Source organism: Ekhidna sp. (genome assembly GCF_965212185.1).
Taxonomy (GTDB): Bacteria; Bacteroidota; Bacteroidia; order Cytophagales; family Cyclobacteriaceae; genus Ekhidna.
This window is the reverse complement of sequence record NZ_OZ243102.1, coordinates 3,133,535-3,364,220: the sequence shown is the minus strand read 5'-3', so window position 1 is coordinate 3,364,220 and position 230,686 is coordinate 3,133,535. Positions and strand designations below refer to the sequence as shown.

202 protein-coding genes and 3 tRNA genes (1 of these 205 only partly in view) are annotated in these 230,686 nt (G+C 39.1%); 120 read left to right on the top strand and 85 right to left on the bottom strand.

All coding sequences use genetic code 11. The features are described 5' to 3' along the window. Positions 1-170 precede the first annotated feature (170 nt). The gene (gene mscL, locus ACOMC3_RS14690; protein WP_420316637.1) at positions 171-563 is read left to right on the top strand and encodes a large-conductance mechanosensitive channel protein MscL; all 393 of its coding nucleotides are present in this window, start codon (positions 171-173) and stop codon (positions 561-563) included. 97 nt (positions 564-660) lie between these two features. Here the strand turns inward: mscL and queG are convergent, their stop codons facing one another. Next, positions 661-1,608, bottom strand: a complete 948-nt coding sequence (queG, locus tag ACOMC3_RS14685; protein WP_420316636.1) for a tRNA epoxyqueuosine(34) reductase QueG — start codon at positions 1,606-1,608, stop codon at positions 661-663. Between the two features lie 143 nt (positions 1,609-1,751). On the opposite strand from queG, the gene ACOMC3_RS14680 reads away from it, so the two are divergent. Next, on the top strand, positions 1,752-1,889 hold the full coding sequence (locus tag ACOMC3_RS14680) for a hypothetical protein (RefSeq protein WP_420316635.1): 138 nt from the start codon (positions 1,752-1,754) through the stop codon (positions 1,887-1,889). Between the two features lie 140 nt (positions 1,890-2,029). On the opposite strand, the gene ACOMC3_RS14675 is transcribed toward ACOMC3_RS14680, so the two are convergent. The 4 genes from ACOMC3_RS14675 to ruvB form a co-directional block, all read right to left on the bottom strand. Continuing rightward, a complete protein-coding gene (locus ACOMC3_RS14675; protein WP_420316634.1) occupies positions 2,030-3,997 on the bottom strand; it encodes a response regulator in 1,968 nt (655 codons plus the stop codon). Further along, positions 3,978-7,457, bottom strand: a complete 3,480-nt coding sequence (locus tag ACOMC3_RS14670; protein WP_420316633.1) for a ligand-binding sensor domain-containing protein — start codon at positions 7,455-7,457, stop codon at positions 3,978-3,980. Before ACOMC3_RS14670 ends, ACOMC3_RS14675 begins: the two co-directional genes overlap by 20 nt. Before the next feature lie 233 nt (positions 7,458-7,690). Continuing rightward, positions 7,691-8,293 carry a superoxide dismutase family protein gene (locus tag ACOMC3_RS14665; RefSeq protein WP_420316632.1) on the bottom strand — a complete coding sequence of 201 codons (603 nt, stop codon included), beginning with the start codon at positions 8,291-8,293 and terminating at the stop codon, positions 7,691-7,693. Positions 8,294-8,335: 42 nt separating this feature from the next. Next, positions 8,336-9,361 carry a Holliday junction branch migration DNA helicase RuvB gene (ruvB, locus tag ACOMC3_RS14660; RefSeq protein WP_420316631.1) on the bottom strand — a complete coding sequence of 342 codons (1,026 nt, stop codon included), beginning with the start codon at positions 9,359-9,361 and terminating at the stop codon, positions 8,336-8,338. 69 nt (positions 9,362-9,430) lie between these two features. On the opposite strand from ruvB, the gene ACOMC3_RS14655 reads away from it, so the two are divergent. From ACOMC3_RS14655 to ACOMC3_RS14645, 3 genes are read left to right on the top strand one after another with little or no spacing between them, the layout of a single operon-like run. After that, complete coding sequence (locus tag ACOMC3_RS14655; protein ID WP_420316630.1) at positions 9,431-10,459, top strand: FAD:protein FMN transferase; 1,029 nt, start codon at positions 9,431-9,433, stop codon at positions 10,457-10,459. 41 nt (positions 10,460-10,500) lie between these two features. Then, entirely contained in the window at positions 10,501-11,211 is a 711-nt protein-coding gene (locus tag ACOMC3_RS14650) for a zinc permease (protein ID WP_420316629.1), read from the top strand. 48 nt (positions 11,212-11,259) lie between these two features. Next, positions 11,260-12,210: a zinc dependent phospholipase C family protein gene (locus tag ACOMC3_RS14645; protein WP_420316628.1), complete on the top strand. Its 951-nt coding sequence runs from the start codon at positions 11,260-11,262 to the stop codon at positions 12,208-12,210. 10 nt (positions 12,211-12,220) lie between these two features. Here ACOMC3_RS14645 and ilvA read toward each other — a convergent pair whose 3' ends face one another. The 9 genes from ilvA to ACOMC3_RS14600 form a co-directional block, all read right to left on the bottom strand. Then, a complete protein-coding gene (ilvA, locus tag ACOMC3_RS14640) occupies positions 12,221-13,483 on the bottom strand; it encodes a threonine ammonia-lyase (RefSeq protein WP_420316627.1) in 1,263 nt (420 codons plus the stop codon). A 2-nt stretch (positions 13,484-13,485) separates the two neighbouring features. Beyond that, positions 13,486-14,532, bottom strand: a complete 1,047-nt coding sequence (gene ilvC / locus ACOMC3_RS14635; RefSeq protein WP_420316626.1) for a ketol-acid reductoisomerase — start codon at positions 14,530-14,532, stop codon at positions 13,486-13,488. Positions 14,533-14,579: 47 nt separating this feature from the next. Next, a complete protein-coding gene (gene ilvN / locus ACOMC3_RS14630; protein ID WP_350206418.1) occupies positions 14,580-15,137 on the bottom strand; it encodes an acetolactate synthase small subunit in 558 nt (185 codons plus the stop codon). Next, a complete protein-coding gene (gene ilvB, locus ACOMC3_RS14625) occupies positions 15,137-16,867 on the bottom strand; it encodes a biosynthetic-type acetolactate synthase large subunit (protein WP_420316625.1) in 1,731 nt (576 codons plus the stop codon). The genes ilvN and ilvB overlap by 1 nt, the downstream gene beginning before the upstream one ends. Before the next feature lie 25 nt (positions 16,868-16,892). Continuing rightward, on the bottom strand, positions 16,893-18,566 hold the full coding sequence (gene ilvD, locus ACOMC3_RS14620; RefSeq protein WP_420316624.1) for a dihydroxy-acid dehydratase: 1,674 nt from the start codon (positions 18,564-18,566) through the stop codon (positions 16,893-16,895). A 173-nt stretch (positions 18,567-18,739) separates the two neighbouring features. Further along, positions 18,740-19,861, bottom strand: a complete 1,122-nt coding sequence (leuB, locus tag ACOMC3_RS14615) for a 3-isopropylmalate dehydrogenase (protein WP_420316623.1) — start codon at positions 19,859-19,861, stop codon at positions 18,740-18,742. Next, positions 19,858-20,433: a 3-isopropylmalate dehydratase small subunit gene (leuD, locus tag ACOMC3_RS14610; RefSeq protein WP_420316622.1), complete on the bottom strand. Its 576-nt coding sequence runs from the start codon at positions 20,431-20,433 to the stop codon at positions 19,858-19,860. The genes leuB and leuD overlap by 4 nt, the downstream gene beginning before the upstream one ends. Continuing rightward, complete coding sequence (gene leuC / locus ACOMC3_RS14605; RefSeq protein WP_420316621.1) at positions 20,433-21,797, bottom strand: 3-isopropylmalate dehydratase large subunit; 1,365 nt, start codon at positions 21,795-21,797, stop codon at positions 20,433-20,435. Before leuC ends, leuD begins: the two co-directional genes overlap by 1 nt. Further along, a complete protein-coding gene (locus ACOMC3_RS14600) occupies positions 21,797-22,951 on the bottom strand; it encodes a 2-isopropylmalate synthase (RefSeq protein ID WP_420316620.1) in 1,155 nt (384 codons plus the stop codon). The genes leuC and ACOMC3_RS14600 overlap by 1 nt, the downstream gene beginning before the upstream one ends. A gap of 232 nt (positions 22,952-23,183) precedes the next feature. Between ACOMC3_RS14600 and ACOMC3_RS14595 the strand changes: the two genes are divergently transcribed. Beyond that, positions 23,184-24,659 carry a hypothetical protein gene (locus ACOMC3_RS14595; RefSeq protein WP_420316619.1) on the top strand — a complete coding sequence of 492 codons (1,476 nt, stop codon included), beginning with the start codon at positions 23,184-23,186 and terminating at the stop codon, positions 24,657-24,659. A gap of 653 nt (positions 24,660-25,312) precedes the next feature. Here the strand turns inward: ACOMC3_RS14595 and tsf are convergent. From tsf to rplM, 4 genes are all read right to left on the bottom strand, one after another. Continuing rightward, complete coding sequence (tsf, locus tag ACOMC3_RS14590; RefSeq protein WP_420316618.1) at positions 25,313-26,143, bottom strand: translation elongation factor Ts; 831 nt, start codon at positions 26,141-26,143, stop codon at positions 25,313-25,315. 93 nt (positions 26,144-26,236) lie between these two features. Then, entirely contained in the window at positions 26,237-27,004 is a 768-nt protein-coding gene (gene rpsB, locus ACOMC3_RS14585; protein ID WP_420316617.1) for a 30S ribosomal protein S2, read from the bottom strand. A gap of 7 nt (positions 27,005-27,011) precedes the next feature. Beyond that, a complete protein-coding gene (gene rpsI, locus ACOMC3_RS14580) occupies positions 27,012-27,398 on the bottom strand; it encodes a 30S ribosomal protein S9 (protein ID WP_420316616.1) in 387 nt (128 codons plus the stop codon). A 6-nt stretch (positions 27,399-27,404) separates the two neighbouring features. After that, positions 27,405-27,848, bottom strand: coding sequence for a 50S ribosomal protein L13 (gene rplM, locus ACOMC3_RS14575; RefSeq protein ID WP_420316615.1), 444 nt, complete (start codon positions 27,846-27,848; stop codon positions 27,405-27,407). Positions 27,849-28,106: 258 nt separating this feature from the next. Between rplM and ACOMC3_RS14570 the strand changes: the two genes are divergently transcribed. Continuing rightward, positions 28,107-32,405, top strand: coding sequence for a T9SS type A sorting domain-containing protein (locus ACOMC3_RS14570; RefSeq protein WP_420316614.1), 4,299 nt, complete (start codon positions 28,107-28,109; stop codon positions 32,403-32,405). On the opposite strand, the gene ACOMC3_RS14565 is transcribed toward ACOMC3_RS14570, so the two are convergent. The 4 genes from ACOMC3_RS14565 to ACOMC3_RS14550 all read right to left on the bottom strand — a co-directional run bounded on the left by ACOMC3_RS14565 (position 32,402) and on the right by ACOMC3_RS14550 (position 36,089). Then, positions 32,402-33,124 (bottom strand): RluA family pseudouridine synthase, encoded by a 723-nt coding sequence (locus ACOMC3_RS14565; protein WP_420316613.1) that lies wholly within the window; start codon positions 33,122-33,124, stop codon positions 32,402-32,404. The genes ACOMC3_RS14570 and ACOMC3_RS14565 overlap by 4 nt on opposite strands. Then, the gene (locus ACOMC3_RS14560; RefSeq protein ID WP_420316612.1) at positions 33,117-34,196 is read right to left on the bottom strand and encodes a sensor histidine kinase; all 1,080 of its coding nucleotides are present in this window, start codon (positions 34,194-34,196) and stop codon (positions 33,117-33,119) included. Before ACOMC3_RS14560 ends, ACOMC3_RS14565 begins: the two co-directional genes overlap by 8 nt. A gap of 12 nt (positions 34,197-34,208) precedes the next feature. Then, complete coding sequence (locus ACOMC3_RS14555; RefSeq protein ID WP_420316611.1) at positions 34,209-34,895, bottom strand: response regulator transcription factor; 687 nt, start codon at positions 34,893-34,895, stop codon at positions 34,209-34,211. A gap of 174 nt (positions 34,896-35,069) precedes the next feature. After that, complete coding sequence (locus ACOMC3_RS14550) at positions 35,070-36,089, bottom strand: aminopeptidase (RefSeq protein WP_420316610.1); 1,020 nt, start codon at positions 36,087-36,089, stop codon at positions 35,070-35,072. A 72-nt stretch (positions 36,090-36,161) separates the two neighbouring features. Between ACOMC3_RS14550 and ACOMC3_RS14545 the strand changes: the two genes are divergently transcribed. Next, a complete protein-coding gene (locus ACOMC3_RS14545; RefSeq protein WP_420316609.1) occupies positions 36,162-36,572 on the top strand; it encodes a hypothetical protein in 411 nt (136 codons plus the stop codon). Here the strand turns inward: ACOMC3_RS14545 and ACOMC3_RS14540 are convergent, their stop codons facing one another. Both ACOMC3_RS14540 and ACOMC3_RS14535 read right to left on the bottom strand, forming a co-directional pair. After that, a complete protein-coding gene (locus ACOMC3_RS14540) occupies positions 36,573-37,142 on the bottom strand; it encodes a SiaB family protein kinase (RefSeq protein ID WP_420316608.1) in 570 nt (189 codons plus the stop codon). Between the two features lie 250 nt (positions 37,143-37,392). Further along, positions 37,393-37,617, bottom strand: a complete 225-nt coding sequence (locus ACOMC3_RS14535; RefSeq protein WP_420316607.1) for a hypothetical protein — start codon at positions 37,615-37,617, stop codon at positions 37,393-37,395. A 243-nt stretch (positions 37,618-37,860) separates the two neighbouring features. Here ACOMC3_RS14535 and recA point away from each other — a divergent pair, with 243 nt between their 5' ends. Further along, positions 37,861-38,856 (top strand): recombinase RecA, encoded by a 996-nt coding sequence (gene recA, locus ACOMC3_RS14530; protein ID WP_420316606.1) that lies wholly within the window; start codon positions 37,861-37,863, stop codon positions 38,854-38,856. A 64-nt stretch (positions 38,857-38,920) separates the two neighbouring features. Here the strand turns inward: recA and ACOMC3_RS14525 are convergent, their stop codons facing one another. Together ACOMC3_RS14525 and ACOMC3_RS14520 are read right to left on the bottom strand one after the other, a co-directional pair. Beyond that, positions 38,921-40,180 carry an ABC transporter permease gene (locus tag ACOMC3_RS14525; protein WP_420316605.1) on the bottom strand — a complete coding sequence of 420 codons (1,260 nt, stop codon included), beginning with the start codon at positions 40,178-40,180 and terminating at the stop codon, positions 38,921-38,923. 5 nt (positions 40,181-40,185) lie between these two features. Further along, positions 40,186-41,439 (bottom strand): ABC transporter permease, encoded by a 1,254-nt coding sequence (locus tag ACOMC3_RS14520; protein WP_420316604.1) that lies wholly within the window; start codon positions 41,437-41,439, stop codon positions 40,186-40,188. 194 nt (positions 41,440-41,633) lie between these two features. On the opposite strand from ACOMC3_RS14520, the gene queA reads away from it, so the two are divergent. After that, a complete protein-coding gene (gene queA, locus ACOMC3_RS14515) occupies positions 41,634-42,680 on the top strand; it encodes a tRNA preQ1(34) S-adenosylmethionine ribosyltransferase-isomerase QueA (protein WP_420319321.1) in 1,047 nt (348 codons plus the stop codon). 8 nt (positions 42,681-42,688) lie between these two features. After that, positions 42,689-43,330 carry a 2-C-methyl-D-erythritol 4-phosphate cytidylyltransferase gene (locus ACOMC3_RS14510; RefSeq protein ID WP_420316603.1) on the top strand — a complete coding sequence of 214 codons (642 nt, stop codon included), beginning with the start codon at positions 42,689-42,691 and terminating at the stop codon, positions 43,328-43,330. Positions 43,331-43,380: 50 nt separating this feature from the next. On the opposite strand, the gene ACOMC3_RS14505 is transcribed toward ACOMC3_RS14510, so the two are convergent. The 4 genes from ACOMC3_RS14505 to ACOMC3_RS14490 form a co-directional block, all read right to left on the bottom strand. Beyond that, entirely contained in the window at positions 43,381-44,556 is a 1,176-nt protein-coding gene (locus ACOMC3_RS14505; RefSeq protein ID WP_420316602.1) for a T9SS type A sorting domain-containing protein, read from the bottom strand. Then, the gene (locus ACOMC3_RS14500) at positions 44,553-47,657 is read right to left on the bottom strand and encodes a tail fiber domain-containing protein (RefSeq protein ID WP_420316601.1); all 3,105 of its coding nucleotides are present in this window, start codon (positions 47,655-47,657) and stop codon (positions 44,553-44,555) included. Before ACOMC3_RS14500 ends, ACOMC3_RS14505 begins: the two co-directional genes overlap by 4 nt. 160 nt (positions 47,658-47,817) lie before the next feature. Beyond that, positions 47,818-48,039, bottom strand: coding sequence for a DUF2795 domain-containing protein (locus tag ACOMC3_RS14495; protein WP_089356648.1), 222 nt, complete (start codon positions 48,037-48,039; stop codon positions 47,818-47,820). Positions 48,040-48,178: 139 nt separating this feature from the next. Beyond that, positions 48,179-49,375, bottom strand: coding sequence for a DUF349 domain-containing protein (locus ACOMC3_RS14490; RefSeq protein ID WP_420316600.1), 1,197 nt, complete (start codon positions 49,373-49,375; stop codon positions 48,179-48,181). 55 nt (positions 49,376-49,430) lie between these two features. Here ACOMC3_RS14490 and ettA point away from each other — a divergent pair, with 55 nt between their 5' ends. The 3 genes from ettA (at position 49,431) to ACOMC3_RS14475 (ending at position 53,103) form a co-directional block, all read left to right on the top strand. Beyond that, positions 49,431-51,113: an energy-dependent translational throttle protein EttA gene (gene ettA, locus ACOMC3_RS14485; RefSeq protein WP_420316599.1), complete on the top strand. Its 1,683-nt coding sequence runs from the start codon at positions 49,431-49,433 to the stop codon at positions 51,111-51,113. Between the two features lie 6 nt (positions 51,114-51,119). After that, on the top strand, positions 51,120-52,397 hold the full coding sequence (locus tag ACOMC3_RS14480) for an amidohydrolase family protein (RefSeq protein WP_420316598.1): 1,278 nt from the start codon (positions 51,120-51,122) through the stop codon (positions 52,395-52,397). A 136-nt stretch (positions 52,398-52,533) separates the two neighbouring features. Then, on the top strand, positions 52,534-53,103 hold the full coding sequence (locus ACOMC3_RS14475; RefSeq protein WP_420316597.1) for a nuclear transport factor 2 family protein: 570 nt from the start codon (positions 52,534-52,536) through the stop codon (positions 53,101-53,103). On the opposite strand, the gene ACOMC3_RS14470 is transcribed toward ACOMC3_RS14475, so the two are convergent. The 4 genes from ACOMC3_RS14470 to ACOMC3_RS14455 form a co-directional block, all read right to left on the bottom strand. After that, complete coding sequence (locus tag ACOMC3_RS14470) at positions 53,104-53,865, bottom strand: DUF3667 domain-containing protein (RefSeq protein ID WP_420316596.1); 762 nt, start codon at positions 53,863-53,865, stop codon at positions 53,104-53,106. It lies immediately after the preceding gene. A gap of 141 nt (positions 53,866-54,006) precedes the next feature. Further along, positions 54,007-54,696, bottom strand: coding sequence for a head GIN domain-containing protein (locus tag ACOMC3_RS14465; protein WP_420316595.1), 690 nt, complete (start codon positions 54,694-54,696; stop codon positions 54,007-54,009). A gap of 57 nt (positions 54,697-54,753) precedes the next feature. Continuing rightward, the gene (locus ACOMC3_RS14460) at positions 54,754-55,899 is read right to left on the bottom strand and encodes a hypothetical protein (RefSeq protein WP_420316594.1); all 1,146 of its coding nucleotides are present in this window, start codon (positions 55,897-55,899) and stop codon (positions 54,754-54,756) included. Between the two features lie 104 nt (positions 55,900-56,003). Further along, positions 56,004-56,501, bottom strand: a complete 498-nt coding sequence (locus ACOMC3_RS14455; RefSeq protein WP_420316593.1) for a CAP domain-containing protein — start codon at positions 56,499-56,501, stop codon at positions 56,004-56,006. A 370-nt stretch (positions 56,502-56,871) separates the two neighbouring features. On the opposite strand from ACOMC3_RS14455, the gene egtB reads away from it, so the two are divergent. Both egtB and egtD read left to right on the top strand, forming a co-directional pair. Continuing rightward, positions 56,872-58,107 carry an ergothioneine biosynthesis protein EgtB gene (gene egtB / locus ACOMC3_RS14450; protein WP_420316592.1) on the top strand — a complete coding sequence of 412 codons (1,236 nt, stop codon included), beginning with the start codon at positions 56,872-56,874 and terminating at the stop codon, positions 58,105-58,107. Between the two features lie 5 nt (positions 58,108-58,112). Beyond that, on the top strand, positions 58,113-59,063 hold the full coding sequence (egtD, locus tag ACOMC3_RS14445; protein ID WP_420316591.1) for an L-histidine N(alpha)-methyltransferase: 951 nt from the start codon (positions 58,113-58,115) through the stop codon (positions 59,061-59,063). A 3-nt stretch (positions 59,064-59,066) separates the two neighbouring features. Here the strand turns inward: egtD and ACOMC3_RS14440 are convergent. The 3 genes from ACOMC3_RS14440 to ACOMC3_RS14430 all read right to left on the bottom strand — a co-directional run bounded on the left by ACOMC3_RS14440 (position 59,067) and on the right by ACOMC3_RS14430 (position 60,353). Beyond that, positions 59,067-59,150: transfer RNA gene (locus ACOMC3_RS14440), tRNA-Leu, on the bottom strand. A 143-nt stretch (positions 59,151-59,293) separates the two neighbouring features. Beyond that, positions 59,294-59,881 (bottom strand): TIGR00645 family protein, encoded by a 588-nt coding sequence (locus ACOMC3_RS14435; RefSeq protein WP_420316590.1) that lies wholly within the window; start codon positions 59,879-59,881, stop codon positions 59,294-59,296. Between the two features lie 76 nt (positions 59,882-59,957). Next, positions 59,958-60,353, bottom strand: coding sequence for an RDD family protein (locus ACOMC3_RS14430; RefSeq protein WP_420316589.1), 396 nt, complete (start codon positions 60,351-60,353; stop codon positions 59,958-59,960). 39 nt (positions 60,354-60,392) lie between these two features. On the opposite strand from ACOMC3_RS14430, the gene ACOMC3_RS14425 reads away from it, so the two are divergent. From ACOMC3_RS14425 to ACOMC3_RS14330, 20 genes are all read left to right on the top strand, one after another. Further along, positions 60,393-61,397 carry an SRPBCC family protein gene (locus ACOMC3_RS14425; RefSeq protein ID WP_420316588.1) on the top strand — a complete coding sequence of 335 codons (1,005 nt, stop codon included), beginning with the start codon at positions 60,393-60,395 and terminating at the stop codon, positions 61,395-61,397. 126 nt (positions 61,398-61,523) lie between these two features. After that, entirely contained in the window at positions 61,524-63,536 is a 2,013-nt protein-coding gene (locus ACOMC3_RS14420; protein WP_420316587.1) for an OmpA family protein, read from the top strand. 1 nt (position 63,537) lies between these two features. Next, positions 63,538-65,598, top strand: coding sequence for a hypothetical protein (locus ACOMC3_RS14415; RefSeq protein ID WP_420316586.1), 2,061 nt, complete (start codon positions 63,538-63,540; stop codon positions 65,596-65,598). Then, positions 65,564-69,037 (top strand): CHAT domain-containing protein, encoded by a 3,474-nt coding sequence (locus ACOMC3_RS14410; protein WP_420316585.1) that lies wholly within the window; start codon positions 65,564-65,566, stop codon positions 69,035-69,037. Before ACOMC3_RS14415 ends, ACOMC3_RS14410 begins: the two co-directional genes overlap by 35 nt. A gap of 70 nt (positions 69,038-69,107) precedes the next feature. Next, positions 69,108-69,189, top strand: a tRNA-Leu gene (locus ACOMC3_RS14405). Between the two features lie 258 nt (positions 69,190-69,447). Further along, on the top strand, positions 69,448-70,194 hold the full coding sequence (locus ACOMC3_RS14400; protein WP_420316584.1) for a FadR/GntR family transcriptional regulator: 747 nt from the start codon (positions 69,448-69,450) through the stop codon (positions 70,192-70,194). A 251-nt stretch (positions 70,195-70,445) separates the two neighbouring features. Next, a complete protein-coding gene (locus ACOMC3_RS14395) occupies positions 70,446-73,574 on the top strand; it encodes a SusC/RagA family TonB-linked outer membrane protein (protein ID WP_420316583.1) in 3,129 nt (1,042 codons plus the stop codon). 19 nt (positions 73,575-73,593) lie between these two features. Next, positions 73,594-75,048: a RagB/SusD family nutrient uptake outer membrane protein gene (locus ACOMC3_RS14390; protein ID WP_420316582.1), complete on the top strand. Its 1,455-nt coding sequence runs from the start codon at positions 73,594-73,596 to the stop codon at positions 75,046-75,048. 18 nt (positions 75,049-75,066) lie between these two features. After that, entirely contained in the window at positions 75,067-76,068 is a 1,002-nt protein-coding gene (locus ACOMC3_RS14385; RefSeq protein WP_420316581.1) for a PKD domain-containing protein, read from the top strand. A 44-nt stretch (positions 76,069-76,112) separates the two neighbouring features. After that, complete coding sequence (locus ACOMC3_RS14380; RefSeq protein ID WP_420316580.1) at positions 76,113-78,512, top strand: PKD domain-containing protein; 2,400 nt, start codon at positions 76,113-76,115, stop codon at positions 78,510-78,512. Positions 78,513-78,656: 144 nt separating this feature from the next. Beyond that, entirely contained in the window at positions 78,657-79,031 is a 375-nt protein-coding gene (locus ACOMC3_RS14375) for a cupin domain-containing protein (protein WP_420316579.1), read from the top strand. Between the two features lie 20 nt (positions 79,032-79,051). Then, positions 79,052-80,314 (top strand): MFS transporter, encoded by a 1,263-nt coding sequence (locus ACOMC3_RS14370; RefSeq protein WP_420316578.1) that lies wholly within the window; start codon positions 79,052-79,054, stop codon positions 80,312-80,314. A gap of 27 nt (positions 80,315-80,341) precedes the next feature. After that, positions 80,342-81,106, top strand: coding sequence for an SDR family NAD(P)-dependent oxidoreductase (locus ACOMC3_RS14365; protein WP_420316577.1), 765 nt, complete (start codon positions 80,342-80,344; stop codon positions 81,104-81,106). 20 nt (positions 81,107-81,126) lie between these two features. Next, entirely contained in the window at positions 81,127-81,879 is a 753-nt protein-coding gene (locus tag ACOMC3_RS14360; protein ID WP_420316576.1) for an SDR family NAD(P)-dependent oxidoreductase, read from the top strand. Continuing rightward, the gene (locus ACOMC3_RS14355) at positions 81,880-82,647 is read left to right on the top strand and encodes a sulfite exporter TauE/SafE family protein (protein ID WP_420316575.1); all 768 of its coding nucleotides are present in this window, start codon (positions 81,880-81,882) and stop codon (positions 82,645-82,647) included. It begins immediately after the preceding gene. 43 nt (positions 82,648-82,690) lie between these two features. Next, entirely contained in the window at positions 82,691-83,776 is a 1,086-nt protein-coding gene (locus ACOMC3_RS14350; protein WP_420316574.1) for a polysaccharide lyase family 7 protein, read from the top strand. Next, a complete protein-coding gene (locus ACOMC3_RS14345; RefSeq protein WP_420316573.1) occupies positions 83,769-84,824 on the top strand; it encodes a polysaccharide lyase family 7 protein in 1,056 nt (351 codons plus the stop codon). Before ACOMC3_RS14350 ends, ACOMC3_RS14345 begins: the two co-directional genes overlap by 8 nt. Positions 84,825-84,835: 11 nt before the next feature. Beyond that, a complete protein-coding gene (locus ACOMC3_RS14340) occupies positions 84,836-87,136 on the top strand; it encodes a chondroitinase-B domain-containing protein (RefSeq protein WP_420316572.1) in 2,301 nt (766 codons plus the stop codon). 18 nt (positions 87,137-87,154) lie between these two features. Further along, entirely contained in the window at positions 87,155-88,393 is a 1,239-nt protein-coding gene (locus tag ACOMC3_RS14335) for an alginate lyase family protein (protein ID WP_420316571.1), read from the top strand. A 15-nt stretch (positions 88,394-88,408) separates the two neighbouring features. Next, the gene (locus tag ACOMC3_RS14330) at positions 88,409-89,242 is read left to right on the top strand and encodes a hypothetical protein (protein WP_420316570.1); all 834 of its coding nucleotides are present in this window, start codon (positions 88,409-88,411) and stop codon (positions 89,240-89,242) included. Here the strand turns inward: ACOMC3_RS14330 and ACOMC3_RS14325 are convergent. Continuing rightward, the gene (locus tag ACOMC3_RS14325) at positions 89,239-92,088 is read right to left on the bottom strand and encodes a polysaccharide lyase family 7 protein (protein WP_420316569.1); all 2,850 of its coding nucleotides are present in this window, start codon (positions 92,086-92,088) and stop codon (positions 89,239-89,241) included. The two genes, ACOMC3_RS14330 and ACOMC3_RS14325, sit on opposite strands and share 4 nt — an antisense overlap. Positions 92,089-92,199: 111 nt before the next feature. On the opposite strand from ACOMC3_RS14325, the gene ACOMC3_RS14320 reads away from it, so the two are divergent. From ACOMC3_RS14320 to ACOMC3_RS14270, 11 genes are all read left to right on the top strand, one after another. Then, on the top strand, positions 92,200-94,434 hold the full coding sequence (locus tag ACOMC3_RS14320) for a heparinase II/III family protein (RefSeq protein ID WP_420316568.1): 2,235 nt from the start codon (positions 92,200-92,202) through the stop codon (positions 94,432-94,434). Positions 94,435-94,483: 49 nt separating this feature from the next. After that, complete coding sequence (locus tag ACOMC3_RS14315) at positions 94,484-95,719, top strand: NRAMP family divalent metal transporter (protein WP_420316567.1); 1,236 nt, start codon at positions 94,484-94,486, stop codon at positions 95,717-95,719. 34 nt (positions 95,720-95,753) lie between these two features. After that, positions 95,754-96,218: a gluconokinase gene (locus ACOMC3_RS14310; RefSeq protein WP_420316566.1), complete on the top strand. Its 465-nt coding sequence runs from the start codon at positions 95,754-95,756 to the stop codon at positions 96,216-96,218. Continuing rightward, positions 96,215-97,606, top strand: a complete 1,392-nt coding sequence (gene gndA / locus ACOMC3_RS14305; protein ID WP_420316565.1) for an NADP-dependent phosphogluconate dehydrogenase — start codon at positions 96,215-96,217, stop codon at positions 97,604-97,606. Before ACOMC3_RS14310 ends, gndA begins: the two co-directional genes overlap by 4 nt. 80 nt (positions 97,607-97,686) lie before the next feature. Beyond that, positions 97,687-98,352: an NUDIX hydrolase gene (locus ACOMC3_RS14300; protein ID WP_420316564.1), complete on the top strand. Its 666-nt coding sequence runs from the start codon at positions 97,687-97,689 to the stop codon at positions 98,350-98,352. Between the two features lie 83 nt (positions 98,353-98,435). Beyond that, the gene (locus ACOMC3_RS14295; RefSeq protein ID WP_420316563.1) at positions 98,436-99,485 is read left to right on the top strand and encodes a PfkB family carbohydrate kinase; all 1,050 of its coding nucleotides are present in this window, start codon (positions 98,436-98,438) and stop codon (positions 99,483-99,485) included. Between the two features lie 79 nt (positions 99,486-99,564). Then, on the top strand, positions 99,565-100,776 hold the full coding sequence (locus ACOMC3_RS14290) for a 6-phosphofructokinase (protein WP_348284350.1): 1,212 nt from the start codon (positions 99,565-99,567) through the stop codon (positions 100,774-100,776). Next, on the top strand, positions 100,773-101,777 hold the full coding sequence (locus ACOMC3_RS14285) for a PfkB family carbohydrate kinase (protein WP_420316562.1): 1,005 nt from the start codon (positions 100,773-100,775) through the stop codon (positions 101,775-101,777). Before ACOMC3_RS14290 ends, ACOMC3_RS14285 begins: the two co-directional genes overlap by 4 nt. A gap of 5 nt (positions 101,778-101,782) precedes the next feature. Continuing rightward, the gene (locus tag ACOMC3_RS14280) at positions 101,783-102,457 is read left to right on the top strand and encodes a bifunctional 4-hydroxy-2-oxoglutarate aldolase/2-dehydro-3-deoxy-phosphogluconate aldolase (protein ID WP_420316561.1); all 675 of its coding nucleotides are present in this window, start codon (positions 101,783-101,785) and stop codon (positions 102,455-102,457) included. Positions 102,458-102,490: 33 nt separating this feature from the next. After that, a complete protein-coding gene (locus ACOMC3_RS14275; RefSeq protein WP_420316560.1) occupies positions 102,491-102,859 on the top strand; it encodes a methylglyoxal synthase in 369 nt (122 codons plus the stop codon). Between the two features lie 134 nt (positions 102,860-102,993). Then, the gene (locus ACOMC3_RS14270) at positions 102,994-104,097 is read left to right on the top strand and encodes an AI-2E family transporter (RefSeq protein ID WP_420316559.1); all 1,104 of its coding nucleotides are present in this window, start codon (positions 102,994-102,996) and stop codon (positions 104,095-104,097) included. Between the two features lie 2 nt (positions 104,098-104,099). Here ACOMC3_RS14270 and ACOMC3_RS14265 read toward each other — a convergent pair whose 3' ends face one another. Then, positions 104,100-104,567: a hypothetical protein gene (locus ACOMC3_RS14265; protein WP_420316558.1), complete on the bottom strand. Its 468-nt coding sequence runs from the start codon at positions 104,565-104,567 to the stop codon at positions 104,100-104,102. A gap of 138 nt (positions 104,568-104,705) precedes the next feature. Between ACOMC3_RS14265 and ACOMC3_RS14260 the strand changes: the two genes are divergently transcribed. The 3 genes from ACOMC3_RS14260 (at position 104,706) to ACOMC3_RS14250 (ending at position 108,491) form a co-directional block, all read left to right on the top strand. Next, on the top strand, positions 104,706-105,080 hold the full coding sequence (locus ACOMC3_RS14260; RefSeq protein WP_420316557.1) for a LytR/AlgR family response regulator transcription factor: 375 nt from the start codon (positions 104,706-104,708) through the stop codon (positions 105,078-105,080). Positions 105,081-105,107: 27 nt separating this feature from the next. After that, positions 105,108-106,751 (top strand): ATP-binding protein, encoded by a 1,644-nt coding sequence (locus tag ACOMC3_RS14255; protein ID WP_420316556.1) that lies wholly within the window; start codon positions 105,108-105,110, stop codon positions 106,749-106,751. 93 nt (positions 106,752-106,844) lie between these two features. Beyond that, positions 106,845-108,491, top strand: a complete 1,647-nt coding sequence (locus ACOMC3_RS14250) for a PAS domain-containing sensor histidine kinase (RefSeq protein WP_420316555.1) — start codon at positions 106,845-106,847, stop codon at positions 108,489-108,491. 154 nt (positions 108,492-108,645) lie between these two features. Here the strand turns inward: ACOMC3_RS14250 and ACOMC3_RS14245 are convergent. Beyond that, positions 108,646-108,718: transfer RNA gene (locus ACOMC3_RS14245), tRNA-Lys, on the bottom strand. A gap of 113 nt (positions 108,719-108,831) precedes the next feature. On the opposite strand from ACOMC3_RS14245, the gene ACOMC3_RS14240 reads away from it, so the two are divergent. Further along, positions 108,832-109,530, top strand: coding sequence for an SH3 domain-containing protein (locus ACOMC3_RS14240; protein WP_420316554.1), 699 nt, complete (start codon positions 108,832-108,834; stop codon positions 109,528-109,530). On the opposite strand, the gene ACOMC3_RS14235 is transcribed toward ACOMC3_RS14240, so the two are convergent. Next, on the bottom strand, positions 109,523-110,326 hold the full coding sequence (locus tag ACOMC3_RS14235; protein ID WP_420316553.1) for an SDR family oxidoreductase: 804 nt from the start codon (positions 110,324-110,326) through the stop codon (positions 109,523-109,525). The genes ACOMC3_RS14240 and ACOMC3_RS14235 overlap by 8 nt on opposite strands. Positions 110,327-110,448: 122 nt before the next feature. Between ACOMC3_RS14235 and ACOMC3_RS14230 the strand changes: the two genes are divergently transcribed. From ACOMC3_RS14230 to ACOMC3_RS14220, 3 genes are all read left to right on the top strand, one after another. Next, complete coding sequence (locus ACOMC3_RS14230) at positions 110,449-112,941, top strand: DUF5686 and carboxypeptidase regulatory-like domain-containing protein (protein WP_420316552.1); 2,493 nt, start codon at positions 110,449-110,451, stop codon at positions 112,939-112,941. A gap of 220 nt (positions 112,942-113,161) precedes the next feature. After that, a complete protein-coding gene (locus ACOMC3_RS14225; protein ID WP_420316551.1) occupies positions 113,162-115,444 on the top strand; it encodes a Tex family protein in 2,283 nt (760 codons plus the stop codon). 153 nt (positions 115,445-115,597) lie between these two features. Continuing rightward, entirely contained in the window at positions 115,598-116,017 is a 420-nt protein-coding gene (locus tag ACOMC3_RS14220; protein WP_420316550.1) for a hypothetical protein, read from the top strand. Here the strand turns inward: ACOMC3_RS14220 and ACOMC3_RS14215 are convergent. The 4 genes from ACOMC3_RS14215 to ACOMC3_RS14200 form a co-directional block, all read right to left on the bottom strand. Continuing rightward, the gene (locus ACOMC3_RS14215) at positions 116,014-117,648 is read right to left on the bottom strand and encodes a hypothetical protein (protein WP_420316549.1); all 1,635 of its coding nucleotides are present in this window, start codon (positions 117,646-117,648) and stop codon (positions 116,014-116,016) included. The genes ACOMC3_RS14220 and ACOMC3_RS14215 overlap by 4 nt on opposite strands. Positions 117,649-117,685: 37 nt before the next feature. Next, positions 117,686-118,816 (bottom strand): MBL fold metallo-hydrolase, encoded by a 1,131-nt coding sequence (locus tag ACOMC3_RS14210; RefSeq protein WP_420316548.1) that lies wholly within the window; start codon positions 118,814-118,816, stop codon positions 117,686-117,688. A 42-nt stretch (positions 118,817-118,858) separates the two neighbouring features. Continuing rightward, on the bottom strand, positions 118,859-119,068 hold the full coding sequence (locus tag ACOMC3_RS14205; RefSeq protein WP_420316547.1) for a cold-shock protein: 210 nt from the start codon (positions 119,066-119,068) through the stop codon (positions 118,859-118,861). 178 nt (positions 119,069-119,246) lie between these two features. Continuing rightward, entirely contained in the window at positions 119,247-120,941 is a 1,695-nt protein-coding gene (locus ACOMC3_RS14200; protein WP_420316546.1) for a DEAD/DEAH box helicase, read from the bottom strand. 139 nt (positions 120,942-121,080) lie between these two features. Here ACOMC3_RS14200 and ACOMC3_RS14195 point away from each other — a divergent pair, with 139 nt between their 5' ends. After that, positions 121,081-121,608, top strand: a complete 528-nt coding sequence (locus tag ACOMC3_RS14195) for a TetR/AcrR family transcriptional regulator (protein WP_420316545.1) — start codon at positions 121,081-121,083, stop codon at positions 121,606-121,608. 48 nt (positions 121,609-121,656) lie between these two features. Next, on the top strand, positions 121,657-122,445 hold the full coding sequence (locus ACOMC3_RS14190; RefSeq protein ID WP_420316544.1) for an SDR family NAD(P)-dependent oxidoreductase: 789 nt from the start codon (positions 121,657-121,659) through the stop codon (positions 122,443-122,445). A 67-nt stretch (positions 122,446-122,512) separates the two neighbouring features. Here ACOMC3_RS14190 and ACOMC3_RS14185 read toward each other — a convergent pair whose 3' ends face one another. Then, complete coding sequence (locus tag ACOMC3_RS14185) at positions 122,513-122,905, bottom strand: hypothetical protein (RefSeq protein ID WP_420316543.1); 393 nt, start codon at positions 122,903-122,905, stop codon at positions 122,513-122,515. A 120-nt stretch (positions 122,906-123,025) separates the two neighbouring features. Between ACOMC3_RS14185 and ACOMC3_RS14180 the strand changes: the two genes are divergently transcribed. Together ACOMC3_RS14180 and ACOMC3_RS14175 are read left to right on the top strand one after the other, a co-directional pair. Then, positions 123,026-123,988, top strand: a complete 963-nt coding sequence (locus tag ACOMC3_RS14180; RefSeq protein ID WP_420316542.1) for a GlxA family transcriptional regulator — start codon at positions 123,026-123,028, stop codon at positions 123,986-123,988. 67 nt (positions 123,989-124,055) lie between these two features. After that, complete coding sequence (locus ACOMC3_RS14175) at positions 124,056-125,075, top strand: DJ-1/PfpI family protein (protein ID WP_420316541.1); 1,020 nt, start codon at positions 124,056-124,058, stop codon at positions 125,073-125,075. A 23-nt stretch (positions 125,076-125,098) separates the two neighbouring features. Here the strand turns inward: ACOMC3_RS14175 and ACOMC3_RS14170 are convergent, their stop codons facing one another. The 6 genes from ACOMC3_RS14170 to ACOMC3_RS14145 form a co-directional block, all read right to left on the bottom strand. After that, on the bottom strand, positions 125,099-125,494 hold the full coding sequence (locus tag ACOMC3_RS14170; protein WP_420316540.1) for a hypothetical protein: 396 nt from the start codon (positions 125,492-125,494) through the stop codon (positions 125,099-125,101). A 154-nt stretch (positions 125,495-125,648) separates the two neighbouring features. Continuing rightward, positions 125,649-126,470 (bottom strand): SDR family NAD(P)-dependent oxidoreductase, encoded by an 822-nt coding sequence (locus ACOMC3_RS14165; RefSeq protein WP_420316539.1) that lies wholly within the window; start codon positions 126,468-126,470, stop codon positions 125,649-125,651. Beyond that, the gene (locus ACOMC3_RS14160; protein ID WP_420316538.1) at positions 126,467-127,150 is read right to left on the bottom strand and encodes a histidine phosphatase family protein; all 684 of its coding nucleotides are present in this window, start codon (positions 127,148-127,150) and stop codon (positions 126,467-126,469) included. The genes ACOMC3_RS14165 and ACOMC3_RS14160 overlap by 4 nt, the downstream gene beginning before the upstream one ends. A gap of 2 nt (positions 127,151-127,152) precedes the next feature. Next, complete coding sequence (locus tag ACOMC3_RS14155) at positions 127,153-128,199, bottom strand: phosphotransferase family protein (protein WP_420316537.1); 1,047 nt, start codon at positions 128,197-128,199, stop codon at positions 127,153-127,155. A gap of 2 nt (positions 128,200-128,201) precedes the next feature. Next, positions 128,202-129,425 (bottom strand): acyl-CoA dehydrogenase family protein, encoded by a 1,224-nt coding sequence (locus ACOMC3_RS14150; protein WP_420316536.1) that lies wholly within the window; start codon positions 129,423-129,425, stop codon positions 128,202-128,204. Positions 129,426-129,434: 9 nt separating this feature from the next. Further along, complete coding sequence (locus tag ACOMC3_RS14145) at positions 129,435-130,196, bottom strand: SDR family oxidoreductase (protein WP_420316535.1); 762 nt, start codon at positions 130,194-130,196, stop codon at positions 129,435-129,437. Between the two features lie 149 nt (positions 130,197-130,345). Between ACOMC3_RS14145 and ACOMC3_RS14140 the strand changes: the two genes are divergently transcribed. After that, positions 130,346-130,741: a hypothetical protein gene (locus tag ACOMC3_RS14140; protein ID WP_420316534.1), complete on the top strand. Its 396-nt coding sequence runs from the start codon at positions 130,346-130,348 to the stop codon at positions 130,739-130,741. 74 nt (positions 130,742-130,815) lie between these two features. On the opposite strand, the gene ACOMC3_RS14135 is transcribed toward ACOMC3_RS14140, so the two are convergent. Next, entirely contained in the window at positions 130,816-133,032 is a 2,217-nt protein-coding gene (locus tag ACOMC3_RS14135; RefSeq protein WP_420316533.1) for an NADP-dependent isocitrate dehydrogenase, read from the bottom strand. A gap of 72 nt (positions 133,033-133,104) precedes the next feature. After that, positions 133,105-133,920, bottom strand: coding sequence for a 3-methyl-2-oxobutanoate hydroxymethyltransferase (panB, locus tag ACOMC3_RS14130; protein ID WP_420316532.1), 816 nt, complete (start codon positions 133,918-133,920; stop codon positions 133,105-133,107). A gap of 112 nt (positions 133,921-134,032) precedes the next feature. Here panB and ACOMC3_RS14125 point away from each other — a divergent pair, with 112 nt between their 5' ends. Continuing rightward, on the top strand, positions 134,033-134,485 hold the full coding sequence (locus ACOMC3_RS14125; RefSeq protein WP_420316531.1) for a hypothetical protein: 453 nt from the start codon (positions 134,033-134,035) through the stop codon (positions 134,483-134,485). Between the two features lie 70 nt (positions 134,486-134,555). Continuing rightward, entirely contained in the window at positions 134,556-135,524 is a 969-nt protein-coding gene (locus ACOMC3_RS14120) for an NAD(P)H-dependent flavin oxidoreductase (protein ID WP_420316530.1), read from the top strand. Here the strand turns inward: ACOMC3_RS14120 and ACOMC3_RS14115 are convergent. Beyond that, complete coding sequence (locus tag ACOMC3_RS14115) at positions 135,521-136,078, bottom strand: thioredoxin family protein (RefSeq protein ID WP_420316529.1); 558 nt, start codon at positions 136,076-136,078, stop codon at positions 135,521-135,523. The two genes, ACOMC3_RS14120 and ACOMC3_RS14115, sit on opposite strands and share 4 nt — an antisense overlap. A 54-nt stretch (positions 136,079-136,132) precedes the next feature. Between ACOMC3_RS14115 and ACOMC3_RS14110 the strand changes: the two genes are divergently transcribed. Both ACOMC3_RS14110 and ACOMC3_RS14105 read left to right on the top strand, forming a co-directional pair. Then, positions 136,133-137,779, top strand: coding sequence for an amidohydrolase family protein (locus ACOMC3_RS14110; protein ID WP_420316528.1), 1,647 nt, complete (start codon positions 136,133-136,135; stop codon positions 137,777-137,779). Position 137,780: 1 nt separating this feature from the next. Next, a complete protein-coding gene (locus ACOMC3_RS14105) occupies positions 137,781-138,764 on the top strand; it encodes a tetratricopeptide repeat protein (RefSeq protein ID WP_420316527.1) in 984 nt (327 codons plus the stop codon). Here ACOMC3_RS14105 and ACOMC3_RS14100 read toward each other — a convergent pair. After that, complete coding sequence (locus tag ACOMC3_RS14100) at positions 138,736-139,668, bottom strand: glycerophosphodiester phosphodiesterase (RefSeq protein ID WP_420316526.1); 933 nt, start codon at positions 139,666-139,668, stop codon at positions 138,736-138,738. The two genes, ACOMC3_RS14105 and ACOMC3_RS14100, sit on opposite strands and share 29 nt — an antisense overlap. Before the next feature lie 47 nt (positions 139,669-139,715). Continuing rightward, positions 139,716-141,476 (bottom strand): aspartate--tRNA ligase, encoded by a 1,761-nt coding sequence (gene aspS / locus ACOMC3_RS14095; RefSeq protein ID WP_420316525.1) that lies wholly within the window; start codon positions 141,474-141,476, stop codon positions 139,716-139,718. A gap of 81 nt (positions 141,477-141,557) precedes the next feature. Here aspS and ACOMC3_RS14090 point away from each other — a divergent pair, with 81 nt between their 5' ends. The 10 genes from ACOMC3_RS14090 (at position 141,558) to hisIE (ending at position 150,714) form a co-directional block, all read left to right on the top strand. Then, positions 141,558-142,106, top strand: a complete 549-nt coding sequence (locus ACOMC3_RS14090; protein WP_420316524.1) for a hypothetical protein — start codon at positions 141,558-141,560, stop codon at positions 142,104-142,106. Then, positions 142,107-142,559 carry a nucleoside deaminase gene (locus tag ACOMC3_RS14085; protein WP_420316523.1) on the top strand — a complete coding sequence of 151 codons (453 nt, stop codon included), beginning with the start codon at positions 142,107-142,109 and terminating at the stop codon, positions 142,557-142,559. It begins immediately after the preceding gene. Positions 142,560-142,622: 63 nt separating this feature from the next. Beyond that, positions 142,623-143,219: a superoxide dismutase gene (locus ACOMC3_RS14080; RefSeq protein ID WP_420316522.1), complete on the top strand. Its 597-nt coding sequence runs from the start codon at positions 142,623-142,625 to the stop codon at positions 143,217-143,219. 291 nt (positions 143,220-143,510) lie between these two features. Beyond that, positions 143,511-144,368 carry an ATP phosphoribosyltransferase gene (gene hisG / locus ACOMC3_RS14075; protein WP_420316521.1) on the top strand — a complete coding sequence of 286 codons (858 nt, stop codon included), beginning with the start codon at positions 143,511-143,513 and terminating at the stop codon, positions 144,366-144,368. A 45-nt stretch (positions 144,369-144,413) separates the two neighbouring features. Continuing rightward, on the top strand, positions 144,414-146,222 hold the full coding sequence (hisD, locus tag ACOMC3_RS14070; protein ID WP_420316520.1) for a histidinol dehydrogenase: 1,809 nt from the start codon (positions 144,414-144,416) through the stop codon (positions 146,220-146,222). 10 nt (positions 146,223-146,232) lie between these two features. Continuing rightward, complete coding sequence (gene hisC / locus ACOMC3_RS14065; protein ID WP_420316519.1) at positions 146,233-147,840, top strand: histidinol-phosphate transaminase; 1,608 nt, start codon at positions 146,233-146,235, stop codon at positions 147,838-147,840. Positions 147,841-147,892: 52 nt separating this feature from the next. Next, on the top strand, positions 147,893-148,471 hold the full coding sequence (hisH, locus tag ACOMC3_RS14060) for an imidazole glycerol phosphate synthase subunit HisH (protein ID WP_420316518.1): 579 nt from the start codon (positions 147,893-147,895) through the stop codon (positions 148,469-148,471). A 98-nt stretch (positions 148,472-148,569) separates the two neighbouring features. Then, complete coding sequence (gene hisA / locus ACOMC3_RS14055; protein WP_420316517.1) at positions 148,570-149,292, top strand: 1-(5-phosphoribosyl)-5-[(5-phosphoribosylamino)methylideneamino]imidazole-4-carboxamide isomerase; 723 nt, start codon at positions 148,570-148,572, stop codon at positions 149,290-149,292. Positions 149,293-149,356: 64 nt separating this feature from the next. After that, on the top strand, positions 149,357-150,112 hold the full coding sequence (gene hisF / locus ACOMC3_RS14050; protein ID WP_420316516.1) for an imidazole glycerol phosphate synthase subunit HisF: 756 nt from the start codon (positions 149,357-149,359) through the stop codon (positions 150,110-150,112). A 5-nt stretch (positions 150,113-150,117) separates the two neighbouring features. Beyond that, on the top strand, positions 150,118-150,714 hold the full coding sequence (hisIE, locus tag ACOMC3_RS14045) for a bifunctional phosphoribosyl-AMP cyclohydrolase/phosphoribosyl-ATP diphosphatase HisIE (protein WP_420316515.1): 597 nt from the start codon (positions 150,118-150,120) through the stop codon (positions 150,712-150,714). Between the two features lie 4 nt (positions 150,715-150,718). Here the strand turns inward: hisIE and ACOMC3_RS14040 are convergent, their stop codons facing one another. From ACOMC3_RS14040 to ACOMC3_RS14000, 9 genes are all read right to left on the bottom strand, one after another. Further along, on the bottom strand, positions 150,719-151,093 hold the full coding sequence (locus ACOMC3_RS14040; RefSeq protein WP_420316514.1) for a hypothetical protein: 375 nt from the start codon (positions 151,091-151,093) through the stop codon (positions 150,719-150,721). A 22-nt stretch (positions 151,094-151,115) separates the two neighbouring features. After that, complete coding sequence (locus ACOMC3_RS14035; RefSeq protein WP_420316513.1) at positions 151,116-153,725, bottom strand: CHAT domain-containing protein; 2,610 nt, start codon at positions 153,723-153,725, stop codon at positions 151,116-151,118. A gap of 11 nt (positions 153,726-153,736) precedes the next feature. Continuing rightward, positions 153,737-154,888 (bottom strand): tetratricopeptide repeat protein, encoded by a 1,152-nt coding sequence (locus tag ACOMC3_RS14030; RefSeq protein WP_420316512.1) that lies wholly within the window; start codon positions 154,886-154,888, stop codon positions 153,737-153,739. 78 nt (positions 154,889-154,966) lie between these two features. Next, the gene (locus tag ACOMC3_RS14025; RefSeq protein ID WP_420316511.1) at positions 154,967-156,664 is read right to left on the bottom strand and encodes a hypothetical protein; all 1,698 of its coding nucleotides are present in this window, start codon (positions 156,662-156,664) and stop codon (positions 154,967-154,969) included. Between the two features lie 26 nt (positions 156,665-156,690). Further along, complete coding sequence (locus ACOMC3_RS14020; RefSeq protein ID WP_420316510.1) at positions 156,691-156,891, bottom strand: LuxR C-terminal-related transcriptional regulator; 201 nt, start codon at positions 156,889-156,891, stop codon at positions 156,691-156,693. A 115-nt stretch (positions 156,892-157,006) separates the two neighbouring features. Then, positions 157,007-157,636: a response regulator gene (locus ACOMC3_RS14015; RefSeq protein ID WP_420316509.1), complete on the bottom strand. Its 630-nt coding sequence runs from the start codon at positions 157,634-157,636 to the stop codon at positions 157,007-157,009. 2 nt (positions 157,637-157,638) lie between these two features. After that, complete coding sequence (locus ACOMC3_RS14010; RefSeq protein ID WP_420316508.1) at positions 157,639-159,687, bottom strand: ATP-binding protein; 2,049 nt, start codon at positions 159,685-159,687, stop codon at positions 157,639-157,641. Between the two features lie 85 nt (positions 159,688-159,772). Further along, the gene (locus ACOMC3_RS14005) at positions 159,773-160,252 is read right to left on the bottom strand and encodes a hypothetical protein (protein ID WP_420316507.1); all 480 of its coding nucleotides are present in this window, start codon (positions 160,250-160,252) and stop codon (positions 159,773-159,775) included. 5 nt (positions 160,253-160,257) lie between these two features. Beyond that, on the bottom strand, positions 160,258-160,620 hold the full coding sequence (locus ACOMC3_RS14000) for a hypothetical protein (protein ID WP_420316506.1): 363 nt from the start codon (positions 160,618-160,620) through the stop codon (positions 160,258-160,260). 223 nt (positions 160,621-160,843) lie between these two features. Here ACOMC3_RS14000 and ACOMC3_RS13995 point away from each other — a divergent pair, with 223 nt between their 5' ends. After that, positions 160,844-162,895 (top strand): hypothetical protein, encoded by a 2,052-nt coding sequence (locus tag ACOMC3_RS13995; protein WP_420316505.1) that lies wholly within the window; start codon positions 160,844-160,846, stop codon positions 162,893-162,895. A 39-nt stretch (positions 162,896-162,934) separates the two neighbouring features. Here ACOMC3_RS13995 and rlmD read toward each other — a convergent pair whose 3' ends face one another. Continuing rightward, a complete protein-coding gene (rlmD, locus tag ACOMC3_RS13990) occupies positions 162,935-164,332 on the bottom strand; it encodes a 23S rRNA (uracil(1939)-C(5))-methyltransferase RlmD (RefSeq protein ID WP_420316504.1) in 1,398 nt (465 codons plus the stop codon). 434 nt (positions 164,333-164,766) lie between these two features. On the opposite strand from rlmD, the gene ACOMC3_RS13985 reads away from it, so the two are divergent. Both ACOMC3_RS13985 and hrpB read left to right on the top strand, forming a co-directional pair. After that, positions 164,767-165,096, top strand: coding sequence for a GIY-YIG nuclease family protein (locus tag ACOMC3_RS13985; RefSeq protein WP_420316503.1), 330 nt, complete (start codon positions 164,767-164,769; stop codon positions 165,094-165,096). 211 nt (positions 165,097-165,307) lie between these two features. Then, positions 165,308-167,788: an ATP-dependent helicase HrpB gene (hrpB, locus tag ACOMC3_RS13980; protein ID WP_420316502.1), complete on the top strand. Its 2,481-nt coding sequence runs from the start codon at positions 165,308-165,310 to the stop codon at positions 167,786-167,788. 475 nt (positions 167,789-168,263) lie between these two features. On the opposite strand, the gene ACOMC3_RS13975 is transcribed toward hrpB, so the two are convergent. The 14 genes from ACOMC3_RS13975 to ACOMC3_RS13910 all read right to left on the bottom strand — a co-directional run bounded on the left by ACOMC3_RS13975 (position 168,264) and on the right by ACOMC3_RS13910 (position 178,248). After that, positions 168,264-168,659, bottom strand: coding sequence for a DUF1761 domain-containing protein (locus ACOMC3_RS13975; protein ID WP_420316501.1), 396 nt, complete (start codon positions 168,657-168,659; stop codon positions 168,264-168,266). 369 nt (positions 168,660-169,028) lie between these two features. Beyond that, positions 169,029-170,120: a histidinol-phosphate transaminase gene (gene hisC, locus ACOMC3_RS13970; protein WP_420316500.1), complete on the bottom strand. Its 1,092-nt coding sequence runs from the start codon at positions 170,118-170,120 to the stop codon at positions 169,029-169,031. A gap of 104 nt (positions 170,121-170,224) precedes the next feature. Then, positions 170,225-170,638: a hydroxyphenylacetyl-CoA thioesterase PaaI gene (gene paaI / locus ACOMC3_RS13965; RefSeq protein WP_420316499.1), complete on the bottom strand. Its 414-nt coding sequence runs from the start codon at positions 170,636-170,638 to the stop codon at positions 170,225-170,227. Positions 170,639-170,806: 168 nt separating this feature from the next. Beyond that, positions 170,807-171,967: a 3-hydroxyacyl-CoA dehydrogenase NAD-binding domain-containing protein gene (locus ACOMC3_RS13960; RefSeq protein ID WP_420316498.1), complete on the bottom strand. Its 1,161-nt coding sequence runs from the start codon at positions 171,965-171,967 to the stop codon at positions 170,807-170,809. Then, positions 171,967-172,746, bottom strand: a complete 780-nt coding sequence (locus ACOMC3_RS13955) for an enoyl-CoA hydratase-related protein (protein ID WP_420316497.1) — start codon at positions 172,744-172,746, stop codon at positions 171,967-171,969. The genes ACOMC3_RS13960 and ACOMC3_RS13955 overlap by 1 nt, the downstream gene beginning before the upstream one ends. Positions 172,747-173,086: 340 nt before the next feature. Continuing rightward, positions 173,087-173,350, bottom strand: coding sequence for a Txe/YoeB family addiction module toxin (locus tag ACOMC3_RS13950; RefSeq protein WP_420316496.1), 264 nt, complete (start codon positions 173,348-173,350; stop codon positions 173,087-173,089). Continuing rightward, positions 173,347-173,589, bottom strand: a complete 243-nt coding sequence (locus tag ACOMC3_RS13945) for a type II toxin-antitoxin system Phd/YefM family antitoxin (RefSeq protein ID WP_420316495.1) — start codon at positions 173,587-173,589, stop codon at positions 173,347-173,349. The genes ACOMC3_RS13950 and ACOMC3_RS13945 overlap by 4 nt, the downstream gene beginning before the upstream one ends. A 159-nt stretch (positions 173,590-173,748) precedes the next feature. Continuing rightward, positions 173,749-174,237, bottom strand: a complete 489-nt coding sequence (gene paaD, locus ACOMC3_RS13940; protein WP_420316494.1) for a 1,2-phenylacetyl-CoA epoxidase subunit PaaD — start codon at positions 174,235-174,237, stop codon at positions 173,749-173,751. A gap of 38 nt (positions 174,238-174,275) precedes the next feature. Then, entirely contained in the window at positions 174,276-175,031 is a 756-nt protein-coding gene (gene paaC, locus ACOMC3_RS13935) for a 1,2-phenylacetyl-CoA epoxidase subunit PaaC (RefSeq protein ID WP_420316493.1), read from the bottom strand. A gap of 91 nt (positions 175,032-175,122) precedes the next feature. Continuing rightward, complete coding sequence (gene paaB, locus ACOMC3_RS13930) at positions 175,123-175,404, bottom strand: 1,2-phenylacetyl-CoA epoxidase subunit PaaB (RefSeq protein ID WP_370089205.1); 282 nt, start codon at positions 175,402-175,404, stop codon at positions 175,123-175,125. 19 nt (positions 175,405-175,423) lie between these two features. Next, entirely contained in the window at positions 175,424-175,699 is a 276-nt protein-coding gene (locus ACOMC3_RS13925; RefSeq protein WP_420316492.1) for a four helix bundle protein, read from the bottom strand. After that, a complete protein-coding gene (paaA, locus tag ACOMC3_RS13920; protein WP_420316491.1) occupies positions 175,659-176,603 on the bottom strand; it encodes a 1,2-phenylacetyl-CoA epoxidase subunit PaaA in 945 nt (314 codons plus the stop codon). The genes ACOMC3_RS13925 and paaA overlap by 41 nt, the downstream gene beginning before the upstream one ends. A gap of 61 nt (positions 176,604-176,664) precedes the next feature. Beyond that, positions 176,665-177,729 (bottom strand): 1,2-phenylacetyl-CoA epoxidase subunit PaaE, encoded by a 1,065-nt coding sequence (gene paaE / locus ACOMC3_RS13915; RefSeq protein ID WP_420316490.1) that lies wholly within the window; start codon positions 177,727-177,729, stop codon positions 176,665-176,667. A gap of 24 nt (positions 177,730-177,753) precedes the next feature. Then, entirely contained in the window at positions 177,754-178,248 is a 495-nt protein-coding gene (locus tag ACOMC3_RS13910) for a hypothetical protein (RefSeq protein ID WP_420316489.1), read from the bottom strand. A 51-nt stretch (positions 178,249-178,299) separates the two neighbouring features. Here ACOMC3_RS13910 and ACOMC3_RS13905 point away from each other — a divergent pair, with 51 nt between their 5' ends. From ACOMC3_RS13905 to ACOMC3_RS13875, 7 genes are all read left to right on the top strand, one after another. Beyond that, on the top strand, positions 178,300-178,929 hold the full coding sequence (locus ACOMC3_RS13905; protein WP_420316488.1) for an LON peptidase substrate-binding domain-containing protein: 630 nt from the start codon (positions 178,300-178,302) through the stop codon (positions 178,927-178,929). A gap of 61 nt (positions 178,930-178,990) precedes the next feature. After that, positions 178,991-179,449, top strand: coding sequence for an NADH-quinone oxidoreductase subunit A (locus ACOMC3_RS13900; protein ID WP_420316487.1), 459 nt, complete (start codon positions 178,991-178,993; stop codon positions 179,447-179,449). Next, positions 179,446-179,985 (top strand): NADH-quinone oxidoreductase subunit B, encoded by a 540-nt coding sequence (locus tag ACOMC3_RS13895; RefSeq protein ID WP_420316486.1) that lies wholly within the window; start codon positions 179,446-179,448, stop codon positions 179,983-179,985. Before ACOMC3_RS13900 ends, ACOMC3_RS13895 begins: the two co-directional genes overlap by 4 nt. Next, entirely contained in the window at positions 179,975-180,454 is a 480-nt protein-coding gene (locus ACOMC3_RS13890) for an NADH-quinone oxidoreductase subunit C (RefSeq protein WP_420316485.1), read from the top strand. The genes ACOMC3_RS13895 and ACOMC3_RS13890 overlap by 11 nt, the downstream gene beginning before the upstream one ends. 2 nt (positions 180,455-180,456) lie before the next feature. Further along, on the top strand, positions 180,457-181,650 hold the full coding sequence (locus tag ACOMC3_RS13885) for an NADH-quinone oxidoreductase subunit D (protein WP_420316484.1): 1,194 nt from the start codon (positions 180,457-180,459) through the stop codon (positions 181,648-181,650). Between the two features lie 3 nt (positions 181,651-181,653). Further along, positions 181,654-183,153: an NAD(P)H-hydrate dehydratase gene (locus tag ACOMC3_RS13880; protein WP_420316483.1), complete on the top strand. Its 1,500-nt coding sequence runs from the start codon at positions 181,654-181,656 to the stop codon at positions 183,151-183,153. A 173-nt stretch (positions 183,154-183,326) separates the two neighbouring features. Then, on the top strand, positions 183,327-183,659 hold the full coding sequence (locus ACOMC3_RS13875; protein WP_420316482.1) for a T9SS type A sorting domain-containing protein: 333 nt from the start codon (positions 183,327-183,329) through the stop codon (positions 183,657-183,659). A 70-nt stretch (positions 183,660-183,729) separates the two neighbouring features. Here ACOMC3_RS13875 and ACOMC3_RS13870 read toward each other — a convergent pair whose 3' ends face one another. Both ACOMC3_RS13870 and ACOMC3_RS13865 read right to left on the bottom strand, forming a co-directional pair. Next, the gene (locus tag ACOMC3_RS13870) at positions 183,730-186,687 is read right to left on the bottom strand and encodes a protein O-mannosyl-transferase family (protein ID WP_420316481.1); all 2,958 of its coding nucleotides are present in this window, start codon (positions 186,685-186,687) and stop codon (positions 183,730-183,732) included. 168 nt (positions 186,688-186,855) lie between these two features. After that, a complete protein-coding gene (locus tag ACOMC3_RS13865; RefSeq protein ID WP_420316480.1) occupies positions 186,856-187,503 on the bottom strand; it encodes a hypothetical protein in 648 nt (215 codons plus the stop codon). A gap of 16 nt (positions 187,504-187,519) precedes the next feature. Between ACOMC3_RS13865 and ACOMC3_RS13860 the strand changes: the two genes are divergently transcribed. The 3 genes from ACOMC3_RS13860 to ACOMC3_RS13850 are packed head-to-tail and all read left to right on the top strand — an operon-like array spanning position 187,520 to position 190,106. After that, positions 187,520-188,710 (top strand): tetratricopeptide repeat protein, encoded by a 1,191-nt coding sequence (locus ACOMC3_RS13860; protein ID WP_420316479.1) that lies wholly within the window; start codon positions 187,520-187,522, stop codon positions 188,708-188,710. Next, on the top strand, positions 188,710-189,354 hold the full coding sequence (locus ACOMC3_RS13855) for an HAD family hydrolase (protein ID WP_420316478.1): 645 nt from the start codon (positions 188,710-188,712) through the stop codon (positions 189,352-189,354). Before ACOMC3_RS13860 ends, ACOMC3_RS13855 begins: the two co-directional genes overlap by 1 nt. Further along, on the top strand, positions 189,351-190,106 hold the full coding sequence (locus ACOMC3_RS13850; RefSeq protein ID WP_420316477.1) for a hypothetical protein: 756 nt from the start codon (positions 189,351-189,353) through the stop codon (positions 190,104-190,106). The genes ACOMC3_RS13855 and ACOMC3_RS13850 overlap by 4 nt, the downstream gene beginning before the upstream one ends. Here the strand turns inward: ACOMC3_RS13850 and asnB are convergent. After that, positions 190,094-191,950, bottom strand: a complete 1,857-nt coding sequence (asnB, locus tag ACOMC3_RS13845; RefSeq protein ID WP_420316476.1) for an asparagine synthase (glutamine-hydrolyzing) — start codon at positions 191,948-191,950, stop codon at positions 190,094-190,096. The two genes, ACOMC3_RS13850 and asnB, sit on opposite strands and share 13 nt — an antisense overlap. A 71-nt stretch (positions 191,951-192,021) precedes the next feature. Here asnB and ACOMC3_RS13840 point away from each other — a divergent pair, with 71 nt between their 5' ends. The 32 genes from ACOMC3_RS13840 (at position 192,022) to ACOMC3_RS13685 (ending at position 228,587) form a co-directional block, all read left to right on the top strand. After that, a complete protein-coding gene (locus ACOMC3_RS13840) occupies positions 192,022-192,843 on the top strand; it encodes a polysaccharide biosynthesis protein (RefSeq protein ID WP_420316475.1) in 822 nt (273 codons plus the stop codon). A gap of 134 nt (positions 192,844-192,977) precedes the next feature. Continuing rightward, on the top strand, positions 192,978-194,267 hold the full coding sequence (locus ACOMC3_RS13835; protein ID WP_420316474.1) for an MBOAT family O-acyltransferase: 1,290 nt from the start codon (positions 192,978-192,980) through the stop codon (positions 194,265-194,267). 2 nt (positions 194,268-194,269) lie between these two features. Next, positions 194,270-195,202, top strand: a complete 933-nt coding sequence (locus ACOMC3_RS13830) for a hypothetical protein (RefSeq protein ID WP_420316473.1) — start codon at positions 194,270-194,272, stop codon at positions 195,200-195,202. Between the two features lie 33 nt (positions 195,203-195,235). Beyond that, the gene (locus tag ACOMC3_RS13825) at positions 195,236-197,035 is read left to right on the top strand and encodes an HAD-IIIC family phosphatase (protein WP_420316472.1); all 1,800 of its coding nucleotides are present in this window, start codon (positions 195,236-195,238) and stop codon (positions 197,033-197,035) included. Between the two features lie 11 nt (positions 197,036-197,046). Next, positions 197,047-197,955: a class I SAM-dependent methyltransferase gene (locus ACOMC3_RS13820; RefSeq protein ID WP_420316471.1), complete on the top strand. Its 909-nt coding sequence runs from the start codon at positions 197,047-197,049 to the stop codon at positions 197,953-197,955. After that, complete coding sequence (locus ACOMC3_RS13815) at positions 197,952-198,194, top strand: acyl carrier protein (RefSeq protein ID WP_420316470.1); 243 nt, start codon at positions 197,952-197,954, stop codon at positions 198,192-198,194. The genes ACOMC3_RS13820 and ACOMC3_RS13815 overlap by 4 nt, the downstream gene beginning before the upstream one ends. A 3-nt stretch (positions 198,195-198,197) precedes the next feature. Next, the gene (locus ACOMC3_RS13810; protein ID WP_420316469.1) at positions 198,198-198,611 is read left to right on the top strand and encodes a VOC family protein; all 414 of its coding nucleotides are present in this window, start codon (positions 198,198-198,200) and stop codon (positions 198,609-198,611) included. After that, positions 198,601-200,055 (top strand): MBOAT family O-acyltransferase, encoded by a 1,455-nt coding sequence (locus ACOMC3_RS13805; RefSeq protein ID WP_420316468.1) that lies wholly within the window; start codon positions 198,601-198,603, stop codon positions 200,053-200,055. The genes ACOMC3_RS13810 and ACOMC3_RS13805 overlap by 11 nt, the downstream gene beginning before the upstream one ends. 5 nt (positions 200,056-200,060) lie before the next feature. Next, positions 200,061-201,011, top strand: a complete 951-nt coding sequence (locus ACOMC3_RS13800; RefSeq protein ID WP_420316467.1) for a hypothetical protein — start codon at positions 200,061-200,063, stop codon at positions 201,009-201,011. A 20-nt stretch (positions 201,012-201,031) separates the two neighbouring features. Continuing rightward, positions 201,032-202,342: a hypothetical protein gene (locus ACOMC3_RS13795; protein ID WP_420316466.1), complete on the top strand. Its 1,311-nt coding sequence runs from the start codon at positions 201,032-201,034 to the stop codon at positions 202,340-202,342. Positions 202,343-202,347: 5 nt separating this feature from the next. Beyond that, positions 202,348-203,478: a DegT/DnrJ/EryC1/StrS family aminotransferase gene (locus tag ACOMC3_RS13790; protein WP_420316465.1), complete on the top strand. Its 1,131-nt coding sequence runs from the start codon at positions 202,348-202,350 to the stop codon at positions 203,476-203,478. Further along, positions 203,475-204,050, top strand: coding sequence for an acyltransferase (locus ACOMC3_RS13785; protein WP_420316464.1), 576 nt, complete (start codon positions 203,475-203,477; stop codon positions 204,048-204,050). The genes ACOMC3_RS13790 and ACOMC3_RS13785 overlap by 4 nt, the downstream gene beginning before the upstream one ends. Then, complete coding sequence (locus tag ACOMC3_RS13780; RefSeq protein WP_420316463.1) at positions 204,047-205,015, top strand: Gfo/Idh/MocA family protein; 969 nt, start codon at positions 204,047-204,049, stop codon at positions 205,013-205,015. Before ACOMC3_RS13785 ends, ACOMC3_RS13780 begins: the two co-directional genes overlap by 4 nt. Positions 205,016-205,025: 10 nt before the next feature. Continuing rightward, on the top strand, positions 205,026-206,120 hold the full coding sequence (gene wecB / locus ACOMC3_RS13775) for a non-hydrolyzing UDP-N-acetylglucosamine 2-epimerase (RefSeq protein ID WP_420316462.1): 1,095 nt from the start codon (positions 205,026-205,028) through the stop codon (positions 206,118-206,120). Continuing rightward, positions 206,113-207,387: a lipopolysaccharide biosynthesis protein gene (locus tag ACOMC3_RS13770; RefSeq protein WP_420316461.1), complete on the top strand. Its 1,275-nt coding sequence runs from the start codon at positions 206,113-206,115 to the stop codon at positions 207,385-207,387. Before wecB (ACOMC3_RS13775) ends, ACOMC3_RS13770 begins: the two co-directional genes overlap by 8 nt. Beyond that, the gene (gene hisH, locus ACOMC3_RS13765) at positions 207,387-208,004 is read left to right on the top strand and encodes an imidazole glycerol phosphate synthase subunit HisH (protein ID WP_420316460.1); all 618 of its coding nucleotides are present in this window, start codon (positions 207,387-207,389) and stop codon (positions 208,002-208,004) included. Before ACOMC3_RS13770 ends, hisH (ACOMC3_RS13765) begins: the two co-directional genes overlap by 1 nt. Position 208,005: 1 nt before the next feature. Beyond that, entirely contained in the window at positions 208,006-208,776 is a 771-nt protein-coding gene (locus ACOMC3_RS13760; RefSeq protein ID WP_420316459.1) for an AglZ/HisF2 family acetamidino modification protein, read from the top strand. Then, positions 208,773-209,927, top strand: a complete 1,155-nt coding sequence (locus ACOMC3_RS13755) for an N-acetyl sugar amidotransferase (RefSeq protein ID WP_420316458.1) — start codon at positions 208,773-208,775, stop codon at positions 209,925-209,927. Before ACOMC3_RS13760 ends, ACOMC3_RS13755 begins: the two co-directional genes overlap by 4 nt. Further along, positions 209,924-211,099, top strand: a complete 1,176-nt coding sequence (locus tag ACOMC3_RS13750) for a hypothetical protein (protein WP_420316457.1) — start codon at positions 209,924-209,926, stop codon at positions 211,097-211,099. The genes ACOMC3_RS13755 and ACOMC3_RS13750 overlap by 4 nt, the downstream gene beginning before the upstream one ends. A gap of 20 nt (positions 211,100-211,119) precedes the next feature. After that, positions 211,120-212,385, top strand: a complete 1,266-nt coding sequence (locus tag ACOMC3_RS13745; protein ID WP_420316456.1) for a glycosyltransferase — start codon at positions 211,120-211,122, stop codon at positions 212,383-212,385. Further along, entirely contained in the window at positions 212,373-213,734 is a 1,362-nt protein-coding gene (locus tag ACOMC3_RS13740; protein ID WP_420316455.1) for a glycosyltransferase, read from the top strand. The genes ACOMC3_RS13745 and ACOMC3_RS13740 overlap by 13 nt, the downstream gene beginning before the upstream one ends. Then, positions 213,731-214,933 carry a hypothetical protein gene (locus ACOMC3_RS13735; protein ID WP_420316454.1) on the top strand — a complete coding sequence of 401 codons (1,203 nt, stop codon included), beginning with the start codon at positions 213,731-213,733 and terminating at the stop codon, positions 214,931-214,933. The genes ACOMC3_RS13740 and ACOMC3_RS13735 overlap by 4 nt, the downstream gene beginning before the upstream one ends. Further along, positions 214,926-216,035 (top strand): non-hydrolyzing UDP-N-acetylglucosamine 2-epimerase, encoded by a 1,110-nt coding sequence (gene wecB, locus ACOMC3_RS13730; RefSeq protein WP_420316453.1) that lies wholly within the window; start codon positions 214,926-214,928, stop codon positions 216,033-216,035. Before ACOMC3_RS13735 ends, wecB (ACOMC3_RS13730) begins: the two co-directional genes overlap by 8 nt. Beyond that, positions 216,032-216,955, top strand: coding sequence for a class I SAM-dependent methyltransferase (locus ACOMC3_RS13725; RefSeq protein WP_420316452.1), 924 nt, complete (start codon positions 216,032-216,034; stop codon positions 216,953-216,955). Before wecB (ACOMC3_RS13730) ends, ACOMC3_RS13725 begins: the two co-directional genes overlap by 4 nt. A 24-nt stretch (positions 216,956-216,979) precedes the next feature. Beyond that, positions 216,980-218,194: a hypothetical protein gene (locus ACOMC3_RS13720; RefSeq protein WP_420316451.1), complete on the top strand. Its 1,215-nt coding sequence runs from the start codon at positions 216,980-216,982 to the stop codon at positions 218,192-218,194. Further along, positions 218,191-219,120, top strand: coding sequence for an NAD-dependent epimerase/dehydratase family protein (locus ACOMC3_RS13715; protein WP_420316450.1), 930 nt, complete (start codon positions 218,191-218,193; stop codon positions 219,118-219,120). The genes ACOMC3_RS13720 and ACOMC3_RS13715 overlap by 4 nt, the downstream gene beginning before the upstream one ends. Positions 219,121-219,144: 24 nt before the next feature. Continuing rightward, positions 219,145-220,110, top strand: coding sequence for a glycosyltransferase family 2 protein (locus tag ACOMC3_RS13710; protein WP_420316449.1), 966 nt, complete (start codon positions 219,145-219,147; stop codon positions 220,108-220,110). Then, complete coding sequence (locus ACOMC3_RS13705) at positions 220,111-220,950, top strand: class I SAM-dependent methyltransferase (protein ID WP_420316448.1); 840 nt, start codon at positions 220,111-220,113, stop codon at positions 220,948-220,950. It begins immediately after the preceding gene. After that, positions 220,947-221,729, top strand: a complete 783-nt coding sequence (locus ACOMC3_RS13700) for a hypothetical protein (RefSeq protein ID WP_420316447.1) — start codon at positions 220,947-220,949, stop codon at positions 221,727-221,729. The genes ACOMC3_RS13705 and ACOMC3_RS13700 overlap by 4 nt, the downstream gene beginning before the upstream one ends. Further along, positions 221,722-227,457, top strand: a complete 5,736-nt coding sequence (locus tag ACOMC3_RS13695) for a PKD domain-containing protein (RefSeq protein ID WP_420316446.1) — start codon at positions 221,722-221,724, stop codon at positions 227,455-227,457. The genes ACOMC3_RS13700 and ACOMC3_RS13695 overlap by 8 nt, the downstream gene beginning before the upstream one ends. A 157-nt stretch (positions 227,458-227,614) precedes the next feature. After that, a complete protein-coding gene (locus tag ACOMC3_RS13690) occupies positions 227,615-228,109 on the top strand; it encodes an Lrp/AsnC family transcriptional regulator (RefSeq protein WP_420316445.1) in 495 nt (164 codons plus the stop codon). Continuing rightward, positions 228,099-228,587 (top strand): phosphoribosyltransferase family protein, encoded by a 489-nt coding sequence (locus ACOMC3_RS13685; RefSeq protein WP_420316444.1) that lies wholly within the window; start codon positions 228,099-228,101, stop codon positions 228,585-228,587. Before ACOMC3_RS13690 ends, ACOMC3_RS13685 begins: the two co-directional genes overlap by 11 nt. A gap of 68 nt (positions 228,588-228,655) precedes the next feature. Here ACOMC3_RS13685 and ACOMC3_RS13680 read toward each other — a convergent pair whose 3' ends face one another. Then, positions 228,656-229,528, bottom strand: coding sequence for an anti-sigma factor domain-containing protein (locus ACOMC3_RS13680; RefSeq protein ID WP_420316443.1), 873 nt, complete (start codon positions 229,526-229,528; stop codon positions 228,656-228,658). Positions 229,529-229,753: 225 nt separating this feature from the next. Here ACOMC3_RS13680 and ACOMC3_RS13675 point away from each other — a divergent pair, with 225 nt between their 5' ends. Together ACOMC3_RS13675 and ACOMC3_RS13670 are read left to right on the top strand one after the other, a co-directional pair. Further along, positions 229,754-230,449: a response regulator transcription factor gene (locus ACOMC3_RS13675; protein ID WP_420316442.1), complete on the top strand. Its 696-nt coding sequence runs from the start codon at positions 229,754-229,756 to the stop codon at positions 230,447-230,449. Continuing rightward, positions 230,446-230,686, top strand: the beginning of a protein-coding gene (locus ACOMC3_RS13670) for an ATP-binding protein (RefSeq protein ID WP_420316441.1). Its footprint extends 1,265 nt past the window's final position; the window shows 241 of its 1,506 coding nt (coding positions 1-241); it begins with the start codon at positions 230,446-230,448; the stop codon falls past the right edge of the window. Before ACOMC3_RS13675 ends, ACOMC3_RS13670 begins: the two co-directional genes overlap by 4 nt.

Below are 230,686 nucleotides of genomic sequence, written 5' to 3'. Positions count from 1 at the left end.
TAAAATCTTCAACATTCATTCTTAAGGTGTGGGTGACCTATATGAGTTCTAGTTTTTGAAAGCACCACCACATTTAGTGCATTGAACGTGATAAACGCACAATTCATCTAATAACTTAATTAAGGATTTTTTTTCGGTTAGCTTGGAATCAAAATAAACCTAAGAAACTTATGTTGAAAGAATTTAAAGCATTTATTATGAAAGGCAACATCCTGGATTTGGCTGTTGCAGTAATAGTGGGAGCAGCCTTCAAGACTGTTGTCAGCTCCTTTGTAAAAGACATGCTCATGCCACCGATAGGTATGGCACTTGGGGGAGTAGACTTTTCTGATTTGAGATTTACCATTCAAGAAGCATCAGAAGGAGTGGAAGCCGTAACTATTAATTATGGTGCTTTTACACAGACGATCGTTGATTTTGTAATCATTGCATTTGTGATATTTATGGTGGTTAAAGCTTATAACTCGATGCAAAAAAAGAAGGAAGAAACTCCTGCTGCTCCACCTGCCCCATCTAATGAAGAGGTTTTACTCGGCGAAATCAGAGACCTTCTAAAGAAATAGTCAACATATATATAGGGGTCAATTTGTGGCTTGCATATAGGCAAGCCACTTTTTTATAATAGCAGGTCTTCGGTTTAATGAGGCATTTTAAGAATGATTAGTTTTTGTTCATTGATTCTTTATTATCGGTAGAAATGAACATTATGTTCCTTTTCAATCCATCAAATTTCGTCCGTTTGACAGCAGATTTCTTAAATACGTTTTGAAAGACTTCTTTGGTCATTTCCTGCCAATCCTGTTTCGAAAATTCTTCCCAGCCTTGTGGCTTGAAGGCGGGTTCATTATGCGGTTTTGAGAATCGATTCCAGGGGCACACATCCTGACAGATATCGCAACCAAAGGCCCATCCTTCCATGTTGTTTTTGAATTCCGATGGAATTTCATCTTTCAATTCAATGGTCAAATACGAAATGCAACGACTTCCATCCACTACATAAGGTTCGGGTATGGCATCAGTAGGGCAGGCATCCTGGCAGGCGGTGCAGGTGCCGCAGTAATCTTTCATCGGGCCATCAGGCTCTAGCTCCAAATCAATAATCAGTTCGGCAAGAAAGAAGAAGCTCCCCATCTCGCGGTTAAGAAGCAATGTGTTTTTACCAACCCATCCAATTCCACTTTTTGCAGCCCAGGCTCGCTCATGAACTGGCGCGGAATCTACAAACACTCGTCCATCGACTTCACCAATCTCCTCCTGGATTCTGGTCATAAACGTCTTCATTTTATCCTTGATTACAAAGTGATAATCCTTACCGTAGGCGTACTTTGCAACCTTTGGTGTGTCACCTGATTGAAGGATTTTTTCCGGGTAATAGTTATAAACGAGTGAAATAACAGATTTTGCACCGGGAACAAGTTTGGTTGGATCAAGTCTCTTCTCAAAGTGATTTTCGAGATATCCCATTTTACCCTGATATCCCCGATTCAGCCACTTTTCAAGTTTTGGTGCTTCTTCTTCCAGAAATTCAGCTTTTGAGATTCCGCAAAACGAAAAGCCTAATTCGGATGCTGTGCTTTTGATGAATTCTTTTTGGTTTATGGAGCTCACCCAACAAAGGTAATATGCAAAAAATGACCCTTTGAGGGGTTTTTAATTAATAATGCAAGAATTAAAAGTAGGTATGCAGGATTTGAAAATTGAAACCCCTGAAGTTTGTATCCTAATTAAGAAAGAGATAAACAAAAAATATTATGAATCGAGTGTATAACAAAATCAAAGCGGCAGAGATTACATTAGGCGAAAGTAATGATTGGATTGCTACAGCAGCAGTTTTAGCTTATTACGCAACTGTTACTTTCGGATTACATATCCTCATTCAGTCCATTTAAGATACTAGGTAGTAGTTTGGATAGGGTTCTTTGCCCTAAACAATTAGAATGAGGGTTCTGATTGTTGAAATCCAGTGATCGTGGTGATAGGCAAGGCTAGCCTTGCGATTATGTCCCAACGGTGGTACGTTGGGACTTTTTTATTTATCCAATAATGGTTTTTGACCTACGTACTTTTCGTATTGCTTTTTGAAATTGGTAACATTTGTCATCCCAATAGATTTAGCAGCGTCTGAAAGTGTTCCCACTTTTTGCAAGCTTATTAACTGTTCTGCAAACTGAAATCTAATTTTTTTTATGAATTCCAAAGGGGTGAGGTTTAGTGCGTCCTTTATCACTTTAAAAAGCTTTCTCTGACTCACAGCAATTTCATCTGCAAGATTTTGAATGCCAAGTAAGGGGTTATCAATATTTTTAATCACCAAAGATTCTAATTGACGAATCATTTCTTTTCTTGTTGCTTCCGGATCCAATACCGAGAACGTATTCAGAAGGCTATTTTCAACATTTTTCCCCTCAATCAATCTTTTGACTCTTGCTCGGAGCTCTTTAGAATCAAATGGCTTGGGAAGGATGAATTCAACTCCTTTATCCAGAGCCTTATGCAATTGCTCTTTGTCAGCCCGACTAGAAATTATGAGACAGGGGATGTCCTTATACTTTGTTTGTTGAATTTCCTCAATCAGTTCGAAACCATCCATAATTGGCATGGACAGGTCAGTAATAATAAGATCTATTGATCTTTCCTTTAACTTATTAATTGCTTCAACACCATTTGGCGCTTCAAAAATTCGGTAATCTTTTTTGAGAAGCTCTGAGATTAGAAGCCGGATATCCGGATTATCATCAACGATTAAAATTGAATTCATGTCCGTATCATTCGGAATAGTTTCCGCAGAAGGTGTGGTCGGTTTCTGAAATGTGATCTGATCACTAATCCAACGTCCTACAGCTTCTTCTTCATTAATAGCTTCAGAAGTTTCTAAAGGGATACTGATCGTGAAAACAGCTCCATTACTCTCTCGATTTTCTGCTTTAATGGTACCACCGTGTAGTGTCACGATTTCTTTTGCTATCGCAAGTCCAATTCCAAGGCCCTCCCTTTTGCTATTTAATTGATCGCTTGTGTAATATCGCTTGAACATTTGCTCAATCATAGATGGATCGATACCAGGGCCTTCATCCTTTACAAGTATGTAGAGATTATCTTGATCCTTATTACACTCAATCTCAATGGTAGTGTTCGGTTTTGCAAAATCTAGCGCATTGGAGACAAGATTATAAATGACTTTTTCAAAGTGCCAGGTATCAAGAATAAATTTATCAGAATCACTTAAAGATGTTTTCATTTCGAGGAAAACTTCTTTCGATTCAGCAGAGGGCTTAAATAGCGTAATAAACTCTGAAACAAATTCATTGATTGCGCAATGAGAGCGATTCAATTTTAATAAGCCCTCATCCAGTCTTATTAACTCTCGAATTTCATTCGATAGATTATTAAGGGTATTACCAAATCTTTGAATGGCTTTGAGTTTATCAATGGTATCCAATGGTAAGATATCCTCATGCTCTACAAGGAGCATGTCCGTTAATCCTAAAATGATAGCAATTGGATTTTTTAGATCATGTGATACATTAGCAAAAAACGTAGACTTGGCGTTATCAAGCTCTGATAGCTTTTCATAATTCGACCTTATAAGCCTTTCTGCTTCAGCTAACTTAAGAACATTCTTGATTCTAGACTGAAATTCAAGTGAATTGAAGGGCTTGGATAGAAAATCATGAACTCCAGCCTTGAACGAATCAGATAAATTTTCCGGCTTTTTCATAACAGCCGATATCATTATGATCGGAATTTTGGTTGTTGACTCTTCTGACTTAATTGCCTCAACCAATTCATACCCATCCATTATTGGCATTTCCCAGTCAGTAAGAATAAGATCCGGCATGTGTTTTTTTGCCAATTCTAAACCAATCTTACCATTAGGAGCAGTAATGGCGTTTTTGTGTAATCCAAGTTCTTTCAACTCGTCAATTACCAGTTTTAAATTTTCTGGCTTATCCTCAACTATGAGAATTTTAGGTTGATTACTTTGATTGATATTCATGCTTAGAAGATAAGAATTCAGCTAGTTTTTCCTTAAATAATGTAATACCTTCCTGATCATACCTGGTAATAATACCCATTACTTGATCGCACACCTGTTTGGTTCCTGTGCCTTTATTTACCAGTTCATCCAATACTTCGGACCATTGTCCAGCTTCATAAATTTCTAATTTTAATAACTCTTGACACTTAGTTTGCCATAAATCATAGTCTTCTGTTCTAAATGGAAAAGAAATCTCACCTGCAAAGGTGGTAGACTGTATTTTAGAATCCTTTTTAATGACAGGTATGGAAAAAGAAAACTCACTTCCCTCACCTAGCTTTGAATTCACTTCCAATTTTTGATTATGAGCTTTCATAACCAATTTACAAAATGATAAGCCTAAACCAGTTGAGGTAGCTGCTCCTAATGATTTTGGTTTGTTTTGCTGAAACTTCTCAAAAATTCGATCTAAATCCTCTGATGGTATACCCTCGCCGTAATCTTTTATGCTAATTATAATATTGCCAGATTGTACGCTATTGTAAATCTCTATTTTGGAATTGTAACTAGAGTATTTGATAGCATTGGATATTAAATTATTCAAAACTCTTCTTATTAGCTGCTGATCCGCTTCCACTAAATATTCATCTGCCATGCAGTTAATCAATTGGATCCCATTTTCTTCTGCAACTGGTTCCATTTCCTTTAAAGCGGCATTGATAGTCTTGCCTATAAAAAAATGGCTTTTGTTAAGTTTAATCTTGGAGTCCTCAAACTTCAGTATGTCGAGCATATTCTCGATAAGGCGCAACATTTGACGACCAGATTGATTCACATGTTTAATGTCTAACTTCTTGCCAACGCTCGATCTGCTCAAAATAGATACTAACGGGTTTTTAAGATCATGCGCAACCATACTTACAAGTCCCTCTTTGAACCGCTCAAGTTCACTTTGTTTGTCGATAGCGGTTTGAAGATCTTTATTTTTCTGCGAAATTGTCTGTGTTCGTTCTTTCACAATAAGTTGAAGCGCCAATCTCTGACGCTTAAGCCTGATCAATCTAATTTTATAAAAAGTTATGAAGCCCGTAATCAACATAATTCCACAAATCAGTTTAAATGTGGTGGTTTGATACCATGGCGGTATTACCAATATACCCAAAGAGACAGGATTTGGATTCCAAACTCCATCGCTATTTGTTGAACGCACTTTGACTATGTGGTCTCCAGCCTCAAGAGACACCAGTTCTAAAGTACGGTCCTGGGCCAAAGGAAACCACTCGTCATCTCCATCAAATTGATATGAATATCTTATTTTTTTAGTGAGCGAAGGATTAATTGCCGCTGTTTGAACAACCAGCCGTTTTCCATATGGAATGTCAATCTCAGCTGAGATGTTTAAATTCTTATTTCCTATCTGTAGTGATGTAATTGCAAGCTTGGGAAAGGAAATACTTTTTTTTACACTATCCGGATGGAAGTAGGTAAGTCCCTGTTTTCCTCCAAAATAAAAATTACCATGGCTGTCTTTGGTAAATGCGGCTAAATTATAATCATCACTACCCAACCCATCTGAGATTGTATAGTTAATAAACTTGTCTTCTTTTGGAAAAAAATGGGTAAGCCCATTGTTGGTATTAATCCAATAGGTATTCGCAGACGTTTTAAGCATTCCTATGGTGGTATTGTTGGGCAAACCATCTTCTATTGTATAGTGTGTAAACTCACCCGTATTTTGGTTCATTTTATTAAGCCCTCCACCTAGTGTGGTTAGCCAGAAATAATCTTCATCCTTTTCTTCAAAAATGAAAAGTACCTTGTGATCGTTGAGACTATGAGGGTTTTTCGGATCAGGGATAAAGCGATCAAAATCGCCTAATTTAGGATCATATCTATTCAATCCACCGCCATAAGTACTAATCCATATATAACCGTTCTTGTCTTCGTGAAAAGCTGTAATGTGATCATCGGACAATGAATTGAAATTGTTAGGATCATGTCTTAAATGGTAGAAATTGTCTTTCTCCGGTTGGTAAATATTTATTCCTTCCCCATACGTACCTATCCAAATGCTACCCTTCGAATCCTCAAATACAACTTCAACAGTATTCATACTTAAGCTTGAAGAATCTTTCGGATTGTGCTTGTATCTTTTAAAACGGTTTAATTTTTCATCATAAACATTCAATCCTCCGCCCCAAGTCCCAATCCAAAGTCTACCTTTTGAATCTTCAAATAAAAATCGGATCCAGTCGTGGCTAATAGATTCAGGATCAGTGGGATCATGTTTGAAGTGTTTGAATCTTGATGGAAAATTCTCTTGCAGGAGATTTAAGCCTCCCCCATATGTACCAACCCATAGCCTTCCTCTACTATCGTGAAGTAAACTATAGACATTATTATGGGATAAGGAATAGGGGTTTGATGGGTTATTTTCAATAATATAAAACGGTGTTTCTACGACCTTATCAAAGCCTTTTTGATAGTATCCCAGGTAAATCACATTGTTTGAACCGACGTGAATGCTACTTATATCATTGTCAGCAATCGTGCGTCTTATTCCAGGCATATATTTATAATGATAGTAATTTTTATTCTTCTTGTCATAGATAGTCAACCCGTTAGTAGCACTACCAATCCAAATTCTATTTCTATGATCTGAAGCAATGGCTTGTATTCTGTCTCCGGCATAATGACCCTTAAACAGTGATGAAGCTTTACTTATTGTTTTGTTATTTATTGACTGATAAAAGAGTCCCTTCTGGTCTGTTCCGATCCATAAGTTACTATCATTATCAAGGTGTAGCGATTTAATAAATCCAGCCTTTAACCCTCCACTTTTTAAATGGCTGATGACTTTTTTGGATGATTTGATAAACTCGTATAGCCCTTGTTTTTCGGTACCAATCCAAATGGAGCTATTGGATTCTTCAATACACGTAATTTTTGATTTTGGAATCTCTGAAATTCCAGAAAAAGTATAATCGATAGTATTGAAATAATAAAGCCCATTTCCCTCCGTTCCTACAATTAAATTATTTCCATCTGTTTTTAAAATGGCCTTGATAGCCAGACTCGTTGATTTATTTACAGGTTTAAAACTCTTAAAAACACCTGTTTTCCTGTCATAAAGGTTTAGTCCATTTTTTGTTCCAATCCACAAATTATTCTGATGGTCTTCAACAAATGTCCAGATGACATCATCGGATATGGTTGTAGAATCACCAAACTTGTTAACATAAGATTCAAATTCATAGCCATCAAAACGATTAATACCTCCAAAATTACCAATCCATAGCATGTCTTCACTATCCTGAAAGATAGCGTTGGTACTGCTTTGATTTAATCCGTCAGTTTTTGAGTAGTTTTCAAAAATAAAACTTGGGGGTGTACGGGAACTTTGACTAAAAGCGAGTCTGGTTGTAAGTAGTGTGCAAACAATGATTAAAAACAGCCCTATATTATTTCTGCTAGTCAAAATCAGATTAAATCAGTAAGAATTGTTACCATTCAACAAATTACAACTAAAATAATGCGGAAATAGAAAGTATTTAGGCGAAATCGATAAGTATGGCTTTCTGATCTTTAACCTAAAGAATTAGAAAACTATGCATAGCACGAGCGAACAGTACATGGGTAAGATATTGATAGTAGCACTTTACGCTATTGTTTTAATTCTTTCTACGTTTATTTAGTTGCAATTTTTAGTCTTTAATGAACCCAAATAGTTGGAGCAATCGTAACTGTTCCACCTGCAATCTTGGCATTTGTATGCGCTCCTGGCTCATGTTTATGACCCGGATCACATTCGTCGGCAAAATCTTGAGATTTATGATGGATGAATAGAATGGTACCTAAAATATCAGACTCATCTTGAGTGCCAACACTCCATAAATCAGTTTGGAGTTCAAACTCTCCGTTCCCCTCTTCATCCACCTGGATATTTCCAACATCGCCAGCAAAAGGTTTTAACCAAAGTCTTCCCATACTTTCTGCCTCACAAAAAGCGACAAACTTCCCTTGATTCCAATGTCTTCCGGGCTCTTCTAGCGTGCCCATATGAAGATGCATTGCATGGGCTGTGTTGGGTTCCATACCATTTACTCTCAGTTCAAAGGTCGTTATTCCGTCTTGATAGGCGAATGTTGCAAAGCCCATTTGCTCTCCTGATTCATAGGTTTCACCGTCTGGAGAATCTACCCAAAAAATAGTGGCATTAGCTAAAACCAAGGGTCCAGGCTCTGGTGTTGGATCATCACTTGTGCAACTAATAAATGTCAGGATTAGAATCAGCAGAATGCTCGATAATTTCATTTGAAAATCTTTTATGATTAACAATCCACAAAAATTAAACCACTAAAACAACGAACCAGTTTGCGAGGGCGGTAAAATATCTAAGTGTTTATAAGCTAGTTCGGTAGCTTCTCGGCCTCTAGAAGTGCGTTTGATGTATCCTTCCTGGATTAAAAACGGTTCGTAAACTTCTTCAATGGTTTCAGCCTCTTCACCACAAGCTGTGGCAATGGTACTCAGTCCAACAGGTCCACCATTGAATTTGTTGATGATAGTAGATAGAATTCGGTTATCCATCTCATCCAAACCATGATCATCAACATCCAAGGCTTTTAACGCTACTTTGGAAATTTCCAAGGTGATGGCCCCATCACCTTTAATTTGTGCAAAATCCCTGGTTCTTCTTAAAAGGTTATTTGCAATCCTTGGGGTACCCCTACTTCGACGAGCAATTTCGAATGCTGCTTCTTCATCGATAATGGACTTCAAAATATCTGCAGATCTGCCAACAATTTTGGTTAGTAGTTTAGAATCGTAATATTCCAGGCGTGCGTTGATACCAAACCGTGCACGAAGCGGAGAAGTCAATAAACCCGATCGGGTAGTAGCACCAATCAGCGTAAAAGGATTTAATTCAATTTGTACTGAGCGTGCATTTGGACCAGAATCGAGCATGATATCAATTCGATAATCCTCCATGGCAGAATAGAGGTATTCCTCAACCACTGGATTCAATCGATGAATTTCATCAATGAATAACACATCATGGGGTTCCAGATTGGTCAGAAGGCCTGCGAGCTCACTTGCTTTATCTAATACAGGTCCAGAGGTGACTTTAATATTTGATTCTAATTCATTGGCAATAATGAATGAAAGAGTGGTCTTCCCAAGTCCGGGAGGCCCATGAAGTAAAACATGATCTAACGGCTCTGTGCGTTGCTTTGCTGCTTCAACAAAAATTTTCAGATTTTCAACTACTTTTTTCTGTCCAGTAAAATCAGAGAATGAGAGCGGGCGTAATGCCTTTTCAATTTCTTTTTCTGAGGATTCCATTCCATCCCCATCCGCCTGTAGATAGTCTTCTCGCATCAGCCTCAAATATAAACCACAATGCGGTTGAAGCCTGATTGATTTAGTTTTACAGTCAAGATAAATGCTATGAATAAAAAGCGATTAATTCTTTTTGGAATTGGGCTAGCCGTTACCTTTTTGATTGTTTCCTATTTACGAAAGGATTCTCCCGGTCTTTACCATATTCAAGGGCAAACGATGGGTACAATTATCTACAATGTGAAATATATAGATAGTGAGGTTCAGGGGTTGGATCAAATGATTTCACAGGAATTGGTAGATTTCAATCAGTCTCTATCCACTTACATTCCGGATTCTGAAATATCAAGACTGAACAACACCAGTACTTTCAGTTTTGAGTCTGAGTTTTTTTATCCTGTGTTGAAGGTGAGTCAGGAAATATTTAAAAATACTAACGGTGCATTCGATCCAAGCATTGGTCCATTAGTACAAGCATGGGGTTTTGGCCCAGACAAAAAGATACCAAATCCAGATTCATTGACAATCGACTCATTGAAAAGTATCATTGGTTTTGAAAACGTCCTGTTTGATGAGACGTCAATCACAATTCCTTCAAATTTCCAAATTGATTTTAGTGCCATTGCTAAAGGGTATGCTGTAGATGTTGTAGCAGACTTGCTTGAGGAGCAAGGCCTTACAAATTACATGGTAGAGATAGGCGGGGAGGTCCGTTGCAGGGGTGTCAACAACGAGGGTAAGCCTTGGGCTCTTGGGATCGAAGACCCAACAGTAAACAGTTCAGAACAACGATTAATGGCCATTGTGAGATTAAAAAATTTGTCCTTAGCTACCTCAGGAAATTATAGAAACTACTACAAAAAGAATGGGAAAATCTATGCTCATATCATAGACCCAAGAACTGGCTATACAGCTAACCATAATTTATTGAGCGCATCCGTTTTCGCTCCTGATTGCATGACTGCCGATGCATATGCTACTGCCTTTATGGTACTAGGTCTGGAATACTCCAAGCAGATCATTAAAGCACAAAATTTGGACGCATTTCTGATTTATAGATCAGAAAATGGAATGGAAAGTTTTGTTTCCGAAGGGATTCGCCCATTTTTGGAAATGAATAAAGTAGGAGGGAATTAATCGGACGCACTTGCGGTTAACTTTTGCTGACCTGATCGGAAATGACATTAACCATAATTATTCTTATTGGCTGTACGTTGCTTGGAGGATTCAGTATCAACTTAATTCCGGGAGCAAAACAAAATCTTAGGTTACCTCTGATTTTTGCCGGATCATACCTTTTTGCAATAACAATCATTCATATCATCCCTGAACTGTTTTCTGTTAGTACAAATCCATCGACAGTGGGTTTATACGTACTCATAGGATTTTTCATGCAGCAGTTTTTGGAATATTTCTCATCTGGAGTAGAGCATGGCCATGTGCATACGCATCATGCCGTTTCTATTAGTGGAAGGTTTTCAATAATAACTGCTCTGATTATTCATAGCTTATTAGAAGGGACGTTACTCACACATGATTCTCCATTTCACGAAAAGCATGAGTCTTATTCCTTGCTTCTTGGAATAGTGCTGCATAAAATGCCAGCTGCATTTGCATTGATGGCTACCATGCAAGGGTTGGGTAAAAAAGCTATTTACTTACTTGTAATATTCAGCCTAGCCTCACCTGCAGGTTTATTGTTGAGTGACATTATACTCATGTCAGAAGATACCTTGCTAATTGTCTTTGCCGTTGTTTGCGGAAGTTTTCTTCATATCTCCACAACTATTTTTGTAGAGGCTAGTCCCGAGCATCACTTTGGCTTAAATAAGATTCTAATCAGTTTAGCTGGTGCATTGCTTGCTATTTTGGTGGAATTTATGATTTGATACCCTGTTCTGTGAAGGAGAGTAGGACTAATTTTTCTACCTTTCTATATGCGATTGTTTTTTTTGCTATTCATTTCAATTCTTCCTGTCACCACCCAAAGCTGGGGATTTTTTGCCCACCGGAAGATCAATCGATTGGCGGTATTTACCCTCCCACCGGAGATGATGGTTTTCTATAAACAAAACATCCAATATGTTACCGAAAAAGCTGTGAATCCGGATATGAGACGGTATGCTGTAAAAGAGGAAGCAGCTAGACATTATATTGATACTGACGTTTATGGGGATTCTGCGATATATAAAATGCCTCGGTATTGGGATGAAGCTGTTGAAAAATATACGGAGGATACGCTGCAAGCATATGGGATTGTGCCTTATCATATCAATAGGATGTCTTATTGGCTGATCAAGGCGTTTCAGGAGAAAAATGCGGATCAAATATTAAGACTCTCCTCTGATATGGGACATTATGTAGCAGATGCCAATGTTCCGCTTCATACCACAGAAAACTACAACGGCCAATTCACAGGTCAATATGGTATCCATGGTTTTTGGGAGTCCAGGCTCCCTGAATTATTTGCTGAGAATTATGATCTATTGACTGGCAAAGCTGAATATGTAGAAAATCTTCAGCTCTACGCATGGGACGCAGTGGTCAAAGCACATGAGGCACTTGATTCTGTTTTGCTTTTTGAGAAGCAACTGACTAAACGATACCCGGAATCAAAGAAGTATGGGTATGAGGAGCGTGGCAATACCACTATCAGGACTTACTCTTACAATTTTTCGGACGATTATCATCGGAGGTTGAATGGTATGGTGGAGCGAAGAATGCGAAATTCAATTAAAATGGTAGGAGATTTTTGGTTCAGTTGCTGGGTAAAAGCAGGTCAGCCCGACCTTTCAGATTTACTGTTAGATGTGGAGTTTCAAGATTCAACATTTGTAGTTGACCCAAACATGAAGCTTCGTAATCATGAGGCGGGTACAGGGAAGTAGAGTTTGGTGCTTAAATCAGAATATTGAGCAGATCTTCTTTGTGGTTCAAGTATTCACCAAAAAACTTCCGTTCTTTCATTCTGCTTATTAAAGGATCAAGATTACTTTTTTCCTTGAGTTCAATTCCTACCACAGCCGATCCTGTCTCCCGGGAATTCTTTTTGGTATACTCAAAGTGCGTGATGTCATCGGAAGGCCCCAGGATTTCTGCTACAAATTCTTTCAGTGCTCCGGCTCTTTGAGGAAAACGAACGACAAAGTAGTGTTTCAACCCCTTATAAAGCAGCGCTCGTTCTTTGATCTCTTCTGTTCGTGTGATGTCGTTGTTGCTTCCACTTACAATACAAACCACATTCTTGCCAGTAATTTCATCTGACAATTGATCCAGTGCTGAAAGCGCAAGAGCTCCTGCAGGCTCCACAACGATCGCGTCTCGATTATACAATGAAAGGATCGTTTCACAGACCTTTCCCTCAGGCACTGTCACCATCTCATCAATCACTTTCTTGCAGATGTCGAAATTGAGATCGCCCACTTTTTGTACTGCCGCTCCGTCTACAAATTTCTCAATGGAATCAAGTGACACGTTTTTTCCTTCTTTCAGGGAGGTGGTCATTGAGGGGGCCCCAGCAGGCTCTACACCAATTATCCGGGTATTTGGAGAAAGGGTTTTAAAAACACTTCCTACCCCGGCAGCCAGTCCTCCACCTCCCACCGGGATGATCAGATAATCGATTGGTTTATTTGTCTGCTCAAGTAGTTCCAACGCTACAGTAGCCTGCCCTTCTATGATTTCAGGATCATCAAACGGATGGATAAAAGTGGCTCCATTGGTTTGAGCAAAAATCAGCGCATGAGCCTTGGCATCATCAAAAGTGTCTCCTTCCAATCGCACGTCCACGAATTCCTTACCAAACATTTTTACCTGCGTAATTTTTTGACGAGGGGTTGTGGCCGGCATATAAATCACTCCTTTGCATTCCATTATGGCGCAAGAATGAGCGACTCCCTGCGCATGGTTCCCTGCGCTTGCACAAACGACCCCTATTTGAAGTTCTGAATCGGAGAGTGACTTCATTTTGTTGAGTGCACCCCTGATTTTGTATGATCGAACCAACTGGAGATCTTCCCGCTTCATTTGGATGTGTGCTCCAAAAACGGAGGAAAGATGGAGGTTGGGCATCAAAGGAGTGAAGCTCACCACCTCCCGAATGGAAGATGCTGCTTCTCTCACTTTTTCAACCGATGGATGGTAACGCTGACTTACTTGCATACCTAGCTATTTTCCGGACGCAGGCTTCTAACCGCAGCGCCTGCTTGCCACATTTCAGATTTTCGTAATTCATCAAGCTCGTTTTCAAGCCCCTTCCGGTAATCCGATTTTTCATTTGCTTCAATGGTGATGCGAGCCTCGTTGGCGCTGGCCACACTGTCATAGAGGTCTTCAAAAACCGGAGATACGGCATCTCTGAATTTTTTCCACCAATCCAGCGCTCCTCTTTGAGCCGTGGTAGAGCAGTTTGCATACATCCAATCCATGCCATTTTCTGCTACCAATGGGTAAAGTGACTGGGTTGCCTCTTCCACCGTTTCATTGAAAGCCTCAGAAGGAGAGTGGCCTTTCTTTCGAAGGAGGTCATACTGCGCTGCAAAGAGTCCCTGGATTGCTCCCATGAGGCTACCCCGCTCGCCGGTAAGGTCACTGTATACCTCTTTTTTAAAGTCTGTCTCAAAAAGGTAGCCGGACCCCACGCCAATACCCAGTGCGATCACACGATCTCTTGCTTTTCCTGTGGCATCCTGATGGATGGCAAACGAGGAATTCAGTCCTTTACCAGCCACAAACAACCTTCTGAGCGAGGTTCCCGAGCCTTTAGGAGCTACGAGGATTACATCCACGTCTGCAGGAGGTATAATCCCTGTTTGATCGTGATAGGTAACTCCAAATCCGTGTGAGAAGTAGAGTGCTTTCCCGGGCGACAGGTGTTTTTTAACTGTAGGCCACTGGGCAATCTGTCCGGCATCAGAAAGCAGGTATTGAATGATGGTACCTTTCTCACATGCTTCTTCGATCTCAAAAAGATCCTTTCCTTCTACAAATCCATCTGAAACAGCTTTGTCCCACGAGCTGCCTCCTTTCCGCTGACCAACAATGACATTGAATCCATTGTCCTTCAGATTCAATGCCTGACCCGGACCTTGGACACCATATCCGATCACCGCGATGGTTTCATCCGTGAGTGTTTCTTGTGCCTTACTAAGTGAAAATTCTTCTCTGGTTACGACTTCTTCTATCGTTCCTCCAAAATCAATTTTTGCCATTTTAATTACGTTTATTTCTGTTAATACTTTATTTCAGTTTCGATATTCTAAAATTCTTTGATGCTGAGATTTCGGGATTTCGCTGTTTCAAGCTCATGGATAAATGCCTCAGTCTTTCTTTTTGATTTAGATAAGGCGACCCTTCCGGACCTCACAAATTCCAAAATCCCGTGTGGTTCGAGTGCCTCATACAATTGATGAGTATCTTCCTGTGTTCCTGTTTTCTCAAGCACAATCTGATCATCTTCAATCGCGAGTATTTTCGCTCCATATTTTCTTAGCAATTGTTCAATTGAAGCATTCTCCCTGAAAGAATCTAGTGAAAGTTTGTAGAGTGCGATCTCCTGATAGTAAATCTCATTTTTGTCATAAATGAATGCACCCAGCACGTCAATCAGTTTTCTGATTTGCCTTACAACTTTGTCCAGCGCAGATTTTTCACCATGAACCACAAGTGTGTACCTGCTTACACCTGGTATTTCAGTTGTGGATACATTCAAGCTTTGGATGTTTATTTTCCTTCGATTGAAGATGATCGTAAGCTTGTTTAGCAAGCCGGGTTTGTCTTCAGTCAATACCGATATCGTATAATCTTCCGTACTCATCACTCTAATCGTATTTTAGAAACACAGCTCCCCGTAGGAACCATTGGAAATACATTTTCTTCTTTTTCTACTACCACTTCCAGCAGGCTAGGTCCCGAAGTTCCCAGCCAATTGTCAAAGGCCTGTTCAAGTTCTTTCCTATCGACCACTTTTTGGGCTGGGATATTGTAGGCCTCTGACAGCTTGATGAAATCAGGGTTTTCCATCTTGGTGAATGAATACCTTTTGTCAAAAAAGAGCTGCTGCCACTGCCGTACCATTCCCAAAAACTCATTATTAAGAATCATAATCTTCACTGGGATTTGATACTCCATGATGAGTGCCATTTCCTGCAGGGTCATCTGGAATCCACCATCCCCAATGATGGCAATCACTTCACGATCCGGCGCACCTATTTTCGCCCCGATAGCAGCAGGCAGACAGAAACCCATGGTTCCTAAGCCTCCGGAAGTGATATGGCTTCTTTCCTGATCAAATTGGTAGTACCTGCTGGTCATCATCTGATGCTGACCCACATCAGTCAAGACCATGGATTTGCCATTGGTCTTATCAGAAAGTTTACTGATAACCTCCGCCATAGTCATTTTATCTGTCGAGGGAGCAATTGCCTTTGCAACTACTTTTTCCTCTTCAATTTTTTCGCAGGCTTTAAATTCAGCAAGCCATTCTGAATGATCCGCTTGTTTTACCAGGGGGAGCAATGCCTCAAGTGCTTCTTTCGCATCTGCGTTAATGGCTACATCTGTCTTTACATTCTTGTCTATCTCTGCCTCATCCAGCTCAATGTGAATCACCTTTGAGTTTTTGGCGTAGGTCTCCAGGTCTCCTGTCACCCGGTCATCGAAACGCATGCCCACGGCAATGAGGACATCACATTCATTGGTCTTGAGATTGGGTCCATAGTTACCGTGCATACCAGTGTATCCTACGTACAAAGGATGTTTAGTTGATAATGCAGAAAGCCCCAGCAGTGTGGAGGCAGCTGGTATGTGTCCTTTTTCAATGAAATTCTTAAGTTCTTTTTCAGCACCGGATAGTGTCACACCTTGCCCAAAAATCAAGAATGGTTTTTTTGCTTCGTTGATTAATGCAGCAGCTTTTCCAATAGCTTCATGATTCAACTTTGGATAAGGAGCATAGCTCCTAATGTGCGCACACTTTTCATAGGAATATTCGAAAAGTTCTTGTTGAGCATCTTTTGTGATGTCGATCACAACAGGGCCCGGTCTTCCTTGCTGAGCAATGTAAAAAGCACGAGCAAGTGCCGCTGGAATTTCATCTGCTTTAGTTACCTGAAAATTCCATTTGGTCACCGGCATAGAGATGCCAATTACATCGGTTTCCTGAAATGCGTCACTGCCTAAAAGGTGACTGGCTACCTGACCGGTAATGCACACGAGAGGAGTAGAGTCAATCTGCGCATCGGCGAGACCGGTAATGAGATTGGTAGCTCCCGGACCTGAGGTAGCAAAGCAAACCCCGGTTTTTCCGGAAGCTCTGGCATATCCTTGTGCGGCATGAATAGCTCCCTGCTCATGCCTTGCCATGTAGTGTTTGATTTGGTCATCATAACCAAAAAGTGAATCATAGATTGGCATGATAGCGCCACCCGGATATCCAAAGATGGTATCAACTCCTTCAGCTAACAAGCACTTTAGTACTGCCTCAGATCCAAGGATCGTTTCAGTCTCTTTCGATTTTACTGCAAATTCTAATGTCGAAGTTTCCATACTCCATTATTTATCGTTGAACCATTCATTCATCTGTTGTGCAACCTTCCGAGGCTGTATTCACTGATTTGATATATTTCTTGAGCACACCTTTTATGGCCTTATAGGTAGGTTGAGTCCAGGCGGCCTTACGTTTTGCAAGCACTTCATCCGTCAGCTTTACACTTATCGTATTATTCTTAGCATCAATGGCGATGATGTCCCCGTCTTCAATTAGAGCCAGCGGACCTCCTTCCTGAGCTTCCGGGGTGATGTGGCCCACGACAAACCCATGAGATCCGCCTGAGAACCTGCCGTCGGTTATCAATGCCACATCTTTTCCCAATCCCGCACCCATCACTGCTCCGGTTGGTTTTAGCATTTCCGGCATGCCGGGACCACCTTTAGGGCCGGAGTATCGAATGACAATGACTTCTCCCGGCTTGACTTCTTTGCCGATTCCTTCAATAGCAGCAAACTCATCATCATAGCATCTGGCAGGACCTTCAAAGTATTCCCCTTCTTTGCCAGTGATCTTTGCGACAGCCCCTTCGGGAGCCAGGTTCCCTTTCAGGATTTGAAGATGTCCGGATTTTTTTATTGGACTGCTGAAATCATGAATGATGGTTTGATTTGGTTTTAATTCACCAAAGCCTTCGAGATTTTCAGCAATGGTCTTACCTGTTACTGTGAGACAGTCACCATTTAAATAGCCTGCTTTCAGCATCATCTTCATTACACCCGGAATGCCACCTACATCATGCAGATCCTCCATCAGGTATTCCCCACTAGGCTTGAGATCAGCCAGAAAAGGAGTGGAATCCGATATCCTTTGAAAATCATCTATGCTTAGAGGAACGTCAACGGATTTTGCCATGGCGATCATATGCAACACAGCATTGGTAGAGCCACCTAGCACCATGATCAGACGGAGGGCGTTATCAAATGCCTCCCTGGTCATGATATCAGAAGGTCGGATGTCTTCTTTTAGCAAGTGTTTGATGGCAAGTCCTACTTGATACGTTTCTCGGTTTTTATCGTCACTTACGGCAGGATTTGAGGAGGAGGTAGGCAGGCTCATCCCCAGAGCTTCGATAGCAGAAGACATGGTATTAGCGGTATACATGCCCCCACAAGCTCCCGGACCTGGAATTGCATTTTTTATGATGCCATTATAGTCCTCATCGGAAATTTTTTTTCCAAGCCTTTGACCGTAAGCCTCGAAAGCAGAGACAATATTCAGCTTTTTCCCCTTCCACTTCCCGGGTTTCACCGTCCCACCATACACCATCAGTCCCGGTCTGTTTAGTCTACCCAATGCCATGATAGAGCCCGGCATGTTTTTATCACAACCAACTACGGGCACAACCGCATCATAAAACTGTGCATTGGCTACCGTTTCAATGGAATCAGCAATAATGTCTCGAGACACCAATGAATACTTCATACCTACAGTTCCGTTGGACATTCCATCACTCACTCCGATGGTATGAAAAATCAGACCCAATAGGTCGGTTTCATTTACACTTTTCTTGACTTGATGAGCCAGAATGTTTAAGTGCATATTGCAAGGGTTGCCCTCAAATCCGGTACTGACAATACCCACCTGTCCTTTTTTAAGATCCTTTTCAGAAAGGCCCAAAGCGTATAGCTGTGCCTGGGAGCCCGGCTGGGATGGATCCTGTGTAATCGTTTTACTGTATTTATTTAATTCTGACATTATTCCGTTTTGACATAAAAAAACCCTTCTCAGATGCTGAGAAGGGTTCTTGAATATTTTATATATCAATAGTCTCCTCAGCGCATATCGTAAATGATAATGACGTTAAGAATAGAGACGATATTGACTATGGTGTTTTGCACGTTCGGTTTTTCTCCCTCGATATTGTGTTGTTAGATAATGCAATTTAGTGAAAGGTTTATTGAATCCTTATTCATTTCCATTTTTCCACCTTCTTCGATAAACCACGCGATAGAATCTCCAACCTTGGAACATGGGCTTGCTTCATTTTTGTCTTTCAAAATGTCTTCAGTAGCGAGCTTATGTTCCAGCGCCCAATCAACAGCTTTTCGGATCGTTTTAGCTTCTTCATAAAGCTCGAAGTGTTCGTACATCATGGCAACTGAAAGGATAGTAGCCATTGGGTTAGCAATATCTTTTCCGCTGGCTTGTGGATATGAACCGTGAATTGGTTCGAATAGCGCCGAATTATTTCCTACAGATGAGGATGGAAGCATCCCTAGCGAACCGGTGATCACGCTCGACAGATCCGAGATGATGTCGCCAAACATATTTTCGGTTAACACCACATCAAAGTTTTCAGGATTGAGCATCATTTGCATGGCGGCATTATCCACATACATGTATTCTACTTCTACTTCAGGGTATTCTTTGCTGATATCCTGTATGACACGCCTCCACAACCTGGATGTTTCCAGCACATTTGCCTTATCAATCAGGGTGAGCTTCTTTCTTCTAAGAGTTGCAGCTTCAAATGCCTGATAAGCAATTCGACTGATTTCATGTGTGGTATAATCACACGAATCATGTGCATGCGAGCCATCTTCTGACAGGACTTTATCACCGAAATAGATACCACCGGTAAGCTCCCGATAGATCACCATGTCCACATTTTCCAGCAAATGCTCCTTAAGCGGGGAAACACCTTTTAGGATATCATAGGTTTTAACCGGCCGGATGTTCGAAAACAGCTGTAGTGATTTTCGCAATTTGAGTAAGCCTTGTTCCGGCCTTACTTTCAGGTTTGGGTCGTTATCATATTTCGGATCCCCTATGGATCCCAGCAGGATAGCATCACTATTCAAGCATAAATCAAGTGTTTCATCAGGAAGGGGAGAGCCCGTCTCATCAATGGCATTGGCTCCAATCAGTCCGTTCTGCAGGATGAAGTCATGGCCAAAATAAGCATTGATGGCATGCATGACCTTAGTTGCCTGTGAAACGACCTCAGGGCCGATTCCATCACCGGGTAGTATGGTTATATTTTTTTTCATCTCTGTTGTTCAAATTGTTCGACTTGATCTCTAAGCTTTATCAGGTAGTCGGTTTCATCAACGCCATTCAGCAAACACTCTTTTTTAAATGGTGAAATGTGAAAGCTCTTTTCCAGGTTGAGAGTGGAAACTTTTACCAACTGATCCAGAAGGGATACATCAATTTCAGTTTCTGGCTGATCTAAGACCAACTGGGTGATAGCTGCTATCGAGTGCTCATCCAGCTCAACCGGAAGAATGCCGTTGTTATATGCATTGCCTTTAAAAATATCAGCGAATTGCGTAGATAAAATCACTTTAATTCCAAAACCTGCAATTGCCCAGGCAGCATGCTCTCTGCTGGAGCCACATCCGAAATTGCTCCCTGCAATAAGGATCTCTGCATCTTTTCTGGCTGGTTTGTTTAATTCAAAATCCGGATTTGGACTTCCATCTGCCAGATATCTCCATGCATAAAACAAGTTCTTTCCGTACCCTAGTCGGTCTGTCTGCTTCAAAAATTTAGCAGGGATGATCTGATCTGTATCAATATTATCGATAGGTAGCGGTATGGCTTTTGATCGTATCTCCATCAGTTTAGAAATAGGGTTGGATCAGTAATTTTTCCTGTAATAGCAGAAGCTGCAGCGGTAAGCGGACTGGCTAATACTGTTCGAGCTCCTTCGCCCTGCCTTCCTTCAAAGTTTCTGTTAGACGTGGATATACAGAGCGATCCTGCTGGAATCTTATCTTCATTCATAGCCAGGCAGGCACTGCAGCCGGGCTCACGAAACTCAAAGCCTGATTCTTCAAATATTTTATCCAGGTTTTCCTCAATGGCCTGAGAGCGAACCTTCATCGATCCGGGAACTACCCAAACGTTCACGTGATCAGCTTTTTTTCTGCCTTTCACCAGATTCGCGACAGCACGTAGGTCCTCAATTCTTCCATTCGTGCAACTACCGATGAATACATAATCCACAGACTGATCAGATATTTGGTCATCCTGATCAAACTGCATGTAACCCAGCGCCTTTTTGGTAATGTGCTTTGAGGCACTCATTCGATCCGATAATCGGATGCCGGTATCAGGAGCTGTACCACAAGTGACCAATGGATGAATGTCTGCGGCATCAAGCTTTACTGTTTTATCGAAGACTGCATCATCATCTGTATTGAGTGACAGCCAGGTAAATATTTTTTCTTTAGAAATATTGACCCTGCTGGTGACATAATCAATGGTTGTTTGATCAATGCCAACCAGGCCGCCTCTGGCACCCATTTCGATGCTCATATTGCAAACGGTCATGCGCTCCTCCATGGTGAAATTCCGGAATACTTCCCCGCTGTATTCTACAAAATAGCCGGTAGCACCTTCAGTGCCAAGCTGGGCTATGATATACAACACAACATCTTTGGCAGTAACTCCTTTATTCAGTTTTCCATTTACCTCAATGTTCATGGTTTTAGGCCGGGAGAGTACGAGACTCTGTGCTGCAAGCACCTGCTCAACCTGCGAGGTGCCAATACCAAATGCGATCGTGCCAAACGCACCGTGAGTAGAAGTGTGACTATCGCCACACACGATGGTCATCCCTGGTTGTGTGATACCCAGATCAGGACCAATGATGTGAACAATGCCTTGATTTTCATGCCCAATTCCATACAATTCGATTCCAAACTCCTCACAGTTTTTGATCAATGAATTTACCTGATTGGCAGATAAAGGGTCTTTTATGGGTTGGTCCTGATTTTTTGTTGGTACGTTATGGTCGGCTGTGGCTACACACTGCTTCGGACGGAATACTTCAACTCCTCTTTTTCGAAGGCCGTCAAAAGCCTGAGGGCTGGTGACTTCATGCAAGAAGTGCTGATCGATGTACAGGACATCAAGACCATCAGCTATGTGTTTCACCACATGCGTATCCCATATTTTATCGAATAGTGTCTTTGACATTATGCGTAAGCCTTGATGGTTTTGAATATTTTATGCAAATGTGTAGGTCCCACATTTTTGACCTGATCGGCCACTTCTAAAAATTCCTTGTAGGCAATTTTCAGGCCTTCCGGTTCCAATTCGTACCCTAATTTTTTAGCATGGTAGTTCAATGCTGCCTTACCGCTTCTGGCAGTCAGTATTATTTCTGATCCCGCTGCGCCTACTGTGGCCGGATCAATGATTTCATAGGTTTCCCGCTTCTTGATCACTCCATCCTGATGGATTCCGGAAGAATGCGAAAACGCATTTGATCCAACGATTGCTTTATTTGGCTGCACCGGCATGTTCATCATGGATGATACCGTTTTGCTCATAGAAGTGATTTGTGTGGTGTCGATCTTGTGTGTCAAATTGATGTGTTGATGCTGGTTGATGATCATCACTACCTCTTCTAATGAAGTGTTTCCGGCACGTTCTCCAATTCCGTTGATCGTGCATTCCACCTGCCTGGCGCCCGCCATCACTCCGGCAATGCTGTTGGCTGTTGCTAAGCCCAGGTCGTTATGACAGTGTGTAGATAGAATGGCTTTATCAATATTTGGAACATTGTTTACCAGGTAGGTTATTTTTTCTGCGAACTGCTCAGGCAGGCAGTAGCCGGTGGTATCAGGAATGTTGATGATTGTCGCTCCGGCATCTATTGTCGCTTCAACTACTCTTGCAAGGAATTCATTGTCTGTTCTCCCGGCATCTTCGGCATAAAACTCAACCTCTGAAACCAGGTTTCTGGCGTATTTCACAGCATGAGCACCACGATTGATGATGTCATCATTGTTAGTGTTCAGCTTATACTTTACGTGAAATTCTGAAGTGCCTATACCGGTGTGAATTCTTGGGTTGGCAGCATCTTTAAGCGCTCTTGCCGCAACATCAATATCTTCTTCAACAGCACGGGTGAGTCCGCAAATGGTTGATTCTTTGATGTGCTGGGATACGAGCTCCACAGACTTAAAATCTTCAGGACTTGAGACCGGAAATCCAGCCTCTATAATGTCAACACCAAGGCTCTCAAGCTGGAAAGCAATTTCAAGCTTTTCTTCACTTTTTAACTGGCAGCCCGGTACTTGTTCTCCGTCTCTTAATGTGGTATCGAAAATGTGAAGTTTGCTCATTTCAACTTAGTGCTATTTTTACGTGCGTGAACAAATGTGGTCGCTAGGAGAGGTTTGATGAAACCTTATATTTTGATTATTCATCTGTTCAAGTCAGCTTTTTTAGTTATAACCCATTAAAAATCAATCACTTAATATCCTGTAGGTTCACTTGGTCAAGCAATTATCATATCAATTATTCGAGCTCATTAAACGGCTGACAAAGGCTGAAAAGCGAAATTTTAAGCTGTATGTGAAAAGGAACACGACGGATAAAGAGCTGATTTCTATCAGATTATTTGACGTGATTGATAAACTTCCCCATTGGAATGATGAGAAAATTCAGGAAGCTTTTCCAAAGTTGAAAGCCAATACACTTTCCAATCACAAAGCACGGTTGTACGAGCAGATTTTGGTGAGTTTGCGTTTGCTACAATCTGATGATCCACGTATTCGGATTAAGGATCACATTAGCTACGCTGAGTTGTTACACAAGAAAGGACTCTATGTTCAAAGTCTGGCCCAACTGGCAAAAGCTAAACAGATCGCCAGTACGTTTAAAATGGATATTCTCAGACTGGAGATCGTAGAATTTGAGAAAAAAATCGAAGGAAGATATGTAACCAGAAGTCACTCTCAGCGAGCCGATGAATTAACTAATGAATCCTCATTGCTCAGAAGTCGATTTTACTTTGAAGGGGCATGGTCGGACTTATCGCTCAAGCTGTATGACTATTATCTGAAGTTTGGTCACAGCAAAAGTGAAGAACAGCAGAGAGCCCTTTCTACTATGTTTAAAGAAAGCCTACCTGTTTCACAAGGCTCTGAATTTGAGGATACTATCTATAAATACCAATGCTACGTTTGGTTCTATTACATTTCGCAAGACTTTGTTGGGTGCTATGCATATGCTCAAAGGTGGTGCCAGGTTTATGAGAAAAATGACGTCTTGCTGGAAAGTGAGCCTGAGATGTATATTCGAGGTTTACATAATGTACTTGCTGCACTTTTCTATTGTGATGATGTTAACCGATTCATTGAGAATCATAAAAAGCTCAAGGAATTCACTTCTAAACATCAGCACAGATTTAACGAGAATCAGGTGATCCAGTCTTTCATCTACCTTGAGACAGCCAATCTCAATTCGTACATCGTAGAAGGAAGATTTACAGAAGGGGCCAGGTATTCGGATGAATTTCTCCAAAAAATGAAGCCTTTTGAAGGCCGCTTAGATATTCACAGAATCATGGTCTTCCACTATAAAATTGCAAGCCTCAAGTTTGGAAGTGCAGATTTCTCAGGTGCAATAAAGCATTTGAACATTATTATTAATCACCCGAGTATTTCATTAAAGGAAGATATTCAATGTTTTGCTCGCATTCTGAATTTGATTTCACATTATGAACTTGGAAATGATGATCTGATTGACTTTCAGATTAAGTCTACATATCGATTCTTGTTGAAACTGAGTGATTATCAGCGTGTGCATTCGGCGATTTTCAATTTCTTAAAGAACTCAGTATTCATGGACCGGAAAAAGCTTGAGAATGATTTTAGACTTTTGAGAGGAGAACTGCTTGAGATTCTTGAAGATAAATATGAACGTAGATCGTTATTGTATTTGGATTTAATTTCCTGGTTAGAAAGCAAGATTAGTGGAAAACCAGTCGAACAAATAATCAGAGAGAAGAAATTGGAAAAAATCGCTGATAGGAAGCCTTCAGGGTAATAAATAAAAAAAGCCAAGGCATAGTTATCCTTGGCTTATCAGGTCTTGCTGGTTGAAAAGACCTTATAATGACATTGCTATGATTGCTAGATACGCTAGTGCTAGCGAAGCTAATCTCACCATAGTTCCAGTTTTAACAAACTTTCTAGTAAGTATAGCGGGATCGATATAGTTCACTTGATTGTTCATCTGTTTTTTTGTAAAAGTCCACATATCCTTGATCATTCGGAATGTGAGTAACTCTTAGATGTTTCTAAGTAATATGCTTAGTAAATTACAATTCTTAGGGAATCAGGAACTTACAAAGACATGCAGAAAATAGCCAAATAAGCGATTCCAAGGGATACTAACCGCACCAGGGTGCCAGTTTTTATAAATTTTCGAGTAATGATAGCTGGGTCAATGTAATTAGATTGATTAGTCATAGCTTGTTCAGGTTTAGTAAGATGATGAGTCAATTGAATTACATAATTATACTGCTATGAAAATGGCTTGTTGTGATAGATCGATGAATAAACCAATCATAAGGTATCTGTTGATTTATTTAATCGATGAATGGCAAACATAAAGTGAACCAAAAATACTTATGTTTAAACATAAAAAAAGCCATTCGTCATCTGACGAATGGCTTTTTTAAATAAGTCGTTTTGAATTTATCCGATAGAAACTCGTTTGAATTCTGCTACAGTCAATCCTTTAGATACGGAATCTAAATATTGAGAAACTGACTGAGAACTGTCTTTAACAAAAGACTGGCTAAGCAACGTGTTCTCTTTGTAGAACTTATTCAGCTTACCCATTGCAATTTTCTCAATGATGTTTTCTGGTTTGCCTTCAGCTTTAGCTTGCTCTTTCCCAATCTCAATCTCTTTCTCCACTACAGCCGGATCTACACCATCTTTATCCACAGCAACTGGATTCATTGCTGCAATCTGCATTGCTACGTCTTTCCCTGCATCTTCAACGCTCGTACCATTGGTATTAGCCAGAGATACCATTACTCCTAGTTTCCCATTTGAGTGGATATATGGAACAACAGCCTCACCAGTCACAACTTCAAAAGCTTTTACTTCCAGTTTTTCACCGATCTTTCCTGTCAGTTCTACAATTTTCTCTCCTACTGTCAGGTCTCCAAGCTTAATCCCATTTAGGGCTTCAATATTCGCTGGTTTTTCAGCAAATGCTAACTCAGCAATTTGATTTCCAAGCTTAACAAACTCATCATTTTTCGCTACGAAATCAGTCTCACAAGTAAATGCGATCAATGCTCCCTCAGTTCCTTCGTCGTTAGTTTTCGCAAAAACAACACCTTCTGATGTTTCTCTATCAGCTCTTGAAGCTGATACTTTCTGACCTTTCTTTCTTAAAAGCTCTACTGCTTTATCAAAATCACCATCTGCTTCAGTAAGTGCCTTTTTGCAATCCATCATGCCGGCACCAGTCATTTGCCTTAGTTTGTTTACGTCTTGTGCTGTAATAGCCATTTTATTTCTTGATTTTAATTTTCTACAAACAAAAATTGAACACCGAAATAGACGATGTTCAATCTTTATATTAAGATTCTATGGTATTAATGTTTACTCTGCTACCTCAGACTTTTCATCAGCCGCTTTCTTAGCCGCTTGCTCTTCTGTCTGAGCTTGCTCATCTTTATCTTTCTTGCGCTCTGCTAGTCCTTCCTCAAGGGCTTTTCCGATGTAGCTTGTAATCAACTTGATTGATTTAAAGGCATCATCATTTCCTGGGATAGGATAATCAATTTTAGAAGGGTCAGAATTTGTATCTACGATTCCGAATACGGGTATATTCAATTTCTGTGCTTCTGCAATTGCAATATGCTCACGCTTGATATCCACTACAAATAGAGCGGCAGGAAGTCTGTTTAGATCAGAGATTCCACCAAGGACCTTCTCTAGTTTATCTTTAGCCCGACTAACCATTAGTCGCTCACGCTTTGCCATGTTTTGGTAAGCCTCTTCTTTCATAAGCTTTTCCATGCCAGCCATTTTTTTCAATGACTTTCGAATAGTTGCAAAGTTGGTAAGCATACCACCTTGCCATCTCTCTGTCACATATGGCATATTCAATCGCTGTGCTTCTTGCTCCACAACTTCTTTCGCTTGCTTTTTGGTAGCGACGAACATTACTTTTCTTCCTGATCTTACTACTGCTTTCATTGCTTCAGTAGCATCATCAAGACAAGTTAATGTTTTGTGAAGGTCGATAATGTGGATGCCATTTTTCTCCATGAAAATGTATGGAGCCATAGCTGGGTTCCACTTTCTGGTAAGGTGTCCAAAGTGTACACCTGCATCCAATAGATCTTTATGTTCTAGTTTTTGCATCTCAAAATTATCGTTTACTGAACTGGAATCTTCTTCTTGCTTTTCTTCGACCTGGCTTCTTACGCTCCACCATTCTTGAGTCTCTGGTCAAGAAACCTTCAGATTTAAGTGGACTTCTAAACTCTGTGTCTACTTCAGTAAGCGCACGAGAGATTGCCAGTCTTGTTGCTTCAGCTTGCCCGGCAGGTCCGCCACCGGATACATTCACACTAATGTCGAAATTTCCGTCTTGCTCCACTTTTACAAGTGGCTGCTTAACGATTGTTTGAAGAATTTCGGAAGGGAAGTAAACGCCAAGTTCTTTTTCGTTTACAGTTATTTCACCTTTCCCACTCGTCATATAAATACGAGCTACTGAGGTCTTTCTCCTACCTATGGTATTGATTCTGTCCATTCAGGTTTATAGTTTAACTTCTTTTGGTTTTTGAGCTGCATGTGGATGCTCAGCACCCTCATATACATATAAGTTTTTGAAAAGCTGTCTTCCCAATCTGTTGATTGGAAGCATTCCTCTCACTGCTTTTTCTACTAAAATAGTAGAAGACTTTGCCTTAATACTATTAGGTGTTTCAATTCGCTGACCACCAGGATAGCCCGTGTGACGCACATATTGCTTGTCAGTCCACTTACTTCCGGTTAACCTGATTTTATCCGCATTGATCACAATTACGTTATCACCACAATCTACATGTGGCGTGTACGATGGCTTGTGTTTGCCTCGGATCATTTTAGCAACTTCACTTGCCATTCTTCCAAGTATCTGAGAATCAGCGTCTACGATCACCCAATTCTTCTCTACAGTTGCACTGTTTAATGATACAGTTTTAAAGCTGTTAGTCTCCAATTTTATATTGATTTTATAATGTCAAAATCTGGTCCCCTTGAAAAAGGGACACAAAAATAGAAGTTTAAGTCTAGAAAACAAACTTTGGCCTGCAATAAAGATATTGTTTCACTATCTAATCGTCAGTTTGTCAGTATGTTTGGACAGTTGGCCGAAAAAATCCTTACAAAACAGCAGTAAACAGTATATATATATGCTTTTATTAGGATTTTTAAATCACACATTAAAGTAAAGCTTAAAGTTTTAATTCTTTAAAGTATGAAGAAAGTAGTTGGTGCGATCATATTATTTGGTTCTGTTTATTCCTTATGGGGTCAAATCAGAACTTCGGTGCAATCCGGTGATTGGACATCTGCCAGTACTTGGGATTGTACATGTGTGCCCGGCACCACCGAAGATGCTGTGATAGCTGCTGGTCATACTGTTAAACTAACTGGTGCAACTACCATCAATAATTTCACAATTAATTCAGGAGGTATTTTTGATTACGATGGAAATACTCTCACCGTAAGTGGAACAGTTATACCATTCATTACAGTTCAAACAGGAACATATACTACTGGATCTACCTGGCTTAATGGTAGTGCACCTGGGGCATCTGACAGAGTAATCATTGTTAAAGGTCATACGGCAAATACTCCAAGTTCTGGCATGCCCGACATTCAAGATATTACCATTGACGCAGGTGCAGTACTTTCAACTGCCAACAACAAGGATGTTACGGTTACTTCCAATCTTGTCGTAAATGGTACGCTTATTCTAAATAGTGGTAATGCCAATTTAATTTTTGACACAGCCTCAACAACAGTGAGTGGTACTGGAACCATTGATGCCTCTTCAAGTAGCAATGGTGTTCTCGTTCAGGCTAATACTTCAATTGGAAGTGGTTCAAGTATAACTGTGCTTGGGAATATTGATTTAGATGTAGGGGTTACACTGACTAATAATGGAGATTTAATAGTTTCCGGGGGTGATATTGTTGGGGGGAGCGGCACCTCACAACTTACTATGGGTGCCAATTCAGATTTGGAAATCGATGGGGCATTACTCACTACTGGAGTTTTGGACGCAAGTACAAATGCTGACAATAATGTAGAATATAATGGTAGTCTCGCACAAACGATTAAAACCCCAACGGCAAATACTTATTCTAGTCTTACCATTTCAGGTGCCAGCACCAAGACATTCCCTGCAAATGCATTGACTTTTGAGGGTGATCTTAATGTGAATGCGGGAACACTTGATGTAAATAGTCAAAACATTACCATTGAAGGAGATTGGAATATTAACTCGACCATTAGCAATCTTGCAACCGTCACGTTCACCAATACTGCGGATCAGTCTGTGACAACAAATGCTACCAATTTTATCAATCTGACCATAAATAAAAGCTCAGGTACTGTGACACTGAATGAGGATGTTATTGTGACAGGCACTTTGACCATGACACAAGGAAATATTAACACAGGCTCAAATTCTTTACAATTAGGTTCCGGAGCTGAAGGAACTTTTACCTATACAGCAGGTAGGATAATAGGTACGTTTGGTAGATATATAGCTACAACAACCACCAGTCAATTACTCTATCCAATTGGTGTTACAAGTAATGATCGTACGGTTAATGTTACTTTCGATCAGACTGGTGGAGGCAGGTCAGCAGGAGTTGTATTTGCACAGTTTGTAGAATCTGATCCTGGAAGTAGCGGCTTACCGGTAACAGACGATGTTACACTATACAATACTTTCAATGAAGGGTATTGGGATTTCACAGTAAATGGGTTTTCAAAAGGAGGTTCTAATTCTTTTGATCTTGATCTCGCTGGTGATGGATTCTCATCTTTTACTATTGGGGCGAATACAAGAATACTAACGAGGGCTGATGCAGGTTCCAATTGGACCGCTGATGGTTCTCATAATACAGTTTCAGGAAATGATGTCTCCAGGAACAATATAACAACATTTGTAGGACAATTCGCTTTTGGTGATGATACAAATTGCTCGGCACCTTCAGATCCTTCAATTTCTGGTGATACGGAGGTCTGTACCAGCGATACCAATGATACGTATTCTGTGACCTTAAATAGTGGAAATGATTATACCTGGACGGTAGTTGGGGGTACCATAGATGGTCAGACCAATCCAACAGGTTTTGTCTTAGATCTTAATTCCATTTCAGTAGATTGGGGAAGTACCGGTCAGGTTGGATCTGTAAGTGTAACAGAGAGAAATGGATGTACTTCTTCGAATGAAGTATCCCTAAACGTAAATATTAACTCCATTGCTCCAGCGAGTATCACTGGAAGTACGCTTGTTGCTGAAAATTCTACAGGTATCGCTTACTCTGTGACTAATGATGCCAATACAACCTATACCTGGACAATAGTAGGAGGAACTCAAGCTTCAGGAACAACTACTAATTCAATTACAGTAGATTGGGGCTCCAATGGAGCAGGTTCTGTATCTGTCACTGCAACAAAAACAACCCCAAGCTGCACCGCTTCATCAGCCACGACGCTTAATGTCACGAAGTATATCGTGGTGGATTCAGATGCAGGAGCTGCTGGATGCAACGGAAACTGGAATGATGACGACTGCTGGGCAACAGGTGCTCAACCCCTGGCAACAGAAAGTGCCAGAATACTTGCTGGAGAGACTATCAATATGTCATCTAATGAAAGTATTAATAACCTGATTGTTAATGGGACACTGACAGCTAATTCTCCTAGATCTTTAGATGTTGGGGGCGATTTGACCATTAATTCTGGTGGGACGGTATCTGGCACTGGCACGATTACTTTGAGTGGTAGCTTAAGTTCACCTCAAAATCAAATAGATGGAACAGGTACCCTTTCCGTTGCAAATGTAGATATCACAACGGCAAGTAAAACCATTAGCTCATCAGCAGTAATGACCATATCTAGCACAGTAAATATTGACAATGGATTAACATTAACCAACCAAGGGTCAGTTACTTTTTCTGGTGTTTTAGATGGAGGAAATGCTACAAGCACATTTACTACTGGAACCAACTCAACAACAACTTTTTCTAGCGCTACTGCTCCTATGGCTACAGGCTTGTTGGAGGCAAGTGCAACAGGAAGCACGGTAATTTATTCCAATGGAACAGGGATTACAATAAAAGCACCAGTCTCATCTTATTATAATCTTGAAACATCAACAGGTACCCAGACACTCGGTGCAACAACAGATGTTAATGGATCATTCACCTTGACAAGCGGGACATTTGCCATGGGTGCCAATAATATGACGGTAGCTGGTGATCTTATCTATACCGCTGGAACACTCACCAGTACCGGTACTATTACTTTAGATGGAAGCACCAATCAGACAGTTAGTGGAGCTTGGTCAATACCCAATCTTACGATCAATAATACACTCGATGGAGCGGATGCAATTACTGTATCGAGCGGAATCACCATAAGCAATACGTTGACACTTACAGACGGAATCGTTGGGTCTGGTGCCAATATAATTAATGTTACTAATTGTGCAACAGGTGGATTATCCGGTGGGTCTTCGGGAAGTTTTATAAATGGAATCCTGGCTCGATGCACGAATAGTGCAAGTATTTATGATTTCCCAGTCGGAGAATCAACTACTTACAAAAGAGTAGGAATTACGCCAACGACTACCGTTGGTTCAACTTATCAGGTAGAGCCATTTAATGCTTCATATACTGATGTCACAAATGTGAATGTTGCGACTATTAATAATGTAAGCTCATTAGAGTATTGGGATATTCAACGAACAGCTGGAACTGATGCGGCACAAATTAGGCTATACTGGAATACACAAGCAGCAAGCGAGATTACTTTAGCTACAGAGTTACTTGTAGGACATTACACTGGGGGGCAGTGGGAGTCTCAAGGGAATGGAGCAAATTCTGGGGACGTTGATCCTGGATATGTCGAATCGGCGATTGCGGTATCTACTTTTAGTCCCTTTACTTTTGCTTCTAACTCCGCATCGGAAAATCCACTGCCAGTTGAGCTGGTATGGTTTGATGCTCAAATGAATAATGGAGTAGTCAATCTTGAATGGGTTACGGCCTCAGAAATTAATAATCAACACTTCGAGATTCAAAGGTCTGGTGATAATATTGAGTATACTTCTATTGGTATTGTAGATGGCAATGGTACAACTAGCCAAACAAGTGAATATGCATTTACGGATAGATTACCTCTAGTTGGAACATCCTATTACAGATTAAAACAAGTAGATTTTAATGGAGATTTTGAGTATTCATCAATCCTCCAGGTGGTCAATGAAATCAATGGATTTGATGTTATTGTAGCACCCAATCCCACAACATTGGATAATTTAAATCTGATTATAAAATCTGATGATCTTACACCACTTGAAATTGTAATTCAGGATTTATCCGGGAAGAATTTGATTATTAAAAGAATCAATTATGAGGATTTCTCTAGAGGAGTGAATGTTATAGATAGTTCAATCTTAGAAGCTGGTATATACTTTTTAAAAGTGGTACAGCAATCGAACATCAAAACTGTTCGATTTCAAATTGTAGATTAATTAAATTTTCTTAAGAGCTTGATTAACACTGAGAAATCTTTTGGATACTCAGCTTCACCCTCCACAATGTTACCACTCAAATCTCTAAAGGCGACTTGATGTGAGTGCAAACCCACTCTATTTATCATAGGATTTTCATCTTCCCACTTCTTATGATTATAATTTCGTTTGAGCTCTGAGAGAAAGACCATCTCACCACCGTATGCAGGATCACAAACAATGGGAGCCTTGTGATATGCCAGATGTGCTCGTATTTGATGCATTCTTCCTGTAACAGGGAAACACTTGACAAGCGAATGTTTTTTGAAAACTTCTAATGTGCTTATTAAAGTGAAAGCAGGCTTACCCGCTCTAAAATCAACCCTGGATTTAGTTGATGTAGTGTGAAGGGGTTCATCAGCTTCAAAATCCTCAAATTTATGAAGGCCATCGATTACAGCATGATAAACCTTTTTTACTTCTCTATTTTCCAACTGCATGGCAAAGTTCCTGTAAGCTTCTGCATTTTTTGCAAAAACAACTATTCCTGAAGTTTCCTTATCTAATCGGTGACAGATTTGATAATCATCATTGACTTCTTTAGCCAGAGATAGCAAATTCTGACTATTTGCTCTATCGTCAAGACTGGCCAGAAATGGCGGCTTGTTAATCAAGCTATAATCATCTGTATCTAGAAGGATTAGGTCTTCGAATGAAATGTTCTTTAGTTTTTTATGCATAATCCTCCTCCTCTTCAAATCCCTCTTCTACCTTATCAATATATTTTGCTTGTTTCAAATCGAAGTAAAAAGTAGAACCAACTTTGTATTCACTTTCAACAAATATCTCAGAATCGTGGCTTTCAAGAATGTGTTTTACGATTGAAAGACCTAGCCCCGTTCCTCCCTTTTCTCTTGATCTACTTTTATCTACTCTATAGAAACGTTCGAAAATTCGGGCAATGTCTGATTCAGGTATCCCTCGCCCATTGTCAGAGACGGAAATTCTGATTTTGTCATTAGGAACTTCTTCAAATTTAATTTTAGCCAGCCCCCCTTTTTTAGTGTATTTGATTGCATTTGAAATGAGGTTAAGCATGACCTGATATATTCTTCGATAATCACCTCTGACGATTATTGGATCCTTATATTTTTTAGAAAGTTTTAATTCAATGCCTTTCTTCTCAGCCTTTCCTTCTAATTGGTCTAATATTTCATTGCACATACTTCGCATGTCAAAGTTTTCAAAGTGCATCTTAATTTCACCTGATTCAATTTGTGATATCGTAAGTATGTCTTGCACTAAAAGGTCTAGTGCATCCAAGCTCTTGGCTGCTTTTTTTAAAAATTTTTTGCGGACTTCTTTGTCATTTATTGCTCCATCAAGTAAGGTATGAACAAAGCCCTGTGCGGCGAAAATTGGAGTTTTTAATTCATGGGAAACGTCAGCAATAAATTCTCTTCTGAAATTCTCTCTTTCTCTTAGCTCCTCAATTTCCTTTTCCTTACTCTTTGCAAAATTTGCAATCTCTCTATTGATTCTTTTAAGTGGATTGACCGATGAAGCTTTTCCTTTTAATGTTATCTCACTCTCCTTGATCTTTTTTAATGATTCATAAATGGTCTCAATTTGTCTGAAAAACAAAAATTCTAAAACCAGCCGAACTAAGATGTAGCAAGACGAAAAGGAAAGCAAGAATGCAATTACTTTCGCTGTAGTGGTGATGTTAGGTAACAGGTATAAAAATGCAGTGGTGATGGCAGCAACACAAAGTGCTAATAAAAGTGCTATGGCTCTGGAATTAAACTGCATGGCTAGCTAATATTAATTAGCATCGAATTTGTAGCCCACGCCCTTAACAGTCGTAATGTGGTCATTGCCAATTTTTTCTCTCACCTTTCTAATGTGTACGTCTACTGTTCTGGCAAGCACATACACGTCAGTACCCCAAATGTTTTGAAGCAGTTCATCTCGGCTGAAGACTTTACCAGGATTTTGTGCTAAGAAATAGAGTAGTTCAAATTCTTTTTTTGGAAGTGAGATTTTTTCCTCTCCATTTTTAACCGTATAGCTCGTCCGATCAACTATTAAGTCACCGATTGTAATGGTGTTTGACTCTTTTTTCTTTTTTGATTCTCTTCTGAATAGTGCGTTAATCCGACTAACTAATGCCCTTGGTTTGATCGGTTTTGTGATGTAGTCATCTGCGCCCATATCAAACGCTGCTACTTCAGAGTATTCTTCAGAACGAGCAGTAAGAAAAATAACAAATGAATTAGCCAAATCCGGGAGTTCTCTTATTTGTCTGCATGTCTCAACACCATCTTGCTTTGGCATCATAATGTCAAGTAGAATAAGATCGGGAACGAATGTTTCTGCGACTTCCACACCTTTGATGCCATCGCTTGCTGTCTTAACCTCGTAACCTTCTTTTGTTAGATTATATTTCAACAACTCCAGGATGTCTTCTTCATCATCTACGACAAGAATTTTTTGACTGTTTTTTGACATTGCTTAGAAGTGATTGCTTAAGTAACTATTTCTTAAATTATTCTTTTCAATTTGATGAACCAGCAGCTCCGTATTTTATAATTATCTTATTTGTGATTCATCCGATTCAAGGTTATTCAAAATTACTCAGAAATCAACTGTATGTTAAAATGATAACAATTTGGTAATTGATTCTCAATTATCATGAAAGGATTTCATCCCTTCAATAAAGAGCTTTAGATCATCTTTATACATACTGGATAATAAATCTTGTAAGGAATCCTTTGAAGAGTAATACCTGAGATAAGACATAAAATAGGCGTTATTTGGTCGGCTGGAATTAAATATTTGATAATAGCGTGGATCATGAAAGTGAAGCGTATCTATTGAACTCATTATTTCATCAATCATTAGGTGCTTCTGATGCGCTTTGATCGAGTCCGGATCATCGGAAATGATTTGGTACAATGAATCTAGCTTGTTTGTGGCTAGGAGCATTTGATTCCTGAATGTTCGACTATCCTCCTCAGAAATAATGTAATCATAATAAGCAGCAGACTTATCACCGTATTTTTCATTCAGATACTGAATAGCCCCTAGTTCTCCAATGAATGAAGCAAGGTTTTCATTAAATTCAATATTGTCCTTGATAAAAAGTGTGGAATGAGTGAGCTCATGGATAATCAATTCGGCCAATGGACCTTCCGAACGGTCCAGCATGTTTGATAAGATAGGGTCGCTAGTCCATCCCAAGGTTGACCAACCTCCAACAGGACGAATTCGGACATCATATCCATCTTTTTTCAATTCATCCATTTCCTTTTTTGCATGCTCTAGCTCAAAGTATCCTTTGTATGGAAAGGAGCCGAGAACAGGGAATGACCACATCTTCGGTTCAAAAGCAAACGGTTTGCAGGCAGATAGATTCCAAAGAGATACTTCACCTTTTTGATCATAAAAAGTGGTGTAATTCTCTGACTGTTTTAATCCAAGTCTGTCAAATGAAAAAAGGCGTGCTTCCTGAACAATTTGAATTTTGTATTTGATACTATCAGTAACTGATGGATTAGATAAAACTTCTTCGACAGGGAGTGTATTGAAAGTGATTGATAGTTGGCCTTTTGCTTGCCTGATTCCATAGATCAAATGCTCCCAGTAGACGATGCTCAGCAGAATGATCAAAATAAGGATGCGCCAACTCGCTTTTTTTATCATGCCACAACTTTATTTATAGTTTATCGTAAGATACCTTGCAATACATAGTAATGAAATCAACCATTTTCACTCATGAACTTAAAAGATCACGACAACAACCTACGAATCATTGGTAAAATTTTTATAGTGATAGGGCTTATACTGGTGCCAATATCAATCTCTACTTTCTTTTTTGTAGATATGATCAGTCACAGTGATTTTTGGCTGGATATGAGGGATTTTGATGTCCTTTTCTTCGAGGTGAGACCTCCTGAAAACCTTCTGTATATGTTGCCAATCATTCAGACAATCTCCTCACTTGTATTCTTGATTTCAGGCTATGCATTAGCGACACAACAGCAATGGGGAAAGAAATTCGCGATTGTACCAGCAGTAATTCTGTTATTTAAATTTCCAATCGGAACTGCATTGGGAGGCTATATGATTTATGCGATTCATTATGTGCCTAATGAAGAGCTGGTAGATAGTAGTGAGTCCGTATAACTAGCTCTCTGTGTTCTTCGGAACCCTCATCGTAAGAATGAAAAAGCATGATGTTTCACTGTCAGGCTCAAAGTAATATTCATACTTCGTTCCAGTTTTCTTTGCCATATCTATAAAGCCAAGTCCTGCACCTCCAGTTTCACCAAGTTCTGAATTTTCCATTGCTTCGAAATATAGTTTTTTGAGGCCTTTAGCATCAAGCGAGTTGATATTTTCTAAAATGTCTCTTAAGGCAATGGCGCTTTTTATTTCAATATTATTACCGGTCGTGATAAAATATTCATTGTCGTTGTGACCAATTAGAAATATTCCTTTTTTTACAAGACCCTGCTCCAATGAATTGGACTCTTCATCTGACTGACTATCCGCGTGCTTACAAATGTTCTGGAGAGACTCCATCATTACATGATAGACCCTCTTGGTTACTCTTTTGTTTTCGTTACGAATGCTTAAATCTTCTGAAATCATATCAGTAATACCTTCTACGGTAGACTGAGTCACATGACCCAGGTATACCACATTCAGATTACTTTCGGTCATCATCTTTTTAAAAGAGATGATCGTTTTCATATGTTTTAGTTGATTATAAGCCTGTTCATAGCCAGTGCTGTCCATAGACGATGATTGGATTAATAAAATTACAAGTTAATGAAGATGTGGTGGAGATGGAAGTAGAGTATTTGTATTGAGGCTGAAAAAGCATTAATGAGCTTTAGAACACATCTTAATTTGTGATTTTAAGAAGTGCTGAGCTCCAAATTATAAGACTATAATGTGGAGCTCGATCAGTTACAGTGTTGATTATGAGTTTTATAGATGACTAGGCGCTTGCCTGAGCATGACTGAATTCAAGCGTTTCCAGATTTTTAGTACTGGCCCATGCTTTAAGATTATCTACCTGATCTTCGTAGATCATCACCTTATGATCAAATGATGATCGTGTATGCTGAATATCCGTTTCAATAAAATCGATCAAGGATGTTCTTGAAGGGAAAGAGACAGAATACATTATTCCTTCGTTTTTGATGAGTAAAGCGTTTGTCATATGTCCGGTGGTTTATTTGTCTAAGTAAACTCAAAAAACCATTCCAAGTTGATACGCTTCGATGGATGGCATGAATTTTTAGATAATCGGTGTAACTGCCTAGAAATGCCTAGTCATTTTGACTAAATTTTAATATTAAAGAAAGATTAACGCATTCCTAATATTTTTAGTAAAATCTCTTTTTCGGACGGTACGAAAAGACTATTTTTGTCTGATTTTAAAATATGAGCAACTAATAAATATATGGCCGACGCATCAGAAAAACAGAAAGCCCTCCAGATCACTATTGATAAGTTGGAGAAGACCTACGGGAAAGGAACCGTGATGAAACTCAGCGATGAGAAAGTAATGGACGTACCAACTATCTCAACAGGGTCGCTAAGCTTAGATATAGCCTTGGGTGTAGGGGGAATTCCGAGAGGTCGGATCATCGAGGTTTATGGACCTGAATCTTCTGGTAAAACTACTTTGGCTATGCACTGTATTGCTGAAGCGCAGAAGGCAGGAGGCATTGCTGCTATTATTGATGCGGAGCACGCCTTTGATAAATCGTATGCTGAGAAGCTGGGGATTGATACGGAGAATTTGTTGATTTCACAACCAGATAATGGTGAGCAAGCACTTGAGATTGCCGAGCACCTTATACGCTCCGGAGCTTTGGATATCATCGTAATCGACTCAGTAGCGGCATTGGTACCACGAGGTGAGCTTGAGGGAGAGATGGGCGATAGTAAGATGGGACTTCAAGCACGTTTAATGTCGCAGGCCTTAAGAAAGCTAACAGGCACAATCAATAAGACCGGCTGTTCATGTATTTTCATCAATCAGCTTCGAGAGAAGATTGGAGTGATGTTTGGAAACCCAGAAACAACCACCGGAGGTAATGCACTAAAATTTTACGCATCTGTCCGATTGGATATCCGACGCATTGGTCAGATCAAAGAATCTGCAGATAATGTAATGGGCAACCGGACTCGCGTGAAGGTGGTAAAGAACAAAGTAGCTCCTCCTTTCAAAATGGTTGAGTTTGATATAATGTATGGTAGAGGAATTAGTAAAAGTGGTGAGATCGTCGATATTGGGGTGGAACTAGACGTTGTTCAAAAATCCGGATCCTGGTTCTCTTACGATGGGAATAAGCTTGGACAGGGACGTGATGCTGTAAAAGCGTTGATTGAAGACAATCCTGAACTGATGGATGAACTGGAGAAGAAAATAAAGGAGAAGCTAAATAGCTAAGAATTAATCCTTAATCGTAACTGAGAAGGTGAGTGTGAGTTCACCTTTTTTTGTTGACTTTGGGCTACCCAGTCGTTCTGATGGCAATAACCGGATCTAGCCTGGCAGCCATTAATGCAGGAACAATTCCTGAGATCACACCGATGATACCAGCCACTCCTAAACCAAGAACCACATTTCCCATGGTAAGGACTAAATCTAAGTTGCCGAGACTAGCTAATGAGAGTAGCCACACCAAAAACAATCCCACACCACCTCCAATAAGACTCAGGAATATGGCTTCAAAAAGAAACTGGAAAAGAATGAAGAAATTTTTGGCCCCTAAAGATTTTTGAATGCCAATGATATTGGTACGTTCCCTGACCGAGACAAACATGATATTGGCAATACCAAAGCCCCCAACCAGAATGGAAAAACCACCTATAGCCCATCCTGCCGCACCGATTATATCGAAAGTGGAGCCAATGATATTCATTATGGCATCCTGTCTGTTTACCGAAAAATTATTTTTCTCTTTGGGTTTCAAGCCACGTTTCATCCGTAGTAGCCCAGTGATCTCTGCTTCAAGTTCAACAAGACCAAAGTCTTCAGTTGAGCCCTTCACACTCACCAGAGTTTCTACACCCCTGTTCCTGCCTGAATAGAAAATCTTTTTAAAGGAGAGGTAGGGGATGTATATGCTTTCGTCATTTCCTGTTTCTCCAAAGATTCCTTCTCCTTCTTCTTCCATCACCGCGATCACAACGTATTTCAGTCCTTTGATTTTAATCTCTTTGCCTAGTGCATCTCCTCTTGGGAATAGTTTTTCAGCAATCAAATGACCGATCAAAGCAACATTCTTGGCTGTATAAGATTCTGCAGCTGTAAAATATCTTCCTCTTCCAACATCGCTGGCCATATCATAAACATCCTGATGTGTATGTGCAATGCCAAATAATGAAACATTACCATAGCTGCTGCTTTGGTATTTCACTGATTCTACTCCAGTAACAGCGAAAATGGTAATGCCTTCAGAGTTCTTGAGGTTTTTTCTTAAAAATTCGTACTCTTCATAATTGGTATAAGGGCGTTTGATATATTCCCACCATTTAAAATTGGGACCGAAATCGTATGGGAACCTTCGAATATCCAGATTATTCGCATCTAGGAAGCTTAAACTATCCTTAATACTTCTTTCAAGGGAATCGACGAGTGTGAAAACCGCGATAATCGCAAATATTCCAATAGTCACTCCTAGCAGAGACAAGGTGGTTCGAAGCAGATTCATTCGAAGTGCACTCCATGCAAACCTGAAACTTTCGAGGATTAGCTTAAATACTTTCATGATGACTAGCCTGTGGTTCTAATCGCAATAACCGGATCCAGACGTGCTGCCATCAATGCAGGAACGATTCCTGATAATACCCCAATGATAGCCGATACGCCTAACCCTAAAATGACATTTCCGGTGCTTAAAACTAGGTCGAGGCTCCCCAAATTGGCAAACGAAATCAGGTAAACCAGAAATACGCCGACCCCTCCTCCGATTAGACTTAGGAATACCGCTTCAAATAAAAATTGAAATAGGATGAAGTAGTTTTTCGCTCCTAGTGATTTTTGAATACCGATGATATTGGTTCGTTCTCTTACAGAAACAAACATAATGTTGGCGATTCCAAAACCACCAACTAAAATAGCAAACCCTCCAATGATGGCTCCTGCAACACTTATTGCATCAAAAGTAGATCCGATAAAATTTGAAATTGCCTCCGGTCGGTTTAATGCAAAGTTGTCATCTTCTTTTGGCTTCAGCGATCGTTTCTTTCGCATCAAACCTCTGAGTTCGGCTTCTAATTCCACCAAACCTACATCTGAATCCAATCCTTTAACTGTTATACGCGGCTGCACTCCTGTTCGTCTTCCGGAATAATATATCTTCTGGAAAGTCCGGTATGGCATATAAATATTGTCGTCATTGCTTGGAGCACCTAAGAAGCTGTCACCTTCTTCCTTAATGACTCCTATGATATAGTATTTGAGGCCTTTGATTTTGATCTCTTTACCAAGAGGGGATACGTTTGGGAAAAGCTCATTTGCTGTCCTGTAACCGATAATGACTACATTGGAGCTTCCTCCAGCTTCTTCCCTTGTAAAATATCGCCCCTTTTCAATTGGTATTTCATACGTATCCTGATGGTCATATACCACCCCCAATAATGAGAGGTCTGCAGTACTGCTACTTTTATGCTTAGCTATGATTCCGCCTCTTACAGTAAAAATTGAAACGGCTTGTGCATTGTTTACATTCTCTTTAATGAAACGATATTCGTCAAACGTGACATATGGACGATTTAAATATGTCCACCAAGGGTAAGGACCACCAAATCCATAGGGCCACTTTTCGACATTGATATTGTTTGTTCCAAGGAAGTTTAAACTATCCTTAATACTTTTTTCAAGCGAATCTACGGCGGTGAAAACAGCAATAATTGAAAATATCCCAACAGTAACACCCAAAAGTGATAGTGTAGTACGTAGAAGATTCGTTCTTAGGGCGCTCCAGGCGAATCGGAAACTTTCAATTATTAACTTTAATACTTTCACGAGTTCATTTTATAAAACAAATGTAGCTAATCAAGAAACAGCTTTTTCAATTAAATAGTGATCGGTAAATGCTGTTTTCAAACGGTCAATACCATAAGTTGACGAGATTCAATGCATTTCCGTTACAAACGTGAAACATATTTGCTAATTTTGCGCTCTTTTGATCATTAAAATAGATCCTTTTTCCTATGGGAATGAAATTGTCCGAATTCAAATTCGATTTACCATCAAGCCTTATCGCCCTTCACCCAACGGATAACCGTGACGACTCCCGTCTGATGGTTATTCATAAAGACACTGGTGAGATTGAACACAAGGTCTTTAAAGATGTAGTAGACTACTTCGGTGAAGATGACGTGTTTGTAATTAATGACACCAAAGTATTTCCTGCAAGACTTTATGGAAATAAAGAAAAAACAGGTGCTAAGATCGAGGTGTTTTTACTTCGTGAGCTTAACACAGAAATGAAACTGTGGGATGTTTTAGTTGATCCTGCTCGAAAGATACGAGTAGGTAATAAACTATACTTTGGTGATGGAGAATTGGTAGCCGAAGTTATCGACAATACCACCAGTAGAGGGAGAACCATCCGATTCTTATTTGATGGAGACCAGGATCAATTCTATAAAATGATTGATGCCCTTGGAGAGACTCCACTTCCAAAAGAAATTAAGCGTACCGCTGAGCCGGAAGATAGAGAACGCTTCCAAACTATTTATGCAAAAAACATAGGAGCTGTCGCGGCACCTACGGCTGGATTGCATTTCACACCACAATTGATGAAGCGTTTGGAGTTGATCGGTATTGATGTTGCAGCGATTACACTTCATGTTGGCTTAGGAACTTTCAGACCGGTAGACGTAGAAGATCTTACCAAGCATAAGATGGACTCAGAAAACTATTGGGTTGAAAAAGTCACTGCAGATAGAGTAAATCGTGCGTTGAGTGAGAAGTCTAAAATATGTGCAGTTGGAACAACAGCGATGAAGACGTTGGAGTCTTCAGTTTCAGCAAACGGATTATTGAAAGATAATTCAGGATGGACAGATAAATTCATTTTTCCTCCCTATGAATTTAAAATTTGTGATGCTTTGATCACAAACTTTCACTTACCAGAGTCTACGTTATTAATGATGGCGTCTGCATTTGGAGGTTATGAGCTAATGCAAGAGGCGTATCAGCTAGCAATTAAAGAGAAATATCGATTCTTCAGTTATGGAGATGCGATGTTGATTATTTAATAGACCCATTGGATAAATATGCCATAATCGTTGCTGGAGGTGTGGGCACTCGTATGAAAAGCGAAGTGCCGAAACAGTTTCTGCAAGTTGATGGTGAGCCAATTATTGTAAAATCTATTCGTAAATTTCTCAAGTACGACAATGGAATTTCTGTCATTGTTGTACTTCCAGAGGCCCATCTAAAACAATGGGAAGCCATCAAGTTTCAATACTTCCCTGATACGGATATTATGGCAACAACCGGTGGTCTTACAAGAAGTGCTTCCGTGCTTTCAGGCCTAACCATGATTGTTGGAGATGGCTTGGTTGCTATTCATGATGCAGTTAGACCCTTTGTTTCTGCTAAAACCATTTCGGATTCTTTTGATTCTGCTAAAAAAGATGGATCAGGAGTTGCAGTAGTTGAGCTCAAGGATTCAATCAGAGAACTGGAAGAGAATACTTCCATAGCGAGAGATAGATCCAATTACGTATTGGTTCAAACCCCACAGACATTTAATATAAAAGCCCTCAAAGATGCTTATGAAAAGGCAGGAGCAGGACTTTTTACAGATGATGCGAGTGTTTATGAAGCTGCTGGGTATAAGGTCTCTTTGGTGGAAGGCTCCTACGATAATATTAAGATCACAACACCTGAGGATCTAAAATAAAAAATCCATCCCCCTGGAAGGAGATGGATTCCAATTAGATTAGGCAGGTTTTATTTTTTGATTACCCTGAATGTCAATGCATTCTTCTGTGATTTTACATCAATGAATCTCAAAAAGTATAAGCCATCCGGATAATTCTCCAAATTCAATTGCTCTTCAGAACCTTCCTTTTTATTGATGTCTTGAGACATTAAAACATTCCCCTGAGCATTTACAAGCTGCATGACAAAATTATTTCGAAGAATTCGATCGTATTTGATTGTAATAACATCAACAGTTGGATTCGGATAGATATTGAAATTGGTAAATATTTCATCCGTAATGCCGAGTACCAATTCGACTACAATTCCTTCTTCACTAACAAATGCAGCTAAAACGAATTCATCATCAGAAACTCCTGCCTCGCCAATTTCAAACTGAACAAAGGAAGACTCATCCAATGGGATACCCGGGTATTCGACAAAGAAGCGATAGATACCCTGTGGTAAGAATCCATATTCAAACTCCCCATTCTCGTTAGTTTCACCGTAGGCTATCAGCTCGAATTCATCGTCGTTCTGACCTACACGTCCACCGGATCGTTTTCTTCTTAAACCACACTTACGTTTGGCTGCTCTTCTACGTGCAGAAATTTTGCCATTCTCATCTTCAAAGTCCTCTTCAATGGTACCACTTACTTTACCTTCCCCAGTATTAGGACCTCTTTCCTCTGGAGCAGCAGTGATTTGAATTTGGACCGTAGAGTCACTCGTCAATTCAAGGATATCAGCTTCCTCCCAAAGGAATGCATCACCATAGTAGGTCGCAACATATTTTTCAGGATCTGAATCGATATTCACTAAATAATCACCATGAAATACCGGATTGAATGTGAAATCTCCTCCTGCATTAGTTAATCTATCCAGGGTATCATAATTACCCGAAGGGCGAACCCTTAGAAGCAGTGCTTCCACTTCATCTGTGATCGGATTTTGATTAGCTCGCGATTCTACGGTCACTATTGCGCTTTCAAGATTGAAGGCGGCAAGGCCGTTGAAGAATCGGAAAGTCTCTCCGCTTGGCTTTCCCCCAAATGGTGAGGTGGATATCTCAGTAGAAATATTTCCACCTGTTAATGTGCCTCCTGCGATATTGGTAGAATATCCCTGTAGGGTTAGCTGTGCCTGAACAGACAAGCACAGAAAACATAAACTACAGTAAAATATTAGTTTAACTAGCTTTTTCATTTGCTCGCTGCTTTGCTAGTACCTAACATTTTAAGTAGTTGATCCATTTCTTTTCGAAGCGTTTCAACTTCTGATATTGAGGCTTTCAAAGTAGAATTTTCATTCTCGAGTTTCTCCACTTTGGCATTCAGTTCTTTGATTGCCTCAATCAATACTGCAGTCATCTGCGCATAATTAACCGCTTTCATTCCTTTATCATTGGTGTGCACAAATTCAGGATAAATTGCTTCTACTTCTTGGGCAATTACACCAATCTGATTAGCCTGTGATTTGGAAGCATCTTTCCATTGATAAGATACACCACGCATTTTGAGAGTGTTCTCTAATGGATTATTCAAATTCTGGATGTTCTTCTTAAGTCTTCCGTCTGAAGTTTGAACGCCCCCAGAAGTGGATTGAAGAATATCCGCAGCAATTGTGCCTGAAGCAGTCAGATTTCCAGGATCACCGTCTAAAGTGATAGTTGTAACAGCAAGACTATCTCTAACTTCCATAATGCCACCACCTGATCCTGAGCGTGAAGAGATATAGATTGTTTCATCAACTATTCCTCCGTTCGCTGTATTATAGACCGAAATTCTACCTGAGGTCTCACCAGCCTGGTCATCAGCAACAATTTCAATATTCGAACTAAAATCTCCAGATCCATTATCGTTCTGACCAAAAACCTGAACAATTCCTAACTCGCTATTATCCCACCATTGGCCTGATACATATACATTCCGAGTAGTTGGTCCATTGACCATTACTAGTCCACTCTTTCCTGATGGATCTCCACCTGCTTCATCTCTGTTTGAGCCAATCGCCGCAAGGAATGTTCCTTCATTATCATAGTAATCAGTACCACCTCTACGATAACCACCAGTAAATGGTATTGAGAAAACATCGTTGCTAGTCGTGTAATTACTAATTAGAACTTCCTGACCATCAGATGTTGTATTCATTCCATATAGATCGGCAAATGAATTTTCTCCATTTGATGTTGTTCCCGCGAAGAATGTCGCACGGTTGAATGAATTGGTAGCATCAGGGCTGCTTAGCTGTAAAGTTCCTCCTTCTATATTTCCTTGAAGATAGACACCTTCATTGCCTGCTCCATTGAGTGCTCTTATTGAATTGGTTGTAATGGTATCCGGTGCAATGTTTCCTCCAGAAGCTTGTGCTAAGGGCTGACCTTGAATAAATATCTGCTGCGCATCTATTGTACCATCACCATTAAGGAGAATTTGATCTGCTCCCGTTGAGTCACGAATGATAAGACCACCAGAACCGGATTCAAATATATTTCCTGTTAATTCAATTGTATGAGTGGTGTTACCAGTTGAATTATTGAAAAGCGAAATGTTTCCAAATTCATCGGTACCACTACCCGTTCTTCTGGTTGCCAGTTGACCAGAGTTATACCACCATCCACCACCATCATCTATACTTCCATATAAATTGATAGACGATAGATCATGATCCTCAAAGCTCTCTGAGCCTATTTGTATATTAATGCTGCTATCAGCCCATAATTCCAGCATTCCATTGGAACCAGATGCGTCTGAACCACCATCGTCTTGAACGATAGTCATTACTGCCTGACCACCTCCATTACTTCTATTTATTTCAAGCCTTGCAGTTTCCTCGGAGGAGTTTCCAAGTTGTGTGACACTAAATCTTCCCAAACCAAAATTTGCTTGAGCTGAACCTTCAATATAATATTCAGGAAGATTTCCATCTGCAAATGATCCAATGAGTGCTGCTCCGGAAAAAGTCTCGGTATCGTCAAAGGAGGTAAGTTGAACAAAACCATCATTATTTAATCCTCCAAACCATCCGACGGAATTATGAGCTTCGTTCCTGGTGAATAAGTTACCTCGACCGTTATTGGTTACTCTAAGTTGGGCACCTATGTTTCTTAATGAATCATATAGACCTAAAAACCCGGCGTATCCACCGGATGCACTTCCAAGAATCACTTTTGTTGAGTCATTCGCACCATAAAGTACCAGGCTTCCAGCATTATTTGGGTCGAAAAAGTTGAGATCAGCTTTGGTTTCTCCACTGTTTCCAACGACAATCACACTTTTTGATCTAATAGAATCCGGTTCAATTACTCCACCACCTGAACCTTCGATTGGTGTTCCGTCAATCAAAATTTGCTGAGCATTAATGGTCCCTGTAGAGCCATCCAAAGAAATGGTTTCAGCTTCTCCAGCATCCCTAAGAGAAATATTTCCACCTGTTGTAACTCCATCACCAGAGTTAAGATTTAGGGTAAACTGAGGGCCTCCTCCATCCTGAGAAGCATTTAAATTGATATTACTGATTGTGGATGTTCCTACATGCTCTGAGAAGATGTTATGTGTTGTGTTTCCATAATAATTGTAAAGATCTAAACCACCCCTGCGATATCCATCAGGAAGCTGACTCCCATCGATAAAAATATCCGTTGCATAAAGTTCAGCCATAATCTGAGCACCGTCATCAGCAGAATTGCCACCAAATAAAGAAAGAAAGCTATTTTGTCTTCCTTGAACTATGGTTCCTGTAGCCACAGCACTCCTTAACCCACCATTTGTAAAGTCTCGACCATTTAGCTGTAAGTATCCACCTGTACCTGTTCCTCTGTCAGTTGTAATAAATGCTCCGGTTTGATCAAGTGAATCTTTCAATAAGATCAGAGCATCATATCCATCATTATCTGCAACGGCTACTACCTTTCTAGTTCCATTAACCCCGGTCACTTCAAGCTCCGATGTTCTAATGGAGTCAATTCCTACAGGTCCTTCAGAATAGGGTAAAAATGGTGAATACAATGTCACCGGACTTAGCGCCTCGCCATTTACAGTGAGGTTCATGATGACCTCCGGACTTTCTTGAAAAAGTGTGTCAGGTAAAGGTGAAGTTTCACCAAGTACAACAGAATAGTACCCATCAGTGACGGATACATTGCTAATTGTTTCAGACCATGTTGGATCAGAAATACTGAATTCAATCGTTGCACTCCCCGTATAAGGTTTGCCACCATCCAACAATCGACCTTGAAATGGTAGTTTTTGTGCTATTGAAACACCCGCAATTAATAAAATGGATAGAGTTAGATAAAGCTTCTTCATGTTCTAAGGTTTATGCTTGAACCTCGAACCTATTCATCACCAGCCATTTGAACAATACCTCATTCGGGGTATTTTTATCAAATGCTTAAGCAGAGCCTTGATTGTTGAAAATAAAAAAGCCCCTTGGTGAGGGGCTTGAGTTTCTTAATGGCCGATTTGTTTAATATTCATCCTCATTGAAGAAGAAATCTTCTTTCGTAGGATAATCAGGCCAGATTTCCTCGATATTTTCAAATGGCTGTCCATCATCCTCTAGTTCCTGCAAGTTTTCTACCACTTCCAGTGGTGCTCCAGATCTAATAGAATAATCAATAAGTTCATCTTTCGTCGCTGGCCATGGGGCGTCTTCTAAGTAAGATGCAAGTTCTAGTGTCCAATACATATTCTAGCCTCTGTTTAATATCCTGTTTTAATAATGCGCGCAAATATATATGATTATATCATATACGCATGCTCTTCCAAAAATCGTTTATCGAAAGGTAATTTTCTTACACCAAAAGTCAAGAAAAAGTTGTAAAAAATTAAAATTCTTCTGAATCAACCCATTCCAGCAATCTGGATTTTACTTCAATCTTCCTTTTTTGACTCTTAATCTTATTTTCAACGATTTTGTTCATTTTCCCATCAAGTGATGAAAAATTGGCAGAATTCTCCTCGTAAGTCTTTAAATCTTCTTTATCTCGGGAGATAAGATCATTGATAATACCTTTTCGGATACCCTTCTTTTTTTCACTATCTAATTTAGCAAAATCTGGAAAACGCTTTTGAGTTAACTTTTTCACAAATTCTCTCTCGCCAAGTAGTTGGATAAGCTGAAGGCATTCGTGTTTTTCTGGATTTCTAGACTTATCTCTGAAAATCGATTTTTTTAATTTATCCAGCTCCTCCTTATTATATTCCTTTTTACCAGATTTTACATCATTCAATTCTTTCAAAATACTGGTGTAGTCAACCGATTGAAACTTTTTCCCTTTCAAATGCAAATTAAACTCACCACTCAGCGGCTTATAAAATTCAGCAGGTACACCTCCTACATCCTTCCAACGCTCTTTTAGTTCTTTGACACTATTGAATCTTTGTTGACCGTGGAGATCGACTAGTTTTTTTGCCTCTTCAACTAATTCTTCGTATTGCTTCTTCCTGTGCTCTACTAGCTTTTGTTTGTCTTCGAAAAATTTTTTCTTCCGATCGAAGAATTCTTTCAAAATTCCCCAAAAATCTTCTTCTAATTGATCGTTTTTATCATCCTCTGCACTACCAGTCTTGATCCACCTACTTTTAATGTCGTTGATTTTTTCAGTAGCCTCCTTCCAATTAACTATTTCAACACTTTGCTTTAATTCTTCAATAAGTGCTGTCTTAATTTCGGTGTTTCTGACCCTGTTTTTCTGAATGATATCCTTGACGAGATTTTCATATTTCTCTATCTGGTCGTGAAGATTTTGATAGTCTCCAAGCCCGTCGTGTTGTGGCAAGTGCTCCCTCAAATGGACCAGCTTCATCAAAAATGACCCTTTATTCTCTGTAGAGTCTATTTTTTCTGTTACCTCTTTAATCTTATTTTCAAGGTCATTGAATCGCTCCTGAAAAAACTGGATTGATTTATCTGGATCGCCATCACGTACTTCTCCAATTTCTCTATCGGGGTTTGTTCCCCATTCGCTGAGAAAAACTTTGTCGTCCTTAATAAATCCAAATGGTACCTGTGAGATGTCCAAGGGTGAGTGTAATTCTTAAATGCGTAGTATATTCGATTTCTAATCAAACTTAAGCATGTCAGACGAAAAGATCATCTTCTCTATGTCAGGGGTGAACAAGATTCATCCCCCACAAAAACAAGTACTTAAGAATATCTATTTATCATTTTTCTATGGTGCTAAAATAGGGGTCTTAGGACTAAATGGCGCAGGAAAATCGTCATTGTTAAGAATAATTGCTGGTAAAGACACAGATTTTCAGGGTGAAGTGGCTTTTTCACCGGGCTTTTCAGTAGGTATGCTCGAGCAAGAACCTGAGCTTGATCCTGAAAAAACTGTCATTGAAGTGGTTCGGGAAGGGGTGAAAGAAATCAATGATCTTCTTAAGGAATACGAGGAAGTCAATGCAAAATTTACTGAGCCGGAAATTCTAGAAGATCCGGATAAGATGAATAAGCTGATCGAGCGACAAGGGGCAATTCAAGAAAAATTAGATGCTACAGGCGCTTGGGAAATTGACCATAAACTCGAAAGAGCGATGGATGCGCTAAGAACTCCTTCTGAAGATGCTGTGATTAAGAATCTCTCTGGTGGTGAAAAAAGAAGGGTGGCTTTATGTAGGTTACTTTTAGAACAACCAGACGTATTGCTTTTGGATGAACCTACAAACCATTTAGATGCGGAATCAGTGCTGTGGCTAGAGCAACATTTACAGCAATATGAAGGGACTGTAATCGCCGTAACACACGATAGATACTTCCTTGATAATGTTGCTGGATGGATCTTGGAGCTAGATAGAGGCGAGGGAATTCCATGGAAAGGGAACTACAGTAGCTGGCTGGAACAGAAAGAAAAGCGACTTGCTAAGGAAGATAAACAAGAGTCTAAGCGTCAAAAGACTTTGCAGCGCGAACTGGAATGGGTAAGGATGAGCCCGAAAGGACGTCAAGCCAAAGCCAAAGCAAGATTAAGTGCCTATGATAAGCTGCTTGGCGAGGAAGCAAAGGAAAAAGAAAAGAATCTGGAATTATACATTCCGCCTGGTCCTCGATTGGGAGCTAAGGTTATTGAAGCAAGTGGTGTCTCAAAAGGTTATGAGGATAAGCTACTTTATGAGGATTTGTCATTTAGCTTACCGCAAGGCGGAATTGTAGGTGTAATAGGACCCAATGGAGCTGGTAAGTCCACCTTGTTCAAAATGATTACGGGCCAGGAACAACCAGATAACGGCACATTTGAAGTTGGAGAAACGGTAGTGATGAGTTATGTAGATCAGGAGCATGATCAGCTGGATCCGAATAAATCTGTTTATGAAGTAATCTCTGAAGGAAATGAAATTATTGACTTAGGAGGAAGAGAGATGAATGCACGCGCCTATGTTAGTAAATTCAACTTTTCAGGTCAGGATCAAGGGAAGAAAGTTAGCGCACTTTCCGGAGGAGAAAGAAACAGAGTACATCTGGCACTAACACTAAAAAGGGGAGCTAACCTGATTTTATTGGATGAGCCAACCAATGATTTGGATGTAAACACCCTTAGGGCTCTGGAGGAGGCACTTGAAAATTTTGGAGGATGTGCAGTAGTTATCAGTCACGATAGATGGTTTCTGGATAGAATAGCGACGCATATTCTGGCGTTTGAAGGCAATTCTCAGGCATATTGGTTTGAAGGTAACTTCACAGAATACGAGGAGAATAGAAAGAAACGATTGGGAGATGAAGCTCCAAAGAGAATTAAGTATAAGAAACTAATGGGCTAAGTAATTATGAAAAACCTAACCATAACCTGTTTATTTCTAGCAATAAGTTGTTCAATTATCGCACAAAAAACAATCATTCATGCAGGGATTATCATCGATGGTGTCTCTAAAAAACCAATGAATGAAAAATCAATCATCGTCGAGGGGAAGCAAATAACGTCTATCGAGGATGGATATGTTGATGCATCTGATGGAGATGTGGTTGTTGATTTAAAAAATCATACAGTCATGCCTGGCTGGATAGATATGCATGTACACATTGAAGGGGAATCAAGCCCCGATCGGTACATTAGAATGTTTACAGATAATCCTGCGGACAAAGCATTTCTCTCAGTGGACATTGCCAAGCGAACCTTGATGGCAGGCTTTACAACCGTGAGAGATGTAGGTGGCAGTGGCGTGAATGTCTCACTTAGAGAGGCAATTGCGAAAGGCTTGATTGATGGACCCAGAATTTTTACTTCCGAGAAGGGGTTATCAATAACAGGTGGACATGGCGACCCAACAAACGGATTCAGATCTGATTTAATGGGCGATCCAGGATCCAAAGAAGGTGTGGTTAATAGTGTTGAAGATGCAAGAAAAGCAGTACGTCAGCGCTATAAAAATGGAGCTGACCTTATAAAAATCACTGCGACTGGGGGCGTGCTTAGTGTTGCCAAAGATGGTAGTGGTGCTTCTTTTCAAGAAGAAGAAATCCGTGCAATTGTTCAAACAGCCTCTGATTTGGGGTTTCATGTGGCCGCTCATGCTCATGGGGATGAAGGTATGCGAAGAGCGGTTGCAAATGGTGTTAAGACCATTGAGCATGGAACTTATATGAGTGATGCAACCATGGATTTGATGATTCAGAAAAATTCCTACCTGGTGCCTACCATTACTGCAGGGATGGAAGTTGCTGAAAATGCCAAGAAGCCAGGCTATTATCCAAAAGTTGTGGCTGAGAAGGCAAAAGTTATAGGACCGAAAATTCAAGGAACTTTTGCAAGGGCATATAAGAAAGGTGTACCCATTGCTTTTGGAACAGATGCTGGCGTCTTTAAACATGGTGAAAATGCACGAGAATTCACTTATATGGTAGAAGCAGGGATGCCAGCTATTGAGGCAATTATTTGTGCAACTTCCAACAATGCTTCTTTACTTGGAATGGATGATCAGATTGGAACCCTAAAAGAAGGATTTATGGCTGATATTGTGGCCGTTCCTGGGAATCCACTTGAAGATATCGAAGTAATGAAAGCCGTCAATTTTGTGATGAAAGAAGGGAAAATCTACAAACGATGAACTTGGAATTGAATAAAAGATAGTAACCTGAGAGATCGGATTTTTTTGTTTTATTGCATTGATAGCTGTAATAAGTGTCTGATTTACAGGTTTGAATAATCAAAATTTAGTTGTAGATTATTCTAAAAAAGTTACGATGAAACCTGTATTACGTTTACTAATTATTCTAATCCCTGTTTCCGCATTTGCGCAAGAACAAGATTCCTTGGTATTAGATGCAACCCCTATTGACTTCAGAAGCAGAGAAAATACGATTCTCTCAATTATGAATGAAGGCGTAAAGCAATGGTATGAAGGAAACCCCGCGGGTTACGCAGCTTCTTTTGCAGAAGAAATTACATATTTTGATCCGGGGACAGATGGGAAACGAATAGAATCAAAAGATGAATTGACTAAAATTTTCTCTGAACGGAATACCGCATCAACTTATGAAATAATTGATCCTGATTTCCAGCATTCAAAAGAATTTTCTGTATTGACCTATCAAATTATTCAGGATTTTAAAGGAATTACGCTTCAATGGAATTGTACGGAAGTATATGCTGAAGTGGATGGACAATGGAGTGTTATTCACGGCCATTTTTCACCATTTTCTAATGAAGTAGCTACCATTCCAAAAAAGTTTTTATTTATAGGTGGTGGTGTTGGGCTCTTACTATTTCTTTTGCTAGGTATATTCATAGGAAGGAAGACAAAAAAGAATTAGTTAAGCGAGAATACGATCAAGAAAATCCCATAGTTGTTGTGGAGAAAGCTTATAAATGAAGTAGTTATAGTAAAAAACGGTAATTGATGGAAGAGTAATTGCGACGATAATTTTTACTATTTCTATCAAACTATAAGCCCTAAAAAAAGCCATTAGTACCCATGCGTTGTAAAGAAAATTGACAATGCCATAGACAAAAAGCACTTCTTCCTTTTGTGAATAAAATATAATGGGAATGAAAACAATTAAGATGAGAAATTGACCAACACCTATATAAAGATTTAGGATATAATGTTCAATAAGATTATAAGCTCTTTTAACAAACACAAGCCAACTAAAGAGACTGAAAAGGGGGATCGCGGTAAATGTAAAAAAGGAGAAATACTTTGTTGAGTATTGGTAAAATCCCATTATGTTATCAAGTGCGATTAGGTCAGCGTTAATAAATGAAAACGTGTCAAATTCAAAGGTTAAAAAGTTGGTGAATGCTCCGATTATTAAGAATAGTTTGAATGGATTAGCAAATCCAATTCTACCTCCCGAAACATAGTGTCTGATCGCATGTCCAGGACGCTTTAGCAGTAAATAAAGCGTATGAGCAAAACCTTTATCAAAATCGACAGAGTCTAGTATTTGATGACCAATATGCTTCCACTCAAATCGATCGGTATTGGTTTTCTGACCACAATTCGGACAATACTTTTCTGTTGCGTGCCTGCCACAATTTTTGCATTCCGTTGTTTTAGTATTCGAATTTTCCAAGCTAGATTTTAATATAATCTATAAAAAAATCAGCTGAAATCGAATTTTTCAATATTTGTAGAACATAATCAAGGGTGTGAAGCAGATATAAAAAAAGCTCAGTTTCCCGAGCTTCTAATGTCTAACATCTAAATATCTAAACTACATTTTCCTCACTTTCCCGCTACCTGATGAATTTGAGTTTATTCTTTTTGGCTCACCTGAATAATAAACACTTCCACTGCCAGAGATGCTGGCATCTATTTCCTCACTTGCTGTGATGTAGCAGCTTCCTGAACCGCTTATCCGTGCTTGAAAAAATTTCACTGTCATATCCTCTGCCTTTACTCTACCAGAACCACTTATTTTGGCTTCTGCTTCATCGGCTGATCCATTTAGCTTGATACTACCTGATCCTGAAATTCTCAAGTCTATCTCTTCGGCATCAAGATCCAGATCTAAATCACCAGAGCCACTAACTGAGATGCGTACATTGTCAGTATTGAGACGACCATCGCTTTCAATTGTGCCGCTACCACTTACAGATAGTGCTTCAATTTCATTCATTGTTACAAAAACTGTTACTTCAGAACGTCTCCATCCATTTCCCCATCCCCAGTTTCCTTCTCTTTTGATGACAAGACGATCTCCCTTCAGATCAAATTCAATTTCATCAAAAATGTCATTATCACATTCAATTTCGACACTTGTTGTTGATCCTTGTTTTACGTAAACTGTTGCAGAAATACCTAATGATAATTCTGAGAAATTTCCTACATCAACGTTTCTTTTTTGTCCAAATGATGGAAGGAATATAGTGATGGATAATAATAGGGTAGCTAAAGTCTTCATGGTCATTAGTTTTTTTAATTAGAGACAGACCTTGGAAGATAAGGTTGCATTTGAAAGTTAATTATTACTCCATTCAAGGTCATTCAGTCTTTGTGATCTCCAAAAATTACTTAGCATGCTGAAGGTTATTCGAATGTTAAAATACTCTCCATCTAACGCACTGCCACCCGGATTTTTATAATCGGTCCAGTTGTATCTAAAATGAATACCAATGAAATTTTCGGATAGAAACTTGTACTTAAGAACCATGCCAACATTTTGATTGAAGCTGTTTAAAAACTTTGAATCCTCTCCATAATCATTATCTGCTGTTAAAGCAGTAATTCGATCATATCCTATTCCAGGTGATATGCCGATATCTAATCTTTTAGATTGTAAAAAGTCAAAAGTGTATTCAAATCCCACATACATCCCGGTCCATTTATCATCAGTAATCAAAGAGTCATTGTAAATAAACGAATATGGTTCTTTCGAAGCTCCTATTCTGAAGTCCATAATGAAGTCATAATTATGTCTCATGGTCTTACCTCCGATTACAAAACCCATAGTTGGGCGACTTCCAAAAAATGAAATATTTTCATAATGTTGAACAGCCCCTGTTATAAACCCTATATGAGTTTGTGGTTCATCAAGTGTTCTGCTTATTGCTTCTTCGTAAAGCTTTTTTAGTTTACTAGAAGTCGGAGCATTACTTATTTCTTTAAATGATGGAGTTTTAGAGGCATAGAAATTAAGTATTAGTTGCTCGTCTATGTTTTCCGAAGTTGTTTCATGGGCAATTAGCCTAACTATGCTGTCTATTGCATAATTTATTTCCAGATCATAATTTATTTCCTGTTGCCTTGTCTCCACCAAACAACTGTAATAATAACTAACCTCATTTATTCTTCTATAACTGACCAACTCATTGATCTGACTCATTGTAATTTGGTCTGAGTCATATCTCCCAGACCGAATATGAGTAATTGTTTTTAACCAATCTGCCTCTTTAGGATTCATGCACTTACGTTTCCAATATTTGATGAAAAGCAGAATGCTATCTGGTTCATCAGATTTATAATAGCCTAGAATTAAATCTGGTGCATTGTATAATACATCCTGACAAGTGATAAATGGGTTTGATAAGATTTTCTTATCAAAAATATCCTGAGTCAACACTGGTGTTATGCATGCTAGCCCTACTATGAAATTGACGATTTTCATTAATCAACTTTAACGAAAATCCAGAGCACCTACATGAAATTGGATAATGAATTAGATGAATTCACTCATTAAAGTGAGCAACAAATAAGATTGTGGGATGAGTGTCAATATGGTTTTTCTCCCACCCAGTTTCCAGGAGGATCATAGTTACATACCCATATGTCCATGCCATCGCAAGTGATTTTGGCACATCCTACTTTTTGAGTGGTTTTCCATACAATCTGCGTATAATGCCCACACATTTTACCAGGTTTACATTTATTTCTATTGTAATTGTAGTCGGCCTTTTCACTTGCCCAGGCATCTACAACATATGCAGCATCAAAAGCTCCAGTTGTACCTTTAAATAGATTTTCACCAAAATCATTATCCGGTCGGTGTTCCCATCCACAATCTTTATTTTTTAATTTTCTTGCCCAGTCTGCAGCAAGATTGGCCATGTCTTCAGACCACTCAAGCTTTGTGGTTACTCCAACGTCAGCTCGCCAATAGTTATGCCTTTCCAATATCATTTGAATTTCCTCATCTGATAGTTTGGTCTGGTCAACATCAGTTAATGAAGATGCTAAAATGAGGGTGAAAAGCACAAAGAATATTTTCATTGAGTCGTTATTTCAGGTTCTTCCCTTCGCATAAATAAAAATACATGCTAATTAAAACGCACCAATACTACTAAAAGATATAGCCAGAAGAAATGTGACCAAAGCTGTTGGTTACATGCATTCATTTGCTTTTTTATATTCTTTAACAAATACAATTAACTAACTGGCAGGGATTTTGATTCATTTAATTATGATAGCTAAGAACAAAATTTGTTCTAGTCTTTTTTGGTTAGTTGAGGGCCCTGTCCGCTAGTTGGCGGATGGGGTTTCTTTTTTCCAATAAAAGACACTTTTCCATGGATTCTGTTGTAGAGATATATAAATTGAAAAAAATCCTTAAATCGTTTTGGAATCAACTATTTCAACGCAATTGAGCCTTTTAGAAACTTATAAACAAGTTAGATCGCATACAGAATATTTATGCGAACCACTTGAAATTGAAGACTTTGTCGTTCAGCCAGTGCTGGATGTAAGCCCTCTAAAATGGCACTTAGGACATACAACCTGGTTCTTTGAAACCTTTGTTTTAAAGCCTAATGATCACAACTATAAAGAGTTTCACCCGAAATATCCATACCTATTCAACAGTTACTATGTTTCTGCAGGTGATCGCTGGGAAAGAGCAAGCAGGGGGCAGCTTACTCGTCCAACAGTAAAAGAGATATTTGATTACCGCAAATATGTCGATCAGGCGATGCATCAATTTCTCAGTGATGGGAATATTTCTGAAGAGCTTAAAAATGTTATCATTTTGGGATTCAATCATGAACAACAGCACCAAGAGTTGTTTCTCTATGATATCAAGCGAATTCTAGGAGACAATCCATTGTATCCTTCCTATCGAGAAGATCTTAAAGAAACGAAGGCTATTAATGAGAAATTCGAGTGGTTGAAAATGGATGAGGGAATTTATGATATTGGATTTGATGGCGCTGGCTTTCATTTTGACAATGAGAGAGGAAAGCACAAAGTTTTCCTTCATGAGTTTCAGATTGCTTCAGCCCTTGTCACCAATGGAGAATTTATTGAATTCATCAAGGATGGTGCCTATAGAGATCCAATGCTCTGGCTATCGGAGGGATGGGATTGGGTGCAAAAAAATGAAGTGAATGCGCCAAGATATTGGCATCAGGAAGATGGTGGCGAATGGTGGAACTATACATTAGGCGGTTACAGAAAAGTTAGTGATGACGACCCGCTTTGTCATATTTCTTATTACGAAGCAGATGCTTTCGCCAGGTGGAAGAATGGTCGATTACCTACTGAACAGGAATGGGAAGTGGCTTGTAATATGTATTCACCAAATGTTCTACTAAAGACGAATTTTGTTGATAACAGACAGTTTAAGCCTATCCAGACCTCAGATTATGATTTTTTTGGAAATGTCTGGGAATGGACAGCTAGTGCGTATACGGCATATCCCTATTACCGTCCACCCAAAGGAGCATTAGGGGAGTATAACGGAAAATTTATGGTGAATCAGATGGTGCTAAGAGGAGGCTCCTTTGGTACATCCAGGAATCATATTCGGTCAACTTATCGAAATTTTTTTCATCCTCATTTAAGATGGATGTTTTCGGGTATCCGTTTAGCTAAGCATATTTAAAATTTATGACTAAAGAACTCACTACACTATCACCTTTTGCAGAGGATGTTTTGAACGGACTGCATACGGAAAACAAGCATCTTCCGTCCAAATATTTTTACGATGCAAAAGGAGATGAATTATTTCAAAGGATCATGCATCTTAATGAGTACTATCTCACAAGAAAGGAATTGGAGATATTTCAAACCCACAAAGAGGCAATCTTAAAAGCGATCAATGGAACGGAGACTTTTCGAATCATTGAGCTTGGCGCTGGCGATGGGCTAAAAACAAAGGTGCTGCTCAAGCATTTCATGGAGGCAAAAGTGGATTTCACCTATACTCCTGTCGATATTTCCGGGAATGTATTGGAGATTTTAGAGGGTAATTTGAAAGACGAAATACCTGGTTTAAAGATAGAATCTTACGAGGGAGACTATTTTGATGCGTTGGCAGAGATCGCTGAGAGTCCAGAAAAGGATATAGTATTTTTTCTTGGTTCTAATGTTGGAAATTTTACTGAGAAAGAGGCCGTTGCTTTTCTATCGAAGCTTCAGAATTTTCTAAAAAAAGGAGATCTACTCTTCATGGGCGTTGACCTTAAAAAAGATCCATCAATTATCTTAAATGCTTATAACGATTCAGAAGGGGTTACCCGTGAGTTCAATCTTAACTTGCTTGACAGAATAAATGACGAGTTAGACGCTAATTTTAATAGAAATCAATTTCTGCATTATCCGTATTACAATCCGCATACCGGAGAGTGTCGGAGCTACTTAATCAGTAAGATTGATCAAGTAGTAGAAATGATGGACGAAGAAATCCATTTCAATGCATGGGAAGCAATCTTCATGGAAATTTCCAAGAAATATGATCATAAGCAATTGGCACATTTAGCAGAAGCTTCCGGTTTTGACTTTAAACAGGAATTTCTGGATTCAGAAAGCTGGTTTGCTGATGTGCTTTGGGAGAAATAAAAGTGCGCATGAGAAGATTCGAACTTCCACGGGATTGCTCCCACCACCCCCTCAAGATGGCGTGTCTACCAATTCCACCACATGCGCAGATTGGGATCGCAAAAATAGCTTTTCAAATTGAACTTGCAATTGTATCATCACCATTTTGGTAAAGCTGACATGCAAGTAGTGGTAAATAGAAAAGCCGAAATGATTATTCCGGCTCTTATTATTTGAAAAATAAATTTCGTTTAATGTTCATGCTCATGTTCCTCACCCTCCTCTGGCAATGAATGAGTGGCATGATAGCTATGCGTGATTTTTTCAGTTTGAGAAAGCAATAGTGCTGAAACAATGAACACCATGTGGATAACAATCTCGATGATAACTCCTTCAGTACTTGTTTTCTCTACTTCATTTCTGTAATTCATAAACGTTTTAAGTAGGTATACCCCTGAAATGGAAGCAAGTGACGTAGCTAACTTAATTTTTAACTGGCCAGCGTCTAGTCCTTCAAGCCATAAAGGCTTGTCCTCATGCATGTCTACATCAATCCGGCTTGTGAAAATTGAATAACCTCCTATGGTTACCATTACAACCAAATTCATTACCATGGAAATATCCACTAGTCCCAGGACTTTAATCATCACCTCAGTTTCATCCCAAATAGTGATGTACTTCATCATGTATAAAAGTTCTTGAAAGAACTTATATAAGTAAAGAAATGAGGCAATTATTAATCCAGTGTAAAGAGGTGCTTGCACCCACCTACTCCAGAAAATGAAACCCTCAAAAAAACTCTCAAATCGGCTTAATAGTGAATTATTGTTGTTATCCATTAGATACTGAACTGTTATTTCTACCAGAAATATAAATGATAATTTGAAGGAAGTCCTTTCACTTAGCGAAATTAAATCAATCTTCGTCAAATAATACCAATGTACCTCCTATATAGTCATGTAACGCCCTTCTTTTTCCATCAAAAAAGATCAAAACAAAGCCACTAAAACAAATAAGAAGAGAAAGGAATTTAGAGATATTTCGAAGTACCACTTTCAATAAAGAGGCTTTTTTATAATCGGAATTAGCGATTTTAATCTTTGTCAAGATTTTGCCTGGCGTAGCTCGATATTTACTAGACTCAAAAATGATGTAATAGCCAAAATAAATACTGGTTAAAAGGAGATAGTCATATCTGGAAGGTTCAATAACCCAGGTAGCTGCATAGAAAAGCATCAAAATTGGGAGAAGGTCTATGTTGTGTGCCAACAGCCTCGTCCAAAAATCAGCATATTTGATTGTCTTATTCAATTGTTAACTTTATCGAATCACTAAAATCGACAAACTAAAATGAAAGTCTTAAAAGTAATTGGAATCATAATTATAATAATTCTGGTTCTCGGCCTAGCCGGTATCTTATTTGGACCATCTGAAGTTCACATGGAACGCCAAATTTCTATTAATGCGCCCGTAGAGACTGTTTTTGATGAGGTCAATGGGTTCCGAACATTTGATGATTTTTCGGCTTGGTCAGAGGTAGATACTACAGCAACAATTATTATTGAAGGCCCCACTTCTGGAGTAGGAGCACGATATAGTTGGGATAGTGATAATCCCGATCTAGGAAAAGGTAACATGGAGATTATTGAGTCAGATGAAAACATGATGGTTACATCAACCATGAGTTTCGAAGGATATCCGGGCAAGCCGACGGTTTCCTGGATTTTAAACGAAGAAAATGGCACCACCAATGTTACTTACACGTATGATGAAACTGAAATTTCAGGGATTATGAAGCTATTGTCATTTGCTACTGAAGGTATGATTGGACCGATGTATGACAGAACCTTAGAAAAGCTTAAAGCACGGGTTGAGTCACGGCCGGACTTTACATATGAGATAGATAAAGTTCAGACGGAAGCTCAAGCGTATGTTGGAGTCAATGCAGCTTCATCTTCTGCACCTGAAGCCATTGGTGCTGCAATGGGAGAAGCATATGGTAAGGTGATGACATATTTGAGTTCAAACGCTATAGAAATGCAAGGACCTCCAATTTCAATCAATATCAGCTATGATGAAGAGAATGCAGAAATGATATGTGGTATACCAGTAGCGGAAGTAATGAAAGTTGATGGTGATTTGGTAAGTGGAGAAACTTATGCCGGTACTGCACTTAAGGCAGTTTACTATGGTAATTATGATAACATTGGAGCTGCGCATGAGGACATCAATGCGTATATCTCCTATTACATGCATGAGAGAAATGGACAACCATGGGAAGAATACATAACTGACCCCATGTCTGAGCCAGATACAAGCAAATGGATGACCAACGTGTATTATCCAATTAAATAGAAGTTTTAGTCCCCCCTCTTACATGGAGGGGGTATCTCAGAATTGGAAAAAATAAATTATACCCCGACATAGGTAGTGTAAGTTGAACACCATTTTTTTACCTTTCAGAAAGTAACCTACCTAGTAATGCCATTTAAGTTTTTAATATTAAGAATACTTAGTGTATCCGTAATAATTCATTGCTCCCATCTTGGATTTGCTCAATCACTGGAAAACATAAATACGGGAGCAGTTGTGAAACAAGCCAAAGTGAGTTTTGATGGTTCTAAAATGGTTTTCCTTGCAAACTATTTTGGGAGTTTCAAACCATATATTTCGGAATATTCTGGTGATTCATCCAAGTGGGGAAAGCCAATTAAAATATTTGATGATTCAAAAATTGATGGTTTTGAGATAAGAGACCTTCAACTCAACTTTGATAATAACAAAATTTACTTTTCAGCTAAAAGTGAGGTCAAACCAGATTTCGATATATTCTATTCAGAATTTAAAGGAGGTATATGGTCTGAGCCAATTGAGCTGGAAATAGGTGTCAACACGACTGAAGATGAATTAGGACCCGCTATTTCTGCTGATGAAAAGAAAGTGCTATTCACACGACCACTTCCTCCTGATGCGAAAGCGGATGAATTTTGTGGGCAATTGTATTATACGGAATTGACAGAATCAGGTACTTGGGCTGAACCGGTATTACTACCTCCAGCTTACAATACTGGATGTGTCTGTACTCCATACTATTCAAGAGATAATAAAACCTTTTATTACTCATCGTATGAAGATATTGAGGATGCAGAAGGTAAGCGGGTAGCCAAAAAGCAGTTTTCGGTTTTTTGGGCCAAAATCGATGGATTGTTTAGATATAATCCAAAGCCAATTATGTCGATAATAGGAGATAATGATCTAGTATACCCCTCATTAGATAGAGATAGTACACTTTACTATAATGTAGGGGAATACTCTAAAGGCGAAGATCGCATCACATCTATGATACTTTCAAAAGAGCTGAGTAAAGCTTTTCAAACTACAGAAATGACGCTTGTTACTGGTAAAGTATCTGATGAGCAAGGGAATCCACTTTCAGCAGGAATTCAGGTGATAAATCCTTATACCACCAAAGTTTATCAGGAAGCCTTTAGTGACGTAAATGGTGAATACCAGTTGTTTGTTCCAACGAATGAACAGTTTTCTCTGCTTGCCTACAAGGATAAATACTCTGCTCAATCAAAATTAATTGAGACAAAACAGCTTACACTAATCAATGATTTCGAGCTGTTTCCAAGTGTTGATGTTACATTCAATGTATTTGACGAAGATTTTTACTTCCCGATTGATGCCGGGCTTTCACTCTATGATTCAGATTTTCAGCTTATTGAGAATATGCAGATTACAAGAGGGGAGCAAACTGTCCTGGCTTTAGGTCAGGAGTTGAATATCATATTCAATTCTGAAAATTACTTTCCAGATACACTCAATCTGCCTTTCGATGAGGAAGTAATTTTTGATTTTTTTGATTTTGATATAGAACTCAAGAGAAAGCTAAAAGATGTTTCATTGTCCTTTGAAGATGAATCTGGTAATAACCTAGGTCTTGAAATCACTGTCTATAATGTGACTCGAAATGAGAAAACGAAAAGAACAGTAAAGGATGGAAAAATTACACTGCAATTACGAGATGGTGAAGTGTACGAAATTAGTACCTCTGCTGAAGGGTATAGTTATTACTCTGCAGAATTAGATCTTGCTCAGGAGCAAGAACTCAAGGAAATGAGCGCTACACTCCAATCAGTAGAAAATATCTCATTAGTGCTAGAGAATATCACTTTTGAGTACAACTCATATGAACTCAATGCTGGTTCTTATGATGAGCTCAATAAGCTAGTGAGCTACCTACAGGAAAATGATCAATACAAAGTTGAAATTTCTGCTCATACAGATAATGCCGGGCCGGAAAAATACAATCTCCAACTTTCAAATCTTAGAGCAAACTCTGTTTTGCAATACCTTCAGGATAACGCGATTAATAAGGACCGGCTGGAGGCTGTAGGATATGGTGAGTCTCTTCCTCGCTTTCCTAATGATACCGAGGAAAACATGGCAAAAAACAGACGTGTTGAATTTAAAATCCTAGCCGAAAATTGATATGAAAAAGCATTGGATTGTACTGATACTGATTACGAGCATATCTGCTTCTGCTCAAACCGGAGCGTATAAAAAAATCATTAATGAAAGAGCTACGGTAAATAAGGAAGTTTACTACGATCAACTCATTCAATTTCAAAAAGAAAATGTGGAATTTTCTAATGTCTATTTCCAGCTTGGAACACTAGAACTAAACAATTTTTCAGAGTTAGATCCTATTGTCGATCGTGTTGCCTCAAGACAAAGAATATATAATGCAAAAACCAATTTTGGTTTGGCTAAAAACTACCTGGATGAGAGAGAAATTTCTAAATACCCCGATTGGTATGATGTGCCTGATCTGAAGGATAAAGATTCAGTGACGCGTATGGGTGTTAGGAAAATTGAAAACAATTATGAGAACACTGAATCCTATGCGATAAAATATGAGAAGCTAATCGAGAATTATGATAGGGCAGTTTACCATTATTTAAAAGCCAGAGAGAGTTTCATTGCCATCAATACAAGCGCAGATAATCTTAGGCAATTATTCTTGAAGGCAGATGATTCTTTAAAAACTGCTGTAAAATCAGTAGGTATAAGTTTCGATTCATCCATGTATCATCTGAGCATTTATAGGGAATTGTACCAGCAGCTTCCTTATACAAAGAAGAGAGAAGTAAATGTGAACAAAAGAATCATTGATCATTTCAGGATGAATGGGATTACTCCTGCTAATTTCTTAGCCGATAATATTGATGTCTGGGATTATAAGCAATGGTCCGAGCGATTTCTGAATTTACTCAAAGAAGAAGTGGATGGATTGCAGGAAGAAATTAAAAATGCCTACAAATTTTTTATGGCTACCAATGATCGAATGATCAATGGAGATGAATGTATCCAGGCTGAATTGGATGATCTTAAATTTCAGAGAATCATCAATCTCATAACTAAATATGATAATGAATCTGTTTTAATTGATATTTTTCAATACCTGATCGCAAAATTAGAGTATGGTAATAAGCTAACGTATGAAAGGAATTGTAATGAATTAGATGTGCCTCCAACCAATGACTACATTTCTCGAAAAGCACGTATCTATCAAAATTTATTTACCTCCTTTCAAAAGGCGGACAGTCTGGATAACCAAATCATTTCCTCCAATCATGGTCAGTCAACTTTCCAATGGTTTTTTGATGAAATGATGCCCGGTGATAATGGAAGTGCGGTATTTGCAAATGATCAGAAAGAGGAAAATTATGAGTCATTCAAAGTGGAGCTTCAGGGCTTAATGGATAAGCTGAATTTGCAATCATTTAATACAGATTCAGTGTCTGAGTGCTATGAAGCAGACAGTATTTTCTTAATTCCAGGCGCATTACAGGAAGGTAATTTCTGTGCTTCCAAATTGATTGAGTTGAGTGATAGTTTACATTTAATCCAGGGTAAACGAGGAGATGAAAATTTGTTGATCGGAGCAAGTAAACTTGAAGAAGATTACCAAAAATCATGGGAGCAAAGCACTAATAAAAATGATGAAATTTCTTATTTCAAGATTGTTGGCGATAGTTCCATCGTCATTGGTGGAAATACATCAAAAGCATGGCTTACACAACTCACAACCAGTGGAGGTGAATATTTCACATCCACTCTCAAGGAAAGTGATCAGATTAAAAATGTAATTGTCAATCAACTTCAGGGGATAGTCACTGTTTTGCAAAAAGGGGAAAACTCATTTACCATTTCCAGAATAAATTTTAACGGTAAGGTTGAGTCGTCCAAAAAATTTGAGTTTGAAGGAGCGTATGCAGGGATGATACGTCAAGAGCAATCGTGGTGGGTATTTGCGCATCATCAATCTCAAGATGGGACTGTTATTAATGCTGCGGTATTCGATGAAAAACAAGGAGCTGTTGTAGATACTATTAGCTATCAAATGAAGTCTTCATTATTAGATCCTGCAATCATTAAAAATGACAATGAGTACCTTACAATAATTTCAAAAAACAATGACTCAGACGAAGAAATTGTATATGCTTTAATGAATTATGAAGGTAAAATTGAATACGAGATTATTTTTTAATGTACTGATATTTGTTGTACTAGCTCCATGTGTTCTTGGTCAAGATCAGGTAGATTTTGGTAGTGAAGTTGACAAGATTGAACTCCTAATTAATAGTCAATCATTCGAGGAGGCCACTGAAGCATTAATCGGCCTTCAGGAATCTTTGGTCAACACTTCGTTAATAGATCAGGATACGGTTAAGCTATTTTTCTCATCCAAATTAGCCTTTGTAGCCTCTAGGCTTGGTGATTGTGAAACCACCATTATGCGAAGTAAAGAGGATGTCTCATTGAGATCGGAAATTTATGGATTGGGTGATCCGGTCACATTATCAGCATCTCGAAATTTAGGCATCTACTATCTCAACTGTGATTCATTGAAAAAAGCGGATAGTGTGCTTACCCGCACTGTTGAGGTTCACAAAAATGAAATCGGAACTCCTGATGAATTGTATGCACGAACACTTGACGATTTGGCTTATGTGAAAGGGAAGCTAGGGGATGTTTCATCAGCTGAGAAAAATTATGATGAGCTGTTAGGTCTTTTGGGAGATAATAAAAGCACATTTTACTTGCATGTAGCTGAAAATTATAGTGCGTTGCTTATGTCTTCCGAAAAGTATGAGAAGGCAGCCGTATTTTATGAGGATCTTAAAAGTTACATGGCTCAGAAAGATGAATATCCATTTTTCTTGAAGGATTACTATAACGTATTTGTACACTTAAAGGATTATGTAAAAGCCCTGGAAACTGCTACAGAGCTACTTTCCTGGTGTCAGGATAATGAAGTTTCATGTAGTGAGTCAGGACTGGAACGCAATGAATTTATCTTAAACAGCGCTCGATTGGCCATCCTGCTTTTTAATTATGAGGAAGCAGAAAAATACTACTTGCAGGCAGAATCAATTTATGAATCTTCCCCTATTTACTTAAACATTCTTTTAGAACAAGCCGAATTATTTGACGCTATCGGAGAAAAATACAAACAACTTAATGCATTAAGCAAATCATTGATTGCCCATCGATCACGAGATATTACTGATAGCAGCACCTATACCAAAACTGTGTTGGAACTAGGAAAACTCCATACTGAGATGGGTAGATTTGAACGAGCAGATGAGCTATTTTCAAACTATATAGAAGACTTAGAATCAAGCAGTGATACTAAACCAGAAAAGTTGGCAGTTGCCTACCAATCATTAGGTAATCAGCGCTATTTACTCCAAAACTTTAAGGATGCAGATAAATATTTAACTCAAGCCCGCAACATTCTCCAGGATGAAGGAAAAAAGGGCCAAAAAGAATATGCATCAGTCTTAAATAGTTTGGGAGCATTGTATGAAGCATTGGCGAATTATAACAAAGCAGAAGACAATTATCGTGAGGCACTAAGTATTTCCAAAGATGAAAACTCAGGTTTAAGAATTGCGCTGGCAACTAACCTGGCTAATGTATTGACCCGAACCAATCCTGCGAATGATTCGATTTTGGTGCTATTTAATCAAGCAATTAATTGGCAGAAAGAATCTTCAGGTATTGGTCATCCGGCTTACGCAAATTTGTTGAGTAATCGAGCGGTTTACTATCAGAAGAATGAGGAATACGAGCTGGCTCTTACAGACTATGAAGAAGCTATAAAGATATTCCAGTACACGGTACAGGAGGATCATCCACAATACTTATCTGCTCAATCCAATGTTGGGTTATTGTATGACCTGATGGAGAGAAGAGATGAGGCGATGAAAATTTTATTGGATACGAAAGAGAAGTATGCAAGGTATTATTCAGAGTCCCATCCTGGCTACATCCGCACGGTCAATAACCTGGCAAATCTTTATACCAAAACGGAGCAATATGAACTAGCTGAACCACTACTCATAGCCTTGGCAAAGAGACAGGTTGAGGAAATCAATGAATCATTTACTTATTTGTCTGAATCGGAGAAGAAGACATTTGTTGAGGAGAAACAAAAGTTGCTAAATAACTTCAAGGTGTATGTAGTAGCTCGATCAACCAATGAAGAAGGAAGTATCAAACCTGAGGTAATAGAAGAGTGGTACAACTTAGAACTTAGCACCAAGGGGATGCTTTTGAATGCTACCAAGCAAGTAAGAGAGCAAATTTTCAATAGTGGGGATGCTGAATTGATAAATCTTTTCTCAGAATGGACGGTGGCCCGAAAACAAATAGCAGACTTGCAATCATTGAAAAGTGAGCTTAAGCAAAGGAGTCAGCAAAGGCTCGATAGTCTTTCACAAAAGATCAATACATTAGAAAAGGAATTATCAAGGAAATCTGCAGAGTTTAATAATTCATTTGCTGGCACATCCCCAACATTTGATCAAATTCAGAGTAAGTTGGGACCGGGAGAAGCTACTGTTGAAATCATACGGACTGAGCTAAACGGTGAAGGTGTTTATACAGCACTTGTAGGTATATCGTCACAAGATAACCCTACGTTGATTGTCATCGATAAAGGAATCGAATTTGAAAAGAAGGCATTCAGTGTTTATAAGAATGGGATCAAGTTTAAAGTAGAAGATACTAAGTCATTTGAAACCTATTGGAAAAAAGTAGATGATTTTCTGAAATCCAATAACATTCAAAAGATATATTATTCTCCTGATGGCATTTATCATAAGATTAGTATCAATACCATTTACAATCCGAATGCAAAAGATTACCTGATTGATGAATTAACTATTGTTCAGTTAAGCTCTTCAAAAGATCTTTTATCATTGAATTTCTCCTCGGAGGGGGATGAAATCAGCAATGTCCTTTTAGTAGGAAGGCCGTCCTACAAGATTGGAGAGGCAAACACTATATCGGGAACAACACGGAGTTTTTCAATGATCAGCAATGTGGCAGATTTACCCGGGACAGAGGAAGAAATAAAAGAAATTCAGCAGCTAGTTGAAAAATCAAATGTGGTGTGTAAAACATTGCTATTGGATGAGGCAAATGAAGAAACTGTAAAATCAGAATTGAACAAAGAACTTGTTCATATAGCAACGCATGGTTTTTTCATGGAAGATGATAAAGCTCCAAGCACTGATCCAATGCTTAGTTCTGGATTATTGCTGGCTGGAGTGAGTAATGAAAAAACAGGGGATAATTCAGAAGACGGAGTGCTGACCGCTTATGAAATCATGAATCTTGGGTTAAACAATCTGGAGATGGTTGTATTAAGCGCATGTGAAACTGGGCTTGGAGAGATCGCATCGGGTGAGGGAATTTATGGATTGCAGCGCGCATTTTTTGTAGGAGGAGCTAAATCAGTAGTGATGTCCTTATGGAAGGTCGATGATGAAGCTACCAAAGATCTGATGACGACTTTTTATAAGGATTATTTGAAAAACGGGAACAAGCGCGAGGCATTTCTTAACGCGCAGCGCAAGATCAAGAAGAAATACAAAGACCCCATTTACTGGGGTGCTTTTGTAATGCTTGGTGGCTAAGATTTAAAGCTTCGCTGTTATTGCAATCTTATTTATGTTTAGATACTTTTGCCCACCGTTTACGGAAGATGCCTGAGTGGCGGAACTGGTAGACGCGCACGACTCAAACTCGTGTTCCGCAAGGAGTGCCGGTTCGATTCCGGCCTCAGGTACAAATCCTTCTCAGTTTTCTGGGGAGGATTTTTTTATGATCCACGAGGAGTTCAACTGAGTCTTTGGACCGTCCGTCCCAGGTGCAGGATCCTACTCGCTTTTACACTCAAGCAAATCTTATCCCTGTCAATTATAAAAATGGCAATAGTATGTTCTTAAATGCTCATTTTTTTAAAATCTAATAAAATAAGGTCCATATTTTTTTGGAATTTAAATTGGTATACCATAAATTGGTCGACCAATTAGTATATTTATAAATGGAAATACTTAATAATTTCTCTCAAATTGAAGTCGAAACCCCGGTTGATAAGATTATTAGGCAGATCAGAGATTTGATTACCTCCGGTCAGTTAAAGGCTGGTGATCGGTTGCCTTCAGAGCGGAAATTGAGTGAAAAACTAGGAGTTGGACGAACGCATCTAAGAGAGGCTCTTCAAAAACTAGAATTTTACGGAATTCTAAAAACAAGACCACAGAGCGGAACGGTAGTAGCGGGAATGGGAATACCAGCGCTAGAGGGTCTTATCACTGATATGCTAGGACTTCAGGGAAGAGATTTTAAATCTTTGGTAGAAACAAGGGTCATTCTCGAGTCTAACATCGCACAACTAGCTGCACAAAACAGATCCGACGAAGATATTATTGAAATAAAGAATGCATTGAATGCTCATCGAGTGAAGATTGAGCACAATCAAGACGCAGTAGAGGAAGACTTGCTCTTTCACCTCAAAATTGCTGAAGCAGGCAAGAATTCAGTCCTTAACTCTTTGATGTTAATTATTACTCCCGACATCATGCAATATTTCAAAAAGCACAATGTATGTGGGGAAGGCAGAGCTGAATTGGCCGTGGAGCAACACGAGCAACTTTTACAACACATCGTAGATAGAAACCCTGATAAAGCTGGGGAAGCGATAAAGGAGCATTTAAAGGAAATAAGTGAATACGTCAAAACACTTAAAGACGGAACGCAACTAAATGGAAATGGAGTATTAACAACCTAATTCAAAAAAAATATGAGCGGATTTAATTCAAGATAAAAAGAGAGGACCAGCCAAGGGCTGATCCTACAATTTGAGCGGAGCAAAAAATAAAATATCAATTTGGCTATCGGTATTTATCTCAGGCTCCTTTGATTGTTGCAAAAATACGAAAAGCACCCGCTTTTAGCAAGGTATCTGCAACCCTCACAAGGTCCCTCGTTCCACTCACAAACGATTACTAATTATCAAATAATTAATTAAAAACTTTAATAATGAAAAGTATTTTACAATCTGTCGAACTTAAATCAAAGGTGAGAGTCGCTCTCATTTTGGTTCTGGTTCTTTGTACATCGACAGCATCCTGGGCACAAAATACAGTGTCTGGTAAAGTTGTAGATGAAAGTGGAGAAGGAATACCTGGTGTAACGGTCCTTGAAAAAGGAACAGCAAATGGTGCTATTACAAATGTAGATGGCTCCTATACCGTTTCAGTTGGATCAAACGCAGTATTAGTTTATACGTTTGTTGGATTCAAGGCTGAGGAAATTACAGTTGGGGACCGAAGTACAATTGATGTCACACTTCAAGAAGATCTTGAAGAATTAGAGGAAGTCATTGTAGTGGGTTATGGTACCCAAAAGAAATCTCACCTTACTGGTGCTATTTCAAAAGTAGAAAATAAGAAACTCGATCAATTACCTCTTTCCAGAGTGGATGATGCTCTTATTGGACAAGTTTCAGGTGTCAATATTCAAGCAACCAATGCTGAAGCTGGTGGTGCCCCTACTATTACGATTAGAGGGGTTGGATCAGTTACGGCTGACTCTGGTCCTGCAGTCGTTGTAGATGGAATAGTAGTAAACTCGGATTTCCTATCGAATTTAGATATGAATGACATTGCATCTTTTGAAGTATTAAAAGATGCTGCTTCTGCTGCCATCTATGGTAGTGAAGGTTCTAATGGGGTCATTTTGATCACTACTAAAAGTGGTCAGAGCGGGAAAACAAAGTTTAGCTACCAAACCTATATAGGTAGAAAAGAAGCACACGGTAGTGACGATTACAAAAAAAGTGTAGCGGATTGGCTTGCTTTTGAACAAGCACAAACTGGAGAGCTAAGTGAAGAATCTCAGTACATGCAAAGAATTGTTGCTTTAACTGGAATTGATAGAGACTGGCAAGATGTTTTCTTCGATGGAGGAAATATTCAAAGTCATTCTTTATCCGCTAGAGGAGGAAATGATAGAACAACATTCAGTGGGTCTTTGAGATATCTACATGATGAAGGAGTTGTCATTACTGATGATTACAAGTTTTACAGTGGGAGGATAAAACTAGATTCCAAGGTTAACGACAGAGTGACATTTGGTATTAACATGAATCCATCTTACTCAGCTCAAAGACGTTTGCCTACATCTATACATAATCCTACGCGGCAATCACCATGGTTGCCTATTTATCACACAGAAGAGACCCTTCAATTAATCAATAGGGGATCATACCCTGACGTAGGAGTAGGTGATTACTTTTGGGAAAATCACTTAATCGAATTGGACTTTGATGGTGATGGAAGCGATACACGTCCTCGTACCTCGGGTGACTCAAACCCATATCAACAGTATGTAGAGAGAGAGCATTGGGAGTATGAAACAAACCTATTTGGCTCTACTTATTTAAGTGTTGATATTATTGAAGGGCTTACAGCAAAAACTTCATTAGCAACTACAATTGAGCAAAGAAAACGAGAGAGATGGGATGGTACCAACTATCATGCAGCGGGCGCAAGTAGATCACAGTATTATTTGCAAAACAGATTTAGGACTAGAATTATATCTGATAATACCCTAAATTATAATAACGAGATTGGGGATCATGAGTTTGCAGTTCTTGCTGGTGTTACGATTCAACAAAGAAGAAATAATATAAGTGAGGTTACAGGTGTAGGCTATACGAATGATTTGCTTAAAAATTTAGAAGGATCAACACTGATCACTGAACCTGCAGAGATTAATAGTCAATACAACAAGGTTGGTTATTTCGCTAGAATTAATTACGTCTATGCAGGGAAATACTTATTCAATGCCTCATTCAGACGAGATGGTAGTTCAGTTTTTGGTCCGAATTCAAAATATGGAAATTTCCCGGCAGTATCAGTAGGATGGAATGTTTCTGATGAGGACTTCTTATCAGGAAATAATATTGTTAGCAATTTGAAGCTACGTGTTAGCTATGGTGAAACAGGATCAGAGCGATTTAGTGTGGGTAATGATGTCGTGAACAGATGGCCTTATCTGGCTTTATTGGATAACACCAATGCAATAATCGATGGTCAGGTAGTTAATGGTGTTTCACCATTAAACATTGCCAATTCTGTCTTACAATGGGAAGCATCAAGGGAGTTTAATCCAGGAGTAGATTTTGGATTTTTAGAAAATAGATTCTCCGGATCATTGGATTTTTATTCAAGAACAAGTGAGAGTTTGCTCTTAGAGAATCCAGTTTCTTATGTCACAGGATTTACTTCAGGTATAGTGAACCTAGGTGAAGTACGAAATCAAGGCTGGGAATTGGAGGTGAGAACCATAAACATGAATCAAAATGGTTTCAAATGGAGTACAACATTGATTAGCTCAACAAATCAAAATGAGTTGCTGGCATTTGGTGATTCAGATGGAGCATTGATTCAAGATACGTATGGTAGAAATTCACAGTGGATTAACAAAATAGGCAATCCCATCTCTTCTTTCTATGGATACGTGGTTGATACTGATAAGTATAACGATGCTGAATTCAGAGTAGCCTATGTAGATAAACCTTGGAACAGGATCAATGGTCAGGCTGAGGATGTTATCGTTCGGGATCTTAATGGTGACGGTAGAATTACTGAAGATGACAAAACCATTCTTGGAGATCCTTATCCAGATTTGCTGGCCAGCATAACCAATGAATTTACTTACAAAGATTTTGATCTATCCTTTATGATTCAGGGAAGCTTCGGAGCTCAGGTGAATAATATCGGTGATCAATATTTTTTCAATTGGTTTGGAAACAGCACGCGATCCGGAGGTGCTGAACAAGCAGTCGCTGATGGCTTGGTTCCTCATGAGTCTTTCATACAGGAAAAAGTACTTACCAGTGAAGTTATTGCAAGCGCAGATTATGTCTCTTTAAGAAACGTGATTGTTGGATATAACATGCCGGCCAGATTAACTACAAAAATTGGGGTACAAGGACTTAGGGTTTATGCATCTGGTCAGAATTTGATTTACAAAACAGCATCTGATTATCACGGATTCAACCCAGAACACATAGATGGTACTAATCCGAGAGCTTATGGATCTCAGCGAGCAGGTACGCCGCTATTTAAGACGTTCACATTAGGTCTAAATGTTGACTTTTAATTAATAAAAGAATTTAATCATGAAGAAGTTAAAATATATAGTATTAGCCATTGCAGCTACGACTTTCACCTCTTGTGGAGAAGATTTCTTAAACCCTCTGCCAGATACGGCAGTATCAGTTGAATCATTTTTTGCATCTGATGATGACATTCTAGCTGGTATTTATGGCGTTTATGATGCCCTGCAAGGTACTAACGAGAGTACTGAAACGAATATCGGCAGGGCGAATAGAGGCGTTCAATTTGAGCACCTTTTGACAGAGCATCGCACCGATAATACGAGAAATGCAACATTAGAGGGCTCTAAGTCTGATTTTCACAGGTATGTTGTAGAAGCTGTTAACGTAGAATCTGAAGATTTCTATCAGTCGATGTATGAAGTTATTTTCAGAGCCAATAACATCCTAACTTATATCGGTGTTGCGGATGAAAGCAATCAAGCACGCTACACAGCTGAAGCAAAGTTTTTAAGAGCATATGCATACTTCAAACTAGTGAGATTGTACGGTGATGTACCTTTAGTTACAGAGCCAATCGATCCTACAAATGAGGCTGCTCTTTTTACAAGAATTTCAGAAGCCGAAGTTTATGGTCAAATCATTGAAGATTTACAAGAAGCAGTTAATGTTTTGGACAATTCACATAAATCCAGAGCTTCAAAGGCAGCAGCACAGGGGATATTAGCAAAGGTTTATTTATCACAAGCTACACCTAACTATACCGGTGCGGAAACGCTCTGTGAAGAGATTATAGCCTCTGGGGGGTATAGTCTAATGTCAGATTATAACGATGTGTTTTATTCAGAATTGAATAATGAAATCATCTTTGCGATTCAATATCAAGCAAGTAATGCTGAAGAAAGCCAAGGTTTTTCTGCCGAGTTTACATCTTTCGTTCGTGCTGGAAGAGAAGATGGTCAAAACATTGTCAATGAAAACTTGTACAATGATTTTGTGGCGATTGGAGGCAATAGGACTGCAGTTTCTATTACTGACATCAACGGAGAACTCGATAATACTCAGAACGAGGTAGCTAAATTTTTACCTGAAGGTACAGTCATAGAACCAGGAAATATTGATTACGGGGTTGGGCGAAATGCTGGTAACGACTACATAGCACTACGTTATGCAGATGTATTGCTGCTACACGTTGAAGCAACCATGGCTGGTGCACCAGCAACTGTTGATCCAGATGCTTTAGCTTCTTTCCAGGCAGTTAGGAATAGAGCGGGCTTGACTACCACCGTTACTTCAGTTTCAAAAGAAGATTTGATGACTGAAAGAAGGGTAGAGTTAGCCTTTGAAAATCAACGTTACTTTGATTTGAAGAGATTTGGGGAATTTGAAAATGTCCTCTCTGCTCATGCAGATGATATGGGGTATGTGTGGGACATAAATAACGCCAGATTCTTGCCCATTCCACAACGAGAAATAAACCTAAGTGGGGGCCTTCTCACTCAGAATCTTGGTTATTAATATTTAAATAAGTGAGTTATGAAAGATACTATTAAAAATATCAGAAAAACGTTAAGATTAACCTTAATGATTTTTGCAGCAGCTTTTGTTAGCTGTGAGTTTAGACCTGATTTACCAGAACCGGGCTCTATTCCTGACGCTACTCCTCCTTCGGCTAGTTTTGAATCCATACCGACAGCAGAGGATTTCAGGGTTATTAGGTTTACTAATACTTCTTCAGAGGCAACTAAATACCTCTGGAACTTTGGTCCAGATGGAGTGGTATGTGTGGAAGATGAAGATGGTACTATTGTGTGTGGAACAGAGACCACCACAACCGCGGAAAACCCATATGCCAAATTCGAAGCTGGTGAAGGGACGTACACGGTAAGTTTGACCGCTATTGATGGTAATGAAGCATCAAATACAGTCGAAGTTGAGCTAGAAATAATAGACGAATTTGTACCATTACCAGTTACAGTTCTGAATGGAGATTTTGAAAGTGGTAGTGATAATTGGAAAATAACATTTTCAAATGGATGGAACAATAACGGCTTTGAGTCAAGTTCTGATGGGTCCAATACGCTATATGATGGGACAGACAATGGATCTAAAACAAGAGGTGCAAAATGGAATGCAACTCGTTCAGTCGGAAGTTTAGCGACTTCCAATACCAGGGTTGCATATCAACCAGTTGTTGTGTCTCCTTCCTCGGAAGAACGTACCGTGGAATACATTCTGGAATTTGAGTATGCGATTAAAGACGATGTTGCAACTGATCCTCCTGAAGGAAGAATAGTCATTGCAGATATCGTTAGTGGCCATTATACAGATGGATTTGAAGCATATCAGCAAACTGATCGAGGAGGAGGAACTAGTCTTCTTCACATGGAAGTGTCTGAGAGAAAAGGAAAAGGGAACTTCACGGTTGTTACCGGAGAGTTTACCGCTCCTGAAAGTGGATTGGTTTCCATTATGTTGTCGGCAATTACGCCTGTTGATGTCTATGTAGATAATGTTAAAGTTTACCCGGCTAACTAACCGCGAGACATCAACAATTAACGAACAATAAAGAATTTAATATTATGAATTTTATAAAAAAAGGAATAGGTGCATTGCTCATGACTGCCCTTATTGTGTCGTGTGGTGAGGACGATAATCCAAACCCTTCTGGACTTTCAGGGATCATCTTGTCAAGCTTTGAAGCAGCAGCTGAAGGGGACGGTACAATTGTTACCGTTACACCTTTGTCAATAGGCGCTACTTCATACCAAGTTGATTTTGGAGATCCTGCGAGCGATTCAGATGTGTTAACCATTGATGAACAAGGAGGTTCTGCAACCTATGATTATCCAAATGAAAATGAGGAGGTCAAATATACAATTACGGTTACAGCACAGTCTGATCAAGGCTTACCATCAGTTTCACTTTCAGATGAAATAACAGTGATTCATGTACCAGAAGGGTCTATTACGACTGTTCCGGGTTCACCAACGGGAAGCATTTCAAATGTATTTGCGCTATATACTGATGGTTTTGAGCATGATGGAGAACTGTTGGAATATAGATGGGGAGAAACTGCTTCCGGGGGTGTTGCTGTTGCTGTCGATGAAGAAAACATTCTTCGATTTTCTCGACTTGGAAGTGATGCAGGAGTTCTTTCTGTTGCTACGATAGATCCTTCAGCAGCTTTCGGAGATGGAATTGCAGCTACACATATTCACTTTGATGTCAATTCTGTCTTTTCAGAAGGTGTTGATATCCTTAAGGTGACTCTAGTGAATAGTGGTGGCTCAGAGAATTATGTAGTAGATGGTTTAGCATTGACAGATGGTGCCTGGACAGGCATTGACTTAGACTTATCTACAGGATTCTCTTCGCCTGTCAGTGCAATTGACGAAATCCAATTTGAGTTAGGTACTGGTGGATCGGCTAATGATCATGCAAGCATTTATGTAGACAATGTTTATTTATATAAGGAGACTGGATCTACCATATTGAATGGTGACTTTGAAATCACAGGTACGTTTGCGACAAGTCAGTGGAGGTTTTCAACTTTTACCGATGGAGAAACCAACCCATTTGGTTCAAGTAGTGATGGTTCTGATTTCGATTATAACGGAAATGATACAGGGGATAAAACCAGAGGAGCAAAATGGTCAGCAAGTCAGTCTGCTGGTCAATTAGCTAGCCCAAGTTCACGATATGCTTATCAGGCACTGAACTTAACTCCTAATACTGATTATGTGTTGGAATATCAATATGCGATTGATGACGACAATGAGGAGATAATAGGAGGTAGACACCTTGTTGGACTAATTCTGAACGATCAGTACATAGATGGTGCTGACGCAGTGAGTAATCTCTCTGATAATTTAGGCAGTCACCTTGGCTATTATGCTGAAGGCAAGTTCAATACTACACCTAATGATTATGGTACGTTTGCACAAATTCCATTTACATCCAATGAAAGTGGAGAAGTTGCTGTCATGTTTTACTCAGTTAGCCCTGATGATGCATGGATCGATAATGTGAAGGTTTTGGAGCAATCGAGTGTGACAGCACCAACTGGAGCCTTTTCTTCAGAAGCAGAATCAACAAACTTCCTAGAATATAACTTTACAAACGAATCATTCAATGCGAGTTCATTTGAGTGGAATTTTGGAGATGGGAATACTTCAACAGAAAAATCTCCAACACATACTTATGCAAGCGCAGGTGTTTACAATGTAGTGCTTACAGCGACGAATGTTTCTGGTAGTGTTACCTCTAGTGAAATCATAATTGTTTCTGATCCTGCGGGTGGAGCCACTTTTGCTGCTGCTCTACAAAATGCAGATTTTCAGACATATCCTACGGCTGAGAATAACAATAACGATCTTGTTGATGCATGGACGATCGATCCGGACAATACGTTCAATGATGGATCCGACACTCCATTTAATTTTTGGAGAAATGATGCTCTTGAAGGTTGGGTTTCAGATCCTGTTAATATTGCAGGTGCTTCAACGGACAAAGCCAGTTCTTCCAGCACAAATGCACAGTCTGCCGGTGGAACATCTGGAAGGTCACTAAAGTTTGATAGTCCCGGTGAAAGAGCCTATCAACCATTTGAAGTGGAGGAAGCTGTTACTTATTCAATTTCTGCTTTCGTAAAATCAGAAACAACACCTGTGACTGATGTAGAAGGAACATTCTACATATTACACAGCGAGCCAGCTGATGAAACCGATTTGGCTTCATTTACAATTACTTCAGTACCAGTGACAGCAACTGCTATCAATACATGGCAACAAGTGTCTTTTGACTTTACAGTTAATTCGACATTTAGTTTTCCTCAAAGTAGAGTTGATGAAAGTACCGCAGATATTTTGACTTCAACAGATCAAAAATTTGTCATCTTTTATTTTGTTCCAACAAGTACTGTCACTAGTGATAATGAGGTATGGATTACAGACGTAGTAATTGAAACCCCTGGATTTTAATTAAAACGTACTTGAAGAGCAAATTGAAAGCTTCAAGAATAGATAATAAGGAAATAGTTTTCTCATAATAGTAGTAATTGTATCTGAGGTGGTGTCAAGCAAATGACACCACCCAGGTCAATTATTAAAAAAAGTTCTCATAAAATGGACAGAAATAGTGAAAAATACATTTTGACAGAAGGCATGCAGTGGGAAGAGCTAGGAGGAGGTGTTTCCAGAAAGTTTCTTGGATATGATAACCAGATCATGATGGTCTTGGTAAAGTTCGAAAAAGGAGCACTTGGTTCACCTCATAGCCATTTCCACACACAAGCGACTTACTGTGTATCTGGTAAGTTCGAATTTGAGATTGATGGCATCAAACAAATTGTAAAAGGCGGAGATGGTGTTTACATCGAGCCGAATCTTTTGCATAGTGCGGTATGTCTGGAGGAGGGAATGCTGATCGATACGTTCAGCCCGGTTAGAGAGGATTTCCTGAGTGGAGATGGTCCTTCATATTTCAGCGATAAAAATTAATAAAGAAACAACCTAATCAAATGAAAGTAAGAGGACTTAGATGGTGGATTATCGGACTTGTTTGTCTTGCCACAATCATAAACTACATCGATCGCTCAGCTTTGGCCATTATGTGGCCGGACATTTCGAGTGATCTGGGTATGGACAAGAATGATTATGCACTTATCCTAAACATCTTTTTGGTAGCATATGCTGTCGGGCAATCTGTTTCGGGTAAAATGTTTGATAAGATCGGAACCAAATTAGGTTTTGTTGTTTCTATCACTGTTTGGGGACTTGCTACTGCTTTGCACGCCTTTGCTAGAGGAGTGGTATCATTTAGCTTTTTCAGAGTTCTTTTAGGCTTAGGAGAAGCAGGAAACTGGCCTGGTGCGGTAAAAAGTAATGCGGAATGGTTTCCGTCTAAAGAACGAGCCTTAGCTCAGGGAATCTTCAATTCGGGTGCAGCAATGGGCTCAATTGTAGCTCCGCCTCTTATCGCAATTGTATGGGTTGCCATCGGATGGGAAATGACATTTGTGCTACTCGGCATCTTAGGTCTGCTTTGGGTGATTCCATGGGTGATTTTCAACAAAGCCCTTCCATCACACCATAAATGGATCACTGATGAGGAGAGAAACTTCATCCTGTCAGGGATGGAACAAAAAAATGAGCAATTAGAAAAGCCTGGATTGAGCATGTTGAAAATTTTATCTCATCGTGAATCATGGGCGGTTTTAGCCTCAAGGTTTTTCGTTGAACCAATTTGGTGGCTTTTTGTGGGTTGGATGCCTATTTACCTGGCAGATGTATATGGATTTAATGTGAAAGAAATTGGCTTTTTCGCATGGGTCCCATACGTAGGAGCCGCGATTGGAAGTCTTTCAGGAGGTTATTACTCTGGCAGGCTTATGATCAAAGGAGCATCTGTTGATCAGGCAAGAAAGAAAACCATATTAGTTGGTTGTATCATCATGTTTATTGGTATGGCAGCCACAATTCTTTATGGTAATACACCTGAAAAGTTCGTTGGAATTGTAGCAGTAGTTCTGTATGGTTTCCAATTTGTAATCTCCAATATTCAGACGATCCCAAGTGACTTGTTTAGCGGTAAATCTGTGGGCTCGTTAGCAGGGCTCGGTGGTACAGTGGGTATTTTCTCTGTAATCATTATGAACTTCCTTGTTCCTGTGATTACCGACAATTATTCCTACACACCGATTTTCATCATGATTGCTGTTTTTGTACCCCTTGGGTACCTGTCAGTAAACTTTTTCGCAAAAGAAATAAAGCCTATTGGCTAGAAATAAAATTTAAAAAACTATTAGAAAATGAAGAATAATTCACATAAAGTAGCAATAGTAACCGGAGCAACCGGTGGTATTGGTTTTGAAGTTGCAAAAAGACTTGGCCAAGATGGCTACACCGTTATTTTAAATGGCATTGAAGACGAAGCTGGAGCTCAAAGAGTGAATGAACTTTCCAAAGAAGGAATCAATGCTGAGTACTATGGTTTTGATGTTACAAACGAAGAAGAGGTAAACGCAAATATTAAAGCCATAGGTGACAAATATGGCAGAATAGATGTGTTGGTAAATAATGCCGGAGGTCTGGGAGGTAGATCGCGATTCGAAGAAATGACCACTGAGTTTTACAGAAAAGTCATGGCCCTTAACCTTGATTCGGTGTTTTTTACTTCCAGAGCTGCCATTCCATACCTGAAGAATGGAGAAGATGCAACGATCATCAACTACACTTCCAATGCAGGATGGAATGCCGGAGGCCCTGGAGCTGGGATTTATGGAACCTCGAAAGCGGGAGTTCATGCGATCACAAGAGCACTTGCAAAAGATTTAGCAGAATATGGAATCAGAGTTAATGCGGTCTCACCTGGAACCATTGACACACCATTTCATGCTCAGATCAAGCAAACAAAACCAGAAGTCTTTGCATCATGGAAGAATAACATCATGCTTGGAAGATTAGGTCAACCCGAAGAGGTAGCAGGTGTAGTATCATTCTTGGCAAGCAAGGACGCATCTTTTATGACTGCTGAAACCGTACAAATCGGCGGTGGTCAGGCATTAGGAATTTAGAAATATCAAAACCTGATCTAATGAAACTCAAAGGAAAAGTAGCTGTAGTCACAGGCGGAGCACGAGATATCGGGCAGGCAATCTGTATCAAATTGGCAAAAGAAGGAGCTAAAGTGGTAGTCAACTATCACGGTAGCAAGAAGGCTAGTGAAGATACGCTTGCTGCCATTAAAGCTGAAGGTGGGGAAGCCATCGCAGTGCAAGCTGATGTGACGAAGCAGGCTGACATAGACAGCATGGTTGCTCAAACCAAAGAAGCATTTGGCGATCAGGTGGATATCCTGGTTAATAATGCGGGTGGTCTTTTTGCCAGAAAAACCATCGAAGAAATTGATGAGGAATTCTATAACCTCGTGATGGATGTAAACATGAAGGGAACGGTATTCGTAACAAAGGCATTTAAACCTCTCATGAGTAAAGGTGGATCTATCGTCAATGTGGCATCTCAGGCCGGACGTGATGGAGGTGGTCCCGGTTCCGCGATGTATGCTTCGTCAAAAGGAGCTGTCATGACATTAACTCGGAACTGGGCCAAGGAATTTGGTCCGCAGGGAATCAGAATAAATGCTGTTTGTCCGGGTATGATTGCTACTAAATTTCATGATGATTTCACTAAAGATGAAGTGAGGAAAAAAGTTGCAGATGGTACACCACTTAGACGTGAAGGGAAGGCGGAAGAAGTAGCCGATTTGATAGCCTACCTGGCAAGCGATGAGTCCAGCTTCATGACTGGAAATAATGTGGATATAAATGGAGGCCTGGCCTTTTCATAAATGGATCAATATTCCCTGGATATTGTTTCAGGGATCATTTTGGTCGCAGTTGGAATACTGGCCGGTTTTCTGAATGTAGCGGCTGGAGGTGGTTCCTTATTGACCTTGCCGATGATGATATTCATGGGGTTACCGCCGAATGTTGCCAATGCAACGAACCGGGTGGCTATTCTTTGGCAGAATGTTTTTGCTATACGGAAATTCAGAAAGTCAGGACTGGTAGATGGGAAGTATAGCCTTTACTTAGGCTTAGCAGCAGTACCGGGAGCAGTGTTGGGAGCGCTTTTAGCAGTAGACATTAAAGGTGAATTATTTGCTAAACTACTTTCGATAGTCATGATTATGGTGGGAATTACAATCCTGAAGGGTAAATCAGGACTTGCAATCAAAAAGGTACAATCAGGCTCAGGAAGTACCAATTGGTTAGCACTTCTGAGTTTTTTCCTGATTGGCATCTATGGAGGTTTCATTCATGCGGGTGTTGGATTCATAATCATTCTGGTTCTGGAATTATTGGGACATAAATCCATGGCCAGTATCAACAGCATTAAAGTCATGGTGGCTTTTATTTATACTTTGTCTGTGGTGTTGGTTTTTGCTCTCGGTGATGTGATTCACTGGGGTTATGGATTGACCCTCGCCATTGGAACTTCTGTTGGGGGATATCTGGGAAGTTATTTCTCCATAAAAAAGGAAGATAAATGGATCAAGCGATTGCTCTTTGTGACAATCGTGGGCCTTTCAATAAAACTCTGGTTTTATCATTAAAATAAAATTGGTAGATATCAGATAATGAAAACTGAAAAGAAAAATGAATAAAAATAGAATCAACCTACCCGTGACGTTACTCATGCTTACTTCAATCTCTCTATTGAATAGCTGTTCAAGTTCTTCAAAAAAGAGCGGTAATGAGGAAACAACAGAAACGGTTTATCCGAGTGATGTTATTCCATTTTTTGATCATTGGAATTTGATCTTAGGAGATGGCTCAAATGCCGGTCCAGCCATGGACTTTGAGCATGCGGATTTCTTTTTCACTTCAATTGATGAATCTGGAGATTGGGTGGTCTTTAAAGCACCGAATGCCGGAAATACGCATGGAACTTCGAACAACACCAGAACGGAGTTGGCTCAGTTGAAGAAATGGTATCCAATATCCAATGCAAAATTGACAGCCACACTCAAAGTCATGAACGTTTCAGCAACGGGTGATGCACGAGTGGCAGCTACTCATGCGGTAGTGGCGGGGCAGATTCATAGCGCTGATGGACATGAGAATGAACCCCTTAAAATATTCTACAAAAAATTTCCCGGTCATACCAAAGGCTCTGTTTTCTGGCACTACGAAATCAACACCGAAGGTGACGACAATTCAGGAAGATGGGATTACTCACAAGCAGTTTGGGGACATGACTTTTCTGTAGTAGGAACTGAGGAAAACGTTTATCCTGAGGAACCTGAAGAAGGAATAGAGCTAGGTGAAGAATTTAGATATGTGATCGAAGTACGGGATGGGTTGATGTACCTGACTTTTTCGAGTGAAGGACATGAAACCAAAACGTTCACTAAAAATTTGATTCAATCGGAATACACAACTCCGGATGATATTCCACAGCAAACTCAAAACCTGTTTGTGCCTGCCGGGCAGGGCGGAGTGGAGCGAGCAAATGCCTATGCTGAAGAAGGTCTTTTCTTCAAACTTGGGTCATATAACCAAACCAATGGAAAGTCACCGGAAGTCAACCCAATCTGGTGTTCCGGTGCGGAGACGTTTGATGGGGACATTCAAAAACAGTATGAAACCGGTAATTATGCCGAGGTTTGGTTCAAAGAAGCCACCATTCATGTCGGTGAGGATGCAGTGTCTAATGAAGGATATTTTATAAAAAATGATTGATAAGAAAATGATGGATAAGCTACTAAGACTACCTTTTTTAATACTGCTTGCTTTCTGTGTAAGCTGTAATTCAAACAAAAAAACAGAGGAATCTGAGAATACAAATCAAAAATTCCCAAGTGATGTAATTGCTAACCTTGATGAATGGAAGATTCTTTTGGGAAATGGAGAATCAGTTGATAGTCTGCAGAACTTTGAACATGAAGACTACTTCTATGATGTGAATGACGGCAAGGATTGGGTCGTTTACAAAGCACCGAATGGTGGAATTACTTCCCCTAATTCTCATAATACCAGAACGGAACTTGGACAAAAGTACAGGTGGACGCCAAAAGAGGGTGGAAAGCTTACCGGCACGCTAAAAGTCATGCATGTTTCAACCTCCGGCGATGCAAGAGTCGCTGCATCTCATTCGGTAGTAGTAGGACAAATTCACAGTGCTGATGGACATAAAAACGAGCCATTGAAAATCTTTTACAAGAAGTTTCCAGGTCATACCAAAGGTTCTGTTTTTTGGAACTATGAAATCAATACCGATGGCGATGATAATTCCGGAAGATGGGATTTTTCAACAGCGATATGGGGATATGATATGTCGGTGGTTGGTTCAGATTCAGCTTCTTATCCAGCTGAGCCGGAAGAAGGGATCGAACTAGGAGAGGAGTTTAGCTATGAGATAAATGTCTATGATGGAATGATGTACCTCACATTCATGAGCGAAGGGCATGAAACAAAAACATTTACCAAAAACCTCTTGGTATCAGATTTTCAAAACAAAGAAGATATACCTGAGCAAACAATGAATCTATTTGTACCTATCGGTCAAGATGGCGTAGAAAGAGCGAATGCATATGAAGGTGAAACACAGTTTTTCAAGCAGGGCGCATACAATCAAACCAACGGGAGAGATCCTGAGACGAATATGGTTTGGAGCACCGGAGCAAACACGTATAATGGAGATGTGGAAGCACAGTATGCAAATGGAAGCTATACTGAAGTTTGGTTCCGCGAATCTTCCATTGGATCGGGAACACCTCCTAATCAGTAAAAATAAACATCATGAAAAAGCTAACCTTATCAATCGTTATTCTGAGCTTTTTAATTAGCTGTGAAACGAAAAACAGCGTTTTAGTTACCAATGCTGCTGAGTTGGAAGCGGCTATTTCAAATGCTCAACCCGGAACTGAAATTGTCATGGCGAAAGGCGAGTGGAGTGAGGTCAGGATCAAGTTTTTCGGAAAAGGAACAGAAGCCCAGCCGATAACCCTTCGAGCTGAAGCGCCCGGAGAAGTTATCATTCAGGGTGAATCTGATCTGAGACTAGGAGGAAAGCACCTGGTGGTTGATGGACTTTATTTCACGAATGGAGCTTCTCCATCTCAGGCAGTTATCCAGTTTGCAATAAATGACGACACGCTTGCTTTTAATGCGCGTGTAACCAACTGCGTGATTGAAGACTTCAATAAATCCCAGAGAAATAAGCAGGATTTATGGGTGCGATTTAAAGGTCGAAACAATCAAATGGATCACTGCTACCTCGCAGGAAAATCAAATAGAGGACCGACCATACGTGTGGATCTGGAAGGGAACGAGAGCATTAAAAACTATCATAAAATCAATAACAATCATTTTGGCCCAAGGCCACCGAAAGGAGGTCCAAGTGCAGAAACGATCCAGATTGGAAACAGTAGCACATCCATGACACCTAGTTACACGCAAGTGTATGACAATCTGTTTGACAGATGCAATGGTGAGGTTGAGGTGATTTCAAGTAAATCCAACTTCAACGAGTTCAGAAATAATGTTTTTTACAAAAGCGAAGGGTCTTTGGTTACACGCCATGGCAACTACTGCACGGTTGATGGCAACTATTTCATCGGAGATGAAAACTCCCCACATGTGGGTGGGATCCGATTGATCGGGACTGGTCATTGGGTGACCAATAATTATTTTTATAACCTGAGAGGGGAGATTTTTAGATCTCCTTTGGCTGTGATGAATGGCATTCCAAAATCACCATTAAACAGATACATACAAGTGACGGATGTGGTGGTGGCCTACAATACCTGGGTCAATTGCAATTCACCCTGGCAATTTGGGGTGGGTTCAAATGTGGATCAAAAAGACGTATTACCACCTTCAGAAATCAGATCCGAAACTCCGGAGCGTACATTGGTCGCTAATAATGTGATTTACAATACAGAAGGAGATGAACAACCGATCGTTCGACATGACAAGATTGATGGAATTGAATTCAAAAGCAATGTGATAAACAATCAAGGTGTTGAGTTTGGAGGGGTAGATGGACTTATCGAAAAAGATTTTTCCATAAAGGAAATAGAAGAAAATGTTTGGGTACCATCTTCAGATTTAGGTGATGTGAATGCATATGAGGGTTTCGAATTTGATCAAATCAAAAAGGATTTATTCGGTAATGCTCGGAATACAAATAATTCAATTGGTGCTACTACTGGTACAGGCGCACCCAATATCATGGATTTATCGAAATATGGTCCCGATTGGTTTGAAGCAAAACAGGAATCCAAAGAGCCACAAATACATTCGGTCGGCACTTCTGATGAGCTGATTCAGGCAGTTGCCAATGCTTCCAGCGGAGACATTATAGAGCTTACTGCCGACAACTACGATGTTGGCTCATCATTGAAAATTGACAAGAAACTTACTATTCAATCGGCTGATTCTGCAACCCAATCGACCATTTCATATTTAGGTATGGCTCAGACTCCAGCCTTTGAAATGAATCCAAAAGGCGAGCTTATTTTGAAATCAGTCATCCTAACTGGAAGCGGAGAAAATTATGCTTTTGCAAGTCTGAAGGAAAACATGTCCAGTCTGTATAATCTAAAGGTGGTTGATTCTGAAATATCAAATTTTGATTACGTTCTAAAGGCGTATAAATACTCCTTTTCAGAATACATCAAAATCAAGAGCTCAGTGATTAAAAACTGCAACAATGGATTGGAGCTTTCAGGAGAGGACGATGATCGGGGGGATTACAATGCTGAGAACGTTTATATTCTGGATAGCCAATTCGATGGTGTAAAGAATAATGTGCTAGACTATTACCGCGGAGGGTATGATGAATCAACGGTAGGAGGAAATCTGGTTGTTCAGGGATGTATGTTTACCAATAGCGGAGCAGCAGAAGAAAATGGTATTTTGCTGAACACGTACGGTATCATCAATGTGGATATTTCGAAAAACACATTCAGTAACAATGATGTGAAACTGGTAGCTCGACTTTGGGGAGCAAAGAATAATTCCCATGCAGACAATGTCATTGAAAACTCTGGTGAATTGATTGTTGAGCAAAACCTTCCACTGAAATTGATGTATTGATGCTAGCATAGAGTCCAAATGAAATTCTACTATTTCATTGTTTTTCTGTCATTGTTTTTCTCCTCAAAGAGTCAAGATCAATATGATTTTGTCCTGTATGACTCAGAAAGACTTTCGGCTGTAAACATGGATCTAAATACAGGGTCTATTTCCGGATGTGCTCAAAAGGCATATTACATGCTGCAGGGCAGGGCTAATGAATTGTTGGAAATGGATGATCCAACGGTCATGGACAAAACAATTGATCCACCTTCTGAAGACAAACACGACTATTTAAGCATTAGTAGATACTGGTGGCCTGACCCGCAAAAGGAGGATGGCCTTCCCTGGATCAGAAAGGATGGAGTAACCAATCCGGAAACGCAAACAGATGCTGTAGATCGAAATCGGTTAGGTCTGATGACAGAAGGCGTGAAATACCTAAGTCTTACATATTATTTCACGGAAGATGAGCAATATGCCAGGAAAGCTATTAGCATGCTCAATACCTGGTTTTTAGCAGAGGATACCAAAATGAACCCTCATTTGGAATATGCGCAAAGTGTACCTGGAAACTCCAAAGGCCGACGATCCGGCATACTGGATGGCCGACTAATAGCACTGGTAATACCTGACGCCATTGTTATTTTAAGAGATTCTCCATATTGGACCGATTCCTTTGAGAATGGTATGCAGGAGTGGCTTACTGAATATCTGAACTGGCTTACAGAAAGTGACCTGGGGCGAGAAGGTGCACAACAGGTTAATAATCATGGTTCATGGTATCGTCTGCATGTGGCATCAATCGCACGTTTTGTTGGTAGGAACTCTGTGGCAGAAAATATGATCTATCAGGTAAGGGAAAGTTTGGAAGAACAAATAGATGAAAAAGGGAGGCAAACTCATGAATTAGAAAGGACACGATCATTTTTCTATAGCTGCTTCAATCTGAAGCCATTGCTGATGCTTGCGAAAATTGGTGATCAATTGGGAGTGGATCTTTGGCAATACGAAACGCCAAATGGAAAGAGCCTGAAGCTCGCATTGGCGTATCTTACTCCGGTTATTGATGGGAAAGAATGGCCCCACCCTTCCATAACCAAAAATAAGCTTGTTTACCTGATACCCATCCTTCATCGTTTTAACTTGAATTCGGGCGAGAATGCTCAGACACTTGATAAAGCACTGAACCAGTTGGTGGAATTAAATCTTCCAGCATCAGAAATGTATGACTTATACGAACAGTGTCTTCTTTCAGGACTTCCGATGAAAGAGTAAAATGATTTCAATCTCATGAAAGACTTAAAAACCTGCATTCCTATGATTTTGCTGCTGGCAGTAGCAATAGCCTGCAATCAGACCAGTTCTCCTTGGATCAAAATCGATGACTTTGAGTCGTCTGATCCTATGGAAAACTGGATACTTGCCGATACAAGAAACGATACGGATCCACGAATCGAAAATCCACAGGTAACAGAAGTTCGAAGTGAAGCGGGCGAATCAAATCATTACCTAATTAAAAAGCCGGCTGCTGAAGGAGTGGTTGGAAACAGGAAAGCGCTCAGCTACTGCAAGCTTCCGGTTCAGGTTAAGGTTGGAGAAACGTACACCTTTTATTTAAAATTCAAGGTTGAGTATTTTCCGAATAATCATGTATTTGGGCTGAGTAATTTAGATCCGGAAGGGATCAATAAGCAGGATTACAATGCCCTGGAGCCGAGCTTACGCGTAACCGACAAATTCGAATCCGATGGATTTAAGAACGATGGCACATTGATGGTTCGTAAATCGGAAGGTTATGAGAAAATTACTAATCCCGTAGAAAACCGAACAGCCAAACCTTTGGAAGAAGGTAAGTGGTATGAAGCTTGGATGGTGGTCAACAATTCAAAGATCAATGATGGTGGTCAAAAGTATGACGTTTATCTGCGAGGTGGTGATGAGTTTCCACAGCAACAGAAAGTTTATACTGGTGCTGATTTTCGAATGAAGCGCGAGCTTCCGCTCATCTACTTCCTGACCAATTGCAATACAGGGCCAGCTGAGCAACCTTACGGTAATGGAGGGCTTATGTATGATGATTTGTATATGGCTGAAGGTGTACAGTTGAGTTCACCTGCTGATTAACGATCCAGGATGATTTTTAAGGATTTCGTTTCATTTCCAATGGTCATCTTAGCGAAATACTGACCGTTTGGCAGATCATTTTTAGGTGTCCAATCAACCGAATAATCTCCCTGACTCTGGGATTTATTGACGAGTACTTCAATTTGCTTTCCTATCATATCATAAATACTTATATCCACATATTTTTCGGTGGACAATACGTATTCGAAAGTTGTTTTTGATTTGAGCGGATTTGGATATGCAACCAGTTCATTATTAGTTCCCTCTAAATCACCATCAACTGAAAGTGCAACACCGAATGTAGCGGTTACAGACTTATCTGAATTCATAGTTACAGTTATTGGATTTTCTGTTCCGGATGCATCTCCACCCCAACTCTCCAGCTGATTGCCAGAATCAGGAATTGCAGTAAGAGTTACTACTGTACCTTCCTCATATGATCCACCAGAAGGACTTAATGTTATTGATCCATTACCATTTACAGATGTTGTCAATGTATAGATGGGAAGAAAAGTCGCAACAACACTTTTGTCAGAATCCATCGTGATACTTACAGGATTTTGCCTTCCTGATATATCCCCGCTCCAGCCATCAAACTGGTATCCGGATGATGGTGTAGCTGTCAAACTAACGACCGTATTTTCTGCATACGATCCACCTGAAGGATTGAGTGAGATGTTGCCCTCGCCGGTCGTTGATGTACTGAGTGTGAATTGAACACCTAAGGAAATATCAATGCCTAAAGATTTTGTGGAGGCTCCTTCATTATCTGTGGCGGTTGCAGTAAGTGTATAATTACCAACAGGAACATCATTCCAAACAATTTCGTATGGTGCTGTGGCATCCTCACCCAATTTTTCATTTCCCTGAAAAAACTCAACCAAACTGACAGAACCATCCGTGTCAAAAGCATCTGCGATGATTGTGATGTCACTTCCTGAATTAAAACTTTCTTCATTGGCGGGAGAGGTAATACTAACAGAAGGAGAGTGATTTACTTCAGACCCATCGCTTTCATATAGCTCATCAAAATATGCCGTAGCTTCTCCTTCATCCTGAAGGTAAACCCCAGCTTTCCAGTAGCTCGGAAAAGTCCAGTATGAAACATCCATATTCGCTTTCTCATCCCCATCAATGTCAATGATCATAGTCCCTCCAACCAATCGAACATCAAACCCAAAATATCCGGCAGGAGCCTCTCCTAAATCTACATGTGTGGTATTGTCACCAGAGTCATCCGATTTTACTGCAGCCCATAGATGGTTCACCGGCGTTTTGGTCAGGTGCTTGTAAATTCTTAAAAGAGGTTTGTTTGGACCAGCTCCCGCATTGGCGTCATCATGAATTTGTACCACAGTCACCTGATCACAGGTTTGCTCCTCAATTTTTAAACGACCATGGAGTGAACGGTCTCCATCAGAAATGGACCAGTTAGTTTCATGTCTTAGCTCCGTTCGCATACTAGTGCCAGTTTGGTTAAAAGCTACTTTATCACCATCTACCACATAAAAATTATCAGATGAATAACCGTTAATTAAATCAGATGGTGTAGCTGCTGTAGAACTGGTAGGAGCCTGTAACTTACTCCCACCGATGAAAGCCTGAAATCTGGGAATATCGTATGGAGCATCGTATCCGGTAGGTTGAGAATTAACAGTGATGTTGACCTCAGATGAGGTTGTGGTCGATCCTTTATCGTCTGTTGCGACAGCTGTAAGCGAGTAGTTGCCTTCTGCTACATTCTCCCAATTAAAGGAATAGGGAGAAGAAGTATCTTCACCTAGTTTGTTACTTCCTTCAAAAAATTCCACTTTAGAAATGGTGCCATCACTATCCGATGCATTCGCAGAAATAGTAATGTTTTCACTCTCGATAAAGGTGTCATTATTAGAAGGATTGGTAATGCTCACCGATGGAGGATTGTTAGGAGCAGAATGTGAGACATCCAGAGCAAAAAATGAAACCTGAGCATAATCGCCGGCATCCCCGGAATTGTTTTGATTGTAGTTGCCTGCCTTGAAATACATCCAGTCATCTTCAAACCCACTATCACTCATGTCAACTACCTGCACCACATCCGCTTTGCCCTCTCGCATGATGGTAACCGTCAGCGTATTGCCGACCACATCGATTTCATAGCTGAATTGTTCACCAAGTGCGATACCATTAGCGGGATCAGAGGCACTGCTACTCCTGCTGCCAATCATTTCATACCATTGCTCGGAAGAGGTGGTTGGCTCATGAGCGAAATAGATTGAGCCCTTAGTGTTGTTTGGGAGTTTTCGATAATAGATTCGACACGGTTCATCACTTGAAGCATGTATTTGTCCGATGATCACTCGTCCGATCTTATTGGATTCTCCTGTAGTAGAGACATGATCTACTGCCACAGTGGCTGTCATTGTTCCATCCACTCCTCCGGAGGCTTCCTGGTTGGCAATACTCGAAGAAGAGAAAACCCAGTTATTCAATCCAATGCCTTGCGTACTGATACTTGTATTTCCAGCTCGAATCATTTCGCGGAGCTCACTTCGAGGGTAAGAACTGCCTCCTGTTTGACCATCGTTGCGACATCTAAAAACCATGGCTCCTGTTGTTGGATCTGTATAGAATTCATTTTCGCTTTCAAATCCACTTGTGAGTTCGGCTTCCAAAACCTCAGACTGATCGGGAAGAGTCACTTTCCATTTTGATAGATCAAAATTTCCACTTGGTGGCAAATTAGGATCCTGACCGAAACAACCCGTTGTAAGGGTAAAGGCTACCAGGCCTGATAACATGAATCGAATGGAGGTCAATTTCCCTACCGGTAAAAAATAATGCAAACTACCCATACGAATCTTCATTAATTCTGTATTTTATTAAACTGTGTACTTAGTACACAAAATAATAAATATGCATTGAATAAAACGAGACTAAAAGCATATATTTTTTTAATCGTGATAATTTTAAACAGCATGGGACCTAAAACTTTATTAATCACTCTATTCTATTTATTACTCCTCTATGGCGGAAAGGCCCAATCCATTCCTTCCACCGAGGTATTACCCATAGAAGATTTAACGAACTATTTGAATAAAGAGGTACAAGAAGAATTAAAAGATGCTGACCGGTCAGAATTAGCGAAATATTTCCGAGAGCAATTTTCAGAGCGTTTTTTCTATGACTATAAAACATTTAATGATCGTCTTCCTCACTATAACCGTGTATTTGCGAATCAAGAGAATCATAAAAAGGGAGCACTGGATCACATGGGTAAATACAATGATTCAACACAGTGGGTGATGCCTTTTAATTACCTAAATGGTGAGCCTGTAAATGCCTATGCGATGAGGCATCTGGCTCGTCAGCATAAGATGGTAGATATAGCGTTACATTATTTCAACTCGGGTAGAGACCCAAAGTATATCAGGTATTTTGTGAATCAAATGCGATCTCTAAATGCTGCACTTCAAGCTGGTCAATATGAAACCATCGAAGATGGAAATGGCGTCTATGAGGCATTCCGCTCCGGATACCGGATCCTCAACTGGTTGTGGATACATAACATGTTTCTAAATGAGGCAGAATATTCAGATCAAGACCAGTTGGTGACCATTGCAACGCTGTTACAGCATGGACAACACCTTTACGAAAGGAACGGACAATTTAGTCCTGGGAATCATCAGACCAGAGGAGTTTCAGCACTGGCTATGTTGGCGATTTTGTTGAGAGATTTTGAAGGTACGGATCTGTGGCTCGAGCGAGCCATGCAAAGGTTGGGAGAGCATCTGGATCGGGAAATTAATGACGATGGGTTCCAGTTTGAGCGATCTGTTCACTATCACATGAGTGATATCAACAACTATTTTTATGTGTATCAGCTAGCCAAAATCAATTCCATTGAAGTAGATCCGGCCTGGGAAGAAAAGCTCAGAGGGCTGTTTACAACCCTGGTCAAAATTGCCTATCCCGATCGTTCAGCACCGGTGCTTCAGGACGATACCGAAATTCCCTGGGGGGAGAAAAATGACATTTCTGAGTCTATGACCTTGGGCTATTTATTGTTTGAAGATCCGGAATTCGGCTATTTCGCTACCAATAAAGTGGATAATCGGGTGTATTGGTTTCTCAGTAATGACCAGGTTAAAATGCTGGAAGATATTAAGAAGAAGAAACCTACATATGGTTCGCTGGCTTTTGAAGAAACCGGCTATTACATCATGCGTGAAGGCTGGGGAGAAGATGACAAGATGATGATCATCACTGCTGGTCTCGATGACAAAAAGCCCGATCATCAGCATGGCGACATGTTAGGGGTCCAGGCAATAGCAAATGGGCATGCCATCTTACCCAATTATCAGGTTCGTTATTCACTCGATGATTTTGAGTTTTTCAAAAACTCTTTGGTAAAGAATGTTGCATTGGTGAATGACGAGCTGCAAGGCAAGCAATACACCTCCAATAAAGGAGGGAGCGGATTTGGGAAGTTTTTGGAGCTCCCAAACCCAACAGTGATTGCATGGGAAACCACAAACGATTTTGACTTTTTCGCCGGGAGTCATGATGGATTTGAGAATGTAGGCGTGGATTACACGCGTCAGGTCATATATGTAAAAGATGATTTTTGGATCGTTAAGGACGACTTCTCCTCAGATGGATCACACGATTACAAACAGGTGTGGCAGGGTCATTATTCGCATGAAGAAGGGCCTAACCTCCTAAGAGCCACTATGCCTGACGCATGTGGTCATGACATATTTCAGCTTTATGATGCTGATGAGGCAGAAAGTGACGGAACGAGAGGCAAACACTGGAGCGTCGTTACGAAAAAGGCCCAAAAGGACTTTAGCTTTATCACTATCATTTATCCATACTGCGGATACAGCAACCGACTGGATGAGAATGCAGATGAGATGATGATTGGCAATTGGAAAGTAAGCCAGTCTCAATGGATGTTAGATGGATCAAATCCAATAAGTATGAGCTCAGATGATGGTGTGTATCTTTTTAATGTGAGCGAAGCAAGAAACGAAAAACTAACTTTAATGTCGCCTGAAGAAGCAGATTTATTTATTAAGACTGGGGATGATCAATTTGTGATTTACTCACTTGATAAGAATGAACGAACCATTGAAATTCAAACCATAAGAGGCAAGAAAATGACGAAAACACTAAAGCCCGGAGAAGTTTTAAGACTGGATATCAACTGATGCACTAAATACGCAAACGAGAATAAGCAACTACCCAAATACACCTGCCATGAAAAAGTTTTTAAAATTTCTGCTATCCTTCGGTCCGGGGATTTTTGCCATTGGTTACACCATTGGTACAGGAAGTGTGACCTCCATGATTGTGGCTGGAAACTCTTTTGGCATGGATCTGTTGTGGGTACTTTTCTTTAGTTGCCTCTTTTCTGGTGTTCTGATTTACGTCTCAGGCCACTATTACCTGATGACTAAAGAAACCTTGCTTTTTTCAATCAAAAAACACTTGAAGTTCGGACAGATCATAGCCCTTGCCATCATTGTTACCGTAGGTATTGGGCAATGGAATTCGCTAATAGGAATCCTAGGAATTACTTCTAATGTGGTCTTTGAGATCATTCAAATCAATTTCCCGGAAGCTGCCAATCACAAGTATACCATTGTTTTAGGGCTGGCTGTATTGATTATTGGAATTTTCTACGCTCTGCTTTTAAGCGGTAGTTATACACTCTTTGAAAAGGTACTGGCAATATTCGTGTCCATGATGGGACTCAGTTTTGTCTTTACACTGTTCTTTGTTTTTCCAATGCCAACAGAGGTGATCATGGGCTTAATCCCTAAAATACCACGGGTGGAGGGTGCAGGAATTCTCATTGCGGCATTTGTGGGAACAACGATGGCTGCAGCTACATTCCTTTCTCGTCCACTCTTTATCCAGGGCAAGAAATGGTCGGTGAGTGATACCAAAACTCAAAGGAATGATTCCATCGTGGCAGCCATCCTGATTTTTGTAATCAGTGGATCCATTATGGCAGTGGCGAGTGGAAGTCTCTATGGCACAGGAAAGGAAATTACACATGTGCTGGATATGTCAGATACCCTGGAGCCTTCAGTTGGAAGGTTTGCCGTTTCCATCTTTTTTGCAGGAACACTGAGTGCAGGTCTTTCTTCGATATTCCCTTGCCTCATGATTGTGCCACTGATGTTGGCCGATTATTCATCAGGTAAGCTTGATGTAAGTTCCAGGAGATTCAGAATTGTGACTGGTGTGGCAAGCATTCTTGCTCTTAGTGTTCCAATTTTTGGATTCAATCCAATCAGAGGTCAAATAATCACGCAGGTTTTTAATGTATTCGGTTTACCGATTGTCGTTGGATGTTTGCTGTTCCTCTGGAATCGAAAGCACACAGAATTACCAATAAAGAAGGTTTGGACGAATGTGATAATGGCAGGAGCTTTGGCGTTTTCGCTCATTATCATGATTAATGGTTTAATGGATATTTTTTCTTGAAAAAGTGATTCCTTCTAAGAATATAATTTTTGTCATGGGGGTGTCTGGAAGCGGCAAGACACTAATTGGAAAGATGTTGTCAGAAGAGCTGTCAACTCCATTTTTTGATGCAGATGATTTTCATACGAAGGAGAGCAAAGCAAAAATGAGTAGTGGAATTCCATTGAATGATGAAGACCGACATCCGTGGTTAGAAAAGATCAATGAGGAAGCTAAAAAGCATACTTTTAAAGGATGCGTAATCGCTTGTTCGGCATTGAAAGCAAAATATAGAAGGCTTTTGAATAAAGGAATTGAGCCAAATGTTCAATGGGTGTATCTACAGGGGGATTATGATACGATATATTGTCGGATGAATGAACGATCGGGTCACTACATGCATGCAGAGATGCTGCAATCTCAATTTGATGATTTAGAAGAGCCTGAGAATGCAATAAACATCAATGTTGCATTAGCCCCGGAGCAAATAATTAATGACATAAAACAAAGACTAAAATGAGTTCAGAGATCGGATTAATTGGATTAGGTGTAATGGGCAAAAGCTTGAGTCGAAACCTCGCTCAAAAAGGCTTTAAAATATCCATATTCAACCGTCACGTTGCTGGAAAAGAAGAGGATGTGGCCGTCAAATTTCAGCGAGAGCATCAGGAACTTGAGGAAGCCGAACCTTTTGATGATCTTGGTGCATTTGTCAAGTCTTTGGAAACGCCGAGGAAGATCATTCTAATGGTCAATGCCGGGCCCACTGTGGACTTGGTATTGAATGATTTGCAAGAATTTTTGGAGCCGCAGGATATCGTGATCGATGGCGGTAATTCGCATTATCAGGAAACCAGCAGGCGAATGAGCGAGTTGGAAGCGCATGGACTAATATTTATGGGGACCGGCGTTTCCGGAGGAGAGGAAGGAGCTCTGAGGGGACCTTCAATCATGCCGTCCGGTCAGAAGGATGCGTATTCAAAAATTCAAAAATACCTGGAGGCCATCGTAGCGAGAGACGCTGATGGGAAACCATGCTGTACGTATATAGGAAAAGAAGGGAGTGGCCATTTTGTGAAAATGATCCACAATGGCATTGAGTACGTCGAGATGCAATTACTTGCCGAATGCTACGCGATTTTGAAAAGGCAAGGCACATCTAATGAAGATATTGCTGCGGTTTTTGAGTCGTGGAGGCAGGATCTGGATAGCTATCTTTTACAAATCACCATCGATATTTTACGAAAGAAGGAAGGGGATGACTATTTACTTGATAAAATCCTTGATAAAGCTGGAAACAAAGGAACTGGAAATTGGGCGACTGTTTCTATAGCAAATTATGGTCAGCCAGCCACTTTAATCCCGGCTGCACTGTTTGCTCGATACTTATCTTTTTTCAAAGAGCTCCGCCTGGAATCTGCTGAAACTTTTAGCACAAAGAAATTTTCCGGTGAGATAACGAAGGATCAGTTGAAGGACAGCTATCAGTTCGCACGCATCATGAATCATCATCAGGGATTTGCGCTTATCCATCGTGCCTCTGAGCAACATGGATGGGACATTGACCTTAGTGAACTAGCCAGAATATGGACAGGAGGATGCATACTAAAGTCTGACTTCATGAAGGAATTGGTTGAATACCTCAAAGCTGATGTTAATCTCCTTATGAATGAGAAATTAATTGAGACAATAAACTCAATGCATAATGCCATTCAATCCGTAGCGGCAGCATGCATTCAGGGAGAAATTCATGCACCATGTTTGATTGAGTCAGTGAATTATTTTCATGGTCAAAAAACGGCAACATTGCCAGCGAATCTCATCCAGGCGCAGCGTGACTATTTTGGTGCACATACCTATCAACGTGTGGATGATTCATCTGGGAAGTTCCATCACACGGAATGGTGATGATAAAAGCCAATCTTGTTTTAGTCAGAAGTTGAATTCCCATTTTTGAACTTAATTCGCGACAAAGCCAAAAAAAGAGAATGACCAAAATAGGCCCGTTAGATACCGCTGTTTCCGTAGACTCTTACGAATGCACCATTGCTGTGGAATGTTGTGTCTTTGGTTTTCAGGATAATGAACTGAAAATATTACTGGTTAAAAGATCCATAGAACCGTTTAAAGATCATTGGATGCTACCTGGAGGAGCGATGAGTGAAGGAAAGACTTTATCCGAATCGGTTAATCAGGTACTTAATAACCTAACGGGGATAGAAAAGATGTCACTTGAGCAAGTGGCATGTTATAGCGAAGTACACAGGCACCCGGTGAAACGTGTGGTATCCGTTTCATTTTATGCGTTGGTTAAGCCCGAGAATTACCCAGCGATCCCCAAAAACTATATTTCTGATATCAAATGGTTCGGACTTGATGAGTTACCTAAATTGGGCTTTGATCACAATCAACTTTTAGCTGACGCCTTAGAAAAACTAAGAGACAACCTAAGAGATCATTTTGTTTTTGGTGAATTATTGCCTGATCAGTTTACGCTCACAGAGCTTCAGGAATTGTATGAGAATATCCTTGGTGAAAGCCTGGACAGAAGAAACTTCAGAAAAAAAATTCTCCAGATGGACCTTCTGGAAGCCACAAATGAGAAGAAGGCAGGCGTTAAAGGAGGCCCCTCCTTGTATCGGCTGAAAAAATAGCAAAAAATATCAGATGAATACTTGTGTGTTTTTACTTCTGTGTATATATTACACAGAATAAACAATCTTAAATTATACCCACCATGAGCAATAAGGTCGTAACATTTGGAGAAATTATGTTGAGGCTGGCCCCACCCGGTTTTCTTAGATTCTCACAAGCAAGCAGTTTTGATGTCGTATATGGAGGTGGCGAATCCAATGTCGCTGTTTCACTTGCCAACTATGGTGTACCCGTTGATTTTGTAACACGCTTGCCAAAGAATGACATAGGAGAGTGCGCGTTGATGGAAATGAGGAAGCGAGGAGTTAATACGCAAAACATCATTTTTGGTGGAGACCGGCTGGGAATCTACTTCCTGGAAACCGGAGCGGTAAGTAGGGGTAGTAAGGTCGTTTATGATCGTGCTCACTCCGCGATGGCAGAGATTGAGGCGGGAATGATTGATTGGGATAAAGTATTTGATGGAGCCACATGGTTCCACTGGACGGGTATTACGCCTGCAATCTCTCAGGGTGCTGCAGATGCATGCCTGGAAGCTCTGAAAGTGGCATCTGAAAAAGGGATTACCATCTCTACAGACTTGAATTACAGAGCCAAACTTTGGAAATATTGTGATGATGCAAAGCGTGAAGAGATCATGACAGAGTTGACTTCCTTTTGTGATATTGTACTTGGAAATGAGGAAGATGCAGAGATGCATTTCGGCATTAAACCTGAAGGCATCTCTGTTCAGACAGAGGGTCATAATGTGAAAGCTGAAGCTTTCCTCTCTGTATGCCAGCAAATGATGAAGAAATTTCCGCGAGCAAAGAAAGTGATTACAACCCTCCGTGGCTCTATTTCAGCTTCTCACAATACGTGGGCAGGTGTGCTTTACGATGGAAATAAACTCTACGAAACACGTCAGTATCAGATTACGGACATTGTGGATCGTGTGGGTGGAGGAGACTCCTTCATGGGGGGCTTGATTTACGGATTGCTGAAATACCCGGAAGATGATCAGAATGCGCTTGACTTTGCAGTAGCTGCTTCATGCTTGAAACACACAATCAAAGGTGATGCAAACCTTGTAACTGTTGCTGAAGTAGAGAAACTAATGGGTGGAGATGCTTCCGGCAGAGTTGCGAGATAAAATATTTGGGGGTGATGGTTTTCAAAATACAGATTATGATTCGCTCATAGATTTCACCCCCACTTTTTAAAAAATCATTATGAAACCATGTGTAGCTATCATTTGTGGAGGCGGTCCCGCCCCAGGCATCAATACAGTTATTGCTACTGTAGCCAAGGCATTCTTAGCCGATAACTATCGGGTGATAGGCATTCATCATGGGTATCAGGGATTATTTTCTGAGAATCCTGAAATCAAAAGTTTTGATTTCGATCATGCCGATCGGATCTTTAGTAGAGGAGGCTCTACACTCATTATGAGTCGGTTTAAACCGAAAGACGAGGATTTTAATACCCGAATTTTTAAGAATGAAAACATAAAACTGTTAGTAACCATTGGTGGTGATGACACAGCCTCAACTGCTAATCGTATCACCAAATACCTGGCTTCTCAGAACATTTCAATAAGTAATATTCATGTTCCAAAGACCATAGATAATGACCTGCCGCTTCCGGATAGAAACCCAACCTTTGGCTTTCATTCTGCCAAAGATGAGGGAGTCCGAATAGGAAATACAGTGTATGAGGATGCACGTACATCTCGTCAGTGGTTTGTCATGTCAGTGATGGGTCGTTCTGCTGGGCATCTGGCCTTTGGCGTAGCAACGGGCTGTCATTTTCCAATGATGATCATCCCTGAGATGTTCAATAAGACAAAGGTCACGTTTGATAAGATCATTAAGCTATGCATTTCCTCTATTATCAAGAGAAAAATTGCCAGAATAGAATATGGCGTGGTGGTCATCAGTGAGGGTGTATTCCATATCCTTGATGAGGAAGAGATTAAGCGAAGTGACATCAGTATGACGTATGATGCACATGGACATCCGGAACTGGGAAATGTCAGTAAAGCGCATATTTTCAATGTTCTTTTGCAAAAAGAGCTTCAGTCATTATCGCTGGACATTAAAAGTAGACCGGTTGAACTGGGTTATGAGCTAAGATGTACCCGGCCGATTGGATTGGATCTTACACTTTGTTCACTGCTTGGCCTGGGAGTTAAGAAGCTTTTCAATGAAGGAGTGAGTGGCTGCATTGTTAGTGCCAATTCCTCAGGAGATATTACACCAATATTTTTATCAGATTTCGAAAAGGATGGGAAAATACCGCCGCGTCTGGTAAATATGGAGTCTCAAATAGCGAAGCTGTTTTTCCAGGAGCTGCATTATCTGACGGAGGAAGATGCCGTTTACGCAAAACACTATTTGCCTAACCCGGAAGAATATGAATTCCATAAAATCCTGGAGTGGTGAAAAAGAAGGTTGTCACATTTGGAGAGGTAATGATGCGGTTTTCACCGCCAGGCTATGCGAAGTTCTCACAAGCAACTACCGTCGAGTTGGCATATGGAGGAGGAGAAGCCAATGTGGCAATTTCACTGGCCTATTTTGGTTTAGAGGCGTTTCATATCACCTGCTTTCCGGACAATCTGGTAGGTAGGTCAGCTACTCAATACTTAAGACATCACTGGTTGCACACCAAATACATCACCTATGGTGAAGGACGTATGGGTAAATATTTTTTGGAAAAAGGAGCGGTTCACCGTCCAAGTGAGGTGGTTTACGAACGAGATAACTCTGCATTTTCCAAAATCAAACCAAATACATTTGATTGGAAACGGATTCTACGAAATGCCGACTGGTTTCATTGGACGGGAATCACTCCGGGGATTTCAGAAAATGCCGCTGAATCTTTGAGACAGGCCATTCAGGTTGCAAATGAATTAGGTGTTCCGGTCTCGGTAGACGTGCATTCCAGGAAAAACCTTTGGCAGTATGGTAAGGACAAAACAGAAGTAATGCCTGAGTTGGTTCAGGGATGCGATGTGGTCATAGCTTCTCCATATGATATGCAGGAAAATCTTGGAGTCGCCAGTGAGCATGACGACTTACAGACAGCATCAGAAAAATTGAAAGAAAAATTTCCGAGAGTCCAAAAGGTGGTGGATAAGAAAAGGGAAACCCTGAGTGCTTCACATAATCGCATTCAGGGATTCATCTGGAACGGAAAAGAAGTCCTTACATCTCCTTCATTTGATGTGACTCACATTGTTGATCGCGTTGGTACAGGAGATGCGTATGCTGCAGGTATGATCTATGGCTTACTCAATTTACAAGACGAGCAAAAGGCAGTAGATTTTGCTGCTGCGGCTTGTTCACTGAAGCATACCGTAGAAGGCGATGCAAATGTGATCTCGGCGGAGGCGGTAGATAGTTTAGTACAAGGAAATACATCAGGAAGAATAAAAAGATAAATAACATGGCAAGATTTACACGAATTGAAGTAGTTCTAAAAATGAAAGAGACCGGCATGGTTCCGGTGTTTTATCACAAGGATATTGACATGTGCAAAGAAGTGCTGAAAGCCTGCTACGCCGGAGGTGTGCGTGTTTTCGAATTCACCAATCGGGGTGATTTTGCGCATGAGGTCTTTGCAGAGCTAAACAAGTTTGCGGAAAAAGAATGTCCTGAAATGATTTTAGGAGTGGGTTCTATCATAGACGGGCCCACCACCGCACTTTACTTACAGCTAGGTTCAAACTTCATCGTATCCCCTATGATGGACGAAGAAATGGCCAAAATCTGTAATAAGCGAAAAGTAGCCTGGAGTCCGGGATGCGGATCAGTTACAGAGATTGTCAAGGCACATGAATTAGGATCAGAAGTGGTAAAAATATTCCCTGGATCGCAAGTTGGCGGCCCAGCGTTTGTGAAAGGAGTAAGGGGGCCATTTCCATATGCCAGTATTATGCCTACCGGAGGAGTTTCTCCCGATGAAGAGAATTTAAAAGGTTGGGTAGAAGCCGGTGTGCATTGTGTGGGAATGGGCTCGCAATTATTCCCTAAGGATGTTTTAGCGAATAAAGACTTTGATGCGATCACAAAGAAGTGCTCAGAAGCACTGGCAATTATCAAGCGGTTACGAGGAGAGTAATTTGCCAATTGAATAATTAAACAATTTCAATAAATGGAAATAGCAATTATTGCTCATGATGGTAAAAAGGCTGAAATGGTTCAGTTTTTACTGGATCATAAATCTTTATTGAAGAAGGCCAACCTAACATCAACCGGTACTACTGGGCAGCATGTGGAGAAAGCTGGTTTGCAAGTGAGACGATTATTGTCTGGACCTTTGGGTGGTGATGCACAGATTGCAGCACTGGCTGCAGAAAAAAAGATCGATGCAGTGGTGTTTTTCCGTGATCCGTTGGATAAGCACCCACATGAACCTGATGTGCAAATGTTAATGAGAATTTGTGACGTGCATAACATACCAATTGCCACTAATCCCGCTACCGCCAGTCTGATTTTTGATTCTTTTTCTAAAAGATCTTGAATTTTATCTTATAACCACTAGTCTTAGTTTAGCTTCCTATCTAATCTTTAATAAGGGGATTATTTTGTTATCGATTTTTCCTTACTCAATTTCCTCTTTGCCTTCTTATCTTTAGCACTTTAAGATTGTATGAAATGAAATTATCATTTAGCAGGTTTTTTTACGTCATTGCTTCCATCGTAGGGATTGTTGCCATTATGCACTTTGGTAAAGTGATTTTGGTGCCTATATTTTTTGCAATGTTGTTTGCCTTTATTCTCTACCCAATTGTGAAATGGTTGAAAAAGAAAGGGGTGAAGAAAGTCTTTGGAATTATTATGACACTTGGTGGAGTATTTATTCTTTCCTCTGGTCTTTTGGTGCTTTTCTCTGCTCAGATAATTGATATGGCAAGTCAGTATTCGAATTTCCTGGACAAGCTGAGAGACACACTTGAGAAATCTGTGAAATTTTTGAATGATAAGGTTCAGATAATTCCTGACATAGAATCTCAAACTATTCTTGATAAACTGACCAACCTATTTTCTGACAGTAGCTTTCTAATTATTTCTGATACAGTAAGCGTCACAGGGTCATTTTTTTCATTTGTTGTTTTGGCCTCTATTTATACTTTTCTTATTCTGTTTTATAGTGAGCACCTGACTGAAGCACTCACACGATTTGCTCATAAAAGCAAACGTAAATCTTTCATTGCTATGTTGAGAGAAGTGCAACAAGTGGGCCAGCAGTATTTCACCGGCATGCTTTTGTTAATACTTGTTCTTGGGGTATTGAATACCACTGGATTATTGATTTTAGGTATTGATTATGCATTTTTCTTTGGCTTTCTGGCAGCCCTTTTAGCCATCATTCCATATGTTGGGACTACCCTCGGGGGACTGGTGCCTACCATTTATGCCTTTATTTCATTTGATAGCTATTGGTATCCTATTGGGGTAATCATCATTTTTTGGTTTATCCAATTTATTGAGGGTAATTTTCTAAATCCAAAGATTGTTGGAGGAAATATGCAGATAAACGCTCTATTTTCAATCTTTTCATTAATTGCCGGTGGCGTACTTTGGGGCATTGCAGGAATGATTCTCTTTCTACCACTGGTTGCTATGCTGAAGGTTATTTGTAGCCATTATGAGGAGTTGGAGCCGGTAGCATCTTTGATCGGTGAGCGAATAACGGAAGTCAGAAAAGCATCTGAAAAGTCATTTCTTGAAAAGGTAACTAGCAAATTAAAAAGATAGCGTTACTCGAATCTATTGTATTTACATTCAAATTGGCATTGGAGGTAAAGGGTAGTTAGTTGACGTTCCAATTCGTCTGGGACATCAATAAAAACAATTTTCATATTTTCCATCGCTTTAATCGCATCTGAGATGGTGTAAAATGGCTGCATTTCTTTATTCGTGTTGACCATCAGGTGTGCCAACTTCATTTGATATTTACTATTGCCTTTATAATGCCTAATGAGTCTGCGGATGACATATGAAGACTCATCTATGTAAATAAATTTGTCATTTTCTATGAAGGCATAAATCCCTTTAAAATCTGATAATCTGCCCATATGTTCCAAAACAGATTTCACTCCATTTCCTTTCTTCCAGAAAATTTCTGCAGAGAATGCACCATCTTTAAGCACGTTCAGCATCTCCATCCTTTTTGGAAGGTTATCCTTAACTATTCGATCAAATCTAAGAGCAAGCGGTTGTTTCATGATTTGAAATATTCATTTAAGATAACGATTTGATTCGTTATATTGGAAGAACCCTTTTAATGGTGTAGTTATATTTTTTGATCAGGGAAAAAGTCCTATTTTTAACGACCCTTACTTAAATAGAAAGATAAAGAAACATTGAGTAAACAAGAATACCGATATCTAATCGTGGAGGACGATCCTGCCTTCGTAGAAATACTAAAGGTTGTGATGGCTAAGGTACCTGAGATGAAACTTATCGGTGTTTCTGATAATACTTTAGATGCAGCCAAACGCATCGATATGGATAAGCCGGATATTTTATTGTTGGATATAAATATATCAGGACTTGAAGGACCGGAAGTACTTGAAATCAGTGATCATAAACCTTTAGCTATTGTGATTTCTAGTCACCCGGAAGATGTCATGGAAAACTATGAAGTAGATTATGTGTCATTCATTCAAAAACCTCTTAAAAACGCAGAGCAATTGATTAATGCTATCCATAAATGCATTAAATTGAAAGAGCATTAAGAATCAGCAGGGAGATATCCTGTTGGCATGAACATATCCTTTTCAAGATTAGCCTTTATTGGAACAAGTAATTTGAAAGATCCTCTTGACTTTCAAAGAGTACTTTTCATCAATATACTTTCCATTCTGGGTGTAACTATATCCCTCTTTGATAGCATACTACTATTCTTTGAAGAATTATATCTTCAATGTGGTGTAACATTCACCAGCTTCCTTTTTTATGGAATAATTCTTTTCTTGAATAAGAAAGAGAAGTATCGAATTGCTCGTATTTTATTTTTAATATTTTCTCTAGTGGTAGTTCTGAGCGTAACGCTGGTTGCTTATGAACAAGGTAGATTCAATGAAACGGAGAATGTTATAATCGCACTCATCACAGCAAGCTATTTTTTATTAGAAAACCGTTTAAGGCTACTTGGGTATTGGATTGGATTTGCGATTCTCATTGGGTGCAAATTTTTGAAACAGCAATATTTGGGAGGAGAGTATGATTTTACATTCTGGCTGACTCTTCAAAATATTTCAATCCTTTGCATCATTTTATTCTTTTCTATTGATGCGTTTAGAAGGTCTTTAATGAAAGCAATTATTAACCTGAAAGAAAAGGATGAGGTTCTATTTTCAATGATCGATAATGTGCCTCTACATATCGCTCTCTTAGATAAGGATAAAAGATACAAAATGGTTAATCATAACTATGAGAAATCATTTAGAAAAAACCGAGATGAAATTATTGGATCACATGTTAGAGATATACTTACAGAGGATATTTTAAAGAGTCATGATCCAATGATCGACTCTGCACTTAAAGGAGAAAGCCCGGAATTTCTAGAGCTTATCAGTATGCCAGATGGATCTCAATTTTATGCGGCTGGAAAATACATGCCTATTGAAGATGATAAGGAAGATGTAATTGGTGTGACCGTTTTTTTGAATGACGTAACAAAACGAGAGGTAGCCAAGAATAAACTTCAAACAGCAAATTCCACCAAAGACAAACTTTTTTCAATCGTTGCTCATGATATCAGGGGCCCATTGGACTTGTTTGAAGGACTTCTTGACTTATCAACTGACGGGTCAGTAAAGGAACAAGATTTTCTAATGCATCAAAAAATGGTTCGCGCCAAACTAACAGGACTGAAGGAGACCGTAAATACACTTTTAGAATGGGCCCGAACTCAACTGGATGGGGTTAATTCCCTTCCGCAACAAACCGATGTAAAGGAAATTGTCTATCAAAACATTGAATTGTACAAAGAGATAAGCACTAAAAAGAATATTGAAGTCGATCTGAATTTTGAAGATGAAATACAGGCCTGGGTTGATCCAAACCACCTAAAAATTGCCATTAGAAACATGATTCACAATGCATTGAAGTTTACAACTCATGGTGGTAGAATCGCTATTGCTGGACGGAAAGAGGATGATAAAATTGGCATAACCATTAAAGACTCTGGAATAGGAATGAATCAAGCAACAGTTGATTCGATTTTAAAGATGGAATTACAAAACTCGAATAAAGGGACATCAGGTGAATCCGGAACTGGACTGGGGCTTAGTCTAAGTTTAGATCTTCTTAGAAAAAACGATTGTACTGTTAATATTTCAAGTGAGCCGAATAATGGAACTGAGATAAAAATCTTAACTCCCCTCAAGTTCTATGACAACTAATATTCAATAATTACATTAAATATTTCTTTCCAGAGGTTACTTTTTCACTCTTAGACATATCTACTACTCGAAACCCAGCGTTCACTCATCACCATGAAATCTTTTTCCTTAAAAAATTTATTGAGGACAGGCATGCACTATGCCGAAAGCCCTTTGGAGAAGAGGAGAATAGCTTTATTCAATTACCTCATCCTCTTTTGTGTAGCCATCTGTTGTGTCCTCGGAGCAATTACGTTTGCTTTTGATCTCACGATACAACCCACACTTGGATTTATAGCTGCACTACTTCTTTCAATTTCACTCTTCTTAAATAGAAAAGGTAAAATCCTATTCTCAAAAGGCTATTTTCTGTTTTCTGGTGTGTTTTTAATTTCCATTGCAGCACTGGTATTTAGTGAGCAAAAACTTTTTGTTGATACGGAAAACATGCTTTTCGCAGCAATGGCGATATCCATGTTTTTGGTTGACGGGGTGGGCAAACACGTTATTTATTGGCTCATTTTTGGCGTTTTCATAAGCTTAAAAGCTTATTTGTTAGATCTTCAAGGAATTGAATTTGACACTGCATACTGGATGACACTGATTAATAATTTGGTTGTAGCGTCCATATTGTATCTTTTTTTGTTTGTTTTTAGATCTATATTGATCAAGGCGTTTAATCGATCTGATCAGCATGAACAAACCCTACGATCTTTACTGGATAATGCGCCTATTTTAATGGCATTGGTAGATCGGGAAGGTAAATTTATATTAGTCAATCAAAATTATGCGGACAGGTTTGGGTATAAAAGAAGAGATCTAATCGGTAGGAGTAGAAGGGATGTCTTAACAGAAAATATTTTCCGAAAGCATGAACCCATGTTTCAGGAGGCCATCTCTACTAAAAAGCAAATTGCATTCTTAGAAGAGACTACATTACCAGATGGATCAGTTATTTCAGCTAACGGAAAGTATGAGCCTATTATCAACGGAGATGGAGAGCTAGAGTCAGTTGCCATTTGTGTTGATGATGTGAGCGAACTCGTGAAGGCACATAAGGCGCTTCAAGTTGCCAATGAAACAAAGGATAAGCTCTTTTCTATCATCGCACATGACATAAAAAGTCCACTCAATTTGTTTCACAGTATTTTACAGCTCAACCATGATGATGTGATATCCAAAGAACAATTTTTGGAATATCAGGAAAGTTTGAAGCAACGCTTATCCAGCCTAACAGATACTGTAGACGAGCTGTTAGAATGGGCCAGGATGCAGCTCGGAGGAATTAGCGCCTACCCGGCAAAAGTCAATGTAAATAATGTAGTGAAAGAGAATGCAGAGCTTTTCCACACTTTAATTGTCCGTAAAAACATCGACTTCAAAATTGATACCCCATCAGAAATGGAAGCCTGGATAGATGAGAACCACTTTAAGGTGGCGATCAGAAACCTTATTCATAATGCGATAAAATTTACAAATGGTGGAGGTTATGTTCAGGTAGTGGGAGATCAAAACGAAACGGAAACGATCGTAAGTATTGAAGATTCTGGAATTGGAATGTCCGCAGAACAGATTCAATCCATTATCAAAAAAGAGATTCAGAAATCGAAGGTTGGAACAAATCAGGAAATGGGAGCAGGATTAGGACTTAGTTTAAGTCTTGGTCTTTTAGAAAAAAACAACTGCAATATCTCAGTCATTAGTGAGCCTGACAAAGGGACCAAAATTCAGATTAAAATTCCCAAATCAGCTAAGGAATAACTTCCAAAAGTATGTCTTCATTAAGGACACTTATTAAAAAGCCTGATCGCAATTGATCAGGTTTTTTTGTTTATGGCCGGCCTACTGAATTAGGCCTATTACTCACTCGACTTTAATCCAATAAAAAAGCCCCAACAGACGTTGAGGCTTACTGTGACTGGCCTGGGGCTCGAACCCAGGACCCACGCCTTAAAAGGGCGTTGCTCTACCAGCTGAGCTAGCCAGTCATTTATAATCTCCTTTTGTGTAAAAAGAAGTGCAATTCAAGACCCTTGTCTTAAATTGCGGATGCAAAAATAGAAATCTTAATTAGAAATTCCACATGATTAACCGAATAAACGTGAGAATATTTCTAGGAATTTTATTCAGTGTTCAATTTCTTGATATATGCGCACAAAACGCAACATTAAATCAAGGAGATACACTCTTTGTAAATCAACAATACACAGAGGCTTTTGATGTTTATAATCAAATCTATTCATCAGGCCAATTTTCTTCTGCTATGTTGCTCAAGATGGCATTCATCCAGGATGGCTTAGGAAACTACGCAGAAGCACTTTACTACCTGGATAAATACTATTACACATCTGCTGATAGACAAGTAGTTGGTAAGATTGAAGAACTTGTAGAATCCCATGACTTAAGTGGATTTAAATATGATGATACCCACTATTTCACGGCTCTTCTTGAAAAACACCGGCTTCACTTAGTATTACTCTTATTTTCCGTATCTGCACTGATGCTTACGTATGTTATTCGTAAATCAAAAGCTGAGGAAAGACCAATTGCTGCAGGCATCATCCAACTAATGATTCTTTGTTTGATTCTGGCAATTAATAACGTAAACCCACCGAAACATGGAATCATCATTTCAGATCAAACATTACTTCGATCAGGACCATCAGCGGGAGCCGAGCCCATAGAGATGCTTTCAAAAGGACACAAACTTAAAGTCTTGGATCAGGATGAGGTGTGGACCAAGGCACTGTGGGATGGGCAGGAAGTGTTTATCAGAAGAGCAAAACTTAAAATTATTTAAGCGGGTTATCAGGCTCTTTTTTCATCATCTTGTAGATCATTTTATCTAATCTTGATGGAATAATTTTGTTAAGCAGAACGGCCATTTTACCTTCAAAAGTTAGAATCAGATCTCTTTTCTTTTTTGCAGCAGCTTTAAAAGTTCGATCAGCCACTTCCTCAGAACTCATCATCTTTTTTTCATTTCTAGGGGATTCGCCTTGAGACTTTCCGTCAGCTGTCAATGCAGCATTCCTGATGTTTGAACTGGTGAATCCGGGACACACCACCAATACGTTAACTCCTCTCGTCATTACCTCGGTACGAAGTGCTTCAAAAAATCCCTGCATCGCAAATTTTGAAGATGAATAGGCTGTTCGAGCAGGTGTAGATCGCCAACCATTAATGGAAGAAATCGCTATGATTGTACCTTTTGATTCTAAAATGTAAGGGAGTGCAAATTTTGTTGCATAAATGGCGCCATAGAAATTAATGTCCATCAGCTGTTTAAAAACATCCAATTCTACCTCTTCAAACAAAGCACGCATCGAAATTCCTGCATTGCAAACGAGCACATCAATTCTGCCAAACTGCCTGATGGTTTCATCAACCATTTTTTTGTTATCCTCTTTACCCGCAGCATCTAATTCAAGAGCTAAATGTGGCCGCTCGCCCAATTCATTTGCCACTTGTGCCATTCGATCCCCATTCCTGCCAGTAAATACTACGGCATAACCTTCATTCGCGTACTTTAACACTAATGATTTCCCTATTCCCGATGAACCTCCAGTTATTATTGCTACTTTTTGCATGCTCATTTTTACCTAATGGTATAACTTTTGCCAAGATAACTCACATTGAAATAATTTAAGAAAAAATGCATGAATGCAACCTAATTCGATCGGCGTGCATTATCACTTAAACCTTCTCACAGCTTTACATGAAATTAATTTCCCTAGCCTTCTTCTTATCTCTTTCAAACCTTTTGTTTGCACAAACAGGAATCAAAGGTTTTACCAAAAGTGCAACAGGGGAGCCATTGCCATTTTCTACCGTGTACATTAAGGGTACCACTAATGGCACCACCTCTAATAGTGAAGGAGAATATTATCTCAAAACTCCTGCAGGATCTCATACCATAGTAGCACAACATGTAGGCTATAAGGTTACTGAGAAGAACGTGACGCTAAATCAAAACCAAACCATTCGATTCGACTTTGCACTTAGCGAGCAGGCTTTACAGCTTAAGGAAGTGATTGTAACTGCCGGAGACGAAGATCCTGCTCACCGGGTCATTCGTGAGGCGATTAAAATGCGGAAATTTTATGAGAGTGAAGTGAAGGCATTTAAGACAGACGCTTACCTGAAAGGTCTCTTTAGATTAGATGATAAACCTGATAAAATCCTAGGTCAGCAAATCACTGTTGATACCGGAATATTGTATCTCTCTGAGTCAGTATCCAAATTCTCATTTGAATTGCCAGATAAAGTGTCTGAACGAATGATCAGCTCAAAAGTGAGTGGAGATGAGCAAGGATTTAGTTTTAATCAAGCCTCCGATTTCAATATCAATCCATACAATAAATTCATTGATTTAGATATGGAAAGGGAGTTCGTTTCCCCAATCGCTCCACAAGCATTTCTTTTTTATGATTACCAATGGCTGGGATTTTTTGAAGAAAATGATCGATTGATTAATAAAATAAAAGTAATACCAAAGAGATCAACAGATCCTGTTTTTGAAGGGGTAGTATACATCGTTGAAGATGAATGGCGATTTCACACCATCGATTTATTTGTTACCAAAGCAAGAGGGCTAGAGTTTATTGATTCGCTAAAAGTGAATCAGGTATTTGCGCCAACAGACTTTGATATCTGGATGCCTATCTCTCAGAAATTTTCTTTCAGATTTGGAGCTTTCGGATTCAAGGGGAGTGGTTATTACATTGGAGTTTATTCGAACTATGAAGTAGAACCTAACTACAAAGCTTATCGCGAGGCAGGCCTCTACGAACAGAAATTTGAAGCAAAAGAAGAGAAAGACCTATTTCAGGAGGAGGATTTTACCCGTGAAGTTTTAGTAGTGGAAGAAGGATCCAATGAGCGAGATACTACATATTGGAAAAATATTCGTCCTGTCCCGCTTACATCAATAGAAGTTGCAGATTATCAAGTCAAAGACAGTATTCGATTAGTAAAGGAAAGTGAACCCTACAAAGATTCGATCGATACAGAAAGAAACAAGCTCACCTTTGGAAAGATTTTCTTATCCGGCTATACTCATTTTAATAGCATTGAAGAAAAATATTGGTCACTTCCGGCAATCATTAGCATTTTCCAATTCAATACTGTGGAAGGTTTTGTGCCCGAACTCCAGCCGACCATTTGGAGGCAAATTGATGGCCGAACAAAATATTGGTTAAGGCCTGCTGTTCGCTATGGATTCTCCAATGAAAAGTTCAATGCCAAGTTAGAAGGCGGCTATCGAAAGCTAGATGATAAATTCACCCGCTTTTATGCAGGAGGTGGTCACTATATTTCTCAATTTGATGAATCTGAAGCAATAACACCATTTATTAATAGCTACGTGACATTAGTCAATGGGGAAAATTTCATGAAGATTTTCCAAAAATCATTTGGGTATTTCCGTTTTCAACAAGAAGTAAAAAATGGAATTCTTCTCAATACAAAGGTTGAATATGCCAGTAGAGATACCTTGACCAATACATCAGAGTATACCTGGGCTTCTGACGAAAAGACGAATTTCACAAGTAATCAGCCCCCAAATATGGAATTGGCACAAACGGGTTTTGAAAAGAATCAAGCATTGATCTTTGATGTGACTTTCAGGTTTCTATTTAAGCAGACTTATGCTACCAGACCAGATAGGAAGTTTGTTTACCAATCTAAATATCCGGAGGTTTTTGTTACGTATAAAAAGGGCGTCAATGCACTGGGTAGTGATGTGAATTTTGATTTTGTTGAGATTAAAGTGATCGATGAGATGAGTTTAGGGCTAGTAGGAACAAGTAATTATGCGATTGCCGGTGGAGGATTTTTGAATGACAAATCGTTAACATTTGTTGACTTTCAACATTTCTCTGGAAATCAAACAGCACTGAGTCAAGTGGGTGATCCACTCAAGTTTGAGCTACTGCCTTTTTATCAATTCAGTACAACTAAGCCATTTTTCGAGGCTCACTATGAGCATCATTTCAATGAATTTATCTTCAATAAGATTCCATTAGTAAAGAAATTGAATTTTCAAGCAGTAGCCACTGCTAACTTTCTGACAACTGAAACCATAGGAAATTATTTTGAAGTAGGTGCAGGAATAGAGCACATCTTTAAGTTCATGCGTGTAGATTATTACTGGGCATTACGAAATGGTGAATTCTTTGGCAGTGGATTTAGGATTGGTGTCGGTTTTTAACCTGATTAGCCCTACATCTTCCAGTGTTTTGATGTGCTTAGTTACTCTCTGCATGCTGATTTCAAACTGTTCAGATGTCTAAGTAATACGCATGGCTGCACTAGCCATCACGAGATATGAAAAAAGTTGCGTAAATATTTAAAAGAGTTTTCCACATTCACTTTTTCGGTAAATCAAGTCATCTATTTTTGGTGCCTGTAAATTTTTAGAAACGGTAAGAATGAGACACGAAGAACGAATAGCGAAAGAATTAAACATTTCACCACGCCAAGTGACCGCAACGATAGGTTTGCTTGATGAAGGTGCGACTGTACCATTTATTTCAAGGTACAGAAAGGAAGTGACAGGTAGTTTAGATGATTTACAAGTAGCAGGGATTCGTGATCGTGTACAACAACTTCGAGACCTGGATGCTCGACGGGAAGCAATTTTAAAGTCCATAAGAGAACAGGAGAAGTTAACGCCAGAACTAGAAAAGAAAATAAACGAAGCAGAAACGATGACTGCTTTGGAAGATCTTTACCTCCCATATAAACCAAAACGAAAGACTAAGGCCAGCGTAGCACGGAAGAAGGGTCTGGAGCCATTTGCAATCAAGATTTTGGATCAAGAAAATTTTGATGTTTCGTCTGAAGCTGCCAAGTTTATCAACGATGAAAAAAGAGTGGAATCTGAAGCGGATGCACTTCAGGGCGCTCGCGATATCATTGCTGAAACGATCAATGAGCATGCAGAAACTCGTCAGAAGATTCGAGAACTTTTTATGAAAAAGGGCATCATCTCATCTAAAGTTTTGAAAAGCAAGGAGAAAGAGACCGATGCTCAGAAATACAAAGACTATTTTGAATGGGATGAGCCGATTTCAAAAATTCCTTCCCATAGGCTACTCGCCATTAGAAGGGGTGAAAAAGAAGGGTTTTTATCCATGAATATTGCTCCTGAAGAGGAGGAAGCGATTGCTATCATTGAGCGTGAGTTTGTAAAAGGAAATACAGAGGCAAGTGAGCATGTACAAACGGCAATTAAAGATTGTTATAAGCGATTGATGAGCGTCAGTATCGAGACAGAGGTACGAATGGAAAGCAAGAAAAAAGCTGATGAAGAGGCGATTACTGTATTTGCTGAAAACCTTAAGCAGCTGTTGATGGCTGCACCACTAGGTCAGAAAGCTGTGATGGCCATTGACCCTGGATTTCGAACTGGCTGCAAGGTGGTGTGTTTGGACAAGCAAGGAAAGCTGTTAGAATTCATAGCCATTTATCCAAATGAACCACAGAAAGATGCCATTCGAGCGGGAGAGACAGTAAAATATCTAGTAGAAAAACATAAAATTGAAGCCATTGCAATAGGTAATGGTACTGCAAGTCGAGAGACTGAGTCATTTGTCAAGAAACTTGGTTTGCCTTCTAGTGTGATTACGGCCATGGTCAACGAAAGTGGAGCGTCCATTTATTCAGCATCAGAGGCAGCTCGTGATGAATTTCCAAATGAAGATGTAACGGTCAGAGGATCTGTCTCAATTGGAAGAAGGATGATGGATCCGTTGGCTGAACTGGTTAAAATAGACGCTAAATCCATTGGAGTTGGGCAATATCAACACGATGTAGATCAGACGGCACTTAAAAAAACCTTGGATGATGTAGTGATGGCATGCGTAAACAATGTAGGAGTGGAGCTTAATACTGCAAGTAAGCAGCTCTTAACCTATGTTTCTGGACTAGGAGCAAGTATTGCTGAAAACATTGTAAAATTTCGAAACGAGAATGGTCCTTTTAAGTCCAGGGAAGCATTAAAGAAAGTACCACGTTTGGGGGATAAGGCATTTGAACAAGCAGCAGGATTTTTACGAATTGATGGAGCAGTAAATCCTTTGGATAAAAGTGCTGTTCATCCGGAACGGTATTCATTGGTGGAGCAAATGGCCAAAGATGCTCAGGCAACAGTAAGAGATTTGATGACAAGTGCCGAGCTGAGAAAAAAAGTCAATCTGAAAAGTTATGTGTCTGATGAGGTGGGACTTCCTACACTAAAGGATATCATTGATGAGTTGGATAAACCCGGGAGAGATCCCAGGGATCAATTTGAGGCCGTTCAGTTTCAGGATGGTGTAAATGAGATCACTGACTTGAAAGAAGGGATGAAGCTCCCTGGTGTGGTAACTAACATTACCAAGTTTGGAGCATTCGTTGATGTTGGTGTTCATCAGGACGGACTAGTACATATTAGTCATCTTTCGAATTCATTTGTGTCAGATCCTACACAGGTAGTGAAACTTGGTCAGAAGGTTCAAGTAACCGTTTTAGAGGTAGATGTCCCTCGAAAGCGAATTTCACTATCAATGAAGGGTGATACACCGCAGATAAAAAGATCAGAAAAGCGATCTATTCGCAAGAATCCAAATGACAAGGCCATCAGAAAGCCTCAAAATACCAATAACAATTTACCTGATGGTGATCTCCAGGCCAAGCTCGCGATGCTTAAAGGAAAGTTTAAAAACCAGTAAAATTTAATTCCATTACCTTTGTAGGGCATAAGAAAGGTATGTTCAGAGTTTGAAGGCTGTTCGTATGGAGTAAAGTCCGTTCATTTAACCGTGTTTCCTTTCTTCGCGAAATCTCTAGGTGAGATTTTTTCTGAAATTAAAATATTACAAAAAATGCCTTCCTATCCAACTAACAACAATTTATACGTACTTCTCTGGAATAAGTACAAGCCTGTACTTGTCAAATTAATGAGAGATGCTGCTGAAGCACCTCAGACTTATCAATTCATCTCACATGAATTTCGTGATTTAAATCCAAAAGAGCGTGGAGGACATTCGTTCACACTTGAAGCGCATAAACGTCGTGCGGTGAATAATATTAAAATGTCCGTTGTGGCTCAGGATCTACTTGAAATATTATTGAAGTCAAATACTGCAGCTACATTACTTGAAGAGGCGATGTACGAATTTAAAATGGACAAAGAATTTAAGTTGACAGTCACCAGACATGAGCTTGAAACAGCTGAAGATAGTTCGGAGGAGTCTTCCGAGGTTGAGACTGAAACGAAAGAAGCTGAGAAAGAAAGCGCTTAATTAGTCTTAATCATTTCTTCTTTAGATAAGGAGACTGGAATATTTCCAATAGCATTAAGTCTATCAAAGAATTCAAGCAGAACAAATGATTTGTTCTGCTTTTCTTTTTTTAGGGCAAATGCCATCATCGCATCTTCAAGGAGATATTTCCCGGTAATGTAACTAGTGCCATAACCTGGCTGCCTCAGATAAAGGTGCTGTTCAAATATTAGAAGTTCCTTCTCTGTTTTCATCCAGCCTCTTGGTGTGTATTCTGAGTGAATTTTACCAGCCTCTTCCATCGTCATTTCGTTGGCATGAGCATATAATGATCCCAAGCCTCTGGCTGCACGTTGTGCAATCATGATATAGACGATTTCACGTGAACGAGGACTATCGTCATACAGTCCGGCATCCATAAACATTTCTTCAACAGCAGTGGCAGTTCCTTCATTTCTGCTATCAAAAATATTATAGAGCAATGGGCCTCTTCTGATTGGACTTTCGTTGGGCTCTTTATCCATTCGTGCCAATTCAAACCAGTGATAAAAGTGAGAGAATAATGGACGTGGATCATGATGTGCAGTGATCCAAAAGAAATTTCTGGTCTCTTCTGGCACAAACCCACCTAAATGTTCCCTTAATGCAGGATCGAAGTAATCTTTTACAGTCACCACTGAATCTTTATCAAGAAATTCAATTAAACTCTTGGCTGCCTGATCTGCCAATGCATTGTATGCCTCTTCCGAATCTACCTGCTCTAATTGTGGAAGTGCGCGATTTCTATGTTCTTCTAATTTTAATGAGGACCATGCCCGGGCCAACTCCCTTTTGAGAATCATCACTTCATCATCCCATGTCAGAGGTACCAGGTGGACGTTTTGTAGATACCAGGTGTAATTATCTTTCCCAATACCTGACGAACCTGTTTTATCTGCCACTTGATCCTTTAACCACTTGATCAATTCATCTGTTGAGGCTATGGCATCATTAATTGCAGTTAAAATTTCTTCATCATCACTTATTCCTTTAATTGCTTTGATTGCTTCTAAATTCTTACTTTGAAATTCAATGGTACGAATGCCAGCGATCCACAAATCTCTGGCATTGCCTGTGAGATTTTCTTTGGCCTGGGCATTAAGCGATGGAATTACGCTGAGGTCTTCTAATAATTGATCCCTGTCCTGGATGTCTAATGGAAATTCATATTGCCAAATCTCGGTAGTTGCATGATGGGTGGGTCCTTCATGCGCAGGCACATCACTACGATACATCCACAGGGATTTGTAAAAAGCAGGATCTCTTTCCCATGGTTTTAGAGTACGATAATTAAAATCATATCCGTTCATTTCCGCCCATACAATTTTCCAATCGATCTTTTCAGACACAGACCACCCCGCTGTATCCATCGACAATAGCTTGTTCTGCAACTCTTTAAAGGTTGAGTGTCGTGAATCGAAAGTAGCTTTTCTATAATCCGGTGCTCCCTGGTACTTAGGTGGATTTTCAAAATCTCGCCATTCCATGAATAGTTCTGCCAGGTCATCATAAGAGGCATCAACCTTTTCTGCTTGGCTATTCGTTGATTCTGAACTTGATGTGCATGCCACAACTAAAAAGAGTAATAGAAGGAAAGATGAAAAATATCGCATGAGGTAAGGCTTAGGTTTAAGATAAAGATAGCTTGCTTCAATCAACTTTATTCCACCACAGCTCAGTATCATTTGATTCTGACAGGACATTCAGTTCACCTACCTCTGGTGTAAACAGTTCTATGCCTTCTACTTCAGCTTTTTTAGCTAGTCGATTCACGGATTCTTTCCATGGGTGCAGAGCCAGATCAAACTTTCCCCAATGAATGGGCACTAGCAATTTACCCTTAACATCCAGGTGAGCTCGAGCCGTTTCCTCTGGAAACATGTGAATTTCACTCCAACTTTCATTATAGGCTCCACATTCCATAAATGTTAGGTCGAATGGACCATACTTTTCTCCAATTTCTTTGAATCCCGGAAAATAGCCACTGTCACCACTGAAGTATATCCGCTGATTATTTCCTATCAAAACCCATGAACCCCAAAGTGTTTTGTAGCGATCTGCAAATCCACGTCCTGAAAAATGTCGTGTTGGTGTAAATGCCAGCTTTACTCCGTTAAATGTTATCTCATCCCACCAATTAAGTTCTGTGATGTTTTCTGCTGGGATACCCCAAGCTTCAAAGTGCGCTCCAACACCTAATGGAAGAAAAAATCTGTCGACTCGATCTTTTAGGCCTCTGATCGTGTGATAATCCAAATGATCGTAATGATCATGTGAAAGAATAACCGCATCAATTTCCGGAAGCTCTTCTAGCTTAATATGGTGAGAATAATCGAAGCGCTTGGGGCCCATAAATGAAAACATCGAGGCACGCTCTCCAATAATGACCGGATCAGCTAAGATTGTGACACCATTGATTCTAAATAAAACAGTGGAATGACCTAGCCATGTAAAGGCTATGCTATCGGATAGAGAAGCAAATTCAGTCGCATTAAATGGCTTTACCTGGATAGATTCTTTTGGACTTTTATCTGACTTATCGGCAAACAAGTAGTGGGCCAATGTTTTGCGTACATCAGCAAAAGACATCTCCATTTTAGTTTCAACTGTATTTTGAAACTTACCATCATTAAAGTTGGGGGAGCTTTTCATCCGCTCCAATCGATCTCCAAAAGGTGATCCTCCAATTTGTGGTGCTGTTCTAAAAAAGATGATTATCGCCAAAACTATGACGATAATGATAGAAACTAGAATTAACATGATACGCTTGAAAAACTTCATAGAAGGTACTTAAACAAGCGTAAATTAAGGATGTTAGAGTGATTACTCTTTTTTCTTTTTTTCGGTTTCTTCTTCCGGTGGGGTGTCAACGATATTACCAAATTCGTCAACATAAGCGATCATGTCTGAAAGTTCACCGCCTTTATTATTGTTCTCCTGACGCTCCTTTTTCTTCTCCTCTTTCTCTTTGCGCTTTTGCATGCGCTTTTTTACTTTCTGATTTTTAATAAAACTGTTTTGAGATCTTCCCATATAGTATGTTTAAATGGTTTGATGCCAATCTGACACAAGATCCAATTGGCATGCTTAAAACTTAAAGGTACTTAAATGCTTACAGACCAAAAACTGGATACTGCAAAGTCCCTTTGAATAATACTCTTATTGAGTTATTTCTGTGTTTGAAATAACAAATACTTTGTCAGAAGTTAATTTACCTTCTGCTTCTTTTTTTTCCTCTTCTAAAATCCTTTCTCGCAGAGTTCCTATCTGATCTGATTTTCTTTTTACTTTTTTTATCTCTGCCAGCTCCCGATGAGTCATTATCACGATTCATTCGTATTTCACGACCATTAAATGTCACATTCTTGAATCGGGTAACAACGTTTTTATCATAACGTTTATCGAGCTCAAAGTAGGAATGGTTTTCTTTCAACTCGATCGATCCTACAAATTTTTTATCTACCTGACCTATTTCAGAAACAAAATCAATAACCTCTGACTTACTCATTCCATCAATACTTCCAAGATTGATAAAGTAGCGATTGAATTTTGACTTATCTCTACGCTCAGCAGAGCCGCCTATGGACTCATTTAGATCCATTTCTTCCCCTCTTAATACAAGACTCTCAATCTGTGAAGAAATAATCTTTTTAAGAATGAGCTCCTTTGACAATCCTTCGAAATCACCTTTAATACTTTCAAAAAGTTCTTCGCTCTTCGCATCAACTTCTGCTTGTGTTATCGCATCGGCCCAGTTTTGAAGTCTTCCCTTTTGTATGGACTGCACATTTGGAACTTCTACTTGTTCGAATTTTACATTGATCTTTCGTTCAAGGGCCTGTATTTTCCTGCCCTCTCTTGGATTAATAAAGGCCAACGAAACTCCTTTTTTACCAGCTCTTCCAGTCCGCCCACTTCTATGGGTATAGCTTTCCATCTGGTCTGGAAGTGTATGATGTATAACATGTGTTAGATCATTTACATCGATACCTCTAGCTGCTACATCAGTTGCGATCAGAAGTTGCATCGATCTTGATTTGAAACGCTTCATTGCAGCATCTCGCTGCTGCTGGGATAGTTCACCGTGAAGGGGTTCAGCGCTGTATCCAAGGCCATTTAAGTCATCCGCAATTTGTTGCGTTTCTCTTCTGGTTCTGCAAAACATCACACCTCGCATATCCGGCTGGATATCCAAAAACCTTCTAAGTGCGACAATCTTATTTGCAGACTTTGTAATGACGTATTGATGTGTAATGTCTTTATTACTCTTCTCCTCACTGTTTATAGCGATCTCCTTCGGTTCAACCATGTATTTTTTCACGATCTTCCGAATATCAGGAGGCATAGTGGCAGAAAACAGCCATGTTGATTTAGTCTCTGGAATATGAGATAAAATCTCATCAATGGCTTCCTTAAAGCCCATGTTAAGCATTTCATCAGCTTCATCCAGCACCACATGGCTAATATTATTCAGCTTAATAGCTTTGCGCTTTATCAAATCAAGCAATCTGCCAGGTGTGGCAACAACAATTTGAGTTGGTTTACGAAGTGCTTTGATTTGATTGGTGATGGCAGCACCACCATAAACCACTTCCACATTAAGGTCCTTATGTCCTTTGGAAAAGTCGACAAGTTGTTTTGCAGTTTGCTGACCTAGCTCCCGAGTAGGAGCCATTATCAAAGCTTGAGTAGTAGGATCGTCAGAATTGATCAATTCTATGAGCGGTAACCCAAAGGCTGCTGTTTTTCCTGTTCCAGTCTGGGCCAGGCCTATGAAATCGCAAGGGTCATTTTCTAGAAGTAGAGGAATCGCCTTAGTTTGAACAGGAGTGGGAGTTGTAAACCCTAAATGATCAAGGGCTTGTAATGTTTTAGGCGAGAGCCCAAGGTTTTCAAAATTATTCAAGAACGTAATATTATAAATGAGGCGCGAAGTTAGCTTTTATTCTGCACAAAGCCTCTGTAAGTCAGATAATTAAAATTTTATTCGTCGAATATGAACAATTTTATTTAAGAGGCGTATATTTGTAAGTGATTACTCACTTATGACTGAGAAGCAAGAAAAAATATTAGATAAAGCACTTGAATTGTTTGCTGAGCAGGGTTTTGCATCCACATCCACTAGTAAAGTAGCTAAAGCAGCGGGTGTTTCCGAGGGTTTGATCTTCAGGCATTTTACGAATAAAGAAGGCTTATTGGACGCGATCTTGAAAATGGGTGAGGAGAGAGCAAAGGAATTATTCTCAGATATTGTTCTTGAACCTGATCCAAAAGAATTACTTAAAAAGTACATTGAACTACCGCAAAAGGTAAGAAATGATAAAGCCGCACTTGAGTTCTGGAAATTACAATTCAAAATAAAGTGGGAGCTGGAGATATATGGTGAACATAAGATGGCGGAATTGGAAGAATCGCTAATTAGAGCTTTCGATCTATTAAGGTATAACGAGCCAGAACAAGAAGCGAATCTCTTATTGACACTGATGGATGGACTGGCAACCCGTGGAATACTTCAAGAAACATATGATATGGATTCGGCAACAACGTTTTTAAAACATAAGTACAAAATATAAATTTTTTAATCTAAAAATGAGTGATTACTCACTCAAAATATTAAAATAATGAAAAATAAAATAGCATTAATTACAGGAGCATCTTCTGGTATTGGAAAAGAATTAGCACACATTCATGCGGAACAGGGTGGGGATTTGGTTATTGTAGCCAGAAGCGAATCAAAGCTGAACGAATTGAAGGATGAGTTAGAGAAGAAGCATGGAATTACTGTTCTTGTGATAGCTAAAGATTTAGCTGTACAAGGATCAGCTTTGGAGCTATACGATGAGGTTAAGAAGAATAAAATTGAAGTTGATTACTTGATCAATAATGCAGGATTTGGTGGAGTCGGTAAATTCCATGAAAGGGATATACAACAGGATCTCAATATGATTAGCTTGAATATTTCTGCACTTACAGCGTTAACACACCATTTTCTTCAGGATTTTGTACAACGAAATGAGGGAAAAGTCCTTAATGTTTCTTCTACTGCAAGTTTACTTCCTGGCCCTTTGCAAGCAGTTTACTATGCTACCAAAGCATATGTCACATCCTTTAGCAATGCATTAACTGAAGAATTAAAGGGTAAGAACATTACGGTCACGAATTTAATGCCCGGTGCAACTGAAACAGATTTTGGTAAAGTGTCAGGTATGGATAAAACGGATTTATTTACTGATTTGTCTAGCGCTCGAGTGGTAGCTGAAGATGGGTACAATGCGATGATGAAAGGAAAGATGGATAAAATTTCTGGTTTGAAATTCGGCCAAAAATTAATGATGTCACTCCTCCCAATTACTCCAAAAAAAGTGGTTCTTAGTCAGATCAGAAAAATGCAGGAAGTAAGGGAACAATAAAAAAAATATGCGAATAAATTTCACACTAATTAGTTTGAAGTTTATTTTTTCTTTTTTGCTCCTGTGGTTAGGCGCTTAGCCAAGTAAGCGCATCATCTTTACTTTCGAACAGTTTGAGACTTTTGATTCTTGAAATAGTCATTGTTGTATTAATTACAACGCGAGTGAAGACACTGTCTACACCAATCACCGCAATTTTCACATCAATACCCTCTTTGTTGAACCATTTACCACTTTCCCTCATTTGTCTGGTTAGTTTGGAGCTTCTTGGAGTACTTTTAAAATTGGCTAGAATTTTAACGGATGAACCTGCCGTTTTACTTATATCAAACGCCTGATTAAATAGTGATATCATCTGGTCTTCACCTGATTTACTGTAATCACACCACATGATATTTTGAGAACGTTCTTGAAAGAACCAAAGTCTGTCATTGACTTTTAGAGTAATATTATAAGACATTTAGGTGATTTGATTTTTATCGAAATTATCAATTGATAATAGTTAAAACCAACTCATCTAGATGAGATCGATTAAAAACTCGATAAGCGACAAATTTTGGACTAGAAAGCATATTATCAATTGGAAAAAAAAGTAAAAACAAGGGTATTTTTTATCGTTCCGCCTGAAGTTCACCTTCTGGATGTAAGTGGACCGATTCAGGTGTTTTATGAAGCATCTGAATATGGAGCAAAGGTAGAATTGGTATTTCTTGCTATCGATGGCAATGATTCCATCAATTCAAGTGCTGGTATTGGACTAAATAAATTAGAACCATTTAGAAACCATACCCTCAACGAAAACGATTTCATATTTATTCCAGGACTGGACGCACGCTTGGTTTTTGACGAAGCATTTAAAGGTTCACTAAAGCCATTTTTTGAATGGCTACAAATTCAAAAAAATAATGGAGCTAAAATCTGTTCCGTTTGCACCGGAGCATATCTCCTAGCGTATTCCGGAGTGCTCAAGAACATGGAATGTACGACGCATTGGAAGTATACGGGTGATTTTAAAAAACGATTTCCTGAAACAACGATTCATGAGGATCGGCTTTTTGTAAAGGATGGAAGTATCTACTCCAGCGCAGGGATTTCATCCGGAATTGATTTGGCATTGTTTATCATTGAAGAGTTGTTCGGCCCCTTTTTTGCAACTAAGATTGCCAAGGAGATTGTAATTTTCCTGAGGAGAACTGAGGATGATCCACAGCTAAGCGTATTTCTACAATATCGAAACCATATTGAAAATCGTATTCATAAAGTTCAGGATCACCTGGCTCAGCACTTAAGTAACAAACAGAAAATCGAAGACTTGGCCGATCTTGTATTTATGAGTCCGAGAAATTTGACTCGTTTGTTCAAAAAAACGACAGGAATTACGATTGGTGAATATCACGATAAACTAAGAGTTGAACGGGCAGTTCAGCTTTTATCCAATGGCCAGAAGGTAAATGCCGTAAGTGATTTGTGTGGCCTAAGCAGCAATCAATTGAGAAGCTTACTTAAAAAATACTCAGATATCCTTCCTTCAACTTTGTCCTGATTCTGTGCTTGATTGTCCTTTCGCTTCCTGATGGTGCTTCATAGCTTTGCTTAAAACTCAAAAGACTATGAAAAAGACACTATTATTCGCTGTTTTATTATCCTTTATTATTCAATTATCGGCACAAATACCTGATGCTCAACAATACATTTGTCCTCCTTGTGGAAGTCATTGTGATGAAGAAGTTCATGATAAACCCGGAGTGTGTTCGCATTGTAATATGGTTTTAATCAGAAAAGATCTTTCAAAAACAATTGCATTTTATCTACAAGATGGTGTGGAAGTGCTGGATTTTGCCGGACCTATGGAAGTGTTTTCCTATGCAGGATATAATGTATTCACTGTCTCAAAGAATAAGCAATCCATTAAGTCACAAGGAATTCTTACAGTCACTCCGGATTACAGCATAACAGATGCACCTGAGGCCGATATTTTGGCCTTTTTCGGAGGAAATGCGGCTGCAGCATTCAATGATAAGGAAGTGATTAACTGGGTTAATCGTCAGGATGATGTTCAATTTCATTTTTCAGTATGTACGGGGGCCTTTGTCTTGGCTGAAGCAGGAATTCTGGATGGCAACACAGCAACAACATTTCACAATGCTTTGAATAGCTTGGAAAAGAATTATCCCAAAATTGACGTAAGAAAAGATGTTCGTTTTGTGGATAATGGAGAAGTAATCACTACCGCAGGAATTTCCGCTGGAATTGATGGGGCACTTCATTTGGTGGCTAAACTCCAAGGACTAAATGCAGCAAAACGAACAGCGTATTATATGGAATACGATAACTGGGTGCCAGGTGATGGATTGATTCTTTCAAAAGATAACCCTTATGAAAAGTCTGGGATTGATCTGGAGCAATTTACAGGATGGTATGAATTCAAAGACGCTACTGAAATACAGTTAGAATTAAAGGAAGGAGAACTTCAGGCGATTGTTGACGGAATTGACTATCCGATATACCATGAAAACGGTGATGTTTTTTCCGATGTTGGTAATGAACCGATTCATTTTGTTCGAGAAATGGGTGAACTGATTGGTTATCGTTTGGAACCTGAAGGTCAACTTTACAAAAAGCTAGATTAATTAGGAAAAGGCCTCATTGGCCTTTAACGTTCTTTCGGTTGTAGACTTAGCCTTCTAAGCTCTCTAACCATATTCATTGAATCCTTGGAAAGGCTTTTATCTAATTTTCTGGTTTTAATAAACGCTTCAAGTTTCTCGCGAATTTCTTCTTGACGTTCAAGGTTTTTGTTGATTTGATTCAAGAAATATTCATCATCTTCTACCTTTAGAATTTCTTTTGAATATTCAATATCAGCGTCCAGCATGGGAAGTAATGTTTTGATAAGGGATTTTGCTTTACGCATATCATTTTCCAACAATGCTACCTGGATATCTGAATGGATTTGAAGGTAATCAGTAGTATTTGTTGATTTTGCTACGGTATTGAATCCTATTAAGAAGATTGATATGGAAAATACGAGCTTGGTGAGTCTTTTCATGCTGATCTAATTATTCTGTAAAAGTAGCTACCATGGTAGCTTGATATACCTCTTGAAAATCCCTGATTTTTATTGATTCTTATGCGTAGGGCTAACTAGGGGAAACTACGATTCATCGTTAAAAACCATTGACTAATGGAGTTTTTAATAAGGTTCAAGAAAGTTTTGCTAACATTTCCTGAAATTTTTTAGCTACTAATCCGGGGAACCACTTTTTAAAGAAGTAGTTCCTTCTTGCTTCCTTTGGATGTACAATTTGAAATACTCCGCTAGCTGCCTTAGATAAAACTACCATCGCCATCTCATCCGCATTAGTGGTGGAATGGTTCATCTGTTTTTCAGCAAAATTTACAAATCCTTGTGAGCCCTTTGCCTGACTCATGATGTTGGTCTTGAAAAAGGTGGGTGTAACTACACTCACGTGGATATTCTTTGATTTCAGTTCGTGATATAGTGTCTCGGAGAGGGCATACACCCCAGCTTTAGATACATTATAGGCAGACATTCCCGGGGCATTCATAAAGCCAGCAGCACTTCCAATATTGATGATTGTTCCACTTGATTGCTTAATCATCCAGGGGACGAAATGATGACAACCATAATAAACACCCATCAGATTAATACGAATCATTCGCTCCCATAGATCCGATTTATAATCCTGAAAGAATTCTCCATCCCCGATACCGGCATTATTGACAACTAAATCTATTTGAGAGGTATTTTTTCTTATCGCTTCTACAGTTCGCTCGTAGGATAATTTATTGCTTACATCCAATTCAAAAGTGTGTAATTCTTTGGCTCCATCCAGTGTGGCTCTCAGTTCTTCAAGCGAGGCGATGTTAATATCTGAGAGGTATAGAGACCATCCATTATCTGCTAATAATCGCGCAAATGCATACCCCAGCCCAGATGCTGCACCGGTGATGAAAGCTTTTTTGTTTGGATACTTTTTATTCAGTTTTTTTAAAAGAGTCATCGATAGGTAATTAGTTTGCGATCATGATCCAGGTGACTGTAATCATTATATGTACTTAATGAAAGTCCATTCTTTCCAACAAGTATTTTGGTTACACTGCTATTTACTAACCTCCCTTGCAACTCCACAAACTGTTCGTCTTGCAGAGATAAGAGTTGAATCAAAATCACTGAAATAGGGCCACCAGAAGTAAATACCCAGGCGTTTTCTCCGCTATTCAATTGATCAGCTAATTCTTTCAGTGCATTCCAGCTATTCTCTTTGAATAATTGCCATTCCAGAGCGTATTCCTTCTCGCCCTTGATCCAGTCAGCAATGGAATTGTTAAGTATCTGCTGCAAGGACCGCATGGGATTTTCTTGTTGTTTTAAATGATCACCAATTGCACTGTAATCTGTGAAACGGGGGTTGTGCTTGACCAGCAATTCCATGTGGTCATATTCGTTCCAACGATCATCCACAGAAAATGGTAATTTTAATCCAAAGCTTTCCAAACAGTGATCTGCTGATTTTCTATGTCTAACCAGAGAACCACTTTTGATTTTCGATAAGGTTTGATTTCGTTCCTTTAGTGCATTTCCCAGAAGTTGAGCTTGTTTTGCTCCAAGATCTGAAAGCTGGTCGTAATCTTCTTTGAGAAAACCGGCCTGACCATGACGAATTAAGTAGATCACTCCCATAGCTATCGCTTTTTCTTGATTACGTTTTCACAGGTCTTGATCAGATAGATAGAAATCATCCAAAAATTTTTGAACGCTTTGTTACTAGTGAATCCTTTGGAATATCTATAATAAATCTGCTGGGCAATACCTGCCAATCTAAACAACCCATACACACGATAGAAACGAAAATCATCGATAGGCAAGCCGGATTTTTCAGCATAATAATCGATCACCTCCTGTCTTTTCATCATTCCCTGAGCGTTGCTTGGTTGGCGTCTCATCGATTTGATAAAAAAGTTATCATCATCATGCACCCAATAAGCCAGGCTGCTTCCCAGATCCATTAGCGGATCTCCAATAGCTGCTAACTCCCAATCTAACACTCCAACAATGTTTGCAGGATCGTTTGGATCAAGTACCACATTATCTAAGCGAAAGTCATTGTGAATGATGCACAGGCGCTCTTCCGTTGGCATGTTTTGCTCCAGCCATCTCATCACCTTTTTTCCGGAAGGAACATTCCAGGTTTTTGCATCTGAATACCTTTTATTCCATCCTGTAACTTGTCGTTCTACGTATCCTTCACCCTTGCCCAGGTCATCCAGGCCATTTTTTTGATAATCCACCTGATGTAGCTCAATCATTTTATCCCAAAATGACAGACAAAGCTTTTTCACTATATCAGGACTCCAATCGACCTCTCGAGGTAAGTTTTTTCTGGGGATCATTCCTTCCAATCGTTCCATCAAGTAAAAGGAGGACCCTAGCACTTCTTCATCCTCACATACAGCGATCATCTCCGGAACATAGGAGAAATGTGGCTTTAATTTCTTTTGAAGATGATATTCTCGTGGCATGTTATGCGCCCCGGCAGCTTTTTTCCCCAAGGGAGCTCTGCGAAGGATCAGGTCTTGATTCTCAAACTGCAAACGATAGGTCCAGTTGGAGGCACCTCCGGAGAATTGAGTGACCTTGGGATTTCCTTCCAAACCCTGCACGTGCTCACTGATCCATGGAAGCAGTCGATTCATTTCCAATTCCTCGCCGGGTCGCTGCTCCTTTTCCATGTTTATGAAAGGTATTTTTTAAACTCCAATCGGGAGATCATTCGGCGGTGAACTTCATCAGGACCATCCGCCAGCCGTAGAGCCCTAGCCTGAATGAAAAAGCTGGTCAGTGGAAAATCATCTGAAAGGCCGGCTCCTCCGTGAATCTGCATGGCCATATCAGTCACTTCCTGCAATACATTTGGAGCAACCACCTTGATGGCAGAAATTTCGGTCATGCTTTCCTTTACCCCTACCTGATCTATTTTCCAGGCGGCATAGTGTGTTAGCAACCTGGCTTGATCAATATCAATCCGTGCTTTCGCAAACCGTTCGGAGTTTCCTCCCAATTGAGCCAGCAACTTCCCAAACGCTTGTCTTGTACCACTCCGAATAATTGCAAGCTCCAGAGCTCGCTCTGCCGCACCAATGCATCGCATGCAGTGATGAATTCTCCCGGGTCCCAACCTGCCCTGAGCAATTGCAAAACCGGCACCAAAATCCTGGATTAGATTTTCCTTCGGAATCCGTACATTTTTGAAATGAACCTCTCCATGTCCAGATGGTGGATCGTACGCTCCGAATGTGGTCAGCATGCGCTTGATCTCAACTCCAGGTTCGTCCAATCGAACTAAAACCATGCTGTGTTGCTGGTGTCTATTTTCAGAACCCTTCGTTTTACCCATTACAATTGCCACTTTTGCATCGGGGTGCCCCAGCCCTGTAGACCACCACTTTTTTCCGTTGATGACAATGTCGTCCCCATCCGGTTCGATAGAGGTTTCAATATTGGTCGCATCTGAGGAAGCTACATCCGGCTCAGTCATGCAGAAGACGGATTTAATCTCTCCTGCCAGCAATGGAGTAAGCCATTGCGCTTTTTGCTCCTCACTTCCAAAATGATAGAGCACTTCCATATTTCCGGTATCGGGTGCATTGCAGTTAAAAATCTCTGCAGAATTGTACACCCTACCCATCTCCTCTGCCAAAGGCGCATATTCCAGTACGCTGAGCCCCTGACCCAGTTCCGGGTCTGGCAAAAAGAGGTTCCAGAGTCCGGCTTCTTTTGCTTTATTTTTCAGCTTTTCAAGCTTTGGGTGTTCAGTCCAGGTTTGCCATTTACCGTCGACATTGTGTTCCTTATGGTATTCAATGTATTCCCTTTCGAAAGGAAGTACATGCTCCTTCATAAAGGCTTTTAATTTTTCAAGATATTCTTGAGATCGTTGGGATGGTTGAAAATTCATATTGAATGACTAAAACTTTCGAAGCATTTTGGCAGTCATAAATGGCATCATGAGCTTAAAGAAATACCATGGCCAAAATGGAACGTAGGCATTCGCTTTTTCTTTATTGATTGCTTTTACAAGCAGCTTTGATCCTTTATTTAAAGGAATGATGAATGGCGGCTTCTTTTCTACTTTATCCGTCATCTCAGACTCGATGTAGCCTGGAAAAATGGATGATACTTTTATTGGTTTTTTTAATACATCAATTCGGACGCCTTCTGCCAGACTTTTAAGTCCTGCCTTTGTTGCTGCATAAACAGTCATTGCAAAAGGATAACCTCTGAAGGCCGACATGGATGAAATAGCTACCAGGTGGCCGTGATTTTGCTCTCTGAAAATTTCCATTGCAGCCTCCATCTGACTGATTGCTCCACAGAAATTAGTGACCGCAGTTTGCATGTTCGCTTCAGCATGTCTTTTGCCCAATGATGCACCTTTTCCCATCCCGGCATTCACGATCACCCGATCCAGCTGTTCTCCCACGTCGTGAAAATCCTGATTGAATCCTTTAAAAACATCGAACACCTGCTGGACATTGGTCACATCCAATGATCGTAGAAAGACTTTGCAATCGGGATTGATTTCATGAAGTTCTTTTTTCAGCGCCTCCAGGTTTTCAACTCTTCGTGCACACAAGGCCAGATTGCATCCTTGTTTTGCAAACTCCTTTGCCATGCCTTTTCCCAGTCCTGAGCTGGCACCTGTAATTAATATATTTTTTCGTTTCAATTTCAATTCGCTTATAAGAATGACTCTCAAAATAATTCTTAATGATTGAATATCATCGATCTTCAGGGGATTAAATTCTCAGCGCTCTATGGTATTGACTTAAACAAACTGGTTCTGAGAGACGTTAGATTATCATAAATCTTAATGTCATGAAGTACCTAACGTTAATCATTCTGCTCTTTGCAAGTGAGCTCAGTGCTCAGATTACATTCAAAAATCTGCAGTCTTTTGTCAATCCGTCATTGGATTTTAAAATGGATCAAATCTCTTCCCGCCAATTAACCTCTTTTCAGATTCATTTCCCTGATCTATCATTTTCGGAGGATAAAGTATATATCTCAGATTATAAGATAATGAGCCCTATTCAGTATAATCTTAATGGTTATCCAATGAGTGATCTTTCTAAAATGGACGATCTTTTGATGGGTACATCTCTTTCAAATACTATTCTAATAGGAGGACAGAAAATCCAAACCACCTACATATTTGATATAAATGGAAATCTAAGAAATTCCCAAACCAGTTTTTCGATTGGAAAGAATTGATGATCAGAAAAATGAAAAACAAAAAAAGCTCTGTCGATAAGACAGAGCTTTGATTATTGACTTTGATTCTCAGTCTAAATAGAATCAATTATCTGATTCAGAGTTGAACTCGCTCTCATCGCTGCAGTTGCTTTCTTATCATCAGGTTTGTAATACCCGCCTATATTCACAGGCTCTCCCTGCGCTGCTATCAACTCTTCATTGATTTTGTTTTCATTAGCAGCGAGTTGTCTGTAGACCCCTTCAAATACACTTTTTAATGAAGCATCGTCCTCTTGATTAGCAAGCATTTCTGCCCAGTAGAGTGCTAGATAAAAATGGCTTCCACGATTGTCGATTTCATTCACTTTTCTTGAAGGAGACTTGTTTTCTTCCAGCAACTTGGAAGTAGCATTATCCAACGCCTCTCCTAATACCTTAGCCCCTTTGTTACCGTACTTTTCACCTAAATGATCCAATGAGACTGCTAAGGCTAAAAATTCTCCAAGTGAATCCCATCGCAAGTGTCCTTCTTCCACAAATTGCTGAACATGCTTAGGAGCAGAACCACCAGCACCAGTTTCGAATAATCCACCTCCATTCATTAAAGGCACTATAGATAGCATCTTAGCACTTGTTCCTACCTCAAGGATTGGGAAAAGATCAGTCAAATAATCTCTCAAAACATTTCCTGTCACGGAAATAGTATCTTGTCCCTTTCTTATTCTGTCTACAGAAAACTTAGTTGCTTCAACGGGTGACATGATATGGACTTCAAGGCCGGCAGTATCATGATCTTTTAAGTATTTCTCTACTTTTTTGATCAATTCTGCATCATGAGCTCTGTTTTTGTCCAACCAAAATACCGCTGGGGAACCAGTGGCCTTTGCTCTTTTAACAGCTAATTTGACCCAATCCTGAATCGGAGCATCTTTTACTTGACACATTCTGAAAATATCGCCAGTATGAACCTCCTGCTCAAGCAGCACATTACCATCAGCATCGATAACTTTTACTTTTCCTGGCTTATCGAATTGGAAGGTCTTGTCATGTGATCCGTACTCTTCTGCCTTTTGTGCCATTAGCCCTACGTTTGGCACACTACCCATTTTGGTCGGGTCGTATGCTCCATTTTTCTTGCAGTCCTCTATCACAGCCTGATATACGCCAGCGTACGAACGATCCGGGATTACTGCTTTCGTATCTTGGGTTTTGTTGTCCTTATTCCACATCTGACCAGATGTTCTGATCATTGCAGGCATTGAAGCATCGATAATTACATCACTAGGTACGTGCAGATTAGTAATTCCTTTGTCAGAATTTACCATCGCAAGTGCAGGTCGTGTTTCATAAACCTGATCAATGGCCTGTTCAATTTCCTTTCTTTTAGCATCATCCAATGATTGGATCTTGCTATAGACATCACCAATCCCATTTGTTGAAGACACCCCAAGATCTTTGAACAAGCTTCCATACTTTTCAAATACATCCTTGTAATAAACCTCAACTGCTGCACCAAAAATAATTGGGTCTGAAACCTTCATCATGGTGGCCTTCATGTGTAGAGAAAACAGAACATTTTTCTCTTTAGCATCATTAATTTCTTGCTCAATGAAAGACTTCAATTTGAACATATTCATAACAGATGCATCAATCACCTCACCGGATTGAATTGGGAAACTATCTTTAAGATCGACTGTTTCACCATCCTGGCTATGAAATTTTATTTTTACATGAGTTTCGTTGGAAACGGTTATTGATTTTTCGCTTCCGTAAAAATCACCTTCACTCATGCTTGCCACGTGTGATATTGAATCAGCACTCCATTCACCCATTGAGTGAGGAAATTTTCGGGCAAAATTCTTCACCGCTTTTGGAGCTCTTCTATCAGAGTTTCCTTCCCTCAACACGGGGTTTACTGCACTGCCTTTTATTTTGTCATATCTGGATTTAACATCTTTTTCGCTATCATCTTTGGGCTCATCGGGATAGTCTGGTAAAGCATATCCCTGAGACTGAAGTTCTTTGATGGCTGCCTTTAATTGTGGAATTGACGCACTAATATTTGGCAGTTTTATGATGTTGGCTTCAGGTGTTTTAGCAATTGCCCCTAACTCTGCCAGCGCATCCCCGATACGCTGATCTTCTGATAAAAATTCAGGAAATACTGCTATAATTCTACCAGCTAGTGAAATATCTCTAGTCTCTATTTCAACACCTGCTTTTCCGGCAAAAGCCTGTACGATAGGTAGTAAAGATTTGGTTGCTAAAGCCGGAGCTTCATCGGTATGCGTATAAATGATTTTAGACATCTTGGTTCAGTATCTGTTTTTTTTGATTATTAATTCTTCAAGCAATTAAATTAATTCTTCGGCGGTACGCCGTTAGTAACTCTCTTTTTCGTTGGGGAATTTTTGGGATTTAATGTCTGAAACATAGTTTTCGAACGCCTCTTTCATGATCGAATTAAGATCAGCATATTGGCGTAAGAACCTAGGTTTAAAATCTTGTGTAATGCCTAGCATGTCATGGACAACAAGTACCTGACCATCAGTATCCGGACCGGCACCTATTCCGATGGTTGGAATGGTGATAGATTCTGATACTTTCTTAGCAAGTTTGGAAGGAATTTTTTCTAAAACGATCGCAAAACATCCAAGTTCTTCTAGAAGCTTAGCATCTTCGATTAATTTCATTGCTTCTGCTTCTTCCTTAGCCCTAACAGTATAGGTACCAAACTTATATATTGATTGAGGGGTCAGACCCAGATGACCCATAACAGGTATTCCTGCCGATAGTACACGAGTAATACTTTCTTTGATCTCTATTCCGCCTTCCATCTTAACTGCATGACCACCAGCTTCCTTCATGATTCTAATACAAGATCTTAATGCCTCAGAAGAGCTGCCTTGATAGCTACCGAATGGTACATCAACCACTACGAGCGCACGATTGACAGCTTTAACAACAGAAGATGCGTGCCAGATCATGTGATCTAATGTAATTGGGAGAGTTGTCTCGTTTCCAGCCATTACATTGGAAGCACTGTCTCCAACCAATATCACATCCACACCTGCCTGGTCGATGATTTTTGCCATCGAATAGTCGTAGGCTGTTAACATGGATATTTTCTCACCTTTTGACTTCATTTCCTGAAGTTGATGAGTAGTTACGATTTTAATTTTTCCTTGAATGCTCATGGCGTGAAATGGTTGCGCAATTTACTAAATCGATAATGGACTTTAAAATGATGTATTTTGCAATGTGGCATTTTAATTGATGCAACAGTAAGAAAAGTTAATTTGTTTAAGCATGAAGTTAGCAGTACTAGTTATCACCTACTTAGCCATTACAATTACCAGTTGTGATGAGAATTTAAGTAATAATGAAATTTCAAAAATTGAATTTGGAACCAGTTTCGGCATATGTGCAGGGTATTGTACCCAAATTGTAACAATTTCTGAAGGAATAGCTACTAAAACCATAAAGCCGCAGCTAAGTCAAAATCTTGAAGAAAAGACGTGTAGTATTAAATATGCTGAATTTGAAAGTTTAGCAGGAGATGTAGATGTAGCTTCTTTTATGGAGCTGGAAGAAATCATTGGATGTCCGGACTGTGCGGACGGAGGGTCTGAATGGATAGAATTAACCACCCCTCAGGGCACTAAAAAAGTAACTTATGAATATGGAAAGGAACCAGCTGCAGTTAAATCCATCATTGAAGAATTGAGAAAGCAGTATGACCTGTTAGGTGAGTGCGAGTAGGCTTTAGTTTAACCTAACTATCTAAATTACGCTACTTTAGAATTTAATCTTTACTATCTAAACTCAATCAATGAAAGCTTCATTCATCTCTGATCTAAATCTACCTGTTGTCGCAGCACCCATGTTTCTCATCTCTGGACCTAAACTGGTAATTGAATGCTGTAAAAATGGAATTGTAGGAACATTCCCAGCACTAAATAACCGATCTACGGAAGGTTTTGAAGAGTGGGTGATCGAAATAAAGGATGAGTTGTCAAAATGGGAAAAAGAAACAGGAAATAAAGCTGCTCCTTTTGGGGTGAATTTAATTGTGCATAAAACCAATCCAAGGCTTGAAGCAGATCTTGAGGTGGTAGTAAAACATAAGGTACCATTGATAATTACCTCCTTAGGTGCAGTATCGCAGCTAGTAGACGCAGTGCATAGTTATGGAGGTCTCGTTTTTCATGACGTAATTATGAAACGACATGCGGAGAAAGCAGCTGAAGCAGGTGTTGATGGTTTGATTTTAGTATGCGCTGGGGCAGGAGGGCATGCAGGGACATTAAACCCTATGCCATTTATTGGAGAGGTAAGGAAATTTTTTGATAAAACCATTTTATTGTCAGGATCTATCTCCAATGGAAGAGATGTGGCTTCCGCTATGCAAATGGGCGCTGATTTAGCCTATATGGGTACTCGCTTCATAAATACCTTAGAAAGCGAAGCTCCTGAAGAATACCGTAAGATGATTATTGATGCTGGAGCCGGCGATATTGTTTACACGGCTGCAATTTCAGGTGTACATGCAAACTTTCTTCGACCTAGCTTAGAAGCTATGGGAATATCCGAAGACATGTGGAAGCAAAGTGCAAAAGTTGATTTTGGAGAAGAACTTTCTACCAATGATGAAGCAAAAGCATGGAAAACTATCTGGTCAGCAGGTCAGGGAGTCACCAAGATAGATGATTCTCCATCAGTGTCTGATTTGGTAGATAGACTAAAAATTGAGTTTAAAGAAGCTGTAACAGAACAATCAAAGCTGATTGACAAGTATTAATTCTTCCACTTTATGCTACAACCAATACTTGGCTTTTGATCCTCAATAATGGGCTCATCTTCAAGGTGAGCTTCCAGAGCATTAACCAAATCATCTCCCGTTACAGGTTCAGGATTACCCGGTGTACTGGCATCAAACCTACCTCGATAAATGCATTTCAAATCCTCATCAAACAAGAAAAAATCTGGCGTACATGCAGCCTGGTAAGCTTTAGCAACTTCTTGCGTCTCATCATACAAATAAGGAAAGTTGAATTCGAATTCTTCAGCCTGAGCTTTTAAGCCCTCTGGTCCATCCTCTGGATATTCTGCTGAATCATTAGCACTTATTGCTACAAAGCCAATCTTTTGATCTGAATATTGACGTGCCACTACCGCTATTTCTTCTTCTATATTTTTCACAAAAGGACAGTGTGCACATATAAACATGACTACCACGCCATATTCTTTTCTTACTTCCTCCAGTGTAAAATTCTTTCCTGAGACTACATCAGTTAAATTAAAATCGGGTGCCTGAGTGCCTAGAGGCATCATATTCGATTCTACTGCTGCCATACTACTTATTTGATTATTTTTAAATCTAAGCTATAATTTAATACATCACGATATATGAAAAAATTCCTTTCAAGTATTATCGCCATAGTTGCTATTCAATTTGCAATTGCACAGATAACTTCTTCACCTTCACGAACCACCGGTGATGGCCCTTTTGACATGACCATTATCCGAGGAGCCACAATTATAAACGGAAATGGGGCGCCACCCATTGGACCAGTTGATATTGTGATTGAAAAAAATATGATTACGAATGTACAGGTAGTGGGTTATCCTGGGGTGGAAATAAATCCAGACAGAAGACCAAAACTTGAGGGGAATGGAATGGAAATAGATGCTGAGGGCATGTATGTGATGCCAGGGTTTGTTGACATGCATGGACACATTGGAGGCACAAGCCAGGGAACACCAGCAGAATATGTATTCAAGCTGTGGCTAGCCCACGGTATTACTACTATCAGAGACCCATCGGCTGGCAATGGTTTGGATTGGGTGCTCAGTCATAAAGATCGCAGTTCGAGAAATGAAATTGTAGCTCCTCGAATTCTCGCGTATACCTCGTTTGGTCAGAATTTGGATGATGTAAAAATTGTCAGAAATCTTCCCGGTGAACGATCGGTAGCAAATGAAGTTTTGAAAGGACCAATTACAAATGCCGATGAAGCTATCTCATGGGTTAGGGCTAATTATAGAAGAGGTGCGGATGGAATTAAATTTTTTGGTGCTTCTCCGGAAGTAATGGAAGCAGCATTAAAAGAGAATAAGAGATTAGGGCTAAGGTCTGCATGTCATCATGCTCAGCTAAATGTGGGCTGGTGGAATGTGCTTAATTCCGCAGAGGCAGGACTCACTAGTATGGAACATTGGTATGGTTTACCTGAAGCATTATTTGATGATCGGATCGTGCAGGACTATCCACTAGACTACAATTACCAAAATGAACAAGATCGTTTTGGTGAGGCTGGGAGGCTATGGAAACAAGCTGCTGAACCATATTCTGAAAAATGGAATGCCGTGATGAATCGACTGATTGAACTTGACTTCACACTGGATCCAACATTCAATATATATGAGGCAAGTAGAGATTTGATGCGATCAAGAAATGCTGACTGGCATAAAGATTATACCCTTCCTTCGCTTTGGAAATTTTATCAACCAAGCAAAGTGTCACATGGATCGTATTGGCATTATTGGGGTACAGAAGAAGAGGTGGCCTGGAAAGAAAACTACAAGCTTTGGATGACTTTTGTTAATGAGTATAAGAACAGAGGCGGGCGGGTGACTACAGGATCAGACTCAGGTTTCATATTTCAGCTTTATGGATTTGCTTATATACGAGAGCTGGAGCTTTTAAGAGAGGCAGGGTTTCACCCATTAGAAATCATTCGATCCGCTACATTACTTGGAGCTCAAGCCCTGGGAATGGAAAAAGAGATTGGTACCATAGAAAAGGGGAAAATGGCAGATTTAGTGATTGTAGAAGAAAATCCTTTGGCCAACCTTAAGGTACTGTATGGTACGGGAGCTATTAAGCTAACGGAGGATAATGAAATTACAAGAGTAGGCGGAGTAAAATACACCATCAAAGATGGTGTGGTTTATGATGCCAAAGAATTATTAAAAGATGTTCGGGAAATGGTGAAAGAAGCAAAGAATGGAGAGGAATTAAAACAGCCTGGATATCCAAACTGGGATGAATAATATGAAGAATAAACAATATTTTTTAGTCGCTTTCATTTTTCTATTCAGCTGCCAAATGGGTGGTAACAGAGCGGATGCTGAGCAAGAACGAATACCATCAGCCGAACCAAAAGACCCCACAAAGATTTATAATCTGATGGGAGAAGAGTTGCCTCCTAAGCAATTGACAGAAGAGGCTAGGGCTAAGCATGAGAAAAATCTCAGCATTGCAAGATCCAATTATGAAGCTAATCCTGACAGTTTGGATTTGGTGATTTGGTATGGCCGTAGATTAGCGTATTTAGGTAGGTATCTGGAAGCTATTGATGTATTCTCGGCTGGACTTGAGAAATTTCCTACTTCTCATAAGCTACGAAGACACAGAGGGCATAGGTTCATTACCACTCGCCAATTGGAAAAGGCGATCAGTGATTTTGAAATGGCTGCATTTTATAGCGTAAATGAAGAAAATGCCATTGAGCCAGATGGTCTTCCTAATAGACTAAACAAACCGCTTGGAAACGATAAGTTTAATATATGGTATCACTATGGGCTGGCTCACTATCTAAGCGGAAGGTATGATAAGGCAATTTCGGCCTATCGCAAGTGCATGGAGTTTAGTGACAATAATGACTTGCTTACCGCTACCTCCTATTGGCTCTTTATGACCTACAAAAAAATAGGTAATAGCGCTCTTGCTGATGAATTACTAAATGCGATAAGTAATGAAATGGATATCGTTGAGAATACTGCCTACTTAGACTTATTGCTCCTTTTTAAAGGAGAAAAAGATGTAGATAAGCTAATGAATAATGCATTTCCGGAAGAAGGTAATATCGATCCCACTCTTGGATACGGAATTGGCAACTGGTATCAGCAGCAAGGTGATACTGAAAGATCTAATGAAATCTTTCTGAGAATCTTGGATAGTTCTTATTGGGATGCATTTGGATATATAGCCGCAGAAGCTGAACTAGTTACTGCGTTTCCTGTCCCAATCTCCTAACCTCACTTCTTAGCTGAATAGCAATATTTGGGTAATCGGTAATGATTCCGTCTACTCCTGCATTAAGCATTTTCACCATGTCGTCACGTGTATTGACAGGATAAGCGTGAACTTCATAGCCCTTGGCATGCATTTGAAAAACTCTTCGGGGAGATAGCGTTTCCCATTGTGGATTTATCGCCTTCATCCGATTGCTTTCCTTTGCTCTTCCCATGTGTATTCTTGTTTCCAGGTAGAAAGCAATCAAAGGGGCAGAATCTTCGCCCACAATGAGTGCCTTAGTTTGAATGAACGGATCCAGTTCATGGACTTCATCCAAATATTTGGGCTCATATGATTGCAGAATGATCCAATCCTCCCCATTTTTTTCACTCATCACCACCTCCACTAATTTCTCAGCAAAATCATGATAATGTGGGTGATCCATGTGTTTGATCTCAATGAGAACAGTCACCTGTCCATCGATAAAATCCAATACTTCTTTCAAAGTCGGGATTCGTTCATCTGCATAATGTGAGTCATACCATGAGCCCACATCAAATTGCTTGATCTCTTCCAAAGTATAATCATGCACATCACCAGTTATGGCATTTCCTAGCGTATCTCGTGCTATTCGATCAAGTCGCTGATCGTGAAAAACAATAATTTCTTCATCCTTGGTGTGTCTTACATCCAGCTCTATTTGATCGACACCAAGATCCAATGCTTTCTGAAATGCAGCCATGGTATTTTCCGGAGCGAGACCAGATGCTCCTTTATGCGCAATTATTTGAAATTCTTTTCCTTCTAGGCGGTCTATAGATGTACTGGCAAATACGTTTCTATAAAACCATGGTTCGAAAAGAGAAAAAGCCCCAAATATTACAAAAAATGGTGCAGAGTAAAGGAGAAATTTCTTAGTCATCAGGTGTGATTATTTAACTGGAAAAGTTAGTAAAAAACTACCAATTCTTAAGATTTTACAACTTCTACCAATTTTATTCCTAATTCAGTTAGCTGTTCAAGTGAAATTTTACTTGGAGAATCGATCATCACATCTCTTCCAGCGTTGTTTTTAGGAAATGCAATAAAGTCTCTTATACTTTGCTCTCCGGACATAATCGCACATAATCTATCAAAACCAAACGCAACACCACCATGAGGAGGAGCACCATATTCAAATGCCCCCATTAGGAAACCAAATTGCTCTTCAGCTTCTTCTTTTGAAAATCCTAAAACTTCAAACATGCGCGCTTGCATTTTCCGATCATGGATTCGAATAGAGCCACCGCCCGCTTCTACGCCATTTATGACCATATCATATGCATTGGCACGTACAGCACCGGGATCTGAATCAAGTTTTGACACATCTTCCGGTTTAGGTGCTGTAAATGGATGGTGCATAGCATGATAACGCTCAGTTTCCTCATCCCATTCAAGCAGCGGAAAATCCAAAACCCAAGCAGCAGCTACTTTATTTTTATCTCTCAATCCAAGTTTTTCGCCCATTTCTAGTCGAAGCTCATTAAGTGCTTTTCGCGTTTGAATGGTTTCTCCAGCTAAGATCAGTAGAAGATCGCCAGGTTTTGCTCCAAATTTATCAGCCCAGCCCTTTAATGCCTCCTGATCAAAGAACTTATCAACAGAAGATTTGAAAGTGCCATCTTCATTATATTTCACATAAACCAAACCTTTTGCTCCAATTTGGGGCTTCTTAACAAAATCAGTTAAGGCGTCCAGTTGTTTTCTGCTGTAGTCAGCGCATCCTTCTGCATTAATCCCCACAATTAATTCAGCACTATCAAAAACAACAAATCCTTTGCCATGCGCAAGGTCATTTAATTCACAAAACTCCATACCAAATCGGAGATCTGGCTTATCAGATCCATATTTTGACATTGCTTCATCATATGAGATCCTTTGAAAATCATCTAACTCTATACCCTTTATCTCTTTGTAGAGATATTTGGTCATCCCTTCAAATGTTTTAAGAATATCTTCCTGCTCAACAAATGCCATTTCACAGTCAATTTGTGTAAACTCTGGTTGACGGTCAGCTCTTAAATCCTCATCTCTAAAGCACTTTACAATCTGGAAGTATCGATCCATTCCTGCTACCATTAACAGCTGCTTAAATGTTTGCGGGGATTGTGGAAGCGCATAAAATTCATTTTCATTCATGCGGGACGGGACCACAAAGTCTCTTGCACCTTCTGGAGTAGATTTAATAAGATATGGGGTTTCGACTTCTACAAATTCCTCCCCGTTTAAGTATTCTCTAACTTTTTGCATCATGGTATGACGCAATTGCAATTTCTCCTTGATCGGATTTCTTCGAATATCCAGGTATCGGTATTTCATTCGTAAATCTTCTCCACCATCGGTTTCATCCTCTATAGTAAATGGAGGAACTTTGGATTCATTTAGAATGGACAAAGAGTTTACTCTAATTTCGATATCTCCGGTAGGCATTTTATCATTCTTAGAATATCGTTCCACCACTTCTCCAGTTGCTTTTACTACATACTCACGCCCAACATTTTTTGCTTGCTCTATAATTCCTTTATCAGTAACCCCCTCTTCAAAAATCAATTGAGTGATTCCGAATCTATCTCTAAGGTCAATCCACACGACACCTCCTTTGTCTCGTTGTTTTTGTACCCAGCCAGTCAATGTAACTGTACTCCCTACATGTTCGGATCGTAATTCACCACAAGTGTGTGTGCGTAGCATAAATATTCAGTTTATATCAAAATGAAGCGCAAAGGTAGGATTCTCAACTGAAAATATCGATCAACTTTATAGCTTTGGAGCATGAAGAAAATTATCCTCCTAAGTCTATCAATAATTCCTCTGCTGGTTTGTGGTCAAAAGATGATCAAACAGCAAATTAACGAGGATATTTCTTATATGGTGCCAGAGTCATTTAGTCTGATGACAAAAAATGATAGAATTCAGAAGTTCGTTTCTTCGAGAGAACCATTGGCAATGCATGCCTCAGAAGATGGCGAAATAAATCTAGGAGTAAACTGGAACCCCATGCAATGGGTTGATGGTGAAGAAAATGTGATACGGGATTTTTACAAAGCAAGCCTTCAAAGTATGTTTGATGAGGTGGAATTTATTCAAGAAGATCTCAAAGAGGTGAACGGCAAAAAATTCGTTGTTTTTGAATTTATTGGCTCACTGAAAAGTGAAAATGCATTTTCAACTAAATCCTCAAGGAACTATATATACATTCAATATACTTCATATAATGAGCAGGTGCTTCTATTCAATTTTGGGTGTAATGCACGACTGATGAGTGAGTGGCAACCTAAGGCTAATGCTATTATGAACAGTGTAATAGTTAATGAAAAATAGATGAGCCTAAGTATCTACAGTGACGAACATTTCATGAAGCAGGCTTTGAATGAAGCTCAATATGCTTTTGACGAAGGTGAAATCCCAATTGGTGCTGTGGTAGTATGTGAAAATAAGATCATTGCTAAAGATCATAATCGAGTAGAACGATTAAACGATGCTACCGCTCATGCTGAAATGTTGGCAATAACAGCTGCTCAGAACCATTTAGGATCTAAATACCTCAATGAATGTGCTTTGTTTGTGACACTGGAGCCCTGCAGTATGTGTGCTGGTGGGCTTTTCTGGACTCAAATTGGCCGAATAGTTATAGGTGCTCTTGACAAGGAAAGAGGATTCTCCAACTATAGTAAAGACATCATTCATCCAAAGACTGATTTGAAGCTGGGAGTAATGGCAAATGAAAGTGAACTTTTAATTAAAGATTTTTTTAAGAAGCTCAGAGGCAACTAAACATGCCTCAGTCTTGTTATCTTCACAAATCATTTTTTTGAACCTAAAATAAATCACATAATTATGGCTTTTGAATTACCAAACCTACCTTATGCACATGATGCACTAGAACCACATATAGATGCAAAAACTATGGAAATACACCATGGTAAGCACCATGCCGGGTATGTATCAAAGTTAAATGCTGCTGTTGAAGGCACTGATCTTGAAGGTAAGTCACTGGATGATTTGGTTAAAAATCATTCTGACAATGGTGCTGTAAGAAACAATGGTGGTGGACACTGGAATCACAGTCTTTTTTGGGAAGTAATGAGCCCAAACGGTGGCGGTGAGCCATCAGGAGCACTTGCTGATGCAATAAATTCTGCTTTTGGATCTTTTGATAAATTCAAAGAAGCATTCAGCAATGCTGCAGCTACCAGATTTGGTAGTGGATGGGCTTGGCTCTGCAAAAAAGGAGATACGCTGGAGGTATGTTCTTCTGCCAATCAGGACAACCCATTGATGCCGGGAGTTGGCTGTGGAGGTACACCAATTCTTGGACTCGACGTTTGGGAGCATGCATATTACCTGAATTATCAAAACAGAAGACCGGATTACATCAGCGCATTCTTCAATGTGGTGAATTGGGATGCGGTAAGCAAAAAGTTTGAAGGATAATCACATTTAAAAAAGTCGTCTATATTTGCGACCAGAAATGAGAATACAACAACTACATCATCATGCACATCATATCCACTTCACCGAAGAGGTAAGAAGATGATGCTGTAGTTATTAAGATAAATACAAAGGCCCGTCGGATTACCGTCGGGCCTTTTTTGTTGGTCACTACGTGACAGGAATTTAATGAGAACGAGAATCAGATAAACTACAATTGAACCAATAAAAAATATCATTCCACCAAACAATTCCCCCCTTGGAGGGGGTTAGGGGAGGTAAAACCAAACTAAAATGAATCAAGTACTGAAAATAGCTGTGCAAAAGAGCGGAAGACTCAACGAGAAAAGCATGGGCTTGCTCAAAGAGTGTGGAATCAAAATTAACAATGGAGGTAAGCTCATGTCTACAGCTTCCAATTTTCCATTGGAGGTATTCTACCTAAGAGATGATGATATCCCTCAGTATGTTGCAGAAGGTGTAGCAGATATTGGCATTGTAGGTGAAAACGAATACCTGGAAAAAGACCAATCTGTAGAAATCATCAATCGTCCCGGATTTTCAAAATGTCGTTTGTCGCTGGCCGTTCGAAGAGAAGAAGAATATAACAGTCTTGAGTGGTTTGAAGGGAAAAAGATTGCTACGAGTTATCCGGTAATTCTCCGAAAATTCTTAGAGAAAAATGGGATCAAAGCCACAATAGAAGAAATCAGTGGAAGTGTAGAGATCGCCCCTGGCATTGGTTTGGCAGAGGGAATCTTCGATATCGTTAGCACAGGAAGTACGCTTTTAGCCAATGGCCTGAAAGAAGTTGAAGTAGTGCTGCGAAGTGAGGCGTTGTTAATAGCTAATCCTAATCTTAACGCGGAGCACAAAGCGCTTCTTGATAAGTTGCTTTTCCGCATCGAGGCAGCAAAATCGGCTAAGCAGAACAAGTACATTTTATTAAATGCACCAAACAATAAACTTGATGAGATCATCTCACTTCTTCCAGGCATGAGGAGTCCTACCGTTCTTCCATTGGCGGATGAAGGGTGGAGTAGCGTCCACAGTGTCATCAAGGAAGATGATTTTTGGGAGGTCATTGATCAGTTGAAAGAAAAAGGGGCTGAAGGAATTCTTGTTTGCCCAATTGAAAAAATGATCGTTTGAAAATCCAATTTCCCCCTTTGGAGGGGGACTAAGGGGGAGGAAAAAATGAAAACAATAAAATATCCAGACATTACTCAATGGCCGTTTCTCTGCGAGCGTCCAACTTTTGATCTTTCTGAACTGGAAGGTACAGTGAAAGGTATTATGTCAGATGTACGGGAGCGAGGCGATGCTGCTCTTCTTGAAATGGGGAAAAAATTTGATGGTGTTGAGTTAGATACGCTTGAGATTAACCTAAATGATCAATCATTTGATATTGATTCGGAGCTCGCCGACGCAATCAAGACTGCAAAGAAGAACATAGAAACGTTCCACCTTTCGCAGAAAGAAGATGTGCTCAAAGTAGATACCATGGAAGGGGTCAGCTGCTGGCGTAAAAGTGTAGCCATTCAAAATGTTGGCTTATATATCCCAGGAGGATCTGCTCCATTATTTTCGACCTTACTGATGCTGGCCATTCCTGCTAAAATTGCAGGATGCAAAAATATTGTGGTGTGTACACCACCATCAGATTTCGACGAAAATAAGAAATCATCAAAACCAATTGAAAATCTGAATCCCGTCATCGGCTGGACGTGTCAGCTATTAGAAATAGAAAAAATCTATTTGACTGGAGGTGCACAAGCTGTTGCTGCGATGACATTTGGCACTTCATCCATACCACAAGTAGATAAGATTTTTGGTCCTGGTAATCAGTATGTGACTGCTGCCAAACAGCTTGCTCAAAATTATGGAGTGGCTATAGATATGCCTGCTGGACCAAGTGAAGTTTTGGTGATAGCTGACGACACAGCATATCCTGAATTTGTCGCTGCAGACCTACTTTCGCAAGCTGAACATGGGCCGGATAGCCAGGTGGTTTTGGTGAGCAATTCAGAAGACCTGATTTCCAAAGTAGAGACTGAGTTAATAAAACAGGTCGATGAACTGCCAAGAAAAGATATTGCTTTAAAGGCACTTGATAACAGCAAATCGATTCTTATAAAGGACTTAAATGAAGCAGTGGCCTTCAGCAATTTTTATGCGCCTGAACATTTAATTATTGCTGCAAAAAATGCCGGGGATTTGGGTGAGCAGATCACGATTGCCGGAAGTGTATTTCTTGGCAACTGGAGCTGTGAGAGTGCTGGGGATTATGCCAGTGGTACTAATCACACCCTACCTACCAATGGATATGCCCGAAATTACAGCGGCGTATCGCTGGATAGTTTTGTGAAGAAAATTACGTTCCAGAAGCTCTCTGAGAAAGGCATTCAAAACTTAGGACCTGCGATTGAAAAGATGGCAGAAGCGGAGCAACTACAAGCACATAAAAATGCAGTGAGTTTGAGGTTGAATAAGCTTGGTAATGAAAACCTCCCCCTGACCCCCTCGGAGAGGGGGAATGATACGCCCTCAACTCCCCCTTTGGAGGGGGATGGGGGGAGGAAAGATGAAAAATTCCATCACTACAATAACAACCTAAAAACGAAAGCCAGGAAACTTAGGAATGAAGCAACCAAAGCTGAGGCAATCCTTTGGAAACACGTGCTCAGAGCTAGTGGCATAGGGTACCCGTTTAGAAGGCAAAGACCCATAGATAATTACATTGTTGATTTTGTTTCTCTACCCCTAAAACTCATTATTGAGATAGATGGGATCACACACTCCTACGAAGATGTAGCAGAGAATGATGATATAAGACAGAGAAAACTGGAGGGTTTAGGCTACAAAGTCATCAGGATACCAGATGATGCTATTCTGTCTAATGTAGATCGTGTTAGGAATTATTTGAAAGAAATTATAGAAAACCTTCCCCCAACCAGTACATCATCCAACTCCCCCTTTAGAGGGGGGCGAAATGAGGATAAATAAAATGAATAACATGTTCGACATAAATAAAATCACACGAGAAAACGTCAAGAAACTCAAACCCTATTCCAGTGCAAGAGATGAATTTGATGGTGTTGCTGAGGTTTCCTTAGATGCCAATGAAAATCCATTTGGGTTTGGTCTAAATCGTTACCCTGATGGAACAATGAGTGGCTTGAAAGCTGCCATCGCTAAGTATCGGAATGTGGAGATCCCTCGATTAATCTTCGGCAATGGAAGCGACGAATTAATTGACTTGCTCATTCGTGCTTTTTGTGAGCCGGGTCAGGACAAAGTCATGATCTTCCCTCCAACATTTGGCATGTATAAAGTGGCTGCTGATGTAAACGATGTAGAGGTAATCAAAGAACCGCTGACAGATGATTTTCAAATAGATTTTGAAAGCCTGCGACCTAAGTTATTAGATGAAAATCTGAAGATCGTTTTCATCTGCTCACCAAATAACCCGACGGGTAATTGCATCAATAAGGATACGATTTTGTCTATTACTGCTGCTTTTTCAGGATTAGTCGTTGTTGATGAGGCATACATCGATTTCGGAGGAGAAAGCCTTGTGCAACAAGACACCTCCAACTTATTCATAATGCAGACCTTCTCAAAAGCCATTGGGCTTGCCGGGGCAAGATTGGGTATGGGGTTAGGATCAAAAGAAGTAATCAATGTGCTTAACAAAATCAAGCCGCCTTACAATGTCAATACATTGACGCAAGAAAAAGCGATTGATGTGCTGAGCAGACCTGATTTGATCCAGAAGCAGGTTTCTATCTTAATTGAAGAGCGAGAAAAAATGGAGCAAACATTGAAGGACATTCCTTCTGTGAAAAAGATCTACCCTTCGGATGCCAACTTTCTATTAGTTGCTTTTGAAGATGCTCAAAAAACCTATGCAGACCTGATGGCCAAAGGCATTGTAGTTCGTGATCGATCCGGTCAGGTACCAGATACTTTGCGAATCACGATTGGAACGCCATCTGAAAATCAACGACTCATTGCTGCTCTTAAAGAAGAGAAGTACGAAGAAAAGGGCAGAATTGGAAGGTGTGTTCGGACCACCTCAGAAACGAAAATCAAGATTGAAGTCAACCTGGATGATCCTTCTAATACAAGCATATCTACCGGTGTGGCATTTTTTGATCACATGCTGGATCAGATTGCCCGACATGGAGCGATTGGGCTTTATGTGGAAGTAGAAGGAGATATTGAAATAGACACGCACCACACCATCGAAGACACAGCTCTGGCATTGGGAACTGCATTTAATGATGCGCTTAAAGATCGGAAAGGAATTGAACGGTATGGATTCCTACTACCAATGGACGATTGCCTGGCGCAGGTTGCGATAGATTTCGGCGGTCGGCCATGGCTTGAGTGGGATGCTTCATTTGATGCGACACATGTGGGAGAAATGCCGACCGAGATGGCTTCTCATTTCTTCAAATCGTTTTCCGATACTGCAAGATGTAATCTGAATATAAAAGCTGAAGGTGAGAATGATCATCACAAAATCGAGTCGATATTCAAGGCATTTGCACGTGCAATTAAAATGGCTGTGAGGAAGGATGATAGTGGAGTGATGCCGAGTACGAAGGGGGTGTTATGAAAGCTTCCTCCCCCTTAATCCCCCTCCAAAGGGGGAAAATAAAATTTGAAAAATGATTGCAATCGTAAAATACAATGCAGGCAATATCCGATCGGTGAAAAATGCGCTCGATCGTATTGGTGTGGAGTCTGTGATTTCAGATGATCCTGAGATATTGAATAGTGCTGAGAAAGTGATCTTCCCTGGTGTTGGTGAAGCAGGAACCGCCATGAATTACCTGAGAGAAAGAGGGTTGGATGAGGTCATTGTTTTCTTGAAGCAGCCTTTTCTAGGTATTTGCTTAGGCATGCAATTGATGTGCGCGCATTCTGAGGAAAAGGACACGAAGTGTTTGGGTATTTTCAAGGAGAAGGTATGCAAGTTTCCACCAAAAGGGATCGTGCCACATATGGGTTGGAATGACTTCACCAAGGCCGAAGGTCCATTGTTTGAGGGGATAGGTATAATGGGCAACATGTATTTTGTACACAGCTATTATGCGGAAGTAGGAGAAGATACGGTTGGAGAGACCGACTATCTGGTGCCATTTACGTCAGCACTTCAAAAGGATAATTTTTACGGTGTGCAATTCCACCCGGAGAAGTCAGCGGATGTGGGGCAAAAACTGTTGGAGAATTTTTTGAAAATATGAAATGTAGATACGTCATCGCGAGCTTGCGAAGCGATCTCAAGATCAAGATTGCTTCATCAGCTTACAGCTGATTCGCAATGACGGTAAAAAATAAAATTATGCGAATAATTCCAGCCATAGACATCATCGAAGGAAAGTGCGTGCGCCTATCCAAAGGTGATTACGAAACAAAGAAAATTTACAATGAAGACCCACTTGAGATTGCTCAACAATTTGAAGATGCAGGTTTGCAGTACCTTCATCTAGTAGATCTCGATGGAGCTAAAGCCAATCACATTGTCAACTGGAAAGTGTTGGAGAAACTGGCATCAAAAACTCATTTAAAAATAGATTTTGGAGGAGGAATTAAGTCGGATGAAGATCTACGGATTGCATTCGAGAGTGGTGCACAGCAAATCACCGGAGGAAGTATCGCAGTGAAGGAGCCCGTAAAATTTACTTCATGGATCACTGCTTATGGAGCTGACAAAATCATCCTCGGTGCAGATGCTATGGATGGAAAAATAGCAGTTTCCGGCTGGCAGGAGGAATCTGATCTTGAAATAGAAAGCTTCATCAAAGACTATGTGGCCAAAGGAATCGAATATGTGATTTCTACTGATATCTCTAAGGATGGCATGCTGGAAGGACCATCGTTTGAGCTTTATAATTCCATTCTTGATAAGCTGCCAGATTTGAAGTTGATTGCCAGTGGTGGCGTGTCAAACATGGATGATTTGGTGAAATTGAAGGAGCAAGGTTTGGAGGGAGCGATTGTTGGGAAGGCGATTTACGAGAATAGAATTAGTTTGAAGGAATTGGGGGAATTAACTCACCCCTGAATTTCTCCGAAATTCCTCCCCTCTCTTTCAAGAGAGGGGTTGGGGGAGAGTAAATGAGGAAAATATGTTAAAAAAACGAATCATACCATGCCTGGACATCAAAGACGGACAAACCGTAAAGGGTGTCAACTTTGTAGATATTCGAAGCGCTGGTGATCCGATTGAGCTAGCCAAGCGCTATGTAAAAGAAGGTGCTGACGAGTTAGTGTTTCTAGACATAACTGCAACAGTTGAAGGAAGAAAGACCTTTGCAGCGCTCGTTGAGGAAATCGCACACGAAATCAACATTCCCTTTACTGTGGGTGGTGGTATCTCATCTGTGGAGGATGCTGCTGTTTTAGTTAAGGCGGGTGCAGACAAAGTCAGTGTTAATTCTGCTGCGGTTAAAAGACCGGAGCTGGTTTATGAAATCGCTCATGAGTTTGGAAGTCAGTTTCTAGTGGTGGCGATAGACGCAGGCCTGGTAGATGGTGAATGGAAAGTGTTTGTAAAAGGAGGAAGAGAAGCTACCGATATTGATGTATTCGAGTGGGCAAAGGAAGCAGAGGCGCTTGGTGCTGGTGAAATATTACTTACCTCCATGCAGCATGATGGAACAAAAGCTGGTTTTGCAATAGAGCTAACGAATAAGCTTGCAAGCGATTTGAGTATTCCAGTTATTGCATCAGGTGGTGCGGGCACTAGCGAGCACTTTGCTGAAGTGTTTGAGAAAACGAAAGCCACAGGTGCTTTGGCAGCCAGCGTGTTTCACTTTGGTGAGATCCCTATTCCTGAGTTAAAGAAAGAATTGAGTAAACAGAATATAGAAGTTAGAATATAGAAAATATGAGTCAACAGCTATCAGCCAACAGCCAACAACTGGTTCCCGCCATCATCCAACATGCACAAACCAATCAGGTATTGATGCTTGGCTACATGAATGATGAATCTCTAGCTAAAACAAAATCAGAAGGAAAAGTGACTTTTTATAGTCGATCAAAACAGCGACTATGGACGAAGGGCGAGACCTCAGGAAACTTCTTGAATGTGGTTAGTATTCAGGAAGATTGCGATAACGATACCTACTTGATCAAAGTGATTCCTGAAGGAGACACGTGTCACAAGGGTACCTACACTTGCTTTGGGGAAAAAGAACCTGCTGGTTTCCTTCACGAATTACAAGGGGTGATCCAATCAAGAAAAGCCAACCCATCCGAGAAATCGTATACTTCAGAGCTATTCCAAAAGGGAACAAAGAAGATTGCTCAGAAAGTAGGTGAGGAAGCTAATGAGGTTATCCTTGAAGCGATGGATGGAAAGAAAGATTTGCTGGTCGAAGAGTCTTCTGACTTACTATATCACTTTTTAGTCTTGCTTGCAGATCAGGACTTACAGCTGGAAGATGTGGAGGCTAAATTGATGGAGCGGCATCTGAAGAAGTAACTGGTTATTTTTTTGGTATATCTTTTAAAAACCAATTGAGAGACTCTTTTAGCCTGTCGGGCTCTTTGAAGAGATCACTTGAAATGGTAACAGTATTTCCGTTTTTCAAGTGCAGTTTCCAAACAATAGACTCCAATCCTTTTCTAAAAGAGGTTTTGCGCTGTTGCTTTACAATATCTGTTTTATTGATCACCTGACTCTTTTTCAGATTCTTGATTCCGATTTCTTCTTCTGAAATTATAACTGTGGTGAAACTTAATACAAGCGCCACAGTCATTAAAGCTCCAACAGCGAGCAAAATCCAAATTAGGGTAGAAAGTTCAGCTCTTCCACGTAAGATCAATGCAGTCCCAAAGAATAAACCTGGGATAAAAATCATTAAAGTATTTGATCTGAAAACTTTATTGTGATCTGCCATAGTATACAAAGGGAGCCCAAAAATAAGGCTTGGTAAATCCTGCACCATGTTTTCCTTCAATAAACTCCCTCTTAGTCTCTGCTATCGCTTCGTAGTAATCCATACCATCCTGATTAACTTTTTTATACATCTCCACCATGAAAATGGCAGTAGATCTATCATCAACAGACCAAAGCGATACAGAAAGCCCATTGGCTCCCGCTATTAAAAATGATTGAGTTAATCCTACTACTCCTTCACCTCCGTAGATTTTACCAAGACCTGTTTCACAAGCAGAAAGGTTAACAAAATCAGCATTGATATTCAATTCGTGAATCTCTTGAGTTCTCAGGAATCCATCCTCAGACCTTTCATTTTTATAGATGCTGAGAACTACGGCTGATAGCTCGGGCAGAACAGGTACAGTGAGCCCATGAGTAGCTAAATGTAAAACCTTATAGTTAGCCAATGATCCGTTTTTGTTCAGATACTTTATATAAAATTCATTCGAACGGTACAACGAATAGATTTCAACATCTGGAACTACTTTACTGATATGTTCTATTTCATAAAGTGTGCCCGGTAGATTACTCATTTTAGTGATCCCCAGTTTTTTATAAGTCGAACGAAGAGATTTTTTTGGATTTTGGTCCAATTCAGCTGTTAAACTCTCTTTTAATAGCAAATCTGTAGAGTTGCCAGGTAGAAGAGATAATAAATCGGTATCGATTCTTATGGGGCCATCAAACTCCTCTTCGGGCAGCACTTCATCATCAGGTAGTTTCATTTTTTCCTTGAATGTATCTTCATCGTAAACAGAGCCACCAAATGCCAACATGTATTTTCTATCGGGCGAATAGTTTCTTTCATTGAGCACTTTAAGTACACCCATTGACTGGGTGTATCTTATGTTTTTAGATAGAATCAGGTACTCTCCACCAGAACTTTTTAGCGTTTCAAAAGGCAGGTAGTTGAGGAGACCATCCGGGCTGATAATCAGATTTTTTTTACTGGCAATATGCTTCTGCACAGGTTTAATTAAAAGGTCGTAGAAATAATTACTAAGTCTTTCCTCAGGAATCCGTTTAATTAGAAAATTTCGGTAGTAATTAATCGCTATTTCAAAAATGTCATTTTGCTCTTTAACTCCAACGGCCTCTTTACCTATCATTTTAGCGACTATGAAGGTTAAAGATCCTCTTTGAGATTGGGTTTCCGCTTTGCTTTTTCCTTTACTGAGGTTCACCACATTCTGTATGAAAGATCGATCGTCCAGAATTATGCCGTCAATGCTGTTATTGGTAATGATTATGAGAAGTTTTTCTCGCCAATCAGCATTTGCATAAATCAACGCAACATCATCTTTGCCTAGCAGTTTTTGTGTTTCTGCCAGACTTAATACTTCCGGTTCACCGGATGATTTAGCTATTTGCTCTGCCAGGTATTTCGATCTTCCAGCCTCGATTGCCTCAAATGTCTTGGCTACTTTATCGGTTTTCATGTAGCACGAAGCAAGGTATTTATAGGTCTTGATTTGACTTGAAAGGTATTCTCTTCTTATCGGTCCGAATGCAGAGCTGCGAAGCTCTTCCTTAAGCAATACTGCTTCTTCGAAGTATGTGATGGCTGAGGTATAGTTGGCTTTTTCATAGTAGATGGCACCAATATTGGATAAGATAGATGAAGTGTATTCCTTGTCTTTGAGATATCGGGCGTTTGAGAGACCTTCCTCAAATATCATCAGTGCATCCTCATATTTTTTTTGGTGAAAATACACTAGGCCTAGACCCATCAATCGATCGGGGATCTTTTTATCATTTTTAGTCTTTCTATCATAATTAATGGCCGTCTTTATTTTTTCTTCAGCGGCTTGAAAATCACTTTTTTCAACATAGATTTCGGATAACAGCATTAAAGCGCTAGAAGGATTTGCACCAAGAGCAATTAATTTATTGGCTGTTTCATTCAAGAGATTGAAAGCTTTATCCAATTGATTCCATCTAATATATATTTGACCGATATCAATATCCTGTCGGATCGCACTACGTTTATTGCCGCCCAATTCATAGAATTCTTTGGCTTTTTCCAGATATTCAAGCGCTTGTGAATAGTCCCCCCATCGAAGATACGCACCAGCGATATTTGAATAAGAAACTCCTGCAGAATTAATCTCCTTCATTTTAAGGTTTAGCTTTAGGGCCTCCTTGTGGGCTGAAATAGACTTCTGGAACTTTCCAGTTCGCTGATACCCCATGCCTACATTGTTGAGCATAAGCTTTAAATAAGCCGGCTCATTTAATTTCCTCGCAAGTCTAATACCGGACTCATAATGATCGATTGTATTTTCAAATCTGAATGCCTTTTCTGAGCAGAATCCTGCATACAGATAGGCCTGCATTAGCCTATTCTCTCTTGTGGGATGTACCTTACCAGACTCCTCACCTTCAATATACTTCTCGAAATAACCTGTAGCCAACGCCCAATTTTTCTCATCATAAGCACGTTTGGCAATCGTGAAGTTCACATCATTGGTACTGTATACTTGTTCTTGAGAGTACCCTCTGATGTATATGAAGAAGATTATTCCAATAAATAGGTATCTGAGTTCTTGCATAAATACCGGTGCTACTTATTGAAATACTGCGTTAAGTACTGATCTGCAGTTTTATTGCCATAACTACGAGCTTTTTGTAAATCATTTACAGTAGCATCCATTCGTTTCAGCGACCAATTAGCATATCCACGATAAAAGTAAAAATCACCGAGAGCTCTGATATTTGGGTTGGTCACATTCCTGGAAGCATTGATGGCTTTTGTGGCCCACGAAATGGTGTTATTCCAGTCTTTCATTACATAATAGACCATAGAAGCACTTCCTGCGTCAATGAAATTCCCTTGAAGTTCGAATGCCTTTCTATAGTATTCAGCCGACTTAGAATTTTGCTGCTTAGCGTAATAGTTTTCTGCCACATAGGAGTATGCCATGCCAAGATTTTCATAATTAGGGCAATTTTCAACGATGCTTTGGAAGTCATTGTATGCAAGCGATTTATCCTGATAGGACGCTGAAAAATAGTATACCTTACCTCGTTCATAAAAGGTTCTACAGATTGGAAATTTTTCAATGGATTTGGTGTAGGAATCCACGGCTTGATTGTAAAGCTTCATTGTATGGAAAATCACTCCTTTCTTAAAATAAAGTTGAGCCCAATCAAATTTTATTACTGAAACCCCATTTTCAGCTCTCGTATAATATTCCAGAGCTTTTTCATAGTTTTTTTCATTCTGGAGAATCCAGCCCATATAATAATTTGCGTAGAAACCGTCACTGAAATACATATTAGCAGAATCAAAATAGGTTTTTGCAAGTTCAGAATCCCCTTTTATCCAATTCACAAATCCATCTGTTGTATAACCCAGCGAAAACGACCATGATCTGGATTCTGGTAGAAGGTAGCTGACTATTGTGGGGCTAATCTTCCGAATTTTCTTGGCAATGTCGAACGCTTCATCGTGTTTGCCTTGGTAGGCTAACTCTCTGGCTTTCAAAAAATAGACCGATGGTATACTAAGTAAGTCAGCCTCTGTGGTGTTATTGTCGATGGCTTCAAAAATATGATCAATAGCATCTAAGCGGTCTTGACCACTGGCATCAATTACATCTCTCATCAGCATACCAAAAGGCACAAAGGCATCCCCATATATGTCCTCACTTTCGCTCTGCGCATGTGAAAAAAGGAAGGATGATATTAGCAGAATTAATAATAGATTTTTCATGTCAGATATTTTATGAGGTGGAAGATTGCAGCTTTGATTCTGCTCACTTATTAAGCAGAATCAAAACCACGATCATATTTACAGTTTAGCAGGATCGAGTTTCCCTAACCAGATCTGATTTTTTGTTTCTTTAGTTGAACCGTATCCCAGAAAGATTTTTTTCTTCCCTCCATCAATTGAAATTGAAGGTATTCCTTCGGATGGTAAGGCGTAAAGCAGAAACTTTTCATCACCTAATTTTTGGTAATCCTCCAATGTTCCGGACTCAGGATCGAACTTGGCGATTGCCCCAGTGAATCTTCGAACGATCGTAGTTTGAGTATATTCAATACTCCCTTCCGTCCATTTGCTTACGTATTTATTTATCTGATTTACTGTGAAGGTATTCCAAAACATATTGCCATTGGGTCCTGTGAAAATCTGTCCTTGATCTTGAAAAAACCGTGGGTCAGTATCCGGATCTATTGCACCACCGATTCCTGCTTTTTCTTTTTGTGATTCAATTCCATAGAGCCGCTTGAAAGTGCCATCAGCAGCAAATTGGAACATTAACAAGCTTTTATAAAGTGGTTTTGTTGATCTGGCGTCCAGGCTCCAATCCTGCGCATTGATGAAAATATCTCCATTAGGAGCGATATTTAGGTTGCCAAATGCTACACGCTTGCCATCATATTCAACTTTCTTTTTCTGACCCGCTGGTTTCACAGAAAGTTGATTAATCTCATCCAATGTTGGGCCCGCAACAAAATCCACCTTGTCGTCAGTCACTTTAAGAATTTGGAAAACATCTTGTTTGCCAGTTCCAATAGCAGCCAAAATATCTTGATGCTTTTCGTTCACATCTTTAGATTCTCCTGGCCCATAAACATATACGGACCCATCCTTTTCGTAAGCACCTAGGATCTGCCAGTTGTTGGCTTTGGTTTTAAATGTGGCTTTATTCATCAATTCACCTTTTGGCGAAAGACGAACATAGGTCCATTCATTCGGGTTAGGAGCCTGATTCACTTTAGGCTTGTATACTTTCCCTCCTGCATTGGCGAAAACCAGGATCATATTTACATCTCCCGTTTCTGTAAGAAACCACCCTCCAAAAAAGTGACGCTGAACGTAATCAAAAGACCACTCGGCGACTACCTCACTCTCCATGTTGGGTTTGATGCGGTGTACTTTGTAAGCATCAACAACAAGTCTTTTCTTGTTTACTGTACCAGAAACATAGAGTAAATCACCGGCAGCATTGTTGTAATGCAGTACATATGGATTTTGCATGGTCTTACCCACAAGCTCTTTAGCTTTAACCTTTTCAATCACCTTCGTTTCAACATCATATGTGCGACTCGTCCAGTTGTAGTTGTACGTTGCTTCCGTTTTTTCGATTTTGTTGTTCATTGAGCCACCCAGTGTCAGCATGGTGGTTGAATAATCTTCACCTTTATAGTTGGCTGGCATTTTAGCAGCATCAGTTTTTACGGTCGTTTGGTTAGCATCATAACCTCTTACTTCGATTTCTTCTGAATGATCGGAAATCAGATTTAAGTCATAATCAAAAACCAAGCGGTTTCTTTTGATAGACTTTCTTTTCACTTTGTTTACATAAACAAGCTCAAACTGCTGATTTTGATCATTTACGATAACTTCATTAGGGAAACCATAAAATGCGGAAAATCGGCTGTCTTTTTTTGAAAGGTCAATGATGTTTTCCTTTTCCAAAAGCTGAGCAGGTACCTGAAACAGCGTACATATCAGTATCTGAATAGCAATAATTTTTTTCATGATGATTGATTTAAATGAATAATGATTTATTTCGATTTTTTCTCAGCAAGTACATGTTTGACCAATCCGACCACATTATTTACCCCGGATTTTGAGTAGATACTCTTTCGATGGGATTCGACCGTGCGTTCACTAATCCCCAATTCACTAGCTATGACTGAGTTAGATTTTTCATCGAGAATTAGCTGCACGATCTCTTTTTCACGTGGTGTAAATGGCACTGACATAGGCTTCTAAGATTTTCATATCAAAGTTGGTTTAAATGAAAACCTGATGCATCAGGGGGTTTATGCATTTTCCACTAGGGGAATTCCCTTAGTGGAGATCATTTACGTGGATAAATCACACTAATTGATGTTCGATAGCAAATTTGGTGAGTCCAACAAGTGTAGACGTGTTGGTCTTGCGGAAGATATTACGTTTGTGAGTTTCAACCGTTTTTTCACTAATGAATAACTCTTCTGCTATCTGTTTTCCAGTATATTCTTTAACTACTAATGTGATGATCTCACGTTCTCGTTCGCTCAATAATTCTTCTATCGAGGGATATTTGATGTCATCTACCAACATTTTGGTGACAGCAGTGCTCACAAAGTTTTCACCAGTCGCTGTTTTTTCTACAGCTTCAATCAACTCATTCTGAGTAGAATGCTTAAGTACATAACTATCTGCGCCAGCCTTTAATACATCTTTTACGATGTGCTTTTCCTGATGCATGCTTACGGCAATAATTCCTATTTCAGGATAGGTTTTTTTCACTTCTAAAATAAATTCGGTCCCCTTCATTTCTGGCATATTTACGTCAGTAATCAATACATCAATCGAGGTATTGACTAGAATTTCTAATGCCCTTTTAGCGGAAATTGCGGTTGCTACAATTTCATGATTTCCATGATTTTGTAGTAACTCCATCATACCATCAATCATTAGTTGATGATCATCTACTATCAATATTTTGACTGGACCTTTCATGCTTAAGCTGCCTCAGCTTTTTGTTTTAAATAAGGGATTTCTATAATTACAGTCGTATTTTTTCTGCCAGGCTGGGTGTCAAACTCAATTTCTCCATGAAGCAAGTCTAATCTACTGTGGATGTTTTTCCATCCGTTTCCTTTGCCATGTTTAAATTGATTCAGGTCAAATCCATCACCATTGTCTTCCACTATCAGTGAAATGCCGTGATTGATATCCGTAATGCTGATGTTCAGCTTTGTAGCATTAGAATACTTAATAATGTTGCTGACAAGCTCTTGAACCACGCGATAAATTGCCACTTTCTGCTCATCATCAATCTGATTTTTGATATCAAAAGACTGGAAATCCACTTTAAGACTGCCATCTGCATTGATCTGCTCCTTTAATTCTTCAATGGCCTGTTCCAGGCCTTTTTCAAACAATGTATGTGGCATCAAATCAAAAGCAATGTTTTTAAGTGAGCTGTACATGTTATCTAAAATGGTTTCAGACTTTTCAGTGGTTTGACTTTTGGTATTCATGACATTTAATTTTAATGCTGAGATCAATTGACCAAAGTCGTCATGAAGATCCATTGCAAAGCGCTTCCGCTCCTTTTCCTGTGATTGAATAACCGCTCGAATCTGTTCCTCTTTTAATCTGGTTCGCTCTTTTTCAAGCATCACTCGTTGTTTGTATTGGTTTCTTTTGAATAGCCAAAAACCAATCACAATAAGCCCAGCCAATAATGCAATAAGAATGAAAATACTTGCTCTGTTGTTTTTAATAACAGCTGCTTGTAACTCTTTTTCAGTGTTTAGTAATTCTATCTCTTGCTCTTTCTTCTCAGTTTCATATTTCGTCTCTAATTCTGCTATTTGCTTGTTCTTTTGCTCATTGAGCATAGAATCAGTGTATGCATAATAAAGATCCTTGTATTCAAGAGCAGACTTATAATCATTCAAATCTGTATAAGCTTCCGAAAGGGATAAATAGTATTGTTGAAAGTGATATTTGGACTTGAGCTCTTTTATGGTTGTAATTGCCGAGTCACCATAAACAAGAGATTGATTCATATCCTTGAGCTTACGACTTAAGTCCATCACCTGAAGGTAGCTTCCAGCCATTATATTTCGATCATTTATGGATTTTGCTGCTTGAATTGCAGTTTTAGCTGTAACTAAGGCTTTTTCTAACTCACCATTCTCTTCATATATGATAGATAAGTTATTTAATCCAATGACCTGACCTTGCTTGTTGCCAGTGGCATCATACATTGCGATAGCCTTGCTTAGAAAAATTGCACAAGAATCTAGTTTCTGCTGAAAGAAGTAGTTTCCCGCAATATTCATTGTGGCATTACCGGCGGATACTGTGTCCCCTTTACCTAAGCTTCCTGCCAACGCGAGCTTTAAATAGTCATTCGCTTTTTTGTATTCTTTAATCTCGGTGTAGGTAGTTCCAAGCTGATTATATACATCAATACAATTTTGAGTCAAACTATCATCACAATGTGGAAGGACTTGAAAATAATAATAGGTTGTAGAGTCGTAATCCCTGATGCGATAATGAGCATATCCGATATTGTAATAAGTTTTCAGCATAGCTTCCTGGTCATTTGACTGCAAGAACCCTCTCAGTGCTTTTCTAAAAGATTGTAAACTCTCTTCATGATAACCTTGCTTTACCTGAGCCAATCCTCTGGCCTGAGCTACTAAAGCGACCCCACGTTCAGATTCTAAGGAACTGTAAATTGTTTCCGATTTCTCAAACCAATTTTCTGCTAGTTCATAATTGAAATGTTCCTGATAGATGTATCCATAATCGAGGTAGGCTCTGGCGAGTCGCTCATCATCATTTATTGATTGACTCATGCCAATAGCCAGTTTCACATATTCAATAGCTTTCGTGCTATCCTTAACGGAATAATGTTCCGTCAGCTTGTGCAGCAGGTCAATGTTGGTTGAATTTGCTTCATCGGTAAGCTCAGATTCAAGTAAATTGACTTGAGCAGATGAATGAAGTACTAGGAAGAAAAGTAAGTGTAGGATTTTGATGGAACGAACCATGATTCAGTGATTTTGGTAATTAAGGTCCTTTCAATTTCCTAAAAAAATCACTGATTGTCAATTACCTCTCAATTATCGACCTTCCTTAATCAATTGTTGCTCCTTCAAAATAACTGATTCGGATATGTGAATCCCCCTCTGTTCCAACAAAATGAAATTGAGTTCTAGGCCAGGTTGCTTGAGGGAAGTTTTGTTTTAGTATCGGGTTTTCAACTTTGATGATGATTCCAATGATTTTTGGATTTTTGCCAGCTTTGAACTGTTCATTCATCCTTCTTTTAGTCTCGCTCAATAATCCAATTGCAACACCGTGTTGTCGATAATCTTTGCTGACAAACGTTCGAAAGTACCAGAAATTTTTTCCAATAGGTTTAAAATAATAATCTCTGATGGTACAGACGCCCATAATTTTGCTTTCTGACCCTCGTGCAATAAGAGCAATTTCATTAACTCTTTGATGTGCCTGCTCAACACCTAATGCCTTTTCTCCAACCCAAAAATCAATGATCTCTTTTTTAAGGCTATCGTCTAATTGATTGAATACGAATTCAATTTGTGGAGTCATGATGACTAATCAATAGGATAAGGGACAAAAACGAAGTTTGTAAACTGCTCGTCAATGACGAATAGACAACAAAACTCATCCGGATCCTTATAATTCTCTTTAAAAACCTTTTCCTCTGCTATCAATCCACGCTGGGTAAATTCCTCCATCATGGATGCAAAGTATTTCCATTCATTTTCTATCTGACCTATATCTACCAGCAACTGACCGATTGGTTGATCGATCTGGCACATGGCAAAGACAGGATACTCAGAGAACTCTTGCTTTCTGATAGCATAAGAGGCTTCTTTAATAGTCTCTGAAATTTTCACAAAATCGGAGGAAATTTTACCTAGGTATTTTGGGTTTAATTCTGGATCGTTTTGCATTTGTTTATTTCAAACTCTATTCAATTGTTTCTAGAAGGATACTCACTGGAAGAAAAAATTCACATGCAAAACTAAGCTTACAATACAAGATCAGAAAAGGATAGGCATGAAAGAACAAAAAGTCGAAAAGAATGAATTTTGCTCGATTTTGGTTACTCTTTAGTACGTTTGTTAGGTAAGTGTATTTTGATCATAGGATTAAATCACACGTATAAATTTGAAAATGTGCATTAAAACACTATCGCCTGTCTTACTCGCAACATTGATCTTTTTCGGAACTGTTTCTGATATTTCTGCCCAAAATTTTCAATCAATTGAAAAAAAAGCGATCAGATTTTTTCGAAAAGGCAACCTGGTCAAAGCCAGGGATCAATTCCAACTGCTATATGATGGTGGATACAGACTAAACAGCACTGCTTCTTATCTTGCTAAATGCCATATGGACCTTCATGAGTATTCCGAGGCGCAAAAGGTATTTAATAAACTTAGCGATTTAGACGATGAAAACGTGTATTTGTATGCGTTAGCCAATATCCTGAGTGAAAATTTCAAACGCGCAGATAGCCTTATAAAGTTGCTGAATAACACCACACTTTTCGATTTAGATCAAGCTATTTTGGCCATTTCAAAAGCTGAGAAATACTATAATGAAAGCAAGGGTTATTATGTTCAAAACCTTGGAGCATCAATTAATTCACGTGATTGGGAGTATAATGCGATCATGTATAACGAGTACAATGAGCTCATTTTCACAAAAAGAACAGAAGCATCCGAAGAGGTGGATGCTGATGGTTTGGCTTACGAAAAGATCTTCTATACAAAATTAGACTCAGCGAATGGTGGAGAATGGACCGCTGCAGTCCCTTTAAATATGGACGAAAATAGAGATGACACCCATGTTGCAACTGTTCAAATTTATCGTGATGGTGAAAAAATGATTTCCTATCGCAACGGAGATCTATACAGTCATACCTTAAAGGATGGAAGATGGCAAAAAGATGAAGGGTTGTTTATCAAAGGGATTGATGGAAATAATACACACTGTTTTGTCACCGATGATGAGAATACCGTGTTTTTTGCTTCTGATTTTCAATCTGAGGGAGAGCAGCTTGATTTATTTGTTATACAAAAAGATCAATACGGGTACTGGAGAAGTCCAGAACCCCTAAGAGAGCTCAATACACCTTATGATGAGGATTCGCCTTTTTTGGCTCAAAATGGCGTTTTATACTTTAGTTCCCGTGGGCATGACACTATGGGTGGATATGATATTTTTCAAACAAGCTATGATTCCATCTCTCAGAAATGGAACGAACCAAAAAATCTAGGTTATCCAATCAATACAGTGGCTGAAGATACCTACTTTACTATTGACGGAAAGCTGGGTTATTTAAGTTCTACACGGACTGGTGGATTCGGCTCGCTAGATGTGTATCGTGTCTTTTTATTTAATAAAGTAAGTGTTGCCGGACAATTGTTGGATAGTGCCAGCAATCCCATTGCCGACGCTGAAGTAAACATCAAGTACGATTCTACAAATTTAAGGACTTATACGGATGGTAATGGGGCGTATGAATTATTGGTTCCGATATACAAAGAAATGAAAGTCACATTTGAAAAAGATACACGAGTGCTTCATGAAGGCGAATATGTGGCACATGTATATTTTAAGGATAAAAATGACAATTCATTCAATTTCTATTTTGAAAACACGGAATTAGCTCAAATCGGTGCTGGTGCAGCAGCATCTAATGTGAAACATATTAATGTGAAAGTGCGCAATGATTACGCTGAAAACTTGATTATAGAAAAAGTGCCAAAAAGAGAGGAATTAGTATGGGCTGACAGTGTTAATTCTGCGGATAGTCTCATTTATGTGAAAGATTTCTTGGCACGAAATGACACCATTCAATTGATCAAAGAAACAGTAAGTGTCACCTCAACAAATCTTAACATAAATGATATGGTGATCATTAAAAAGATCCAGTCTAAAGATAAAAGTACAGCCAGTAAAGAAGAGTTGAAGATTAATAGCAAGCTGTATACGGTGCAAATTTTGGCGATGACAATACCAAATAAGCCAGATCCAAATTATTTCAGAAATCTTGAGCCCCGATCAATTGTCCTAAATGTGGAGGGAAAAGATGGATTCAATCGATTCTATCTGGGAGCGCATGAAACAAAAAGAGATGCTGTTAAAGCCATGCGTGAATTGAGGGAAAATGGCTATGAAGATGCGTTCATTCGTAAGATCAAGAAATACAAGGAACTCTAAAATACCCACTTCTAGTTGAGCTTTTCAATGCTTCTTGATTTACTTTCTCAACTTTAACAAAACCACATTCTCCACATGTGCTGTCTGCGGAAACATATCCACCGGCTGAATTTTAACCACCTCGTACGATTGTCCCAATACCTCCAAATCCCTCGCCTGTGTAGCAGAATTGCAGCTCACATAAACGATTCGATCGGATTTCAGATCAGCAAGTAGCTGTGTTACTCTTGGGTGCATGCCTGCTCGTGGTGGATCTGTAATGATCACGTCCGGTTTTCCGTGAGTGTTAATGAATTCATTGCCCAGCAAATCTTTCATATCCCCCGCATAAAAATCCGTATTAGTGATCTTATTGATTTCACTGTTGATTTTTGCGTCTTCAATCGCGTCTTCTACATATTCAATACCTATTACTTTTTTTGCTGAGCGAGCCACAAAATTCGCAATGGTCCCAGTGCCTGTGTACAGGTCATAAACCAGTTCATCACCTTTCAAATCTGCAAATTCTGCAGCAACCTTATACAGCTCATGCGCTTGTTCGGAATTCGTTTGATAAAAAGATTTAGGCCCAATTTTAAATTTCAAATCACCCATTTGTTCCATGATGTGGTCCTTTCCTGCAAACAATTCCACCTCTAGATCACTGTATGAATCATTTCCCTTTTCATTCACTACGTACATCAGTGAGGTAATCTCAGGAAACTCCTTTTTTAAGTAATTCATCATCAGATCAATCAACTCCTGATCTCGATAATGTACTTGAAGAATTACCATTACTTCACCCGTTGAAGCTGTTCGGATAATTAAGTTTCTTAAGAACCCTTCTTGTTTCTTTACATCGTAATATGGGACACTATGTGCATCTGCAAAAGCTTTAACCTTTAAGCGGATGTCATTAGAAGGATCAGATTGTAAATGACACTTATTGATGTTTACAATTTTGTTGAACTGCTTGGGAATATGAAATCCAAGACCTGTACGTACATGCTCTTCTCCACTAGCAATTTCATCTTTCGTCAACCACCGAAAATTCGAAAAAGTAAACTCCAGCTTATTCCGGTAGAATGAGGTTTTTTCAGAACCTAAAATGGGCATTATATCTGGAAGATCAAGTCCACTAAGTTTTCGGAGATTTTCATCCACATGTTCTTGCTTATATTTTAGCTGAGCATCATACCCCATATGCTGCCATTTACAACCACCACACAGTCCGAAGTGCTCACAAAACGGCTCAATTCGTTCGTCTGACTTTTTAAGCAGCTCTTCAGCATAAGCTTCCAGAAACTTCTTTTTCTTTCCTACAACTCTGGCTTTCACCACATCGCCTGGCACAGTCTCCTTCACAAATACCACTTTGCCATCTACACGCCCTACACCTTTTCCTTCCGATGATATTCCCGTTATCACCAGCGAATCAATTGTTACTCCTTTTTTCATTATACACAAAATTAGCATGAGCATTTCTGCTTTGTCGGTTCTGATATACTTATTTCTATTTGATTTTTTTTGGAGAGAACTGGCAGCTTTCCACATCCACTGATATTCGCGCTGTACGCCTTACGCTGTGCCGGCTTCCATCCCGTCTAGATTGCGACACTATCCACTTCGATCATATTAGTGATTGGTATATTGGTAATTAGTATTTAGAACAGAGTAGTTATTAAGGAGGATGGGATAGAAAATTAGCTAGTCTTAATCAGTAAGTCACTCTAAACTTGATTTAGGTTTTATGAAATAATTTTAATATCAATATTTTGTAAATGCTGAAATAAATTCAATTGACTTAGTAGATGTAGTTGGACGCACTTAAATAATACGTCACCCTGAACTTGTTTCAGAGTCTCCTAAATTTCAGGGTCTATTTTAAGGTTATGAGAAAAGGCTACACCTACATCCTCTCGAATGCGAAAAGAACTCTACTCTATGTTGGGATGACCAACGATATAGAAGTGAGAGTATTGCAGCATAAAGCAGGTATAGGCTCAAGATACACAAAGAAGTACCACCTTAAATACTTAATGCACTTTGAAACATTTCCTTTAATAGAACAGTCAATTGAACGTGAAAAGCAACTGAAGAACTGGCACAAAGAATGGAAGTGGAATTTGATAAAAGCACATAATCCGGAATTGAATGATTTAGCAGAAGACTGGTTTGATGAGAGAGATATTGAATCAGTGTTAACAGGAAAATTGAAGTAGAGCCAAATTTTAAGAATAGCATTATAAATGATTGTCACTCTGAACTTGTTTCAGAGTCTACGGAAAGGTTTAAAAATTCTATAACGTAGATGCTGAAATAAATTCAGCATGACTAACCTAGAGAACTTTCCTGCTCTAAATTTTTGAGTCACCCTGAACTTGTTTCAGGGTCTCTATTCTTAAAAAAGTGATACCACACTAACTTCGCCCCATGTTCGACCTGTCATCCATAGACCTGCCAATAGTAGATATTCTTGAAGAAGTCAAAAGCCAACTTGCAACTGATGCAACACTGATTGTACATGCACCTCCTGGTGCTGGAAAAAGTACACTCCTGCCTTTGGCGATCTTCGAAGAGGCCTGGCTGAAGGGACAGAAGATCATCATGCTGGAACCAAGACGCTTGGCAGCAAGGTCTGTTGCCATGCGGATGGCCGAATTGTTAGGCGAGAAAGTAGGGGAGACTGTAGGGTATCGCATTCGTTTTGAAACGAAAGTGAGCGACAAGACTAAAATTGAAGTTGTGACAGAAGGTATACTCACTCGAATGCTTCATGGAGATAACTCACTCGAAGGCATTGGATTGGTCATCTTTGATGAATTTCACGAACGTAGCATCCATGCAGATGTAGCATTGGCCCTTTGTCGTGAATCACAGCAGGTCTTGCGTCCGGACCTGAAAATATTGGTCATGTCAGCAACGCTCAATACACCTCAGCTAGCTGGTCTATTGAATGCAAAAGTAGTAGAGAGTCAAGGCCGACAGTATCCTGTGGAGGTTTTTCATGAGGGCGATCAGGATCAATACATGATTCCCGAGATGACAGCTAATACCATCATGAAAGCCTCAAAAAAGCATGATGGAGATATTTTGGTATTCCTACCTGGCCAGGGAGAAATAAAGAAATGTGAAGGAATACTGCGTCCGAAACTAAGAGGATGGTCCATTCATCCACTATATGGACAGCTTCCATACAATAAGCAGAAAGCTGCAATACTACCTGATCGGGAGGGAAGGCGAAAAGTTGTTTTGGCCACCAATATTGCTGAGACCAGTTTAACCATTGAAGGAATTAAAGTGGTGGTAGATACTGGATTCGGCAGAACGATGAAATGGGATCCCAAATCGGGATTATCACGACTGGAAACGGTGCAGATTTCAAAAGACTCAGCAGATCAGCGGGCAGGGAGAGCCGGTCGATTAAGTTCGGGTGTGTGTTACCGTATGTGGTCAAAAGTAACAGATGGTCGCCTTCAGGAACATCGAACACCGGAAATTTTAGAGGTGGATCTGGTATCATTGGCGTTGGATTTGGCCAGCTGGGGTATCACAGATCCTTCCAGCTTGACCTGGCTTACACCACCACCAAGAGGAGCCTGGCTTTCCGCTATCAACACCTTGCACGAGTTAGAGGCTTTAGAAAATGGACGAATCATCGATCATGGCAAGAACATGCACCGCTTACCGTGTCACCCTCGGATCGCACACATGATGCTAATGGCAGAAGACGATGATCATGTGCCTTTAGCTGCAGATATTGCTGCTCTGCTGGAGGAACGAGACCCTCTAGGTAAGGAGGCGGGTATAGACATCAATAATCGCATCGAAGTTTTGCGAACACATCGAAAAGAGGATCGAAGAGGGGGTAGACTAGATCGAATTGAGAAGGTAGCTGCTAGCTATCGTCAACTATTTGATGTGGAAGAAGACAATGATCCCTTTGATCCGTATGAAACCGGTCTTTTGCTCACCTATGCATTTCCGGAACGCATCGCGCACAATCGACCCGGAAACAATGCGCAGTTTAAGCTTGCAAATGGACGCATAGCTATGGCCGGACATAAAGACGATTTGGCTCATGAATCCTGGCTGGCTGTAGCCAATTTAGATGCCAGAGATGGTATGGGAAAGATATTTCTGGCCTCACCGCTCAATCCCAAAGACCTGGCCTCTCGAGTGAAAGAGGTTGAAGTGATTGAGTGGGACACGGAAGATGGAGGCCTAAATGCAAGTATGGATTTACGCATTGGGAGCATTGTCTTAAAGTCAGTGCCTTTACCGGATCCGGACTCTTCCAATTTGACAGAAGCTATTTCTGAGGCAATTAAAAAAGAAGGCCGAACACTTTTAGATTGGAACGAGCAGGTTGAGCAACTCCAAAATCGTGTAAAAAGTCTGAAAAAATGGCTTACTGCATATGATTGGAAAGATTTCAGTACTGACAATTTGTTGCTTACCAATAATGAATGGCTGACTCCTTATTTGGAGGGTGTTCGTAAGCCTCACGAGTTGAAGAAAATCAATCTCTATGAGGTACTTTATCATTCACTGGATTATGAAAAGCAGCGACTACTGGAGAAATTGGCTCCTGCTAAGATGGAAGTACCAAGTGGATCGAGTATTAAGATAATGTATCGAGACAATGGAGAGGCGCCTGTTCTGGCTGCACGCATTCAGGAGCTGTTTGGAATGGCCGAAACCCCTACTGTGAATGAAGGAAAACAACCATTGCTTATTCATTTACTTTCACCGGGTTTTAAACCTGTTCAGGTGACTTCTGATCTGCAAAATTTCTGGAACGAAACCTACTTTGAGGTACGAAAAGACCTGAAGGGCCGTTACCCAAAGCACCACTGGCCTGACGATCCGTGGACTGCAGAGGCAGTTAGGGGTGTGAAGCGGAAGAAGTAAACAAAACATTTTGGTCACCCTGAATTTATTTCAGGGTCTACATCATTGTTTACGGTCTACAGAATTTAGATGCTGAAACAAGTTCAGCATGACTTGAGCATTTTTTTGTTTGGTACTATTTAAAGTTAGAACGTCACTCTGTACTTGTTTCAGAGTCTTTAATAATATTTGGAGCAAATAGAGTGCAGATGCTGAAATAAACGCGGACGGCTAGTCTCAGCATGACTAAAATTTCACATCACTAGCATGTCATTCTGAACTCAGTGAAGGATCTATTCCCCCTTTGAAGGGGGGAGTGATGGGACTGAGGGTAAGCAGGGGGTTGTATCCACCGAAGCAGTCTCATCATAGGACGTGTCACGGAAGAGTGAGATCGCCTCACCTCCTTTGTCGTATCGCGATGACGGTAGCGCACAAAAAAAGCCTGAATGAAAAATTCATTCAGGCTAGTAAAAGTATTGTTAGTTACCTACTGCTATTTTCTCCCCAGCATCACACCGATCACACCACCGGTGATACCCATCATGATCATAGAAACCAAAGGGTCTACAAGTGCACCGGTAAGGTTCATCATGTTGGAAGTACCGAACATGGTTAGGTTCATGGCAAGTCCCAGGATAAGTCCTAGAATTGCACCGGCTTTTAACCCACCACTGAATGTGGTGATGTTCGCCCATTTGCCGAAAATATAGACCAGAAAATAGGCCTGGAAAAGATTTCCCACAATCAGCGCCCACCAGACCATATCCTCTTCTGCGCGCATCACGTTAGTCGCAGAGCCGGCATTGTCTGCATAGAAATCCATCAATAAAAACCCGTAAAAGAGCCATCCCAATAGGAAAAATACGACAAACCCAACCAGGGTTGCCAATACTCGATTTTTAGCTGTCATAATTAATTTAGGTTAGTGTTACTCTATAAAGCTAAGGAATTTTGTGAATAATTTGACTGCTATTAGTTTGAGGAGGCACTTGTCCTTCTCCACTGAAGATCCCGGAATAAATCCGGGATGGGATATCAAAAATATTACCGTCACTGCGAGGGAGGAACGAGCGAAGCAGTCTCATTATAGGCTGGATCACTGAAGAATGAGATCGCTTCTCCTCCTATCGTCGGATCGCGATGACAGTAACATTTTATTTCCGATTATGGGCCGGATATTCTGTTGACGTCCAGTAACATTCCCCTCCAGTCCTTTTCCAAATGGGGATGTGTGGAAGGTCATGGGGAGGCAGAGGGATTATAAAACCTCTCCCAACGCCTGGATACACATCTTATTCTCCTCAGGCCTGCCGACGGAGATACGTATGCAGTGGCTGATGGGGTCGTAGAGTGGGCGTACGAGCACGCCTCGTTCCATGAGCGCATTAAATATCTTCATTACTTCTTCTTTATCCTTCCAAACAGTCATTACAAAGTTGGCGTAGGAGGTCACATAGCGGATACCTAGCCTGTCGAACTCCTTGTAGAGGTACTTGAGCTGTTTGGTATTGTTGTCAATCGATTTTTTAAGGAAAGCAGTATCCTGCAGGGCCCCAATACCGGCAGCCTGTGCCAGTGCTGTAGGCTCAAACGTAAGCTTCACCTTGTTGAGCGCATCAATGATCTTTTCATGCCCGATCCCGAATCCAAGGCGTACGCCAGCGATCCCGTAGGCTTTGCTGAAGGTCCGCAGCGTCAGGATGTTGGGGTAATCCATCTCCAAGGAGTTGGGGAAGTCGGGGTGCAGCGCCTCGGAATATTCGAAGTAGGCTTCATCTACGATCACGAGGATGTGGTCGGGAACGTGCTGCATGAAGCTGTCGAGCTCCTGCTGTGTGATCATGGTGCCGGTCGGGTTGTTGACATTGGCGAGATAGATCACCTTGGTGTTACGATTGATTCGGTTTTTGATGGCCTCAAGATCAAAAGCGTAGTTCTCTGTCATCGGCATAGCCACACACCGTGCATTATTGATGCGTGCCCAGTTGTAGATAATCACAAAGCCTCCTTCGGAGGTAAGGAATTCATCGTCTCCGCTGCATATGGCCCGGATGGCGTGCATGAGCACAGATTCTGAGCCATTGCCCATGAAAATTTCATTTTCGGACTTGTTGTAGCGTTTAGCCAACGCGGCTTTCAGGTCACGCGAGACCGGGTCAGGGTAGTAGTTGATGGACTCATACGCATCGATCACTGCTTGCTTGGACTTGGGTGAATAACCAAGCGTGTTTTCATTGTTCCACAGAATGGCAACTTTATCCCAGCCGTACTCCTGCTGTAGCTGTGGGATGGTCTTACCGGGTTGGTAACTCTTGATGGCGGCTATATGATCAGGTATCTGAATATTCATTTTTATTAACTAGTGAATTTGTTAATTAGTGATATAGTTGATTGGCTGATTCGTGTGCTTCATGTCTGACAAATTAACTGATTAACTATTAAACTAATTAATCGTTACACTTCCCATTCTTCTTGTTTACGAAAAACAACACCTTTAAAAAGCCCCACTAGCTCTTCTCCACGTGTCACGCGCACAATATACTGTCCCAAACTTTTAGAAATGCTTTCTTTTTCTGCAGTGGCGATCAGCACATCTCCCTCTAAAATGGGTTTTATGTGGTTGATTGATGTTTCGATGGAAACGGCTTTTTGTCCGTGGGAGTTCGAGGCGAATGCAAAAGCAGAGTCAGCTAGCGAGAAAGAAATTCCTCCATGCGCAACGCGATGACCGTTAAGCATTTCTGCTCGCACCGTCATTTTAATTTGGGCATAGCCTTCTCGCACTTCGAGAACATCTACTCCCAGCCACTGACTGAAGGAGTCGTTGGCCATCATTTCTAAGACTATTTTTTCGGGTTTGGTTTGCATGAGCTGCTTTAAAACTATCTCAATTTTTGTTCAAAAAAGACTCCTATAGTCTCCTCTTGGGAGGAGTATGAGGTGGGTTTAATTAAGGCCGTCTTTTTTTAGAAAATTTAGTAAAAGAAAATCATTGTTTCCGGACCCACCCCTAAACCCTCCAAGGAGGGGAATTAATCAACCATAAAAGCTTTGCTTTTCCTTTTTCATTCTTCTCAACAACGGGCTGCATCGATACCGGTCTTCCCGGTACTCATCGTACAGCGCATCCATTTTCTCTACACACCAGTCAATGCCTTTTTCATCGGCCCAATTGAGTAATCCTTTTGGGTAGTTCACGCCTTTAGTCATAGCCGTATCAATGTCTTCCCGACTAGCGATGTTCAGAAACAAAGCGTCTGCTGCTTCATTAATGAGCATAGCAAGCGTGCGGTCAAGGATCTGCTGGCCTAGTATCTCATCTTTTTTAGGTTCCGGTTTCATAGCACTTTCTGCATAATCGTAGTAGCCTCGTCCGGATTTTCTTCCCAGAAAGCCTGCCTCCGACATACGCTTCTGTGTGAAAGATGGTCTATATCGCGGATCATAGAAAAACGATGCAAAAACCGTTTCCGTCACCGTGTAATTGATATCGTTTCCGATGAAATCCATCAACTCAAACGGACCCATGCGGAAGCCACCCAATTCTTTCATCGCCCAATCAATCGTTGCGAAATCAGCTATTCCCTCTTCGTACATACGTAGCGATTCGCCATAGAATGGTCGTGCCACCCGGTTCACGATGAAGCCTGGCGTATCTTTAGCTAACACGGTTAATTTCTTCCAGCTGTCCACCCAGTCTTTGGCTTGTTTAGTTGTTTCGTCAGCTGTTTGCACTGCTGGGATGATCTCTACCAATGGCATCAAGGGAGCGGGGTTGAAGAAGTGTATGCCCACAAATCGGGACGGATCTTTTAGCGATGCACCAATGGAAGCCAGTGAAAGGGAAGAGGTGTTGGAAGCGATAATGGTGTCTTCCCGTACAATCTCTTCCACGGTTTTAAATACTTTTTGCTTGATCTCCAGGTTTTCGATGATCGCCTCAATCACCAAATCCGAGTTTTCGAAGTATTGCTGGTCTTCCGTGAAGTCAATCCGCCCAAGAATCTTGTCGGCCGTTTCCTGATCGATCTTTTCTTTTTCCACGAGCCGATTCATCACCTTCACCAAGCTGGCGGATGATTTCGCCAGAATGTCACTATTTGTATCATTGATTACCACATCCCATCCGGCTGTGGCGGCTACCTGCGCTATGCCGGTCCCCATCGTTCCGGCTCCTATCACACTTAATTTTGGCATTACTCTCCTTTAAAATTCGGTTTTCGTTTCTCGATGAAGGCCTGCACGCCTTCTTTGTAATCGTGCGTTTCAGTGGCTTTGAACTGCCATTCTTTTTCCAGTTCCAGCTGTTGATCCAAATCTTTAGTAAAAGACTGATTCAGCAAATGCTTGGTATACGCCAGTCCTTTTGTTGGCATGTTGGCCAGTTTCTGTGCAATCTTTTCAGCTTCTTCTGCAAAGGAATCATCGCTGAATACTTTGTAGATCATGCCCATTTGTTCTGCTTCGGTTGCAGAAACCTTATCACCCAGCATCATCAATGCAGAGGCTTTTCCAAATCCGATAATGCGTGGTAAGGTAAATGTCCCACCACTGTCTGGTACCAATCCGATTTTGCTGAAGGCCTGAATAAAAGCAGAAGATTCAGTCGCGACACACACGTCACATGCTAACGCAATATTGGCTCCTGCACCAGCTGCAACACCATTTACAGCCGCGATAATTGGCTTTTCAATGCTTCGAATTTGTCGGATGATTGGATTGTAGTGCTTATCTACAATGTTCTCAATCTCCAGTCCATTATCAGCGATGGCTTCCTGCAAGTCCTGTCCGGCACAAAAAGCTTTGCCATTTCCGGTAAGCATAATCGCCCGTACTGAATCATCCTTAGCGAATTCATTCAATACTTTTTGCACAGCAAGCGCCAGTTCCTGATTGAAGCTGTTGAAGACATCAGGACGATTGAATGTGAGGATGCCGAGTTTATCCTTTCTAGTTATTTGTAGGGTGTCTGACATGTAGTTAATGTTTGGATTGCGAAGTTAAAATATTTACGGATCTATTTCCCTCCTGGGAGGGGTGGGGGTGGGTAAATTCTTAGCATCCTCACAACCCACCTCTAAATCTTCTCCCAAGAGGAGACTTGTTAATTCTTTTTTCAAGCCAGTGGGCTTGTTGTCCATTTTTTCCATCAATGAAAAGGAATCGCAGCAGCGAACCGTCAAAAATCTAGACTAAATCAATCCAGCTTACCCCGCAAGGCCTACACGTGATTTTGCCGGGAGCTCGCTTGTTGCGAGCATTTGAGGTAAACATTGTATAGCTACTGGCGACCAACTGTCATAGTAAAGATTAGGATTACTCATAATGAGTCCACATTCGAATTACTTTGACGACTTTTTCTTCTTCAAGAACCTGATACACTAGCCGATGCTGAATGTTAATTCGTCTGGAAATAGCACCACTTAAATCGCCGACCAGTCGCTCAAAAGGTGGATAATCCTGATAGGGATTCTCTTCAAGGATTTTTAGTAGCTCAACAACTTTTGGTTTAAGTCCGGAAGAAGCCACTTTCTTAGAGTCTTTTTGAGCTTGTTTGGTGTAAACGAGCTTGTAACTCACCAATCCAGTTTATCTGAGGTTTCCTCAGTAGGAATTTTCAGTCCTTTTATGATGGACTCAGCCATCCCTGGTACCGAGTAGAGGTGCAATGTTTCCTGTATTGCACGCCAGTCATCTTCACCTATCATCACTGCATTTCCATTTTTTCCGTAGATGTGTATCGGTTCATGTGTCTTTCCTGTCTCCTCTACTACTTTGTAGATATTTTTCCTTAAATCGGTAATTGTATAGGATTTCATAGCTCAAATGTACGTAATAACGTACGTTTATGAAAATATCTTATTCCCCTCCTTGGAGGGGCCAGGGGTGGGTTTTGAAGTGATTTATTCAAAATGAGATTTTAATAGACCCACCTCATAATCATCCCATGAGGAGATTTGTGGTTCATTTTGAATAAATCAGTGACACTTAAAATAATCAAACGGCTCCAGGCAGTCGTTACATTTAAACAGCGACTTGCAGGCTGTAGATCCAAACTCACTTAAAAGCTGTGTGTTTTTAGAGCTGCATTGTGGACACTCAATATTTTCCGGATTGGTAGGGTTCGGAGGTGCTATTCCGTATTCTTTGAGTTTCTGTTTGCCTTCTTCTGTCATCCACTCGGTGGTCCAGGCAGGGGAGAGCACAGTGGTTATCTTAAAATGATTGATACCTTCTTTTTTCAGTGCGTTATGAATGTTCCTTTCTATTTCCAACATAGCCGGACAGCCGGAATAGGTAGGTGTGATAATCACTTCCACAAAATCATTTGTGATGAGTACATCACGTATGATTCCCAGATCACGAACCGAGATGACTGGAATTTCCGGATCTGTTACGTTTTCTAATATCTGGTATATCGTTGGTTGGCTGATTAGATGATTGGTATTGTTATTCACTGACGCCATTTACTAATAAACCATTTAACTAACCGACTAGTTTCCAATTACCACTCCTGTCCAGGATACGCTCTTTGTAAGAATTGTAGATCAGAAAGGATATATCCCAAATGCTCTGTGTGGGTGCCATCTTTTCCTCCCTTGTGTGTATAAGTGCTTTCTGGAATTTCCAAAGTGGCTTCAGTCATTACTTCGCGGATTTTCGAATCACGCTTTTCTTTCAAAACAGCCAGGTCAACGCCATAGCCTTCTTCAAAAGCTTTGGTCTCAGTTTCATTCGGTTTCGTTAGCTCTCCCGAATACGACCAAAGCTCTTCTATCGCAGCTTTCAAACGATTGTGACTTTCTTCAGTACCGTCTCCTAAACGGATGACCCAGTCACCACTCCACTTGACATGATAAAGTGCTTCTTTATATGATTTTGCAGCTATGGCAGCAAGCTGTTCATCATTGCTATCCATCATCATCTCATAGAAATGAACGCTGAATGTGTCATATAAAAATTGTCTGAAAATGGTTTGAGCAAAGTCTGCATTTGGTTGCTCAACCAACAATACGTTTCGATAATCCCAGGCATCACGGAATGCGACAATCTCATCTTCGGACTTTCCTTCTCCTTGAATTTCAGCTGCATATTGATACCACATTCTACACTGACCAATCAAATCAAGGCTGATATTGGTCATCGCAATGTCTTGTTCGAGAATTGGTCCATGTCCGCACCATTCTGCAAGTCGCTGGCCTAAGATCAGGCAATTATCAGCGTGTTGAAGGACGTAATTGTATAAGTTTTGGTCTTTCATTCTTTTATGTCCACAGTCTCAAGTCAACATTCCACAGAATTTCAGCTAAGCTAGCTATTGACTGGGGTCTAAATAACTATTGACTAAAAATTTACATATGTTTCACTTCGTCAGGTAAGTCATAAAACGTAGGATGCCTATACACCTTATCCTTTGCAGGTTCGTACAATGGATCTGAATCGTCAGGATCAGAGGCAGTAATATGCTCAGATTTCACCACCCAGATACTTACACCTTCATTTCTTCTGGTATATACATCTCTCGCATTCTGAATTGCCATCTCTTCATCCGCTGCATGCAGGCTTCCAACATGTTTGTGGTTAAGTCCAGCCTTGCTTCGAATAAAAATTTCCCATAGTGGCCAATTTTTCATAGTGTTTTGGTTAATTCGTTTAAATGATTGATTGGTTAATTTGTTTTCTTTCTTCCTCTTTTCTCTTCTTTAAATAAGTAATATAACCATTCAACATTTTAATCAATTCTTCATATTCAGCATTGTAAACGTTGAAAGTTTCTTCATTCAAATACCCTTCATCCAGTGCTACTGTCAAGTGATCAAAAGTTTCAAGTAAACTACCCCTAGCTGTTCTGCAAAACTGAATATTTTCCTGAAAATGATACCTCCCACTAAGCAGCTGCCTGCTTTCTTTTCGCTTTCTTTTCTGCATGAGCTGCTGCAGCGTCACGCACCCAGGCACCATTATCGTAAGCATCTCTTCGAGCATCTACGCGCTGCTTATTGCATGGGCCATTTCCTTTGATTACATTGAAAAACTCTTCCCAATTGATCTCACCGAAATCGTAGTGTCCTCGTTCTTCGTTCCATTTCAAATCTTCATCTGGAATAGTGATGCCTAATAGATCAGCCTGAGGCTTGGTCACGTCAACAAATTTTTGACGTAACTCATCATTGGTAAATCTCTTGATTCCCCATCTCATGGACTGCTCTGTATGAGTGGAATCCTTATCTTGTGGACCAAACATCATGAGCGATGGCCACCACCACCTATTCAATGCATCCTGTGCCATTTTCTTTTGTTCTTCCGAGCCTCTACAAAGAGTTAGCATGATTTCAAAACCTTGTCGCTGATGAAAAGACTCCTCTTTACACACCCTCACCATTGCTCGAGCATAAGGACCATAAGAAGCTCTACATAAGGGCACTTGATTCATAATGGCTGCACCATCTACAAGCCATCCAATGGCTCCCATATCCGCCCATGTTAGGGTGGGGTAGTTGAAAATGGAAGAATATTTTGCTTTACCTGAGTGTAAATCCTGAAGGAGTTGATCTCTTTCAATACCCAGTGTTTCGCAAGCGCTATAGAGATACAATCCGTGACCTGCTTCATCTTGAACTTTAGCTAATGCAGCTGCTTTCCTTCTCAGTGATGGCGCCCTGGTAATCCAGTTGGCCTCAGGAAGCATCCCAACAATTTCTGAATGTGCATGCTGAGAAATTTGACGGATCAATGTCTTTCGATAATTCTCCGGCATCCAATCTTTTGGCTCGATTCGAATGTCTTTGTCAATCTTCTCGTTAAACCGATCTTCTAAACTCTTTATGTCCATCTTCTAATCCTTTGTTTCAAAGTTACTTAACACGTTTGAATTCTCCTTTGTTCGGTAACAATCAAACATCAAAATTCAACTTTACCTTATCCGTCTTCGGATATGACTGGCAGCTAAGCCTTAACCCTCTTTCCAACTCGTCAGGCTCCAGCGCATAATTTACGTCCATTTCCACCTCGCCTTCCTCTATTCGGCAAACGCATGTGCTACAAACGCCACCCTTGCATGCGTATGGAAGGTCTGCTCCATTATCGAATGCCACATCCAATATAGACTTGTCAGAATCGTATGGGAACGTCATGCTGTTTCCATCCAACACGATGGTAATCTGAGCATGTGCTTTTTCATGCTTAACTTCTTTTTCTTTTCCGCCCAATTTTCCGACAGGAGAAGTAAACAGTTCCAAGTGAATTTTCTCATCAGGAACGCCGAGGTTCTTTAATTCGCTTTGTACAGCGAGCATCATTTCCTCCGGTCCACAAGTGAAGTAATGATCCACAGATTCAGGATCGAAGAATCGACCGGCATACCCCTGAATTTTCTTTTCATCAATTCGGCCGTTAAACAGATCAGACTCTTGTCGCTCTTTGCTCAGCACATGGTACAAACTAAATCTACCCATGTAGCGATTTTTCAATGCTTCTAATTCTTCCTGAAAAATGATAGATCCTGTTCTGCGATTACCATAGAATAGAATGAATTCACTTTCTGGTTCGGTTCTCAATGTTGTTTCAATGATCGATATAATGGGTGTGATCCCACTACCACTTGCAAATGCAACATAAGAATTGGCATTCTCAGGATCTAATGGAACATAAAAATGTCCATGAGGAGGATTTACTTCTATTTCATCCCCAATTTTAAGTTCATCATTGGCCCAGGTAGAAAATCTTCCACCTTCCAATTTTTTTATTGCTACAGTTAGTTTTTCGTCGATCGGACAAGAGCAAATAGAATACGATCGTCGGGTATCTTCTCCATCAATATCTCTTTTAAGCGTCAAATGCTGACCTTGAGTAAAAGCAAACTCTTCTCTTAAATTCTCAGGTATTTCGAATGTAACAGCTATTGAGTCCTCAGTGGGTCTGAATAGTTCGGTGACTTTAAGTGTATGAAATTTTGCCATGTTGAATTTTTGGGTGTGGCAAAACTAAACATCTGTAAGTTTTTGTGATTGTTTAAGGCCAAGCTTCTGACTGATTTTTGTCACATTCTCATGGATTCTTTTCTCTAACGGATGGCTTAGAAGGTAATATTTTACACCATTATCAAGTTTGATGTAAGCCTGGAATTCATGATTGGAAACAATATTCTGATTATTGGACAAGGAATACATGGTTTGCTTGGTTTTCACTTTATTGATAAAAATTTTATCAATCGATTGATACTTTATGGTCTTCCCAAACCTTCTCCCCATTGTCCAGACCCCATCAAAGAGTGTCTTATTTTCATCGTCAATGACAATTAAATAAGACGCAAACCATATTGCCGGTAAGAAGCTTGCGATGATAATGGTGATAAAAATCGACCATGGCTCTGGTAGCGCATCCATCAATTGAATGGTTATAAACACAATTATTATAACAGATACCAATCTGAGCGGGAGGTTTATAACTTTTCCTTTATTTATTCGAATGATTTTCATTGCTTGTCTAAAGTACCAAACTATTTTCGCACAACCGAGTTTTCATTGACTATGCGAGAAATTGCTCTTTTCCCATTAAACATTGTGGCATTTCCCGGAGAGGCAGTTAATCTACACATCTTCGAGCCACGCTATAAATCTCTAGTAAATGACTGCCTTGATAAAGGAGAGAATTTTGGTATACCGTCCTATGTTCATAATAAAATTGACCTAGGGACAGAGGTGGAGATTGTTGAAGTAACTAAAAAGTATGAAGATGGAAGAATGGATATTAAGACAAAGGCCACTAAAGTTTTCGAGGTTTATGAGTTTTGGAATCCATGGAATGATTTAGAATATGCAGGTGGTAAGGTTGATCACATCGAGTTTGATGATACACCTCCCGACCCAAGTTTACTTTATCAATTTAAAGAGATGAGTGCAAGACTGTTTGGTTGGCTAGGTGAGCTCGATGTTCCTGATATTTCTTCGATCACCTCAGTTTATGACATAGGGCATAAGATTGGGCTCAAACCTGAGGAGGAATATCAATTATTGAAGATTCTAAATGAAAATGATCGCCTCCAATATGGGATTAAACATTTAGAACATTTATTACCAGCATTGGAAAGAGCGCAAAATGCTCAAGATCGCATTAAACAAAATGGACACTTCAAACATCTAGATCCATTAAAATTCTAGAGAAAGTCTATTCTAGCTCGATTCAATAAATAATTTCACAGATTCCATGTAATTTCCCATCATGATCGAAATCAGTGGATTCGGGGTTGTTTTATTGTTCCTGATAGGAGGAATCGCATTTCTGATGATTACTCTGTTAGTGGGAAAACTATTGCGTCCATCAAGGCCAACCGAAGAGAAACAAACCACTTATGAATCTGGAGAAGAGCCTTCAGGAACGGCATGGGGTCAGTTTAATGTCCGCTTTTACATTATCGCATTAATCTTTTTATTGTTTGAGGCAGAGCTGGTTTTTCTCTTTCCCTGGGCAACAGTGTTTGGGAACGAAGAGCTTTTCAAACAGACGAACGGCCTATGGGGAAAGTTTTCCATGATTGAGACCTTCATATTTATTGGAATTCTTTTGGTTGGTCTGGCGTATGTATGGGCAAAAGGCATGCTTGAATGGGTGAGGCCAAAGCCAAAACTGTCGGATTATGTTTCAAAAATCCCGAGCAGTGCATATAAAAAATTTAAATGAGCAATAACGAAGAGATAAATATTGGTGGATTAAAGACCGGTGAGGGCGGAATCATTGTATCTAAACTTGATGATCTTTTGAATTGGGCCAGGCTTAGTAGCTTATGGCCTGTTGGATTTGGATTAGCTTGTTGTGCCATTGAATTTATGTCCACCGCTTCATCAGCATATGATCTGGATCGGTTTGGTGTCATTCCAAGAAATTCACCCCGTCAGGCTGATGTTATGATCGTTTCCGGGACGGTCACTTTTAAAATGGCTGATCGTGTAAAGCGTCTTTATGAGCAAATGGCTGATCCAAAATATGTCATTTCAATGGGCTCATGTGCCAACTGTGGAGGTCCATATTGGGAGCATGGATATCATGTGTTGAAGGGAGTAGATCGAGTGATACCTGTAGATGTTTATGTGCCTGGATGTCCACCAAGACCTGAAGCATTAATCGGAGGATTTTTGAAGCTTCAGGAAAAAATCAGGACAGAATCAGTTCTGAGGCCTAAGGCACTTGAAAAATTAATGCAGAAAGATGCAGTTTGAAGAAATTAAAGCACTTGTAGAAAAAGAAATCCCAGGGGCAGTATCAGGCGAGGATTTGGCGTCAAGTCCTTCAGCTTTAATAATAGTTAAAGAGCATATCAAATCAGTCTGCGAATTACTTCATGCTCATGATAAACTTTATTTTGATTCGCTATCCTGCCTGACAGGTTTGGATAATGGTGAGGAGAATTCGATGGAGGTGATTTACAATCTCTATAGCATTCCATTTGATCTTCATTTGGCACTAAAAGTCATTTTAGATCGACCCAATCCTGAAGTTGATTCCGTCTCTGAAATCTGGAGAACAGCCGACTGGCACGAGCGAGAAGCTTACGACCTCTTGGGTATTAAATTCATTAGCCATCCCGATTTAAGGAGAATTCTACTTCCGGATGATTGGGAGGGGCATCCTTTGAGAAAGGATTATGAGGAGCAAGAGAAATATCATGATGTAAAAGTGAAATATTGATCATGGTAGAATCATTCCTTACAAAATCAGAACCACTCAAATACAAAGAATCAGACCTCAAAACTGAAGAGATGATTATCAATGTGGGGCCTCAGCATCCTGCTACTCATGGCGTTCTGAGATTAGAGATGGTGACTGATGGAGAAATTGTCGTAGATGTCATTCCTCACCTGGGCTATCTGCATCGATGTTTTGAAAAGCATGCAGAATCGTTGGCATACAACCAGACCATTCCCTACACAGACCGCATGGACTATGTGGCGGCTATGAATAATGAGTGGGCTTTTGTAATGGGAGCAGAGCGGATGCTGGGAATTGATAAGGAGATACCAAAAAGAATTGAATACATCCGGGTACTTGTTTCTGAGCTGAATCGGTTAGCTTCTCATTTTGTAGCAATAGGCACATATGGACTTGACATTGGAGCAATCACACCTTTTTTATGGATGATGCGGGATCGAGAGCATATTTTAAGAATGCTCGAATGGGCGAGTGGTGCTCGAATGCTATATAATTATATATGGGTAGGCGGTTTATTTTACGACCTCCCGATAGGTTTTGAAGAACGAGCAAAAGAGTTTGTTGACTACCTCAAACCGAAACTTAAGGATACTGAAGACCTTTTAATCTCTAATAAAATTTTTATTGAGCGGACAGCTAATGTTGGAGTACTTCCGAAAGATTTGGCAATTAATTACGGAGTAACTGGCCCTATGCTAAGGGCCTCTGGTTTACGATTCGATTTAAGAAAAGTAGATGGTTACAGTGTTTATCCTGAATTGGAATTTGAAATTCCAGTTGGTGAAGGAAAGATGGGAACAGTTGGAGATTGCTGGGATCGAAACTGGGTAAGGTATCAGGAATGCTGGGAGTCTATAAAAATTATAGAGCAATGTGTGGATAGACTTTTGGGTGAACATAAACGCACCAAAGAATTTGACCCGAGAGCACTAGTGCCTAAGAAGATCAGACCAAAAGCTCAGGATTTTTATGTGAGAGCGGAGAATCCAAAAGGTGAGCTTGGATTCTTTTTTCGATCTGATGGAAGATCAGATCAACCGGACAGGTGCAAGGCCCGTGCGCCCAGCTTTTCTAACCTTTCTGTATTAAGAGAAATTAGTCGCGGCTGCATGGTAGCAGATTTATTTGCAATTGTTGGTTCAATTGATTTTGTAATGGGAGAAGTGGATCGTTAGGGTATGAAAAAAATCCTCACAGCAGAACAAATAAGAGAAGCTGATCAGCATACGATTAAGTATGAGCCTATCTCATCCCTTGATTTGATGGAGCGTGCCAGCGAACAATTCGTTTTGCGGTTTTTAGAGGTCAATCGTGATAAGCATCCAGTTAAAATATTTTGTGGTGTTGGCAATAATGGAGGTGATGGTCTCGCAATTGGAAGACTCCTTAAAGAAAAAGGATGGGAAGTATTGCTTTATGTAGTTGGTAATCCACGAAAAGGGTCAGCGGATTTTAAAGCCAACCTAGATCGTTCGGAACTGTATGCTGTTATCGATTCAAAAAATGATTTCCCTAATGTATCAGATGATGATATTATCATAGATGGATTATTCGGCTCGGGTTTGTCAAGACCACTTGAAGGATTATATGAGGAGATTGTCACTTATTTGAATGAGCAAAAATGCTTGAAGTTTTCAATCGATATCGCTTCCGGCCTTTATGCTGATCAACCTTTGCCATCCAATGCCATGGCTTTCAGTCCGGATTACACCTTTTCATTTCAGGTTCCAAAGCTTTCATTTTTCTTGCCGGGATGCCACCAATATGTTGGAGAGTGGCAACTGATTGACATTGGTCTGGACCAATCATTCATCCAGAAACAAAAATCCCATTATTTTAAAACTGAACTACAGGATATTGCCAATCATTTTCCATCAAGAGGAAAATTTACCCATAAAAACGAGGTGGGTAGACTTTTGATCGTGGCTGGAAGTAAAGGCAGGATGGGAGCGGCAGTTCTTTGTGCAAGGGCAGCTTTTAAGACAGGGGTCGGATTGGTCAATGTTTGCGTGCCGAAATGTGGTATTGATATCTTACAGATAGCTGTTCCGGAGGCAATGGTTATTGATGGGAAAGGGTCAAACGAAATTCATGGTATTTCAAAAACAGTAGATACAATAGTCATTGGTCCTGGTTTAGGTACAAAACCGAAAACAATAAGTGCTTTTGAGAAGCTTTTAAAGGAGACGAAAAATCCAATAGTGATTGATGCAGATGGGGTGAATATTCTATCTAAGAAAAAGTCATTGTTAAAATTTGTTCCAAAAGAATCGATACTTACACCACACCCAGGTGAGTTTAAGAGACTAGTAGGAGAATGGAAGAACGACTTTGAGAAACTGGATAAGTTGAGAGGTTTTTGTAAAAAATATAAAATCAACCTTGTCTTAAAAGGAGCTTATTCAGCAGTTTGTAATTCAGTGGGAGAAATACATTTTAATTCAACAGGCAATCCTGGCCTAGCTACAGCTGGAAGTGGTGATGTTCTTGCAGGAATAATCGGATCTCTGCTTGCTCAGGGGTTGGATTCTTTTGATGCGATGAGACTTGGTGTTTATCTGCACGGGCTGGCTGGTGATGAAGCAGTGAGAGAAGCCCGAATCGAATGGATTCAGGCTTCCGATATCATCGGTTATATGCCGAAAGCATTAAGTTCAATTTTGAATAGAACTCTTTAGATAAACCCCACTAAAAATTCGACAAGAAGTAATAGTGCTTTAAAACATACTCGTGCCGCTATTTTGTACGCTTCCAATTGAGAAAAATTGGCTGATAAACGTTAAATGATGGTTAATATTTTATTTTGATTATGAACAATATGAAAAAAATTGCGTAATTTGTATACACTACCATGCGCAATAAACTGATCATACTATCGTTGCTACTCACTTTCAGTGTAGCCGCCCTTGCCCAAGGGGAATCAGACTTGCCGCAAGAGATCAAAGTAAGCTTATATCCTAACCCTGCAGAAGAATTTATATTCATCCAATTTGATGGGGAATTATCGAATGTTGATTTTGAATTAAACTCAATGATTGGAAATAAACTTCAGATAAAACCAGAAGAAGTTGCTCAGGGTAAATACAAGATTCAAGTCAAAGACCTGGCCACAGGATATTATTTTTTGATTGTAAAAGATGAAGATAAGCGCTTCAGGAAAGCGTATAAGTTTTTGAAACATTAAGAACAAGTTTCATACTAAGACATAAAAAAACCTCCAATTTCTTGGAGGTTTTATTTTTTATATGACTTTATTAGTTGTTTTGTAGCATTGTATAATATTGATTAAACAATTCTTCGTAGGCGGCTGCTTGCTCACGATCGCCATTAGCTCTGAATGCTCGTGCAATTTCATTTAGAGACAGTAATTGCTTTTGAAGTTCATTGGTATCCGCTCCATCATTATCAAAATAATAGTCCAGCCATTGAGTTGCATATGAGGAAGAACGCTCTGCAATGTGATTTGCTAATTCCGGCTCACCTACTTTTAATAACATGTCAACTTGCTGAACACTGAAGAAGTCAAATGGTACAGACTCATCAGGCATCACTTCAAGACACTTCTTAAGTACTTCTGTAGCTCTGGCATAGTCACCTTCTTCTATAAGATTCTCTGCCAATGTGTTGAATGTAGAACGTGAATTGAGGACAAATCCTGTGTAATCCTGAGTGTAGTAAACATTTGGATCATCAAGATTGGTCCATGTAAACTTATTCATCACATTGTCATACATGACTTCCGTATTAACAGGATAACCCGATCTGGTATTTGCGCTTCTAATAGGCAAAACTCTGTAGGCCATACCTTCCTGGACAACATGCCCTCTCATGTCAATATTCATTTGAGCTATTGACGTGTTGTTCAAATAAATCGGACGTTCCCAATTTGAATTAACAAGAATGTCTAAGAACGCTAAGTCTTTCTTTTCAAGAGCACGTCCTTTGATATTTAGGATCATTTTATCAACTATTAAATGATGCATATCTTCAGGAACAATCTGCTTTGCTTTTACGGTATCCACCTCCAAGAAAAGTGTTCTTGCGGGAACCGAGTTGTAGGCACTAATGGCCGTTGGTATTTGCAAGCCCGGATTTTCATCTTCAATGAATTTTAAAAGCAATTTTGCATTGATAGCATTTCCTTTCAATTCATCCCGTTCATAAACAGGTAGATAATCATTTAATCCTCCTTGCTGGTAGCGGTCAATTGACAATCCATAAGGCAATGGTTCAGACTCGTAAGCAGGTCGTGCAGACTGCTGAATGTACCAATCGGTATTGTAATAACTCAAGACTAATACTCGTGTATCAGTTCTAAAGCCTTCAACTTCCTGTGCATACCACAATGGGAAGGTGTCATTATCACCACCAGTGAATATGATGCCATTTGGAGCAACAGAAGAAAGATAGTTTTTTGCAGCATCTACAGAGAAATATCTATTAGATCTGTCATGGTCATCCCAGTTTTCGCTGGCCATTAATGCAGGAATGCTAAGACCAATAACAGTAGATAATACTGCGGCTATTTTCTTTTGCTTTGAAAGATTTTTCAGAATATCGTATAGAGCCATTACACCAAATCCAATCCATATTGTAAATATGTAAAATGACCCGGCATAGATATAATCTCTCTCTCGAGGTTCTATTGGTGGAGTATTTAAGTACAAGACAATGGCAATACCAGTCATAAAGAAAAGTAAGGCTGTAGCAGAAAATAGCTTTACGTCCTTCTTGTACTGAACAAACATTCCAAATAGGCCAATCAGAAGAGGTAATCCGTAATAGATATTTCTTCCTTTATTATTCGCCAAAACATCCGGTAATTTTTCAAATGCATCAGTAATTCCAACCCAACCAGCACCCTGAATATCATGTTCTCTACCCGAGAAGTTCCACATAAAATAGCGGAAATACTGGTGTCCAAGTTGATGGACAATGAGGTAATAAAAATTATCTCCCCAGCTTGGTTTTTCACCCTCCCGTAAGCCGGTCACCTGTCTGTATTTTTGAATATGTGCAGGAGATGAGCTATACATACGAGGTAAAATCGTAGTATGTGCAGGATCATAAACTTGAGTGACTTTATAGTCTTTGATCACATACTTATCTTCGCCTCGCATGTAAACAGGAGCACCTTTTTTGTTCTCTCTAAGTTCAGCGGTATAGTATGGGCCTTTAAATAACGGTCGACTACCATACTGCTCTCTTTTTAGATATGAAACGAATGAAATGATTTCCTCCGGATTATTTTCATCGATCGGTGGGTTGTAGTTACTTCGGATAACCGCAATTGAATAAGATGAATAACCGATGAGGATGAATGCTAGGGCTAGCAATGATGTGTTCAGTACATACTTATTATGCTTTATTGAGTAGTGAATGCCATAGATCAAACCACCTATCACGAGAACTCCAAAGAAGACCACACCTGACCCAAAAGGAAGCCCCAGGCTGTTAACGAAGAAGATTTCCATTTTTCCAGCCACTGATGGTAATCCTGGGATTACTCCTTCCAAAACAATCAGCACAATGGCAGCTGAAATTGCCATAGTATAGATGATGCCTTTTCTTGTTACTTTCTCATAATACCTGAAGTAAACAATTAAGCCAAGCACTGGTATGGCGACAAGGTTCAATAAGTGAACTCCAATTGAAAGACCCATCATATATGCTATCAAAATGAGCCAACGAGCTCGATCTTGCTCTTCGGTCATATTTTCCCACTTGAGTATCGCCCAGAATACGAATGATGTAAAAAACGCGGACATTCCGTATACCTCAGCTTCCACAGCGGAGAACCAGAATGAGTCTGAAAAAGTACAGGCTAAAGCACCGACTAAACCGGTCCCCATAATTAAAATGGTATCTGTAGAAGTTTCTTCTCCTTTTTTAACTTTTAATGCTCTCTTAGCCAAATGTGTAATTGACCAGAAGATAAATAGCACGAAAAATGCGCTACTTACCACACTAAGCATGTTCACCCAATAAGCAACTTGCGTAACGTCACCTCCAGCTAATAATGTGAACATTCTTCCTGTCAATAAGAAAAATGGAGCTCCGGGAGGGTGAGGAACCTGTAGCTTGTAGGAACAAGCGATGAACTCACCTGCATCCCAAAAACTAGCGGTAGGTTCAACAGTAAGAATATATGTGACTAGTGCAATTAAAAAGGCAACCCAGCCAGTAATGATATTAATCTTTTGATATCCCATAGTCGAATGAATGTGAACGGCGAAAATAGCAATTAACCCTAAGATTTATAGCTATAGTGAGACCGTATTTAGAACTACAAATGTTTTGCAAGGTATTGAAAGCTATTCTTTCAAAAAGGGTTAGTACGGATTCTTGTTTCTGAAGTCGATTATTTTAACATTTTTTAATCAATACACCAGAAGATAGAACCCCAACCATAGGAAAAAGAATAACACATAGGTGCTAAAAACAATATATGATGAAATTTTTAGTTTTTTACCACTTAAGAAATAGATACCGAGTATTAGGACAGGCCAATATAAAAGCTCGAATATATTGATGGACTTCAAAGGGTAATGCCACTTTGGTGCGATTTGTGTGTAATCAACAAGATTAATGAGTGAAAATGGATAAAATGCCATGTAGTCATTGTAGTCAGGGTCAGTATAAAACAAGGTGAACCAAAGTACTTTGACTATTTCCGGAAGGAAAAAGACAATTTCAGCAAGCATCACCATTTTCCACAATTGATTGTAATGAATGCGATATCCGAACATGAAACAACCAATCCAAAGTGATAATGTCGTCCAGGTCCATTTCCATGCTAGAAAAATGGGGACACTTAAATATTGGATGCCATACAAGAGATCGAATACCCATATTTCTCCACGTTCGTTGAGAACTTCGAATGCAGCAATGGAATCAATAATGAAAATTCGTTTAACAAACAGAAGTGCTATGTACATTAAGCAAATAATGAAAAACATACCTGCTCCGTTAAAATCGAACCAGTTTTCAAGAAATTGTTTTCTGTACTTACTTAAACTTTCCGTCATTTAGATTTGCGTGTCAATGAAAATAATGGTCAAAAATATCATTGTATACGTCCTCTTCCTATTGAGTTATCAAGTTCATTCTCAATGGACGCAGGATTTGTTAAACGGCGATACTGCCAGGTATAGCTTGCTGATCAATCCATTTATCCAGGTTGAATCAACTGAAGCGATTAATTCAATGTACAATTTTGAGTTTGAGAAGGCTAATTCTCATTTTACTTATTTGGAAAAAAATTATCCATGGCACCCACTTCCGTATTTATTGAAGGGTTTGAACTACTGGTGGCAAATAGTACCTAACTATGAAAATACTGAGTATGATGATGAGTTTTTGGCCAATATGGAAATTACCAAGAAGCTTGCTGAAAATGTATATGATAAATACAACGAAATAGAGGGGGCATTTTTTTTAGCAGCAGCCTATGCTTTTGAGGGGAGGCTGTACTCAGAGAGAAGGGAATATAGAAAGGCGGCAGTGGCGGGAAGTAAATCCTTGAAGTATTTGAAAGAATGCAGAGGACATGAAACTTATAGTCCTGAGTTGCTTTTTGGCGATGCGTTGTTCAATTATTACGCTGAGTGGATTCGGGAAGAGTATCCATTACTAAGGCCATTGATGGTTCTTTTTCCAAAAGGAGATAAAAAAGAGGGTATTGAGCAGTTGAAGAAAGTGACTCGAAATGCTTTCTATTCAAGAACAGAAGCCCAATTTTATCTCATTAGAATTCTCTCTTCAGGTGAGAATCAGGATTTAGCCGAAGCAATTAGAGTTAGTAAGATTTTACATGAGGACTACCCGGACAATCCATACTTTCACAGGTATTACGCAAGGTTATTATATCAGGCGGGCAGGTATGGTACCGCTGAAAAAGTTTCACTGGAGATCCTCGAAAAAATTGAAGGCGGCAAGCGGGGGTATGAAGAAAACAGTGGTAGATACGCTTGTTTTTTTCTAGGACACATAAATGAAATAAGAAAAAAATATGATGTAGCTGAAGCATATTACAAGCGAGGGATGGGTTATGCTGAAGCAATAGGGGCAACTGATATGGGATATTATTTTTATTCCCTTTTACACCTTGGCTCAATTGCGAATAAAGAGGGAGATACTGATCTTGCAAAAGATTATTACAAACAGGTGAAGAAGGCAGCTAAAAGGAGTCATTCAGCACATAAAGTAGCAAGGGAAAGATTAAAGGAGTTTTAATGAATAGGAATTCTGATGTGTGGATATTTGATGTATGTGGAACATTGTATGATTCAAATACTACGTTTGATTTTTTAGAATACTTATTCAAGAAGACTAACCAATCTCACTTGAAGAGATTGAGAGATATAAGGAACAAAAAGTGGCTAATTTATTGGGTAAGGGCTATTTTATTCAGGTATTTTAATCTTGATCTTTTTCGAAAAGAGGCTGTAAGACTATTAGTAGGGTTTGATGCTGAAAAAGTTAATTCTGAGGCAGAAGTTTTTCTTTCATCGATTTTGCTAAAAAAGGAAATCGTTGAAACTCAGCAGATGCTAAAAGATCAAAAAGAAAGGATCATTCTAGTTTCCAACAGTATTGAGCCGGTAGTCAAAGCTATTGCAAATCATCTAGGCAAAGAGTTTATTTCAACAGAACTCGAAATAAAGAATGGAAAATTTACTGGAAATATTTTGAATGATACTACTGGAAAAAAACATCGTGAAATTGATAAGAAGGGTATCAAGTCCTATATTGTAGTTACTGATAACCGATCGGATTATCAGCTTGTTAATAATGCAAGTGATGCCTACGTAGTAATTAATTCAGAAGCAGATAAAATCTTTTGGAATAGTTTAAATCCAAAATTCATATTCAAATGAATAAATATTTGGGATTGATTCCCTTTTTCTATTTTCAGCAAACTCGCTTGAACACCATTAAATCATTTGTATTTCATTCTTACATGGAGTGGCTGTCAGCCATTTTGATTCTTTTTTTATTGGAGGGTTTTACTATAACAAATAGCGTTCAAAGTTTTATTGTTGGGTATTTGATTTTTATATCTATTTATGAGATTGGATATATCGCGAATGATCATCTAAGCATAAGAAAAGAAAGAAACCCCAGAAAAAGGAGTGTATTCACAAATACTTTTCAGATAGTACTAGCCGTTTCCATAAGATTATTTTTTTTCTTATTTGTAATCTATGTGTTGGATGCATGGTATGATATCAGAATTTGGGTAAGCTACAGTCTGCTTGTAATCACGTTTATTATGCACAACTCGATTAAAATGATGGATTACAGGCTCCTAAGTTTTATCAATCTCGCAATACTTAGATATTTCTTGCCAATAATAATATTTCTAGATATAAATACGATTCAATTGTTACTTCCCCCCGTTCTATTAGGATACGTTTTATTTAGATCGTTTATTTATGCTGATAGTAAGGATCTTTTAAGTCTAATCAATGGGAGGACTAATTCGTTTAATTTGTTTTTCTATTTACTACTCACTCCAACATTACTTTTTATTTCTTATTTAACAAAATCATATGTGCCTATTTTGGCTTTTCTATATCCACTCCCAATTGTTGCATTATCATTTTTAAAGACTACTCAAAGTAAATAATCTTTATACCATCTCTGAAAAACATAAAGTGTCCATAAAGTCGAGTGAACATCTCCTGGGTTTTGTGAGAAAAGCTTCTGCTTTAGATCCATCACTCTTGTCGGATTAAAAATCTGCTGATTTTCAAGAAAATCTTTATCAAAAACAACCTCCTCGACGGAGGATTTTAATTCATTTCTCATCCAACTAAGCATGGGCACCTCAAACCCTTTCTTGGAGCGATGATGAAGTTCCTTAGGTAAAATATACTCAAAGGCGTCCTGTAGAACGGTCTTCCTACGGTTTTTATCAATTTTAAAATGAGCGGGCAGTGATCGTGCGAAAGCGACCAGATCTTTATCGAGAAATGGCACACGTACCTCTAAGCTATTAGCCATTGACATTAAATCCACCTTCGTGAGCATATCTCCAGGTAAGACAACTCGCAGGTCCATATCAAGGAATTCATTTAAGCCAAAATCATCTTCTTGTTGCAAGTGATTAATGAGCTCATTTACTGTTTCCTCTTTTAACGGATCAGCCATCAATTCATTTGCTGAAAGATTGAAAGAGGCAAGGTGCCAATACTTATCGTTTGATTTCATTTGCATCAGTTGAGCATACTTGGCTGCTCTTCTGGTATAGTTTCCAACGGTAGAGGACCTTGATGAAGGTAGAGATTTCAAAATCGGAGCTAACCATGTAATGATACTATTTGGCATTGTTTGTTCTCCAGATCGCTGAAAAGCCAAATGTTTGTAATAACCACCAAATAGCTCATCGGCACCATCTCCGGAAAGTGCAACCTTGATATGTTGGCTTACATGTTGAGATAAAATAAATGTTGGGATTGCTGATGAGTCAGCGAAAGGCTCATCGATGTAATTTAGAACCCCATCAAGACTATTTATAAGATCATCGTTAGTGAGTGAAAAAGTGGTATGATTCGTTTTGAATTTATTAGCGACCAGCTCAGCAAAGTTCGTTTCATCAAAAAAATTGTGATCGCGGTACCCAATGGAGAATGTGTGAAGGTTGGGATTAAACTTTGAGGCCATCGATACCACTGCCGATGAGTCAGTACCACCACTTAGAAACGACCCAAGTGGGACGTCCGCCACCATTCTATGTTCAACAGACCGCTCTAAAAGCTGTAAAATTGTTTGCTTGGCTTTTTCATAGTGACCTTGAAAAAAATCACTTTTCTCTAGTTTCCAAAACGGTTTTATCTCAATATCTTTTCCTTGTATAATTATTGAGTGACCGGGAAGCAATTTTTTAACTCCACGAAGCATACTTTTATCATGTGGGAGATAAGTTAGTCTCAGGTACCAATAGAGCGAATTTTGATCAATGGTCCGTTCGAACGGGTACTGCATTAATGCCTTTAACTCTGAGCCAAAAGCGAAGAAGTTGTCATTTTGATAATAATGGAGCGGTTTGATTCCCATCCGGTCCCTTGCCAACATTAAAGATTGAGTCTCTTTGTCATAAAATGCAAACGCAAAAAACCCATTCAGCTTAGGTAGGCATTGCTCTCCTTGCTGAATCAAAAGATACAGCAAGACCTCTGTATCTGAGCTCGACTGAAAATCTACTTTTAGTTCTGAGGCCAGCTCTTGGTAATTATATATCTCTCCATTAAAAACTAATGTATACCTTCCGGACTTATCCGACATAGGCTGATTACCTTTTACTGAAGTATCAATAATTGAAAGACGTGTATGTCCAAGTCCTACGGATTCATGGGTAAAAGTAGCCAGGTTGTCCGGCCCTCTTTTATCAAGAACTGAGGTAGCCTTTTTGAGTGATTGGGATAAACCACAATCATTTCCGAAGTTTTTATAACCGGTTATGCCACACATTCATTAGTAGATCGAAATTCTAACTGCTATGTTAGCATCAATTTGTTTATTTGTATGCAGAATAAAAGCAAATGTCAGCATATACAGGTAAGAATATTGCTATTTTAGGCGGTTCAGGTACACTGGGGCATGCAATAGTACGGCAGCTAGTCAATGAAGAAACAGGTCGTATACTAGTTTTTTCACGTGATGAAATTAAGCAGCTTGAAATGATGGAAGAATTTCCCCCTGAAAAATTTATGACCCTGGATTTTAAGCTTGGTGATGTTCGAGATCTCCAGAGACTGAAAGACGTGCTTGTTGGATATGATTATGTCATTCATGCGGCAGCCATCAAGCACGTGGTGATGGCCGAAAAGAACCCTGAAGAATGCCATAAAACAAATGTGCTTGGTACTCTAAATGTGATAGAGGCTTGTAAAGAGACTAATATCGATACAGCCATTCTGGTCTCTACCGATAAGGCAGTAAATCCAATTGGCATATATGGTAAGTCTAAACAGGAAGCTGAGCAACAATGGCTAAAGGCTAATGCAAATGGACAATGCCAATTCAATGTTGTACGGCTAGGTAATATAATAGGAGCCCGCGGGTCTGTTTTTGAGGCTTTTGAGAAACAACGAAAGTATGGAGTGTTAAAAGTGACACATCCTGAGGCTACAAGGTTTTGCATAACACAGCAGCGTGCTGCTCACTTTGTTATACAATCTATAAACTCTGAAAATGAGCAAATTTTTACTCCTGATATGGACGCTTTTCGAGTTGTTGATCTTGCAAAAAAAATAGCACCAGAATGTGAAATAAAGATCGTTGGCCTAAGGCCGGGAGATAAGCTGCATGAAGAAATTAACGAGAAATTATCATCTGATGATTCCTTCAGTTTGAAGATTTAAGCCTTAGACTATAATCCGTGCTATTTAATTCCATTGATTTTATTTTATTCTTTATTGTTGTTGTGTGTGTTTTTTATACGCTCAGCAGCAAATACAGATGGGTTTTACTTCTTACCGCAAGCTATGTGTTCTATATGGCTTGGAAAGTCGAGTTTATTGTTTTAATACTTGCTTCTACTCTCGTAGATTACTACTGTGGGATTCAGATGAGTAAACGAACAAATAAAAAGAATAGAATTCCATTTCTACTCCTAAGTCTCATTTCTAATCTTGGATTGCTCTTTACTTTTAAATATTTGGATTTGTTTGGCCAAACGATCAATTCAATTTTTGGTACTACAATACCATATATTGGATTGGTGCTCCCAGTTGGCATTTCATTTTACACTTTTCAAACTTTATCATATTCAATTGATATCTATAGAGGGAATTTAAAATGTGAGAAGCATTTAGGGAAATTTGCTCTTTACGTTTCATTTTTCCCTCAGCTTGTCGCAGGACCTATTGAGAGAGCAAGTCAGCTCCTTCCTCAATTCCAAAAGAATGATAACAAATTAGAGTATTCTAATATTGTCATTGGTATTACTCAAATGTCAATAGGCTTTTTTAAGAAAGTTGTTGTTGCAGATACAGCAGCATTATATGTTAATTCGATTTATGGAGCACCCGACCTGTATACTGGTTTTACTTTGTGGTTTGCAACATACCTTTTCGCTGTTCAGATCTACTGTGATTTCTCTGGATATTCAGATATTGCAATTGGTGCCGCACGAATGATGGGATATAATTTAATGGAGAATTTTCGCCAACCTTATTTTTCCAAATCCATTACAGAATTTTGGCAAAGATGGCACATATCACTCTCCACTTGGTTAAGGGATTATCTGTATATACCGATGGGAGGTAACCGTAATGGGAAGTATAATACCTATAAAAATCTTATGCTGACGATGCTATTGGGGGGCTTATGGCATGGTGCAAGTTGGAATTTTGTTGTTTGGGGTTTTCTTAATGGATTGTATCTATCTATTGAACGTATGTTTGGTATTCCCAAATATATAGAATCATCGAATAGAATTATTAAACTGTTTGGACAGCTTATGGTTTTCCATTTAATATGCCTGACATGGGTATTTTTTCGATCTGGTACTTTTGATAAAGCAATATTTATTACAGAAAGAATGTTTACTCCATCCTTCTTTTTTAATTTGAGTATTCAAGATTCTGGTGTTTTTACTTCAATAATTATCAACACCTTACTTTTTTATCTCTTAGAAATCACCATGTTCAATAGAAAAAGTGTTCCTAGCCTTTCCTGGATGGAGAATCCACGTTGGAGTATTCCACTTGTAGTTGTGCTTTTTATGTTGGTGTTGCTTTTTAGCAACTCAGAAGGAAGCCAATTCATTTATTTCCAATTTTAAGCATGAAAATTAGTCGTTACATAATCATTTTGATTGTATCAATCATAGTAGTGGATAATGTTTTCTCAATGCTTTTTTCTAGAATTTATTCCGATACTTTTTCAGGCCAGTCAGGTGGAAAAATCAATTATTTCATTTCACAAAAAAATCATGTCTCACTATTAGCACTCGGTGATTCCCGGTGTGCTCATCATGTAATTCCTAAAAGGCTTAGCGAAAATGGCTATAATCTTTCTCATAATGGCCTCTCACTAATTTTTCATGCTGGTCTTGCTGATTTTATTATAAATAACTCTTCTGTTCAAATTGATACTTTATTAATTCATATCGGCAAAGAAGAACCATTTAATTCATCAAATAACTTGGATGACATTCGATTTTTAAAGCAGTATTATGGTGCTAATGAGTGGATCACTCATACTACAGATAGTCTATTCACTTTTGATAAAATGAAACATTTTTTTGCATCATATAAGTGGAATGGAATTGTGTTGAGTACGGTCAAAAATTGGATTCAATCAGATTTACCTCCAAAAAATGGATATAAACCTATCCCACCATCACAAAGGGATAGTATCAATGTTTATTGGAGCATTCAAAATGCAACAGATAGGCAAGATAGTATGCAAGAGTTTGATGAGTCTTTTATAAAATTAATTGATCACTTGAAAAGGTTATGCAATGAAAAAGAAATTGTACTAGTTTGTTTTTCATCACCCTCATATCCTGTTTTATTGGATGATCCATCTAATGATTTACTTAAAATATTTTTTAGCAAGCTGGATATATTTTATGTTGATTTTGAAAAAGGAAATTTAGATGAAATAGGTTTAGTATGGCTTTGGAAGGATATGCACCATCTAAATAGTTTAGGTGCTGAGGTATATTCAAAAAAATTGCATGAGTCATTAATGGATCTAGGCAGTTTGAATTAAGAGTTAGATTATCAAATCTGTTTGACAATAAATTTGAGTTTACTAACCTTGCCATTCAAGGCAAGAGAAATTTCAGCCGTAAAATCAAAGGAAGTAAATACAATTGATCCCATGTCATCTTTCCAGGAACTTAGAAAGAACTTAAAGAAGGATTATTCTGGTCTTAAGAGAATCAAGATTGCATTGTTGGGAGATTCAGCTACTCAATTCCTAATGCAGGCCTTAAAAGCAAAGGGTTTCAATAGAGGATATGATCTTGACTTTTGGGAAGCTGACTTCAATCAGATAGATCGGCAGGTACTTGATTCTGGATCGGAACTTTACACTTTTGATCCTGAATATGTAATACTCTTTAGATCAAGCCATAAACTATTAGTTAAGTATAATAAACAAGAGCCTCACAACGGACATCTATTCGCTGACGAAGAATTAGCAAATATTAAAAGCGGATACCAGTTTCTTATTTCTAAACTCGATGCAAAAGTCATTCACTACAATTATTCTGAAATTGATGATGCTGTGTTTGGCAGTTATGCAAACAAAACGGAATCTTCATTCCTATATCAGCTTAGAAAGCTGAACTGTGAGTTGACATCATTAGCTTCAAATGAATCTAGTTTGTTTGTGTGTGACCTGTCTTCCATCCAAAACCAGATCGGAAAATCCAACATGTTTACCCCTTCCATTTACATTAACACTGAGATGGTATTGAGTCTGGATGCTTTGCCAGCAATAGCAACCAGAACAATCGATATCATACAATCTTTGGATGGTAGATTCAATAAATGTGTGATTTTAGATCTGGACAATACGGTTTGGGGAGGTGTAATAGGCGATGATGGGATAGAAAAGATTCAGATAGGAGATTTGGGTATTGGAAAAGCATTTACAGAATTTCAATATTGGATCAAAAAGCTCAAAAACAGGGGTGTTATTATTGCTGTTTGTAGTAAAAACACAGAATCAATAGCCAAGGAGCCCTTTGAGAGGCATCCAGATATGGTATTGAAATTGGAAGATATTTCGGTTTTTATTGCTAATTGGGATAACAAAGTGGATAATATCCTGCACATACAACGTGTTCTTAATATTAGCCTTGACTCTATGGTATTTCTTGATGATAATCCATTTGAGCGAAATCTAGTAAGAGAGAACCTCCCTGAGGTAGAGGTTCCAGAGTTACCGGAAGACCCTGCTGAATATCTGGAGTATTTGTATACCCAGAATCTCTTTGAGACAGCATCTTATTCAGTAGAGGACAGCTCCAGGACCAAAATGTACCAAGAAGAGGCAGAAAGAGTATCCGTAAAGCAAAAATTCACCAATGAAGATGACTTTCTGAAAACCCTGGATATGGTCAGTACTGTATCCTCGTTCAATCCATTTAATTACCCAAGAGTAGCACAGCTATCTCAACGCTCTAATCAGTTTAATCTGAGAACTGTCCGGTATAGTGAAGCAGAGATAAAGACAATGGCTGAATCTGATAACTATTACACCTTTACCTTCACCCTTTCAGATAAATTTGGTGATAATGGACTTATTTCGGTTATAATCTTGAACTTTGAAGAAAATGATACAGCATTTATTGATACTTGGATCATGAGTTGCAGGGTGCTAAAACGAGGAATGGAAAATTTTGCGTTGAATTGTATAGTGAATCTTTTGAAAGAAAAGAATATCAATACCTTAAAAGGAGAATACTTGAAAACTCCAAAAAATGATTTGGTCAAAGATCATTATAAGAACCTAGGTTTTGTCGAAAGGGGAGGCTATTGGTTACTCGATATTCCTAAATACAAAAATCTTAAAACCCACATTAATAGGGCTTAATTTCAAATCATATGCCGTACCTGATCAACACCCTATTAGATAAAATTGAGGCAATCAATCCTCAACATGCCGATAAATTGCGATCAAATCTGGAGTATTTAAGAAATGAACTACAAACGAAATCGGAGACTTTTTTAAAGGATTATGAAGATTATCTGATTCGTAACGAATTAACACTCGACTATGGAGTAAGCTGCTATTTAAAGATGATCAATGATATGGTGGCTGTACGTTATGAATTCTACAAGACAGGGGATTATTCTAATTCCTCATTTCAAGAAGTAGAAAGACAAATCTATGCAAATCCTGAAGTAATGACCTATCACATGCACGGATTAGTTCTTGCGCAGTACTTATGGTTTGATCAATATGAACGAATTCATTTTTTTTCAGAAAATCTGTTAAAGTTTTGCAATAGTAAAGGTAGCTATCTAGAGATCGGAGGTGGGCATGGTCTGTATCTAAAAGAGGCAATGAACATGCTTCCGGAGGTAACGCGATTTGACATGGTGGATATTAGCGAGAGTTCACTTGCACTGGCTAAAGGAATAATTAATAATGAAAGACCTAATTTCTATCACAAGAATGTTTTTGATTTTGACGAGAAAATTAAGTACGATTTCATTACGATCGGAGAAGTATTAGAGCATGTAGAAGATCCTCTCTCATTGATGAAGAAAATTGCCTCCTTAATGAATCCATCGAGTGTTTGCTTCATGACAACTCCTATCAACGCACCAATGATTGATCATATTTTTCTTTTTAATGAAGCTGCAGAAATAAGATCTTTGATTGATGAAGCAGGATTTGATATTCTAATTGAAAAGATGGTCCTCTCCGAGAAGGTAAGTGAAGAACGAGCGAAAAAGTTAAAATTACCTGTTATGTACGCGACTTTTATTAAACAGAAAGAACTATGAACCAAGAAGAAGTATTAAAAGACCTAATAAAAATCTTTGTTGAAACTCTGGATAATGAACAAATTAATTTGACACCTGAAACAACAGCAGGACAAGTTGAGGGTTGGGATTCATTGTCTCATGTAATGCTCGTCGTTGAAATAGAGAAGCATTTCAATATCCGATTCACCTCAAAAGAAATTCAAAGCTGGCAGAATGTTGGTGAATTGGTTGAGAATATTGTTATCAAAAGAAGCTAGATAATGACCGAATTGCCAGGAATTGAGTTTAAGTTTCATCATACTGGCTTAATGGTGAAGAGTATATCTGATTGTATCCATCATTACTCAAAGGTCTTTGGTGTTGAAAGCATCTCGAGAGTTTATGAAATTGATTCGCAGAAGGTGAATGTAGTTTTTATAAAAAATGGTGCAGAATGTTATCTGGAGTTAGTAGAGCCATGGGGAGAGGAGTCCTCTAGTTATAATTTGCTAAAGAAACATATTAGTTATTATCACATAGCATATCAAGTAAGTGATATTAATGAATCTGTTGCTTATCTGGAAAGCTTAAATTACAAAGCCTTGGAATTGTTCACATCTGAAGCATTTGATGGCAGAAGCTGTATTTTCTTATTTTCACCCGAGGCTCATTTGATTGAGTTGATTGAAAGCTGATATACTAGAAATGCTCTTTACTTCACCAAAATTCATCGTTTTCTTCATTGTTTTTTTTGGACTTTACTGGTTTGTCTTTGCTAAAAATCTGAAACTTCAAAATCTGTTAGTACTTTTAACCAGCTACCTGTTTTATTCAATGTGGGACTGGAGATTTCTTATTCTTCTAGTTGGAATATCGGTAATAACCTTCTTTCTGGGTTTAGGTATTAAGCGAACTAGGAATGATAAAAGAAGCAAATGGCTACTTGTTTTTGGTATTGTATTGGTCATAGGTCAGTTGGCTTTTTTCAAGTATTTCAATTTTTTCATTTCTTCGTTCAATAAATTATTGCTGACAATTGGCTTCACAAAGAGCTTCGACATGCTTACTCTTGTGCTACCTATTGGAATTAGCTTCTATACTTTTAGAATTGTCAGTTATCTTATTGATATCTATCATGAAAAAATAGAACCTGCCACAAATCCAATTATCTATTTCACCTATGTTGCTTTTTTTCCAAGCCTAATCTCTGGGCCAATAGACAAGGGCTCTTTATTAATTCCGCAATTGAGTAAGCCACGTTCATTTAATTATGCCCAATCAGTTTCTGGCATTAGACAAATCTTGTGGGGTTTTTTTAAAAAGATTGTAATTGCTGATAGTTGTGTTGCACTGACGAATCAGATATTTTCAGACTACTCTATAATGCCTCCTATTATGTTGCTTTTGGGGGCGTTTCTATTTACTATTCAACTTTATGCTGACTTTTCAGGATATTCAGATATGGCTATTGGGTTTTCTAAGTTGATAGGATTTAAAGTCACTAAGAATTTTGATTTTCCATTTTTTGCCCAAAACATTGCTGAATTCTGGAGGAAATGGCACATCTCGTTGACTTCCTGGCTTACTGAATATGTTTTTACTCCCTTAAATATTGCATTTCGAGATTATGGTAAAATGGGTATTATTCTAGCTATACTTATAAACTTCACCATTATTGGGTTTTGGCATGGAGCTAATTGGACTTTTATTCTCTTTGGGGTACTACATGGCTTATTTTATATACCGTTAATTTATAATGGAACAATGTTTAAAAGCACTAAAATCAAAGGAAAAGGGATCTTTCCTACTAAACTAGAATTTATGAGAATATTGGGAACATTTCTTATCGTAATGTTCACATTAATCCTTTTTAAATCAGAGACGGTATGGGATGCATTCTTATTTATTAAGATGATTTTTTCTGCCTCAATTTTCTCTATTTCACATTCGTTTCCAGTTGGGGTTCTTATCCTTATTTTCATATTTATGACCATAGAATGGTTTGGAAGGACAGGAGATTTTGCAATAGAAAAGTTGAGAATACCTACCTTCCCAAGGTGGTCATTTTACTTGGTTATTTTTTTGCTAATCTTTCTTAAATCAGGAAAGCAGCAAGAGTTTGTGTATTTTCAATTTTAGCATAAATGAAACATTTCCTATTCCGACTTGGAATAATTTCTGGTTTAGCCGCTTTCTTGATTATACTGGCCATATTAGTCCCGATAATAATCATCGACTCGAAGGCTGAATTTGTATTACCTAAGTCCACTGAAAACTTAATACTGGGCACATCAAGGTCTGAATGCTCATTCAATGACTCTCTAATAACCAATACCATAAACTTTGCACATTCTGCTGAATCATATTATTACAGCTATTTGAAGCTTAAAAAGCTACTCGAATACAATGAAGGTATTCGAAACGTATTTATCGAGTTTTCAACTTATCTTATAAGTGATAGGATGGATAGTCGTATTTGGGGAGATAAGTACCTTAATTGGAGGTATCCCAACTACTCCTCTTTTATGAATCACCAGGATTTACAGGTGATAGCAAGGAACAATTGGAAAGGGCTCTTAATTATTCAATCTCTTAGTGCTAGAAATAACATCAATTATGTACTAACTAGCTTACCAGATCCACTATTATATTTTGATTGGGGTGGCTATTTGTACTTAGAAAGAAACAAAACAGATTCACTCCTTAAAATGCTATCAAAGCAGCCGATTGAGAAACGATCTTATAATATTTCGGCGGTAAATCAAGAGTATCTGATTAAAATTATTAATCTCTGCAGGGAGAAAAAGGTTGGTGTAATCTTTGTTCGTCCCCCTATCCATGCCAAATTCCCACATATTGACGAAAATGTTTGGACTACAAAAAACAATTGTGAGCTACTAGCATCTATAGAGTATCTGGATTTCAAGGATTTTCCTTTGCTTAATTCTGATTTTGGGGATCTTGAGCATTTAAATCACAGAGGCGCCAGGAAATTTTCACACTTTTTTAACATATTACTGGAAGAGGGATTACTAGAGCAAGATGATAAGCAAGGATTCATTCACAGCAGCATACGAAATGAGTTGGGAGATTAATCAATTTCAATTGATGGGTAATGGGAATTAAAGACCTCATAATCACACCAGTATTTCTGATGATCCTTTTGACAATTGCTGTCTTTGTGAAGAACTATTTCTCGAATACTGCTACTCGGAAATATTTTATTGCTGCATTATTAGTTCGTTTCTTGGGAGCCATTTTTTTAGGATTCATTTATCAGTTTTACTATGAAAGTGGTGATACCTTCATTTACTGGAGGCATGGAAGTCAATGGATATGGAAATCCTTTATGGATAATCCATCCGTAGGATTAAAGCTTCTCTTTACCACTGAATTTCAGTTTGAGTCAGATATGTATTTTTACTCAAAGCACATTTGGTACTATCGTGATTCTGCTTCCTATTTTATTGTCAGATTAGCTACAATAGCAGACCTAATCACCTTAGGTACTTATAGTTCATCTGCTTTATTATTTGCATGTTTTAGTTTCTCTGGGGCATGGGCCATGTTTTCAGTCCTTCAAAGAAAGTATCCTGCAAATACGAAATGGCTTGCTTTTGCAATCCTTTTTGTTCCTTCGGTGATCTTTTGGGGGTCAGGAATTTTGAAAGATACAGTCACATTAGCATCGTTGGGCTGGATAGTCTGGGCCCTTGTGAGGTGGTTTGATTTTAGAATTAGAAGTTGGAAGGAAATTATTGCTATCATAATTGGAGTATGGATTATTTTAATAGTAAAAATTTACATATTGCTGTGCTTTATTCCTGTAATACTAATTTGGTTGATGTTCAAATTGATTTCAAAAGTACAAAACCAAGTTGCTAGAATTTTAGTACTACCATTTATTATAATTGTAGTTTTTACATCAGGGTTTCTGATAGTTAATCAGCTGGGAAAGGTTGATGAGAGATATAATCTATCAAAGCTTCCTAAAAGGATTCAAATAACAGCATATGATATTAGGTATGGATGGGGAGCGAGAACCTCTGGAGATGGTGGTTATGATATTGGATTGCCTGACGGCACAGTATTAGGTACTTTAATTCTATCCCCAAAGGCAGTTAATGTAACATTATTTAGGCCTTACCTATGGGAGGTTAGAAATCCATTGATGCTATTAAGCTCTATTGAGGCACTGTTAATAATGATTTTCACCATTAAGTTTGTCTTTTCCGGTAAGTTGTTTGCCTTGAAAAATGATTATTTTCTCTTCGCCTGCCTGATGTTTTCTTTATTGTTTGCTTTTGCGGTTGGTGTTAGTACATTTAATTTTGGCACACTCATGCGATATAAAATTCCAATAATGCCATTTTACATTACCGCATTAGGAGTTATTAGTGCTAGGAAGCAACACATTAATCAATAAAAAACATGAGTGAACTTGATATTAAAATGGTTGACTTGGTTGGTCAAACCAATAAAATCCGGAAAGAATTAGAATTGGCAATAAACGACGTGATTGATGGCTCCCAGTATATTAAAGGGCCAAGTGTAACTACTTTCGAGGAGAACCTTGGTCAATTTCTAAACTCAAAGCATGTTATTTCTTGTGGAAATGGTACCGACGCGCTTCAAGTTGCGTTAATGGCTCTCAACCTTGAGGAGGGCGATGAGATAATTGTGCCTTCATTCACATATGTGGCTTCTGCTGAAGTTATAGCGTTATTGGGATTAAATCCTGTTTTTGTTGATGTTGATCCTAAGACATTTAATATTAATGTTGAGCAGTTGGAAAATTTGATTAGCAACAGAACAAAAGCAATCATACCGGTCCACTTGTATGGGCAAGGAGCTAACATGGATGCCATTATGTCTTTTGCTAAATCACATGATTTTTACGTGGTTGAAGATACAGCACAAGCAATTGCGTGCCCAATAAAAGTTGGTTTAGAATTTAAAACAGCAGGGACCATTGGAGATATAGGAACACTTTCCTTTTTTCCCTCCAAAAATCTTGGTTGTTTTGGAGATGGAGGGGCGATTTTAGTTCAAGATGATGATTTAGCTAATCGAGTAAGAAAGTTGGCCAATCATGGGCAAAAGTCTAAGTATGAATTTGAGTTGGTTGGCTGCAATTCCAGGTTGGATTCAATGCAAGCTGCTATTCTTGATGTGAAATTGAAATACCTTAAAGACTATATAAATGAAAGACAGAAAGTAGCGTCATATTATGATGGGCATCTTGCTGAGTTGTGCGATATAGAGATTCCATTCCGAGACAAGGATAGTGGACATGTTTTTCATCAGTATACAATAAAAGTTGAGGCTCAAAGGCGAAACGAATTTATAGCCTACCTGAAAGATGCCGGAGTTCCAACTCAGATTTATTATCCCATTCCCATTCATATGAATGAAGCATATGAGTACTTAGGATACAAGGGAGGGGATTTGCCGATAACTGAAAAATTAAGTGAGTCAGTCTTTTCTTTGCCGATGCATACGGAGCTATCTCAAAATGAATTGGATTATATTGTTCAAACCATTCATAAGTTTTTAAAATGACTGATACATTTTTCATACATGAGACTGCTGTGATCGATGAAGGAGCTAAAATCGGTAATGGCACCAAAATTTGGCACTTTTCACACATCATGACTAATTCTGAAATTGGTAAGAATTGTTCACTAGGTCAGAATGTGGTGATTTCACCAAAAGTCAAAATTGGCAACAATGTTAAAATTCAGAATAACGTCTCCGTGTATACTGGTGTTATTTGCGAAGATGATGTTTTTTTGGGACCATCCATGGTTTTCACAAATGTCATAAATCCGAGAAGTGCTGTTAGCAGAAAAGAAGAATTTAAACACACCATTGTTGAGAAAGGAGTTTCAATAGGTGCTAACGCTACAGTGATTTGTGGAAATAAGTTGGGCAAATATGCATTTATAGGAGCCGGTGCAGTCATCACAAAAGAGGTGGATCCTTACGCTCTGGTAATTGGTAATCCAGCAAAGCAAGTTGGATGGATGAGCGAATATGGATCTAAATTGGAATTTGATGATGATGGAAATGCGATTTGTAGCGAAAATGGGGATCGATATCAACTCATCAACAATCAAGTAAGTAAACTATGAGTAAAGATTTTGCTTTAATAGGGGCAGCCGGTTACATCGCTCCACGACACATGAAAGCCATTAAGGAAACTGGGAACTATCTTATTGCTTCTGTAGATAAGAACGATTCTGTTGGTATCATTGACTCTTATTTTCCTCAATCATCTTTTTTTACTGAGTTTGAGCGTTTTGATAGACACATTGATAAACTTAGAAGGGAAGGTCGACCAATTTCTTATGTCAGTATTTGCACCCCTAACTATTTGCATGACGCTCATATTCGATTTGGTCTTAGAAATGCAGCGGATGTCATCTGTGAAAAACCTCTTGTGCTTAATCCATGGAACATTGATGCGCTTGAGACCATTGAAAAAGAATCGGGGAAAAAGATTAATAATATACTTCAGTTACGATTGCACCCTAGCTTGGTAGCCTTGAAGAAAAAGGTTGACAAGGAAAAATCTAAAACGTTTGATGTAGATCTCACTTATATTACCTCAAGAGGTAGTTGGTACTACACTTCCTGGAAAGGTGAGCAGTCAAAATCTGGTGGCATTGCCACAAATATAGGCATTCATTTCTTTGATATGTTACACTGGATTTTTGGCTCAGTAAAGAAAAATAGCGTACACGTGAGAACCCATGATAGAGCGTCTGGAGTTCTTGAACTGAATAAAGCGAATGTTCGGTGGTTTTTGAGTATCAACAGTGAAACCTTGCCAAAAGATGTGAAAAAAAAAGGACAGGCTACTTATAGGTCGATTACCATAGAAGGGAAAGAAATTGAGTTTAGTGGTGGATTTACTGATCTGCATACAAGAAGTTACGAATCCATCCTTGAAGGAAATGGATTTGGGTTGGAAGAAGCAAGAAGCTCAATTGAAATTGCACATGATATTCGTCATGCTGAACCTATGGGACTCGTTGGAGATTATCATCCATATGCTAAGTCTCCACTATCAAATCATCCTTTTGATAAATATTAGGATATTCTAAATGATTAAAATAGTTACAGTAGTTGGCGCAAGACCTCAATTTATCAAAGCTTCTGTAGTCAGTAAAGCTTTTGAAAATTGCACTGAAATAAGAGAAATAACTGTTCATACTGGCCAGCATTATGATCAAAATATGTCTCAGATCTTTTTTGATCAGATGGAAATTAAAAAACCAGATTATAATTTAGGTATCAATAGCGGGAGTCACGGATCCATGACTGGGAAAATGCTAAGCGCAATTGAAGAAGTTCTATTGAATGAAAAGCCTGATTATGTTTTAGTCTATGGAGATACTAATTCAACACTTGCCGGAGCATTAGCAGCAAAAAAGCAAAATATCAAAGTAATTCATGTTGAAGCTGGACTTAGAAGTTTCAATAATAACATGCCTGAGGAAATTAATAGAATCCTCACGGATCGAATTTCCGATCTTCTATTTTATCCTACGGACACTGCAGCAAAAAATTTAAAATCAGAGGGTTTCCCATATCCAGAAACAAAAATGGTATTAAGTGGTGATGTTATGTTTGATGCGACATTGTTTTATTCACAGAAATCAAATGATGTATCTACAATACTCAGTGATCATAATTTATTGAATACACCATATGTATTATGTACAATCCATCGGTCGGAAAATACAGATTCTAAAGAACGATTAGATTCAATTGTAAAAGCAATTAATAAAATTAACGATGAAATTAAAGTAGTTCTCCCAATTCATCCAAGAACGAAGAAACAAATACAATCCTTTGGAATTCATTTAAACCTTAATCCAATAGATCCTGTGGGTTATTTTGATATGATTCAACTATTGAGCAAGTGTAAATTGGTAATGACAGATAGTGGAGGGCTACAAAAAGAAGCGTATTTTTTTCAGAAACCTTGTTTAACATTAAGAGATGAAACGGAGTGGACAGAATTAGTTGATAAAGGATATAATATACTATGTGGTGCATCGAAATCAAGAATTATTGAAAATGCACATCAAATTATGGGTTCATTACCGGATTTTGAGAAAGGTATTTATGGAAATGGACAAGCAGCACAAATAATCAGAAATGAAATTCTGAGTACGGTAGAAAACCATGCGTAAGCTCAGAGATATAATAAATAATGATATATATCTCAAGAATTTTTTGACATTGTTCTCAGGAACAGCAATTGTTCAAATACTTCCTTTTTTTACTGCACCAATAACAGCTAGAATTTATGAACCTGCAGATTATGGCTATACTGCAATGTATACAGCTGTAGCAAGCTTGTTTACGTTGCTTATCTCATCACACTATGTTCACTTCATTATCCTATCCAAAAGAAAGAAAGATGTCATTAATGTAATGGTATTGACCTTGATTATTGGAATCATCGTAACTACTGTGTTAACGGCTATAATTTTGCTGTTGAAAGAGGACTTTATTTCAAAAATTCTAAATAAAGAATATGCATTTTTTCTTTACCTGCTGCCGCTTTCTGTTTTCATTGGTGGATATGGAGGGGTAATTGGGACCTGGAATAACAAACTTGGCAAGTATAAATTGATGGCAACAATCCGGTTAATTGATGCATTATTTAGTATTGTTATTGTTATTGTTATTGGAATTCTTGTCGATGGTCCTTATGGGTTATTTATTGCAATCATTTTTGGCCCACTAATAAGCATTAGTATTAGTACTTTCTATTTTTTCAAAGATGATTCAAGCTATTTAAAATTAATCTCTTTTAGATGGTTATGGGTTCTTCTGAAAAGGGAGAAAAAATATGCTCTGTTCATTTTTCCAAGCGACTTGATTAACAAGTACATCAATTTACTACCACTATTCGTTATCGAAAATTTGGGAGGAAAATCAAGCCTGGGTAGCTATCAATTTTCCCAAAGGATTTTGGGGATGCCTATCAATTTTATTGGTTCTTCAATTCTAGAAGTTTTTCGTAAAAAGGCAATAGACGATTATCATGAAAACGGTAATTGCCTGACTACATTTAGAAAGACTTTTTCAATATTATCTGTCCTGAGTATTATTCCCACTTTGATTCTGATGATTTGGGCACCTGAGATTTTTCAGTTTGTCTTTGGAGACAAGTGGTATGGGGCAGGTCGGCTTACACAAGCACTCAGTGTATTATACTTTTTTAAAATGGTTTCCAGTCCCTTATCTTACATGTACTATATAGCAAAAAAAACGAAAGAAGATCTAATAACTCAAATAGCCCTTGTACTACTAAATCTACTAGCTTTGGCGCTTGGATTTTTTTATTTTGAAGATGTTTTCATGATGGTGTTACTCTACTCACTTTCTTATTCTGCTATTTATGTTGTACAACTTGTGCGATCCTATCATTTTGCTAAGGGAAAGAACTGATGATTACAATTTTAGATTACGGTGTTGGAAATCTAGGGTCCATTAAAAACATGCTAAAAAAATTAGGATATACGTCTGAAATTGTATCAGATAAACAAAAAATATCTCTAAGTGAAAAGTTTATTTTACCTGGAGTAGGGTCGTTTGATAATTGCATGGTCCGCTTGAGGAACGCACCTTTTTTTGAAACCTTTCAAAAAAAAGTGCTGCAAGAAAAGGTTAATGTTCTGGGAATTTGCGTCGGGTTTCAGATGCTATTTGATTCCAGTGAGGAAGGGAAGCAACCTGGGCTGGGGTGGATCAAAGGGAAGGTTGTGAAATTTGACGCCACGAAGCTTTTGCCCTCCTTGAAAATACCTCATATGGGGTGGACAGATGTCAATATCCACAAATCCTCAAAATTATTTTCGGGGCTCGTTGAAGACCCGCGATTTTATTTTGTTCATTCGTATCATGCTATTGATACTGTCGAGGAAGAAGCATTTCTTACATGCAAGTATGGTTATGAATTTGTATGTGGAGTTGAACTTGGAAATATAATGGGAGTGCAGTTTCACCCTGAGAAAAGCCATACGTTCGGAATGCAACTTCTTTCAAACTTTGCATCAAATTATTGACATGAGAAGAGTTCGTGTAATTCCAACATTGCTGATACAAAACGGAAGGTTAGTCAAGTCATTTAAATTCAAAAAGCATGACTATCTCGGTGACCCTATCAATGCGGTCAGAATTTTTAATGACAAGCAGGTCGACGAACTTGCTTTGTTGAATATATCTACGGATAGGCACAAAAAGGAAATCAATTATGACTTTATTGAGCAGATAGTTAGCGAAGCATTTATGCCAATTGCCTTTGGAGGAGGCATAAAAAATATAGATCAGATTAGAAAAATTCTTAATCTTGGGGTTGAAAAGGTTGTGATCAATAAATCTCTTTCGAACAAAGATTTGATTAGAAATGCAGCCTCAGAATTTGGTAGCCAGAGTATACTGGCCTCAATCGATATTAATAAAAATTTTTTGGGGAAGGAGGGTGTGTATCTTGACAATGGAAGAAAAAAATGGAGTAGTAACACGCTGGGCTTTGCCATTGAGTGTGAGAAACTTGGGATTGGAGAGATAATTCTTCATTCCATATATAAGGATGGTACCTACAACGGATATGATCTTGAGCTGCTGAAAAAGGTCAGTGATGAAGTAAGCATCCCTGTTGTGGCTCTAGGTGGTGCAAGTTCTATCGAAGATTTTTATAAAGCGGTTGAATCTGGTGCTTCTGCAGTGGCTGCTGGAAGTTTATTCGCATATTCGGGAAAAAGAGAAGGAGTTTTAATCAACTATCCCAAGCAAATAGAATTGAAAGAAAAGCTTTTTAATCGACTGACTAGATGAAACAGTGTGTAAACTGTGTTATGGACACGACCACCAATGATATTTCCTTTGACGAACAGGGAGTATGTAGCTATTGTAGGTCTTTTGAAAAAATCTCTAAGAAGACTATTTATCGATCGGATGAGGTGAAAAAAGCCGAGTTGGATCAGAAAGTAGCCTTGATTAAAAAGATAGGAACGGGTAAAAAGTATGATTGTGTCCTTGGTCTAAGTGGAGGTGTAGATAGTACCTATCTGGCGTATTTAGCACATTCTTTAGGGCTAAGACCACTATGTGTACATTTTGATAATGGGTGGAACACCGAAATTGCGGTTCAGAATATTCATAACATTGTCAATAAACTTGGCTTTGATTTACATACTTTCGTCATGGATTGGGAGGAGTTTAAAAATATTCAGTTAGCCTACTTCAAAGCGTCGGTCCTTGATCTGGAAGTGCCAACAGATCAATTCATTTTTGCCGCTTTATTCAAAACAGCTGCTAAAAGAGGTATTAAAACCATATTGAGCGGGAATAATATTGCAACGGAATTTGTGCTTCCATTAGATTGGAGGTATCAGAAATTTGACTTGGTAAATTTATATAAAATTCATTCCCGGTTTGGAAATGGTAAACTTAAAAAGCTACCTAAACTAGGCTCAAAGCAGAGGCACTGGTACGAAGTGGCTCATCAGATCAGATTGATCCCCATCTTAGATTTGGTTCCATACAAGAAACTGGAAGTAAAAGAATTAATCCAGGATAAAGTGGACTGGAAAGATTATGGAGGCAAACATTATGAATCAATCTTTACTCGATGGTATCAAGGTGTATATCTACCAGAAAAATTCAACATTGATAAAAGAAAGGCACATTTATCTAACCTGATTGTAAATGGAGAAATCAATAAAAGTCAGGCTATTGAAGAATTGAATTTACCAACCTATGATCCCAAGCTTCAAAAGTCCGATGTTGAATATGTGATCAAAAAATGGGGTTTGACTGAGGAAGAATATCATGTTATCATGAAAATGAACCCTGTTGATCATCAGGAATACGGGACCCAATTCTCATTGTTTCATAAAGCAATGTTCCATCTTTTTAGACTATTAACGTACCTTCCAATTCGAATTGGCAGATTAATGCGGATACTTCCTAAGCCTCTAATATGAAGTATTTATATGTTGCATCAATAGGCAGAAGTAGTGCAAGTGGTGTTGTCAACAAGGTTTTAAATAAGGTTAACTACCTCTCCCAAAAGTTAGACATTGAAGCACTGTTAATTTTCCAGGAATTGGATCACATATCAATCAGTTTTCGATCCAATGTAAAAGTGGTTCAATCTAAAGCCGATTTTTTTAGCACAGCCATTCGCCATATTGATACCAGCCAATTTGACTGTATCATTATGAGATATCAGGGAGCTTCTAAGAGATGCTTCCGTTTTCTCCAAAAGTGCCAGGCGAAAGTAGTCTTTGAGCATAACTCTATCGAAGGAAAAGAAAAATGGTTTTACATTAAATCTTTTAACATAAGGGATTATGCTTATTTGATTTTCAATGGAAAATTCAAAACTATTTATCGGGAATGGCTAAGCTTATTTGATGAGTATTGGTATTCGAAGAAGTGTCTTTCTTTGGCTTACGCAGGAATTACTGTAACAGATGAAATTGCTAGGTATGAGAAATGTAGATATAAAAAATATATCACTAAAACCATTAGTAACGGTATTAACACAGAAAAAGTATTGAAAAGATCTGTACCGTCATTGGATGATTCAAAACCCTTTACAATGATCTTCTTTAGTGGTACAGATAAAGGCTGGCATGGTCTGGATCGGCTGCTCAGGGGGATCAAAAATTATACTGGTGCCTGGAAATTACGATTGTTTATCATAGGCCTTTATCATAAGAATAATGATATACTAATATCACAAATTAATAATGGAACCCACGAGGTAGTATGTACTGGAATGCTCGATTCTCCGCAGATGAAAAAATACGCAGATGAGTCACACATTGGCATTGGCAGCCTTGGTCTACATAGAATCCCTCTTTATCAAGCATGTACACTTAAAACACGAGAGTATTGTGCCCTCGGGTTACCACTGATGATAAGTCATGATGATATTGATTTAACTTCATATAGTTCTTTTGCTCCTTTCTATTTGAAAGTGCCTGCGTCTGAAGTGGAAGTTTCTATTCAAGCTATGATAGATTTTTCCAACAAAGTTTATGAAATTGTTGATTTTGACAAAAAAATGAGAACATTGTGCGAGAAGCATTTGGACATGTCTGTGAAAATGGACCAGCTATCATTGTTTCTTGAATCTGCTGAAGCTTGAGTCAAATACCGATTATCAGAATGAATGACATTGACGACCACTCTAAATGTTGCCTTGCGGTAATTACAATTGAGCCAAATGAAGAGCCTTTTTTGGTACAAGAGCTTTATTACCATGCTAAAAAATTTGATCAGGTTTATGTTTTACCCTCAACCCTAGATTCAGAAATAAAGACAGATTTCAAGAATATTCATATTAGCACCATATTAATGAGGAATTTCAGTGACAAATCGCATATTATACGAGTGCTAAAAAAGATGCCATGGACAGTTTTAATGATTTTCGTTTTCGAAATCATGAGAAATCCAGCGCGAATAAAGTATTTAATCTACTGGAAAAGCATGCTAGACTATCTGTGTCAGGATCTGGATAAATTTCATGATTTGAGGAATTGGATTCTTACAAAAGAGGAAGAACAGTTAATATTCTATGATTATTGGTTCCTTAATGCCTCGATCAGTCTTGCACTTCTCAAAAAAAGAAAGGTAATCAAAGGGTTTGTCACAAGGGCTCATGGATTCGATCTCTATGATGAAAGACATCATGAAGCAACTGTACCATTTAGATATTTTAAGGTCATGCACGCTGATTCCATATATTGTGTCAGCAAGCACGGCCAGGACTATTTAAAATCGAAAATCCCCAAGAAGTATCATCAAAAGATTAAATTGTCGTATCTAGGTGTTCGGGTGAATACAGAGGGAATAAGTCTTTCGCCAGCAGATACTCAGCCACAATTAGTGGTATCTTGTGCCACTTTATTGGATTTTAAGAATGTTCATAGGATCCCAGGGCTACTATCTGCTATTAAGGACAGAAAAATTAGATGGGTGCATTTTGGCGATGGGCCATTAATGAAAACGCTTCTAGATGAAATAAAAAAGCTGGATTCAAACGTATCAGTTGAGCTCAAGGGTAATGTTGAAAATCATGAGATCATTAGATTTTATAAAGAAAACTATATCAGCCTGTTTATTGCATTGAGCTATTCTGAAGGGTTACCTGTTTCCATTATGGAAGCGGCAATGTTTGGGATTCCGACCATTGCTTTTAATGTTAATGGTGTGTCAGAGATTGTTAACGACAAATCCGGATTTTTACTGAGCCCAGATACAGATTGGAATCAAATTAAGGAACATTTTGGGTCATATCTTCAAAGCTCTTCTAATTTTGATAGACACCAAATCAAGAATCTGGCTGAAAAAAATTTTTGTAGTGAGCAAAACCATTTGGCTTTTATCGATTCCTTAAAAAACCACCCTAACATTGCAAAATGGCGGAATTGACTAAACCTCGGGTACTATTTATTTGCTATGATTTTCCACCATTAAATACAGGTGGATCACGTCGGGCTTTTAGGTTTTGTAAGGAGCTAATGAAAAATGGTTTTGATCCTATGGTTATAGCACCAGAGCTAAACGATAACTATGCAAAAAAAATTGATGCGACTTTAGCAAACGAATTACATGATTCCGGAATTGTTGTTGTAAGGACAGCTATGACAAAAAGAACCAGATACTGGAATCAGATTGGTCATAAATTGATTTTCAATCTGGTCGATGATATCTATAGAAGATGGAAGAAAACGCTTTTAAAAGAACTAAGGAATCAAGTTTCAATACAAAATATAAGCTGCGCCTTCATATCAGTGCCACCATTTAGCCTTACTGCTCTAGACAAGCATTTGATACAGCTGAAAATACCATACATACTTGATTTTAGAGATGCATGGTCTCAATGGGTTATTGCCCCATATTTTACACGAATTAACTACAAACTGATTTTTCATAGAGAGAGAAAGGTTTTAGAAAAGGCAAATTCTATTCTTGTAGTTTCCTATCAAATGAAATCAGATTTTTCCAAGCTTCATCCTATTAGATCGGATAAAATAAAGGTGATTACAAATAGTTTTGAAGATACACTTTCTGAGTATCCAAGAGAGTTTGTCTTCAAAAAGAATCAACATATTAAGATTGTCTATGTAGGTAGTTTCTACTATAATGAGAAGTCACATCATCTTATCATGAAGAGGTGGTGGCAGAAGGCGCCACATCAGATTTTTCAATACATACCAAAGAGAGAGAATTGGTTTTACAGAACACCCTATTTTTTCTTTCAGGCTCTTCATTCCTTATTCGAAGCAAACCCTGAATACAAATCAAGAATAAGGGTAGAATTTGCAGGAAAAATCCCATCTTGGCTTCCTCAACAAATTAGTGAATTTCAGCTTGAAGAAAATGTGAAATTATTTGGTTTCTTAGATGCTCAGAAATCACTGGAGTTACAAAAATCAGCGGATATGCTTTTGATTACATCGATGAAGGTGGTAAATGGGCGTGACTATTGTATAGCTGGTAAAACATTTGAGTACATTCAGGCCAAGAAACCAATACTTGGTTTTGTAACCGAGGGTAGCCAAAAGGATTTCTTAAAACGAATTGGAAGCGGAATCATTTGCGATCCTGATGATGTGTTAGGATCTACTCGGAGGTTAAAACGGGTTTTTGATGGTAAAATAGCATTGAAGCCAGACAAGAAATTTATAGATTCTTTAAGTAGCCAGCATACTGGAATGTTGCTGTCAGATGTAATTAAAAAATTCTTAAAACCTATAAAGTCAATAGTTAACGAATGAAAATACTATTGGTAAGCATATCATTTCCACCCAAGAAGGATCCTGAATGCATTCAAACAGCTAGGTATTTTAAATACCTTTCAGCGATACCCTCTCTTGATTTTGAAATATTAACAACATCCAAAACCCAAAACATGCCCTTTGATCAAAGTATGAAAAAATACGACAAAGGGTATATGAGTAAAACTGAAATCAAACTGGTTGAGAACAAATTCCTGAATAGTATCATTAGCAGGGTATATCCAAGTTTATTTTTTCCCGACTTCAAGTCACAGTTCATAAGAAAATCAAAAAAGGTATGTTTGGCAGAGAAGCCTGATGTAATCTACTCTCGTAGTTTTCCTGTGAGTAGTGCAGTAGCAAGTTATTTCCTACATCGAAGGTTGGAGGTGCCATGGATCATGCATTTAAGTGATCCCTGGAGCTTGACTCCATTACACTCGTATAGCCAGGGTACCTTAGAGAAGCATAAAAAGATGGAGGTTATTTGCATTCAATCTGCTTCTGCAATCACATTTACCAGCAAAAAAACGGTTGAACTTTATCAAAAACATTATCCTGAATTCTCTAATAGATTCCACTATTTCCCTAACGTATTTGATGAATCAGACTATCGAATCACTGATTTTGGATGGAAGAAGACAATAAAAATCGTTCATACAGGAGGCCTGATTGGATCTAGGAATCCCTCGTATTTTTTTGATGCTTTCAAGAAACTTAATCCAGAAGAGAGAAGCCACTTCGAAATAATATTTGCTGGAGACACAGATAGAAATTCGAAGAGAATTCTCGGCGAAATGACGCATCAGTTTCCAAATGAGGTGAAGTATTTAGGTTTATTGAGCCAGGAGAATGCGCAAGATCTTCAAAGATCTGCCGACTTACTCTTAGCAATTGATAATCCAATCAATGACTTTAAATTGTCTCTTTTTTTTCCTTCAAAGTTGCTGGACTATTTTCTTGCCCAAAGAAAGATCATTGCTATTACCCCACGTGAGAGTACAACCTCAGAAATTCTTTCTAGTCATTATATATTCGAGCACCAAAATTCAGATAAATTAGCTCAACATTTAAGAAATTCAATCCAAAATCATCGATTAAAAAATGTTGATTTCTTCTATAATTCAGATATTCCTGAAGAGTATAGCGCAAGATTTCAAGCTGAAAAACTCTCAAAACTGATAAGCTCTTATGCCTAAAATTAGTATTATTCTCGGTACCAGACCTGAGGCTATCAAGCTTATACCATTATACAAAGCTCTGGTGGATGCGGGTCATAATGTCAGCTTGTTTTCTACAGGACAACATCGGGAAATGTTAGTCCCAATTTTCGATTTTTTTAAGGTTTATCCTGATGAAGATTTAGAACTTATGATTCAAAACCAAACTCTTGCAGGCTTCTCTTCTCTGGCATTCAATAAGCTTGACAAGCTTTTTACCAAAGATACCGCAGACCTGTATCTTGTTCAGGGGGATACTACAACCGCCATGATAGCTGCCAATGTTGCATTTTATCAAAAAAGGAAATTGGGACATGTGGAAGCTGGGCTAAGAACAGGTAATTTATACTCCCCATATCCGGAGGAATTTAATCGTCGTGTCATTTCTATTACTGCAAATTATCATTTCGCACCAACGCAGAATGCCTATGATAACCTTATTCAGGAAAAAGTGAATGGCAAGGTTTGGATGACTGGAAATACTGTAATTGATAGTTTGCTTTTTGCAGATAGGGAGGTTAAAAAAGATGACGGTTTGTTCAGAAGAAGATTCAATTTTATTGAGGAAAGCAATAAAAATATATTGATCACTTGTCATCGAAGAGAGAGCTTTGGAGACGACTTACAACAGATTTGTCAAGCAATAGCCAGCCTGGCTGAACATTTCAAAGATTACATATTCATATACCCAGTACATATGAATCCTAATGTCAGTGGAGTGGTCAAGAAGAGACTCACAACTATTGAAAACTTACATCTCATTAATGCTGTCACCTATTCGGAAATGGTCTACCTAATGGGTAGGTCTCGTCTAATCCTAACAGACAGTGGGGGAATTCAAGAAGAGGCTCCTTCACTGAATGTTCCTGTTGTTGTCATGAGGAATCATACAGAAAGACAGGAAGGTATAGAAGCAGGGTGTGCAGTTTTAAGTGGAACGCAGGCTGCAGATATAATTGATCATACCATCAAAATTCTAGGTGACGAAGCATTATATAGTCAAATGGCTGATGCAAAGAATCCGTATGGAAATGGGACTGCTTCAAAGGAAATAGCAGATATTATAAGTGGAATTTTATGAACGGAATAGAATTGATGAATATGGATAAAAGGCTCACATATATTATTCAGGAATTAAGCCGCAAAAATCCTTTACATGGTAAGAAGTTAAAGAAGAACCTTGAAGACTTTGATGATCAATATTTCGAAATAGCTTCGAATTTCTTAAATAAACTAGATGGCTTACTTCAATCCAAAGACAAAAACATTGATTATGCTATTGAATGTTATTTGCATATGCTTGCAGATGTAACCTTTGACACAATCGACTTTATGCGAACTGGCAAGTATCGTAGTTCTTCATTCGAGGAAGTAAATAAGCGGGTCTATGACAATCCTGATATTATGGAATACTACATGTATGGATTGCTGCTTTCACAAATTCTATGGACGCAACATTACGAGATATTACGTCATTTTAACAAGATAATTAAGAAGAATAAATTGGTGAGGAACTATCTTGAAATAGGAGCGGGACACGGCTTATATTTATCAGAGGCCATCGAAATTGTCGGTAAGGAAGCTAACTATGATGTTGTTGACATCAGTGCAAGTTCTATTTCAATAGCCAAAGAAATGGCGAGAGGTAAAGACGTCAATTATTACTTATCAGATGTTTTTAAGTTTCATCCGAATAAAAAGTATGACTTTATCACATGTGGAGAAGTTTTGGAACATATGGAAGACCCGGCTTCACTCTTAAATAAAATTGCCTCGATGCTTAGTGAAAAGGGTAAACTATATATAACCACACCTACTAATGCTCCAGCTATAGACCATATCTACTTATTTACAAACGCTGAAGAAATAAGAGAAATTATTTATTTAAGTGGCTTTGAGATCGTGGAAGAAACATGCTTTTACTCAGAAAAGTTGGAAAAGGAGCAGTTAGAGAAGTTTAAGGTTTCCATGCTTTATGCTGGTTTGTTGATTAAAAAATAAACTATATAAACTCATTGTTCTGTTTTGAGGAAGAAAAAGATTATCGTTTATTTATACAATTCACTTGAAGAACCACTGATCCAGGGGAATATTTTTCTTTATTTGGTTGATGCAGCCAAATCAGGAAAATATAACTTCTATATTATCACTTATGAGCAAAAGCAGTTTGAGTTGAGTTCCGATGAAAAAAGAAAGAAAAGGGAAGAACTTTCTGCAATCAATATCTCTTGGAAACCATATTCTTGGTCTACTGGATCTAATCTCAAAAAAGCGATTGATTTTACCAAAGCACTCTCTTTTATATGGTATCTAAGGGTTTTCAAAGGCTATAAGTCAATTATTTCTCTTGCGTCGGTTGCGGGTGCGTATGCTTATATATACAGTATGTTATTTCGTCTTAAACTCTACCTCTACCAATACGAACCTCATAGCGAATACGGGCTTGATGCCAAATTATGGACGGAACAAAGCTTAACTTTCAAGATTTTGAAGAGGCTTGAATATTCTTCTGCAAGAAGAGCAAGGGTGATATCAAGCGGGACAGATTACATGAGAAATCGATTGAATCATTGGAAAATTAAGGGTAAATTTTTCAAGATACCGAGTGTAGTAGATCATAATCGATTTGTTTTTGACTGGTCAGCAAGAAGAAGTGTAAGGCAAAGAATTGGACTAGAAGATCATGACACATTAGTCATATACCCCGGCAAGTTTGGTGATCTTTATTACAACAATGAAATTGGGGTCTTTTTCAAGGCACTTCTAGATGAATCAAATCGTTATTTCTTCGTGATATTAACTCTCACCGATATGAAGATGGCTCAGGATGCTATGCTTAACAATAATATACCATCAGACAAGTATCTTATTAGTTCGGCTAGCTATGAGGAGATGTCTGAGTATCTTTCAGCTGCGGATATTGGAATTGTAGCAGTACCTCCTCAGCCTTCCAAAATTTACTGTTCAAACATTAAGGTTGGTGAATATCTGTGTAATGGCCTTCCATACCTTATTTGCGAGGGTGTCTCTGAAGATGATAAATTTGCCCAAGAGACAAATACTGGAGTCACAGTCAAAGAATTTTCAAGATCTGAAGGAGCAAAAGCACATGAGAATATCTCGGTATTATTGAATGAGGAAAAGGAAGAACTTGTTAACCGCTGTAGAGAAGCTGGGATTAAATACAGAAGCTTTCAGTTCTTAAACCCAAGATTTAGAGAGGCAATAGAAACGTTATGAAGATCAAAAGGTCAAATATTTTAGTAACCGGTGGAGCCGGATTTATTGGTAGTTCACTTGCCCAGAAATTATGTGATTATGGACATCATGTAGTGGTTGCTGATAATTTAGAGACTGGTGATTTTTCGAAAATCCCCACCTCCACAAATTGTAGTTTTATAAAATGTGATGTCAATAATTTGTCGGAGATTCAGCCAATCATGACCTCCTTCAAATTTGACTTTGTATTTCATTATGCAGCGCTGGTAGGAGTTTTAAGGACATTAGAAAATCCAGTAAAAGTTCTGGAAGATATTCAGGGGATACAAAATATTCTTTCTCTCTCCAAAGCGACTGGAGTTAAGAAAGTTTTTTATTCTTCCTCCTCCGAGGTATATGGAGAGCCAGTAGAGTTACCACAGCATGAACACAAGACCCCCTTGAATTCTAGGTTGCCATATGCAGTGGTTAAAAATGTGGGGGAAGCTTTTTGTAGGAGCTATCAACAAGAATATGGATTAGATTTCACAATTTTTAGGTTTTTCAATACCTATGGCGAGAAACAAAGTGAAGATTTTGTTATCTCAAAATTCTTTAGATGTGCTTTGAAAAATGAGGATATCACTATTTATGGAGACGGAAGCCAAACGAGGACCTTTTGTCATATAGAAGATAATCTGGAAGCTACCGTAAAAGTTTTTGAAGAAAATCTCTTTACCAACGATGTATTGAATATAGGTAATGATCATTTGACTACCATCATTGAGTTAGCCCAGGTAATCATAAGACTCACGGACTCAAAGTCTAAGATTATATTCCTTCCACCACTCAAGGAAGGTGATATGACAAGGAGGCAACCAGATATTGGCAAGATGAAGAAAGTACTTTCACGAGACTTTATCACTTTGGAAGAAGGAATTAAAGAATTAGTGAAGGGAATCAATTGAGTCCCTGTATAAGAAAAGACTCAAATGAAAAAATGTCTCTCCATAGTAATTGTGAATTACGATACTAATGAATTGACGGTTCAGTGTCTAAAATCCATTGAACAGACCAGACCTGGCGACTTAGATCTACAGATTATTATTGTAGATAATGCCTCTCCGAATGACGACCCTTCTCAAATTTTAGAATCTTTTCCTGATGTAAACCTAATAGTAAATGATCGCAACCTGGGATTCGGAGTAGCCAACAACATTGGGATAAGTAGGTGTACTGGCGACTACATACTGTTACTGAATTCGGATACTATTCTACATGAAGGTTGTTTAAAAAACTGCACTGATTTCTTAGCATCAGAGTTTGTTAGAGATCACAACATAAATCTGATTGGCTGTAATGTAAAAAATGAGGATGGAACAGATCAGTACTCCATTTTTAAGGAGCATGCACCATTGAAGTATTTTTTTACCTCCAATGCCTTGCTAACAAGGTTTTTTTTTAGAAATCATGAAACCTTTGATTTTTCTAAAAGCCAATTTGTGAGTGGAGTTTCTGGATGCTTTATGATGTTCAAGATAGATATTTTTAGTAAGGTCAAGCCATTTGATCCAGATTTTTTCATGTATTCAGAAGAAGTAGAACTTTGCAGGAATCGATTATCTAAGTACGCGAAGATTTACTATTATTCAGGTGCAAGTATCACCCACTTAAGGGGGAAGAGCTCTCCGAAAAAATCTGCCCTATATCTGAATATGCTATCATTCGCTTTGTACCGGTATAAGATGGGCTGGAGGGATTATCTCCTATATTGCTTAGCCACTTTTTTCAATATTGCTACATTGTGCTTGTTATTGCCATATGGTTATCTTAGAAGAAAATCATGGTATATAACAGAACTGCAAGGATATTTAAAGATATTACCATATATCTTTTTTCAAATTCCTAGATACCCACGTAGTTGGGGTAGTAGACCACAATTTTTAAAATTTACCTAGATGATACTATCCAAACTGAAAGAAGTAGTCTTCACAATCATAGATAAAATCTTTTTGAAGGTTGATAAATCACATATGTACAGAAGTGGTGGGTTGCATTTGATACCGGATTATAGGTTTCGTAGAGGTGGAAAGGTTAGTTATGGTGAATGGGCATTTGTTATTGGAATATTTCACACTTTGATTGAACAACACGCCCACACTAAAAAAGAGAAAATTCTGGATGTAGGATGTGGTACAGGATTATTGGGTATTTCCTCTTACAATATTTGCATGAATGGTGGTGTGTACCATGGCATTGATGTAAACAAATCAGATGTAGAATTTTGTGAAAAACAATTTTCTAATGCAAACTATGCGTTTCAGCATTTTGATGTTTTCAATGCTACCTATGCTTTGGATCAAAATCAATCTCAAAAAAAATGGCCTAATGAAGACGAGTACTATGACTTGGTGACAGCACTTTCGGTTTGGACTCATTTCAACGAATCTGATGCCAGTTTCTACTTAAAAGAAGTATCAAGAGTTCTGAAAGTTGACGGAATTGCAATTATTACTTTTTTTATCATAGATGAATTTGTTGCTAAACCGTCAAATAATACAAAATTTCATAAATCGAATCATTTAGATTGGACATTCGATATTCCGGCTTATGCTTCCCAGCATTGGAAGACTACTAAATGGACAAATCAGCCAGAAGATGCCATTGCAGTTGATAAAAATGCTCTTATGGGCTTAGTGCGAGAAGCCAATCTTTCAGTAGAAAAATATTACCCTGGAACATGGAAGAATTATCCCGGAGTTTACTTTCAAGATATTTTGATCCTAAAAAAAGGATGACAAAGAGAATATTTACATTGGCTGGAATGCATAGATCCGGCACATCATTAGTAGCCAATTGGTTTCATGATTCAGGGATATTTATGGGGAATGATCTTCTGGAAGCTGCCTCTACAAATATGAAAGGGCACTTTGAGGATGTCCAATTTCTAGAGCTTCACAAGAACGATTTAAGATCAAAGGGGTTTCATCAATCTGGCCTATTGATTAAAAGTGGAGACCTAACCATTGATCATGAGGACTTGGCAAAAGATCTGATTAAAAGTAGGACTGAATTGGATATTTGGGGGTGGAAGGAACCCAGGACAACTCTTTACTTAAGACATTGGAAGAAGCTGATCCCGGAATTGAAAGTAATTTCTATTTATAGGCCACCTGAATATGTAATAATGTCTCTTTACAGAAGATTGAAAAAAGGAAAGTGGTATTATACCAGAAATCCGATTAAGAAGTTGATATGGTATTTGGATATCGATTTAAATCGGAGGAGATGGGTAAAGGTCTTTTCTGAATTATACTATTTGTATAACAAAATGGTGTTAGAATTCAATGAATTGTATCCGGATGATTCTTTAATAATCAATTTGAACCAATTCATTGAAAGGGAAGAAAAAACAAGTCAAATTATCAATGATTTCCTAGGTAAGAAGACCAATTTTGTTCCTTTTTCGATGATCTATGATAAATCTCTGTTGAAGCAGTCAGCCCCTGAATTACCTTTACCTCTCATTAAAAAATCTAAAGATATTTTTAGATTATTAGAAGGTCAGAGTGCGTAAATTAATAGGGTTAATATTTTTTCTACTTGCAGTTGGATTGCATGGTCAAAACCTAAGTATTGCTGTTGAAGATACAGCATGTGTGAACGCCAACCCTGCAATAGTCAATTTAAGTTCAGGGATTGACAGTATTCAATATGATTTTTGTCCTGGAGAATTGGTAAATTCTCCAGAAGCCACAATTCAGTATAACATACCAGCAAACAATATTGGACTCGATGATATACAAACCCTTTATGATGGGTCGAATTACTACGCCTTTGTTTTGTCAAATACTAATAATGAATTGTACCGAGTAACAATCGGTGACTCATTGACGGATACTCCTTCTACCTTCGATGATTTTGGCAATGTGGGATCTTTGAGTAATGCGAGAAGGATTTCTGGGATTCAGGAAGGAAATACTTGGTATGTGTTTATCTCAAATTTTGGAAACAATTCGATTACCAGGGTGGATTTTGGTACAGATTTGTCAGGAAATATTCAGGTAGCAAATAACTTAGGAAACATAAATAGTGCTCTAAGTGGACCTTTCGCATTGGAAGCACTCGAAATAGGAGGAAATTATTACTTGATTGTAGGGAATCATCTCTCAAAGCAAATAAGGGTGTTCGATTACGGAAATTCATTTAACAATACACCCACAACAATTAATGACTTTACTGTTCCTTCAGATATAGGTAATTTATCTGCTCTCAAAACTGTACTGATTAATGACAACATCTATTTAGCCGTTTGCGGTCAGATAAAAGCATTTTTGTATGACTTTGAAGGAGCTGATTTGTCTAATACAACAACCCTTCTTTATGACCTCAGCACTTTTGGCATCATGAGCGCCCCCCGTGGGTTGGATGTTTTGCATGACAATGGCAATGTTTTCATTAATGTCATGGGATTTAGTGGAAACTATTATTCTTATCAATTTGACAATTCGTTCAACTTTGTGAAGTTCAATAATTATGGTGTTTTTACAGGACTAACAGATACACGATCCCTTGACTTCAACTTCCAAAATTCAGAGTGGATAGGCTATTCGATTAATAGGAGTACTGACCATGAACTATTTCAAATATCCTACCCTGATGATTGTAGTTCTACAGTTCCATCATCCTATGAATCAATGCCTACTACGGCAGCTTATGATGCATTGGGATGGCAATATTTAACTGTGGATGGGTTTTCTAATGGTTTTAGATACCATCACAGTGATTCTGTATTTATTTCAGGGATGACAGATGTCGACTTTAGTAGTGTGGTTAGTTGTGTTGGTATTACTGATTTTACCTCTATTTTAACCTCTATGGGAGATGTTGCTTTCAATTATTCTTGGGATTTTGATGATCCCGGTAGTGGTGCCTCCAATAATAGTTCAGAAGCAAATCCTACTCATACATATGATACGCCTGGAGATTACAATGTCTTTTTATCGGTGACTGATGAATGTGGTATTAATTTGGATACCACTATAGTAGTTACTGTCTTTGACCAAAATGACCTAAATCCTGGGTTTGAAGCGGCTACTGCATTACTCTGTTCAAATAGCCTGATCCAATTCAACGATACATCAACCTTCACTACTGATATACCACAAGCCTGGGCTTGGTACATTGATGATGTTCTAGTCTCTACAGATCAAAACCCTGAACTCATTTTTTCTTCGTCTGGTACATTTTCGGTTGAGCTTGAAGTAACTGGATTGAGTACCTGCGTGAAAACTGCAGAACAAATGATAGACATAGAGGAAGGGCCATCTGTGGAGGTGACCTTCAACAATAATTGCTTTGGCGAAGAAGTACAGTTTCAAACTATCGTTACCGGGGATGATAGTGGTGGATACAGTTGGGATCTAAATGGTGACAATATTGAAGATTCAACCTCTCCTAATCCTACCTTTACTTATCCTTCTGCCACCACATATATTGTAACATTACAAGTTTCTAATGCAATTGGATGTATAACTGAGGTTTCATTTGATCTTGAAGTACCAGATGATGATTTTCTGGATTTCACTATAGGTGAGGCTGTTGAAAATTTACCTGTTAATTTGAATGGTCTTGACAATACAATCAGCAATGATTCCATTGTATCATGGGATTGGCTAATAGATGGTAACATATCGTCATCTGTTCAAGATACCTTGGTTGTTTTTAGTAGCCCTGGAACTTATGAAGCTCAATTGACTGCAACTACCGCACAGGGATGCGTGGAAATTGAGACAAAAGATATCATTGTAGAGATTTCAATTTCACCTACTTCAATTTTTGATATTGAAGAAGCTGGATGCTTGAATCAAACTATCTCCATAAATAATTCCACAGTGAATGCTACTTCTTATGTGTGGGATTTCTGCCTGGAAGACTTCACAGAGACACCTAACCTAAATAGCACTGACCTTGTTGGAGTAGGAACTTTGTACGGCTACAAACTACTTGAAGAAAATGGTAATTGGTTTGGTTTTCTAACAGAAAGAGATGCAGGGGTAATATATCGATTGGATTTTGGCGATTCACCAAAAAATGCTCCATCAATTACTAGCTTGGGAAATCCATTTGGGCTACTTCAAACACCGACAGGCATTGATTTTGTCAATGAAAATGGAATATGGTATTGTTTTGTTGGGTTTTTTAACAATGATCTAAGTATTGTTCGCCTTGATTTTGGAGATGGCTTGGAAAATGATCCTACGAATGGATCAGCTATCGGGAACTTTGATGTAGCCGGAAGGATTCGGGACATTGATGTAGTAGCAGATGATAGTAGTTATTATTTACTCATTCCTTCTTATACATTCAATAACATCACTGTTGTAGATTTTGGCAACTCCGTACTAAATAGTGTATTAGAAGAGGATGTAATTACAACAACCGCAATATCAGGTGCGGCAAATTTGAATGGAATTACTTCGGTGGAAGTTGGTGAAAATTGGTATGTGCTGGTCAGTTCTCTCTCGAATAGTAATATCCACCAATTAAATTTTGGCACCTCATTGTTTAATTCTACACCAACTCAAGAAGCGACTTACTCTTTTGCCTCTGTTGACAGACCTTTTCGTTCTGATATTATAAAAAATGGAGATAATTATTTGGCATTAATAGGAAATGATGGACTCCCGTTTTCGATTATCAATTTCAATGATTTTACTGAGCCCCCAATTGAAATGGAAAATTCAGGTTTGCCATCTGTATACGGGATTGAAGCAATCAACTATAATGGAGAATATATTATTCAAGGAGGCTTTTCAGCAAATCATCAAACTGCTATTTTTTCTAAAAAATGTACTACCAATCAAGCTTCTACTGATTTTTCACCATCAGTTACTTACTCCAATTCTGGAGAATTTATTGTTGAATTAATTTCCACAAATGATTTAGGTAACAGCTCTGTACTAAGAGATACGATCATCATTTCAATGGTCGAAGCTCCTTCAATTAATTTTGCTATAAATCAATCTAGGTGCATCTCCAATCCAAACACCTTCATACCCTCAACCATAGGCCTCACTTCCTATTCCTGGGACTTCAACAATGACGGAATAGAAGACAGCAATGAAGAAAGTCCTCAAGTATTATTCGATACCCTAGGAGGAGTAGGGACATACACGGTTCGATTAGATGTAAGTGATGGCACTTGCAACAACTTCTATGAAGAAGAAATCACGATCTATAATCCTCCACCAGCACCTAGTTACGATTTTTCTGCATCCAGGTATTGTGTCGATGCTGGGATTGATTTCAGTAATACTACCGACGATGCATCTTACACAGGCCCACTGTCTTATTCATGGGAATTCATCGATGATGCGACATCTAGTGTCGTAGGTACCTCGGATGAGGAAAATCCTACTTTCTCATTTTCTACTTCAGGAACCAAAACCGTTAGATTAACCTCCAGTATCCCTGGATGTGAAGAGACTACACAACAAACAATCACCATCAACCCCCCTCCAACTGCAGACTTTACAGCTGGTTCCGTCTGCCAAAATGAATCCATGCAATTCACCAATTCTAGTGTGAATGCAGATACGTATCTATGGGATTTTGGTGATGGGTTTAATTCAACAGCGGCAGAGCCGAGCCACATCTTTACAGATGCTGGGAATTACAATGTCTCATTGACCGCTACTGACACTAATGGTTGTGATCATGTGATCAATCAAGAAGTTTCCATATCAGCAACACCACAATCGGAATTTGACTTTGAAATTCCTTGCACTTCTTCAGAAGGGATTCAATTCTTTGATATGTCCACTGTTGAAAATGCAGATATAGTCTCATGGCGATGGGATGTGGATGGAGTTGAAGTATCAACCGCTCAAAACCCAACTATTTCATTTGATACAGAAGGAATTTTAACAATTGCCTTGACTACTATTAGCTCTAACGGTTGTGAATCATACCATGCAGAGGATATAGAAATTTTAGCTGCCCCACAACCAGATTTTGAAGTCCAAATTGCTTGCCAAGGCGAAGCATCTGTTTTTACAGATAACACTTCATTCTCGGGGAATATCATTTCATGGGTATGGACCATTGATGGGGTTGCTTATAACACCGAAAACGCAAATCATATTTTTCAAGATGCAGGCATCTATGATGTCTCACTTGAAGTGACTGGTCAGAATTTCTGCTCAGAGAGCATAACTAAATCGGTGGAAGTGCTGCAACTACCTTCACCAGCATTCACAGTGGTAGGGTCCTGTGATAATGAACTAATAACTATTACTGATTTATCTGAGGAGTTTAATGATGCAATCATTTCACGAACATGGCTCATTGATGATGAGCAAGTAGGAAATGGGACAGAATTGTTTTTAAACAATCTAAGTGATGGTAGTTATACTGTCACCCTTGAATTGGAAACAGCTTTTGGTTGCGTTACTAATTCTTCTGAAACCCTGGAAATCAATGATTCCCCAGAATCTTCATTTTCATCGTCAAAAACTTATGGATTACCGAATGATCAAATAAACTTCACCAACTCATCAGCAGGAGCTGCAAGCTTTGAATGGTTGCTCAATGGAGCACCGTTTAGTACTGAAGCGGATGCAGAAACGTTAATATTTTCAGAAGTTGGGACACATGTAGTTAGTTTGGTTGCTCAAAATAGTTTTGGTTGCGCTGACACTTCTTCTCAACAGATTTTAATTGCTATACCTGAAATAGATCTTGCCATTGGAAGCCTGGAACTTGTTGCTGAAAATAATACCGGAAGGATATTTCTGGAAGTTCAGAACTTTTCCAACTTACCTATTGAAATTACTAATGCAGAAATAATTCTGGAAGATCAGTTTACACTTACAGAACAAATAGAACAGTTCATAAATGTAGGTCAGACCAGCCTCGTGAACCTAAATGTTGGAGTGCCACTGGGTAATTCAGATCCATCTTATTTATGTGTAAGGTTATCATCTCAATATGTTGATTATCCGGATCTAACGCCAATCAATAATGAGAAATGTATCAATATTCAGCCTACAGTTAAGGTAGAAAATCCATTTCCAAATCCAGTTACAGATCAGTTCAGAATTAAAGTGGTATCACCGGAAGCAGGAACAGCTACATTGAAGCTTCTGAACTCTGCTGGAAAAGTACAAATCCAAAATTCTTATAATACATCTTCAGGCCTGAATAACTTCTTTGCGGAAATGAGTTTCCTTGATTCAGGCATCTATTTTATCACCATTGAGATAAATGGAACCACGTTTAGGCGTAAAGTGATCAAACTTTAATTTTGGGATCGGATTAGGGTTTTTTTCCAATTAATTGTTAAAGGTTTGTAGTTTATTTAAATGGTTGTCAGAATTTTTATTAATCCTATTAAATTTGCAACGAATAAAATTCTGTTGTGCTGAATTAAGCCTGCCTCTACGATAAATCATAAAACTCATGAAAATACAATCTTCACGCATTAAACTGGATAAAATTGATCGGAAGATCCTTGACATCCTACAGTCTAATGCAAAAATCACCAACGCCCAGCTTTCTAAAGACATTGGATTATCGCCTGCACCTACTTTGGAACGAGTTAAAAAGCTCGAAACATCAGGTATTATTAAAAGTTATCATGCCAAGCTAGACACTGATAAGGTAGGCTTGGGAGTGCATACATTCGTGCAAGTATCCCTTAAAGGTCACAACAAGAAAAACATTGATGCATTTATTAATGAGATCAATTCAATCCCTGAAGTAATCGAGTGTCATCACATCACAGGTTCTGGTGACTTTATTCTAAAAATTATTTGTAGCGATATTCAATCTTACCAAAAGTTGATGCTTGAAAAAGTATCTGAAATTGAAGTGGTTGACGGCTTGCAATCAATGATAATACTCTCTACTTTCAAGGACAGCAAAGTAATGCCTGTACCTGAAAATGAGCAATAATCAGATTTTAACACAGCCGAAGGTTGATCAGATCGTTCGTAGGATCGGCTATCAGATCTACGAAAATAATATGGGGGAAGACCTTGTATTGGTAGGCGTAGATTCTGGTGGAAGAAAACTGGCTGATCAAATCAATAAGACTCTGAAAGAAATTTCAGGAAAGAAATCGATTTGCCATACAATCTCACTTGATAAAGAAAACCCGCTAAATAAAGACATCCTCATTGATGGGGATGCCTCTGATTTAAGGGATAAGTCTGTTGTTCTATGCGACGATGTATTAAATAGCGGCAGAACATTGGCATATAGCCTAACCAAACTTCTGACTTTGGAAGTTAAAAAAGTGGAAACAGCTGTTCTAGTGCTTCGAACGCATGGCAGATTTCCGATTTATGCGAATTACAAGGGTTACGAACTTTCTACAACAATCAAAGAGCATGTAGAAGTACGACCAGGTGATGGTGTTTATTTACTTTAAAACTAAAGAGACCTAATCTTGATGGCATCAGATCAGGCCTCAGTTAAACACCTCTAAACAATTTATTTTTATCTATTCACACTACCGCTTGGATAGGAAGCTGAAACATTATTATCCAGGCTATAGGGATTGCCCGAAAGTGAAGATGGAATCATTCCAGCAAGAGGTTTCAGCGTAAAAGGAGCTGAGCTATTGTCCGGATCCGGTTCGATTGAAATGACAGCTGTTGTTCCTCTTAAATCCGTTGGAAAAGTAAGGCCAGATGGTGCGTTACTTAGAAAATCTTCCCCCGGGTAATTCGGACCTGCATTCGATCCGCTAAATGGAGCCGCATCATCTCCCATAGCCACACTGGTAAAGGTTCCCGTAGTAACCGGTGTACCATCTATGACTACCCAGCCTTCATATTTCCAGCCAGCCTCTAGTGCTGGCAAATCAAGACCTGCTTCAGCTGATCCAGAGCTATTATCCAGGAACCAAATGCCACTAAATTCCTCTTCAGGTGCTCCGGTTCCGGTAGGTGTTGCAATGATGTATTTGCCATTAGCATTTTCAAAACCTGCACCAACCGTTGATGTACTAAGACTGGCGTTATTTCCACTGAAACTACCAGCCAGTATTTTTGTCGGGGCTGGTGCGGGATCGTTATCAGGTACTGGTTCTATTGACAGAACAAACATCGTAGCAGCATCTAATTGAGCAGCATTTACCATAAAAGTAGTTGCTGAAAGATCTCCACTTTCACTCACTGTGAAAGTGCCGGTTGAAACAGGGGATCCGTCCACTATGATCCAACCCTCGTAAGCAAAGTCTGATCCAAGATCCTCTAATCCATCTATAATTAGCGTAAGATCTGAAATTGAAGGCCCGCTATCATCATCATCGCTACAGCTGGTTAACAATATGCCCAGGGCAGCTATCATCATTAATAATTTTTTCATTGGAGTTCTAATTTGTTTGATACAAAAGAACATGCGGCATATTGCAAAAGGATCACAGCTTTTTAACATTTCATTTCAAGCACTTAAATGTCACTTTTAAGTTATTAGACCAGTAATTTGATCGTATTTAATTTCTAAGAAGTGTCATTCATTCTACTATTCGGGTGTTTTAGTAACAACTTGTGATACTTCTGTGATAAGTTTTTACTTCTTTCGAGAAGAGATATGCCAAAAGTTTTAATTATAGAAGACGATCCTGAGATCATTGATCTGGTGGAAATCCACTTAAAGGACCTATCCTGTCAGGTTATAAAGGCTATGGATGGTGGGTCTGGATTTGATCTTGCAAGATCTGAAGAGCCCGATTTAATCATTTTGGATGTGGCACTTCCAATAATGGATGGGATAGAGGTTTGTCAAAAGATCAGAAAATATCAGAATACACCTATTATCATGCTAACTGCAAAGTCTGAAGAAATTGATCGGGTACTGGGATTGGAAGTGGGTGCAGATGATTACATAACGAAACCTTTCAGTATCAGAGAATTTATTGCACGGGTTAAGGCCATTTTTCGCAGAACCAAACTTATAAAAGAAAGCATTTCTAATGGGTCAGTCAGATTTGTTTTTGAAGATCTTACAATTGATGTTGAGAAAAGGAAAGTTGAATTAAAAGAACAAAAAGTTGAGCTATCACCTAAAGAGTTTGAACTTCTTACACTCATGGCCTCACATCCTGGAAAAAGTTATACAAGAAGTGATCTCCTTAAGTTGATTTGGGGTTACGATTTTGAGGGATATGAACATACGGTCAATTCCCATATAAATAGGTTGCGAGCGAAAATCGAATCTGATATGGCTAATCCGAAATATATTTTAACGACCTGGGGAGTCGGTTATAAGTTTAATGAGGAGTTATGAGAGAAAGATCAAGACTTCTTACCAATAAGCTTATCGTTAAAATAACCATCGTTTTCACGATGTTGGTTATGCTTATGGGATTATCATACATGCTCATTTCTATTTATTTAACCAATAAGCATTTTGAGGAACGTTCACAGAAGCTCAATTCAGAACTTGCAAATCACCTGATAGAAGAGAAATTTCAAGGGAATACTCCCTTTCTGGAAAATGGCGAGGTGAATAAACCACTTTTCG

Excerpts from the sequence above, each read along its gene's own strand:
- ACOMC3_RS13680 (WP_420316443.1), bottom strand. The coding sequence starts at position 229,528 with ATGAAAAAATTATTAATGATGATAGCTGCCCTGGGCATATTGTTAACC.
- ACOMC3_RS14010 (WP_420316508.1), bottom strand. The coding sequence starts at position 159,687 with ATGGTTCGTTCCATCAAAATCCTACACTTACTTTTCTTCCTAGTACTT.
- ACOMC3_RS13715 (WP_420316450.1), top strand. The coding sequence starts at position 218,191 with ATGAAGATCAAAAGGTCAAATATTTTAGTAACCGGTGGAGCCGGATTT.
- ACOMC3_RS14540 (WP_420316608.1), bottom strand. The coding sequence starts at position 37,142 with ATGAAAACGATCATCTCTTTTAAAAAGATGATGACCGAAAGTAATCTG.
- ACOMC3_RS14370 (WP_420316578.1), top strand. The coding sequence starts at position 79,052 with ATGAAAGTAAGAGGACTTAGATGGTGGATTATCGGACTTGTTTGTCTT.
- ACOMC3_RS14035 (WP_420316513.1), bottom strand. The coding sequence starts at position 153,725 with ATGCAAGAACTCAGATACCTATTTATTGGAATAATCTTCTTCATATAC.
- ACOMC3_RS14415 (WP_420316586.1), top strand. The coding sequence starts at position 63,538 with ATGAAAAAGCATTGGATTGTACTGATACTGATTACGAGCATATCTGCT.
- ACOMC3_RS13870 (WP_420316481.1), bottom strand. The coding sequence starts at position 186,687 with ATGGGATATCAAAAGATTAATATCATTACTGGCTGGGTTGCCTTTTTA.
- ACOMC3_RS14675 (WP_420316634.1), bottom strand. The coding sequence starts at position 3,997 with ATGAATATCAATCAAAGTAATCAACCTAAAATTCTCATAGTTGAGGAT.
- ilvN (WP_350206418.1), bottom strand. The coding sequence starts at position 15,137 with ATGAGTACGGAAGATTATACGATATCGGTATTGACTGAAGACAAACCC.
- ACOMC3_RS13925 (WP_420316492.1), bottom strand. The coding sequence starts at position 175,699 with ATGCAGAAAAGAAAGCGAAAAGAAAGCAGGCAGCTGCTTAGTGGGAGG.
- ACOMC3_RS14355 (WP_420316575.1), top strand. The coding sequence starts at position 81,880 with ATGGATCAATATTCCCTGGATATTGTTTCAGGGATCATTTTGGTCGCA.
- hisG (WP_420316521.1), top strand. The coding sequence starts at position 143,511 with ATGAATCAAGTACTGAAAATAGCTGTGCAAAAGAGCGGAAGACTCAAC.
- ACOMC3_RS13910 (WP_420316489.1), bottom strand. The coding sequence starts at position 178,248 with ATGAAAATCATTCGAATAAATAAAGGAAAAGTTATAAACCTCCCGCTC.
- ettA (WP_420316599.1), top strand. The coding sequence starts at position 49,431 with ATGTCAGACGAAAAGATCATCTTCTCTATGTCAGGGGTGAACAAGATT.
- ACOMC3_RS14030 (WP_420316512.1), bottom strand. The coding sequence starts at position 154,888 with ATGAAAAATCTATTATTAATTCTGCTAATATCATCCTTCCTTTTTTCA.
- ACOMC3_RS14265 (WP_420316558.1), bottom strand. The coding sequence starts at position 104,567 with ATGAAACAACCGCTTGCTCTTAGATTTGATCGAATAGTTAAGGATAAC.
- ACOMC3_RS14545 (WP_420316609.1), top strand. The coding sequence starts at position 36,162 with ATGAACTTAAAAGATCACGACAACAACCTACGAATCATTGGTAAAATT.
- ACOMC3_RS14140 (WP_420316534.1), top strand. The coding sequence starts at position 130,346 with ATGAAGTACCTAACGTTAATCATTCTGCTCTTTGCAAGTGAGCTCAGT.
- ACOMC3_RS14410 (WP_420316585.1), top strand. The coding sequence starts at position 65,564 with ATGAAGGTAAAATTGAATACGAGATTATTTTTTAATGTACTGATATTT.
- paaA (WP_420316491.1), bottom strand. The coding sequence starts at position 176,603 with ATGGACATAAAGAGTTTAGAAGATCGGTTTAACGAGAAGATTGACAAA.
- paaI (WP_420316499.1), bottom strand. The coding sequence starts at position 170,638 with ATGCAAACCAAACCCGAAAAAATAGTCTTAGAAATGATGGCCAACGAC.
- ACOMC3_RS14280 (WP_420316561.1), top strand. The coding sequence starts at position 101,783 with ATGGCAAGATTTACACGAATTGAAGTAGTTCTAAAAATGAAAGAGACC.
- leuD (WP_420316622.1), bottom strand. The coding sequence starts at position 20,433 with ATGGAGATACGATCAAAAGCCATACCGCTACCTATCGATAATATTGAT.
- aspS (WP_420316525.1), bottom strand. The coding sequence starts at position 141,476 with ATGCTACGCACACACACTTGTGGTGAATTACGATCCGAACATGTAGGG.
- ACOMC3_RS14080 (WP_420316522.1), top strand. The coding sequence starts at position 142,623 with ATGGCTTTTGAATTACCAAACCTACCTTATGCACATGATGCACTAGAA.
- ACOMC3_RS14495 (WP_089356648.1), bottom strand. The coding sequence starts at position 48,039 with ATGTATTGGACACTAGAACTTGCATCTTACTTAGAAGACGCCCCATGG.
- hisA (WP_420316517.1), top strand. The coding sequence starts at position 148,570 with ATGCGAATAATTCCAGCCATAGACATCATCGAAGGAAAGTGCGTGCGC.
- ACOMC3_RS14160 (WP_420316538.1), bottom strand. The coding sequence starts at position 127,150 with ATGGGAGTGATCTACTTAATTCGTCATGGTCAGGCCGGTTTTCTCAAA.
- ACOMC3_RS14250 (WP_420316555.1), top strand. The coding sequence starts at position 106,845 with ATGAAATCTTTTTCCTTAAAAAATTTATTGAGGACAGGCATGCACTAT.
- ACOMC3_RS14230 (WP_420316552.1), top strand. The coding sequence starts at position 110,449 with ATGAAATTAATTTCCCTAGCCTTCTTCTTATCTCTTTCAAACCTTTTG.
- ACOMC3_RS14650 (WP_420316629.1), top strand. The coding sequence starts at position 10,501 with ATGACATTAACCATAATTATTCTTATTGGCTGTACGTTGCTTGGAGGA.
- ACOMC3_RS14395 (WP_420316583.1), top strand. The coding sequence starts at position 70,446 with ATGAAAAGTATTTTACAATCTGTCGAACTTAAATCAAAGGTGAGAGTC.
- egtD (WP_420316591.1), top strand. The coding sequence starts at position 58,113 with ATGACTAAAGAACTCACTACACTATCACCTTTTGCAGAGGATGTTTTG.
- ACOMC3_RS13690 (WP_420316445.1), top strand. The coding sequence starts at position 227,615 with ATGAAAATACAATCTTCACGCATTAAACTGGATAAAATTGATCGGAAG.
- ACOMC3_RS14225 (WP_420316551.1), top strand. The coding sequence starts at position 113,162 with ATGAGACACGAAGAACGAATAGCGAAAGAATTAAACATTTCACCACGC.
- ACOMC3_RS13960 (WP_420316498.1), bottom strand. The coding sequence starts at position 171,967 with ATGCCAAAATTAAGTGTGATAGGAGCCGGAACGATGGGGACCGGCATA.
- ACOMC3_RS13820 (WP_420316471.1), top strand. The coding sequence starts at position 197,047 with ATGCCGTACCTGATCAACACCCTATTAGATAAAATTGAGGCAATCAAT.
- leuB (WP_420316623.1), bottom strand. The coding sequence starts at position 19,861 with ATGAAAAAAAATATAACCATACTACCCGGTGATGGAATCGGCCCTGAG.
- tsf (WP_420316618.1), bottom strand. The coding sequence starts at position 26,143 with ATGGCTATTACAGCACAAGACGTAAACAAACTAAGGCAAATGACTGGT.
- ACOMC3_RS14020 (WP_420316510.1), bottom strand. The coding sequence starts at position 156,891 with ATGTCAGTGCCATTTACACCACGTGAAAAAGAGATCGTGCAGCTAATT.
- ACOMC3_RS14295 (WP_420316563.1), top strand. The coding sequence starts at position 98,436 with ATGAGCAATAAGGTCGTAACATTTGGAGAAATTATGTTGAGGCTGGCC.
- ACOMC3_RS14365 (WP_420316577.1), top strand. The coding sequence starts at position 80,342 with ATGAAGAATAATTCACATAAAGTAGCAATAGTAACCGGAGCAACCGGT.
- ACOMC3_RS13850 (WP_420316477.1), top strand. The coding sequence starts at position 189,351 with ATGAATAAATATTTGGGATTGATTCCCTTTTTCTATTTTCAGCAAACT.
- ACOMC3_RS14335 (WP_420316571.1), top strand. The coding sequence starts at position 87,155 with ATGAAATTCTACTATTTCATTGTTTTTCTGTCATTGTTTTTCTCCTCA.
- ACOMC3_RS14205 (WP_420316547.1), bottom strand. The coding sequence starts at position 119,068 with ATGGGAAGATCTCAAAACAGTTTTATTAAAAATCAGAAAGTAAAAAAG.
- wecB (WP_420316453.1), top strand. The coding sequence starts at position 214,926 with ATGCCTAAAATTAGTATTATTCTCGGTACCAGACCTGAGGCTATCAAG.
- ACOMC3_RS14315 (WP_420316567.1), top strand. The coding sequence starts at position 94,484 with ATGAAAAAGTTTTTAAAATTTCTGCTATCCTTCGGTCCGGGGATTTTT.
- ACOMC3_RS14340 (WP_420316572.1), top strand. The coding sequence starts at position 84,836 with ATGAAAAAGCTAACCTTATCAATCGTTATTCTGAGCTTTTTAATTAGC.
- queA (WP_420319321.1), top strand. The coding sequence starts at position 41,634 with ATGAAATTGTCCGAATTCAAATTCGATTTACCATCAAGCCTTATCGCC.
- ACOMC3_RS14460 (WP_420316594.1), bottom strand. The coding sequence starts at position 55,899 with ATGAAAATCGTCAATTTCATAGTAGGGCTAGCATGCATAACACCAGTG.
- ACOMC3_RS13750 (WP_420316457.1), top strand. The coding sequence starts at position 209,924 with ATGAAGTATTTATATGTTGCATCAATAGGCAGAAGTAGTGCAAGTGGT.
- ACOMC3_RS13830 (WP_420316473.1), top strand. The coding sequence starts at position 194,270 with ATGAAAATTAGTCGTTACATAATCATTTTGATTGTATCAATCATAGTA.
- ACOMC3_RS14425 (WP_420316588.1), top strand. The coding sequence starts at position 60,393 with ATGAAAGTCTTAAAAGTAATTGGAATCATAATTATAATAATTCTGGTT.
- ACOMC3_RS14005 (WP_420316507.1), bottom strand. The coding sequence starts at position 160,252 with ATGACTCCACAAATTGAATTCGTATTCAATCAATTAGACGATAGCCTT.
- paaC (WP_420316493.1), bottom strand. The coding sequence starts at position 175,031 with ATGAAAGACCAAAACTTATACAATTACGTCCTTCAACACGCTGATAAT.
- ACOMC3_RS14420 (WP_420316587.1), top strand. The coding sequence starts at position 61,524 with ATGCCATTTAAGTTTTTAATATTAAGAATACTTAGTGTATCCGTAATA.
- paaB (WP_370089205.1), bottom strand. The coding sequence starts at position 175,404 with ATGAAAAATTGGCCACTATGGGAAATTTTTATTCGAAGCAAGGCTGGA.
- ACOMC3_RS13740 (WP_420316455.1), top strand. The coding sequence starts at position 212,373 with ATGGCGGAATTGACTAAACCTCGGGTACTATTTATTTGCTATGATTTT.
- ACOMC3_RS13745 (WP_420316456.1), top strand. The coding sequence starts at position 211,120 with ATGAATGACATTGACGACCACTCTAAATGTTGCCTTGCGGTAATTACA.
- ACOMC3_RS13855 (WP_420316478.1), top strand. The coding sequence starts at position 188,710 with ATGAATAGGAATTCTGATGTGTGGATATTTGATGTATGTGGAACATTG.
- hisC (WP_420316519.1), top strand. The coding sequence starts at position 146,233 with ATGTTCGACATAAATAAAATCACACGAGAAAACGTCAAGAAACTCAAA.
- paaD (WP_420316494.1), bottom strand. The coding sequence starts at position 174,237 with ATGGCGTCAGTGAATAACAATACCAATCATCTAATCAGCCAACCAACG.
- ACOMC3_RS14665 (WP_420316632.1), bottom strand. The coding sequence starts at position 8,293 with ATGAAATTATCGAGCATTCTGCTGATTCTAATCCTGACATTTATTAGT.
- ACOMC3_RS14150 (WP_420316536.1), bottom strand. The coding sequence starts at position 129,425 with ATGAATTTTCAACCATCCCAACGATCTCAAGAATATCTTGAAAAATTA.
- ACOMC3_RS13790 (WP_420316465.1), top strand. The coding sequence starts at position 202,348 with ATGAGTGAACTTGATATTAAAATGGTTGACTTGGTTGGTCAAACCAAT.
- recA (WP_420316606.1), top strand. The coding sequence starts at position 37,861 with ATGGCCGACGCATCAGAAAAACAGAAAGCCCTCCAGATCACTATTGAT.
- ACOMC3_RS13985 (WP_420316503.1), top strand. The coding sequence starts at position 164,767 with ATGAGAAAAGGCTACACCTACATCCTCTCGAATGCGAAAAGAACTCTA.
- hisH (WP_420316460.1), top strand. The coding sequence starts at position 207,387 with ATGATTACAATTTTAGATTACGGTGTTGGAAATCTAGGGTCCATTAAA.
- ilvD (WP_420316624.1), bottom strand. The coding sequence starts at position 18,566 with ATGTCAGAATTAAATAAATACAGTAAAACGATTACACAGGATCCATCC.
- ACOMC3_RS14560 (WP_420316612.1), bottom strand. The coding sequence starts at position 34,196 with ATGCAGTTTAATTCCAGAGCCATAGCACTTTTATTAGCACTTTGTGTT.
- ACOMC3_RS14380 (WP_420316580.1), top strand. The coding sequence starts at position 76,113 with ATGAATTTTATAAAAAAAGGAATAGGTGCATTGCTCATGACTGCCCTT.
- ACOMC3_RS13880 (WP_420316483.1), top strand. The coding sequence starts at position 181,654 with ATGAAAAAAATCCTCACAGCAGAACAAATAAGAGAAGCTGATCAGCAT.
- ACOMC3_RS13895 (WP_420316486.1), top strand. The coding sequence starts at position 179,446 with ATGAGCAATAACGAAGAGATAAATATTGGTGGATTAAAGACCGGTGAG.
- ACOMC3_RS14105 (WP_420316527.1), top strand. The coding sequence starts at position 137,781 with ATGAAGAATAAACAATATTTTTTAGTCGCTTTCATTTTTCTATTCAGC.
- ACOMC3_RS14215 (WP_420316549.1), bottom strand. The coding sequence starts at position 117,648 with ATGCGATATTTTTCATCTTTCCTTCTATTACTCTTTTTAGTTGTGGCA.
- ACOMC3_RS14645 (WP_420316628.1), top strand. The coding sequence starts at position 11,260 with ATGCGATTGTTTTTTTTGCTATTCATTTCAATTCTTCCTGTCACCACC.
- gndA (WP_420316565.1), top strand. The coding sequence starts at position 96,215 with ATGAGTTCAGAGATCGGATTAATTGGATTAGGTGTAATGGGCAAAAGC.
- rlmD (WP_420316504.1), bottom strand. The coding sequence starts at position 164,332 with ATGAAAAAAGGAGTAACAATTGATTCGCTGGTGATAACGGGAATATCA.
- ACOMC3_RS14125 (WP_420316531.1), top strand. The coding sequence starts at position 134,033 with ATGAAGTTAGCAGTACTAGTTATCACCTACTTAGCCATTACAATTACC.
- ACOMC3_RS13810 (WP_420316469.1), top strand. The coding sequence starts at position 198,198 with ATGACCGAATTGCCAGGAATTGAGTTTAAGTTTCATCATACTGGCTTA.
- ACOMC3_RS14345 (WP_420316573.1), top strand. The coding sequence starts at position 83,769 with ATGATTGATAAGAAAATGATGGATAAGCTACTAAGACTACCTTTTTTA.
- ACOMC3_RS13900 (WP_420316487.1), top strand. The coding sequence starts at position 178,991 with ATGATCGAAATCAGTGGATTCGGGGTTGTTTTATTGTTCCTGATAGGA.
- ACOMC3_RS14310 (WP_420316566.1), top strand. The coding sequence starts at position 95,754 with ATGGGGGTGTCTGGAAGCGGCAAGACACTAATTGGAAAGATGTTGTCA.
- ACOMC3_RS14455 (WP_420316593.1), bottom strand. The coding sequence starts at position 56,501 with ATGAAAATATTCTTTGTGCTTTTCACCCTCATTTTAGCATCTTCATTA.
- ACOMC3_RS14400 (WP_420316584.1), top strand. The coding sequence starts at position 69,448 with ATGGAAATACTTAATAATTTCTCTCAAATTGAAGTCGAAACCCCGGTT.
- ACOMC3_RS14155 (WP_420316537.1), bottom strand. The coding sequence starts at position 128,199 with ATGGAAAAGGAGCAGCGACCCGGCGAGGAATTGGAAATGAATCGACTG.
- ACOMC3_RS14525 (WP_420316605.1), bottom strand. The coding sequence starts at position 40,180 with ATGAAAGTATTTAAGCTAATCCTCGAAAGTTTCAGGTTTGCATGGAGT.
- ACOMC3_RS14360 (WP_420316576.1), top strand. The coding sequence starts at position 81,127 with ATGAAACTCAAAGGAAAAGTAGCTGTAGTCACAGGCGGAGCACGAGAT.
- ACOMC3_RS14120 (WP_420316530.1), top strand. The coding sequence starts at position 134,556 with ATGAAAGCTTCATTCATCTCTGATCTAAATCTACCTGTTGTCGCAGCA.
- hisC (WP_420316500.1), bottom strand. The coding sequence starts at position 170,120 with ATGAATATTCAGATACCTGATCATATAGCCGCCATCAAGAGTTACCAA.
- hisH (WP_420316518.1), top strand. The coding sequence starts at position 147,893 with ATGATTGCAATCGTAAAATACAATGCAGGCAATATCCGATCGGTGAAA.
- ACOMC3_RS14220 (WP_420316550.1), top strand. The coding sequence starts at position 115,598 with ATGCCTTCCTATCCAACTAACAACAATTTATACGTACTTCTCTGGAAT.
- ACOMC3_RS14330 (WP_420316570.1), top strand. The coding sequence starts at position 88,409 with ATGAAAGACTTAAAAACCTGCATTCCTATGATTTTGCTGCTGGCAGTA.
- paaE (WP_420316490.1), bottom strand. The coding sequence starts at position 177,729 with ATGGCAAAATTTCATACACTTAAAGTCACCGAACTATTCAGACCCACT.
- ACOMC3_RS14390 (WP_420316582.1), top strand. The coding sequence starts at position 73,594 with ATGAAGAAGTTAAAATATATAGTATTAGCCATTGCAGCTACGACTTTC.
- ACOMC3_RS14290 (WP_348284350.1), top strand. The coding sequence starts at position 99,565 with ATGAAACCATGTGTAGCTATCATTTGTGGAGGCGGTCCCGCCCCAGGC.
- ACOMC3_RS14015 (WP_420316509.1), bottom strand. The coding sequence starts at position 157,636 with ATGAAAGGTCCAGTCAAAATATTGATAGTAGATGATCATCAACTAATG.
- ACOMC3_RS13995 (WP_420316505.1), top strand. The coding sequence starts at position 160,844 with ATGTGCATTAAAACACTATCGCCTGTCTTACTCGCAACATTGATCTTT.
- ACOMC3_RS14275 (WP_420316560.1), top strand. The coding sequence starts at position 102,491 with ATGGAAATAGCAATTATTGCTCATGATGGTAAAAAGGCTGAAATGGTT.
- ilvB (WP_420316625.1), bottom strand. The coding sequence starts at position 16,867 with ATGGAAACTTCGACATTAGAATTTGCAGTAAAATCGAAAGAGACTGAA.
- ACOMC3_RS13770 (WP_420316461.1), top strand. The coding sequence starts at position 206,113 with ATGCGTAAGCTCAGAGATATAATAAATAATGATATATATCTCAAGAAT.
- ilvA (WP_420316627.1), bottom strand. The coding sequence starts at position 13,483 with ATGCAAGTAAGTCAGCGTTACCATCCATCGGTTGAAAAAGTGAGAGAA.
- hrpB (WP_420316502.1), top strand. The coding sequence starts at position 165,308 with ATGTTCGACCTGTCATCCATAGACCTGCCAATAGTAGATATTCTTGAA.
- ACOMC3_RS14480 (WP_420316598.1), top strand. The coding sequence starts at position 51,120 with ATGAAAAACCTAACCATAACCTGTTTATTTCTAGCAATAAGTTGTTCA.
- ruvB (WP_420316631.1), bottom strand. The coding sequence starts at position 9,361 with ATGCGAGAAGACTATCTACAGGCGGATGGGGATGGAATGGAATCCTCA.
- ACOMC3_RS13685 (WP_420316444.1), top strand. The coding sequence starts at position 228,099 with ATGAGCAATAATCAGATTTTAACACAGCCGAAGGTTGATCAGATCGTT.
- ACOMC3_RS14135 (WP_420316533.1), bottom strand. The coding sequence starts at position 133,032 with ATGTCTAAAATCATTTATACGCATACCGATGAAGCTCCGGCTTTAGCA.
- ACOMC3_RS14555 (WP_420316611.1), bottom strand. The coding sequence starts at position 34,895 with ATGTCAAAAAACAGTCAAAAAATTCTTGTCGTAGATGATGAAGAAGAC.
- ACOMC3_RS13885 (WP_420316484.1), top strand. The coding sequence starts at position 180,457 with ATGGTAGAATCATTCCTTACAAAATCAGAACCACTCAAATACAAAGAA.
- ACOMC3_RS14465 (WP_420316595.1), bottom strand. The coding sequence starts at position 54,696 with ATGAAGACTTTAGCTACCCTATTATTATCCATCACTATATTCCTTCCA.
- ACOMC3_RS13755 (WP_420316458.1), top strand. The coding sequence starts at position 208,773 with ATGAAACAGTGTGTAAACTGTGTTATGGACACGACCACCAATGATATT.
- ACOMC3_RS14565 (WP_420316613.1), bottom strand. The coding sequence starts at position 33,124 with ATGCATAAAAAACTAAAGAACATTTCATTCGAAGACCTAATCCTTCTA.
- ACOMC3_RS14350 (WP_420316574.1), top strand. The coding sequence starts at position 82,691 with ATGAATAAAAATAGAATCAACCTACCCGTGACGTTACTCATGCTTACT.
- ACOMC3_RS14655 (WP_420316630.1), top strand. The coding sequence starts at position 9,431 with ATGAATAAAAAGCGATTAATTCTTTTTGGAATTGGGCTAGCCGTTACC.
- ACOMC3_RS14475 (WP_420316597.1), top strand. The coding sequence starts at position 52,534 with ATGAAACCTGTATTACGTTTACTAATTATTCTAATCCCTGTTTCCGCA.
- ACOMC3_RS13760 (WP_420316459.1), top strand. The coding sequence starts at position 208,006 with ATGAGAAGAGTTCGTGTAATTCCAACATTGCTGATACAAAACGGAAGG.
- leuC (WP_420316621.1), bottom strand. The coding sequence starts at position 21,797 with ATGTCAAAGACACTATTCGATAAAATATGGGATACGCATGTGGTGAAA.
- hisD (WP_420316520.1), top strand. The coding sequence starts at position 144,414 with ATGAAAACAATAAAATATCCAGACATTACTCAATGGCCGTTTCTCTGC.
- ACOMC3_RS14185 (WP_420316543.1), bottom strand. The coding sequence starts at position 122,905 with ATGTCTTATAATATTACTCTAAAAGTCAATGACAGACTTTGGTTCTTT.
- ACOMC3_RS13795 (WP_420316466.1), top strand. The coding sequence starts at position 201,032 with ATGGGAATTAAAGACCTCATAATCACACCAGTATTTCTGATGATCCTT.
- ACOMC3_RS14570 (WP_420316614.1), top strand. The coding sequence starts at position 28,107 with ATGAAGAAAGTAGTTGGTGCGATCATATTATTTGGTTCTGTTTATTCC.
- ACOMC3_RS13800 (WP_420316467.1), top strand. The coding sequence starts at position 200,061 with ATGAAACATTTCCTATTCCGACTTGGAATAATTTCTGGTTTAGCCGCT.
- ACOMC3_RS14210 (WP_420316548.1), bottom strand. The coding sequence starts at position 118,816 with ATGAAGTTTTTCAAGCGTATCATGTTAATTCTAGTTTCTATCATTATC.
- ACOMC3_RS14100 (WP_420316526.1), bottom strand. The coding sequence starts at position 139,668 with ATGACTAAGAAATTTCTCCTTTACTCTGCACCATTTTTTGTAATATTT.
- ACOMC3_RS13735 (WP_420316454.1), top strand. The coding sequence starts at position 213,731 with ATGAAAATACTATTGGTAAGCATATCATTTCCACCCAAGAAGGATCCT.
- ACOMC3_RS13945 (WP_420316495.1), bottom strand. The coding sequence starts at position 173,589 with ATGAAATCCTATACAATTACCGATTTAAGGAAAAATATCTACAAAGTA.
- ACOMC3_RS14170 (WP_420316540.1), bottom strand. The coding sequence starts at position 125,494 with ATGAAAAGACTCACCAAGCTCGTATTTTCCATATCAATCTTCTTAATA.
- panB (WP_420316532.1), bottom strand. The coding sequence starts at position 133,920 with ATGAGCATTCAAGGAAAAATTAAAATCGTAACTACTCATCAACTTCAG.
- ACOMC3_RS14325 (WP_420316569.1), bottom strand. The coding sequence starts at position 92,088 with ATGAAGATTCGTATGGGTAGTTTGCATTATTTTTTACCGGTAGGGAAA.
- ACOMC3_RS14320 (WP_420316568.1), top strand. The coding sequence starts at position 92,200 with ATGGGACCTAAAACTTTATTAATCACTCTATTCTATTTATTACTCCTC.
- ACOMC3_RS14085 (WP_420316523.1), top strand. The coding sequence starts at position 142,107 with ATGAGCCTAAGTATCTACAGTGACGAACATTTCATGAAGCAGGCTTTG.
- hisF (WP_420316516.1), top strand. The coding sequence starts at position 149,357 with ATGTTAAAAAAACGAATCATACCATGCCTGGACATCAAAGACGGACAA.
- rpsB (WP_420316617.1), bottom strand. The coding sequence starts at position 27,004 with ATGCAAAAACTAGAACATAAAGATCTATTGGATGCAGGTGTACACTTT.
- ACOMC3_RS14255 (WP_420316556.1), top strand. The coding sequence starts at position 105,108 with ATGAACATATCCTTTTCAAGATTAGCCTTTATTGGAACAAGTAATTTG.
- ACOMC3_RS14165 (WP_420316539.1), bottom strand. The coding sequence starts at position 126,470 with ATGACTCTTTTAAAAAAACTGAATAAAAAGTATCCAAACAAAAAAGCT.
- ACOMC3_RS14235 (WP_420316553.1), bottom strand. The coding sequence starts at position 110,326 with ATGAGCATGCAAAAAGTAGCAATAATAACTGGAGGTTCATCGGGAATA.
- ACOMC3_RS13780 (WP_420316463.1), top strand. The coding sequence starts at position 204,047 with ATGAGTAAAGATTTTGCTTTAATAGGGGCAGCCGGTTACATCGCTCCA.
- rpsI (WP_420316616.1), bottom strand. The coding sequence starts at position 27,398 with ATGGACAGAATCAATACCATAGGTAGGAGAAAGACCTCAGTAGCTCGT.
- ACOMC3_RS14500 (WP_420316601.1), bottom strand. The coding sequence starts at position 47,657 with ATGAAGAAGCTTTATCTAACTCTATCCATTTTATTAATTGCGGGTGTT.
- ACOMC3_RS14385 (WP_420316581.1), top strand. The coding sequence starts at position 75,067 with ATGAAAGATACTATTAAAAATATCAGAAAAACGTTAAGATTAACCTTA.
- ACOMC3_RS13835 (WP_420316474.1), top strand. The coding sequence starts at position 192,978 with ATGGCTTGGAAAGTCGAGTTTATTGTTTTAATACTTGCTTCTACTCTC.
- ACOMC3_RS13785 (WP_420316464.1), top strand. The coding sequence starts at position 203,475 with ATGACTGATACATTTTTCATACATGAGACTGCTGTGATCGATGAAGGA.
- ACOMC3_RS14270 (WP_420316559.1), top strand. The coding sequence starts at position 102,994 with ATGAAATTATCATTTAGCAGGTTTTTTTACGTCATTGCTTCCATCGTA.
- ACOMC3_RS14090 (WP_420316524.1), top strand. The coding sequence starts at position 141,558 with ATGAAGAAAATTATCCTCCTAAGTCTATCAATAATTCCTCTGCTGGTT.
- asnB (WP_420316476.1), bottom strand. The coding sequence starts at position 191,950 with ATGTGTGGCATAACCGGTTATAAAAACTTCGGAAATGATTGTGGTTTA.
- ACOMC3_RS13710 (WP_420316449.1), top strand. The coding sequence starts at position 219,145 with ATGAAAAAATGTCTCTCCATAGTAATTGTGAATTACGATACTAATGAA.
- ACOMC3_RS14110 (WP_420316528.1), top strand. The coding sequence starts at position 136,133 with ATGAAAAAATTCCTTTCAAGTATTATCGCCATAGTTGCTATTCAATTT.
- ACOMC3_RS14535 (WP_420316607.1), bottom strand. The coding sequence starts at position 37,617 with ATGACAAACGCTTTACTCATCAAAAACGAAGGAATAATGTATTCTGTC.
- ACOMC3_RS14550 (WP_420316610.1), bottom strand. The coding sequence starts at position 36,089 with ATGATAAAAAAAGCGAGTTGGCGCATCCTTATTTTGATCATTCTGCTG.
- ACOMC3_RS14040 (WP_420316514.1), bottom strand. The coding sequence starts at position 151,093 with ATGATTTTTATCCCAGGTTTATTCTTTGGGACTGCATTGATCTTACGT.
- hisIE (WP_420316515.1), top strand. The coding sequence starts at position 150,118 with ATGAGTCAACAGCTATCAGCCAACAGCCAACAACTGGTTCCCGCCATC.
- wecB (WP_420316462.1), top strand. The coding sequence starts at position 205,026 with ATGATTAAAATAGTTACAGTAGTTGGCGCAAGACCTCAATTTATCAAA.
- ACOMC3_RS14115 (WP_420316529.1), bottom strand. The coding sequence starts at position 136,078 with ATGGCAGCAGTAGAATCGAATATGATGCCTCTAGGCACTCAGGCACCC.
- ACOMC3_RS14435 (WP_420316590.1), bottom strand. The coding sequence starts at position 59,881 with ATGGATAACAACAATAATTCACTATTAAGCCGATTTGAGAGTTTTTTT.
- mscL (WP_420316637.1), top strand. The coding sequence starts at position 171 with ATGTTGAAAGAATTTAAAGCATTTATTATGAAAGGCAACATCCTGGAT.
- ACOMC3_RS13865 (WP_420316480.1), bottom strand. The coding sequence starts at position 187,503 with ATGACGGAAAGTTTAAGTAAGTACAGAAAACAATTTCTTGAAAACTGG.
- ACOMC3_RS14025 (WP_420316511.1), bottom strand. The coding sequence starts at position 156,664 with ATGAAAAAAATTATTGCTATTCAGATACTGATATGTACGCTGTTTCAG.
- ACOMC3_RS14680 (WP_420316635.1), top strand. The coding sequence starts at position 1,752 with ATGAATCGAGTGTATAACAAAATCAAAGCGGCAGAGATTACATTAGGC.
- ACOMC3_RS13875 (WP_420316482.1), top strand. The coding sequence starts at position 183,327 with ATGCGCAATAAACTGATCATACTATCGTTGCTACTCACTTTCAGTGTA.
- ilvC (WP_420316626.1), bottom strand. The coding sequence starts at position 14,532 with ATGGCAAAAATTGATTTTGGAGGAACGATAGAAGAAGTCGTAACCAGA.
- ACOMC3_RS14175 (WP_420316541.1), top strand. The coding sequence starts at position 124,056 with ATGAAAAAGACACTATTATTCGCTGTTTTATTATCCTTTATTATTCAA.
- ACOMC3_RS13725 (WP_420316452.1), top strand. The coding sequence starts at position 216,032 with ATGAACGGAATAGAATTGATGAATATGGATAAAAGGCTCACATATATT.
- ACOMC3_RS13700 (WP_420316447.1), top strand. The coding sequence starts at position 220,947 with ATGACAAAGAGAATATTTACATTGGCTGGAATGCATAGATCCGGCACA.
- ACOMC3_RS14600 (WP_420316620.1), bottom strand. The coding sequence starts at position 22,951 with ATGAGCAAACTTCACATTTTCGATACCACATTAAGAGACGGAGAACAA.
- ACOMC3_RS14190 (WP_420316544.1), top strand. The coding sequence starts at position 121,657 with ATGAAAAATAAAATAGCATTAATTACAGGAGCATCTTCTGGTATTGGA.
- ACOMC3_RS13905 (WP_420316488.1), top strand. The coding sequence starts at position 178,300 with ATGCGAGAAATTGCTCTTTTCCCATTAAACATTGTGGCATTTCCCGGA.
- ACOMC3_RS14505 (WP_420316602.1), bottom strand. The coding sequence starts at position 44,556 with ATGAAAAAGCTAGTTAAACTAATATTTTACTGTAGTTTATGTTTTCTG.
- ACOMC3_RS13860 (WP_420316479.1), top strand. The coding sequence starts at position 187,520 with ATGAAAATAATGGTCAAAAATATCATTGTATACGTCCTCTTCCTATTG.
- ACOMC3_RS13705 (WP_420316448.1), top strand. The coding sequence starts at position 220,111 with ATGATACTATCCAAACTGAAAGAAGTAGTCTTCACAATCATAGATAAA.
- ACOMC3_RS13815 (WP_420316470.1), top strand. The coding sequence starts at position 197,952 with ATGAACCAAGAAGAAGTATTAAAAGACCTAATAAAAATCTTTGTTGAA.
- ACOMC3_RS13955 (WP_420316497.1), bottom strand. The coding sequence starts at position 172,746 with ATGTCAGACACCCTACAAATAACTAGAAAGGATAAACTCGGCATCCTC.
- ACOMC3_RS14300 (WP_420316564.1), top strand. The coding sequence starts at position 97,687 with ATGACCAAAATAGGCCCGTTAGATACCGCTGTTTCCGTAGACTCTTAC.
- ACOMC3_RS14000 (WP_420316506.1), bottom strand. The coding sequence starts at position 160,620 with ATGCAAAACGATCCAGAATTAAACCCAAAATACCTAGGTAAAATTTCC.
- ACOMC3_RS13840 (WP_420316475.1), top strand. The coding sequence starts at position 192,022 with ATGTCAGCATATACAGGTAAGAATATTGCTATTTTAGGCGGTTCAGGT.
- ACOMC3_RS13675 (WP_420316442.1), top strand. The coding sequence starts at position 229,754 with ATGCCAAAAGTTTTAATTATAGAAGACGATCCTGAGATCATTGATCTG.
- ACOMC3_RS14375 (WP_420316579.1), top strand. The coding sequence starts at position 78,657 with ATGGACAGAAATAGTGAAAAATACATTTTGACAGAAGGCATGCAGTGG.
- ACOMC3_RS14195 (WP_420316545.1), top strand. The coding sequence starts at position 121,081 with ATGACTGAGAAGCAAGAAAAAATATTAGATAAAGCACTTGAATTGTTT.
- ACOMC3_RS13890 (WP_420316485.1), top strand. The coding sequence starts at position 179,975 with ATGCAGTTTGAAGAAATTAAAGCACTTGTAGAAAAAGAAATCCCAGGG.